Origin of the sequence: Burkholderia sp. AU19243, from assembly GCF_018148075.1 — a bacterium.
Taxonomy (GTDB): Bacteria; Pseudomonadota; Gammaproteobacteria; order Burkholderiales; family Burkholderiaceae; genus Burkholderia; species Burkholderia latens_A.
Genome location: NZ_JAGSTV010000003.1, coordinates 281216 through 505083, shown reverse-complemented (window position 1 = coordinate 505083; position 223868 = coordinate 281216). Strand labels below are relative to the sequence as shown.

Below are 223868 nucleotides of genomic sequence, written 5' to 3'. Positions count from 1 at the left end.
CGGCTTCACGCCGTGCGCGTAGTAATCGCCGCCATGAAAGTCGGGATCGGACAGGATCGCCGAGCGTGCGACCTCGTTGAACGCGATGTTCTGCGCGGACAGCTTCGGCGTCGATGCGATGTCGATGCAGTGCGCGACACGCTCCGGATACATCAGGCTCCACGCGAGCGCCTGCATCCCGCCGAGGCTGCCGCCCATCACGGCGGCGAAGCGCTCGATGCCGAACGCGTCGGCGACGCGCGCCTGCGCATGCACCCAGTCCTCGACGGTAACCACAGGGAACTTCGCGCCGTACGGCTTGCCGGTCGACGGATCGATGCTCATCGGGCCGGTCGAGCCGAAGCACGAGCCGAGGTTGTTCACGCCGATCACGAAAAAGCGGTTCGTGTCGAGCGGCTTGCCGGGGCCGACCATGTTGTCCCACCAGCCGGTGCTGCGCGGATCGTCTGCGTAGACGCCGGCGACGTGGTGCGACGCGTTCAGCGCGTGGCAGACGAGCACCGCGTTCGAGCGCGCGGCGTTGAGCTCGCCATACGTCTCGACGACGAGCTGATAGTTGCCGATCACGCTGCCGCTTTGCAAGCGCAGCGGTTCGGCGAAGTGCATGGTCTGTGGAGCGACGATGCCGATCGATTCCATTCGTTCCGCCTTATGACTGGGCGGCTAAATGGTGTCGGCGATGCGCGGAGGCGAAGGTGCGCGGCTGACGACCTCTTTAGCCGCATTTATAGTGAACCGCCGGGGAACGACGCACGACGCATCAAGGCCCCGGCCGGTTCGCGCGCCCGCAATCGAGTCAGCAAATCGGCGCGCTTCCGACCTGCCGCCAACCGGGCGGCAAGTCGGCAGAGTATAGCGGAAATTGACGAACGCGCGGATCCGGCCGATGCGAAGCCGGATGGCGCTTGGTCGGCGGAGGAGCGCGCCCGCCGGCGGCGCACCGTGCGGAGAGGTGCTCGGCGATCGCGCGCGCTGCCTACTGCAGGATCAGGCGAAGTTGCGCATCCGCATGTTCGGTCGGCGGTTTTGTGAAGCCGCTCTTCGCGTAGCGGTGCCAGCGACCGAGCACGTAGCTGACCACGAGGCTTGCGCGCACCGCCGGGTCGTAATCGGCGGGCAGCGCCGCCGGCGCGGTCGCAGCCGGTGCGTCCCGCTCGCCGGCCTCGAGCCGCGCGAACCGCAGCGATTGCCTGAGCGACGCCTCGATCCGCTCGAGCATCTGCTCGACGCGCTCGGCCAGCCGCTCGTCCTCGCCGACCAGCGCCTCGCCGGTCAGCACGCGCGTCATCCCGGGATTCTTTGCGGCGAAATTGAGCATCGTCAGCGCGATCGTGCGCGCCTGCAGCACGCCGTTCGGCTCCTTTGCGACGATCTGGTTTACGAGCCCGAACAGCGCCTGCTCGATGAACTCGATCAGCCCTTCGTACATCTTCGCCTTGCTGGAGAAATGCCGGTACAACGCGGCTTCCGACACGTCGAGCCGTGCGGCGAGCGCGGCCGTCGTGATTTTCTCGGGCTTCGGCGCTTCGAGCATCGCCGCGAGCGTCTGCAGGATCATCACGCGCCGCTCGCCCGGCTTCGGGCGCGGGCGGGACGGCGTGGCCTGGTTTTCCGTTACGGCTTGGTCCTGCGGGTAAGTCGGCTGCATTTTTGTCGCCCCGATCGTGTGCCCAGTCGCAGCGATTTTAACGAACGAATGCGCTGGTCGACATAATGCGGCCGGCCGGTGTTCGGCAGATGGCCGGGCAGGTGGCCGGTGATCCATACGGTGCCGATGCCGAGGCGCTTGTAGCGCTTCAGGTGGCCGCGCGTATCCTCGACGAGGATCGCGTCGGCGAGCCGCGCGTGCGCGGCGCGCAGCGTCCGGCGCAGCATCGTGTGATCGGGCTTCGCGCGCCACGTGCGGCGGTCGCGCATGTGCTCGATCGCGATCACGCGTTCGAACAGCCGCTCGATGCGCAGCTCGCGCAGCACCGCGCGCGCATAGTTCTCCGGCGCATTGGTCAGCACGAACTTGCGGCCCGGCAGCGCCGCGACGATGCGTGCGAGGCCGCGCTCGGCGCGCAGCATCGCCGGCAAATCGGGAAACGTGTGGACGACCCGCAGGAAGTCGTGCGGATCGATCGGATGATGGCGCGTGAGGCCGAGGAGCGCGGCACCGTAGCGTTGCGTGTAGCCCGTGCGCAGGCGGTCGGCTTCGGCGCGTTCGATCTGCAGCGCGTCGATGATGTACTGCGTCATCGCACGGTTGATCTCCGGAAAGATCGCGTGCGATGCGTGGTGCAGCGTGTTGTCGAGATCGAACAGCCAGACGGGCGCGCCGGCACGCGGCCGGCTGCGGGAGATGCGCCGGCGTCGCAATGACGCCGACAGGCCGGTGCGCGAGGACGGGCGGCGCGCGCTCAATGCGAGCGGATCATCGTGCCGAACGGCTGCTCGGTCAGGATTTCGAGCAGCACCGAATGTTCGATGCGGCCGTCGACGATGTGCACCGACTTCACGCCGCTCTTTGCCGCGTCGAGCGCCGACGAGATCTTCGGCAGCATGCCGCCCGAGATCGTGCCGTCTTCGAACAGCGCGTCGATCTCGCGTGCGGACAGGTCGGTCAGCAGGTTGCCGTCCTTGTCCATCACGCCGGGGATGTTGGTCATCATCAGCAGCTTCTCGGCATTCAGCACCGTGGCGAGCTTGCCGGCGACGAGATCTGCGTTGATGTTGTACGACAGCCCATCTTCGCCGAAGCCGATCGGCGAGATCACCGGAATGAACGCATCGTCCTGCAGCGCCTTCACGACCGCCGGGTTGATCGCCTCGACTTCGCCGACCTGGCCGATGTCGATGTACTGGCCCGGATTGTCGCGGTCCGGCATCAGCAGCTTGCGGGCGTGAATCAGGCCGCCGTCCTTGCCCGTCAGGCCCACCGCGTGGCCGCCGAAATGGTTGATCAGCATCACGATGTCCTGCTGCACTTCGCCGCCCAGCACCCATTCGACGACTTCCATCGTCTCTTCGTCGGTCACGCGCATGCCCTGGATGAAGGTGCCGGCCTTGCCGATCTTCTTCAGTGCGTGATCGATTTGCGGACCGCCGCCGTGGACGATCACCGGATTGATGCCGACGAGTTTCAGCAGGATCACGTCGCGCGCGAAGCCCTGCTTGAGCCGCTCTTCCGTCATCGCATTGCCGCCGTATTTGATCACCACGGTCTTGCCGTGGTAGCGGCGGATGTACGGCAGCGCCTCGGCGAGGATTTCTGCTTTCAGCGTCGGGGCGATCTGCGAGAGGTCGATGGGCTCGGACATGGCGGCGGCTCTGGCTGGGAACGGTTGAAACAGGGCGAATTGTACAGGAGTGGCGCAGCGCAGCATCGGGTTTTTGGGCCGGCCGGAAGGCGGGTGCCGGCGGCCGTGGGCCTTGCGCGGCGGCCCGCCCGCGCGGGCGCCGCGCGTCGCTGCGACGGTGCGGGCGGAGCGCGCGCCGTGCGCAGGGGCACGTGTTCGCGGCAGCCATCGGCCGGACGGCCGGCGTGCAAAATCCGCGCGCCGCGCTATGCTAGTCGCGTAGGGCGATGTCCACGCCCGCTTCCGCCCGAGCCATGACCGATTCCGCCGCCGAAGCCCGTTCGACCCCGCACCGCGCGCGGTGCCCGCACTGCGGGCGCGGCTTCGACTGCGGCGCCGGCACGCAGCCGTTCGAGTGCTGGTGCGCGTCGATGCCGGCGCTGCCCGGCGAAGCGCCGCCGGCCGCCGGCGCGCGCTGCCGCTGCCCCGAATGCCTGGCCGACGAGCTCGCACGGCGCATGGCCGGCGCGGCCGGCTGACGGTGCAGATCCGTGCCGCCCGCCGCGGCGCAGCCTCACCCGGTTGCCGGTTCGTCCGGTGCGATCCGGCCCCCGGTGGAGTTGCCGGACGCTAAACGGGTAAACTGCTCGGATGCAACGAATCACCACCACCGGGCGCGTCAACCTCAGTCATCTGTTCTGGCTGCGCAATCTCGCGATCATCGGCCAGCTCGTGACGATCGGCGTCGTGCAGACCTATTTCGGCGTGCATCTGCCGTTGCCGGCGATGCTGATGGTCATCGCGCTCGAAATCGTCTTCAATGCACTGACTTGGGTGCGCGTGCTGCGCGCGCGCCCCGAGACCAATTTCGAGCTGCTCGGCCAGCTGTGGGTCGATCTCGGCGCGCTGTCGGCGCTGCTGTTCCTGTCGGGTGGCACGACCAATCCGTTCGTGTCGCTTTACCTGCCGTCGCTCGCGATCGCGGCGGCCGTGCTGCCGTGGCACCTGATGATCTGGCTCGCGGCGTTCGCGGTCGCGTGCTACGCGGCGCTCGGCTTCGATTCGGTGCCGCTCAACATGGACAACCCGGCAAACCTGTTCGACTACTACCGCACCGGGATGTGGGTGAACTTCATGGTCAGCGTCGGGCTGATCGCGTGGTTCGTCGCGCGCATGTCGAACGCGCTGCGCCAGCGCGATGCGGCGCTCGGCGAGGCGCAGGCGCATCTGCTGCGCGACGAGCGGGCGGTCGCGCTCGGCGTGCAGGCTGCGACGGTCGCACACGAGATGGGCACGCCGCTGTCGACGATCGCGATGCTCGCGGAAGAACTGCGCGACGCGGCCCGCGCCGATCCGGGCCTCGCGCGCTACGAGGCCGACCTGAAGGTGCTGGAAGAGCAGATGACGCTCTGCACGTCGGCGCTTGCGCGCCTGCGCAGCCGCGCGAGCGCGCCGGCCAGCCGCCAGCCGGTGGACGACTGGCTCGACACGTTCGTCGAGCACTGGCGGCTGCGGCATCCGCACGTGCAGTTCGATCTGCTCGGCGCGCGCCCGTCGGGCGTCGCGCTCGACGACACGGTCGCGGCGGGCCAGATCCTGACGATCCTGCTCGACAACGCCGCGCGTGCAAGCCCGCACCGCGTGACGCTGGCCGCGAAGCTCGCGCACAGCGAGCGCGCGAGCGGGGGCGACCAGATCGAATTCGAAGTATGCGACGACGGCCCCGGCATTCCGGCCGCGTTGCGCGAATCGCTCGGGGCGATGCCGGTCGACAGCACGCAGGGCGGCCACGGGGTCGGCCTGTACCTTGCATTCAGCGCGGCCGTGCGCTTGGGCGGCGAGATCGAACTGTCCGATGTCGCGCCGCGCTCGGCCGCCGGCAACGGACGCACCGGCGGCGGCGCACACGGTCACGCCGCTTCGGGAGCGGCGCAGCGCACGGCCGAGCGGGCGGCAGCGCCGGACACCCGCGTGGCGACCGCGCCCGGCCGCGGCACGCGCGCGGTCCTGCGCCTGCCGGTGGCGCGCATGACGGCGCCGGCCGCCTCAACCAACACGTAGACGGAGAAACCACATGAGCGAGAACAATTTCCTGGTGATCGACGACAACGAGGTGTTCGCGGGCACGCTCGCGCGCGGCCTCGAGCGCCGCGGCTACGCGGTCCAGCAGGCGCACGACAAGGAGGCGGCACTGCGGCTCGCGGCAGGCGGCAAGTTCCAGTTCATTACCGTCGACCTGCATCTCGGCGAGGATTCGGGACTGAGCCTGATCGCGCCGTTGTGCGACCTGCAACCCGATGCGCGGATTCTGGTGCTGACCGGCTACGCAAGCATCGCGACCGCCGTGCAGGCGGTGAAGGAGGGCGCGGACAACTATCTCGCGAAGCCCGCGAACGTCGAGTCGATCCTTGCCGCGCTGCAGACCAACGCGAGCGAAGTCCAGGCCGACGAGGCGCTCGAGAATCCGGTCGTGCTGTCGGTCGACCGGCTCGAATGGGAGCACATCCAGCGCGTGCTCGCGGAGAACAACAACAACATCTCGGCCACGGCGCGCGCCCTGAACATGCACCGCCGCACGCTGCAGCGCAAGCTCGCGAAGAAGCCGGTGCGCCAGTAAGCGGCGCGGCGCCTGCCGCGCCCGCCAACGAAAACGGGCGGCCCCCGACAAAGGGGCCGCCCGTCCATGATCCGGCGCCGCGCGCGTTACAGCACGTAGCGCGACAGGTCTTCGTCCTGCGACACTTCGCCGAGCGCCCGGTCGACGTATTGCGCGTCGATCGTCACGCGCTCGCCGGCGTGGTTGCCGGCCGAGAACGACACTTCCTCCAGCAGCTTTTCGATCACCGTGTACAGGCGGCGCGCGCCGATGTTCTCGGTCTTCTCGTTGACCGCATAGGCGATCTCGGCGAGGCGGCGGATGCCGTCTTCGGCGAACTCGAGCTCCACGTCTTCGGTGGCGAGCAGCGCCTGGTACTGCTTGACGAGGCTCGCATCGGTCGCGACGAGGATCGCTTCGAAGTCGTTGACCGACAGCGAGTCGAGCTCGACGCGAATCGGGAAGCGGCCCTGCAGTTCGGGAATCAGGTCGCTCGGCTTCGCGAGGTGGAACGCGCCGCTCGCGATGAACAGGATGTGATCAGTTTTCACCATCCCGTATTTCGTGTTGACGGTCGTACCCTCGACGAGCGGCAGCAAATCGCGCTGCACGCCCTGGCGCGACACTTCGCCGCCGCTGCCTTCGTTGTTGCGCGACGTGATCTTGTCGATCTCGTCGAGGAACACGATGCCGTTCTGCTCGACGTTCTGCACGGCCTTCGTCTTCACTTCCTCTTCGTTCAGCATCTTCGCCGCTTCCTCGTCGGTCAGCAGCTTCAGCGCTTCCTTGATCTTCACCTTGCGGCGCTGCTTCTTGCCGCTGCCGAGGTTCGAGAACATCGAGCGGATCTGCTCGGTCATCTCCTCCATTCCCGGCGGCGCCATGATGTCCATGCCGACCGACGGCTGCTCGAGGTCGAGCTCGACTTCCTTGTCGTCGAGCTGGCCTTCGCGCAGGCGCTTGCGGAACGTCTGGCGCGTCGCGTTGTTGTCGTCGTTCGCGTGCTCGGCGTTGCCGCCGAAGCCCACCGCGCGCGGTTGCGGCAGCAGGATGTCGAGGATGCGGTCTTCGGCCTGGTCGGTCGCCTTGCTGCGGACCTTGCGCATCTCCGATTCGCGCGTCTGCTTGACCGAGATCTCGATCAGGTCGCGCACGATGCTGTCGACGTCGCGGCCGACGTAGCCGACTTCGGTGAACTTGGTCGCTTCGATCTTGATGAACGGCGCATCGGCGAGCTTCGCGAGGCGGCGCGCGATTTCGGTCTTGCCGACGCCCGTCGGCCCGATCATCAGGATGTTCTTCGGCGTGATTTCCTGGCGCAGCGGGTCGGCGACCTGCTGGCGGCGCCAGCGGTTGCGCAGCGCGACCGCGACCGCCTTCTTCGCCTTGGCCTGGCCGATGATGTGCTTGTCGAGTTCCGAGACGATCTCGGCAGGGGTCATGGTGCTCATGGTGCGGTCCTTACTCGATCGTTTCGATGATGCGGTTGTGGTTCGTGTAGATGCACATGTCGCCGGCGATCTCGAGCGATTTCTCGACGATCTCGCGCGGGGACAGCTCGGTATTCTCCGCGAGCGCGCGGGCCGCGGCCTGCGCGTACGCGCCGCCCGAGCCGATTGCGCAGATGCCGCCTTCCGGATCGAGCACGTCGCCGTTGCCGGTGATCACGAGCGTGGTGGTGGCATCGGCCGTGATCAGCATCGCCTCGAGGCGGCGCAGCATCCGGTCGGTGCGCCAGTCCTTCGCGAGCTCGACGGCCGCGCGGGTCAGGTTGCCCTGGTGCTTCTCGAGCTTCGCCTCGAAGCGATCGAGCAGCGAGAACGCATCGGCGGTGCCGCCCGCGAATCCGACCAGTACCTGGTTGTTGTAGATCCGCCGCACTTTCCGCGCGCCACCCTTCATGACGATGTTGCCGAGGGTTACCTGGCCGTCGCCGCCGAGCGCGACCTTGTCGCCGCGCCGGACCGAAACGATGGTCGTGCCGTGAAATTGCTCCATCTGCGTTCCTTGAGAAAAACGGGGAAGAGTCGGGCGGCGCGACGCGCCGCCGCGTGAATCCGCAGTGCGCCGGGAAGCGGCCCGGCGCGCGTCCGTTTCATTTTAGGGCGGGCGCCGGGATATCAAGAGGAGGATGCAAATCGGCCGGCGGGCCGGGAGCCGGCGCCGGAAAAACAAAAAGCGCGCGGCAGGCCGCGCGCTTTCGGGAAGCAGCGTGTAGGGGCGGAACGCCGCTCGATCAGTCGCCGAACAGCTTCTGGCGCAGCTCGCGGCGCTCCTGCGCCTCGAGCGACAGCGTGGCCGTCGGACGCGCGAGCAGGCGCGGGATGCCGATCGGTTCGCCGGTTTCCTCGCACCAGCCGTAGTCGCCCGACTCGATGCGGGCGAGCGACTGCTGAACCTTCTTGAGGAGCTTGCGTTCGCGGTCGCGCGTGCGCAGCTCGAGCGCGTGCTCTTCCTCGATCGTCGCGCGATCGGCGGGATCGGGCACGATCACCGTCTCGCGCAGGTTCTCGGTCGTCTGGCCTGCATTCTTGAGGATGTCCGCCTGCAACTGTTCGAGCCGATTTTTGAAGAAGGCGAGCTGATCCTCATTCATGTAATCCTTGTCGCTCATCTTCAGGATTTCGGCTTCGGTCAAGAGTTTCTTCGTCATCTGCTTGCTTCTTCAATGTGCGGCAAATCAGTAGATATTGCCTGCACTTTGGGATTACCCGCAACTGCACTTGCAATCACTTGCGACTTGCCGCTGCGGGGCCGAAAGCCTCTGGAAAACCGGTTCTCAAATACCAGGATAGGCCTGGCGCGGATTTGCGCGCGCGGCGAACCGGTGCTGCGCGGCAGATCGCATCGGCCGCGGCCGGGTGGCGGATGGGCGATCCGGCGCGGTTGCGATGCCCGGGTAATGGTTCAGCAAGAACCGGGCCTGTTATTGCCGTACTCCAGCGGGCACGTATTGTAACTGAATCGCAAGCGGGCGCCGTATCGGGTCGATCCCCGTCGGCTGCGCCAATATCTAGAAAATATAACGCGCAAATCGCGAAAAAGCGATGACGGCGAAACCCTGCCCGGAAACGGCGCCGCGCCGCCGTCGGCGGCCGCCGGCGAAGGCGGCCGCGCGGCTCCCGCATGCGCGGGGGCCCCGAACGCTCAGGCGAGGCAGGCGTCGAGGCCGTCGGTGATCAGATCCTGCGGCAGGTCGACGCCGATGAACACCATCTTGTTGGTCTTCTTTTCGGCCGGCAGCCATTTCGCTGCCAGGTCGCTGCCCATCATCTGGTGCACGCCCTGGAACACGACCTTGCGGTCGACGCCCTTCATGTAAAGCACGCCCTTGTAGCGCAGCATCCGTTCGCCGTAGATCTGCAGAATCCCGCCGAGGAAGTCTTCCAGCTTGTTGGGATCGAACGGGCGGTCGTTCCGGTACACGAACGACTTGATCTTGTCGTCGTGGTGCGCATGATGGTGATGATGGCCGTGCTCGTGATCGTGCGCGCATTGACCATGATCGTGGTCGCAATTCGCGTGATCGTGATCATGGTCGTGATCGTGGTGATGATGCGCGTGGTCGTCCTCGGCGAGGAAGTCCGGATCGATCTCGAGCTTCGCGTTCAGATTGAAGCCGCGCAGGTCGAAGATTTCCTTGATGTCCGCTTCCCCGAAGTTCACGACCCTGATCGTCGCCTTCGGATTCATGTGCATCAGGCGATGCTTGAGTGCCGCGACGGCCTGGTCGTCGACCAGGTCCGACTTCGTGATGAACAGGCGATCGGCGAAGCCGACCTGGCGCTGCACCACTTCGTGTTCGTCAAGCTGCGCGTTCGCGTGCTTCGCGTCGACCAGCGTGATGATCGCGTCGAGCAGGAAGTCGTCCGCGATCTCGCTGTCGATGAAGAAGGTTTGCGCGACGGGGCCCGGGTTCGCGAGGCCGGTCGTTTCGATCACGATGCGGTCGAAGTCGAGCTTGCCTTCGCGCTTCTTCGCGGCCAGATCGCCGAGGGCGCGCGCGAGGTCGCCGCGGATCGTGCAGCAGATGCAGCCGTTGCTCATCTGGATGATCTGCTCGTTCGTGTCCTGGACGAGGATCTCGTTGTCGATGTTCTCTTCGCCGAATTCGTTCTCGATCACGGCGATCTTCATGCCGTGCTGTTCGTTCAGGATGCGCTTGAGCAGCGTCGTCTTGCCGCTGCCGAGGAAGCCGGTGAGGATGGTGACGGGAGTGGCCATGTCGGTCGCCTGTGGTTCGTGAATCGGGGTCAAAACCAGGATGTGTGCGTCGCGCCGTCGGCTCGCGAGCCGGGGCGCACAACCATCCATTGAAACATACCTGTCAAGCCCGCGCCCGTCGTCCGGACGACAGGGGCGAGCGGAGGTCCGCCACGCGCGGCGCGCTTCAATGGCCGCCGGCGGACTCGGGTGTGCGTCTAGATCGGGGCGGTCAGACGATTTGCAACAGCAGACCCTTCAGATATTCGCCTTCGGGGAACGCCGCCAGCAGCGGATGGTCGACGCCCGCGCCGAGGCGCTTCAGAATCCGCGCGTCGACCTTCGCGTCGGCGGCTGCGCCGGCGACGATCTTCTGGAACAGGTCCATGTCGATCGCGCCCGAGCACGAGTACGTGAACAGCAGGCCGCCCGGGCGCAGCAGCCGGAAGCCGCTCAGGTTGATGTCCTTGTACGCGCGCGCTGCGCGGTCGACGCTGTCGCGCGTCGGCGCGAACTTCGGCGGATCGAGCACGATCAGATCGAAACGCTCGCCTTCGTCGACGAGGCGGCGCAGCGTCTTGAACGCGTCCGCGTCGAGCCAGGTTGCACGGTCGGCGTCGAAGCCGTTCGCGACGACGTTCTGTTGCGCGAGCGCGAGCGCATCGCCCGACGAGTCGATCGACACCACGCGTTTCGCGCCGCCCTTGAGCGCCGCGAGCGAGAAGCCGCCCGTGTAGCAGAAGCAGTTGAGCACGTCGCGGCCGTCAGCGTATTGCGCGACCAGCGCGCGGTTGTCGCGCTGGTCGACGTAGAAGCCCGTCTTGTGGCCGTTCGGCACGTCGACGTGATAACGCACGCCGTTTTCGTTCGCGATCAGCGTCGCGGGCGGTGCGTCGCCGGCGAGCACGCCGGTCGTCTGCTCGAGCCCTTCCTTGTCGCGGATCGACACGTCCGAGCGTTCGTACACGTTCGGGCAGCCGGTCGCGCCGGTCAAGGCCGAGACGATCGCCTCCTTCCACGCTTCGACGCCCGCGGCCATGAACTGGCATACGAGCTGGCCGCGCGGCGCCGCACCCGGCTCCGCCGTATCCGCGACGTAGTAGTCGACGATCAACCCCGGCAGCCCGTCCGCTTCGCCGAACACGAGCCGCACCGCGCCGGTGCCCGACACCATCGTCGTCCGGTGGGCGACCGCGCGCTGCACGCGGCGCTTGAAGAATGCGTGGTCGATCGGCTCGTTCTCGTCGAAACTCCACACGCGCACGCGGATCTGCGATTGCGGACTGTACGCGCCGCGCGCGAGGAAGCGGCCGTCGTGCGCGCGTACGACCACGGTCGCGCCGGGCGCGGGCTTGCCGTCGACGCGGTCGATCGCATTCGCGTAGACCCACGGATGCCGGCGCAGCAGCGATTTGTCCTTGGACGGTTTGAGTGTGACGGTTTGCATGATCGGATCGGGTGAGCCGCGGGCGTTGCCGGCCGTGGCCGGCCGCCGCGCGCGGCGGGGAATGCGGGATGCGCGTCAGTCGCGCTTCTTCGCGCGCGGATGCGCGCTGTCGTAAATCTTCGCGAGATGCTGGAAATCGAGCGACGTGTAGATCTGCGTCGCGGCAATGCTCGCGTGGCCCAGCAGTTCCTGCACCGCGCGCAGGTCGCCGCTCGACTGCAACACGTGCGTCGCGAACGAATGGCGCAGCACGTGCGGGTGCACGTTCGCAGGGATGCCCGCGGCGAGCGCGGCGCGCTTTACGCGCTCGCGCACGACGCCCGGTGCCATCCGGTTGCCGCGCACCGACACGAACAGCGGATGCGGATCGTGCTTCACGAACTCGTTGCGCACCGCGAGCCACGCGTTCAGCGCGTCGATCGCCTTGCGCCCGACCGGCACCTTGCGTTCCTTGTTGCCCTTGCCGCGCACCGTGACTTCGGCTTCGGCGAGGTCGAGCCAGCCGGCCGAGCGGTAGCCGTCGGCCTGCGTGTACGCGACGTCGAGCCCGACCAGTTCGGCGAGGCGCAGCCCCGACGAATAGAACAGCTCGAGGATCGCGCGATCCCTGATCCCTTCGGTCGTATCGGGCAGCGGCGTATCCATCAGTGCGACCGCATCGTCGACCGACAGCGCTTTGGGCAGCGATTTCTCGCGTTTGGGCGCGCGTACCCCGGCGACGGGATTCGCGGGCATCTCGATGTGCTGTGCGAACCAGCGATAGAACGCGCGCCATGCGGAAAGCCGGTGCGAGATCGAGCGCGCGGACAGCCCGCCCGCGTGTGCGCGCACGACCGCGCCGCGCATGTCGGCGGCCGTCAGCGCTTCGAGCGGGCGGCCGGCGGCGAGCTTCTTCAGTTCGTCGAGCTCGTGCGTGTACGCGCGCAGCGTGTGTTCCGACAACTGCCTGACATGCTTCAGGTTCGACAGGTAAGCGGCGATCGGATCGTCGGTCATCGGTGCGACGTCAGTGCGGCAGCAGGCGTGTGAGCGCGGCGCTCGCGAGCGTCGCGATCTGCGCGAGGAAATCGGTCGCCATTCCGTCGTGGAAGCGGCGCGGATCGGGCGAGCCGAGCACGAGCAGCCCGAACGCGGGCGCATCGTTGCCGGCAAGCGGCGGGCGCAGCGCAAGCAGCGCCACGGACGCGGCCGCGCCGTCGCCGGCCGGCGCGGCTTCGGCGCCTTCCGCGGCCGTCGCGGCCGACGACGCGATCGCCGGCGCGAGCCACTGGGCGGCTTCGAAACCGGTGTTCGCGCCGCAGTACGGCGTCGACAGCCCGTTCGTGAACAGCCGCACCTCCTCGCCGACCTGGCGCGCGAAATCGGCCTGCGAATAGGTGTCGGCGACATCCCAGACGCGCAGTGCCGTCTGCGGCACGTCGAACACGTCGGCGATGCCTTCGGCGATCGTGCGCGGCAGCGCGTACGGGTCGCGTTCCGCGATCACGCGCGCGGTCCAGCGGCTGAACTTCGCGGACAGGCTGTCGTTCTCGTGGCCATACCGCACGAGCTCGGCGAGCCGGCGTTCGAGATGCTTGTTCTTGTCGCGCAGCATTTCCATCTGCCGCTCCTGCAGCGAGATCGCGGCCTTGCCGTGCGGATTCGCGAGACGGATCGTCGCGAGCAGTTCCGCGTGTTGCGCGAAGAATTCGGGATTGGCGAGCAGGTAGTCGGCGACTTCGCGATCGTTCATGAGGCTGGAGCGTTGTTCGGTTATCGGAGCGTTGAAGGGTCAGACGTTCAGGTCGATTACGCCTTCGAATACGGTCGTGGCCGGCCCGGCCATCGTCAGCGCGGCGGTTTCGTCTTGCGCGCCGTCCCAGGCGATCGTCAGCGTGCCGCCGTGCGTGTGCACGGTCACCGGCGAATCGAGCAGGCCGCGCCGGATGCCGGCGGCCACGGCCGCACACGCGCCGGTGCCGCACGCGAGTGTTTCGCCCGCGCCGCGTTCGTACACGCGCAGCTTCACCTCGTTGCGCGAGACGATTTGCATGAACCCGGCGTTCACGCGCTGCGGGAAGCGCTCGTGGCGCTCGATCAGCGGGCCTTCGGCGAGCACCGGGTACGCTTCGGCGTCGTCGACTACCTGCACCGCGTGCGGATTGCCCATCGATACCGTCGAGATCCAGCGCGTCTGGCCGCCGACGTCGAGCGGCCACAGCGTGTCGCGGCCTTCCGTGCGGCCTTCGAGCCCCGCTGCATCAAACGGCACCTGCGCCGGCGTGAACACGGGCGCGCCCATGTCGACGACGACTTCGCCGTTGTCCTGCATCGTCAGCGTGATCAGGCCCTTCATCACCTGCACGCGCACGCTGCGCTTGTCGGTCAGGCCGCGGTCGCTGACGAACTTCACGAAGCAGCGTGCGCCGTTGCCGCAGTGTTCGACCTCGCCGCCGTCGCAATTGAAGATCCGGTATTTGAAGTCGGCGCCGTCGACGGTCGGCTTCTCGACGAGCAGCAGCTGGTCGGCGCCGATCCCGAAGTGTCGGTTGGCGAGCGCGCGCACTTGCGCGTCGGTGAGCGGCGGCAACGCGCGCGAATAGCCGTCGAGCACGACGAAGTCGTTGCCCGCGCCGTGCATCTTGGTGAACGAGAGTTTCACTGGATCCGGAATTCCATGACGAACGAGGCGATCGGCACGGCGGACGCAGCGTACCGCCATTACGGGCGTCGTCGTTTGTCGTGCTGATCTCAACCGCAAATGATACATGCAGCCGACAGGGGCGTCCCGCGCGGGCGGGGCGATGTGGCCGCGATGTGGCCGTCAAGGGCGGCGGAACGCGATGCGCATCTGTCCGGGGCGCGGCATGTCGCCGGAAATGGCGCTGCGTCTCGAAGCGTGGCCCGGTGAGGAAAACGGCGGGAACGCTGATCCGTGGCTCGCGCAGCAGTCGGCCTGCGATTTCCGGCAGGCGCGCGAAAGGCGCGCCGAAAGTGGCGAGAGCGCAGGCGCGCGCGTGACGGCGCGCCCGCGTGTTCGACTCAGTAGAGGCTCGGCTCGCCGGGCGGCCGCGTCTTGAAGCGCTTGTGGACCCAGTAATACTGCTCGGGCATCAACGGAATCTGTTCCTCGAGGAATTCGTTCATCCGCCGCGCGTCGAGATCGTCGTCGCCGGTCGGGTAGTTGTCCCACGGCTTGAACACCTTCAGCCGATAACCCTTGTAGTTCGGCAGCACCTCGCCGATGAACGGCACGACCTGCGCGCGGCCCGTTTTTGCGAGCCGGCCGACGGCCGTCAGCGTGCACGCGGGCACGCCGAAGAACGGCACGAACGTCGAATTGCGCAAACCGTAGTCCATGTCCGCGCCGAGCATCACCGGCTTGCGATCCCGCAGCCAGCGCAGCACGACTCGCGCGCTGTCCGCGCGGCCGACCATCTCGGCATCGAAACGTCCGCGCGCCTGCTTCGCCGCTTCCTCGAGCACCGCGTTCGAGAACGGCTGGTACAGCGACCCGCAGCGCCGTTGCAGCGACCGGTTCAGCCAGATCGAGCCGGCTTCGATGCCGACGAAATGCAGGCCGAGAAACAGCGTCGGGGGCAGATCGGGATCGGTGAGATCGACGGCGCTGTCGACCTGGATCAACTTCGCGAGCTTGCGCTCGGAGCCGAACCACTGAACGCTGCGTTCCACATAGCTGCGGATCGCGTGGCGGAAATGCTGGCCCGCCACTTCCTCGCGCCGGTCGTCGCTCCAGTCGGGGAAGCAGAGTTTCAGATTGATATGTACGATGCGCTTGCGCCGGCTGGGAATCTGATACAGCAGCCAGCCGAGGCCATCGCCGAACCGCGCGGTCAAACCGTACGGCAGCAGGGCGAGCAGCTTCAGCAAGCCGATGGCGAGGTGCGTGCCGAGGCGGCCTAACATGCGGAATCTCCGTGGGGCCGGCTGGCCGGCACGTTGCGAACAGGGGGGTGGAACAGCGGACGATGCAGCACGGGCGGCGCTCTGTGACAATTCACGAAAGCCGCTATAATACGGGCTTCGCCGAGTTAACTGACAACTTGCGGGGCGAAGCCGGCTGGCGCGAAGCGCGCTGCCCGGTCCTGGTAATCCGCTAAAGCGTCGCCGCTTCAGGCCCAACGAAGCTGGCTACGTGAAACCAACCGTAACCACACAGGAGCCTGAAAAAGTGGCAAACGATTATCTCTTCACGTCCGAATCCGTCTCCGAAGGCCATCCGGACAAGGTCGCGGACCAGATCTCGGACGCGATTCTCGACGCCATCCTCGAGCAAGACAAATACTCCCGCGTTGCGGCCGAAACGCTGTGCAACACGGGTCTCGTCGTGCTGGCCGGTGAAATCACCACGACGGCCAACATCGACTACATCCAGATCGCGCGCGACACCATCAAGCGCATCGGCTACGACAACACCGACTACGGCATCGACTACAAGGGCTGCGCGGTGCTCGTCGCGTACGACAAGCAGTCGCCGGACATCGCGCAAGGCGTCGACCGTGCGCACGACGACAATCTCGATCAAGGCGCGGGCGACCAGGGCCTGATGTTCGGTTATGCGTGCGACGAAACGCCGGAACTGATGCCGCTGCCGATCTACCTGTCGCATCGTCTCGTCGAGCGCCAGGCCAGCTTGCGCCGCGACGGCCGCCTGCAGTGGCTGCGCCCGGACGCGAAGTCGCAGGTCACGGTCCGCTACGTCGACGGCAAGCCCGACTCGATCGACACCGTCGTGCTGTCCACGCAGCACGCACCGGACATCGAGCTGCCGGCGCTGCGCGAAGCCGTGATCGAAGAAATCATCAAGCCGACGCTGCCGGCCGAACTGATCAAGGGCGACATCAAGTTCCTGGTGAACCCGACCGGCCGGTTCGTGATCGGCGGCCCGCAGGGCGACTGCGGCCTGACCGGCCGCAAGATCATCGTCGATACGTACGGCGGCGCAGCACCGCACGGCGGCGGCGCGTTCTCGGGCAAGGATCCGTCGAAGGTCGACCGTTCGGCAGCGTATGCCGGCCGCTACGTCGCGAAGAACATCGTCGCCGCAGGGCTCGCGTCGCGCGCGCTGATCCAGGTGTCGTACGCGATCGGCGTCGCGGAGCCGACCTCGGTGATGGTCAACACGTTCGGCACGGGCCGCGTGTCGGATGCGGTAATCACGAAGCTCGTGCGCGAGCATTTCGACCTGCGTCCGAAGGGCATCATCAAGATGCTCGACCTGCTGCGCCCGATCTACGAGAAGACGGCCGCCTATGGCCACTTCGGCCGCGAAGAGCCGGAATTCTCGTGGGAAGCGACCGACAAGGCACTCGCGCTGGCCGAAGCGGCGGGCGTGGAGCCGACGGCGCGCGTCGCGTAAGCGCCTATCCGCTTGAAACGAAAAACCCCGGCATGCCGGGGTTTTTTCATTTCCGCCGCGCGTCGCGAGAGGACGACGGTCACGACGGCCATGGCGGGAGGGGCCGCCGGTGCGGCCTCAGCGTGCGCTGAACCCGAACCACCCGTTGCTCGCCGCGAGGCGGCGCGGGCGATTGACGCGGCGCTGCGGGCCGAGCGTTCGGCGCACCGCGAGCGCGCGCAGCGACGACGGCTTCTGCAGCAGCGAGCGCAGCCCGGCGCGGCGGGCGAATGCCTGCGCGCTCATCATCGAGAAAAACGCATGGAACCACGCGCGGATGCCGTCCAGCCGGCTGTGTGCCTGCGTGTGCTCGGCGAGCGCCCGCGTGCGTGCGCGGTGATGGCGCAGCGAGCGGGCGGGAGCGGACGGCACGACGCGCGTGGCTGCGCGGCTGAGACGGGAAGTCAGACGGAATGGCATGTGAACGATGCTTCGCTTGTATGGATGGCGCCCTTGAAGAACGCACTGGTATGAATAACGGCCTCGGATGGCGCAACGCATCTTATCGAAAGTCGTTGCGCGCCGCGCCCGCCAGAATTGACAGGCCGCGTCAGGCTACAGGGGATTCATGACGCGCAAAAGTCGCGATAAACCCTCGTGCCGCAAGCGCGTGGCCGCATACCGCCTGTCGCTGAGGCTCGCGCGGCGCCGCACAGTTCCCTTGCGCCAGATCAAATCCGCGATTGGCATGCCCCTGCGCACGACAATGGCGCTGTTCGCGGTATCGGACGCCGATTTACAATCGTCACATTCACACAATAAACGCCTGGCATCCCATGTCGTCTCCATTGCAGTTGGAATCGATCCGCGCGCAAGTCGCGGAATTGCGCGAACGCGGCTTCGTCGTCGCGCGCGGCCTTGTCGGCGAAGCGCAGTGCGCGACGCTCAAGCAGATCGCGGAGCGCCAGTTGCAGGAAGCGGCGGAGCCGATCGAATTCGAGGCGGATTTGCGCTATCCGGGCGCGCCCGAATCGAAGCATGCGCCCGGCGGGCATACGGTGCGGCGGCTGCTTGATGCGTACACACGCGATCCGGCGTTCGCCGAGCGCGCGGTCGCACCTGAAATCGGCGCGTGGATGCGTGAATACTTCGGCGAGCAGCCGGTGCTGTCGCGCGCGCATCACAACTGCATGATGACGAAACACCCGGCGTACGGGAGCCTGACCGGCTGGCATCGCGATTTTCGCTACTGGTCGTTCGAACGCGCGGACATGGTGTCGGTGTGGCTGGCGCTCGGGCCGGAAACGAACGAGAACGGCGCACTGTGGCTGGTGCCGGGCTCGCACACGGCTGAATTCGGGCCCGAAGCGTTCGACGATGCGAAGTTCTTCCGCAGCGATCTGCCGGAGAACCGGAAGCTGATCGATGCGGCGACCTGCCCGCCGCTGCAGACGGGCGACGTCGTGTTCTTTCACTGCAACACGCTGCATTCGGCCGGGCAGAACCGCTCGGACCACGTGAAGTTCTCGCTCGTCTACACGTATCACGGCGTAAGCAACCGGCCGGTGCCGGGCACGCGCTCCGCATCCAAGCCGGAAGTGCAGTTCTAGCAACGGCTGCGCGGCGTGGCATTGCCGCCGGGCCGGCGGATAAAGAAACGGGCGGCATCGGCCGCCTGTTGCGTTTTGTGCGGCCTGCGTCGCGCGATGTACGCCGCGTCGCGCGGCCGCGCGATCAGCGCTTGTTGGCCGGCATCGCGAGGCCGATCAGGCCGATCAGCAACGCGACGGCGCCGCCGGCGATCAGCAGGATCGTCTTCGTGGCGGGCGAGCCGGTGAAAAAGCGCGCCACGTTGTCGTTGATCGAATGGAACGACTGGCCGCCGAAATACAGCAGCACGACGCCGCCGACGAGCAGTGCAACCGAGATGACGCGGGACATACCAACCTCGCTGTAACGGTAATTCGAGACGCCGCAGTGTAGGCGACGCGCGCGGCCGCGTCCATGTCCGTGCGCGGTTGCGCGGCGTTCGTTACCATAGCCGTCGTACGTTTCCTTCGCCGCCGGCGCGCGATGTTCGCGCGCGGCGCGCGCCCCTTCCCCCACGTCCTGACGGAACCGATCCATGGCCTACGAAGCAGCTACCGAACGTTATGCCGACATGCAATACCGTACCTGCGGCAAATCCGGGCTCAAACTACCCGCCCTGTCGCTAGGCCTGTGGCACAACTTCGGCGACTCGACGCCGATCGACACGCAGCGCGACATCCTGCGCACCGCGTTCGATCTCGGCATCAATCACTTCGACCTCGCGAACAACTACGGGCCGCCGTACGGCAGCGCGGAAACCAACTTCGGCCGGCTGCTGAAGGAAGACTTCCGGCCGTACCGCGACGAGCTGCTGATCTCGACGAAGGCAGGGTGGGACATGTGGCCGGGGCCTTACGGCAGCGGCGGCGGCTCGCGCAAGTACGTGCTCGCAAGCCTCGACCAGAGCCTGCAGCGAATGGGCGTCGACTACGTCGACATCTTCTATTCGCACCGCTTCGACGCGCACACGCCGCTCGAGGAAACGGCCGGCGCGCTCGCATCGGCCGTGCAGCAGGGCAAGGCGCTGTATATCGGCATCTCGTCGTACTCGGCCGCGAAGACGCGTGAGATGGCCGCGTTGCTCGCGCAATACAAGGTGCCGCTGCTGATTCACCAGCCGTCGTACAACATGCTGAACCGCTGGATCGAGCACGAGTTGCTCGATACGCTCGACGAGATCGGCACCGGCAGCATCGCATTCACGCCGCTCGCGCAGGGGCTGCTGACGTCGAAATACCTGAACGGCGTGCCGGCCGACGCTCGCGTGAACAAGCCGGGCGGCGGCTCGCTGAAACAGGATCACCTGAGCGCGGACAACCTCGAGCACGTTCGCAAGCTCAACGGTATCGCCGAGCGGCGCGGGCAGAGCCTCGCGCAAATGGCGCTCGCGTGGGTGCTGCGCGGTGGCCGTGTGACCTCCGCACTCATCGGCGCAAGTCGCGCGGAGCAGGTGCGCGAAAACGTCGGCGCGCTGAAAAACCTCGAATTCTCGGCGGACGAAGTCGCGGAGATCGATCGCTACGCGACCGAAGGCGGCATCAATCTGTGGGAAAAGCCGTCCACCGATCAGGCGATCTGATCGTCAGCCATGACGGTCGATACGGCATGCGAACCATCGGATGCCTTATCGCGATGCATGCGTGCGAACCGACACGCCGCTGCGGTGCAGCGACGTGGCGGACACCCGCCGGCACGCGCCGGCGCTGCGCTAGATCAGCGCGGGCAGCCCTTCTACCAGCAGCACCGCGACACCGACGCCAAGAATGACACCGAGCACGCGCAGCAGGTTGTGACGGAACTGGGTTGCGCACGGCACCGCGCCGAGGAATAGCGCTCCGGCAAGCGCCATCGGAATCAACAGGATGAAATCGCCGATCGTGAAGTAGGTCGTCATGCGTGTCTCCGTAGTCGGCCGGCGCACGCGCGTGCTCCAGCCCCATGCCGGGCATTTCTAGTATCGTGCCGACCCGTTTGCGAGCGGGAGCGGACAATTCGAGTATAGGCAACCTCGCGGCGTTTTTCGCTATCCGAACCATTAAAAGTCTGCAGGAAACCGGCGGGACACCGCGTCGTTCGCGCAAACAAGACGAATGCCTTGCGCAAGTCTTTCCCGTTCCTTTCGTTCTGCGCGCAGACGTCGTATGCGTCCGATACAAGCCGCCGCACCCGCGCGGGCGCGGCGGCTTCCGTCCGGTTACGCGCGGTCGGGCCGCGTGCGAGCGGCCGGCGTGCGGAACACCAGCGCGAGCCCGGCCACGATCGCCGCCATGCCGGCGAGTGCGAGCGGCTCGGGCCGGTTGCCGAGCCACACGGCGTCCATCAGCGTGGTAACGACGGGCACGAGATAGAACAGGCTCGTGACGTTCACGAGATCGCCGCGCTGCATCAATCGGTAGAACAGCAGTTGCGCGATCACGGAAATCACGATGCCGAGCCACAGCAGCGGCACGACGAACGCCCAGCCGGCGTCGAGCGAAATCGGCCGGAACGGCAGGATCGCTACGCACAGCGCGAGGCCGATCGCATTCTGCAGCGGCAGCACGTCGGCCGGCGCCGTACGCACCCGTTTTTGCAGCATCGAGCCGACGGTCAGTGCCGCGAGCGCGATGAGCGCGCACGCGGCGCCGGCGATCGACAGTCCCGTACCGCCCACGCCGCGGCACACGACGACTGCAAGGCCGGCGAGCGACAGGCCGAGGCCAGCGACGCGCATCGGCTGCCAGCGCCGCTCGACGATCGCGAGCGTGAGGATCGGTTGCACGCCGAGGATCGTCGCGAGCACGCCCGGCGCGATTCCGCGCTCAAGGGCGAGCAGGTAGAAGATCGAATAGCCGCCCATCAGCAGCAGTCCGGTCAGCACGGCCATGCGCCGCTCGCCGCGCGGCGGCAGCCAGCGGCCGCGCACGACCGCCAGCGCGACCAGCACCAGCGATGCGAGCGCGAAACGGGCGGTGAGAAAGACGAACGCCGATGCGTGACGCAGCCCGAGTTCGGCGAAGATTGCGCCGCTGCTCCATAGCAGAACGAAGAGCGACGTGATGCCATGCGCGGCGAGCGCGCGTTTGAACGAAACCATGTGAATCCACCTGTCGTACGGATCGAAACGTTCCATGTCGCGCGCGCAGCGATATACCGCGCGTGATCACGCGCGAGCGACTGCAAACTGGCGACTGGAATGCGGAAAGCGAAGCCGGCTGATCAGCCGACGCGTGCCGCCGGCGGGGGCGGCGCGGCGCCGACGACCGGCGGTGCGACAGGAGGAGGGAGGACCGATGGATGCGCGCACGCCTGCGGCCGCGTGTCGAACTGCGGCCGGGATTTTGCGAGAGCGGACGTGAGCGGATGCATCGTGTGTCGAAATGCGCTTGAACGCGGATGAACGTTAAAGGTACAGCACGGCGGCGCTCCCGCGCAACTGCGGCGGTACGCAAGAAAGTCGGGAGAAGTCTGTATAGCCGGCGGGCGAACCGCAATGTGATGCTCGCGCGCCAGTCGCCACGCGAGCTGCATTCGAACCAGGAAGAGAGGCGTTGCGGCGCGCAGCGGGGCGCGGTTTCCGTCGCGTGCGGTCACGCGAAGTGTCCCGGCTGCCGGAGCAAAGGCCAGACGATACGCGCATTGCGCGATTCGGATGCGCATCGCGCGGCCCGCCGGATTCGGCGGTCAGTCACATTCGACAGGGTATGATGGGGGTAACCGCGCGTGCAAGCGCACGCGCGACGCAGTGGTTGATTGGAGACATTCGACGAATTCGCGGCACTTCGCCCGCTTCTTCTTCTTTTCGCGCTTCGATAAACCGTGAACAATGGGATTACGCGCCACAGCCCGGCAACGGCGGCGCGGATCGTGCATTTGCCGGCTCGCCACCGAGCCGGGTTTCAAGTTTCAAGAGTGGGGAACCATCATGCATGTCGGGTCGATCGTTTGTACTACCCATATCGCAGTGCCGAAGGGCGCGCGCGGCATCGTTCAGCGCGTTCTGGGCGACATGGCCATGGTGACCTGGTACGCGGGCGTGCCGGGCGCGTCGAAGGAACTCAACACCGAGCCGTTCTTTCTCGAGGACCTGATCGATACCGGCGAATCCGTGCTGCCCGCCGGCGCCGCGATCCACTGAGCGAGCGCGCCGCACCCGGCGCTCGTGTTTCGGCTCGGGTGACGGCACAATGCGGGGCATGAAAGACGACACTTCCGCCCCCGCCACACCCGCCGGCCCGCCGTTCGCCGGCCTCACGCCCGAGTGCGTGCTCGACGCGCTCGACAGCGTGTTGATGCCGGCCGGCCTGCGCACCGACGGGCGCCTGCTCGCGCTCAACAGTTACGAAAACCGCGTGTACCAGGTGGGCATCGAGGACGGCCCGCCCATCGTCGCGAAATTCTACCGGCCCGCGCGCTGGACGGACGACGCGATCCTCGAAGAACACGCGTTCGTCGCCGAACTCGCCGCGCGCGAGATTCCGGCGGTTCCCGCGCGCGTCATCGACGGCCGCACGCTGCACGCGTTCGAAGGCTTCCGCTTCTCGGTGTTCGAGCGGCGCGGCGGCCGCGCGCCCGATCTCGACCGCAGCGACACGCTCGAATGGCTCGGCCGCTTCATCGGCCGCATTCATGCGGTCGGCGGGACGCAGCCGTACATGGCACGGCCGGTGCTCGATATCCGCACGTTCGGCTACGAGCCGCGCGACTACCTGCTCGCGCACGATTTCATTCCCGACGATGTACGGCCGGCTTACGCGACGGCGGTCGCGCTCGCGCTCGAAGGCGTCGAGGCCGCGTTCGAGCGCGCAGGGGACATCCGGCTGCTGCGCACGCACGGCGACTGCCATCCGAGCAACGTGCTGTGGACCGACGCGGGCCCGCATTTCGTCGATTTCGACGACAGCCGGATGGCGCCCGCGGTCCAGGATCTGTGGCTGCTGCTGCCCGGCGATCGCGACGGCGCATCGCGCGCGCTCGCGGACCTACTCGCCGGTTATGAGGACTTCTGCGAATTCGAGCCGCGCGAGCTGCATCTGGTCGAAGCGCTGCGCACGCTGCGCTTGATCCACTACGCGGCGTGGCTCGCGCGCCGCTGGGACGATCCGGCGTTTCCGGCCGCGTTCCCGTGGTTCAACACACATCGCTATTGGGAAGCCCGCGTGCTCGAACTGCGCGAGCAGATCGGCGCAATGCAGGAAGGGCCGCTCTGGCCCGTGTAACGCGCGAACGTGCGCGGCAGCGTGGCCGCGCGGCGTCGGGGGGCCGACCGACGCGCGCGGCGCGGGCCGCGTCGCTCAGAATTTCAGCATCATCCTGATCACGGCCGCAAAGCGCTTGCCGTACGGCGGCGCGATCAGCCCGCGCGTGTTCAGGCGCGCCTGCGTGAGCACGGGCTTCATCTTCGAGAACGTCACGAAGCCGTCGTAGCCGTGATACGCGCCCATCCCGCTCGCGCCGACGCCGCCGAACGGCAGGCTGCCGCATGCGATGTGCAGCAGCGCATCGTTGACCGTCACGCCGCCCGAAATCGTTTCGCGCATCACGCGATCGATCGTGCCGGCATCCTCGTCGAACAGGTACAGCGCGAGCGGCCGCGGGCGCGCGTTCACGTAGGCGATCGCCTCGTCGAGCCGCTCGTACGGCACGAGTGGCAACAGCGGTCCGAAGATTTCCTCCTGCATCAGCTGAGAAGCGGCCGGCACGTGCGTGACCGCGCACGGCACGAACCGGCGCGATGCGGGGTCGGACTGCGCGTCCGACAGAGGATGCAATTGGGCGCCGGCCGCCTGCGCGTCCGTCGCGAGCTGCTGGAGCCGCGCGTAGTGGCGCGGCGATACGATCGTCGTGTAGTCGCCGTTGGTCGACAGGTTCGGATACAGCTTCGCGAAGCGCGCCCGCGCGCGCTCGATGAATGCGCCTTCCATTCCGCGCGGCAGCAGCACGTAGTCGGGCGCGATGCAGGTCTGCCCGGCGTTCAGCGTCTTGCCGCCGACGATCGCGTCGACGGCCGCGTCGAAGCGCGCGTTCGGGCCGATGATCGCCGGCGACTTGCCGCCGAGCTCGAGCGTAACCGGCGTGAGGTTGTCGGCCGCGGCGCGCATCACGTGTCTGCCGACCTGCGTCGAGCCGGTGAACAGCAGGTGATCGAACGGCAACGCGCTGAACGCTGCGCCGACGTCCGCATCGCCGTTGACGACTGCGACGTGGTCGCGCGAGAACGTCTTCGCGATCAGCTGCTCGAACAGCGCAGACGTGCGCGGCGTCAGTTCGGACATCTTGATGATTGCGCGATTGCCCGCGGCGAGCGCGCAGATCAGCGGGCCGGCGGCGAGCAGGACCGGATAGTTCCACGGCACGACGATCCCGACTACGCCGAGCGGTTGCGGCAGCACTTTCGCGCGCGCCGGCCTCAGCCATTTGTTCATCGGCTTGCGCATCGGCTTCATCCAGCGCTTGCCGTGCTTGAGCGCGTCGTCGATCTCTTCCTTCGCCATCCATATTTCCGACAGCAGCACTTCCTGCTTCGCGCGATGGCCGAAGTCGGCGCTGATTGCATCGGCGAGCGCATCCGCGTGATCGATCAGCATCGTGCGCAGCGCACGCAGGTGCTTCGCGCGGGTGTCCCATTCGGGGTAGGGCGCGCGAAGGTAGGCCGCGCGCTGGTCGCGCAGCAGCGAAGTCAGCGCATCGACCGACGGCAGCGCTTGCGGGGCCAGTTCGGGCAGGTCGTTTTTCATGTCGTGTCCTCCAGTTGGGCGTGGCGCGGCGGCCGGCAGTCAGGTCGCGCGTGCGCGCTCGGCGAGCGTGGCAAGTCGGTTCGGGATGGCGCGCATCGCGCGGCGCGGGGCCGGATCCGATGCGCGGTCGAAAAGCGGGTGAAGCATCCGGCGAGCGTCGCGTGCGCGCGACGGTGTCCGGATGTCGAAACGGGATCGTACGGGAGGCGGCCGCGTCTCGAAGCCGCGTGGGAACGGTGCGCGATCGCGTGCCGCGCTCCGTCGACGACGCTCCGACGCGGGCCAACCGACAGCACGCGGCGACGGCCGCTCACGCGCGATGCGCGGCGCATGCGGCACACCGTCCAAACGGTCGGCGGTGTCGTGCGCCGTTCGATTTCGGCCGATCGCGCGCATCCTGCCGCACGTGCGCGCCGGCGTTCGCGTTTGAAATGAAATGCGGGCCGTGCGCAGTGCGTCCGGACTAGCCGGTCGACACACGGCCTGCAGAACGTCGCGCTGCATCGTCGTCTCCCTGGTTGCGCGACGGCGCGGCTTCTGACGGCCGATGAATCGCGTCGCATCGATCGATACATCTTAAATTTAGTTCACGCGGCCGTTTAGAGGAATCGCTCTTGAATCGGCGTGCCGCGCACGCGACGGCCATTCCTACAATGCCCGAACATTACAAGCGGAGCCGGCCGCGCCAGGCACCGTCCATGACACGAAGGAGACGTGACATGCAATACGACTACATCATCGTCGGCGCTGGCTCGGGCGGATCGAGCGTCGCCAGCCGCCTCGCCGATGCGTGCCCCGACGCGACGATCGCGCTGATCGAAGCCGGTTCGCATACGGAGCGCAACCTGCTCGTCAACATGCCGGTCGGGATCGCGGCGCTGGTGCCGTTCAAGCTCGGCACGAACTACGGTTACGAGACGGTGCCGCAGCCGGGCCTCGGCGGCCGTCGCGGGTACCAGCCGCGCGGGCGCGGAATGGGCGGCTCGAGCGCGATCAACGCGATGATCTATACGCGCGGCCATCCGGGCGATTACGACGAGTGGGCGCAACTCGGCGCCACGGGCTGGGGCTGGCAGGACGTGCTGCCGTATTTCCGCCGCGCGGAAGGCAACGAACGCGGCGCCGATGCCTGGCACGGCGCGGACGGTCCGCTGACGGTGTCCGATCTGCGCTTTCGCAATCCGTTCTCCGAACGATTCATCCAGGCCGCGCATGCCGCCGGCTATCCGCTGAACGACGACTTCAACGGCGCGACGCAGGAAGGCGTTGGCTTCTATCAGGTCACGCATCGCGACGGCTCGCGCTGCAGCGTCGCGCGCGCTTACATCTACGGCCGCAACCGGCCGAACCTGCACGTGATCACCGATGCGACGGTGCTGCGCGTGGGCTTCGACGGCAAGCGCGCGATCGGTGTCGTGGTGTCGCGCGACGGCCGCGTCGAGACGCTCGGCGCGCGTGCCGAAGTGATCCTGTCGGCGGGTGCGTTCAATTCGCCGCAACTGCTGATGTGCTCGGGGATAGGTCCGGCGGAACAACTGCGCCGGCACGGCATCGCGGTCGTGCACGACGCGCCGGACGTCGGCTCGAACCTGATCGACCACATCGACTTCATCATCAACACGCGCGTGAATTCGTCGGAGCTGGTCGGCATTTGCCTGCGGGGAATCGCGAAGATGGCGCCGGCGCTCGCGCGTTATTTCTCGAGCCGCACGGGAATGATGACGAGCAACGTCGCGGAAGCCGGCGGCTTCATCAAGAGCGATCCGTCACTCGATCGTCCGGACCTGCAGCTGCATTTCTGCACGGCGCTGGTCGACGACCACAACCGGAAGATGCACTGGGGTTTCGGCTATTCGCTGCACGTGTGTGCACTGCGGCCATTCAGCCGCGGCACGGTCGCGCTTGCGAGCGGCGACGCGCGCGACGCGCCGCTGATCGACCCGCGCTTCTTCAGCGACACGCGCGATCTCGACCTGCTCGTGCGCGGCGCGCACGCGATGCGCCGGATCCTGTCGCAGCCGCCGCTCGCGTCGCGGGGCGGCCGCGAACTCTATACGCGGCCGGACCAGAGCGAAGCGGAGCTGCGCGCGACGATCGTCGAGCATGCGGACACGATCTATCACCCGGTCGGCACCTGCCGGATGGGCTCGGATGCGCGCGCGGTCGTCGACCCGCAACTGCGCGTGCGGGGCGTCGAAGGGCTGCGCGTGGTGGATGCGTCGGTGATGCCGACGCTGATCGGCGGGAACACGAATGCGCCGTCGGTGATGATCGGCGAACGGGCCGCGGACTTCATCACCGCGGGACGCCGCGGCGGCGTGCCGCGCGGCGAGGCCGCGGCGGCGGCGCACGGCCGCTGAGCGGCGCGCACCGGCACGCGGCGCGCGCGATGCTCAGGCGAACGTATCGACGAGGCCCGCGCGGCTCGCGGTCGCGCCGGCCGCTGCGGATTGCGCAACGTCGGCCGGTGCGTCGACGGTTGACGATCCGGCGCGCGCGCGCCGCGACGACTGGCCGCCGGCGAAACCCTGTTGCGCGTTCTGCTGTTGCGACGCGAAGCCGCCGTCGCTGACGGTCGCGCTGCCGAGCCCGAGCCCGCCCGCTTCCATCGCTTCGCGCAGCTTCGGCAGCGCGGCTTCCACCGCGTCGCGCACCTGTGCGTGCTGCGACACGAACAGCGCATGCGCGTGATTGTCCGCGACGCGCAGCACGACCTGCAGCGGGCCGAGATCCGGCGGGTTCAGCGTCAGCTCGGCGCTCTGCTGGTGCGCATTCGACAGGAACACGACCTTCTGGCTCAGCGCGTCCGTCCAGTCGGCGGTGCCGACATGCGGGGTCAGCACGTGTGCGTTGGCTGCGGCGATCGAGCCGGCGGCGGGCGATGCCTGCAGGTTCGCCTGCGCGGCTGCCGCGGCGGCCGCCGTTGCAGCGGCCGAGACGGATGCGTCGGCGGCCGGGCCGGCGGCTTCTTCGGCGGCCGCGAATGCATGCTGCGCGGCCGGCTGGCCGGAAGCAGCGGCCTGCGGCGCCTGGGCGGCCGCCTGCGTGGGCGACTGCTGCGTCGCGAGCGCGTCTTTCGCGTCCGCGAGCGTGCGGTCGAACGCGCCGGCCTTCGGCGTCGGCGGTGCGGCTGCACTCGATGCCGACGTGGCCGTTGCCGGTGCGGCTGCAGCGCCGGCTGCGCCGGTCGCGGGCATCGCGATCGCGCCTGAACCCCCGGTCAGCTTCGCCAGGGCCGCTTGCAGCGCATCCCGGCTCGATGCGGGCGCGCCCCGTTCGGCGGCGGCATCGTTGCCCGGCCGATTCGTCAGCGCGGCGGTCGCGTCCGGCTGGCCGGACACGGCCGTCGTTTCCGCAGTCTTGGCGGCCGTGGCGGTATTTGCGTCCGCCGGCGGCGCGTCGGTCGCGCGTGCCTGCAACTGCGCCTGCACGGCAGCTGCGGCCGCAAGCGCGGCGGCATCGGGATTGGGCGTCGCGTTCGCGTCGTCGGACGATTTGTCGTCGTCGCCCGTGCTGCCGATGCCGGACGGTTTCGCGCCGGCCGTCTGCGTCGACGCTAGCTGCTTCGATGCGGCGTCCGGCGTGTCGTCGTTCGCCGTCTCGTGCCGGGTGGCGACGCTTTGCTTCAACGTCTGTGCGAACGGCGCGGCAGCGGGCCCGTTCGCGGCATCGCTGCCGGCGGACGGGGCGGAGGCGGCCGATCCCGCGCTACGGGTGGCGGCCTTGAGTGCTGTGCCGGCGGTGTCGAGCAGTGCGCCGAGCAGGGGCAGGGGAGGCATGACGATTCTCTCGTTCGAAAGCGGTGAGCGGCTACGCCGAGCGGGCCGCGTCGGCCCTCATGCGCAGGATTTTCGCGGCGTGTTCGTCGGCGTCGCGCTGTTCGCGCTTCGCGGCGCGCTGCGCTTCCTGCGCGACGCCGCGCGCCTGCAGGATTTCGTATGAGCCGACGGTGCGCTTCTTTTGCTGCCAGTTCGGGCGCGCCTCGTCGATGCGGACTTCGGCCGCGGCCAGCACGTTGCGCTGCTGCGCGATCGCCGCGTCGAGCGTGTCGATGAACGCCTGGAAATTGCGCCAGTTGCCGGCCGGCATCCCGTGCTGCGCGGACTGCGCGAAGCGTGCGTGGTATTCGTCGCGATATCGCAGCAGCGCATCGAGCTGTTCTGCGGCCGCGGTGCGGTCGCGCTGCGCGGTGCCGAGCTGCTTCGCCGCGGTGTCGAGATCTTCCTGCGCGCGGTCGAGCAGCAGTTGAAGGGGAAAGCCGTGTGCCATCGGAATCAGCCTCCGTTTCCGTCGAACAGCGCATCGAGTGCGGCAAGGCTCGACGCGAACGGCGCGCATTCGCGAAAGCCTTGCTGCAGGAACGATTCGATGCGCGGGTAGAGCGCGATCGCGCGGTCGAGCTGCGCGTCGCGGCCCGGCGCGTACGCGCCGACCGCGATCAGGTCGCGGTTGCGCTGGTAGCGCGACAGCATCTGCTTGAACTGCCGCACGCGGTCGAGGTGCGGTTCGTCGATCAGCGCGGTCATCGCGCGGCTGATCGACGCCTCGATGTCGATCGCCGGATAGTGACCGGCCTCGGCGAGTGCGCGCGACAGCACGATGTGGCCATCGAGAATCGCCCGCGCCGAATCGGCGATCGGATCCTGCTGGTCGTCGCCTTCGGTCAGCACCGTGTAGAACGCGGTGATCGAGCCGCCGCCTTCGGGCCCGTTTCCGGTGCGTTCGACGAGCGCGGGCAGCTTCGCGAACACCGACGGCGGATAACCCTTCGTCGCGGGCGGCTCGCCGATCGCGAGCGCGATCTCGCGCTGCGCCATCGCGTAGCGCGTCAACGAATCCATCAGCAGCAGCACGTGCTTGCCCTGGTCGCGGAAATACTCGGCGAGCGACGTCGCATACGCGGCGCCTTGCATCCGCAGCAGCGGCGACACGTCGGCCGGCGCCGCGACGACGACCGAGCGCGCGAGGCCGTCCTCGCCGAGGATCTGCTCGATGAATTCCTTCACTTCGCGGCCGCGTTCGCCGATCAACCCGATCACGATCACTTCCGCGCTGGTGTAGCGCGCCATCGTGCCAAGCAGCACCGATTTGCCGACGCCGGAACCGGCGAACAGGCCCATCCGCTGCCCGCGGCCGACGGTGAGCAGCCCGTTGATCGCGCGTACGCCGACGTCGAGCACGTGGTGGATCGGCTCGCGATCGAGCGGGTTGATCGACGGCGCCGACAGCGGCGCGTCGACCTTTGATGCGAGCGGCCCGAGCCCGTCCAGCGGGCGGCCCGACGCATCGACGACGCGCCCGAGCATCTCCCAGCCGACCGGCAGCCGCTTTGCGCCGGAGATCGCGCCGGCGAGCGGATCGGCGACCGGCGCGCTCTCCAGCGGCCACACGCGCGCGCCGGGCAACACGCCCGCGACGTCGGTGGTCGGCATCAGGAACAGGCGGTCGCCGGAGAACCCGACGACTTCCGCTTCCGCGTGCGGCAGCGTGCTGCCGGGCGGCAGTTCGATCGTGCATTCGGCGCCGACCGACAGCCGCAGCCCGATCGCTTCGAGCACGAGCCCGGCAGCGCGCGTGAGCCGCCCGCACGGGCGCAGCGGCATGGCGCGATGGCTGCGCGCGGCCAGCGCGTTCAGGTGCGTGCGCCAGTGCGCGAGATGGGGGTTGTGCGGCGCGCGCGGCGTATCGGCCGGCGCACCGGCCGGATCCGGCGCGGCGGCGTGCGCGCGTTGTTCGGGCCCGAACGATGCAAGCGCGAGTTCGCGCTCGAGCGGCGTCATGCCGTCGTGCGCAAGCGACTCGGGTGCGCGCGTCACCACGTGCTCACCTTGCCGATCGCGGCGGCGACGCGTTGCCAGCGGGTCGGCAGCGTCGCATCGACCTCCCCCGTCGCGGCGTGCGCGCGGCAGCCGCCGCGCTCGATCGACGCGTCGGTGCGTACGGTCCAGCCGAGCGTGTCGAGATCGTCCTGCAAATACGCTTCGACGACGGGCAGGTCGGCGGGGTTTACCGCGAGATGCGGCGCGCCGGACAACGCCGGCTCGGCGGCGAGCACGTCGCGCACGGCGGCGACGAGCGCGGCGGGATCGTGCTTCACGTGCTGGCGCACGACCTGCTGCGCGATGTCGAGCGCGAGTTGCGCGAGCTCGGACGCGAGATCGTGCTCGGCGCTCGCCACCGCTTCGCGAAACGATGCGGCGAGCGCGGCAAGCTGCGCGGCTTGTTCGCGGGCCTCGGCCTGGCCGGCCTCGAAGCCTTGCTCGCGGCCCTGCTCGAAACCGGCCTGGTAACCGAGCGCCTGGCCTTCAACGTGCCCGGCTGCATGGCCTTCGGCATGCGCGGCGTCGCGCACGCGCTGCAATTCCTCGGCGAGCGCGGCGGCGGCCGCTGCCGCGTCGTCGGGCGGCGGCGGCGGCGGAGGCGGATCGAACGACGCCATCTCCCACCGTTGATACGCGGTGAGGGTGCCGGCGCGGTCGCGCGCGGAATCAGACATACGCATCTTCCGCCTTGCCGCCGATCACGATCTGACCGCTCTCGGCGAGGTTGCGCACGATCTGCAGGATCCGGCGCTGCTGCGTCTCGACTTCGGACACGCGCACCGGGCCGCGCGCGTCGAGATCCTCGGCGAGCAGCTCGGCCGCGCGCTGCGACATGTTCGCGAGGAACTTCTGGCGCAGCGCGGGCGGGGCGCCCTTCAGCGCGATGATCAGCGTTTCCGATTCGACTTCCTTCAGCACCATCTGGATCGCGCGATCCTCGAGGTCGAGCAGGTTCTCGAACACGAACATCTGGTCGATGATCTTCTGCGCGAGGTCGGCGTCGTACTGGCGCACGCTCTCGAGCACGCCTTCTTCATGATTGCTCGTCATGAAGTTCAGGATTTCGGCGGCGGTGCGGATGCCGCCCATCGGGCTGCGCTTCAGGTTGTCGCTGCCGGACAGCAGGCCGGTCAGCACGTCGTCGAGCTCGCGCAGCGCGGCCGGCTGGATGCCGTCGAGCGTCGCGATGCGCAGCAGCACGTCGTTGCGCAGCCGCTCGGTAAAGCACGACGCGATCTCGGACGCCTGGTCGCGGTCGAGGTGCACGAGGATCGTCGCGATGATCTGCGGATGCTCGTTCTTGATCAGTTCGGCCACCGCGCCCGAATCCATCCACTTCAGGCCCTCGATGCCGCTCGTGTCGCTGCCCTGCAGGATCCGGTCGATCAGCACGCCGGCCTTGTCCTCGCCGAGCGCCTTGGTCAGCACGGAGCGGATGTAGTCGCTGGAATCGAGCGACAGCGCGGTGTGCTGCTCGGCTTCCTTCGCGAACTCCTGCAGCACGCCCTCGACCTGCTCGCGCGTGACGTTCTTCAGCGCGGCCATCGCCGCGCCGATCTTCTGCACCTCGCGCGGTGCGAGGAACTTGAATACTTCAGCGGCCTCTTCCTCGCCGATTGACATCAGCAGCAGCGCGCTCTTGGTCAGGCCTTCAGCGTTCATCGGACACCCAGTTCTTCACGACGGTGGCGACGATCTTCGGATCCTGGCGGGCGATCGTGCGCGCATAGTCGAGGTTGCGTTCGTAACGGTTCTTTTCGTTCTCGAAGCCGAGCAGCAGCGAATCCGGCTCGTCGGCCTGCTCCGGCGCGGGCAGGCCGTCGAGCGCGATGGTTTCCTCCGGCGCCGCGAGGGATGGCGCGGCAGGCTCGGGCGGCGGGAACGCGCGGCGCATCGCCGGGCGCACGAACATGAAATAGAGCGCCGCCGCGGCCGCCGCGATGCCGAGCCACTTCGCCGCTTCCTTCGCCATCGCGATCATGTCGGGCTGACGCCACCACGGCAGGTCCGCGTACGGATCGTTCGCGGTCGAGAATGCGCTGTTCACGACGTTGACCGAGTCGCCGCGCTTCTCGTCGTAGCCCATCGCGTCCTTCACGAGCTGCTCGATCTGCGCGAGCTTCGCGGGCGGCAGCGGCTGCATCGTCACGTGACCCTTCGCGTCGGCGACCGGCTGGTAGTTGACGACGACCGCGACCGACAGCCGCTTCACGTTGCCCATCGGCTGCTCGACGTGGCGGATCGTCTTGTCGAGCTCGTAGTTCGTCGTCTGGTCCTTGCGGTCGCTGACCGGCGTCGACTGCGGCCCGCTCTGGCCGTTGCCGGCGACGATCGGCGCGGAGGCCGGCTGCGGCGGCGTGTTCGACAGCGCACCCGGCACGCCCGACGCGCCGCCCTGGGCGAGCTCGGTCGCGGTGCTGGTCTGCTGGCTGCGGATCGCGGCCTGCTGCGGCGTGCCGTTCGGGCCGTAGCTTTCCGACGTCTGTTCGAGCTTCGAGAAATCGATGTCCGCGCTGACCTGCGAGCGCGCGTTGCCGGCGCCGAAGATCGGCGCGAGGATCGCGTCGATGCGCTTCTGCGTGTTGCGCTCGACCTGCTGCACGTACTTGAGCTGGCTCGCGTCGAGGCCGGATGCCGATGCGGTCTGCGTCAGCAGGTTGCCGTCCTGGTCGACGATCGTCACGTTCTTCGCCGGCATGTCGGGCACGCCGGACGACACCATCCGCGTGATGGCCTGCACCTGGCCCTCGTCGAGCACGCGGCCCGGGTAGAGGTCGACGAACACCGAGGCGCTCGGCGCTTCCTTGTCACGCACGAACACCGACGGTTTCGGGATCGCGAGATGTACGCGCGCGCCGCGCACCGCGTTGATCGACTCGATCGTGCGCTGCAGCTCACCTTCGAGCGCGCGCTGGTAGTTCACCTGTTCGGCGAACTGGCTGATGCCGAATTTCTGGTTGTCCATCAGCTCGAAGCCGACCGAGCCGCCCTTCGGCAGCCCCATCGCGGCGAGCTTCAGGCGCGTCTCGTGCACCTGGTTCGACGGCACGAGGATCGCGCCGCCGGCGTCGGCGAACTTGTAGGGAACGTTTGCCTGCTGGAGCGCGGCGATGATCGCGCCGCCGTCGCGGTCCGACAGGTTGCTGTACAGCACGCGGTAATCGGGCGTGCGGCTCCACAGCACGAGCGCGGTGATCGCGGCGATCGCGAACGCGACGGCGATCACGAACGGCAGCTTCGGGTTGCCCTTCATCCGCGAGATGCCGGGAATCCGTTCCGCGAAGCCGCCGAACCCGAAGTCCGCGCCGGCGCCGCCTGCGCCCGGCATCGCGGCGGCCGCGGTGGCGCCTGGCACCGGACTGGCGAGGCCCGTGCGAGCGTCGGGGTTGATCAGCGAGTTGGCCTGCGAATCCATGCGTGGAGTTTCTCCGGAGCGGGACGACTGAACCGCTCGGACGAGCGGACGGACAATGACACGATGCGATTATCGGGACCCGCGCGCGACTCCGATCGACCGAAAAGAGCGGGGTTTCACCCGTACTTTCACGGCTTTGGCGGGCGCCGCGCTGCTATCCTTTTTTGCGATCCGGCATGGTGCGCATCGTGCGGCGCCGGCCAGACGCCCGGCACGCCGGGTCACTTCTCTTGTGTATTGGGGACAGCATGGCTGCCAACGTCAGCGGAATCGGTTCGGTGTTGCAACAGATGCAGGCGATGGCCGCGCAGGCGAGCGGCGGCGTCGCAAGCCCGACGGCCGCGCTCGCGGGTTCGGGGGCCGCGACCGCCGGCACGTTCGCGAGCGCGATGAAGGCGTCGCTCGACAAGATCAGCGGCGACCAGCAGCACGCGCTCGGCGAAGCGCAGGCGTTCGAGGTCGGCGCGGCGAACGTGTCGCTCAACGACGTGATGGTGGACATGCAGAAGGCCAACATCGGTTTCCAGTTCGGCTTGCAGGTTCGCAACAAGTTGGTGAGCGCTTACAACGACATCATGCAGATGTCGGTTTGATGCAACGGGCATCCGGCGACGGGCATCCGGCGACGGGCATCCGGCGATGGCCGCCCGACGCGCGATCGCCCGGCGTCCGACCACCCGCCCGGCCGATCGAAGAGGGGCGGCCCGGACGCCACGGCCCTCGGCTGACGACTACCCGGCAGCCGCTGCTGCGACACGCGACCGGTAGTCCGCCCGACTAAAGCTTTTCAATTCCCTTCCGATAACTCTGGAACAAGGCCGCGCCATGCGATGCAGGGCGGCCGCCACCGCATAGCAAACGCATCACAAGGAGAAGCGCATGTTTTCCCCAGGACACGCTGGAGCCAGTGCGTACGCGCGTGTCGGCGTCGAGACCGGGGTCATGGGCGCGTCGCCGCACCGGCTGATCGCGATGCTGTACCAGGGCGCACGGCAGGCGATCGCGCTCGCGCGCATGCACTTGCAGCAGGGCAACGTGGCCGCGCGCGGCGAGGCGATCGGCAAGGCGATCGGGATCGTCGAGAGCGGGCTGCAGGCGTCGCTGAACCGCGACGCGGGCGGCGAGATCGCCGGGCGGCTCGACGCGCTGTACGCGTACATCGGCCGGCGCCTGCTGGAAGCCAACCTGCATGCGAGCGACGCAATGCTGGTCGAGGTCGACGGACTGCTCGCGACGCTCGAGGAAGCGTGGACAGGCATTGCGCCGGAAGTCGCCCGGATGGCCGCACAACAGGCGGCGGACGCGGTGCGATGAATCTGAAGGCCGAATACTTCGCTCGCTACGAGGCGCTCGCGGCCGTGTCGAGCCGGATGCTGTGCGCCGCGCGCGGGGCCGACTGGAGTGCATTGCCGGAGTTGCAGGCCGAGTTCCTGCGGCTCGTCGACGGGTTGAAGGAGGCCGATCCGGGCGTGACGCTCGACGAATCGGATCTCGGCCGCAAGCTCGCGCTGATCCGCCGGATCCTCGCCGACGACGCGGCGATCCGCGATCTGGCGAGCCCGGAAGTCGCGCGGCTGTCCGCGCTGTTCGAGGCGCGGCGCTCGACGAAGGTGTTGACCGATCTGTACCGCGCGCGCGGGTAGTGCCCGTTTGCCGGGGCGGCGGCCGCCGCGTGCCCGGATTCGCAACGAAGTGGCTGAGGTGAGCAGGCTCCGATCATGACCGGTATCGACTCCGTTGCGGCTGCCGTGCTGGCGAGCCGCCTTGACAGCCTGCTGAGCGGCACCGTGGCCGCGCCCGCCGGCGGCGGTGCGACCGCGCAGGTCGGCACGCCCGGCGCCGGCGCGTCGCCGTCGTCGTCCGCGAGCGCACCGCCGGCCGCGGCGCCGGCGTCCGCCCAGACCGCACTGTCCGACGTCGCGCTCGTGCTCGATGCGATTTCCCGCTCGGGCGGCGTCGCGACGCCGGCGGTCGCCGGACGCGCGCCGTTGCTCGCCGATCCGTCGGTGCTGCTCAGTCCGGCACCGGCCGTGGCGCCGGACCCGGCGCAGGCATCCGGGTCAGCCGTCTCGTCCTCCGCCGCTTCCGCCGCCTCACCGGCCGCAGACGTCGCCGCCGCTCGGGCCGCAGCGGCCGCGGCACCCGTCGCGGCGTTGCGCGCTGCGCTCGCGCAGGCCGTCAGCGAAAGCGGCCTCTTCTACGAATCTCATCTCGCGCAGTGGCTGGCCGGCCAGCGCCCGCTTGCCGCGCTGATGCGCGAACCGCAGGCTCAGCTTGCGACCGTGCCGGTGCAGGCTGCACCGGATGCCGCGCAACACCCTTCGGCCGACGAACTGGACGAACTGCTCGCGCAACGCCTGCCGTTGCCGGCGGCAACGGCGTCGCGAGCCGCCGTGCCACCCGGCGTACCGGAGACGCCCGGCGCGGCCCCGCATCCGTTTGCGCCGGCCCCGCAGAGCGCACCGGCTTCAGCGCGACCGGCGTCGGCTGCGGGCCTAGCCGAGCTGCCCGATCCGCTCGGCGAACATCCTGGCGCGCACTGGACGCCCGCGCGCGCCGAATTGGCCGCCGCGTCGCTGGACCCGCAGGCGCAGGCGCAGGCGTCGAACCCGGTGCATCCGGCCGCCGTGCCGCTCGTGCGCCAGCAGCTCGACGCGCTCGCGACCGACCAGTTCCGCTGGGCGGGCGAAGCGTGGCCCGGCGCGCGCCTCGACTGGACGATCGAGCCCGACGATTCGGGCGGCCACGCGTCGCGCGGCGGCGACGATACGGGCGACGGCATTGCGTGGCGCACGCGGCTCACGTTGACACTGCCGTCGCTCGGCACGGTCGACGCTGAACTGGTATTGAACGGCCGGCAGCTCGTCGCACGGCTGCGCGCGAATTCGGCCGGCGCCGATCGCCTCACACGCCACGAAGCCGCGCTCCGGCAGCGATTCGAGGGGGCCGGTCTGCAGCTCGGCGGGCTGTCGATCCGCGCGGTCGGCGACGAACCGGACGGCTTCGACCTGCTCGTCGCGCAGGCCGCGGCGGCCGCGTATGCGCGCAGCGCGGCCGGCGGCACGCCGGGCGCCGACGACGAGACTGCGCGATGAGCATGACCTCCCGCAAGCGCGCGGCCGCGCTCGTGTACGACCCGAAAGGCGGCGACAGCGCGCCGCGCGTGGTCGCGAAGGGCTACGGCGTGCTCGCGGAAATGATCGTCGCCCGCGCGCGCGATGCGGGGCTGTACGTGCATACGGCGCCGGAGATGGTGTCGCTGCTGATGCAGGTCGACCTCGACGACCGGATTCCGCCGCAGCTGTACCAGGCGGTCGCCGACCTGCTCGCGTGGCTGTACGCGCTCGATCGCACCGAGCCGGCGGCGGGCGACCCCGCACCGCACTTCCCGCTGCCGCCGCTGCGCCGCTGACCGGCCGCTTCGCATCGCCTTCTTGCGAATCGCTATCGCGTGCTTTCGACGCGATTTCGCCGTCATCTGCGCTCATCCGCTTGCCATTCGCACGCACGGCGCGCACATCGCCGCTTCATTCGCCGCCCTTTGTTCCGTGCGCGACGTATGCGGACCGATTGAGACCTCGCGCAGTTTGTGTAATGATATTCATTCTCATCTTATGACACGGCGGGCGGTGCACGTTTCGGTGCACCGCCCGTTGCTTTGAACGAATGGAATCTTTCGCGTGAACGCACCCGAAACGATCGCCCCGCCGCCGGCGGGCACGCCCGCCGCGGGCGTCATCGTGCTGCATCCCGCCGCACGTTCGCTGAGCGATGCCGAGCGCGCCGCGCGCCGCCAGCGTTCGCGCCGTGCGACCTTCATCAAGTGGCTGCGCAAGGTGCACGGCTGGGTCGGGCTATGGGGCGCGGTGCTCGGATTGCTGTTCGGCGTGACGGGCGTGGTGCTGAATCACCGCGCACCGCCGCTGAAGATCCCGACCGGCGAGCCGCAGGTCGAGGAGCTGCAGATCGGGTTGCCGGATCCGGCGCCGAAGTCGCCGGCCGCGATGACGAAATGGTTGCAGCAGGAGCTGCACTTCGACGGCCGGCCGGGGCGCGTGCGCAAGGAGCCCGCGCAGCCGGTCGCGTGGGGCGACCGGCGCGTGATGCAGCCCGAGCATTGGCAGATGGGCGTGTTCGGGCCGCACCAGAACCTGCAGGCCGAATACTGGGTCGGCAACGGCTATGTGTCGGTGAAGCGTACCGGCAACACGTTCCTGACGACGTTGAACAACCTGCATCGCGGTGTCGGCATGAATGTCGGCTGGGTGCTGCTGATGGACACGATCGCGGGGTCGCTGATCCTGCTGTCGCTGACGGGCGTGTTGTTGTGGACCGAGCTGAACAAGCGCCGCACGGTCGGCGTCGTGCTGGTGGTCGGGTCCGTGGCCGCGGCGCTCGCCGCGGGCCTGGCCTGACGGTCGACACGCGCCGGTCGGCGGCCGGCGCCCCGCGCGCCGGGGCGGCGCCGATGCGCCGCCGACGGCCTCACAGCCCGCAGGTCGCGCCGTTGTTTGCCGCGATTTCACGCGCGGCCTTCGCGCCCTCGACCTGCAGGATCGTCGGCAGCGACACGTTGTTCTTCGCCGCGGTGACTTCCGCGAGGATCGAGATGGCGATCTCGGGCGGCGTGCGGCTGCCGATATAGATGCCGGCAGGCCCGTGCAGCCGCGCGAGTTCCGCGGCGCTCAGATCGAATTCGAGCAGCCGTTCGCGCCGCGCCGCATTGTTGCGCCGCGAACCGAGCGCGCCCACGTAGAACGCGGGCGTTTTCAGCGCCTCCATCAGTGCGAGATCGTCGAGCTTCGGATCGTGCGTGAGCGCGATTACCGCCGACCGTGCGTCGAGCTTCATGTCGAGCACCGTGTCGTCCGGCATCGTGTGCACGACGCGCGTGCCCGCGACGTCCCACGCATCCGTGTACTCGTCGCGCGGATCGCAGACGGTGACCTGATAGTCGAGTCCGACCGCGATCTGGCACAGATAGCGCGACAACTGCCCGGCCCCGATCACCAGCATCCGGTAGCGCGGCCCGTGGATCGTCACGAGCCGCTCGCCGTCGAACGCGAGCCCGTCGGTCGCCTGCGCCGGCGACAGCGACGCGCGACCGGTCGCGAGCGTCATCGTGCGGGTCACGAGCCGGCCGGCTTCGACTTCCGCGCACAATGCGGCGATCCCGCTGTCGCGCGTGAGCGGTTCCAGCACGAGCTGGATCGTCCCGCCGCAGGGCAGGCCGAAACGGTGCGCTTCCTCGGCCGTCACGCCGTACTTGACGGCTTCGGGGCGCGCATCGGCTGCGATCCCGCTCGCATGCACGCGGGCGATCAGGTCGTCCTCGATGCATCCGCCGGACACGGAGCCGACCACGAGCCCGTCCTCGCGCACCGCGAGCATCGCGCCCTCGGGGCGCGGCGACGAGCCCCACGTCTTCACGACCGTCACGAGCAGCACGCGACGCCCTTCGTCGAGCCAGCGCGCGCTTGATTTCAGTACATCGAGATCGACGCTTTCCATCATGTATTCCTGTTGCCGGAGGCCCGCCGGCGCGGACCGTCGTTCGATGGCGCGATTATGAACCGCCCGGCGCGCGCGTGCAGGCAGCGTGCGCGTCAGCGGCGCAAATGCGGACGATCGGGCAAGATTCCGCGACGATCGGGCAACCGGCGCGCGCGGGCGCAGCGCGCTGGCGCACGCGTTGCGGCCGGAGGTTCGACAACGAGAGGGGGGCGTGCCGCACGGGACCGGTCGCGGCCCGGTGCGGCGGCACACCGCCGCGCGGCATGCGCGCGGCGGCGCGGGTCAGTGCGCGTCGTGCTGACCGCGCGCGAGTTTCGAGTGGTGGCGCGAATACAGGAAGTAAATCACGAGGCCGATCACGAGCCAGATGCCGAACGCGGCCCACGTGACGGGCTGCAGGTTGAGCATCAGGAACAGGCATGCGCCGACCGCGAGGATCGGCACCACCGGCACGCCAGGGCAGCGGAATGCGCGCGGCAGTTCCGGGTGCGTGCGACGCAGCACCAGCACGGCGATCGACACCATCGAGAATGCGGCGAGCGTGCCGATGTTGATCAGTTCGGCGAGCACGTTGAGCGGCACGAGCGCGGCGATCAGCCCGAAGAACAGGCCGACGAGCCAGGTAGTCAGGAACGGCGTCGCATAGCGCGGATGCACGCGCGACAGCGTGGCCGGCAGCAGCCCGTCGCGCGACATCGCGAAGATGATCCGCGTCTGGCCGTAGCTCATCACGAGGATCACGGTCAGCATCCCGAGCACCGCGCCGAGGTCGATGAAGCCCGCAACCCACGTCTCGCCGGCGATCTGCAGCGCGTACGAGATCGGGTGCGACACGTTCGCGTACTGCGCAGACGGGACGATGCCGGTCGCGACTGCCGCAACCGTCACGTACAGCACCGCGCACACCGCGAGCGACGCGATGATGCCGATCGGCAGGTCGCGCTTCGGGTTCTTCACTTCTTCGGCCGCCGACGACACCGCGTCGAAGCCGATGAACGCGAAGAACATCACGGCGGCGGCGCCGAACACGCCGTTCCAGCCGTGCGGCATGAACGGCTTCCAGTTCGCGGGCGTCACGTGAAACAGGCCGACCGCGATCACGAGCAGCACCACCGAGACCTTGATGAACACCATTACGTTGTTGATGCGGGTCGACTCGCGGATGCCGAGCGACAGCAGCGTCGTGATCACCAGCATCACGAGGAACGCAGGCAGGTTGAACCACGTGACGACGCCGGGAATCGCGCCGGGCGCGGCCGTCAGCACGGTCGGCAGCGTGAGCCCGAAGCCCTGCAGCAGCGACTGCAGGTAGCCGGACCACCCGACCGACACGGCCGATGCCGCGAGCCCGTATTCGAGCATCAGATCCCAGCCGATGATCCACGCGACCAGCTCGCCGAGCGTCGCGTACGAGTACGTGTAGATCGACCCTGCGACCGGAATCGTCGACGCGAACTCGGCATACGACAGCGCCGCGAGGCCGCAGGCGATCGCGGCGATCACGAACGACAACATCAGCGCCGGGCCCGCCTGCACGGCGCCCGTGCCGGTCAGCACGAAGATGCCGGTGCCGATGATCGCGCCGATGCCGAGGAAGGTGAGATCGATTGCGCCGAGTGCTTTCTTGAGCCCGGCGCCGTGCGCGCCGGCGATCATGCGATCGACGTTTTTCTTGCGGAAGAGGGACATTGCGGATGTTTCTCCAGCGCGCGCGAACGCGGCGGCGCCGACTGAGTGAAAACCCGGAATTTTAGCCGATTTGGCGTGAAAGCCTCGCTGCGGCGCAGCGGTGCGTGCGGGAATCGTTCGACAAAACAAACGCTTGCACGCGATTGGGCGGCCGCGCCGGCGCCGGGCGCGGCGAATCGGGCGATGCAGGTCCGGTCCCGGCGCGATGACGCCGGGCGGATCACGCGCCCGACGCGGGCGCCATGTCGACGAGGCGGTTGCTCATCACGTAGAACGTCAGCTCGGCGTTGTTCGACAGCCGCATCTTCTCGAGCAGCCGCGAACGGTACACGCTGACCGTCTTCACCGACAGCGACAGCGTGTTCGCGATGTCGGTGAGACGCTTGCCGGACGCGAGCATGCAGAGCGTCTGGTACTCGCGGTCGGACAGCTTCTCGTGCGGCAGCGGCTCGTTCTCGAACGACACGTATTCGGCAAGCGCTTCGGCCATCGCCGGGCTCACGTACTTGCGGCCCGCCGCGACCTGCTGAATCGCGCCGATCATCTGCGCGGCATTCACCGTCTTCGACAGATAGCCGGCCGCGCCGGCCTTCAGCGCGCGCACCGCGTACTGGTCCTCGCGGTACATCGAGAACATCAGCACCGGCGTCGCGGGCAGCTTGCGCTTGATGCGCTTGAGCAACTCGATGCCGTTCGTGTCCGGCAGCGAGATGTCGAGCAGGATCACATCGAAGGTGTCGCGATCGATCGCGGCTACCGCATCGGCGCCGGTCTCCGCTTCGGTCACTTCCCGGGCCACGCCGCGGTCGATGAGCAGATGGCGGATCCCTTGCCGGACGATCGCGTGATCGTCCACGAGCAGGATGTTCAGACTCATGGCGACCCTCAGCGCGACGTGCGGCGCGCGGCGGCCGGCACCGCGAACAGCGAATTCCACGCGAAACGCGCGGTGACGCGCGTGCCCTGGCCCGAAGCCGGCGCGCGGGTGTCGAAGCTGCCGCCGAATGCCTCGCAGCGGGCGCGCATGCCCGCAAGGCCGTAGCCGGCACGCCGGCCGCGCGGGAAACCGGTCCCATCATCGGTAACGATGAGGGACAGATGTGTGCCGTTGGTGTCGATCCGTACGTCGGCGGACGCCGCGCGCGCATGCTTCGCGACATTCGACAGCGCTTCCTGCGCGACGCGGAAGATCGCGAGCGCGCCGGCGCCGCCGAGCTGCGTGAGCCGCGCATCCGCCGCGCACACGAAGCTCGTGCGCAGGCCGGTGCGTGCCGCGTGCGTGTCGACCCACGTCGACAGCGCGCCGACGAGGCCGCCGTCGAGTGCCGGCGTATCGCGCTCGTCGATCAGCCGGCGGTTCGCGTCGGTCGCGGCGTCGAGCGCCCGTTGCGCGAGTTCGAGCGCGCGCAGACAGCCCTCCGGCGCATCGGCCGGCAGCCAGGTTTGAACGTTTGCGAGCGCGAAGCGCGCGGCGGTGAGTTCGGCGCCCAGCCCGTCATGCAGCTCGCCGGCGAGATGGCGGCGGGCCGCTTCGTCGGCGACCATCAATTCGGTGGACAGCGCCGCGATCCGCGCCGCGGATGCGTCGCGCGTGTCGCGTTCGGGGAGGGCGCCGACCATGACGGCAGTAGCGGTGCAGCCGTGTGCGAGCTGCCTCGACGGGAACGGGGCGTGAGCGCCCGGGGGCGCGTTGAGCGACGTATCCATGACTCTCCCTGCTGTCAGAAAGCGGTTCAGACACCGGCTGGCTGCGTGAATCGACGGTCGCTTCGATGACGGCCGTCGCCGGAGAATCGCCTCATGCCGAGGTAACAAAAGTTACATTTAGTAACGTTTGAGTCCGACCCTCCGCGGCTCGCCCGATCGGCGAGCACGCGGGGCGAATAATATCCCAAAAAAACGGAAAACGTCATGCTGGGCGGCCATTTAAGGGTAAATGTGAATAATCGGAATGAAGGTGTTGTAGGAAAAACACCGACATGAAAGCACCTGCGGGGCGCCCATCAAAATGTAACTATTTGAGATGGAATGGTCGCAGTTTGTTACGAATTCGCCAAGCCCGGACGAAAAAAAACCGGAGCTTTCGCTCCGGTTCTTGATGCGGCACAAATTCGGGGATCGATCAGTCCACGAATGCGCGCTCGATCACGTAGTGACCGGGTGCGCTGTTCTTGCCTTCGACGAGACCGGCCTGCTTCAGCAGCTCGGTCGTGTCCTTCAGCATCGCGGTGCTGCCGCACAGCATCACGCGGTCGTTTTCCGGCGAGAACGGCGGCACGCCGAGATCCGTAAACAGCTTGCCCGTCGCGATCAGGTCGGTGATCCGGCCCTCGTTGTCGAACGCTTCGCGCGTGACCGTCGGGTAGTAGACGAGCTTTTCCTTGATCACGTCGCCGAGGTATTCGTGGCCTGGCAGGTCGTGCTTGATGTAGTCCATGTACGCCAGTTCGCCCTTCAGGCGGCACGTGTGCGTCAGGATGACCTTGTCGAAGCGTTCATAGATGTCCGGGTCGCGGATGATCGACATGAACGGCGCGAGGCCCGTGCCCGTCGACAGCATCCACAGCGTCTTGCCGGGCAGCAGGTTGTCGGCGACGAGCGTGCCGGTCGGCTTCTTGCCGATCAGCACGGTGTCGCCGACTTTCAGGTGTTGCAGGCGCGACGTCAGCGGGCCGTTCTGGACCTTGATGCTGAAGAATTCGAGGTGCTCTTCGTAGTTCGGGCTGACGATCGAGTACGCGCGCGCGAGCGGCTTGCCGTCGACCTCGAGGCCGACCATCGTGAATTCGCCGTTGTTGAAGCGCAGGCTCGGCTCACGGGTGCAGGTGAAGCTGAAAAGCGTGTCGGTCCAGTGGTGGACGGATTGGACGGTGGCGGTGTCGTATTTGCTCATGGCTTTGAAAACGGACGCGCGTAGCGGACGCGTGTAACGGGCCCAAAAACGGGCAAAAAACCGAGTGCGTCGGCCCGATCGCGGATCGGCCGGCCGGCGCGTCGGACACGCGCCCTCTCGATGACAGACGATTGAATAACTCGCTATTTTACCCTGCTTGGGGCAGATGCGGGCTTGACCCGCGCGGCTGCGCGGATTTGGCACAACGCATCGTTTCAACGAGCTTTCAGTGCTCGCTCGCGCCCGGGCCGGCGAGTGCGCGCCGCACGGCCGCGGTCATGGCGCGGCGGATGGTGCGGGATCGAGGCGCAGCCGCGCGATATACGGCAGGTGGTCCGACAGCCACGCGGTTTCGCCGGACGGCGCCTGCCATTCGAGCGGCGTCAGTCCGCGCACGAACATTTTGTCGAGCGCGAGCGCCGGCGAGAATGCGGGGAACGTGCGACCCGACTGGCCGAGCAGTGTCGCGACCTCGGACAGCCCGATTTCGCCGAACAGCGCGACCGAATCGTTGCGCCAGTCGTTGAAGTCGCCGGCGAGCACGAGCGGATCGTCGCCCGCGTTGCGCACGATCCAGTGCGCGATCCAGTGCATCTGGCGCAGCCGCGCGGCGCGCGTGAGCGCGAGGTGCGCGCACAGCAGCGTGACGGGGCGCGAGCCGGCGAGCGTCGCGCGCGCGACCAGCAGCCCGCGCCGCTCGAAGCGGTGCGCGGAGATGTCCCAGCGCCCGCCGAGATCGAGCGGATGCGGCGACAGGATTGCATTGCCGTGCCGCCACGACGGCTTGAACACGTTCGGCCCGAGCGCGATCTGCCAGTCGAGCGCTTGCGCGATCTCGGTGGCCTGGCAGTGCCATACGTCATCGACCGCGTCGTCCATCGGCGCGCCGAATCCGGCGGCGAGCATCGGACGGGGCATGCGGCGCGCCATCGCTTCCTGCAGAAAATACACGTCGGCGTGCGTCGACTGCATCCAGTTGCGCATCGCGTTCCACGCGGTGAAGCCGAGCGGCGAGCGGCCCTTGTGCAGGTTCCAGCTGACCGCGGTGATTTCGTCGGGGGCGGCGTGCGGTTCGGCGAACGGCAAGGACAGGGCGTCTGCGGACATGGCGCTCAGTCCTTTGCGACGTGCGCACGCACGCGGTAGACGAGATGCGGATGCTGCTCGACGAGCGTCCAGTCGGTCCACGCGTCGGCGCCGACCGCGAGGCCCGGATGGCTCGCGACGATCTGTCGCGGCGACGCGGGCACGCATGGATCGCTGCGCGTCGCGGTTTCGTCGTCGAGGGTTTCCTGCACGTCGAGCGCGAGCGACACGGTGTGTGCTGCGTCGTCGACGGCGAGCGGCGCGACAGTCACGGAGCGCGAGCGTTCGGTCGGCACGACGCGCGCGGCATTGCCGCAGCCGACGGGCACGGCGGACGGATAGCGGTGAGTGTCGGTGCGGGTCTGACCGACGGTGGTGCGCTGCTGGAACGTGTCGATCGTCTGACCGTCGCGCACCACCTGGATCTCCCACGCGACGGCCGCCGGTGCGGGGCTTTGCGCATGGGCGGCGAGCGCGACGCTCGCGAGCAGGACGGCCAGGCCGTGTTTCAGCATCGAACTTCTCCGGAAACGCGGGATAGCGGGGAACGGACGCACATCTTACGCCCGATCGATCTGGGCGGTGGTGTGACCGGAATCGTCGCGGCAGGTTCGCAGCACGATCCGGTCCTGATCGGAAGGTAGGTGCACGCCGCGCGTTTTCAAGCATAAAGGCGCGCGAACCCGGCCACGCCGGCGCGCTCGGTGACGAGGCGGTTCTCGATCGCGTCGCGGTCCGCATGGACGAGCGACATTCCGCAAACGCGCTGTTCGTTCGCGGGGATGTCGACATGCTTGGCGACGATCCGGTGAAACGGCACGAGCGCGGCTCGCGGGCAGGTGTCGAGGCCGCGTGTGCGCGCGGCTTGCAGCTTCGAGGATCGCCTCGAGCGTGTCGCGCGGCACCGCTTTCGGCCGGAACGCGCGAGTCGCGCGGTGTGACCCGAGTGCGGCGTCGACGGCTGCGCCAGCGCGGGCGGCGCCGGTACCGACGCGCGGTTCGGCAGCGGCAGCGGACATCGGCAATCCATCGAAACGAAGCGCGCCGCATCGGCCGGTGAACCGTCGATCATACGCCGCGCGCCCCGACGCTGCAGGCACGCGTTGTGTTAGCAGCAGACGCGTGCGGCTGCTTGCTTGCACGCGCGTGCGGGATCGCTACACTGAATTCGTAAGGGTCTGATGAGTGTGCAACGGCAGCAGCAGAGAGGTTGGTATGACGACGGCGATGGTGAAACAGGAACTGGCGGTGGCGTCCTTCAGCACGGTGTACGACCTGGAGCAGGTCGAAACCGCATTGAACGACCTGAACGAGAGCGCGAGCGATGCACTGCGCGCCACTTACGAGCGGATGCTCAAGACCGGCAATCTGCGCTTTTGCGTGAAGCCGAACCGGATGCCGTCGTTCGACGAACTCGACGACGCGCTGCCCAATTTCACCGAGCCGCTCGGCGACGTGCGCAAGCAGGTCGCGCTGTGCCTCGAGACGGAGGACCGGCTCGAACTGATGCCGATCCTGCTGCTCGGGCCGCCCGGGATCGGCAAGACGCATTTCGCGAAGGCGCTTGCGCAGTTGCTCGGCACCGCCTATCACTACGTGCCGATGAGTTCGCTGACGGCCGGCTGGATCCTGTCGGGTGCGTCGTCGCAGTGGAAGAACGCGAAGCCCGGCAAGGTGTTCGACGCGCTTGTCAACGGCAGCTATGCGAACCCCGTGATCGCAGTCGACGAGATCGACAAGGCCGGCAGCGACGCGCAATACGATCCGCTCGGCGCGCTGTACGCGTTGCTCGAGCATGACACCGCGCGCGCGTTCGTCGACGAATTCGCCGAAGTGCCGATCGACGCGGGCAACGTGATCTGGATCGCGACCGCGAACGATGCGCATGCGATTCCGGAGCCGCTGCTGAACCGGATGAACGTGTACGAGATCGCGCCGCCGGATGCCGCGGGCGCGCGGCGGATCGCGCGGACGATCTACGACGAGATTCGCTCGTCGCATGCGTGGGGGCGGCGCTTCCCGGACACGCTCGACGACGACGTGCTCGACGTGCTGGCCGCGACGCCGCCGCGCACGATGCGCCGCGCGTTGCTGCACGCGTTCGGCGCCGCGCGGCTCGCCGGCCGCGACGTAATCGCTCCGTCCGACATTCGCGCGGACGAGGGCGCGGCGAAACGCCGGCCGATCGGATTCTGAGCCGCGGCGCGCGTATACATGGATGCGCGTGCATCGGCAGGCGGGCGAACCGGGACGTACAATTCCAATCTCTCCCCTCGATGCGTGAGCGATACGTAACGCTATGGAGCAGACGGATTGTGTGGTGATCGGCGCGGGCGTCGTCGGTCTGGCGATCGCACGCGAACTCTCGCTGCGCGGGCGCGAGACGATCGTGCTCGATGCGGCCGACGCGATCGGCACGGGCACGAGCTCGCGCAACAGCGAGGTGATTCACGCGGGGTTGTACTATCCGCGCGGCTCGCTGAAGGCGACGTCGTGCGTGCACGGGCGCGATCTGCTGTACGAATTCTGCGACACGCACCACGTGCCGCATCGGCGCGTGGGCAAGCTGCTCGTCGCGACGAGCGCCGCGCAGGTGAAGCAGTTGAAGGCGATCGCCGCGCGCGCGGCGGAAAACGGCGTGCTGGACCTGATGCCGCTCACGCGCACCGAGGCGCAGACGCTCGAGCCGGCGCTCGAATGCGTCGAGGCACTGTTCTCGCCGAGCACCGGCATCGTCGACAGCCACCAGTTGATGCTCGCGCTGCTCGGCGAAGCCGAGCGCCACGGCGCGATGTGTGCGCTGAAGTCCCCGGTCGAATCGATCGACGTGCTGCGCGGCGGCCGCTTCGTCGTGCGCACGGGCGGCGATGCGCCGACCGAGATCGAAGCCGCCTGCGTGATCAACAGCGCGGGTCTCGGTGCGCAGGCGCTCGCCCGCCGCACGCGCGGCCTCGACTCGCGCTGGGTACCCCCGCTCTATCTCGCGCGCGGCAACTATTTCAGTCTGTCGGGTCGTGCGCCGTTCTCGCATCTGGTCTATCCGATGCCCGACCGGGCCGGGCTCGGCGTGCACCTGACGTTCGATCTCGGCGGGCAGGCGCGCTTCGGGCCGGACGTCGAATGGGTCGATGCGCTGCGTTACGAAGTCGATCCGGCGCGCGCGCCGGCGTTCTATGCATCGATCCGCGCGTATTGGCCTGCGTTGCCCGACGGCGCGCTGCAGCCGGCGTACGCCGGCATCCGGCCGAAGCTCGCAGGGCCCGGCGAGCCGCCGGCCGACTTCATCGTGCAAGGCGCCGCGCAGCACGGCGTGCGCGGGCTCGTGAACCTGTTCGGGATCGAGTCGCCGGGGCTGACCGCATCGCTCGCGCTCGCGCAGCGCGTCGGCGACATGACGTCCCGCGCGTGACGGCGCCGGCCCGCGCGTGCGGGCCCGCCGTGTGAATTCCCTTATCTCCGGCATTTCGGCGCGCACATTCGTGCGCTTGGCGGTTATTCTGTTGAGCGCCGTCGCCAGAACGGCTTTCAAACCGATAACGTTGGAGCGAGTCCCCATGAAAGCAACCCGTCGGAGTTTCCTGATCACGAGCATTGGCGCGGTGTCCGCGCTGGCGTTGTCGCGCGAAGCGCTGGCCGATGCGCCGATGCTGTCGGAAACCGATCCGACCGCCGTGGCGCTCGGCTACAAGGCCGATGCGACGAAGGTCGACAAGACGAAGTATCCGAAATACGCAGCGGGCCAGGATTGCGCGGCCTGCATGCTGTACCAGGGCAAGAAGGGCTCGGCTTCGGGCCCGTGCGGCGCGTTCCCCGGCAAGCAGGTGTCGGCGAAGGGCTGGTGCAGCGCGTTCTCGAAAATGGGCTGATGCCCGTCGCGGCATCGTGCAATGCCGCAATGTGGCGAAAACCGCACAACGCCCGCCATCGGACGATGGCGGGCGTTTTTTATGCTTGAAATCGGTTCCGTCGCTTTCTACACTCGCTGCACACCAGCGCGCCGCGGCCACTTTGCGCGCCGCACCGGCCGACACGGCGAACTTACGAGGACGAGGCACGCATGGCGACGATTGCGAACTCAACGAAAACGGTGCGGCCCGAGCGTGCGCTGAACCGGCGCGCGGTGGCGGCGGCCGTGATCGGCAACGCGCTCGAGTGGTACGACTTCACGGTGTTCGGCTTCATGACGGTCGTGATCGCCGAGCTGTTCTTTCCGACGTCCAGCGAATACTCGTCGCTGCTGCTCACCACCGCGACGTTTGGCGTCGCGTTCTTCATGCGCCCGATCGGCGGCATCGTGTTCGGCCTCTATGCGGACCGCGCGGGCCGCAAGGCCGCGCTTTCGCTCGTGATCCTGCTGATGACGGCCGGCATCTTCCTGCTCGCGATCGCACCGCCGTACGCGGCGATCGGCATCGGCGGTCCGCTGCTGATCGTGCTCGGACGCCTGCTGCAAGGCTTCTCCGCCGGCGGTGAATTCGGCAGCGCGACCGCGTTGCTGATCGAAGCCGCGCCGTTCTCGAAACGCGGCTTCTACGGCAGCTGGCAGATGGCGAGCCAGGCCGCCGCGCTGCTGATCGGCGCGCTGGTCGGCGCCGCCGTCACGCGCGGGCTGTCGCCCGACGCACTGCGCAGCTGGGGCTGGCGAGTGCCGTTCATCCTCGGGCTCGTGATCGGCCCGATCGGGTTCTACATCCGCCGTCATCTCGCGGATTCCGAAGCATTTCTCCATGCGCAGCAAAGCGGGCGGCGTGCGACGCTCGGCGAAGTGTTCACGCGCCACCCGCGCGAGGTGCTGTGCGGACTCGGCTCGGTGATTGCGTTGACGGTGACCATCTACGTGCTGATCAGCTATCTGCCGACCTTCGCGGTGAAGCAGCTGAAGCTGCCGTATGCGGAATCGTTCTATGCGGTGATCGTCGGCAACCTGCTGCTGATGGTGCTGTCGCCGGTCGCGGGCGCATGGTCGGACCGCATCGGCCGCAAGGGGCTGTCGCTGTGGTCGCTCGTGCTGACGCTCGCGCTGATGTATCCGCTGTTCGCATGGCTCGACGCGGCGCCGAGCATCGGCCGGCTGATCGCGGTGCAGGCCATCCTGTCGGTGACGCTCGCCGGCTATTACGGGCCGTTCGGCGCGATGATCGCCGAGCTGTTTCCGGCCAACGTGCGCTCGACCGGGCTGTCGATCGCGTACAACGTCGCGGTGATGCTGTTCGGCGGCTTCGGCCAGTTCATCGTCACGTGGCTGATCAAGGCGACGGGCACGCCGCTCGCGCCGACCTATTACGTGATGGCGGGGCTCGCGCTGTCGATCGTCGCGGTCGCGTTCGTGCCGGCGCGCAGCGCGGATCTCGACGCGCCGGCCTGACCGACTGCGCTCGGTATTGCATGCGATGCATCGTTTCAGAAAACGTAACGATGCACGCGAATCCCCGGAAAATCCGCGGTCAACCCGCGTGACGCGCGTTCGCGTGCGCGCGGAAATTGTTTAGTTGTCGAAGGAAACATGCGCGGGATGAACGGAATGGCTGCGCCCGCGTCCACCCGCACCTTTTGCGTGCGCGAGACATCGGCAGAAACCCGCGTGAATGCATGTAGAAGAGTTTTTTCTCCAGCTTGTTGCAAAATCGCTAGCTCAAGTAATATCCGCGTACCCCGGCCCCCTGCGGGACCGGTTCCGATCTGGAGACCTGGAGGAAACATGGAATACAACCGTCTGTTGCACACCCTGCGTGTTACCGCCATTGCAGGCGTGGCAGCGGCATCGCTCGGCGTCGCGGGCTCTGCATTCGCACAGATTCCGAACAAAACGCTCGTCTACTGCTCAGAAGGCAGCCCGGCGGGTTTCGATTCCGCGCAATTCACGACCGGCGTCGATTTCACCGCCGCCACGTTCACCGTCTATAACCGCCTCGTCGAATTCGAGCGCGGCGGCACCAAGGTCGAACCGGGCCTCGCCGAAAAATGGGACGTATCGTCCGACGGCAAGGAGTACACGTTCCACCTGCGCCACGGCGTCAAGTTCCACACGACCGACTTCTTCAAGCCGACGCGCGAATTCAACGCGGACGACGTCGTGTTCTCGTTCGAGCGCATGCTCGACCCGAACCAGCCGTTCCGCAAGGCATACCCGGTATCGTTCCCGTACTTCACCGACATGGGCCTCGACAAGCTGATCACGAAGGTCGAGAAGGTCGATCCGTACACCGTGAAGTTCACGCTGTCCCAGCCGAACGCGCCGTTCATCCAGAACATGGCGATGGAATTCGCGTCGATCCTGTCGGCCGAATACGCGGATCAGCTGATGAAGGCCGGCAAGGCCGCCGACATCAATCAGAAGCCGGTCGGCACGGGCCCGTTCATCTTCCGCAGCTACACGAAGGACGCGACGATCCGGTTCGACGGGAATCCTGATTACTGGAAGAAGGGCGCAGTGAAGATCTCGAAGCTGATCTTCTCGATCACGCCGGATCCGGGCGTGCGCGTGCAGAAGATCAAGCGCAACGAATGCCAGGTGATGAGCTATCCGCGTCCGGCCGACATCGCGACGCTGAAGGCCGATTCGAACATCGACATGCCGTCGCAGCCGGGCTTCAACCTCGGGTACCTCGCGTACAACGTCGAGCACAAGCCGGTCGACAAGCTCGAAGTGCGCCAGGCGCTCGACATGGCGATCAACAAGAAGGCGATCCTCGAATCCGTGTATCAGGGCGCGGGCCAGGCTGCGAGCGCGCCGATGCCGCCGACCCAATGGTCGTACGACAAGAACCTGAAGATGGCCGCGTACGACACCGCGAAGGCGAAGGCGCTGCTCGCGAAGGCCGGTTATCCGAACGGTTTCGACATCACGCTGTGGGCGATGCCGGTGCAGCGCGCATACAACCCGAATGCGCGCCTGATGGCGGAGATGATCCAGGCGGACTGGGCGAAGATCGGCGTGAAGGCGAAGATCGTCACGTATGAATGGGGCGAGTACATCAAGCGCGCGCACACGGGCGAGCAGGACACGATGCTGATCGGCTGGACGGGCGACAACGGCGACCCGGACAACTGGCTCGGTACGCTGCTCGGCTGCGAGGCGATCAAGGGCAACAACTTCTCGCACTGGTGCTACAAGCCGTTCGACGATCTGGTCCAGAAGGGCCGCACGACGACGGGCCAGGACGCACGCACGAAGATCTACACGCAGGCGCAGCAGATCTTCGCGCAGCAGCTGCCGTTCTCGCCGATCGCGAACTCGACGGTCTACCAGCCGGTACGCAAGAACGTGGTCGACATGCGGATCGAACCGCTCGGCTACGCGCGTTTCGACGGTGTCAGCGTGAAGTAACCGGCCTGACCTAAGCTGTCGTCATCGAGAAGACCGGCTTGAACTCATCCGGCGGCGAGGGGCCAAAAGCTCCTCGTCGCCGGTCGCACATTTCCCACAAGAAAATACGAGACGCATCATGTTTACATTCGTGTTGCGCCGCGTGGGCATGGTGATTCCGACTTTCATCGGCATCACCATCCTGGCGTTTGCGCTGATTCACCTGATACCGGGCGATCCCATCGAAGTGATGATGGGCGAGCGCGGCGTCGATCCGGCGATGCATGCTGAGGCCATGAAACGCCTCGGGCTCGACCAGCCGCTGCCCGTGCAGTATCTGCACTACATCGGCCGGGCGCTGCATGGCGACCTCGGCATGTCGATCATCACCAACACCAGCGTCGCGGGCGAGTTCTTCGCGCGCTTCCCGGCGACCGTCGAACTGTCGCTGTGCGCACTGGTGTTCGCGCTCGTCGTAGGCCTGCCGGCCGGCGTGATCGCCGCGTTGCGGCGCGGCTCGGTCGTCGATCACGGCGTGATGGGCACCGCGCTCACCGGCTATTCGATGCCGATCTTCTGGTGGGGGCTCATTCTCATCATGGTGTTTTCGTCGTATCTCGGCTGGACGCCCGTGTCGGGCCGCATCGCCGTCGAATACGACTTCCCGCATCCGACCGGCTTCATGCTGATCGACGCGCTGCTTGCGCCGGACGAAGGCTCGTTCAAGTCCGCGGTCAGCCACCTGATCCTGCCATCGATCGTGCTCGGCACGATCCCGCTCGCGGTGATCGCGCGGATGACGCGCTCGTCGATGCTCGAAGTGCTGCGCGAGGATTACATCCGCACAGCCCGCGCGAAGGGGCTGTCGCCCGCGCGCGTGGTCGTCGTGCATGCGCTGCGCAACGCGCTGATTCCGGTCGTCACCGTGATCGGCCTGCAGATCGGCACGCTGCTTGCTGGCGCCGTGCTGACCGAGACGCTCTTTTCGTGGCCCGGCGTCGGCAAGTGGCTGATCGATGCGATCGGCCGCCGCGACTATCCGGTCGTCCAGGGCGGCATCCTGCTGATCGCGACGCTCGTGATCGTCGTGAACCTGGTCGTCGACCTGCTGTACGGCGTGCTGAATCCGCGCATCCGCCACACGAGGTAATGCCATGAGCAATCTGCAAAATACTCTGCCGACCGAATCCGCGCCGGCCGGCGGCCGTGCGCTCGCGCTGCGCGAGTTCTGGGCCAACTTCTCGCGCAACCGCGGCGCCGTCGGCGCCGGCATCGTCGTGCTGCTGCTGATCCTGGTCGCGATCTTCGCGCCGCTGATCGCGCCGCACAGCCCGGTCGAGCAGTACCGCGACTACGTGAAAATCCCGCCCGCGTGGCTCGCCGGCGGCAACTGGCAATTCATCCTCGGCACCGACGAAGCGGGTCGCGACATCCTGTCGCGGCTGATGTTCGGCGCGCGGATGTCGTTCTGGATCGGCTTCGTGTCGGTCGTGCTCGCGCTGATCCCCGGCATCGTGCTCGGGCTGATCGCCGCGTTCTTCCAGAAGTGGGCCGACACGCCGGTGATGCGCATCATGGACGTGCTGCTCGCGCTGCCGTCGCTGCTGCTCGCGGTCGCGGTCGTCGCGATCATCGGGCCGGGCCTCACCAACACGATGTTCGCGATCGCAATCGTCGCGCTGCCGGCCTACGTGCGGCTCACGCGCGCGTCGGCGCTCGGCGAGCTGCAAAAGGAGTACGTGACGGCGTCGCGCGTGGCCGGCGCCGGCACGCTGCGCCTGATGTTCTCGCAAGTGCTGCCGAACTGCACGGCGCCGCTGATCGTGCAGGCGACGCTCGGCTTCTCGTCGGCCATTCTCGATGCGGCCGCGCTCGGCTTCCTCGGTCTCGGCGTGCAGCCGCCGACCGCCGAGTGGGGCGCGATGCTCGCGTCCGCGCGCGACTACATCGACAACGCGTGGTGGATCGTGACGATGCCCGGCCTGTCGATCCTGATTTCGGTGCTCGCGATCAACCTGCTCGGCGACGGGCTGCGCGACGCGCTGGATCCCAAACTGAAGCGGATGGCATGACCATGAGCCAAGATCTACTGACTATCCGCAATCTCGCGGTGAACTTCAACGGCCTGCCCGCAGTCGACCGGATCAACCTGTCGATCGCGCCGGGCGAGGTGGTGGGCGTCGTCGGCGAATCGGGCTCGGGCAAGAGCGTGACGATGATGGCGCTGATGGGCCTGATCGACGCACCGGGCAAGGTGACCGCCGACGAGATCACGTTCAACGGCGTGGATTTGCTGAAGGCGTCGCCGAAGGCGCGCCGCGCGATCGTCGGCAAGGACATCGCGATGGTGTTCCAGGACGCGCTGACGAGCCTGAACCCGAGCTACACGGTCGGCTACCAGATCAAGGAGGTGCTGAAGCTGCACGAAGGCCTGCGCGGCGACGCGCTGCACCGGCGCGCGCTCGAACTGCTCGACCAGGTCGGCATTCCGGATGCGAAGAATCGCATCGCGGCGTTCCCGCACCAGATGTCGGGCGGCATGAACCAGCGCGTGATGATCGCGATGGCGGTCGCATGCAATCCGAAGCTGTTGATCGCGGACGAGCCGACCACCGCGCTCGACGTGACGATCCAGGCGCAGATCATGGATCTGCTGGTAAAACTCCAGAAGGAGCGCGGGATGGCGCTCGTGCTGATCTCGCACGACCTGGCCGTGGTGTCGGAAGTCGCGCAGCGCGTCGCGGTGATGTACGCGGGCGAGGTCATCGAGACCAATCGCGTGCCGGACATCTTCCGCGAACCACATCATCCGTACACCGAAGCGCTGCTTGCCGCAATTCCCGAGCACAATAAGGGTGCGCGGCGCCTTGCCGCATTGCCGGGCATGGTGCCGGGCCGCGATGATCGCCCGTCCGGCTGCCTGTTCGCGCCGCGCTGCAAGTACGTCGTCGACGATTGCCGCAAGGCGCGTCCGGCGCTCGACACGCTGGTTGCCGGCAACGATGCGATGCGCGCGCGCTGCATCAAGCCGCTCAATGTTTCCAACCTCGACCTGACTGGAGGCGCACGATGAATGCTGTCCACGAAACGCGTGCTGCTTCGCACGACGAGGAAGCGGTGCTGGTGGCCGACCAGCTCGCGAAGCACTACACGGTCAAGCGCGGAATGTTCGGGCAGGGCACGGTGAAGGCGCTGAACGGCGTGTCGTTTACGCTCAGGCGCGGCAAGACGCTCGCCGTGGTCGGCGAGTCGGGCTGCGGGAAATCGACGCTCGCGCGCCAGCTCACGATGATCGAGACGCCGACGTCGGGGCATCTGACGATCGACGGCAAGGACGTCGCCGGCGCGAACCGCGAGACGGTCGCCGATCTGCGCCGCCGCGTACAGATGGTGTTCCAGAATCCGTTCGCGTCGCTGAATCCGCGCAAGACCGTCGAGCAGACGCTGTCGGAGCCGCTCGAGATCAACGCGAACCTGAGCGCCGCGGAGCGTGCCGCGCGCATCGCGCAGATCATGCGCACGGTCGGCCTGCGGCCCGAGCATGCGAAGCGCTATCCGCACATGTTCTCGGGCGGGCAGCGCCAGCGTGTCGCGATCGCGCGCGCAATGATCCTCGATCCGCGGATCGTCGTCGCCGACGAGCCGGTGTCCGCGCTCGACGTGTCGATCCAGGCGCAGATCCTGAATCTGTTCATGGATCTGCAGGAGCAGTTCAAGACGAGCTACGTGTTCATCTCGCACAACCTGGCGGTGGTCGAGCACGTCGCGGACGACGTGATGGTGATGTATTTCGGCAGCGTCGCCGAGCTCGGCGACAAGGCGACGATTTACGCGCGGCCGCGGCATCCGTACACGCGCGCGCTGATGTCGGCGACGCCGGCGATCTTCGAGGAAGACCGCCGCGTACAGATCAAGCTGCAGGGCGAGCTGCCGTCGCCGCTCAATCCGCCGCCGGGCTGCGCGTTTCACCAGCGCTGCCCGTATGCGGTCGAGCGCTGCCGTGTCGAGGAACCGCAGCTGCGCGACGTCGACGGACGCCGCGTGGCCTGCCATCGCGCCGAGGAGGTGGGGGAGGCGAATGCCTGATGGTGTGGCGGCGCGCGCGCCTCGCGCGCGCCGCTCGGAGGCCGGCCGCGCGCACGTGATGCGCGCGTGCCGCAACGCACGTCGCTGGAGCGTGCGCACGGTCACGGGCGCGGCGCTGGCCGGCGCATGCGTGGCCGCCAGCGTGCTGGTCCCGGTCGACGCCGCGCGTGCCGAAGGGCGCGCGCCGGCGAGTTCGCCGATCCATCCGTCGCAGGTCCCGCCGCCCGGCGTGAGCCTGCCGGGGTTTCACGCGCCGTCCGGGCCGAACGGCACGGTCGCGCGCGGCACGGTGCGCGTGCAGCCTGCGCGCATGCCGTTCTATGTCGCGACGAAGGGCAAGGTCACGCTGTACGTGCTCGGCACGCTGCATACGGGCGACCCGTCCGACTATCCGCCTGCCCAGCCGTTCCGGCCGCCGATTCTCGCGGCGCTCGCCGCGTCGCCGACGCTCGCGCTGGAGCTGTCGCCAGACGACCTGCTCGAATCGCAGGACGACGTGTCGAAGTACGGCGTGTGCCGCTACCCGTGCCTGCAGCGTCTGCTGCCAGAGCCGCTGTGGCAGCGGCTCGCCGCGCGGCTGCGCGGCAATCCGGCTGCGCTGACGGAGATCCGCCGGATGCGCCCGTGGCTCGCCGCGCTGGTCGTCGAGACCTACGATTCGCTGTCGGCTGGCCTGCAGACGGAGTTTGGCACCGAGGCGCAACTGCAGAACGTGTTCCTGAAGAAGAAGGGCGGCCGCGTGATCGGGCTCGAGACGCTCGCCGAGCAGATGCGCGCGTTCACGGGGCTCACGCTTGCCGAGCAGCGCGAGATGCTCGCGCAGGACATGGTGCAAACCCCTGCGCAGAACGCCGACGACATCAAGGCGCTGCACCGGCTGTGGCAAATTGGCGACGCCGATGCGATCTCCGCGTGGGCGGTTGCGAAGAGCGAGCGGCTTGCCCGTTCGAAGGCGCTGTCGGCGTCGATCGACAACAAGATCCTGTACGAGCGCAACCGGCGCTTCGTTGCACGGATGACGGCAATCGCCGCGCCGAACCGGCCGGTATTCGTGGCGATCGGCGCGCTGCATTTGGGCGGCCAGCGCGGCGTGCTCGAATTGTTGCGCCAGCAAGGATACCGCGTCGACGCGAACTGATCGCGCGCCGCCGCGCGCATCGATCCTGCCCTGTTTGACCGGCGACCTCGACGCAATGCGCCGCGCATGCGCGGCGTCGCGGGGCGATAAGGAAAACCCTTGAATCGTCAGAAAATAGCGTTTAAAACGATTGACATCCGGTTCTGGCAATCTCTATTCTTCACCCCACAAGTTGAAAAAATGAAAAGAATAGATAAGTTCTACGGGGTAGCAGAAAACAAAGCGCGGGGTTGGCGTAGCCGGCACGTATCATCGTGCCGGCCGCGGAGTGTCTGCATGCACGGCGGGGCCAAACATCGTCGGTACAACAAATGCATGCGACAGACTTGCGGCATAAGCAACGTTCCGTCGTCCGACCGGGGGAAGCAGTAATCGGGCGGCGGCGGACGTTTTTTAATCCGGAGCATCTTTCCGGTCACCGTCGACGGACGGTTTCGGGGGGCGAGAATCGACAGACGGCGAAGCCGCAGCGATCGCGCCAACGGAAAAGCGCCACGAGGGCGCTTTTTTCTTTTGTGGCGGCGGGTGGCGTCCCGAGTTTGGTCGCGATGCGGCGTGAGTGTGCGCTTGCGAGTCGTTACACGTCTTCGTCCGCCTGCACCGCACCGGGTGCGACGACGTCAACCCCCGCCGCCTCCAACGCCGCACGAATCCTTTTCGCGAACGCCAGCGCATGCGGCCCGTCGCCGTGCAGGCAGACCGTCTGCGCGTTGAGCGGCACCCATTCGCCGCTCACCGCGCGCACCTGCCGCTCGCGCACCATGTCGAGCGTGCGTGCGAGCACCGCGTCTTCGTCGTCGATCAGCGCGCCGGGCTGGTTGCGCGGCACGAGCGAGCCGTCCGCGCGGTAGCCGCGATCGGCGAACACCTCTTCCACCGCGGCAAGGCCGGCGTGGCGCGCGGCCGCGACGAACACGCTGTTCGCGAGGCCGAACACAGCGAGCGACGGATCGAAGTCGTGAATCGCCGACACGACCGCGTCGGCAATCATCGGATCGCGTGCGGCCTGGTTGTACAGCGCGCCGTGCGGCTTCACGTGCGCGATGCGGCCGCCCTCGGCCTGCGCGATCGCGGATAGCGCGCCGAGCTGGTACAACACGCCCGCGTAGATGTCGCCGGCCGGCAACTGCATTTCCTTTCGGCCGAAATTCTCCGGATCGTGAAAGCTCGGATGGGCGCCGATCGACACGCCCTTCTGCACGGCCCACCGCACGCAGTCGCGCATCGCATTGGCGCCCCCCGCATGCCAGCCGCACGCGATGTTCGCCGACGTGACGAGATCGAGCAGCGCCTCGTCCGATCCGCATCCTTCGCCGAGATCGGCGTTCAGATCGATTTCCATGATGTTCCTCGTCCACTGATCGCGTGGCGCGTCCTTCGTCCTGCTTCCGCCATTGTCACGCTGCGCGCGATTGCGCGCGAAGGCGGGTTTCCTCGCGCATCTCGATCGCGACGTCGATCTGCCGCAGATACGCGCGTTCCGCGGTGAGCGCGGCGCGCGCGGCATCGAGCGTCGTGCGCACGAAGCGGATCGGCAGGTTGAGCCGCGCCTGCGCGAGTTTCCACAGATCCGCGCGGATCACCGTGCCGATCTTCGGGTAGCCGCCGGTGGTCTGCGCGTCGTGCATCAGCACGATCGGCTGGCCGTTCGGCGGCACCTGGATCGTGCCGGGCAGCACCGCATGCGACAGCAGCTCGACCGGCCGCTCGCGCACGAGCTCCGCGCCGGCGAGCCGATAGCCCATCCGGTTGCTGTTCGCTGTGACGAGCCATTCCTCGTCCCAGAACGCCTGCTGCGAATCGGCCGCGAACGACGCGTAATCGGGGCCCGGCAGCACGCGCACGGGCATCGCCCACGGTGCATGCGCCGGCCGGTGGCGGCGCGGCGGCTCGTCGACGCGCACGAACGCGCACCACGCGGGCGCCTTCACGCCGAATTCGGGCGCATCGGCCGCGAGGCAGCCGGCGCCCGTGGGCGGCACGCCGATCGGAAGCCGGTCGCCGTCGCGCAGCGCGCGGCCGCCGAGCCCGCCGAAGCGCGACGCGAGATCGGTGCTGCGCGAGCCGAGCATCGGCAGCACGTCGATGCCGCCCGCGATGCACAGGTAGCCGCGCATCCCGCGCTTCGCGGCCGGCAGCACGAGCGTCTGCCCGGCGTCGACCGGCAGGCTCCACCATGAGTACACGGGCTGGCCGTCGAGCGTCGCGCCGAATTCGGTTCCCGTGATCGCGATGCGCGTCGCGCGCGTGAAGCGGAACGCGGCGGGCCCGATCGTGATTTCGACGGCTGCCGCGTCGGGGCGGTTGCCGACGAGGCGGTTGCCGACCTCCAGCGCGAGGCCGTCGAGCGCGCCGCCCTGCGCGACGCCGAGATGGCGCGTGCCGCGGCGGCCGAGATCCTGCACGGTCGATAGCGGGCCGGCGCGGACGACTTCGATCGTGCCCGGTGCGGTGCTCTGGGTCATGTCGCGTCGGCTCCGGCAATGGTGAAGCGCACGCGGTCGCCCGGCAGCAGCAGTGTCGGCTGCGCGCGCGCCGGGTCGAACAGGACGTGCGACGTGCGGCCGATCAACTGCCAGCCGCCGGGCGACGTGGCCGGATAGATCCCGGTCTGCGCGCCGCCGATACCGACCGAGCCGGCCGGCACTTCCAGCCGCGGCGCTGCGCGCCGTGGCGTGTGCAGCGACGCGTCGAGGCCGCCCAGATACGCGAAGCCCGGCTGGAAGCCGACGAAGAACACGACGTATTCGCCGGCCGCGTGGCGCGCGACGACTTCATCGGCCGACAGCCCCGTGTGCGCGGCGACCGCCGCGAGGTCGGGGCCGGCTGCGCCGCCGTATTCGACGGGGATTTCGATCTCGCGGCCGTCCGCGTGGCCGACGTCGGCGGTTTCCCACGCATCGCGCAGCGCCGGCGTGAGCGACTCCGCCGTCGCGGCGAGCGCGTCGAATACGATCGTCAGATTGTTCATGCCCGGCACGACGTCGATCACGTCGGGCCACGCGCGCGCGGCCTCGGCGACGGCCCAGACGCGGCGCTGGCAATCGAGCGTGGCGGGCGGCGGCACCTCGCAGACGAGGGCGGCATCGCCGAGCGGATAAATGCGGGGTTGCGTCATCGGACTGGCACGGTTCGGACGGCAATGTTAGCGCACATTGTCAATAAAATATCGACAACTTCCCAATAAGCGTTTTCGCCTAGCTCGTATGCCAGGGCTTCTGTCGTACACTCGGCACACCCTGACATCCTGCTTGCGCTGACTTTCCATGAAGCGTCCTCCGACCAAGATCGTGTCTTCCGAACACCTCGTTTCCGAGTCGAGCGCGGAGCTGTCGGAACTCGAATACGGGCTCATCATGGCCGGCAACGCATTCAACCGATGGATGGTGCGCTGCATGTCGGCCGCAGGCGCGAAGGACATGACGGCGGTCGAGGTGTCGCTGCTGCATCACGTGAGCCATCGCGAACGCAAGAAGAAGCTCGCCGACATCTGCTTCGTGCTCAATATCGAGGATACGCACGTCGCGACCTATGCGCTGAAAAAACTGATCGCGCGCGGCTACGTGAAAAGCGAGAAGAGCGGCAAGGAAGTGTTCTTCTTCGCGACCGACGCGGGCCGCGAGCTGTGTCTGAAGTATCGGGAGGTGCGCGAGCACTGCCTGATCGAGACGCTGAAGGACAGCGGCCTCACCAACGAGCAGATCGGCGACGCGGCGCAATTGCTGCGCCACGCATCGGGCCTCTACGACACGGCCGCGCGCGCGGCGGCTTCGCTGTAAACGGTTGCGGACGGAGCGGCGGCAAACGCGGTGACCCGCGGCATGCCGCGTGCGCGGCGTCGCGCACCGCGTCATCCCGCGGACGGATAAAGCGCGCCGTCCGTCACGATCCAGTTCATTGCGAGATCGTGCGCTTCGGCGGGCAACTCGTCCACGCGGCATGCTTCGTACGCGACGCCGACCGTCACCGGCAGCGTGTCGCCGGGCCATACCGCGAGCGTGCGATCGTAGTAGCCGCCGCCATAGCCGAGCCGATACCGCTGCAGGTCGAATCCCACGCACGGAATCAGCAGCAGATCGGGCACGACGACGATGCCCGATGCGGGCTCCGGAATCCGGTGATGGCCTTCGCGCATCGGCGTATCCGCATCCCATGCATGGAACGCGAGCGGCGTGTGCTTCTCGCCGATCACCGGCAACGCGGCCCGCCGGCCGGTGCCTGCCGCGACCCACGCGAGGACCGCGTCGCGTGCGTCGAATTCGCCCGGCAGCGGCCAGTAGAAGCCTACCGTGGACGGTGCGAGCCGTTCGAGCAACGCGCGCAGCCGCGCGTCGAGCGCGGCATTCGCCGGGGGCTGCGACGCGGCGTCGCGACGCGCGCCGGACAGCGTTTTGCGCAGTGCAACCTTCGGGTTCGGCACAGGGTTGCATGCTATGCTTTCGCTCAATTCGTGCTCCATTCAATACGATGTCGAACAGCCTTTTCCGAGTATATCGCGCGGTCGCGCTCACGCTTTCGGCCGCCGCGCTCGTCACGGGCACGGCAGCGTGCGCCGCACCGGGCGACGACACGCTCGCCGGGGACGACCAGATCTTCGTGCAGCTTCGCGAAGCCGCGCGCCGCAACGACGCAGCGAAGGCAGCGCAGCTCGCGTCGATGATCCCCAACTATCCGGTGCCGTCCTACGTCGAGTATTTCCAGATCAAGCCGCAGTTGTTCGATTCGACGGGGCGCGCGCGTGTCGACGCGCCCGACGCCCCCGTGCAGTCGTTCCTGCAGCGCTACGACGGTCAGGCGATCGCCGATCGCATGCGCAACGACTATCTGCTCGTGCTCGGCGCGCGCCACGACTGGCGCAACTTCGACGATCAGTACAAGCGCTTCGTGCTCGACGACGACACGCAGGTCAAGTGCTACGCGCTCGAATCGCGCGCGGCGCGCGGCGAGAATGTCGCCGAGGCGGCGCGCGCGCTGCTCGTGGAGCCGAAATACTACGGCGATGCCTGTGTCGACCTGATTACCGCGCTCGCGGTGAACCAGCAGTTCACGAGCGACGACGTGTGGCAGCAGGCGCGCCTCGCGTACGAGCAGAACTACACGACGCTCGGCGGCAAGATCGTCGACGCGCTCGGCCCGCGCCCCGTCGGTTTCGATCAGGCGACGAGCGCGCCGCCGCTGTACCTCGCGCGCGGCATCGGCCCCGACGCGGCATCGCACCAGCTCGCGCTGATCGCACTCGGCCGGATGGCGCGCAACGACCCTGACGCGGCAGCAGGGATGCTCACGTCGGTCGCCGGCTCGTTGACGAAGCAGGAGCAAGCGATCGCGTGGGGCGCGATCGGCTATCAGGGCGCGATCAAGCGCTCGCCGCTCGCGTCGGTGTGGTACGCGAAATCGGCGAACGCGCCGCTGTCGAATCCGGGCTACGAATGGCGCACGCGCGCCGCGCTGCTCGCCGGCAACTGGCCGATGGTGCGCTGGTCGATCGAGCAGATGCCGCCGTCGCTGCGCGACGATCCGGCGTGGATCTACTGGCATGCGCGTGCGCTGAAGCAAAGCGGCGACACGCTGCAGGCGAACCAGGAATTCGAGCAGGTCGCGGGGCAGTACAACTTCTACGGGCAGCTCGCCGGCGAGGAGCTCGGCCAGCGCACGTCGATCCCGCCGCGCACGAAGGTGAGCGACGCCGAGATCGACGCGATGAGCAAGATCCCGGGCTTCGCGCTCGCGCAGCGCTTCTACGGGTTGAACCTGCGCCTCGAAGGCAACCGCGAATGGAACTGGCCGCTGCGCGGGATGACCGACCGCCAGCTGCTCGCGGCCGCGGAATACGGCAAGCGCATCGATCTGCTCGACCGCACGGTCAATACGGCCGACCGCACGAAGGCCGAGCACGACTTCACGCTGCGCTATCCGTCGCCGTACCGCGACATCGTCGAGCGCTACGCGCAGTCGACGGGCCTCGACATCGAATGGGCGTACGGGCTGATCCGCCAGGAGTCGCGCTTCATCACGAACGCGCGTTCGTCGGTCGGCGCGGGCGGGCTGATGCAGCTGATGCCGGCCACCGCGCAACTCGTCGCGAAGAAGCTCGGGATGGGCACGATCACGCGCGCGCAGATGCACGACATCGACACCAACATCCAGCTCGGCACCTGGTATCTGGCGGACATCTACAACAACTTCGACAGCTCGCCGGTGCTCGCGACCGCCGGATACAACGCAGGCCCGGGCCGGCCGCGCCAGTGGCGCCAGGTGTTGACGCAGCCGGTCGAAGGCGCGATCTTCGCGGAAACGATTCCGTTCAACGAGACGCGCGACTACGTGAAGAACGTGCTGTCGAATACCGTCTACTACGCAGCGCTCTTCGAGGGCAAACCGCAGTCGTTGAAGAAACGTCTCGGCATGATCTCGCCCTGATCCGCAAGCTTCACACTGCCGCGTGACACGCGGCAGTGTTCAAGGGCTGGTCACGCTGATGACGGGCTCGTCCCCGGACGGGAAAAACCGTCAATGCGGCTAACGTGACCAGCGCGAACAGCCGCTGAGAGGACCCGAACATGGATCGCCAGACCGTCGCGCTATTGGGCGGCACCGGCTTCATCGGCAGCCGGCTCGTCAACGCTTTGATCGACGCCGGCAAGCACGTGCGGATCGGCACGCGGCGGCGCGAGCACGCGCGCCACCTGCAGATGCTGCCGGTCGAGATCGTCGAGCTCGACGCGCTCGATGCGCGCACGCTCGCGCGATTCGTCGCCGGTGCGCATGCGGCCGTGAATCTCGTCGGCGTGCTGCATGGCGGCTACGGCACACCGTACGGGCCCGGCTTCGAGCGCGCGCACGTGGCGCTGCCGGCGGCGCTCGCCGCGGCATGCGTCGGCGCCGGCGTGCGGCGCGTGCTGCACATGAGTGCGCTCGGCGCCGATTCGAACGGCGCGAGCATGTATCTGCGCTCCAAAGGCGACGGCGAAGCCGCGCTGCATGCGGTCGCGGCAACCGATTCGCTCGCGCTGACGATCTTCCGCCCGTCGGTCGTGTTCGGCCCCGGCGACGCGTTCCTGAACACGTTCGCGAACCTGCAGCGCGCGCTGCCGGTGCTGCCGCTCGCGATGCCCGACGCGCGCTTTCAGCCGGTATTCGTCGGCGACGTCGTGCACGCGTTCGTCAACACGCTCGATCTCGCCGGCGCGCATGGCAAGACCTACGAGCTCGGCGGCCCGACCGTGTACACACTCGAGCAGCTGGTGCGGTACTGCGGCACGCTGGTGGGCCGGCAGGCACGCATCGTGCGGCTGCCCGACGCGCTCGCGCGGCTGCAGGCGCGCGCGTTCGAACTGCTGCCCGGCGAACCGGTGATCACGCGCGACAACCTCGCGTCGATGTCGGTGCCGAACGTGCTGTCGGGGCCGATGGCGCCGGAGCTCGGGATTGCGCCCGCGAGTCTCGAGAGTATCGCGCCCGCGTATCTCGGCCACACCGCGCAGCGCTCGCGCTTCGACTGGCTCCGCTCGCGCCGCTAGGCGCCGCGCGGCCGCATTCCGACTTTCACTTTCGCGCTTTCCGGAACTCCGCCATGAAACTCGTCATTGGAGACAAGAACTACTCGTCGTGGTCGATGCGGCCGTGGCTGTTGCTCACGCATTTCGGCATTCCGTTCGACGAAATCACGATCGAGCTGCGCCGCGACGACACGGCCGCGCGCATTCGCGAGTATTCGCCGAGCGGCAAGGTGCCGTGCCTCGTCGACGATCACGGCGTCGCGATCTGGGAGTCGCTTGCGATCGCCGAGACGCTCGCTGAGCGCTATCCGCAGTTTCCGATGTGGCCGGCCGATCCGCAGCAACGTGCGCATGCGCGCTGCATTTCGGCCGAGATGCACGCGGGCTTCACCGCGCTGCGCACGGAAATGGGGATGAACGTGCGCGCGTCGATGCCCGGCCGGGGCGCGACGCCCGACGCGCTCGCCGACGTCGCGCGCATCGACGCGCTATGGAACGCATGCATCGAGGCATCGGGCGGCCCGTTCCTGTTCGGCGAATTCGGCATTGCCGACGCGATGTATGCGCCGGTCGTGATGCGGTTCAATACGTACGCGCCGGCGCTGTCGCCGGAGGCGGCCGGTTACGCCGCGCGCGTGACCGCGCTGCCGGCCGTGCAGCGCTGGATCGACGCCGCGCGCCGCGAAACCAGCGTGATCGCCGAATACGAGCCGCAGCCATGAACATCTACGCGGTAGGCGGCGCGATCCGCGACGAATTGCTTGGCGTGCCGGTGCAGGACCGCGACTACGTGGTGGTCGGCGCGACACCCGAGCAGATGGCCGCGCAGGGCTTCCGGCCGGTCGGCAAGGACTTTCCGGTGTTCCTGCATCCGGACACGCAGGAGGAGTACGCGCTCGCCCGCACCGAGCGCAAGACGGCGGCCGGCTATCACGGCTTCCAGTTCTATTACGCACCGGACGTGACGCTCGAGGAGGATCTCGCGCGGCGCGATCTGACGATCAATGCGATGGCGCGCGAAGTGACGCCGGAGGGCGAACTGATCGGCCCGGTCATCGATCCGTTCGACGGCCAGGCCGACCTGCGCGCGCGCGTGTTCCGGCACGTCGGCGACGCGTTCGTCGAGGATCCGGTGCGGATCCTGCGGATTGCACGCTTTGCCGCGCGCTTCGCGGATTTCACGGTCGCGGACGACACGCTGGCGTTGATGCGGCGCATGGTCGAGGCCGGCGAAGCGGACGCGCTGGTGCCCGAGCGCGTGTGGCAGGAGATCGCGCGCGGGCTGATGGAGGCGAAGCCTTCGCGAATGTTCGCGGTGCTGCGCGAATGCGGCGCGCTCGCGCGCATCCTCCCCGAAGTCGATGCGTTGTGGGGCGTGCCGCAGCGCGCGGACTACCATCCGGAAGTCGACACCGGCGTGCACGTGATGATGGTCGTCGACTATGCGGCGAAGCAGGGTTATTCGTTGCCGGTGCGCTTCGCGGCGCTCACGCACGATCTCGGCAAGGCGACGACGCCCGCCGACGTGCTGCCCCGCCATGTCGGCCACGAAGGCCGCAGCGTCGACCTGATCAAGCCGTTGTGCGAGCGGCTGCGCGTGCCGAACGAGTGCCGCGATCTCGCGCTGGTGGTCGCGCGCGAGCACGGCAATCTGCATCGCGTGATGGAGATGGGCGCGGCCGCGCTGGTGCGGTTCTTCGAGCGCTGCGATGCGCTGCGCAAGCCGGCGCGCTTCGCGGAGATGCTGCAGGCATGCGAGTCGGATGCGCGCGGGCGGCTCGGACTCGACACGCAGCCGTATCCGCAGGCCGAGCGGCTGCGCGTGGCGCTGGTCGCGGCGCGCAGCGTCGATGCGGGCGCGATCGCGCGCGGCATCGGCAACGACGCGATGCAGATCAAGGACGCCGTGCATCGCGCACGGGTCGAGGCCGTCAAGCAGGCGCTGGCGATCGCGGAATAGTCCGGCCGAGGCTGGCGCGATCCGGGACGCCATCCGGAGCAGCGATTCGGTAGTGCGCGCGACTCCCGCGCAGCGCGGGGGCGAACCAGGCCGCGCACTGCGCGACGCGGCCGCCCGCCGTCATTTCTTCGTGCGCGCGCCGGTTCGGCCGGCCGGCGCGGCCGCGGCCGGGCGCTCGTCCGCGGCCGCGCGCGACTTTGTGGCCGTCGGTTCGGCCGACGCACGAGCCGGCGTGTCGGCGGGCGGTTGGGCGGCCGCCGCCGCATCCGGGTTCACGTTCACCGCCACGCCCGCACGGCGTTCACGCTTCGGCGCCGCTTCGCGGCGGCTTACACGCGGCTCGCCCGCCGGCTGCGCGCCGGCATCGCGCGCGAGCAGCCGCATCTTCATCGCCGCGGATCCCAGCTCGGCGCAGTCGTCGCCGAACAGCGGCAACGTGCCGACCGCGATCAATTCCGCCGGCCCGTCGCCGACGTTCGCGACGCGATGGCGCTTTCTCGCATCGAAGTGCAGCGAGTCGCCGGGCGACAGCGGATATTCCTTCTTGCCGATCGTGTAGCAGACGCGGCCGGCCAGCACGTACACGAACTCGTCGCCGCCGTGCGCGACCCATTCCGAACGATAGCCTTCCATCATCCGGACCTTGAGCGCGTTGATCTGGCTGCCGTCGAAGGTGGTCGACAGCCGCTCGTACCACTGCGATGCGGCGTCCACCGCGTAAGGCTTGCGGCGGCCCGCATGCGAGTCGGGCTGCGCCTGGCGCGGCTGGTCGATCAACGCGCCGAGCGGCACGTCGAGCGCCTTCGCGACGTTGACCAGCGACGACAGCGAGATGCCCGTGAGATTGCGTTCGACCTGGGACAGGAAACCGACCGACAGGTGCGCTTCGGTCGCGACTTCCAGCAGCGTCTTTTTCGCCTCCCGGCGCAGGCGCCGGATGCGCTGGCCGATACGCATGATGTCTGAATCCATGAATCTCTTTGATGGCAACGAACCGGAGGGCGAGCGCGGGAGCGGGCAGCCGCCGGGGCGTTGCGGACCGCGATCCGCACCGGGCGCGGCCGTCGGACCGACGATGCCGGCGCATTGTACCGCGCGGTGCTGCGCAGACGCCGCGAGGCCGCACACGACCGCGGCGTCGGCCGGCGCGGGATCGGTAATTTTAGCGCTACGAAAATTTTGGCTTGACCGCGATTTGCGCGTGCTCTAGATTCTGTCGCGCATCAAACAAAGTTAAGTGAGACAAAAATTTTACCGCCGGCCGCCGCTGGATCGGCCCCGCAGCCCTCGCTGCCGGCGGGGCTGCGCGTGCGCCACGCGCGGGCGGCGTGCTGCCGCAGGCGCGCGATCCGCGCGATGCCGCCGACCGCCGGCCGCCGACGACAACGAATAACGGGTTCCCGATGATCGACCGACTGAAATACAGCTTCTCCGGCCTTCCCCCGTATCACGCGCGCGTTGCCGACACCCAGGCCGGCCTGTCGCGCCTGCTCGACGCCGCGCGGCTCGACGCGGTCGTGGTCACGTCGCAGGACGAATACATCACCGAATACGTGCCGCTTCGCAACAATCCGCGCTACGCGGTGTCGGGCTTCGACGGCTCGGCCGGCTGCGGGATCTTCCTGAGCGCGGCGACCGCACACGCGCTCGGCGTGCCGCCGTTCGTGCTGTTCGTCGACGGCCGCTATCACCTGCAGGCCGAGCAGCAGTGCGACCCCGCGCGCGTGCGCATCGAGAAGCTCGGGCTGAACGTGACGATCTGGCAGGCGCTTGCCGACTGGCTGATCGCACATGCGAGCCGGCTCGCGCGGGTCGGCTACGATGCGCTGCGGATCAGCGTCGCGCAGCGCGATCGGCTGCTCGCGCAGACACGGGCCGCGACGCTCGACTGGACGAGCTTCGCGGAGCGGGAGATCGATCGCGCGATCGCGCTGCCGGGCTGGGTGGTCGAGCGGCCGATCTTCGAGCTGCCGGAAACGATGACCGGCGCGAGCGTCGCGCAGAACGTCGACGCGCTGAACCGGCGGCTCGCCGCGCACACGGGCGCGGCGCCCGGCAAGACCGCGTTCTTCACGTGCGCGTCGGACGATCTCGCGTATCTGCTGAACAGCCGCGGCTATCACATCCCGAATGCGTCGTCGCATCTGGGCTTCCTGTTCGCGATCGGCGAGCAGGTCGTGCTGTTTTTGCCGGAGGGCTGCGACCGCTGCCCGGTCGAACTCGCATCGTATCCGGCGTTGCACGTGATCCGGCGCGACGTCGCCGAACTCGAGCGCTTCCTTGCGCAGTTCGCGATCGACCACGTGTGCTACGGCTTCGAATCGGTCAACTGCGCACTCGCCGAATCGGTGAGCCGCGTGTGGCCGCACGCGCGCCACGCGGATTTCAATCCGGTCGAGGCGCTGCGCGCCGGAAAGACGCCGGCGGTGCTCGACCGGTTCCGCGACGCGTTCGCGCGCAGTTCGGCCGCGATCGCCGAGACGATGCGCTGGGCGAAGGCCGGCGAGCCGGGGCAACGCCATACCGAGTACGACCTGGCCCGCGCGATCAACGACGCGTACGGCGCGCGCTCGGCTGTCGCGCTGACGTTTCCGTCGATTGCCGCGAACGGCGCGAACAGCGCATTCGCGCACTACACGGCGGCGAGCGCCGACGTCGAGCTGACCGAAGGCGAACTTGTGCTGCTCGACAGCGGCGCGTATTACGACGCGGGTTTCGCAACGGACTGCACGCGCGTCGTGCTGCGCCGCACGCGGCCGGATACGGTCGCGCAGCCGTGGCAGCGCGAAATCTACACGGTCGCGCTGAAGGCATGCATCAAGGGGCTCGTCACGCGCTTCCCGAAAAACGCGACAGGCGGCGACGTCGATGCGACGGTGCGCCAGGTGTGCCGCGACCACGGCTACGATTTCGGCCACGGCACCGGGCACGGCGTCGGGATCCACGTGCATGAGGGCGGCGTGCGCTTCGCGCCGGGCGCAACGTACGGGCTGGTGCCGAATGCGGTGATTTCGGTCGAGCCGGGCATCTACGTGCCGGGCAAGGGCGGCGTGCGGATCGAAAACATCGTGATCGTGCGCGCGGACGACGAGGCATCGGACGCCGTCAGATTCGAGAACCTCGTCACGGTCGGCTACGACTGGGACCTGATCGACGTCGACCTGCTGGACGACGACGAGCGCGCGTATCTGCGCGACTACGAACGGCTTTGCGTGGAACGCGGCACGCAGGTCACCGCGTGTCCGCTGCTGTAGGGCGAGGAAGCGGCGCACGGCCGGCAGAGGGCCGCGCTGCGTGGGGCCGGTGCATCGGTGCGCCGGCCTTTTGACGCCATCAGAGCATCAATGCATCAGCGCATCAGCGCCGACACGCGCCCGTCGGGCCCGTAGACACCGGCCGGCGCGGGCGCGGAGCGCAGCACCGCAAGCGCGCGTTCGTTGTAATCCATCCGGATCCGGATCAGCATCCCGTTGGTCGCATTGGCCTGGCGCGCGCGCTCGGCGGCCTGCAGCAGGAGTTGCCAGCGGCCCGCGAGGCGCGCGTCGCGCTCGGCGGCCTGGTCCATCCCTTTCTTGCCGGCCGGAAAGCCGAGTGCCGACAACTGCGTGTCGCGCATGCGCTCGAGCTGCGCGAGCCGATCGATCAGCTCGGTCTTTTTCTCGACGATGCCGGGCAGCATTTCGAACGGTTCGGGTGTCGTCAGCGCCTTTTCCTCGTAGGCGAGCAGGGACGCGAACGCTTCGACCGTCGCGTGTTCGTCGTTGACCGTGGCCAGCAGCTCTTCTCTCATCGCTTCATGCTCGTCGCGCCGGCACGCGCGTGCGCATGCCGGCAAACCAGGGGACCGGTCAGGGCGTGACGGGCCCCGGGCCGGCTCAGTTGCCCGGCGAGCGCTGCTGTTGCAGCAGGTCGCGGGCGGTATTCAGTACGCCGTCGGCGATCTTGTTCACGTCGATCGTCAGCGTGCCGTTGTTCAGCGCGTCCTTGATCGACTGGACGAGGGCCGTGTCGATGTCGGCGCTGCCGGAGGCCGACGCCGAACGCAGCTGGCCGGACAGACCCGACAGGTTCACGGTCGTGTCGCCGCCGGTCGATCCTGCGTCGGCCGCCTGCGCGGACGTCGACGAAGCCGCGCCGGATTGCGCGCGGGCCGCGCCGTTGCCGGTCGGCGCGAGGGGGCTCGGGTTCGGAGTGGAATCGATCTTCACGATGGTTTTCCTGGACGGTATGACCCAGATAACGGCCGGGTCGGCCCGAACTTTAGCACCGTGCGCCCGAAACTCTCCGAATAAACAATTCTTTACAAACTTGCGGCGGGATCCGTCCCTACAGCGGAATTTCCACGGTCCCCGCATCCTTGACGACCGCGGTGACGATCTGCCCGGCGGCCATCCTGACCCGCACCGACTGGCCGGGCGCCGCATTCGCGAGCGCGCTGCCCTCGGCCGAGATCGTGAAGCCCGGCCCGGCCGCGACGACCCGCACCGTCTGGCCGGCCGACACCGACGCGGCGCTCTTCAGCATGTCCTGCCGCAGCGGCAACCCGGCCGCGATCCTGGCCAGCGCCGTCGCGCCGACCGCTTGCGCCGGATCGGTGATGACTGCGAGCGGCAGCACCGTCAGGTCGCCGTCGCGCGCGACGAGGTCGGCGGCGGTCAGCGGCTCGCCGGGGGCGATCTGCCGCGCGGCGACGTAATACGTGGCCTGCACCGTCACCTTCGCTTGCAGGTAGACCGTCCATGGCCGCTCGCCCGCGCAGCGGATGCCGACGGTCGTGCGGCCCCACAGGCGCGCGCCGGTCGGCAGGAACGGCTCGAGCGTCGTGCACGCGGCGAGCCCGCGCGGAAATGCGGCGGCAACCGTCGCGGTCGTCTTGCCGGGCAGCCCGGCGATCTGCTGCTGGAGGAACGCGAGCGCCGTGCGCCGGATCGACTCCGGGTCTTGCTGGCCGGGTTGCGTCGGTTGCGGCGCGCGAGCGTCCGGCGTGGGTGAAACTGTGCGTGCGGCGGCCATGCGGGCGGCGAGCGCCTGCCGTGCGGGAGCCGCCGCGGGTTCGGCCGCACCGGCGCCGGCGACGACGGTTGCGACACCGGCGGGATCGACGGCGCGCGGCGCGCCGTAGCCGGCGTTCGCGATGTTCGGGCGGGCTGCCGTGGAGACGGATCGCGGCGCCGGAGCCGGTACCGACGCGGGCGCCGGAACGCTGATCACCTGCATCGATCCGGCTGGCTGCACCGTCGACCCGGCGGCCGCTCCGGTGGCACCGGCCACGCGGAAATCGGCACCCGCCGCCATCCCGGCGGCACGAGCCGTGCCGGAACCACCGCCTGCCCCAACCCCGGCCGCGCCGATCGTGCCGGAAGCACCGCCCACGGCCGCGCCGGCCGCAGCGGGCGCACCATTTCCGACCGCATCCGGAACCGCGCCCGCGTTCCCGCCGAGCCGCCCGCCGCTCGCCGCATTCGCATGCGCGAGCGCCGTCTCGGCCGTCTCGCCGCGGCCGGGAATCACGATCATCCCGTCGTCCGCGTGTGCGGCCGGCGCCGCGGCCCACAGCACCGCGGCAAGCGCGAACGCACGGCGCACGCGCATCCCGCGTCCGGCGATTTCGCGAAGTGCGCTGCGTGCCATTGCCGTGTCCTCCAAGCCGTTGATCCGAGTTGCATTCTAGGGAGCCGGGCGGTCGCGCAAACGATGAATAGAGGGGGCCTTTGCCGCGTTATTCATCCGATTGCCGGTTGCGTGCGACGCCTACCATCGCTGTCATGGAAAAAAGCCTCTTGGGTCGCCATCCGGCGCGAGGGGCGTGCAGCGCTTCATACGGAGAGACGCACACATGCTGGACAAACTCGATGCCGAATTCGCGTTCGGCCGACAGGCGCTCGATGTGCGCGCGTATCGGCAGGAACTGCTGTCGTCGAACATCGCGAACGCCGACACGCCGGGCTACCAGGCCCGCGACGTCGATTTCGCGTCGACGCTCGCGCGCTCGCTGAAGCAGACGGGCGGCGCGCTTGCGCCGAGCAACGCCGCGCAGCTGCCGATGGCGCAGCCGGCGGGCGTGACGAGCGGGATGACGATGGTGTCCACGGCGCCGGGCCACATGGCCGGCACCGTAAAGCTGATTCCGACCGGCGGCCCGGGCGACGACTACGGTCGTGCGCAGTACCGGATGCCGCTGCAGCCGTCGCTCGACGGCAACACGGTCGATCTCGACGTCGAGCGCGTGCAGTTCGCGAACAACGCGCTGCACTACGAAACCGGGATGACCGTGATGACCCAGCAGATCAAGGCGATGATCGCCGCGATCTCGACGAACTCGTAAGCGCGCGGCGCTTGCGCACCCGAACAAGGAGCCTCCATGCCCTCGTTGATGAACATCTTCGGCGTCGCCGGTTCGGCGCTGTCCGCGCAATCGCAGCGGCTGAACGTTACCGCGTCGAACCTCGCGAACGCCGACAGCGCGACCGGCCCTGACGGCAAGCCGTACAAGGCCAAGCAGGTCGTGTTCGCGACCGATCCGATCGGCGGCGCACGCACCGCGTCAGGCCAGGGCGTCGGCGGCGTGCGCGTGACGAAGGTCGTCGACGATCCGTCGCCGATGAAGTCGACTTACGACCCGGCAAACCCCGCCGCCGACGCGAACGGCTACGTGCAGATGCCGAACGTCGATCCGGTGCAGGAAATGGTGAACATGATCTCGGCGTCGCGCTCGTACCAGGCCAACGTCGAGACGCTGAACACCGCGAAGACGCTGATGTTGAAGACGCTGACGATCGGCTCGTAAGCCGCGCCGACCCACGCCACAGATCCGATAGACCCGACAGTTCCGACCCAAGGCACCCAGGATGACATCCACCAGCACGACGATCGGCAGCAACGGCACCAACGTGTCGACGCTGCCGACCGACACGATGAACACCAACAACGTGTCGACGACCGGCACGTCGGCGAGCGACCTGCAGGCAACGTTCCTGAAGCTGCTCGTCACGCAGCTGCAGAACCAGGACCCCACGAGCCCGGTCGACAGCTCGCAGATGACGTCGCAGCTCGCGCAGATCAACACGGTGAGCGGCATCGCGCAGCTGAACACGTCGCTCACGTCGCTGTCGACGCAGCTCGCGGCCGGCCAGCAGACGCAGGCCGCGCTGCTGATCGGCACCAACGTGCTCGCGCCGGGCAACAGCGTCGGCGTGAAGAGCGGCGCGGCGTCGCCGTTCGGCGTGTCGCTCTCGACCGACGTGTCGAACCTGACGATCACCGTGAAGAACAAGTCGGGCGCGGTCGTCAACACGATCAACGCGGGCAAGCAGTCGGCCGGCACGGTGCCGTTCAACTGGACGCCGACGGACGCGGCCGGCAACGCGCTGCCGGACGGCACGTACACCGTCAGCGCGCAGTACACGGGCAGCGACGGCAAGACATACGCGCCGACCGTGCTCACGGCCGCGACCGTGCAGAGCGTAATCAAGCAGGCCGACGGCACGGCGGGGCTCGTGCTGTCGAACGGCTCGACCGTGGGGCTGACCCAGGTCGCGTCGATTTTCCCGAACACCGCGTCGTCGTCCGGCGGCACGAACACCACCAACTGATCCAGCTTTCTCGAAGACGGAGACCGAAATGGGTTATCAACAGGGTCTGAGCGGCCTCGCCGGCGCATCGAACGCGCTCGACGTGATCGGCAACAACATCGCGAACGCGAACACGGTCGGCTTCAAGTCGAGTACCGCGCAGTTCTCCGACATGTATGCGAACTCGGTTGCGACGTCGGTCAACACGCAGATCGGGATCGGTACGGGGCTCGCATCGGTGCAGCAGCAGTTCGGCCAGGGCACGATCAACACGACGAACTCGTCGCTCGACGTCGCGATCAACGGCAACGGCTTCTTCCAGATGTCGAACAACGGCGTGACGACGTATTCGCGCGACGGCACGTTCCAGCGCGACAAGAACGGCTTCATCGTCGACTCGCAAGGCCGTAACCTGATGGGCTACACGGCCAACGCGGGCGGCGTGATCAACACCGCGCAGACCGTGCCGCTGCAGGCGCCGACCACCAATATCGCGCCGACCGCGACGACCAAGATCTCGGCCCAGTTCAACCTGAACTCGCAGGACACGGTGCCGACCAAGACGCCGTTCAACGCGGCCGACACCACGACGTACAACTATTCGACGTCGATCCAGGTGTACGACTCGCTCGGCGGGTCGCAGGCGGTCAACATGTACTTCGTGAAGTCCGCGGCCGGCACGTGGGAAGCGTACGCGGGGGTGCAGGGCGGCACGACGACGGACCTCGGCACGGTCACGTTCGATTCGTCGGGCGCGATCCAGAGCACGACGACGGGCACGCCGGCCACGCCGACCGCATCGCTCGGCCAGTTCCAGTTCACCGTGCCGACCACCGACGGCTCGGCGACGCCGCAGCAGCTCACGCTCGACATGACCGGCACCACGCAGTACGGCGGCAAGGACGGCGTGAACAACCTCGCGCAGGACGGCTATGCGAGCGGCACGCTGACGACGTTCTCGATCGGCGCCGACGGCAAGCTGACCGGCAACTACTCGAACGGCCAGACCGCGGTGCTCGGCCAGATCGTGCTCGCGAACTTCAACAACCCGAACGGGCTCGTCAACCTCGGCGGTAACCAGTACGCCGAATCGTCGGCGTCGGGCGTGCCGCAGATTTCGTCGCCGGGCAGCACGAACCACGGTTCGCTGCAGGGCAGCGCGCTCGAGAACTCGAACGTCGACCTGACGTCGCAGCTCGTCAACCTGATCACCGCGCAGCGCAACTACCAGGCTAACGCGCAGACGATCAAGACGCAGCAGACCGTCGACCAGACGCTCATCAACCTGTAACGCGCGGATAACCGGCAGCCATGGACCGACTGATCTACACGGCGATGACGGGCGCGTCGCAGTCGCTCGACCAGCAGGCGATCGTCGCGAACAACCTCGCGAACGCATCGACGACGGGCTTTCGTGCGCAGCTCGCGACGTACCGCGCGGTGCCGATGAATTTCGGCGACGGCAGCAACGTCGACCCGACGACGACGCGCACCTACGTGCTCGCGTCGACGCCGGGTGCGGACTATGCGCCGGGTCCGATCACGCGCACCGGCAACCCGCTCGATGTCGCGGTGCAGGGCGCCGGCTGGCTGGCGGTGCAGACGGCCGACGGCGGCGAGGCGTACACGCGCGCGGGCAATCTGCACGTCGACGAGAACGGCCAGCTCGTCAACGCGAGCAACCTGCCGGTGATCGGCAACGGCGGACCGATCTCGGTGCCGCCGAACGCGGAAGTGACGATCGGCAAGGACGGCACGGTGTCCGCGCTCATGCCGGGCGACCCGCCGACCGCGGTCGCGATCGTCGACCAGATGAAGCTCGTGAATCCCGACCCGGCCACGCTCACGCGCGGCAACGATGGGCTGTTCCGCACCGCCGACGGCAATCCTGCGGATGCCGACCCGGCCGTGGTCGTCACGCCGAACTCGCTCGAAGGCAGCAACGTGAATCCGGTGACCGCGATGGTCGCGATGATCGACAACGCACGGGCGTTCCAGCTGCAGTCGAAGCTGATCCAGACGGCCGACCAGAACGAGCAGTCGGCGAACCAGCTGCTCAACTTCAGCTGAGCGGCCCCGCCCTCGCTACCAGGAGAAGATGCAACATGAACCGATCGCTCTACATTGCCGCCACCGGCATGAATGCGCAGCAGGCGCAGATGGACGTGATCTCGAACAACCTCGCGAACACCAGCACGAACGGCTTCAAGGCGTCGCGCGCGGTGTTCGAGGATTTGCTGTACCAGACGATCCGCCAGCCGGGCGCGAACTCGACGCAGCAGACGGAGCTGCCGTCGGGCCTGCAGCTCGGCACCGGCGTGCAGCAGGTCGCGACCGAGCGCCTGTACACGCAGGGCGGCCTGACGCAAACCGGCAACTCGAAGGACGTCGCGATCAACGGCGCGGGCTTCTTCCAGGTGCTGATGCCGGATGGCACGAACGCGTATACGCGCGACGGCTCGTTTCAGACCAACGCGCAGGGGCAGCTCGTCACGTCGAGCGGCTACCAGGTTCTGCCGGCGATCACGGTGCCGCAGAACGCGCAGTCGCTGACGATCGGCAAGGACGGCGTCGTGTCGGTCACGCAGCCTGGTTCGAGCAACGCGGTGCAGATCGGCTCGCTGCAGATCGCGACCTTCATCAACCCGGCCGGCCTCGAGGCGAAGGGCGAGAACCTGTTCGCCGAGACCACGTCGTCGGGCGCGCCGAACGTGTCGCAGCCGGGCCTGAACGGCGCGGGCGTGCTCAACCAGGGCTATGTCGAGGCGTCGAACGTGAACGTCGTGCAGGAGCTCGTCAACATGATTCAGACGCAGCGCGCGTACGAGATCAACAGCAAGGCCGTGACGACGTCCGACCAGATGCTGCAGACCGTCACGCAGATGAAGAGCTAACCGGAACATCCGTCGTCGCCATGAAGCAGGTTCGCCTCCTCCCGTCAGCCTCCGTCCGCGCCGCGTGCGCGGTCGCGGTGGCCGCGCTCGCCGGTTGCGCGCAGATTCCGCGCGATCCGATCATCCAGCAGCCGATGACGGCGCAGCCGCCGATGCCGATGTCGATGCAGGCGCCCGGCTCGATCTACAACCCCGGCTACGCGGGCCGTCCGCTGTTCGAAGATCAGCGGCCGCGCAACGTCGGCGACATCCTGACGATCATGATCGCGGAAAACATCAACGCGACGAAGTCGTCGGGCGCGAACACGAACCGGCAGGGCAACACCGACTTCAACGTGCCGACGGCCGGCTTCCTCGGCGGCCTGTTCGCGAAGGCGAACCTGTCGGCGACCGGCGCGAACAAGTTCGCGGCGACCGGCGGCGCGAGCGCGGCGAACACGTTCAACGGCACGATCACGGTGACCGTCACCAACGTGCTGCCGAACGGCAACCTCGTCGTCAGCGGCGAGAAGCAGATGCTGATCAACCAGGGCAACGAATTCGTGCGCTTCTCGGGGGTCGTCAACCCGAACACGATCTCGGGCGCGAACTCCGTCTACTCGACGCAGGTCGCCGACGCGAAGATCGAATACTCGTCGAAGGGCTACATCAACGAAGCCGAGACGATGGGCTGGCTGCAGCGCTTCTTCCTCAACATCGCACCGTGGTGACGACGATGGCGCAGCCTCTTTTCCACCGCCTGCCGCTGCGCGCGTCCCGTGCGCTGGCCGCCGCGTTCGTGCTGGCCGCGTGCGTGCTCGGCGCCGCGCCCGCGCACGCGGAGCGCCTGAAGGATCTCGCGCAGATCCAGGGCGTGCGCGACAACCCGCTGATCGGCTACGGCCTTGTCGTCGGCCTCGACGGCACGGGCGACCAGACGATGCAGACGCCGTTCACGACGCAGACGCTCGCGAACATGCTCGCGAACCTCGGCATCTCGATCAACAACGGTTCGGCGAACGGCGGCCCGTCGTCGCTGAACAACATGCAGCTGAAGAACGTCGCGGCGGTGATGGTGACCGCCACGCTGCCGCCGTTCGCGCGGCCGGGCGAGGCGCTCGACGTGACGGTGTCGTCGCTCGGCAACGCGAAAAGCCTGCGCGGCGGCACGCTGCTGCTCACGCCGCTGAAGGGCGCGGACGGGCAGGTGTATGCGCTCGCGCAGGGCAACATGGCCGTAGGCGGCGCGGGCGCGAGCGCGAACGGCAGCCGCGTGCAGGTGAACCAGCTCGCGGCCGGCCGGATCGTCGGCGGCGCGATCGTCGAGCGGTCGGTGCCGAACGCGGTCGCGCAGATGAACGGCGTGCTGCAGCTGCAACTGAACGACATGGACTACGGCACCGCGCAGCGGATCGTGTCGGCGGTCAATTCGAGCTTCGGCCCCGGCACCGCGACGGCGCTCGACGGCCGCACGATCCAGCTCGCGGCGCCGGCGGATTCCGCGCAGCAGGTTGCGTTCATGGCGCGGCTGCAGAACCTCGACGTGAGTCCGGACAAGGCCGCCGCGAAGGTGATCCTGAACGCGCGCACAGGCTCGATCGTGATGAACCAGATGGTCACGCTGCAAAGCTGCGCGGTCGCGCACGGCAACCTGTCGGTGGTCGTCAACACGCAGCCGGTGGTGTCGCAGCCGGGGCCGTTCTCGAACGGGCAGACGGTGGTCGCGCAGCAGTCGCAGATCCAGTTGAAGCAGGACAACGGCGCGCTGAAGATGGTGACGGCCGGCGCGAATCTCGCCGACGTCGTGAAGGCGCTGAACACGCTCGGCGCGACGCCGGCGGACCTGATGTCGATCCTGCAGGCGATGAAGGCGGCCGGCGCGCTGCGCGCCGATCTGGAGATCATCTAAATGTCAGCGAACCTTCCGAACGCAAACGACCTCACGCAGCGCTTCGCGCTCGACGTGCAGGGTTTCGATGCGCTGCGCGCGCAGGCGAAGCAGTCGCCGCAGGCCGGCGCGAAGGCGGTGGCCGGCCAGTTCGACGCGATGTTCACGCAGATGATGCTCAAGAGCATGCGCGACGCATCGCCCGACGGCGGGCTGCTCGATTCGCACACGTCGAAGATGTACACGTCGATGCTCGACCAGCAGCTCGCGCAGCAAATGTCGAAGCGCGGGATCGGCGTCGCCGACGCGCTGATGAAGCAGTTGCTGCGCAACGCGGGGCAGGGAACCGGCGCTGACACGACCGCGGACGCCGGCGCGGCCGGGCTCGGCGCGGCCGACTTCGGTGCGTCCGGCAACGAAGGCAGCCTCGCCGCGATGAACGCGATGGCGAAGGCCTACGCGAACGCGGCGAACAACGGCGCGCTCGCCGGTGCGCGCGGCTACTCGGCCGGCAGCGCGCTGACGCCGCCGGTCAAGGGTGCGAGCGGCGTGCAGGACGCCGACGCATTCGTCGATCGTCTTGCGGGCGCCGCGCAGGCGGCGAGCGCGACCACCGGGATTCCGGCGCGCTTCATCGTCGGCCAGGCCGCGCTCGAATCGGGCTGGGGCAAGCGCGAGATCCGCGCGAGCGACGGCTCGACGAGCTACAACGTGTTCGGCATCAAGGCGAACAAGGGCTGGACCGGCCGCACGGTGTCGGCATTGACGACCGAATACGTGAACGGCACGCCGCGCCGCGTCGTCGCGAAATTCCGCGCGTACGATTCGTACGAGCATGCGATGACCGACTATGCGAACCTGCTGAAGAACAACCCGCGCTACGCGGGCGTGCTCAGCGCAAGCCGCAGCGTCGAGGGTTTCGCGCACGGGCTCCAGAAAGCCGGCTACGCGACCGACCCGAATTACGCGAAGAAGCTGATCTCGATCATGCAGCAGATCGGCTGATGGGGCGGGGCCGGCAAGCGTCCCGCCGTTCGCCATTTTTTGCAGTCTTACGGACCGCGCCCGGCGTTAGCCGCGCGCGGTTTCAACGTTTGCGCGAAAAATATCCGCGATTCGATCTAAACTTTCGGTGAGCACTGCCGCTAAGTGTGTGAGACCGCAACCGGGCCCATGTTCTGGCCCGGTTTTACTGCGCACCGGTCATCCGGGCGCCCATGACCAGAAGACCGGCTAGCCATGAATATCGAAACGTCGACCGCTCCGAGCCTGGATGCCGGTCATTCCGGGCCCGACTATGCCCGCCGCAATCCGCTGGAGATCGGCGTGCAGCTGCGCAACCTCGTGAACCGCGGCGACTTCCTGACCGTCCAGTACCCGGGCGGCCAGCTCGTCACGCGCCTGCTCGAGGTCGACGTCGGCGCGCGCACGTTCACGTTCGACTGGGGCGCGCTGTCCGAACAGAACGCCGGCATCCTCGCGGCGTCGCACTGCACGTTTGCTGCCGCGCCGGAAGGCGTGCGCGTCGAATTCACCACCGGCACGCCGCGCGAGACGCGCTACGAAGGGCTGCCCGCGTTCATCGCCGATTTCCCCGACGTGCTGATGTGCATCCAGCGGCGCGAGTATTTCCGCGTCGATGCGCCGATCGTCGATCCGTTCCTGTGCCGCGGCAAGCTGCCGGACGGCGACGGCTTCGTGTTCGAAGTGCACAACCTGTCGCTCGGCGGCGTCGGGCTGCGCACGGCCGACGAACGCGTGGAGGCGCTCGAGGTCGGCACGCTGCTGCCGGAGGTCGAGCTCGAACTGAACGGGCACGGCAAGCTGTCGCTCGACCTGCGCCTCGTGTCGCAGCGGTCGACGCAGATGCCGAACGGTGCGCGGCGCTACCAGCTCGGCTTTCGGTTCATGTCGCTGCCGGGCAGCGCTGAGAACACGCTGCAGCGCCTGATCACGCAGCTCGAGATGAAGCGCCGCTCGCTCGCGCGGGCCTGACGCGCGCTTCGCGGCCCCGCCCGGGGCCGCGCGCCACCGGCGTCGGCACGGGCCGCCGGTGCGCTCGACGGGCGACGCGCGCACGCGCGCCGCACGTGCATTTTTTCCTCAATTTTTTCGATCCGCGGCCGTTATACCGGGAGTCACGCAACCCGGCGGCCGCAGCGCGGCCGGCTCATCAGGATCGCGCATGTCCAACACACTCATGAACCTCGGCGTCAGCGGCCTCAACGCCGCGCTCTGGGGCCTCACGACGACCGGCCAGAACATCAGCAACGCCGCGACGCCCGGCTATTCGGTCGAGCGTCCCGTCTACGCGGAGGCGAGCGGCCAGTACACGTCGAGCGGCTACATGCCGCAGGGCGTGAATACCGTCACCGTGCAGCGGCAGTACAGCCAGTACCTGAGCGACCAGCTGAACAGCGCGCAGTCGCAGGGCGGCGCGCTGTCGACGTGGTATTCGCTCGTCGCGCAGCTGAACAACTACGTCGGCAGCCCGACGGCGGGCATCTCGACCGCGATCACCAGCTATTTCACCGGGCTGCAGAACGTCGCGAACAATGCGTCCGATCCGTCGGTTCGGCAGACCGCGATCAGCAACGCGCAGATTCTCGGCGACCAGCTGAAGGCGGCGGGCCAGCAGTACGACGCGCTGCGCCAGAGCGTGAACACGCAGCTCACCAGCACCGTGTCGCAGATCAACACGTACACCGCGCAGATCGCGCAGCTGAACCAGCAGATCGCCGCGGCGAGCAGCCAGGGGCAGCCGCCGAACCAGCTGATGGACCAGCGCGACCTCGCGGTGTCGAACCTGTCGAGCCTCGCCGGCGTGCAGGTCGTGCGCAACGACAGCGGCTACAGCGTGTTCCTCGCGGGCGGCCAGCCGCTCGTCGTCGCCGACAAGAGCTACCAGCTCGCGACCGTCACGTCGTCGTCCGATCCGAGCGAGCTGACCGTGGTGTCGCAGGGGATCGCCGGCGCGAACCCGCCGGGCCCGAACCAGGCGCTGCCGGATACGTCGCTGTCGGGCGGCACGCTCGGCGGCCTGCTCGCGTTCCGCAACCAGACGCTCGACCCGGCGCAGGCGCAGCTCGGCGCGCTCGCGACCAGCTTCGCCGCGCAGGTCAACGCGCAAAACGCGCTCGGCGTCGACCTGTCGGGCAAGCCGGGCGGCGCATTGTTCACGGTGGCGGCCCCGGCCGTTTATTCGAACCAGGGCAATACCGGCAACGCGTCGCTTGCCGTGTCGTTCGCCAACGCATCGCAGCCGACGACGAGCGACTACACGCTGTCGTATGACGGTACGAACTACACGCTGACCGACCGCGCGAGCGGCGCGGTGGTCGACCAGAAGGCGGGGCCGATGCCGGTGTCTCTCGGCGGGCTCGACTTCTCGTTCTCGTCCGGCGCGATGAATGCCGGCGACCAGTTCACCGTGCTGCCGACGCGCGGCGCGCTGACCGGCTTTGGCCTCGCGACGACGAGCGGCTCGGCGATCGCGGCCGCGTCGCCGGTGGTGGCGGCGGCATCGAGCACCAACATCGGCACGGGCAAGATCGCGCAGGGCGCGGTGAGCGCCGGCTACCAGGTGCCGACGACGCCGACCACGCTGACTTACGACGCGGCGTCGAAGTCGCTGTCGGGCTTCCCGGCCGGCACCACGGTGACGATCGCGGGCACCCCGCCGACCTCGGTGACGATCACGAGCCCGACCGACAGCGTGCCGTACAACGCGTCGGCCGGCGCGAAGCTGACGATCAACAGCACCACGCAGCCGGCTCCGGCTGGCGTGATGAACGGCGTGACGGTCACGCTGTCCGGCGCGCCGTCGGATGGCGACACGTTCACGATCGGACCGTACGCGGGCGGCACGAGCGACGGCTCGAACGCGCTCGCGCTGTCGCAGCTCGTCACCGCGAAGGCGCTTGGCGGCGGCACGACGACGCTGACCGGCGCGTATGCGAACTACGTGAACGCGATCGGCAACACGGCGAGCCAGCTGAAGTCGTCGAGCGCCGCGCAGACGTCGCTCGTCGGCCAGATCACGAGCGCGCAGCAGTCGGTGTCGGGCGTGAACCAGAACGAGGAAGCGGCGAACCTGATGCAGTACCAGCAGCTTTACCAGGCGAACGCGAAAGTGATCCAGACGGCGGCGACGCTGTTCCAGACCGTGCTCGGCCTGTTCAACTGACCGGATTCGAGGGATAGAAGCGATGCGAATTTCCAGCGCCCAGTTCTTCCAGCTGAACGTTTCACAGATGAACGACCAGCAGGCGCAGCTCGCGCAGCTGTACCAGCAGATTTCGAGCGGCACGAGCCTGCAGACGCCGGCCGACAATCCGGTTGGCGCCGCGCAGGCCGTGCAGCTGTCGATGACGTCGGCAACGCTGTCGCAGTACGCGACCAACCAGACCGCCGCGCTCGCGTCGCTGCAGGCCGAGGACCAGGCGCTGCAGAGCGTGAGCGGCGTGCTGACCAGCGTGCAGACGCTCGTCGTGCGCGCGGGCGACGGCTCGCTCGCCGACAGCGACCGTTCGGCCCTCGCGACGCAACTGCAAGGCTATCGCGACCAGCTGATGACGCTGGCGAACTCGAACGACGGCGCCGGCAACTATCTGTTCGCCGGCCTGAACAATTCGTCCGCGCCGTTTACGAGCAGCCCGAACGGCAGCGTCAGCTACGTCGGCGACTCGGGCACGCGCCAGGTGCAGATCGCCGATTCGAGCAGCGTGTCGCAGGGCGACACCGGTTCGGCGGTGTTCATGTCGGTGCCGTCGCTCGGCAGCGCGCAGGTGCCGTCGGCCGGCGCCGCCAACGTCGGCACCGGCGCGATCTCCGCGGTGACGGTGACGGACCCGTCCGTTGCGACCAACGACCACCATTTCACGATCACGTTCGGCGGCACGCCCGCCGCGCCGACCTACACGGTGACCGACAGCTCGGCCAAGCCGCCGACCACGACGCCCGCGCAGGCATATACGTCGGGTGCGTCGATCGCGCTCGGCAGCGGGATGACGGTGGCCGTATCGGGCACGCCGAGCGCCGGCGATACGTTCGCCGTGACGCCCGGCCCGCAGGCGAGCGGCGGCGCGGACATCTTCTCGACGCTCGACTCGATGATCTCGGCGCTGAAGACGCCGGTGACCGGCAATCCTGTCGCGGCCGTGTCGCTGCAGAATGCGCTGATGACCGGCTCGATCAAGCTCGGCAACACGATGCGCAACGTGACGACGATCCAGGCATCGGTCGGCGGCCGCGAGCAGGAAGTGAAGGCGATGCAGGCGGTCAACCAGACCGCGTCGCTGCAGACGACCAGCAATCTGACCGACCTGACCAGCACCAACATGGTCACGACGATCAGCCAGTACCTGCAGGTCCAGAACGCGCTCACGGGCGCGCAAAAGGCTTACGTGCAGTTGCAGAACCTGTCGCTGTTCCAGTACATCAATCCGTGATGTCCGCGGCGGCCGCGTCGATGTGAGCGCACGCTCACGTCGCGCGATGCGCCGCGCGGCCGCCGCCGCTTGCCGGCGTGTGCCGCTGTCGCTGTCGCTGCCGCTCCGTGTCGTGTCGTGTCGTGTCGTGTCGGTTCGCCGTGCGCGGCCGTTGCCCGGGCGCGGCGCGCTTGCCAGCCCCATTTCCGCTCCGTAAACTCGCGCCAGATTCCAGACCGGCGCACCGTCCGCAGCCGGCGATCGACAGGAGCCCCTTTCCCCATGTCCGATTCCTACTTCCCGCGCTGGCGGGTGCAATCGCCCGGCGCCGCGCGCGTGGTCGGTCCCGACGAACGCCTCGCTTGGCCGCAGATGGTCGCGATGGGCGTGCAGCACGTCGTCGCGATGTTCGGCTCGACCGTGCTTGCGCCGCTGCTGATGGGCTTCGATCCGAACCTGTGCATCTTCATGTCGGGCGTCGGCACGCTGCTGTTCTTCGTGCTCGTCGGCGGCCGCGTGCCGAGCTACCTCGGCTCGAGCTTCGCGTTCATCGGCCTCGTGATCGCGGTGACGGGCTACGGCGGCAGCGGTCCGAACCCGAACATCCCCGTCGCGCTCGGCGGGATCATCGCGTGCGGCGTCGTGTACGTCGCGCTCGGCGCGCTCGTGCAGGCGATCGGCACGCGCTGGATCGAGACGCTGATGCCGCCCGTCGTCACCGGCGCGGTGGTTGCGGTGATCGGGCTGAACCTCGCGCCGATCGCGGTCAAGGGCGTGTCGGCGTCGACTTTCGATTCGGTGATGGCGCTCGTCACGGTGCTGTGCGTCGGCGGCGTCGCGGTATTCGCGCGCGGGATGGTGCAGCGCCTGCTGATCCTCGTCGGGCTCGTGATCGCGTACGCGATCTACGCGGTCGCGACCAACGGGCTGGGCCTCGGCAAGCCGATCGATTTCGCGATCGTCGCGCATGCCGCGTGGTTCGGCGTGCCGGGCTTCCGCGCGCCGGTGTTCGATCCGCACGCGATGCTGATGCTCGCGCCGATCGCGGTGATCCTGGTCGCGGAGAACCTCGGCCACATCAAGGCCGTCAGCGCGATGACGGGCACCAACCTCGACCGCTACGTCGGCCGCGCATTCATCGGCGACGGGCTCGCGACGATCGTGTCGGGCAGCGTCGGCGGCACGGGCGTGACGACCTACGCGGAGAACATCGGCGTGATGGCCGTCACGCGCATCTATTCGACGCTGGTGTTCGCGGTCGCCGCGCTGATCGCGATCGGGCTCGGCTTCTCGCCGAAATTCGGCGCGGTGATCCAGACGATTCCGGGCCCGGTGCTCGGCGGTGTGTCGATCGTCGTGTTCGGGCTGATCGCGGTGACCGGCGCGCGGATCTGGGTCGTCAACAAGGTCGACTTCTCCGACAACCGCAACCTGATCGTCGCGGCCGTCACGCTGGTGCTGGGCGCCGGCGACTTCTCGCTGAAGTTCGGCGGCTTCGGCCTCGGCGGAATCGGCACCGCGACGTTCGGCGCGATCATCCTGTACGCGCTGCTGCGCAAGGAAAAGGAACCGGGGCCGGTGGTGTGACGCGGGCTTCGCGGCACGCACGCGACAACGATTCCGCAGCGGGATCGCATGTGTCGCATGCCGATCGGTTTCATTCGGGCAACGTGCGGCGTGCAGCGAAAAGGGCGGCAGGCCGCGCATCGCGGCCGTGTCGATCAGGTGCCGGCGGCGTCGCGCGTCACGTGTGCACGTTCGATTGCGCGGCGAGCCACGCACAGAACTGGGCGACGAGCGGATCGTCGGCGCGCGCGCCCGGCGCGATCCACCAGTAGCTGCGCGTCGCGATGCGCGGCCCATCGAGCGGCATCACGAGGCGGCCGCTCGCGAGCTCGTCGTCGATCAGCGGCAGCGGGCCGAGCGCGACGCCGAGCCCGTCGACGGCGGCTTGCAGTGCCAGGTAGAAGTGGTCGAACGACTGCCGCTTGCGGCCCTTCATCGCGACACCGGCCGCCGCGAACCAGTCGCGCCAGCCTTCGGGCCGCGTATCCGAATGCAGCAGCACATGCCGCGCGAGATCGTCCGCGCGGGCAATCGGCGCGCGCTTGAGCAGCGCGGGGCTGCACACCGGAATCACGCTTTCGTCGAGGAAGTGGCCGCTCGTGCAGTTCGGCCAGTGGCCGGGGCCGCGGCGGATTGCGACGTCGAAGCCGTCGAGCGTGTCGAGCGGCGCGTTCGACGTGGACAGCTTCAGCTCGACGTTCGGCACGTCGCGCTGGAACCGCGACAGCCGCGGCAGCAGCCATTTCATCGCGAAGGTCGGCAGCGCGTTGATGCGCAGCACGCGCGCGGCACCGGTGTGGCGCAACTGTTCGGTGGCAAGCGCGATGCTGTCGAACGCGGCGCGCACGGTGTCCAGATAGCGGCGGCCTTCGTCGGTGAGCTTCACGCGCTTGCCGTACCGGTGGAACACCGGCTTGCCGAGCCACGCCTCGAAGCCGGCGATCTGCCGGCTGATGGCACCATGAGTCACATGCAGCTCGTCGCCGGCGGCGCTGAAGCTTTCGTGTCGTGCCGCTGCTTCAAAGGCCCGAAGCGCGGAAAAAGGCGGGAGGTCGCGTGCCATGCTTGTGATTCTAGATCACAAGGCGACGCCGAGAAAATCGTTTTGCCGCAATCCGCAACGGCGGTAACCTCGGGGCATCGTTTGTTGAGGATCCCCATGCAATCCGTCTCTCCGCCGTCCGCCGCATCCGCACGCCGGATCGGCCTCGCCGAGCTGTTCACCGGCTTCCTGTCGCTCGGCCTGATGTCGTTCGGCGGCGCGCTGCCGTTCGCACGGCGCACGATCGTCGAGCAGCGCAAATGGCTCACCGCCGACGAATTCACCGATCTGCTCGGGTTGTGCCAGTTCCTGCCGGGCGGCAACGTGATCAACCTGTCGGTGGCGGTCGGCATGCGCTTTCGCGGCGTCGCCGGCGCGTTCGCCGGCATTCTCGGGCTGATCGCGGGCCCGACGCTCGTCGTCGTCGCTCTGGGCGTGCTGTACGCGAAGACGCAGGGCGATCCGCGCGTGCAGCACCTGTTCGGCGGCCTCGCCGCCGCGGCGGCGGGCCTGCTCGTCGCGATGGCGGTGAAGGTCGCGAAGCCGCTGCTGCGCGCGCCGCGCACGGCGGCCGCAATCGCCGTGTTCGCGTTCGTCGCGATCGCGGGGCTGCGAATCCCGCTGCTGACGACGATGCTCGTGCTGACGCCCGTCAGCATCTGGCTTGCATCGCGGCATCGCGACCCGCGGGCGCCGCAGCGCACCGGCGCGCGCGACGGAGGCCGCTGATGAACGATACGCTGATCGCAATCGCGACGATCTTCAGCCAGCTGTCGCTGCTCGCATTCGGCGGCGGCAACACGATTCTGCCGGAGATGCAGCGGCAGGTCGTCGACGTGCATCACTGGATGAGCGCGCACGAGTTCACCGCGCTGTTCGCGCTCGCGCAGGCAGCGCCGGGGCCGAACATGATGATCGTGTCGCTGGTCGGCTGGCATGTGGCGGGCTGGTCCGGGCTGCTCGTCGCGTCTGTCGCGAAGTTCGGGCCGTCGTCGATCGTCACCGTGCTTGCGTTGCATGCGTGGGAGCGCTTTCGCGACCGGCCGTGGCGCCGCTACGTGCAGCAGGGGCTGATGCCGATCACGGCGGGGCTCGTCGCTGCCAGCGCGGTACTGATCTCGGAAGCGTCGAACCGCACCGCGATCCAGTGGGGCATCACCGCCGCCTGCGCTGTGCTTGCGTGGTGCACGCGCATCCATCCGTTGTGGCTGCTCGCGGGCGGCGCGCTGATCGGGCTCACCGGCATCGGTCAGTGAGCGGCGGCCGGCGCGCGGCCCGGCGCGGACGCCGGCCGGACGCGCGCGAACGCTATGGCGACGCCGGCCGGTCGCCGTTCACGAGGCCGAGCAGCCGGCCGCGCTCACCGCCGACATCGTCGGTCGCGGCCGGCCAGTCCACGACGTAACCGGCCTCCAGCGCGTCGCGCATGATCGCGTCGTAATCGGCCTTGGCGAGCCGGCCGTCGCCGCGCAATGCGTCGGCGACCTCGTGCTTCAGTTTCGACGTCAACGACGGGTACGCTGCCACCAGTGCCGCATACTGGCGCGCGTCGATTTCGCCCGACTCACGCTCGAACGCCCACACAGCCACCAGCGCGATCGCGACCAGCGGGATCACGGTGTAGCGCAGGAAGAACTTCGCGAGTGTCATCGGATTCGGCTTCGTGTCGAAAGGGGGCCGCGGGGTTCGGCCAAGCGTGGCGCGGGCGGCTGGCGCGCCGGTTGGCGGGGGGCCGCCGCGCAACAGGGCCGCCGAAGTCGGCCGGTATACTCGTCGGGTTTCTCGGCGCCGTTATCCGCGACGGCGTTCAATGCTCGCGCCGTGCCACAAGGGGTGCGCGCCCGACGCCGAGCATTATATTGGCGCGTCGGGCAAGACGGCCGAGTCGGGCGCATCCGACGCGCTCGCGAGTCAGCGTCGGGCGCCGCAGGAACCGATGAATCTCGCGCCACCCGCCGCGTGCGGCCGGGCGGCGCGCCATACGGGAGGATCGATGAATCTCGACGGCGCCAGCCGCAATCTCACCGTCGCCGCGCTGCTCACGCTGTCGGGCGGCTATCTCGACGCATATACGTACGTTGGCCACGGCCACGTGTTCGCGAACACGATGACCGGCAACGTTGCGCTGCTCGGCATCAACCTGTCGGCCGGCGAATGGGCGGCCGCGCTGCATCACGTGCCGCCGCTCGGCGGCTTCGTGGTCGCGGTGTTCGTTGCGCACCTGCTCGGTCTCGCCGCGCAGCGCGGCTGGATGCGTCATACGGCCTTCGTGAGCCTCATCGTCGAGATCGCGTTTCTCGGCGTCGCCGCGAGCGGGCTCGTCGGCGCATCGAGCGCGTGGCTGATTCCCGGCATCTCGTTCGTCGCGACGCTGCAGACGCTGTCGTTCACCCATCTCGAGGAACTGTCGTACACGTCCGTGATGACGACCGGCAACCTGCGGCGCGCCGCGCAAAAGCTGTTCGTCGGGCTGATTCCGCGCTATGACGCGGGGGCGCTGCACGACTCGGCGTTGCTCGCGACGATCAGTTTCTGCTTTCTGGCCGGCGCGGTGGTCGGGGGCTTCGTCACGCGGCTCGTGCCCGATGTCGCGCTGTGGGGCGCGGTGCTGTTGCTCGTCGGCGCATTTGCGGAGATCGTGCGGCGCGCGAGGCGGCGCGCGGGCGATGGTGGCGGCAGCGCGATCGGCGCCGAAAGCGCCGGCAGCAGCGGCAGCAGCGGGAGCGACGGAAGCACCGGAAGCACCGGAAGCACTGGAAGCACTGGAAGCACTGGAAGCACTGGAAGCACTGGAAGCACTGGAAGCACTGGCAGCACTGGCAGCACTGGCAGCACTGGCAGCACTGGCAGCACTGGCAACACCGATGGCACCGGCAGCACCGACGGACACCGCGACGACCGGCCGCCGCGGCCGGCCGCCTGACGCGCGGCCAGCCGGTTTTCTTGCGACGCGCTTCGTCGCCACGCCGCGCGCGATCCTTACAGCCCCGCCCCGGCCTCGACCGCGCCACCGGCGCGCACCACGGGAAAACGTTGTTCCCGGACGACAAACGCGCGCCGCCGGGCTTTTCAATTTCTTTCAGGCTGCGCACTCGTCTTATGATTCAGCCCACATCGCGCGCGCCATGAGCGCGTCCGATCCCCACCCGGCTGCGCACGCGGCCGGCCATGAATGGAGACACCTACAAAAAGGAAAGCTCATGAAGCAGACCACCCGACTCGCAGCCATCGCAGGGGGCGCGGCGCTGGCCTTCGCCAGCCAGTACGCAGCCGCACAAAGCTCGGTCACGCTCTGGGGCGTCGCCGACGCCAGCATCCGTTATCTGACCAACGCCAACGCGAAGAACGACGGCCTGCTGTCGATGACCAACGGCGCGATCACGAACAGCCGCTTCGGCATCTACGGCACCGAAGATCTCGGCGGCGGCCTGAAGGCCGTGTTCAACCTCGAAAGCGGCGTGAACCTGCAGAACGGCGCGTTCGCCGACAGCGGCCGCCTGTTCAACCGCGCAGCGTACGTCGGCCTGCAGAGCCCGTACGGCACGGTCACGCTCGGCCGTCAGAAGACGCCGCTGTTCGACCTGCTCGCCGACACCTACGATCCGCTGACGGTCGGCAACTACCTCGAAAACGCGTGGCTGCCGGTCGCACTGGGCGGCGGCCTGTATGCGGACAACCAGATCAAGTACACGGGCAAGTTCGCGGGCCTGACCGCGAAGGCGATGTACTCGACGGGTACGAACTACGAATCGACCGGCGCGGGCGGGTTCTCGGGCCAGATTCCGGGCTCGCTCGGCAAGGGCAATGCATGGGGCGTGTCGCTGTCGTACGTGATGGGCCCGCTCAGCATCGCGGCCGGCGCGCAGCAGAACAGCGACAACTCCGCACGCAAGCAGACGATCTACCACGCGAACGTCGTGTACGCGTTCAGCAAGGCGAAGGTCTATGCGGGCTACCTGCGCTCGAAGGACGACACCGGTTTCGTCGACAGCCTGCTCGCGCAGCAGTCGATTCCGGTCGCGAAGGGCACGGGCCGCATCGACGACGGTCCGTTCGCGGGCGTGAGCTGGCAGGTCAGCACGCCGCTGACGCTGACGGGCGCGTTCTACTACGACCACATGCGCAATGCGATGACCACGAACGGCACGCTCGCGAGCGGCAACCGCTACGCGATCGTCGGGATCGCCGAATACGCACTGAGCAAGCGTACGGAAATCTACGGCACCGTCGACTTCAACAAGACGAACGGCGCGGCGAACGTCGAACTGCCGGGCCGCAGCAACCAGACCGGCATCGCGATCGGCTTGCGCAATATCTTCTGACGAAAGTCGGAACGTACGCGCCGGCTGCGGCTCGGCGCGCATCGAAGAGGCTCTCGCGGGAGCCTCTTTTTTTTCGTCACGCGACGTTCATGCGCGCGCACGACTATTCAGCGATCGCTCCATCGGGACCGGCCGCGGCGTAAGCGTTCCGTCGGGATTCCAGAACATACTTTGACAGTACGCGCGAAGCGTTTCGGCTACGCTGCGTGCAGGGTTCGCCGCGTGCGGCAGCGCACCTGCGCGCGACGCTCCGCCGTACGTTTCACGTGCGGCCGGACTCGCGCGTAACTTGTGTATCCGGTGATGACAAACGCGGTTCACCGGTTTTTTTCGTGGGACGATGCGCTCACGATTTTCTTGAAAGGGGATGACGATGGGTATCCTGAACACCGTGGGTGAAATCGCTGGCGCCGTGGCCGCAGTCGAGGCAGCGGAGAAGGTCGATCCGGATGCGGGCTTGCTGACGAAGGCGGCGGCAGCCGTCGCCGGCTTCAAGGGCGCGGAGGCGATCGAAGGCATGCTCGAGAAGAAGGAAGAGCAGCCGCAGCAGGCAGACGACACGCAGGCGACGGACGGCAGCGACACGTCGCAGGCTTGAGCATGGCGGCTGGTTCCGCCGCAGGCGCGCCGTTCGCGCGCCCGGGCGGACCGGTGCCGCGCGGCCGGCAGGCCGGGCATGTGGTCGATCGGTGACGCATGGCACACCCGCCAGCCGGTTTGACCGGCGAGAGGCCACGTCTCTCGCCGTTTTTTATCGCGCACGCGTGACGCGGCGCGACATTCCGCACGAATTCCCGAATCTTGTTATCGTGCCGTCATCCGAACTGCGATGAGGGCTTGCGATGGATTTCGACTACGACCTGTTCGTCATCGGGGCCGGCTCCGGCGGCGTGAGGCTCGCCCGGATGTCGGCGTCATACGGCGCGCGCGTCGGCATAGCGGAAGAGGAACAGATCGGCGGTACCTGCGTACTGCGCGGCTGCATCCCGAAGAAGCTGCTCGTCTACGCATCGCACTACCCGCACGAGATCGACGACGCGAAGGGCTTCGGCTGGACCTTCGGCGCCGGCTCGCTCGACTGGCCCGCGCTGATCGCCGCGAAGGATCGCGAGATCAACCGGCTCAGCGGCATCTACATCAACCTGCTGCGGCAATCCGGCGTCGACATGCACGCCGGGCGGGCGACGCTCGTGGACGCGCATACGGTCGCAGTCGGCGAACGCACGATCCGCGCGCGCCACATCGCGATCGCCACCGGCTCGCGACCGGTGCTGCCGCCGCGGCCCGGCATCGAGCACGCGATCACGTCGCGCGAGGCGCTGTCGCTCGCGCAGCTGCCCGCGCGCATCGCGGTGGTCGGCGGCGGCTATATCGCGGTCGAGTTCGCGGGCATCTTCAACGGCTTCGGCAGCCACGTCGATCTGTTCTATCGCGGCGACAAAATCCTGCGCGGCTTCGACGACGACGTGCGGCAATTCCTGACCGACGAGATGACGAAGCAGGGTGTCGCGATCCACGCGCACGCGGTAGTCGAATCGATCGCGCGCGCGGACGACGGCACGCTGACCGTGCGCGTCGGCGACGCAACGCACGGCCCGTACGACGCCGTGCTCTACGCGACGGGCCGCGTGCCGAACGTCGACGGAATCGGGCTCGAACGCGCGGGCGTGCTGCTCGACGCGCGCGGCGCGATCGCGGTCGATGCGTATTCGGCGACGTCGGTGCCGTCGATTCATGCGATCGGCGACGTGACGTCGCGGCCGCAGCTCACGCCCGTCGCGACGCGCGACGGCGCACTGCTCGCACGCACGCTGTTCGGCGGGTCGCGCGTCGCGACCGATCACGCGTACGTGCCGTCGGCCGTGTTCAGCCAGCCCGAGGTCGCGACGGTCGGGCTCACCGAGGCCGACGCGCGCCGGCTGCACGACGCCGTCGACATCTACCGCACATCGTTCAAGGCGCTGCGTCACACGCTGTCGGGGCGCGACGAACGCACGCTGATGAAGCTCGTCGTCGAGCGCGACAGCCAGCGGGTGATCGGCGCGCACATGGTGGGCCGTGACGCGGGCGAGATCATCCAGGGGATCGCGATCGCGATCCGTGCGGGCGCGACGAAAGCGCAGTTCGACGACACGATCGGCATTCACCCGACGGCCGCCGAGGAGTTCGTGACGATGCGGCAGAAGGTGGGCGACTAGCGGGAGTCGGCGCGCCGGCTCGCGGGCCGGCGCGGCGTTGTGCGGACGTCGTCGTCGCACGCGACATAGCACGGGATCGGCAGCGCTGCGTAAAAGCTCGTCAATTCTTATCAGGAAATGCCCGTCTCGATAATCAGTCTTGGTATGATCGGCCAAAATCATATACGGGGCCGATCATGCGCGATCAACAGCGCAGCAAGCACAATCACGGGGTAACCGGCGCACGCGGCATTGTCCGGCGATGCGCCGCGCATCTTCACCTGGCCGCAACACGCCTGTTGCGCGCTCTTTCCTGTCGCATGCCGTCACCTCCATCGCCGTCCGGGCGATGAAGTCGCGCGCGCCGGTGTCGGCCCCGGCCGTTTCGATCACCGCAACAACCGCCGGTTCGTCAGCGAGCCTGTGCACCGGCGTGCCCGTCTCGGGCCATCTTTTCACGCAAGGAGACCAGCAGTGAACATTCAGACTCGACGCACCGTTCTCGTGGCGGCGGCGCTCGTCGCGGCGCTGTCGGGCTGCGCGACCGAATCGTCGCGCACGCTCGACGTGCCGGTCGTGAGCAGCGCGCAGAAGCCGTACGCGGGCAAGCCCGTCGCGATCGCGGTCGGCAAGTTCGACAACCGCTCGAGCTACATGCGCGGCATCTTCTCCGACGGCATCGACCGCCTCGGCGGCCAGGCGAAGACGATTCTCGTCACGCGCCTGCAGCAGAGCCGCCGCTTCAACGTGCTCGATCGCGAGAACCTCGAGGAGATCAAGCAGGAAGCCGGGTTCATGAAGAAGGCGCAGGCCGTGAAGGGCGCGAACTACGTGGTGACCGGCGACGTGACCGAGTTCGGCCGCAAGGATGTCGGCGATCACCAGCTGTTCGGGATTCTCGGCCGCGGCAAGACGCAGGTCGCATACGCGAAGGTCAACCTGAACATCGTCGACACGACGACGTCGGAAGTGATTGCGTCGAGCCAGGGCGCGGGCGAATTCAGCTTGTCGAACCGCGAGGTGATCGGCTTCGGCGGCACGGCCGGCTACGACTCGACGCTCAACGGCAAGGTGCTGGATCTTGCGATCCAGGAAGCCGTGAACCACCTCGTCGACCAGGTCGACGCCGGCGCACTGAAGGCGTCGAAGTAAGCGTCGCGGCGACCATCGCCGCATAGGCCGCAGCGCGCGCCGGGACCGGCGCCGCGCTGGACCGATTCACCACGACATCAATCAAAAGAGAACAGACCATGAAACGGGGTAACTGGCTGCCGGCAACGGCCGCCGCCTTGCTGCTCGCCGGCTGCGCGAGCTCCACGCCGCCGCTTTATCAGTGGACCGGCTATCAGCCGCAGGTGTACGAATACTTCAAGGGGCAAAAATCGCCTCAGGAGCAGATCGACGCGCTCGAAAAGGCGCTGCAGGAAATCCGTGCGAAGGGCCACAAGCCGCCGCCGGGCTTCCACGCGCATCTGGGCATGTTGTACGCGAGCGTCGGCAGCGAGCAGCAGGCCGAACAGGAACTGCAGGCCGAGAAGCAGCTGTTCCCGGAATCGTCGACTTACATGGATTTCCTGCTGAAGAAAAAGACCGGCGCGCCGAAAACCGCGGACCAGAAGGCCACGCAAGCGATCGCCGGCCAGAAGGATCCTGCTCCGACCACCGCCAAACAGTAACGCGCCCGCCATGTTCAAGACACTCTCATTCAAGCTGCTGTCCGTGCTGTCGATCGTCGCGCTGCTGAGCGCATGCGCGCAGCCGGTGAAACGACCCGACTACACGGCGTTCAAGAAGAGCCAGCCGCGCTCGATTCTCGTGCTGCCGCCGCTCAACGAGACGTCCGACGTCGCGGCAACCTACGGGATGCTGTCGCAGATGACGCTGCCGCTCGCCGAATCGGGCTACTACGTGGTGCCGGTCGCCGTGATGGACGAAACGTTCAAGCAGAACGGCCTGACCAATGCGGCCGAGATCCAGCAGACGCCGCCCGCGAAGCTGCGCGAAATCTTCGGTGCGGACGCCGCGCTGTATTCGAAGGTGTCGCAGTACGGCACCGTCTACCGGGTTCTGGCGAGCGCGACGGTCGTGTCGGCTTCGGCGAAGCTCGTCGACCTGCGTACCGGCGACGTGCTGTGGCAGGGGCGCGCGAGCGCGAGCAGCGACGAGGGCGGCAACAACGGCGGCGGCAGCCTGATCGGCATGCTCGTGGTGGCCGCGGTCAAGCAGATCGCGAACACGCTGATGGATCAGAGTCACGACGTTGCCGCGTTCACCAGCACGCGACTGCTGTCGGCCGGCCCGCCGAACGGGCTGCTGTACGGCCCGCATTCGCCGAAGTACGGGACGGACTGAGCGGGGCCGGGCGTGCGGGCGCTTCATGTGTGCGTCGCGCCCGCGTCTTGCGATCCGATCGAACGGCTGCGCCGCGTGCGCAGCCGTTTTTCGTTTGCGCGGCGGCGCGCGGCGCGCGTGGGCCGCAACCACCGACACATCGCCACGCAGTGCCGCTCAATGCGCGTTCAATGCACGCCGAACGCATCGAGCAGCCGGTACCAGCTCATCGCAAGCACGAGTGCCGGCGTGCGCAGCGCCGCGCCGCCGGGGAAGTCGCGATGCCGAATCTTGCCGAACAGGTCGAAGCGGCTCGCCTGGCCGTCGATTGCTTCCGCGATCAGCTTGCCCGCAAGCGCGGTCGTATTCACGCCGTGCCCCGAGAAGCCCTGCGCGAAATACATCGTCGGCGCGACGCGCCCGAAGTGCGGCGCGCGATTCATCGTGATGTCGACGAAACCGCCCCACGCGTAGTCGACCTTCACGTCCGCGAGCTGCGGGAATGTCTTGAGCATGTCCGCGCGCATCGCCGCCGCGAGGTCGCGCGGCGGCCGCGTCGAATAGCTGACCTTGCCGCCCCATATGAGCCGCGTGTCGGGCGCCGGCCGGAAATAGTCGAGCACGAAGCGGCTGTCGCACACCGCCGCGTGCGCGGGCATCAGCGCGGCGGCGCGCGCTTCGCCGAGCGGCTCCGTCGCGATCACGTACGTGCCGACCGGCATGATCTTCTTCGACAAGGCGGGTGCCAGCGTGCCGACATAGGTGTTGCAGGCGAGCACGACGAAGCGCGCACGCACGTGGCCGTTCGCGGTTTCGACGACGTGGCCGCCCGCGACGTCGCGCACGCGCGTCACGCAGCTGTCCTCGTGGATCCGCACGCCCGCGCCGGTCGCCGCGCGCGCGAGCCCGAGCGTGTAGTTCAGCGGATGCAGGTGGCCGCTGTCGGGATCGTAGAGGCCGCCGCGATAGCGCTCCGACTGTACGTAGTCGCCGAGTTCGTCCGCTTCGACGAAATGAAAGCGGTCGTGGCCGAAGCGCTTCGCGGCATCGTCGCGCCAGCGCTTCAGCGCATCTGCGTCGCGCTCGGTGTTGGCGGCCGTGAGATAGCCGGGCACGAGCGCGCAGTCGATCGAATGCCGTTCGATGCGCGACTTCACGAGCGACAGCGTTTCGAGTCCCATGTCCCAGATCCGCTTCACGTCGCCTTCCGGCATGAAGTGCGCGAACGTGTCGATGTCGCACGCGAAGCCGCCGATCAGCTGCCCGCCGTTGCGCCCGCTCGCCGCCCATCCGACCCGTGACGCCTCCAGCACGGTCACCGAATGGCCGCGTTCGGCAAGGTTGAGCGCGGCGGACAAGCCGGTCAGGCCTGCGCCGATCACGCACACGTCGGCGTCGGCCGCGCCGGCGAGCGGTGCATGGCGGGTCGTATCGTTGATGGTCGCCGCGTAGTACGACGCGGCGTGCGGCTGGTTGGCGAATGTCTGCATGGTCGAATGAGTGGATAACGAAGGCTCAGAACAGCTCGCGCACGCGGTGGTACAGCATCCCGAGCTCGAGTGCGGGCTGCCGCCACGCGTCGCCGCCCGGAAAGCGCCGGTGACGCAGTTGCGCGAACAGGTCGAACGCGCGCGAGTCGCCCGCGATCGCGCCGGCGATCGCGCGCCCGGCGATGCTGGTGAGCGCGACGCCGTGTCCGCTGAAGCCCTGCACGTAGAAGAAGTTCGGATCGAGCGCGCCGAAGTCCGGCGCGCGGTTGCGCGTGACGTCGACGAAGCCGCCCCACGCGTGATCGACGCGTACGTCGGCGAGCTGCGGGAACACGCCGACCATGCGCTGGCGGATCGCTTCGGCGAGCGCGTCGGGCGATGCGCCGGCGGAGTTCGCGCGGCCGCCGAACAACATCCGGTCGTCGGCAGACAGCCGGAAGTAGTCGAGGAAGAAGTTGTTGTCGCACACGGCTTCGCGCTGCGCGATCAGCGCGGCCGCGCGCGCGCGGCCGAGCGCCTCGGTCGCGATGATGTACGACGCGATCGGCGCGATGCGCGCGGCGGTCGCCGCCGGCAGGATGCCGCCGGGGCCCGCGTTGCAGCACGACACGACGAAGCGGCAGCGCACTTCGCCCGACGGCGTGCGCACGACAGGCCGAGCGCCGCGCACGACGTCGAGCGCGGGTGTGTGTGCGTACAGCGCGACGCCTTCGCGGCGCGCGGCATCGGCCAGGCCGAGGCAATACTTGAGCGGATGCAGGTGGCCGGACAGCGGATCGTAGACGCCGGCGAGATAGCGGGACGACGCGACGCGCGCACGGATGTCGCCGGTATCGAGCCACGACAGCGACGGATGGCCCCAGCGCTCGCTCGCGGCGTCCATCCATGCGCGCAGGTCGTCGACGCGGCGCGGCTTCGTCGCGACCGTCAGATAGCCGCGCGTGAAATCGCAGTCGATCCCGTAGCGTGCGATTCGCTCGGCGATCAGCGCGACGCCGTCGAGCGACAGCGACCACGCGGCGCGCGCGCCGGCGGCGCCGAGCTGCTTTTCGATGATTTCGTCTTTCGCGAAGCCGGCGATCGCCTGGCCGCCGTTGCGGCCCGACGCGCCCCAGCCGGGCCGGTGCGCATCGATCACGGCGACCGACAGCCCGCGCGCGCGACAATCGAGTGCGGTCGACAAGCCCGCGAAGCCCGCGCCGATCACGCACACGTCGACGTCGATCGCGTCGTCGAGCACGGCGTCGTCGACCATCGAGCGCGTCGCGGTTGCTTCGTAGTACGAGTCGCGCGCGAGTGCGTCGGCGCGGCGGGTGAAAGACTGCGTCATGAAACCTGCTCCATCGAAAACGGCCGGCGGCGGTGCGCGACGCACCACGCGCCGGCCGGCTGAAACGGCGCGGTGCGCCGTGCTTGCGACACGGCGCCGCGCGCGGCCTGCGTCAGAACGAATAGATGAACTGCGTCGCGAGCAGGTCGTTGGACTTGCCGTACGACCCGTCGTTGCGCAGGAACACCTTGTTGTTCGCCCAGTCGTGCCGGTATTCGACCTTCACCGTGATCTGCTGGGTCGGATAGAACAGCAGGTCGAGCGCGACGTCCTGGCGGATCGCGCCCTTGCAGTCGAAGCCGAGGCCGCCGTTCGCCTTCGACGTCGCGAGACAGTCCGCGTCGACACCGAAGCCGTTGAACGGATCCATCCCGTTGCCGTTCAGCGCGATGCCGCCGCCGCCGCCGCCGTTCTTGCTGTTCACGAGCGCATCGTAGCGCAGCGTCACGCCCATGCGGCCGACCACCGGCGCGTTGAACTTGCGATGCGCGAGCAGCGACAGCCCGTACCACTGCGCGAGCCCGCCGTTGTATGCCGCGTGCTGCTGCTGGCCGTAATCGAGTTCGGCGTTGTACTGGATGTCGGCGAGCGTGTACGTCGCGTCGACTTCGCCGAAGAAGAACGTGCCATAGCCGCTCGGCGCGGCGCCGCCCGGGCCGTAATGGACGACGCCCTGATCGTCGATCGCGCTCCCGAGCGTCTGCCGGCCGATGTTGATCGAGCCGCCGATGTCGAGCGCGCTCGACCACGTGTAGTCCGCGCGCGCGGTGAAGGTCGGCACCTTGTTGCTGGTCGTGATCGGGTCGCCGAGCGCATTGGTGCCCGTCTGCGTGACCGAGCCGTACGTGCGGTACTGTTCGTTGCCGACGAAGAACTTCCACGCCCAGTTGCCCTTCGTGTAGTTCGCACCGGCGCCGACGTAGCTGCCCGGATCGGAGAAGTCGTACAGCAGGTTGTGCGTGAGCGTGAGCATCTGGTTCGACTGCTGCACTTCGTAGCCGCCGAAGCTCGGAATCAGGCCGGCCACGAGCGTGGTCGTCGCGCTGATCGGCACGTTGACGACCGCGGTATTCAGCAGGTTGTCGGTGATCGAGCCGCGCGAGTTCTGCAGCAGCGTGATGCCGTTGCCGCGGTTCGGCATCAGCGTGATCTCGGCCGACGGCGCCATCGGGCCGACGCCGAAGGTCTTCTTGATGTCGAGGTACAGGTCGCCGAACGTGCTGTTGAAATAGTTGTACGCGTTCTCGTGGTTCGCGAACAGGAACGACGACGTGCCGGCCGCGCGGTTGTAGATGTAGGTCGGATCGATGTAGCCGGTGACCGACAGGCCCGCAAGCGGCCCGGTGTTGGCCGCGTCCGTCAGCGAGTCGACCTTCAGCTGCTGGTTCGCGATCTGCTGTTTCATTTCGCTGACTTCGTCGTTTGTCAGCGTCGCCTGTGCGCGGCCGTAGTCCGGCGACGACGGATCGGCGGCCACGATGGCCGGCCGGGCCGCGCTGCCCGCGCCCGCTTGGGCGACTGCGGCGCCGCCCGGTTGCGCGGCGAGCTGCGCCTGCATGGCCTTCATCTGCTTCTGCAGCGCTGCAACCTGCGCCTGCAGCGCCTTGATTTCGGCGGATGTCGAGCTGGCCAGCGCGATGCCCGGCAACGCGCCGGCCACCAGCAGGCAGATCAGTTTCTTCTTCATTGCGGATTCTCCTAGTCGTGCGGCTGTCAAAGTGCGTTTCCGTGGGCGCGCCGCATCGCGCGGCGCGCCGGTCTCGTTATCGATCGATCGGGAGCGGGCGCGTCGTGTCAGGCCGCTGCGAAGGCCGCCTTCATGTCGGCCACGCGGCGCCGCTCGCGCGCGATCATCATCTGGTTCACGACGATCACGCCGATCGTCACCGCGGTGATGAACAGCGTCGCCAGTGCGTTCATTTCCGGGTTCAGGCCGAGCCGCACGCGCGAGAACACCACGAGCGGCAACGTCGTCGAACCGGGCCCCGACAGGAACGCCGACAGCACGAGATCGTCGATCGACAGCGTGAACGACAGCAGCCAGCCGGACAGCAGCGCCTGCGAGATCAGCGGCAGCGTCACCACGAAGAACACCTTCAGCGGCGTCGCGCCGAGATCGAGCGCGGCCTCCTCGAGCGACTTGTTCATCTCCTTCACGCGCGACTGCACGATGATCGCCACGTACGACACGCAGAGCATCACGTGACCGATCCAGATCGTCACCATCCCGCGGCCCTTCGGCCAGCCGAACATCTGCTCGAGCGCGACGAACAGCAGCAGCAGCGAAATCCCCTGGATCACTTCCGGAATCACGAGCGGCGCGTTGATCATTCCGGTGTACAGCGTGAAGCCCTTGAAGCGGCCGAAGCGCGCGAGCACGAAGCCCGCCCACGTGCCGATCGCGACCGACGCGGTCGCCGTCAGCAGGCCGATCTTCAGCGACAGCCACGCGGCGGTCAGCAACTCGTCGTCGTCCAGCAGCGCCGCATACCACTTCAGCGAGAAGCCGGACCACACCGTGACCAGCTTCGATTCGTTGAACGAGTACACGACTAGGCTGATGATCGGGATGTACAGGAACAGGAAGCCGAAGGCGAGGACGCCCGTCGACAGCGGTTTGCTCGGCTTGATCATTTCGCTTCCTCCAGTTCCTTGACCTGGTAGTACTGGAACAGCGCCATCGGCACCAGCAACAGCAGCACCATCGCGACCGTCACCGCGGACGCCATCGGCCAGTCCATGTTGTTGAAGAACTCGTCCCACATCACGCGGCCGATCATCAGCGTGTCGGCGCCGCCGAGCAGCTCCGGAATCACGTACTCGCCGACCGCCGGAATGAACACCAGCAGGCTGCCGGCGATGATCCCGTTCTTCGACAGCGGCAGCGTGATGCGCGTGAACGCGACCCACGGCTTCGCGCCGAGGTCGTACGCGGCCTCGAGCAGCGTGAGGTCCATCTTCACGAGGTGCGCGTACAGCGGCATCACCATGAACGGCAGGTACGAATAGACCATCCCGATATAGACGCCCGCGTCGCTGTGATAGAGCCGCAGCGGCGTGTGGATGATGCCGAGCGCGATCAGCGCATGGTTCAGGAGGCCGTCGTCCTTCAGGATCCCGATCCACGCGTACACGCGGATCAGGAACGACGTCCAGAACGGCAGCATCACGGCCATCATCAGCACGTTGCGCCGGCCCGGCTCCGAGCGCGCGATGTAGTACGCCATCGGATAGCCGATCAGCAGGCACAGCAGCGTCGACACGGCGGCCATCTTCAGCGAGCTGAGGTAGGTCGCGATGTACAGGTCGTCCCGCAGCAGGAACGCGTAGTGAGACAGCTGCAGCGCGAAGTGCACGACGCCGTCCTTGATCTCGACGAGCGACGTGTACGGCGGGATCCCCATCACCTGGTCGGCGAAGCTGATCTTGAACACCAGCACGAACGGCAGCGCGAAGAAGATCGTGAGCCACAGGAACGGCACGCCGATCGCGACGCTGCGGCCCGACGGAAGGAAGCGCGACAGCGCGGCGAAGCGGCTGCGGCGCGGTGCAGGGCGCGTCGCGACGGCGGCGCCGTTCGAAACCGGCGCGGGCGGTGTGGAAGCGGAAGTTCTGATCATGGCGTCCTCACTGCGTCAGCACGACGCCGCTTGCCGGCGACCACGACACGAACACGTCGTCGTTCCACGACGGCGCACCATCGTGCATCAGGTGCGAGCTCGGCAGGTTCGACACGACGGTCTTGCCGCTCGGCAGGCGCACGTGATACAGCGAGTAGCTGCCCATGTACGCGATGTCGGTCACGACGCCGCGCGCCCAGTTGTGATGGGAGCCCGGCTTGTCGCGCGACACGTGCACGCGTTCGGGACGCACCGAGATGCCGACCGGCATCCCGAGCGGGCCGGTCACGCCGTGGCTCACGTACATGCGCGCTTCGAGATCGTCGCTCTCGACGAAGATGTGATCCGGTTCGTCCTCGACGACGCGGCCTTCGAACAGGTTCGTCGAGCCGATGAACTCCGCCGAGAAGCGGCTGTTCGGGTATTCGTACACTTCACCGGGGGTGCCGATCTGAACGATCTTGCCCTCGCTCATCACCGCGAGGCGGCTCGCCATCGTCATCGCTTCTTCCTGGTCGTGCGTGACCATCACGCAGGTCACGTCGACCTTCTCGATGATGTTCACCAGTTCGAGCTGGGTCTTCTGGCGAATCTTCTTGTCGAGCGCGGACATCGGCTCGTCGAGCAGCAGGAGCTTCGGGCGCTTCACGAGCGAACGCGCGAGCGCGACACGTTGCTGCTGGCCGCCGGACAATTGATGCGGCTTGCGCTTCGCGTACTTGCTCATCTGCACGAGCGCGAGCGCATCGGCCACGCGCTCCTTGATCTCGTTTTTCGGCGTCCCCTCCTGCTTCAGCCCGAACGCGACGTTCGATTCGACCGACATGTGCGGAAACAGCGCATACGACTGGAACATCATGTTCACCGGACGGCGGTACGGCGGCAGCGACGCGAGGTCTTCGCCGTCGACGAAGATCCTGCCGGACGTGGCCGTCTCCAGCCCGGCGAGCATGCGCAAGAGCGTCGACTTGCCGCAGCCCGAGCTGCCGAGCAGCGCGAACAGTTCGTTCTTCGCGATCGTCAGATTCACGTTGTCGACGGCCGTGCTGTCGCCGAACTTCTTCACGACGTTTTCGATGCGCACGAACGCGTCGTTCTTCGAGCGGGCCACGGCGGCCGGTTGGGTCTGGCGTGCGGCAGCGGAAGAGGGTATCGATTGCATGGATTGCATGGGATTCACCATTCGTTCTTCACGGATTGCGGGCGTGAGCGTCCCCGCACGAGGCGCGCAACGCGACTCGCGGGCAACGGCTCATGCCGGATGGAACAGGGCGTGCGTGCGGACGGATGTCCGCCGATCGCGGTGGCGCGGGCGTCAGCCGAGGTTCAGCCGGTGCGTGCGCCGCCGCGTGGTTTCTTGATCAGTGGCCCGTCTTCAGCTGTGCCCACAGACGGTTCTCGAGGCGCAGGATGTCGGCCGGCATCGGCTTCATCAGCACCATCTTCTTCAGCACGTCCTCGGGCGGGTAGACGGTCGGATCCTGCGCGACGGCCGGCGTGACGAACTGGTGGGCGGCCTTGTTCGCGGTCGGGTAGAACACCGTGTTGGTGATCGCCGCGTTGACTTTCGCGTCCGACACGTAGTTGATCCATTTCAGTGCGGCCTCGGGGTGCGGCGCATCCTTCGGGATCACCATCACGTCGAACCACAGCAGGCCGCCTTCCTTCGGGTTCGAGAACTTGATGTCGTACGAACGCTTCGCTTCGGCCGAGCGGCGGTGCGCGATGCCGACGTCGCCGGACCAGCCGAGCGCGACGCACACGTCGTTGTTCGCGAGATCGTTGATGTAGCCGGACGAATTGAACTGCGTGATGTACGGGCGGACTTTCTTCAGCACTTCGAATGCGGCCTGGTAGTCGCCGGGGTTCTTGCTGTTCGGATCCCTGCCCATGTACTGCAGCGTGGCCGCGAACACGTCGACCGCCTGATCGAGGAACGACACGCCGCAGCTCTTGAGCTTTTCCATGTTGGCCGGGTCGAACACGAGCGCCCAGCTGTCCACCGGCGCCTTGTCGCCGAGCGCCTTCTTCACGGCCTGCACGTTGTAGCCGATGCCGTCGGTGCCGTATGCCCAGGGCACGCCGTACTGGTTGCCCGGGTCGGCATCCGCGATCATCTTCATCAGCAGCGGGTCGAGGTTCGCGAGGTTCGGGATCTTCGACTTGTCGAGCTTCTGGTACACGCCGGCCTGGATTTGCTTGGCCATGTAGTTCGACGTCGGCACGACGATGTCGTAGCCCGAGCTGCCCGCCAGCAGCTTCGCCTGCAGCGTGTCGTCGCTGTCGTAGTTGTCGTACTTGACGTGGATGCCCGTCTGTTTCTGGAAGTTCGGGATCGTGTCCGGCGCGATGTAATCGGACCAGTTGTAGACGTTCAGTTCGTCGGCGTGCGCCGACGGGCTGGCGACCGACGTGAACGCGGCTGCGGCGGCAAGGGCCGCGACGGAGCAGGCTTGGCGAAGAAAGCAGGCACGCATGGTGGAATTCCCCTGGGTTATGGTGGCGTGCGGCGCCCGCCGCACGCCTGTAGGCAAAGTCGTTACGAAAGGCCCAGCTGCTGGGCGGTCGCATCGACGGCCTTCTTCGCCTTCGATACGAGTTCATCGATTTCCTGACGCGAGATCACGAGCGGCGGCGACAGCAGCATCCGGTCGCCGGTCGCACGCATGATCAGGTTGCCGTTGAAGCAGAAGTCGCGGCAGATCGTGCCGACGTCGCCGCCGTTCGCGAAGCGGCGCCGTTCGGCCGGCGCTTCGGCGAGTTGCAGGCTCGCGACCATCCCGTGCCCGTGCACTTCGCCGACGATCGGATGACGCGCGAACGTTTCGCGCATCAGCGCCTGGAAGTACGGGCCCGTGTCGTTTTTCACGCGCTCGACGATCCCTTCGTCCCGCAGCAGCTTGAGGTTCGCGACCGCGACCGCCGCCGCGACGGGGTGGCCCGAATACGTGAGGCCGTGATTGAATTCGCCATGCTCGATGATCGGCCGCGCGACGCGCTCGTGGATGCCCACCGCGCCCATCGGCACGTAGCCGGACGTCAGGCCCTTGGCCATCGTGATCAGGTCCGGCTCGAAGCCGAAGTGCTGATGCGCGAACCATTCGCCGGTGCGGCCGAAGCCCCCGATCACTTCGTCGGCGACGAGCAGGATGTCGTACTTGCGGCAGATCCGCTGGATTTCCGGCCAGTACGTCGACGGCGGGAAGATCACGCCGCCCGCGCCCTGGAACGGCTCGCCGATGAATGCGGCGACGTTCTCCGCGCCGAGCTCGAGAATCTTCGCTTCGAGCTGCTGCGCGCGCGCGAGACCGAATGCTTCGGGCGTGTCGCCAGGCTGCGCTTCGCCGAAGAAATACGGCTGATCGATATGCACGATGTGCTCGACCTTCGACGGCATCTGTTCGTGCATGTAGCCCATCCCGCCGAGCGTGCCGCCGGCGATCGTGGAGCCGTGATAACCGTTCCGGCGCGAGATCACATATTTCTTCTGCGGCTTGCCCTCGACGCGCCAGTACTGGTGCACGAGTCGCAGCACCGTGTCGTTGCCTTCCGAGCCGCTGTTGCAATAGAAAAAGTGATTGAAGCCGGCGGGCGTCACTTCGGCGAGCATCGCGGACAGTTCGATGATCGGCGGATGCGTCGTCTTGAAGAACGTGTTGTAGAACGGCAGCTCCTGGATCTGCCGATACGCGGCGTCGGCCAGCTCCTTGCGGCCGTAGCCGACGTTCACGCACCAGAGCCCGGCCATCCCGTCGATGATCTTGTTGCCGTCCGAGTCCCACAGGTACACGCCGTCGGCCTTCACGATCACGCGGCTGCCCGCGCGATTGAGCGCGCCCATGTCCGAGAACGGGTGGATGTGGTGCGCGGCGTCGAGCGCGCGGTATTCGGCGGTCGAGCGCGCCTGCGTCGTGCGTGCCGCCGGTGCGGCGGGCTGGATCCACGCGGATTCGTTGCGGTAAGTCATGTTTCCTCCGTATTTCCGTAATGCGGTTGTGCGCGCGCTTACACGTGCAGCAGCAGATGGCGGCGTTCCCACGAGCTGATCACGCGGAAGAACGCTTCGTATTCGGTTTCCTTCAGCGCGAAATACGCTTTCAGGAACTTGGGTCCGAGGATTTCGCCGAGCGGCTCGCACGCGGCCATCAGCGTGAGCCCTTCCTCCAGGTTGCGCGGCAGCCCGTACGGCAGGTCGTAGCCGTCGCTGACGAGCGGCTCGGTCGGCTCGAGGCGCTGCGTCATGCCGAGATAGCCGGCCGCGAGCGTCGCCGCGAGCGCGAGGTACGGGTTGCAGTCGACCCCCGGAATCCGGTTCTCGATGCGGCGCGCGGCCGGCCCCGAGTGCGGGATGCGGAAGCCGACCGTGCGGTTGTCGTAGCCCCACTGCACGTTGATCGGCGCGGCCATGAAGCGCGACAGCCGGCGATACGAGTTGATGTACGGCGCGAAGATCGGCATCAGCGCGGGCGTGTACTTCTGCAGCCCCGCGAGGTAGTTGTAGAACAGCGACGTCGCGCCGCCCGTTTCCGGCGACGTGAACAGGTTGCGGCCCGTTTCCTCGTCGACGATGCTCTGGTGCACGTGCATCGCCGAGCCCGGCTCGCCTTCCATCGGCTTCGCCATGAACGTCGCGTACATGTTGTGGCGCAGTGCGGCCTCGCGCACCGTGCGCTTGAACAGGAACACCTGATCGGCGAGCGACAGTGCGTCGCCGTGCATGAAGTTGATCTCCATCTGCGCGGCGCCGACTTCATGGATCAGCGTGTCGATGTCGAGGTTCTGCGTTTCGCAGTACTCGTAGATGTCCTCGAACAGCGGATCGAACTCGTTGACGGCTTCGATCGAATACGACTGGCGGCCGGTTTCGGGGCGGCCCGTGCGGCCGACCGGCGGGCGCAGCGGCAGGTCCGGGTCCTTGTTCATGTCGACGAGGTAGAACTCGAGCTCGGGCGCGACCACCGGCTTCCAGCCCTTCGCCTTGTACAGGTCGAGCACGCGGCGCAGCACGTAGCGCGGCGAGATCTCGACCGGCGAACCGTCGAAGTGCACGCAGTCGTGGATCACCTGCGCGGTCGGATCGACGGCCCACGGGATCAGGCGGATGGTCGACGTGTCCGGCACGCACACCATGTCGGGATCGGTGACGCCGGTGAGCGACCCGTCTTCGGGATAATCGCCGGTGACGGTCTGCACCATCACGGCCTGCGGCAGCCGCATCGATTCGCCGGACGTGAACTTGTTGCGCGGCGTGATTTTGCCGCGCGCAATGCCGGCCATGTCGGGAATGATCGCTTCGATCTCGGTGATCCGGTGCTGCTTCAGAAAGTCTTCGATGTCTTGCATGTCTGTTCTCGTTATGTGGGTCGGCGCTCAGGCGAGCGCGGCGGCGGCTGCGGCGCGGGTGCGCGCGTCGCGGCGCGCGCGGCATGCGTCGCCGAACGCGCGGAAGATCGCGCTCGACAGCGGGTCATGCGCATGCCGCCATTCCGGATGCCATTGCACCGCGAGCGCGAACGCCGGTGCATCGGCGACGCTGACGGCCTCGATCAGCCCGTCCGGCGCGACGGCCTCGACCGTGAGGCCCGAACCGAGCTGTGCGATGCCCTGCTTGTGCAGCGAATTCACGCGCACGTCGTCGCGGCCGCCGGCGAGTGCGTGCAGCATGCCGCCCGGCGTCAGGTGTACGACGTGCGCGGGGCCGTATTGCACGTCCATCGGCGCGTCGTCATCCTCGCGGTGATCGGCGAGGCCCGGCACGTCGTGCACGCGCTGATGCAGCGTGCCGCCGCACACGACGTTCAGTTCCTGGAAGCCGCGGCATACGGCGAGCACCGGCACGCCGGCCTCGATTGCCGCGCGCAGCAGCGGCAGCGTGGTCGCGTCGCGCGCGGGATCGTGCTTCGTGCCGGGCGCGCTCGGCTCGCCGCCGTACCGGTGCGGCTCGACATTCGAGTAGCTGCCGGTAAACAGCAGGCCGTCGACCGCCGCGAGCACGTCGTCGACGGACTGGCGATCGCCGAGCGCGGGCAGCACCATCGCGAACGCGTGCGCGCCGTCGACGATCGCCGCGACGTACTTGTCGCCGACCGTATGCGACGCATGTGCGCCGATCTGCGTGAAGTCGGCGGTAATGCCGACGAGAGGTTTCCTTTCCATGACGTCAATCAGTTGTCCGTAAGGCTCGGGCGTGCGCGATGGCGGCGAACCGTCAAAACGCGGGCGCGACCGAGCCCCGCAGCCTCGCGCAGTGCGCAAGGCCGCTGGTGAATGGGCACCGCGCGGGCGCGTGGGCGGCCCGTGCTGTGCACGACGGTCAGGCCGTCGTCCGTTTCGTTGCGCTGCGCGACGCAGCAATCGATGCGCGAACGCGCTCCGTCACCGCGCGGGTGGCGCGGCTGGCGAACAGCGAACTGAAACGAACGACGAAAAAAGGAGGAGAGGCGCTATGGCAGCAGCGACGCGACTTCGTCGGTATCGACGGCCACGAATGCGCGTGCGGAAACGGCGTTGTGGCGCCGAACGGAACGACGAGACAGGATGGTGTAGATCGACAGGTGCAGCAGGCGAGGACTATGCCAGCCGCAACTGCCATCGGAAGCGGGAGCAGCGCTGCGCAAACTTCGCGCATCGCCTCGATCCCACCTCACCAGAGGGCCACGGACTCTCACGATTACACTCGACTGGTTTGTTGAAAGTATTGAACACCTGATCGTTTCGGCGCGCGAGGCGTTTAAAATAATCAAGGTGCCGGGCCGGGCGTCTTTTACATCTATCGGCGTCGATCTTTGCGTTGCGATAACGTTTTTCGGTGCCGATGAATGGCCAATGACGCTGACCTGAGAGCCAGCATATACGAGCCAAAAACGGCGTCAAATGTTTTTTGACGGTGTCGTGTCAGGGCTTTCCCGAAGCACTGCGAATAAAAGATTCGCAAAAGGAATGAAGCATCGGGTGTTCATTATTTCGAACGCCTTTCAGGGTTTTCCCCGCTGATGCGCGGCATAAAGTGATTAGAATATTCAACGGCTGCCGAACGTGCCGAATGCGCCCAACGCGTCGTTTCACTTTTTCACCGCACTCCAAATCGTGTCCGAAACCGAATCGATGTCCACCGAAGTCGCCGAGCGCCTGCGCTTCGTGCGCAACAAGCATGGCCTGTCGCAGCGCGAACTCGCGAAGCGGGCCGGCGTGACCAACGGCACGATCTCGCTGATCGAACAGGGCCGTGTGAGCCCGTCGGTCGGCTCGCTGAAGAAACTGCTCGAATGCATCCCGATGAGCCTCGCGGAATTCTTCACGTTCGAGCTCGTCGAGTCGCGCTCGGTCGTGTCGCGCCGCGACGAGATGCCGAACCTCGGCAACGACGCGCTCGCGTTTCACCTCGTCGGCGCCGGCGTGAAGGATCGCAACATGTGCATCATGCGCGAGGTCTACCAGCCGCTTGCGGACACGGGGCCCGAGATGCTCGCGCACGCGGGGCACGAGGGCGGCATCGTCGTGTCGGGCCGGCTCGAGCTCACCGTCGATGGCGCGACGTGGCTGCTCGACCCCGGAGACGGTTACTACTTTGAAAGCCGTTTGCCGCATCGTTTTCGCAATCCCAGCGCGGAACAGCTGTGCGAGGTCGTGTCGGCCAATTCGCCGGCGACCTTCTGACCGCGCATCACCGCATTCGCCGCCGGCGAGGTAGCCGTTGTGCGGCGTGCCGCAGCGCGAATGCCCACACCATTGAGGCATCCTGAATGAACAAGTTGACTTTGGCTGACTGGCAGGACACGGCGGCGTCGCTCACGATCGAAGGGCGCGCATTCATCGACGGTGCGCCGCGCGACGCGCACGGCGGCGGCACGTTCGATTGCGTGAGCCCGATCGACGGCCGCGTGCTCGCGAAGGTGGCCGACTGCGGCGAGGCCGACGTGAATGCCGCGGTCGCGGCCGCGCGCCGTGCGTTCGACGCCGGCGTATGGGCCGGGTTGAACCCGCGCGCGCGCAAGGCGGTATTGCTGCGCTGGGCTGCGCTGATGCGCGAGCATCTCGATGAACTGTCACTGCTGGAGACGCTCGACGCGGGCAAGCCGATCGGCGACACGACGACGGTCGACGTGCCGGGCGCCGCGTATTGCGTCGAATGGTTCGCCGAGGCGATCGACAAGGTCGGCGGCGAGGTCGCGCCGGCCGATCATCATCTGGTCGGGCTCGTCACGCGCGAGCCGGTCGGCGTGGTGGCGGCCGTCGTGCCGTGGAATTTTCCGATCCTCATGGCCGCATGGAAATTCGGCCCCGCGCTGGCGGCCGGCAACAGCGTCGTGCTGAAGCCGTCGGAGAAGTCGCCGCTGACCGCGATCCGTGTTGCGCAACTCGCCCACGAGGCCGGCATTCCGGCCGGCGTGTTCAACGTCGTGACGGGCGCGGGCGAGCCGGGCAAGCTGCTCGCGCTGCACCGCGACGTCGACTGCATCGCGTTCACCGGTTCCACCGCGGTCGGCAAGCTGATCATGCAATACGCGGCGCAGTCGAACCTGAAGCGCGCATGGCTCGAACTCGGCGGGAAGTCGCCGAACATCGTGCTGCCGGACTGCCCGGATCTCGACCGTGCCGCGCAGGCCGCGGCAGGCGCGATCTTCTACAACATGGGCGAGATGTGCACGGCCGGCTCGCGCCTGCTCGTGCATCGCGACATCAAGGACGCGTTCATCGAAAAGCTCGTCGCGGCCGCGCGTGCGTACGTGCCGGGCAATCCGCTCGATCCGTCGGTGTCGATGGGCGCGATCGTCGACGGCATTCAGCTCGAACGCGTGCTCGGCTACATCGACGCGGGGCGCAAGGAGGGCACGCTCGTGACCGGCGGCGCGCGGGTGAGACAGGAGACGGGCGGCTTCTACGTCGAGCCGACCGTGTTCGAGGTGAAGCCGGACGCGAAGATCGCCCGCGAGGAGATCTTCGGGCCGGTGCTGTCGGTGATCGTGTTCGACGATGTCGACGACGCGGTGCGGATCGCGAACGATACCGAGTACGGGCTCGCGGCGGCCGTGTGGACGTCGAACCTGACGACCGCACACGACGTGTCGCGCCGGCTGCGCGCGGGCACGGTATGGGTGAATTGCTACGACGAGGGCGGCGACATGAACTTCCCGTTCGGCGGTTACAAGCAGTCGGGCAACGGCCGCGACAAGTCGCTGCATGCGCTCGAGAAATACACCGAGCTGAAGTCGACGCTGATCCGGTTGCGCTGATCCGGCCGACGAGCGGTTCGATCGCGGGCGCGGCGTCGCGCCCGCGTCGTTCGAGTCGGCTCAGGCCGAGCGCAGCGCGGGGTGGAAGCCCGCCGCCTCGATGATCGACTGCACGCGTTCGACGCCCTGCGCCGATTCGACCTTCACGGTCTTCGCGGCCACATCGATGTCGAGCTTCGCGGCCGGATCGGCGGCCGTCACCGCGCGCGTGATCGCGTTGGCGCAGCCGCCGCAGGTCATGTCCTGGACTTCAAATTCCATCGTGTTCTCCTGAGTTGACGATTGACGAACAAGTTCAGCATGAAGCTTGCCATGGTTGGAAGGTCAAGTCCGTTCGCAACGCGCGCGTCGCCGACAGCAATTTGTCATGCGCAGATCAGACGAATCGCCATTTGCGTGCGCGCGTCAGTCCGAACATCTCCCGATTGACACGCGCACGTTGACGCGGAACGCTCGGAAAGCCTTGCGCCAGCGCACGCGCGTCACATCGCCGGCGCACGATCTCCATGCGGCGAGTGTGGGTAGTCCGAGTTGGGAATGCGAATCGATCTTACTATCGGTTCCCTTCGATATTTCCTTTGATTACGCACATGACCCGTTTCGCTATCGGCTTTGCGCTGGCCCTGCTGGGCGCATCGGCAACGTCCGCATTCGCCGCCGACGATGTCGTCAACCTGACGCTGAAGGACCACAAGTTCTCGCCCGACGGTGTGACGATTCCGGCCGGCAAGAAGGTGAAGTTCGTCGTGAAGAACCTCGATGCGACGCCTGCCGAATTCGAAAGCGACGACTTCAAGGCGGAGAAGGTCGTGCCTGCCGGCAAGTCGGTCGAGATCCTGGTCGGGCCGCTGAAGGCGGGCACGTACGAGTTCCACGACGAGTATCACGAAGCGCAATCGAAGACGCACCTGACCGTCAAATAAGCCGATATCGCGATGCTGTCTACTGCCCTCATCGTTTTTCGTGAAGTGCTCGAGGCCGCGCTGGTGGTCTCGATCGTGATGGCTGCCACCAAGGGCGTGCCGCGGCGCGGCTGGTGGGTCGGCGGCGGGCTCGTCGGCGGCGTGATCGGCGCGGGCCTGATCGCTGCGTTCGCGGACGTGATCTCGCAATGGGCGTCCGGCATGGGGCAGGAAGTCTTCAACGCGGGCGTGATGTTCGTCGCGACGCTGATGCTCGCATGGCATTGCATCTGGATGAGCCGGCACGGCCGCGAGATGGCGCTGCACATGGGCGAGGTCGGGCGGGCCGTCGCGGCCGGCAGCCGGCCGCTGACCGGGCTCGCGATCGTGGTCGGCGTCGCGGTGTTGCGCGAGGGCTCCGAGGCGGTGCTGTTCCTGTACGGGATCGCAGCCGGCGATCCGGGCCAGACGCCGCAGATGGTCGCGGGCGGACTGCTGGGCGTGCTCGGCGGCGCGGGGCTCGGCTACGCGATGTATGCCGGGCTGTTGCAGATTCCGCTGAAACGGCTGTTCTCGGTCACCAACGCGCTGATCGTGCTGCTCGCGGCGGGGATGGCGAGCCAGTGCGTGGGTTTCCTGCTCGCGGCAGGCCTCGTGCCGTCGTGGGGCGATGCGGTGTGGGATACGTCTTGGCTGCTGAAGGAGTCGAGCATCGTCGGCAAGGCGCTGCATACGCTCGTCGGCTATACCGCTCGTCCGGCGGGAATCCAGATCGCCGCGTACGTCGTCACGCTGGTCGCGATCGTCGTGCTCGCCCGGCTCGTGGGCCGGCCGCAGAGCGCCGTGCGGCCGCCGCGGCACGCCGCATGATCCGCCGCGGGGCGGACGAAGCAAGGGGCGTCGTCGACGCCCCTTTTTTACATCCGTTGCCCGTCGCCGCTCAGCGGTGACTGTCGATCCACGCGCGCGCCCATTCGAGCCCGGCCTCGCGCGCTTCGTCCTCGGTGTCGAACACACCGAGCACGCCCGATGCTTCGACGAGCCGGTTGTTCTGCGTGATCGTGCCGCTCGCCGCGAAGCGCTCGGGTTGCAGGATCTCGTCCTGCTGCAGGATCGAATGGCCCCAGATCTGGTAGCCGTGATAGGTCTGCGCTTCCATTATCGCGTCACCTCCGCGGAGCGGCTGCGCGTGCCGACGCGCAGCACGTTGCCGTCCGGTGTGTATTGCCGCGGGATATCGGAGAAGTCGGTCGCGCGCGGCGTGTCCGGCGCGACCGGCTGCATTACCGTGAGCCGGCCTGGCTCCGGCTGCGCGACCGGACGCGGAGCGGCCGGCGTTTCGGCCGGCGCGGCGGGCGCACGATGCGGCGCGGCTTTCACGGCCTGCGCGACGCGGCGCTTGTGCGGTTTCGCGGCGGGCTTCGACGGCACGTTCGCATGCTTTTCTGCGGCCTTGCTGCCGGCATGTGCATCCGCACCGCCGCGCGCGGGCAGCGTGCGCGCCGCCGGCGCGCGGGCCTCGGGCGGGTTCCAGACCTCGACGTAATGCTCGGCCGCCCAGCCCGTCGACGCGACGCTCAGCGCCAGCAATCCGCATCCAAACAGTCTTACCATTGTCTCTCCGTCAGTCTCGTCGGCGCGCCGGACTGCGGCTGCGCCGACTGCTTACTCGACCGTCACCGACTTCGCGAGATTGCGCGGCTTGTCGACGTCGGTGCCGCGCGCGCATGCGGTGTGATACGCGAGCAGCTGCAGCGGCACGACGTGCAGGATCGGCGACAGCTGCCCGTAGTGTTCCGGCATCCGGATCACGTGCAGGCCGTCGTCGTTGACGATCTGCGTGTCCGCATCCGCGAACACGTACAGCTCGCCGCCGCGTGCGCGCACTTCCTGCATGTTCGACTTCAGCTTCTCGAGCAGCGTGTCGTTCGGCGCGACCGTGACGACCGGCATCGCTTCCGTGACCAGCGCGAGCGGCCCGTGCTTCAATTCGCCGGCCGGATACGCTTCCGCGTGGATGTACGAGATTTCCTTCAGCTTCAGCGCGCCTTCGAGCGCGATCGGGTAGTGCAGCCCGCGGCCAAGGAACAGCGCGTTTTCCTTGCGCGCGAATTCCTCCGACCACGCGATGATCTGCGGCTCGAGCGCGAGTACGCTGTTCAGCGCGGCCGGCAGGTGGCGCAGCTCCTTCAGGAATTGCGCTTCCTGCACGGCGTCGACATGCCCGCGCAGCTTGCCGAGCGTCGCCGCCAGCACGAACAGCGCGACGAGCTGCGTCGTGAACGCTTTCGTCGACGCGACGCCGATCTCGGTGCCCGCGTGCGTCAGGAACTGCATCTCGGTGAGCCGCACCATCGCGCTCGTCGCGACGTTGCACACCGCGAGCGTATGCGGGTGGCCGAGCGACTGCGCGTGCTTGAGCGCGGCCAGCGTGTCGGCCGTTTCGCCCGACTGCGAGATCACCAGCACGAGCTGGCGCGGGTTCGGCACCGACTCGCGGTAGCGGTATTCGCTCGCGATCTCGACCTGCGTCGGAATCTTCGCGATCGATTCGAGCCAGTACTTCGCGGTGAGCCCGGAGTAGTAGCTCGTGCCGCACGCGAGGATCAGCAGGCTGTCGATGTTCGCGAACGCGGCGGCGGCCGCGTCGCCGAACAGCGTTGCGTCGAATGCCTCGGTTTGCGGCACCGTGTCGCTGATCGCGCGCGGCTGCTCGAAGATTTCCTTCTGCATGAAGTGGCGATAGGGCCCGAGCTCGACTGCGCCGCCGTATGCGCTGACCACGCGGATCTCGCGCTGCACGAGCGCGCCGTGGCGGTCGACGATCTTCACGCCGTCGAGCGACAGTTCGCAGACGTCGCCTTCCTCCAGGAACGTGAAGCGGTCGGTGCTGCCGGCCAGCGCGAGCGCGTCGGATGCGAGGAAGTTCTCGCGGTCGCCATGGCCGACGACGAGCGGCGAACCCTGGCGCGCGCCGACGACGGTATGCGGCTCGTCCTTGTGCGTGACCGCGATCGCATACGCGCCGTGCAACTGCTGCACGGCTTCGCGCACCGCGTCGAACAGGTTGCCGCGATACAGGCTGTGCACGAGGTGCGCGATCACTTCGGTGTCGGTCTGCGACACGAATTCGTAGCCCTTCGCGCGCAGCGATTCGCGCAGCGTCTCGAAGTTCTCGATGATGCCGTTGTGCACCAGCGCGAGCGCGTTCGACGAGAAGATCGGGTGCGCGTTGTGCGTGACGGGCGCGCCGTGCGTCGCCCAGCGCGTGTGCGCGACGCCGGTCGCGCCTTCGAGGTGCGATTCGCGCACCTGCGCATCGAGATCGGCGACACGCGCGACGCTGCGCGCGCGCTTCGGTGCGCCCGGTTCGAGCACGGCGACGCCGCACGAATCGTAGCCACGGTATTCGAGGCGCCGCAATCCTTCGATCAGCACCGGAACGATATTACGCTGCGCAACTGCGCCGACAATCCCGCACATGAATGGTCAATCCTGTAAGTCGACGCGGGCGCCGCGCTGGCGCCCGCAAAAGGTTCAGCTCTTCTTCTTGACCGGGCGGACGTAGCCGCTCTTCGCGGTCTGCGTCTTCTCGTTCAATGCGAGGACGCCTTCGGCGACGTCCTTCCAGATCGTCGTGCCGGCCGCGATCGTCACGCCGCGGCCGACGCGCACCGGCGCGACGAGCTGCGTGTCCGAACCGACGAACACGTCGTCCTCGATCACGGTGCGGAACTTGTTCGCGCCGTCGTAGTTGCAGGTGATCGTGCCCGCGCCGATGTTCACGCGCGCGCCGATGTCGGCGTCGCCGATGTAGGTCAGGTGATTCGCCTTCGAGCCGTGGCCGATCACCGCGTTCTTCACCTCGACGAAGTTGCCGACGTGCGCTTCGTCGGCCAGCTGCGCGCCCGGGCGCAGCCGCGCGTACGGGCCGATCACGGTGCTCGCGCCAAGTTCGGCGCCGTCGATGTGCGTGAATGCGTCGATGCGCGTGCCCGCGCCGATCGACGCGTTGCGGATCACGCAGTTCGCGCCGATCGTTACGTTGTCGGCGAGCGTCACGTTGCCTTCGAACACGCAGTTCACGTCGATCGACACGTCGCGGCCGCAGCTCAGCGTGCCGCGCACGTCGATGCGGGCCGGATCGGCGAGCGTGACGCCGTCGACGAGCAGTGCGTCGGCCACATTGCGCTGGTGAATGCGCTCCAGCTCCGCGAGCTGCGCCTTGCTGTTCACGCCGAGCGTTTCCCAGTCGTCGTCGGGCTGCGACGTGACGATCTCGAAACCGGCCTCGATCGCGAGCTCGACGACGTCGGTCAGGTAGTACTCGCCTTGCGCGTTCTCGTTCTTCAGCGCGCCGAGCCACATCGACAGCTGCGCCGTGGGCGTGACGATGATGCCGGTGTTGATCTCGGCGATCTTCAGCTGCTCAGGCGACGCGTCCTTCTGCTCGACGATGCGCGTGACGAAGCCGGACGCGTCGCGCACGATGCGGCCGTAACCGGTCGGATCGTCGAGCGTGACGGTCAGAATCCCGTAACGGCCGTCGCGCGCGGCGTCGACGAGGCGCCGCAGCGTCGACGCGCGCGTGAGCGGCACGTCGCCGTACAGCACGAGCGTCGGCTGCGCGGGATCGAGCAGCGGCAGCGCCTGGCGCACCGCGTGGCCGGTGCCGAGCTGCTCGGCCTGCAGCGCGAACTGCACGTCGGGCGCGGCGACCGCGGCCTGCACCTGCTCGGCGCCATGACCGACGACGACGACGAGCCGCGACGGCTGCAGCGTGCGCGCGGTGGCGATGACGTGGGAGAGGAGCGGCCTGCCGGCCAGGGGATGGAGCACTTTCGGCAGCGCGGAACGCATCCGCTTGCCGGTGCCTGCCGCCAAAATCACGATATTCATGGCGCCAGCTTGTCTGAGGAGTTCGTAGCCGTCCATTTTAGCATGCGGCCCCTCGCGTTCCGGGCCTGTCGCGGCGCGGCGACAGTGCCGGAACGGCGCGCCCGCGGCCCGTTCCGGCCGGCGTTGGGGCCCTGCTTACAGGTCGTCGAACTGGACGATCGAGATCGGCCGGGCCGCGCCAGGATTCGCGGCGCCCGGTGCGCCGAACTCGTCGCCCGATGCGCACGGCTCCTCGTCGAATGCGATGTCGCCTTGCGGATCGGCAACGCCCGTCGCGCGCAGCGATGCGAACGGGAACTGCGTCGTATCCATCAGATGCGACGGCACGATGTTCGCGAGCGCGCTGAACATGTTGTCGACACGGCCGGGGAAGCGCTTGTCCCATTCGCGGATCAGCGCCTTCATTTCCGCGCGCTTCAGGTTCGGCTGGCTGCCGCACAGGTTGCACGGGATGATAGGGAACTCGCGCAGCTCCGCGTATTTCTCGAGATCGGTTTCCTTCACGTACGCGAGCGGGCGGATCACGACGTTTTTACCGTCGTCCGACTGCAGCTTCGGCGGCATGCCCTTCAGCTTGCCGCCGTAGAACATGTTGAGCAGCAAGGTCTGCAGGATGTCGTCGCGGTGATGGCCGAGCGCGATCTTGGTCGCACCGAGCTCGCCGGCCACGCGGTACAGAATCCCGCGGCGCAGCCGCGAGCACAGCGAACAGGTCGTCTTGCCTTCGGGCACGAGCCGCTTGACGATGCTGTAGGTGTCCTGGTTCTCGATGTGGAACGGCACGCCGATCCGTGTCAGGTACTCGGGCAGCACGTGCTCGGGGAAGCCCGGCTGCTTCTGGTCGAGGTTGACCGCGACGATGTCGAAGTCGATCGGCGCGCGCTCGCGCAGCCGCAGCAGCACGTCGAGCATCGCGTAGCTGTCCTTGCCGCCGGACAGGCACACCATCACCTTGTCGCCCTGCTCGATCATGTTGTAGTCGCCGATCGCCTGGCCGACCTGGCGCACGATCCGCTTGAACAGCTTGTTGTTCTCGTATGCTTCCTTCTGCTCGCGGCGCGTCAGCGCGCGGCGCCCGGTTTCGGCAACGGTGGCTTCGATGGCGACGCCGTCGGCCGCCGTGTCGTTCGTGTGGGGGGCGTTCATGCGCGCTCCTCGTCCTTGATGCGAAAGACTTCGACGCCGACGGCGTCGCAGTCCGGATAGGCGTCCGGTTTCTCGGTACGGACGCGTACCGCGCGCACGGTGTCGTGCGCCAGCAGGGTCGCGGCGATCGCGTCGCACAGCGTTTCCTGCAGATGAATGTGGCCGCGCGCGAGGCACTGCGCGACGCTCTGCTTCATCAGGTCGTAGTCGACGACTTCATGCAGCCGGTCGTCGACGGGCGTCGATTGCGCAAGCGGCACGAACAGGTCGACGTTGATGACGACGCGCTGCTCGCCGCGCTTCTCGTGTTCGAAGGCCCCGATGTTGATGTGCACCTCGTAGTCGCGCAGGTAGAGCCTGCGGCAATCCGCGAGGCGGGGGTGCAGGAGAGCGGAAAACATGGTCGTCCCAGTCAAATTGGCGTGCGTGCACGCAAAGCGGCGCGGGCGGCGGCGGTCGGGCCGCGCGCGCCGCGCAGTTCAGTCATTCGGGCCGGCAGCGGGCGGCACCAGGTGCTCGCCGCCGTCGACGGTCAGCGTCGCGCCCGTCACGCCGGGCGCGCTCGCGAGATAGCAGGCCGCTGCCGCGATGTCGTTCACGTGCGGCGCGTGGCCGCGCACGAGCGCCGCGACGCGCACCTTCGGCGCGAGTGCCAGCGCCAGCGCCGAGGTCGCGCGGTTCAGCGCGGCCTGCATCAGCGCGTGCGACAGCTGCGCCGGCGCCGGGTGAAACAGCGCTTGGTCCAGCACGTGGATCGCGCACGCGCGCAGCGATTCGTCGTCGCGCGCGGTGTCAGGTGTCGCGTCGGCGAGCGCGCGCGCGAGCGCGAGCGGCGCCGTCACGTTGCGCGCCAGCGCACCGGCGAGCGACGCGGCGTCGGCCGTGTGCGCGTCGTCGGTGCTGGCGCACGCGCTCACGAACACGACGCAGGCCGGCCGGCCCAATACGGCGGCGCACGAGGCGACGAGCGCGGCGGCGTCGGTCTCCAGGGCCAGATCGGCGTCGAGCACGGCCGCGCGGCGGCCGCGGGCCGCCACTTCGGCGACGAGCGCGTCGGCGGCCGCGCGCGGCGCGTCGGGACTGCGCTGCAGCGCGACGTCCCAGCCGCGCTGCGCGAATCCGTTCGCGAGCGCTCGACCGAGCGACGCGGCGTCGGCCGCGCTGCCCAGCGCGCCCGCGACGAGCGCGATGCGCGGGGGCGACGTATCGGCTGAAACGGTCATTTACAATGCCGGGATGAACCCGAAAGCTCACGAACCCGCTAGTTTACCTGCTCCCGGCCCTGACGCGCTCGCGCAGTCCGAAACCCTCGCCGCGCAACTGCGCGACGAGATCGCGGCGGCGGGCGGCTGGCTGCCGTTCGACCGCTTCATGGAGCGGGCGCTGTACGCACCCGGCCTCGGCTATTACAGCGGCGGCGCGCGCAAATTCGGCCGCCGCGCCGACGACGGCAGCGACTTCGTGACGGCGCCCGAACTGTCGCCGCTGTTCGCGCAGACGCTCGCGAACCCCGTCGCCGACGCGCTGGCCGCGAGCGGCACGCGCCGCGTGATGGAGTTCGGCGCAGGCACGGGCAAGCTCGCGGCCGGGCTGCTCGCGGCGCTCGACGCACTCGGCGTCGAACTCGACGAATACCTGATCGTCGACCTGTCAGGCGAACTGCGCGAACGGCAGCGCGATACGATCGCGGCCGCGGCGCCCGCGCTTGCGGCCAAGGTGCGCTGGCTCGACGCTTTGCCCGAGCGCTTCGACGGCGTCGTGATCGGCAACGAGGTGCTCGATGCGATGCCGGTGCGCCTGTTCGCGAAGGCCGGCGGCGCGTGGCTCGAGCGCGGCGTCGCGCTCGATGCGCGGCATGCGTTCGTGTTCGACGACCGGCCGGTGGACGCGGCAGGCCTGCCGCCGGTGCTCGCTACACTCGACGTCGACGACGGCTACGTGACCGAGACGCATGAAGCCGCGCTGGCGTTCACGCGCACCGTGTGCACGATGCTCGGGCGCGGCGCGGTGCTGCTGGTCGACTACGGCTTTCCCGCGCACGAGTACTACCACCCGCAGCGCGACCGCGGCACGCTGATGTGCCATTACCGCCACCACGCGCACGACGACGCATTCCTGTACCCGGGGCTGCAGGACATCACCGCGCACGTCGAATTCACCGGCATCTACGATGCGGGCGTCGCGACCGGCGCCGACCTGCTCGGCTACACGTCGCAGGCGCGTTTCCTGTTGAACGCCGGGATTACCGACGCGCTCGCCGCGATCGACCCGTCCGACATCCACCAGTTCCTGCCGGCTGCGAATGCGGTGCAGAAGCTGATTTCGGAAGCGGAAATGGGCGAGCTGTTCAAGGTGATCGGGTTTTCGCGCGGCATCGACGGCACGCTCGACGCGTTCGCGCGCGGCGACCGCTCGCACGCGCTCTGAACCGCGGCATGTTGCGCTGGCTGATGGCGTCGTTCGTCGCCGTGATGATCCTGACGCGCTGCTGGCCGTGGCTCGGCAAGCTCGGGATCGGGCGGCTGCCGGGCGACGTCACGCTGACGCTCGGCGGGCGGCGTTATCCGTTTCCGTTCATGTCGACGCTGGTGCTGACGATGCTGGTGTCGATGGTGGCGCGGCTGCTCTGAGCCGAACGGCGGCGCGTCGCGGACGGGCCGCGGCGCGCGCATGACCGGCGGCCGATGACGGCGCGCGCATTGCAGCTCGCGCCCTACAATTCGATCTCGCCGAGGATCCTGTGCGCGAGCGCCTTCGCTTCCTCGAACGCTTCTTCCTCGCTCGAACTCGTGGTGTGGACGTCGTAGCGCATGTTTTCCGTCTCGTCGCCGTCGTCCCGCGCGAGGATCACGTAGCCCTGGAACTGGCCGTTGTCCGCCCGGTGCGTATGCGCCTTGGCCGTGTAGATGCCTTTGGTGAACGTGTTCGTGTCCATCGTGCCTCTCCCGCAATAGGACACTTCATCGTAGCACTGCGGCGCAGCATGTACAGCGCCGCTTATCGGCGACCGATCGGCGCGACGTCAGCGTGCCGTCAACGTTCGAGCAGCGCGACGACCTCGTCCAGCGTCGGCGCGTGCGCGCCCGTATGCCGGCACGCGGCGGCGCCGGCCGCGAGCGCGAACGCGAGATGGTCCCGCCACGACCGCTGCGGCGCGGCCATCAGGCTGAATAGCAGGCCGCCGATCGACGCGTCGCCCGCGCCGACGGTGTCGACCACCTCGACGCGCGGCGGGCTGGCCTCGAGCACTTCGCCATCTGCATGGAGCGTCGCCGCCTGCGCGCCGCGCGTGACGAGCACAGCCGCATCCGGATTCAGCGCGCGCACGGCCGCAATCGCCTCGGGGCCGTCGCCGCCGAACAGGTGGCGCAGATCCTCGTCCGACACCTTGATCAGGTCGGCGAGGCCGGCCATCCGCTCCAGCGTCGGCCGGAACGCGGCCGTCATCAGGTTCCGGTAGTTCGGATCGAAGCTGATCTTCACGCCGCGCGCATGCAGGTCGGCCGCGAGCGCGACCAGCGTGCCCGCCAGCGGCTCGCGCACCAGGCTGATGCAGCCGAAGTGCGCCCATTTCACGTGCTCGGTCCAGCCGGACGGCAGCCGTGACGGGTCGAACGCGAGATCCGCGCTCGCGTCGCCGATGAAGAAGTACGCGGGCGGACGCGTCTCGTGGACGATCGCGAGCAGCGGCGCACGCGGCACGCGCTGCAGGAAGCGCAGGTCGAGCCCGGCCGCCTCGCTCGTGCGCCACAGTACGTCCGAGAAGCAGTCCTCGCCGATCGCGCCGGCAAGCGCGCTCGGCACGCCGAGCCGCGCGACCGCGCGCGCGACGTTCCAGCCGGCGCCGCCCGGCACCGACGTCCACTGCGCGTCGCCTGTGCGCACCATGTCGGTCAGGATGTCGCCCGCCGACACGAAAGCCGGAAACGTGCCGCCGCTCATTGCGTCGGCTCGCTGCGCGCCGCGCGCGCGAGGGTCGCGAGCACGTCGTAGCACGCGCCCATCGTGTGATAGTCGGTCTTGCCGGCCGGGCTCTTTTCGTCGCTGTACTTGCGGTTGTCGCAGGTGAGGATCCGGTACCACGCGCCGTAGCGGTGATCGACGAAATGCGCCCAGCTGTAGCGCCAGATTTCGTCGTACCAGTCCCAGAAGCGTTCGGCGCCGGTGCGCGCGCCGAGCATCGCGGCTGCCGCGAAGGTTTCCGCCTGCACCCAGAAATACTTGTTGTGGTCGCAGATCGTGAAGTCGGGGCCGAAGCCGTAGCAGAGGCCGCCGTGATCGGCATCCCACGCGTGCGTGAGCGCCGCGTCGAACAGTTCAGCCGCGCGCGGCACGAGCCAGTCGAGCGGGCGGTGCCGCTCGAGGATCAGCAGCAGCTTCGCCCATTCGGTCTGATGGCCGGGCTGGAAGCCCCACGGACGGAAGATGTTCGAACTGTCTTCCTTGTTGTAATCCCAGTCGACCGACCAGTCGGCATGGTAGTGCTCCCATACGAGGCCGCCCGACAGCGCGGCCTGGCGCTGCGTGATGTGGGTCGCGAGCTTTTCCGCGCGATCGAGATAGGTGACGTGGCCGGTTGCGTCGTAGGCCGCGAGCAACGCTTCGGTCATGTGCATGTTCGCGTTCTGCCCACGGTACGACGACACGTTCCAGTTCGGCGTCGCGTCGTCGGCGTAGAGGCCCGCGGCCGGATCCCAGAAGCGGTGTTCGGCGAGTTCGTAGGTCGATGCGATCAGCGGGCGCGCTTCGTCGATGCCGGCCATCGTCGCGTGCGCGGCCGCCAGCAGCACGAACGCGAGTCCGTAGCAGTGGCGCGTGCCGTCGAGCGTCGCGCGCTTGCCGCCGTCGCGCCAGTCGAGTTCCCAGTCGTAGCCTTGAAGCGTGTCGTCCCAGTGCGCGTCGCGCAGGAAGCGCAGCCCGTGGCGCGCGTACTCGAGATGGCGCGGATCGCCGAAGTGCCGGTACGCCATCGCGTAGTTGAAGACGAACCGGCAGCTGCTGACGAGGTGCCGCGACGTGCGGTTGTAGACGCTGCCGTCGTCGCGGAAGTAGTGGTAGAAGCCGCCCGTCGGGTCGAACGCGTTCGTCGCATAAAAGCGCAGCGTGTCCTCGACGTGCGACAGCAGGAACGACGGATCGCGGAAGCTCGCGACGAACGGTGCCGCTTGCGCGTGGCTGGCCGGCGCGGCGGCGCGGGATTGGACCGGGGGCATGTTCATGACTCTTGGACCGTGGCGGTATCGAATGCCGGTGAGCCGGCGGGCTGGCTGCTGGCCCGCACGATCAGCTCGACGGGCAGGGAGATCTCGGTGTGCTCGGGCGATTCCGCGAGCAGCAGTTCGACGCCGCGGCGGCCGAGCGCTTCCTTGTCGACGGCGAGCGTCGTGAGCGGCGGATTCGCGTGCGCGGCGGCCGGGATGTCGTCGAAGCCGACGATCGCGATGTCTTCCGGAACCCGCACGCCGCGGGCGATGCACACGCGCTGCGCGGCGAGCGCGGCGGCGTCGTTGTATGCGAACACCGCGTCCGGGCGCGGGCCCGGCGCGTCGAGCAGCTGCTGCATCGCCCGCGCGGCGCCGGTGTCGGGATCGAGCCCGGCGTCGATCGTCACTTCGTACGCGGGATCGAACAGCCGCCCGGCCTCGAAGAACGCGCGCCGATAGCCGATCGCGCGCTGCGCGATGCTGTAGTGCGCGGCCGAGCCGCCGATGAACGCAATCCGCGAGCGGCCGGTGGCGAGCAGATGGCGCATCGCGAGCGCCGCGCCGGTCGCGTTGTCGATGTTCACCGAACGCAGGCCGGGCGCCCACAGGTCGATCAGCACGAGCGGCCGGCCGATCGCCGCGAGCGCCTCGATCGTCTCAGGCTCGATGAAGCCGGCCACCGCGATCGCATCGGGCGCGTGCGGGCGCATCTGGCGCAGCACGTCGTCGTTCGGCCCGACCGTGAGCAGCGTAGGCACGATTCCGCGCTCGCGGCAGGCGTCCTCGACGCCGTGCAGCACGTGCGAGAAGAACGGACTCGCGGGAAAGCGGTTGTGCTGCCGGTGCAGCAGGAACGTGAGCCGGCGGATGCGCGGCCGAAGCTGCGCCGGGTCGTAGCCGAGCCGCTGCGCGATCTCGACGATCCGCGCGCGCGTGGCCTCGGACAGGCCGGGCTGGTTCTTCAGCGCGCGGGAGACGGTGCCGATCGAGACCTCTGCCGCTCGCGCGACGTCGCGAATGGTGGTGCCCATCGTTCGGGTCCGGTTTGTTTAGGGTGACGGCGATTGTATAGTAAAACTCGATGCTCAATTCGGGCCGGATAACCGGGGAATACCCGAAAATAGTGCATTTTTCGGCGCTAATCTGCGAAAACGCCGTAACTAAAAATACTAAACAAAACGCGAAAAAGGCAAGGTGATCGCGCGCAAGCGGCGCGAGGATGCCCGCCTCATCACGCACGTTGGGCACGCGGACGCGGGAGGTTCTGGCGTTCGGCCGGCCATCAGCGAAGCAGAAGCGGCCAGAAGGGGAGGCGCGACCTTGCCGGAGAAGCCGCTGCTGTCTGGGGCTCGGCAACCGGCGCGGGAAGGCTCGGGGCTGCCTTCAGTCCACCGCCGCGTTCGGCGGTTCGCCGCGCGCGCGCAGCGCCGCGCGGCCCGCGTCGAGATCGACTACCGCGAGGCCGTCCGGCTGCTGTTTCGCGCGCCGCTTCGCGAGCGCCGCGACCGACGCGATTTCGTCGCTGCCGTAGCGCATCGTGCCGTTCGCGCCGGCCGGCACGCCGACCGCGCCGATCGCCATCGTCACGAACCCGAAGAACGCAGGATTGCCGTGGCGGTCCTCGCCGCGCAGGCCGCCGGCCTCCCGGTCGGCCTGCGTGTAGAAGCGCTGCGCGCCTTCGTTGAAGCGCGCGATCGCGTCGGCCGCGCGCGTGCGCCAGTCGTCGCGCTGGAACAGCACGAGGAAATCGTCGCCGCCGACGTGCCCGAGAAAGTCCCGTTGCGGATCGCACACCCCGGCCAGCACCGTCGCCGCGAATTTCAGCACTTCGTCGCCCTGCCAGTAGCCGTACTGGTCGTTGAACGGCTTGAACTGGTTCAGGTCGACGTAGCACGCATGGAAGCCCGCGTCGCGCGCGAGCAGCCGGTCGATATGCGCGCTGATCGGGATGTTGCCGGGCAGGAACGTCAGCGGATTCGCGTAGCGTGCGGCCTCGATGCGCATCTCCGTCACCGCGCGCACCAGGCTCTCGCCGGTGCCGAGCCCGACGTAGCGGCCGTGCTCGGTGATCACGAAGCCGTCCGCGAGGTAGCGCTGGTCGTGTCTCGCGAGCAGCGTCGCGAGTTCCTCGACCGTCGTTGCGTTGTCGATCATCAGCGGCGCATCGTTCGCGAACTGCAGACACGGCTTCTTGCCAAACACTTCACGGTGGTACGGCAGCGTGAAGCGGTCGATGAAGCCGCGCCGGTTCACGAGCGCGATCGGCCGCCCGGCTTCGACGAGCGCGACCGCGTGCAGCGCGGGCATCCGGTTGAACAGGTCGAGCACGTCGTTGTTGGTTGCGTCGCGCGGCAGCGCCGGCGCGGGCACCAGCATCTTTGCGGCGATCGTGCCGGCAGGCCGCGCGGCGCGGGTCGCGCCGGGAAATACCGCGATGTGCGGCGTGCGGATCGCGTCGCGCGCGGCCGGCGCGACCATCGGCGACGGTTGCGCGTTCGGCCGGCCGAGCAGAAAGCCCTGCACGCAGCAGATGCCCATATCGCGCACGACGATCAGGTCGCACTCGTTCTCGATCCCTTCCGCGATCAGTTGCGCGCCGCTCGCGTGCGCAAAGTGCTGCATCGCGCGGACCGCCTCGAACTTCAGCGGGTCGTGCGCGATGTCGTGAATGAAGAAGCGGTCGATCTTCACGACGTCCGGGTTCAGCCGCAGCCACAGGTTCATGCTCGCGTTCGCGGTGCCGTAGTCGTCGAGCGCGAACTGGATGCCCGCGTCCCGCAGCGACGCGACGGCCGGCCCGATGCGCGCGACGTCCGGCATCGCGGTCTGCTCGGTCAGCTCGATCACGATGCGCTCGGCGCCGATGCGCGCGCGGCCGAGCTGTTGCCGCACGCGTTCCCGTTCGCGCGCGAGTTGCACGATCGTGCCGGCGCTGAAGTTGAGGAACAGCTTGCCGTCGCAGCGAAGCGCCGCGAACGCGTCGAGGCAGGCTAGCGCGGCGGCCTGTTCAAGCGCGATGGTCGTGCCGTCGCGGGCGGCCTGAGCGAAGAGCGCGGCCGGCGGCTCGAGCTGCGTGCCGCGCGGGCCCCGAATCAGCCCCTCGTAGCCGACGACGGTGCCCGAGCCGAGATCGACGATCGGCTGGAAGACGGCGGCGAGCGCGCGATCCGCGATCAGGCGCGTGGTGACGGCGGCGGAGGAATCGGGATTGGGCGCGGGCATGGACGAGGGCAGCCGAAGCGATGGGACGCCCGACTTAACGGCAGCCCACTGGGGAAGGTTGAATGAATTTTTTGTGACGACGCGCGCGTTCTTGGTGCGCCCCCGCGGTGGGCGAAGCGCTATGGCGGCGAGGTGCTGGGCGCGGAGAAGCGGAGAAGCGGAGAAGCGGGAGAGCGCAAAGGCGAACGGACAACGATGATCCTGCCATTCCCGCACGATCCTTCAGCGCGGCCCGGCCAGCCGGCCGCGCTCCTCCCGCGTCAGCGCTTGCCTGCGTTCAGCGCGCCGCTTGTGCGCGCCGCCGCGGCCGACGCCTTCTCGCCGTCGCGCTCGCCGCTCGTGTCCCGTGCGCCCCAGCGCTGCGCGAGCGCCGCGCATGCCATCAGCTGGATCTGGTGGAACAGCATCAGCGGCAGCACGATCGCGCCGACCGCGTGCGCGGAGAAGATCACCTTCGCCATCGGCACGCCGGCCGCGAGGCTCTTTTTCGACCCGCAGAAGATGATCGTGATCTGGTCGGCCCGATTGAAGCCGAGCCGCTTGCTGACGACGGTGGTCAGCACCAGTGCGATCACGAGCAGCACGACGTTGACCACCAGCAGGCCGCCGAGTGCGCGCGCCGGAATCTGGTGCCACAACCCCTGGTTCACGGCTTCGCTGAACGCGACGTAGACGACGAGCAGGATCGATCCTTGGTCGACGAAGCGCAGCACGCCGCGGTTGCGTTCGATCCAGCCGCCGATCACGGGGCGCAGCAGCTGACCGGCGATGAACGGCACGAGCAGCTGCATCACGATGCTGCCGACGGTGCTCCACGGCGACGCGGACGCCGCGGACTGCGACGTGATCATCAGCCCGACGAGCGCGGGCGTGACGAAGATGCCGAGCAGGCTCGACGCGGACGCCGCGCATACGGCGGCCGGCACGTTGCCCTTCGCGATCGACGTGAACGCGATCGACGACTGGACCGTCGACGGCAGCGTGCACAGGAACAGCACGCCGGCATACAGCGCGGGCGTGACGAGCGGCTGCAGCACGGGCTTCAGCGCGAGGCCGAGCAGCGGAAACAATGCGAACGTGCTGAGCAGCACGACCGCGTGCAGCCGCCAGTGGGTCGCGCCCGCGACGACGGCCTCGCGCGACAGCTTCGCGCCATGCAGGAAGAACAGCAGGCCGACCGCGATGTTGGTCGCCCAATTGAACGCGTGCGCGGCCGGGCCGCGGCACGGCAGCAGGCTCGCGAGCACGACGGTGCCGACGAGCGCGAGCGTGAAGTTGTCGGGAACGAAACGGGGACGGGCCATCGGGAAACTCGAAACGAAAATGGCGGGCGCGCACGTCGCGCGCGCGAAGCCGACATTGTCCCGCGCGGTCATTCAATAAACAAATTCATTGTGGGAATCGATTGATGAGCAGAATGCATGAGACGAGTTGGCCGCCGCACCGCGCAACCGGGGCCGGAAAGACAGAAGAATGTTCTGCCGCGATGGCGGCCGGAAGTGAAAAAACCTAGCAGTAACATGGTGTTACACCGATGCCGGCGACCTAACACTTTTTGGCTCGACACCGTTTCGGCCCGCTCATAAATTACTGCTGAAAGGCGGGTGTCGGCTGGAAATGGCCCGCGCCTGCAGGAACAGGCACTGAACGATGACGGAACGGGTGAAACTGAAGGTCGGACGATGGGTGGCAGGCGTGCTCGGCGCGCTGGTGATGCCGCTCGCGCTCGCGCAACCGCCGCACGGCGGTCCGGCGTTCGGCGGCTTCGGCCACGGTTTCGGCCACGGTCTCGGCGGCATTCATGCGGATGGCCAGTCGGCCGGCGGCGCGCCGGTCTGGCGCCGCGGGGCGTCTGCCCCCGGTACGCGGGCCGGCGGCGTGAGCGGCTACGGCCCGCGCTGGGGGCTGCGCCCGACGCCGTCTTACGGCCATTACGCGGCGCAGAGTCCATATCGTCCGATCAGTGCCGATTCGCGCCAGATGCCGCGCCCGCCAGGCGGCGGCAACGTCCCGCTGCGCGCGGGTTCGATCCGCGCCGACGTCGCGCGCTACAACGAAGAGCGCGGCGGCCGGCCGCTGCCGCCGCCGCGTGCGCAGGAAGAACCGTCGCGTTCGCCGTTTTTTTCCCCGTTCTACCGAAACTGAGCGCCCCGCGCGTTCGTCCCCTGCCGGCCGTGATGCGGATTCGCCACAGTCGCGCGCAGATTTCCGCTGATTTTCCCGCTGCATTGCGCTATCTTTCGCGCCCGGCACGCGTGCCTCCCGCGGCCGTCCCGTCGCGTGTTCGTCCCGCGCGGGGCCGCCGGGCCGCGCCCGGCCACGTGCCGATGCCGCGAAGTTAATGCCGCCGCTATACCCGCAATAAGTGTGCGCAATTTTGGCGGGACCCATGTTCCGTAAAGATGGCTGCGCCCCACACGACGCAAGCAATCGGCTCCTAAAACAACGCTCGCGCCACTTATCGTTCATTCGACAAAACCTGGAGATCCCATGAAAGCATTCGCTCGCCGTGCGTCGCGCACGTCCGTCAAGCTGATCGCCGCGGCCGCCTGCGTGGCGGCCGCCGCACCCGTCCACGCGCAGTCGAGCGTCTCGCTCTACGGTCAGGTCGACGAATGGGTCGGCGCGACCAAGTTCCCGGGCAGCGATCGCGCATGGAATGTGTCCGGCGGCGGGATGTCGACGTCGTACTGGGGCCTGCACGGCGCAGAGGATCTGGGCAACGGCTACAAGGCGATCTTCACGCTGGAGAGCTTCTTCCGCGCGCAAAACGGCCAGTTCGGCCGCTTCCAGGGCGACACGTTCTTCGCGCGCAACGCGTACGTCGGCGTCAGCTCGCCGTACGGCACCGTGACGGCAGGCCGCCTGACGACGCACCTGTTCCTGTCGACGATCCTGTTCAACCCGTTCTACGACTCGTACACCTTTTCGCCGATGGTGTATCACGTGTTCCTCGGGCTGGGCACGTTCCCGACCTATCCGAGCGACCAGGGTGCGGTCGGCGATTCGGGCTGGAACAACGCGGTGTCGTACACGTCGCCGTCGTTCGGTGGACTGAATTTCGCGGCGATGTACGCGCTCGGCAACACGGCAGGCGACAACCGCTCGAAAAAGTGGAGCGCGCAGTTCAACTACGCGAACGGCCCGTTCGCGGCGACCGCCGTGTACCAGTACGTGAACTTCAACAACGGCCCGCAGGACCTGAGCTCGCTCGTGACCGGCATGAAGAGCCAGGGCATCGGCCTGGTGGGCGCGACCTACGACCTGAAGTACGTAAAGCTGTTCGGCCAGTACATGTATACGAAGAACGATCAGGTCGCGGGCAGCTGGCACGTGAACACCGCGCAGGGCGGTGTGTCGGTGCCGCTCGGCGTCGGCAACGCGATGGCGTCGTATGCGTATTCGCGCGACGGCGGCGGCCTCGACCAGACGCGCCAGACCTGGGCCGTCGGCTACGACTATCCGCTGTCGAAACGCACGGACGTCTACGCCGCGTACATGAACGACCACATCAGCGGCCTGTCGAACGGCAACACGTTCGGCGCAGGCATCCGCGCGAAGTTCTGACGCCCGGTTCGGCGCCCGCGCGCGAAGCGCCGCGCGTCCCGTCTGTCCGGTTTCGCCCCGAAACGGCGCCGCTGCACGCGGCGCCGTTTTGCGTTTGTTGACCTTCTTGTTGCCGCGGCTTTGTTACCCTATCTCGTAATTGCATGATTCCCAGGAATTGCGAGCTAGTTCGATGGATACCCTCGTCAGCATGAATGTGTTTCGCTACGTCGTCGAAGTCGGCAGCTTCGTCGGCGCGGCTGAGCGCATGCAGATGTCGGCCGCGATGGCGAGCAAGCACGTGATGCATCTCGAGCAGCAGCTCGGCGCGCGGCTGCTGCATCGGACGACACGACGCGTCGCGCCGACCGAGGCGGGCCGCGAATACTACGAGCGCCTCGTGCAGGCGCTGTCGGAACTCGACGAAGCCGGACAGGCGGTCGGCGCGGCTAGCGTCGTCCCGCAGGGCCGCCTGCGCGTGACGTCGCTGTCCGCGTTCGGGCTGCGTCACGTGATGCAGGCCGTCACCGATTATGCGGGTCGGTTCCCGGACGTGACCGTCGACATGACGCTGTCCGACCGCGTGGTCGACCTGATCGAGGAGGGCTACGACGTCGCGGTGCGCGCGGCGCCGAACGGGCTCAAATCGTCGTCGCTCGTCGCGCGGCAGATCGCGACCGCGCACATTCTGCTGGTCGCGTCCCCCGAGTACCTGCAAAAGCACGGTACGCCGCAGACGATCGGCGATCTCGCGCACCACAATTACGTGCGTCGCGATTCGAATTCGACGATGCTCGACACGCTGATGATCGATGCGGCCGCCGCGTCGCGCGTGAATCTGAACGGCAACCTGATCGTGAACCATCTCGAAGGGTTGCGCGCGGCCGTGCTCGCCGGCGCCGGCATCGCACTGCTAGGCACCGAGGTGGTGGGCGACGACATCGAATCGGGCCGACTCGTGCCGGTGCTGCTGGATTCCGTGCCGCCGCACGAGGCGCCGATCTACGCGGTGTACGCGAGCCGCCGTCACGTGTCCGCGAAGGTGCGCTCGTTCGTCGATTTCCTCGCCGCGCGTTTCGAAGGGCAGTCGCTGTGCCCGTCGATCGAGGCGCGGCTGCGCGTGCTGCCGATCGCGCGGATCAAGCGCGCCTGACCCTGTTCGACCGCCCGCGGGCGGACATGAAAAAAGCGCGAGCCGTTGCGGTTCGCGCTTTTTTGTTCGGGTCGGCTTTCACGCGCGGCGCGGCGGCGGCATGACCCGCCGCCGCTGGGCCGCGATCAGCGTGCGATGCCGAGCCGCGCCTTCGCGTCGTCGTACTCGCGCTTCAGTCGTTCGACGAGCGCGCCGACGCTCGGCAGGTCGTCCATCAGGCCGACGCCCTGGCCGGCGCCCCAGATGTCCTTCCACGCCTTCGCCTTGTCGCCGCCGAAGTTCATCTTCGACTTGTCCGATTCCGGCAGCGCGTCCGGGTCGAGGCCCGCCTTCTCGATGCTCTCGCGGATGTAGTTGCCGTGCACGCCGGTGAAGAGATTCGTGTAGACGATGTCGGACGATTTCGCGTTGAGGATCGCGCGCTTGTAGTCCTCCACCGCGTGCGCTTCCTGCGTCGCGATGAAGCGCGTGCCCATGTATGCGAGGTCCGCGCCCATCGCCTGCGCGGCGAGGATCGAGCCGCCGTTCGCGATCGCGCCGGACAGCACGATCGGGCCGTCGAACATCTTGCGCACTTCGCCGACGAGCGCGAATGGCGACGTCGTGCCCGCGTGGCCACCGGCGCCGGCCGCGACGAGGATCAGCCCGTCGACGCCCGCTTCGAGCGCCTTCTGCGCATGGCGCAGGTTGATCACGTCGTGCAGCACGATGCCGCCGTAGCTGTGCACCGCGTCGACGATCTCGCGCGCCGGCGCGCGCAGGCTCGTGATGAAGATCGGCACCTTGTGCTCGACGCACACGCGCACGTCGTGCTCGAGCCGTACGTTCGACTGGTGGACGATCTGGTTGACTGCGATCGGGCCGATCACCGCGTCCGGGTGCTTGGCCTTGTGGTCGGCCAGTTCGGTCTGAATCTGCGTGAGCCACTCGTCGAGCAGCTCGGCGGGGCGGGCGTTGAGCGCGGGAAATGAGCCGACGATACCCGCCTTGCATTGCGCGAGCACGAGTTCGGGGTAACTGACGATGAACATCGGCGACGCGATGACGGGCAGCGTCAGGTTCTGCAGGACGGCGGGCAATGCCATGTGTTGTCTCCAGTCTCGAGGGCGGCCGCAGCAGGCGCGATCGCGCCGGCGCCGGCTTCATGCTTGGCGGTCGAACTTGCTTCGAGTGTAGCCGCGCGATGAAGCATTCATATTAATACGAACGGTCGTGCGATTCTACGCGAGCTTAGCAAACCTCGCGGCGTGACGACAATCGAGTGAGTGTTCTCTTTCTATGGATTCGGGCATCTGGCGCGCGCAGTGCCGGCTCGCGCGCTCCTACAATAGCCGCCATAACAAACCAACGAGAAACAAACCATGTCGTTCGACGCGTTTGCACCGTTTCGCGTGACGGTGCGCGACACCGACATCTTCGGTGTCAAAGGAGGCGCGGGGCCACCGCTTCTGCTGCTGCACGGCCATCCGCAAACCCACATGATCTGGCATCGCGTCGCCGCGACGCTTGCGAATCATTTCACCGTGATCGCGACCGACCTGCGCGGCTACGGCGCGTCGGGCAAGCCACCGAGCGACGCGAGCCACGAACCGTATTCGAAACGCGCCATGGCGGCCGACCAGGTCGCGGTGATGCGGCATTTCGGCTTCGAGCATTTCCACGTGTGCGCGCACGATCGCGGCGCGCGCGTCGCGCATCGGCTCGCACTCGATCATCCGGCGGCCGTCGAGCGGATGATGCTGCTGGACATCGCGCCCACGCTGGCGATGTACGAAAAGACCGACCGCGCGTTCGCGACCGCGTATTTCCACTGGTTCTTCCTGATCCAGCCGGCGCCGCTGCCGGAAACGCTGATCGAAGGCCGCACCGATGCGTACATCGAGCGCGTGATGGGCAACCGTTCCGCCGGGCTCGCGCCGTTTGCGCCGCACGCGCTCGCCGCGTATCGCGCGGCGCTCGCGCAGCCGGGGGCCGTGCATGCGATGTGCGAGGACTACCGCGCGTCGGCGACGATCGATCTCGAACACGATCGCGCGGATCTCGAGCGCGGCAACAAGGTCGCGTGTCCGCTGCGCGTGCTGTGGGGCGCGAACGGGATCGTCGCGCGCTGCTTCGATCCGCTCGACGAATGGCGGCGCGTTGCGCGCGACGTCAGCGGCCGCGCGCTCGATTGCGGGCACTACATTCCAGAAGAGGCGCCCGTCGCGCTGATCGACGAGCTGCTCGCGTTCTTCGACGCGCGCGACGAGGCCGCGTGAGCCTGCGGGGGGCGCGGCGCGTGGCGCGCGTCGACCGTCGGTGCGCGGGGCTCAGCGCCGCGCCGCATCGTCTTCAGCGAGCGGCGGCAGACGGCGCGGCACCGGCGTCGACTTCACGATCGCCGTGCTCGTCTCCGCGCGCTCCGTCACCTTCGACAGGATGTCGTCGAGATGCTCGATCGTCCGCAGGTACAGGCGGCAGATGAAGCAGTCCTCGCCGGTCACCTTGTCGCATTCGACGAATTCGGGAATCCGGCGCAACACCTCCTCGACGAGATGCAGCTGCCCGGGCAGCGGCTTCACGCGGACGATCGCCTGCAGCGTGTAGCCGAGCGCGCGCGGATCCAGCTCGACGGTGAAGCCCGCGATCACGCCCTGCGCTTCGAGCCGCCGCACGCGGTCGGCGGTCGCGGGCGCCGACAGCCCGATCTGCCGCGCCAGTTCGCTGGTCGCGATGCGGGCGTCGTCGGCAAGCGCCGCGAGGATCGCGCGGTCGGTCGCGTCCAGTGACGCAACGGCGGGCGGGGAAAGGCGTTTCGACATGATCGCTTTGCTTTCGAAGGTGAATCGAAGATTTCACTTCAGTTTAGGCGTGGATGCGCGGAAAGCAAGTTCCTAGAATCGAAGTCATCTTCTCTCGTCGAACGGAGTCCCTGATGGCCTCGAACGAAATCCGCCGCGGCGCTGCCGAAATGGTCGTCGCGATGATGATGTCCGGCACGATCGGCTGGCTCGTGATGTCGTCGCAGCAACCGCTCACGAACGTCGTGTTCTTCCGCTGCCTGTTCGGTGCGGCAACGCTCGCGATCGTCTGCGCGGCGCTCGGCTTGTTGCGCCGCTCGCTGTTCTCGCCGCGCATGCTCTTGCTCGCCACCCTCGGCAGCGTCGCGATCGTCGCGAACTGGCTGCTGCTGTTCGCTGCGTATTCGCGCGCGTCGATCTCGATGGCGACCGCCGTCTACAACACGCAGCCGTTCATGCTCGTCGCACTCGGCGCGATCGTGTTCCGCGAACGCATCGGCGCGTCGACGATCGCATGGCTTGCCCTGGCGTTCGTCGGGCTCGTCTGCGTCGTGCGCGTCGAGCCGGCGGTGCTGGCCGTGCCCGGCGAATATCTCGAGGGCGTCGCACTGTCGCTCGGCGCGGCGTTCCTGTATGCGGTCTCGTCGATCGTCACGAAGCATCTGAAGGGCACGCCGCCGCATCTTCTCGCGTTGCTGCAGGCCGGACTTGGCATCGTGCTGCTCGCGCCGTTCGCGCACTTCGACACGTTGCCCGCCAACGCCGCGCAGTGGCTCGATCTCGTCGTGCTCGGCGTCGTGAACACCGGACTGATGTACGTGCTGCTGTACGGCGCGATCCAGAAGCTGCCGGTCGCGATGACGGGCGCGCTGTCGTTCGTGTACCCGGTCGTCGCGATCGTCGTCGATCGCGTCGCGTTCGGGCAGACGCTCGCGTGGACGCAGGTGCTCGGCGCGCTGCTGATCCTGCTCGCGGCGGCCGGCGTGAACCTCGGGTGGCGTATCGTGCCCGCGCGTCGCGCGACGCTCGGCAACTGAAACGGTCGTGCGATTCGGCTTGCCGCTACGCGTTGCCGCTACGGGCTATCGCCAGCGTCGACGCAGCGGCCGCGGCGGGCAAGCCGCGTCCGTGCACACGTCGATCGCGCGCGAGACGGCTGTAAGAAGTTGTAGGGAAACACCCGATGCGATGCCGCTGCGTCGCTCGTATGATGCGGGCTGTGACGTTGATCACGTTCACAGGATTCCGATTTCATGCCGTTCGCCAAGCAGGCCGAACGGCATTTTTTTATGCGCCGCTCCGCGCAAGCAGCCGCCGCCGCGCATCGAGCCGCGCAAGCAGCAGGCGGCGCGCGTCGTCGTCCGACGCACGCCATCCCTTGATCTCGTCGCGCGTGCGCAGACAGCCCGCGCACCAGTCGGTACGCGGGTCGATCCTGCAGACGTCGGTGCACGGCGATGCGACCGTGCCGGCCGTTACCGGTGCGTCGCTCATGCGTCGTGGCGCAGCGCGACGTCCGTGACCGGCGCCCCGGTCAGCGCGACGAGTTCCTGCGGCGACAGGTTGAACACCGCGTGCGGGTGGCCGGCCGCCGCCCACAGGCTGTCGAGTTCGAGCAGATCGGCATCGATCAACGTGACCGGCTCGACGAGATGGCCGATCGGGCAAACGCCGCCGATTGCATAGCCGGTGTTGTCGCGCACGAACTTCGCATCCGCGCGGCCGACCGCGCCGACCTGCGCGGCGACCTTCTTCTCGTCGACGCGGTTGACGCCGCTTGCGACGACCAGCACCGGCCGGCCGTCCGATTCGCGGCGAAACAGGATCGACTTCGCGATCTGCGCGACCGAGCAGCCGAGGCCGGCCGCGGCTTCGGCTGAGGTCTTGCCGGTTTCGGCGAGCATCACGATGCCTTTCGCGTGCCCGCGTTCGCGCAGCAGCAGCGCGACGCGTCGCGCGGAATCGGGCAAAGAGTCGAATGAAGCGGGTGTCGTCATGAGAGATCCGGAAATGTTGGGGTCACGCGCAGCTCGGCGCGTCGGCCGTGCTCTGCGCTTTCGCGAGCAGTGCGCGGCCGGCGCGCGACACGTTCGCGCGGCCGATCGCGTTCGAGATGAAGTCGCCTGCGGCGACGACCTGCGCGAGGTCGATGCCGGTGTCGATGCCGAGGCCTTCCATCAGGTACAGCACGTCTTCGGTCGCGACGTTGCCGGTCGCGCCCTTCGCGTACGGGCAGCCGCCGAGGCCGGCGACCGACGCGTGGAAGATCTCGATCCCTTCGAACAGCGCCGCGTAGATGTTCGCAAGCGCCTGGCCGTAGGTGTCGTGGAAGTGGCCCGACAGCCGTTCGCGCGGGAACACGCGCGTGACGGCCGACAGCACTTCGCGCGTGCGCTTCGGCGTGCCGACGCCGATCGTGTCGGCGATGTCGATCTCGTCGCAGCCGAGCGCCGCAAAGCGCTCGACGACGTCGACGACCGATGCGACCGGCACCTCGCCCTGATACGGGCAGCCGAGCGCACAGGACACACTGCCGCGCAGTCGCAGCCCGGCATCCTTCGCGGCTTTCGCGACCGGCTCGAAGCGCGCGATGCTCTCGGCGATGCTGCAGTTGATGTTCCGCTGCGAGAACGCCTCGCTCGCCGCGCCGAAGATCACGACCTCGTCCGCGCGCGCGGCGAGCGCGTTCTCGAAGCCCTTCAGGTTCGGCGTGAGCACCGAATACACGGTGCCCGCGCGCCGTTCGATGCCTGCCATCACGTCCGCGCCGTCGGCCATCTGCGGCACCCATTTCGGCGACACGAACGACGCGGCCTCGACATTGCGGAATCCGGCGTGCGACAGGCGATCGACGAGCGCGATCTTCACGTCGGTGGGCACGAACGTCTTTTCGTTCTGCAGCCCGTCGCGCGGGCCGACTTCGACGATCTTGACGGCGGTGGGGAACGTCATGGTTGTCTCCAGTTTCGTATGGGGCGGCGATTCAGTAGCCGCGTGCGTAGTCGACGATGCCGGTAACGGGCTCGCCGCGCTCGAATGCGCGGATCTTGCCGGCGATCTGCTCGACGGCTTCGTCGCGCAACGTTTCGGCCGAACTGTGCGGCGTGATCGTGATGCGCGGTGCGTGCCAGAACGGATGGTCGGCCGGCAGCGGTTCGTGCTCGAACACGTCGAGCGTCGCGGCCGCGATCTGGCCGCTCGCGAGCGCGTCGAGCAGGTCGGCTTCGACGAGATGCGCGCCGCGCGCGACGTTCACCACGTACGCGCCCCGCGCGAGCTTCGCGAATGCGCGCGCGCACAGGATGCCGTCGGTGTCGCGCGTGCTCGGCAGCAGGTTCACGAGCACCTTCGCGCCGCCGATGCACGCGTCGAATGCGCGGTCGCCGGCGAACGTGTCGATGCCGTCGAGCCGCTTCGGGGTGCGGCTGTAGCCGCGCACCGGCAGGCCGAGCGCGGCAAGCGCCTGCGCGACCTGCGCACCGAGCACGCCGAGACCGAGCACGGCGACCGTGAAACTCGCGCGCGGATGCGGCTCGAGCACGTGCCAGCGGCGCTCGCGCTGCAGCGTCTCGTATTCGTCGAAACGGCGCAGGTAGCGCAGCACCGCGTGCGCCACGTATTCGATCATCTGCTGCGCCATCCCGGAATCCTCGAGGCGCACGAGCGGCACGTCGCGCGGCAGCGTGCCGGGGTGCGCACGCTCGAGCGCGAGCAGTGCGTCGACGCCGGCGCCGAGGTTGAAGATCGCGCGCAGCCCGTCACGCGGCGCGAACAGCTCGCGCGGCGCGCGCCACACGAGCGCGTAGTCGGCGGCGGCCGCGTCGCCCGGCTGCCATGCGCGCAGCTCGGCGTCGGGCAGCGCCTGCGCGATCGCGTCGCGCCATGCGTCGGCTTGCTGCTGCGGCGAGTAGAACAGGATCTTCATGCGTTCACTTCGCGAACAGCTGGCCGATGTCGGCGAACGCCTTGAACTCGAGCGCGTTGCCGCACGGATCGAGGAAGAACATCGTCGCCTGTTCGCCGACCTCGCCCTTGAAGCGGATGTGCGGCTCGATCACGAAGCGCGTGTGCGCGGCCTTCAGCTTGTCGGCGAGCGCGTGCCATTCGTCCATCGACAGCACGACGCCGAAATGGCGCACCGGCACGTCGTCGCCGTCGACCGGGTTCACCGCGCTCTTGCCGGTTTCGTCCGGCGCGAGATGCGCGACCAGCTGGTGGCCGAAGAAGTCGAAGTCGACCCAGTGCTCGGAGCTGCGGCCCTCGGCACAGCCGAGCAGGCCGCCGTAGAACGCTCGCGCATCCGCGAGGCTCGACACGGGGAAGGCGAGATGGAACGGGCGCAGCGCGCCGGCGGGCGTAGCGGACATCGGGCGTCTCCTGTCGATCGGAACCGGCGCGGCGGCGCGGGCCGATCCGATACATGGCAAGCGGGAAGCCCACATTCTACGGTTTCGCGGCGCGTTGCGCCGCCCGACGGCGGTGGGCGCGGCGGTGCAGGCGGCGGGGCGGCATGAGCGGCATGAGCGGCATGAGTGGCATGGGGAGCGGAAGAAGCGGAAGAAGCGGATGGCCGTCCGCTCGTGGCGGTCCACGATGGCGCCGCCGATCGGGCCGCCAGCGGCCTTCGCCCGCAAAAGCAAAGCACAAAATATTGGTTCGGCCGCCGCGCGGCGCGCGCCACAATCGAAGCTCGTCTCCAAGCAAAGCAAGCGAGGGCAATCATGCGCGCATGCAGCAAATCGGCGTGGCCGCCGCGGCTCGTGACGGTTCCGGGCCTGCACGGCAGCGAAGGCGCTCACTGGCAGACCTGGCTCGAGCGGCAGTTCCCGCGTTCGCTGCGAGTCGAACAGGCCGACTGGGACGCGCCGGATCTCGCGCGCTGGGCGCACTCCGTGTGCGCGCTGCTGGAGCGCGAGCGCGGCCCGTTCGTGCTGGCCGCGCACAGTTTCGGCTGCCTCGCGGCCGCGCATGCGCTCGCGCAGGGGCCGCTCGCGGCCGACGTCGCAGGCGTGCTGTTCGTCGCGCCGGCCAGTCCGAGGAAATTCAAGTTCGCCGGGCCGTTCGACGCGCGCCGGCTCGCGGTGCCGTCGATCGTAATCGGCAGCGAAACGGATCCGTGGATGCCGCTCGCCGATGCGCGCACGCTCGCGCAGCGGCTCGGCAGCGCGTTCGTGAACCTCGGCGACGCCGGGCACATCAACACCGCGGCCGGCTTCGGGCCGTGGCCGCGCGCGAAGTACTTCGTCGACACGCTCGTGCATTGCGCGGCGCCGCTGCGCTTTCGCGACACGGCGGATGACGACTTCGACGCCGCGCTCGTGGATCGCGCACTCGCGCACGCGATCTGATCGCCAACGATGCACGCCGCACGGCCGCTGCCGTGCGACGCCGTGCTGCCGCGCTTACGACACGGACAAGGGCCGCACCGCAGCCGGATCCGAGTAGCTCGGTCGGCCATTCTCCACGTGGCCCGCGAAACGGCGCGAGAAAGTGCCGTTCGCGCCGTCGCTCACCGTCACGTCGTACCAGTGGTGACTCGACGCCAGCGCCCACTGTTCGACGCGTTCGTCGCCGCCGTGCAGCGTGACCTGCCGCGACGGCGCGCCGTAGGCATTGTCGGTGAGCGTCAACGTCACATGACCGCTGCCGTGATTGCGCAGCTTCAGGTACAGATTGCCGTTCGCGATGTCGTAGCCCGCCTTCACTTCCGGCTGCGCCTGGTTGCGGCGCCGCGCGGTCGCGGCCGACACGTTGCCCGCGAACATGCGCACGAAACCGTTGGGCCCGTACACCGAGAACGCGTACACGCCATTCGTCTCCGTCAGGTCGAAGTCCGCATGCAGCACGCGGCGCGCGCCGACCGTGTAGCGCCACGGGCCGTCGGTTCGGTTCGTCGCGTACACGTGGAAATGCGCGCCCTGGTTGCCCCGGTTCGCGAACTCGATGCGCAGCGTGTTGCCGCCGTAGACGCTCGCGTTCACATGCAACTCATACGGCAGCGCGCGTGCGGGGCGCACGCCCGGCTCCTGCGGGTCGATCGGCGACGGCGTCGCGGGCACCGTCGGCGCCGGCTGCGACGTGCATTGCTGGTCGGCGATCGAGCGGTACTGGCTCGTATCGGGCAGCGCCGGGAACGTCGCGTCGGATGAGCGGAAGTCGAATGCGGCGGTCAGGTCGCCGCACACGGTCCGGCGCCACGGCGTGATGTTCGGCTCGTCGACGCCGAAGCGCTCGCCGATGAAGCGGATCACCGACGTGTGGTCGAACACCTGCGAGCAGACGAAGCCGCCTTTCGACCACGGCGACACGACCGTCATCGGTACGCGCGGCCCGAGGCCGTACGGGAGCCCGTCGGCGGTGTAGCTGCCGCCGCGGCCGGGGTTCACGACCGTATGCAGTTCACCGTCGGTCGTCACGGTCGATGCGCCCTGCGCGGCCGACGTCGGCGGCTGCGGCGGCACGACGTGATCGAAGAAGCCGTCGTTTTCGTCGTACATGATGAACAGCACCGTCTTCGCCCACACGTCGGGATTCGACGTCAGCGCATCGAGAATCTGCGACGTGTAGTTCGCACCGTACGCGGGCGTGTATTTCGGATGTTCGGAGAACACGGCGGGCGGCAGCAGCCACGACACCTGCGGCAGACGGTCGTTGATCACGTCGTCCTTCAGGTTGTCGAGCGTGCGCACCGTCTGCGCGCGCTGGTACAGCGACGAACCCGGCTTCGCGTTGATGAAGTTCGTGAAGTTCTGCAGGATGTTCGTGCCGTAGTTGCCGTTGTACGGATCGGCCCACGTGAGCCCCTGCTGATAGATCTGCCACGATACGCCGCGCGCCTCCAGCCGCTCCGGAAAGGTCGTCCACGACAGCAGCTGGTAGGCGGGCGGCAGGTCGCCGTCGACATAGTCCGCGTTGTCGAGCAGCGGGCCGCCGAACTTGCCGGTCGGATCGATCGTGCCCGTCATCAGGTACGCGCGGTTCGGGTGCGTCGGCCCCGGCAGCGAGCAGAAGTAGTTGTCGCACACGGTGAATGCGTCGGCGAGCGCGTAATGGAACGGAATGTCCTCGCGCACGTGATATCCCATCGTCATGTCGGTCTTGTTCGCGGGCCACTGGTCGTAGCGGCCGCCGTCGATCGCCGCATGCGTCTTCGCCCACGAATGGTCGAGCGCGCCGAGGCATTGCGCGCTGGTCGTCTTCGTGTCGAGCCGGAACGGCAGCACGGATTTCGCCGGATCTTCCTTCGACGGCTGGTACCACACCGGCTTGCCGTTCGGCAGCGGGATCGGGAAGCGGTCGTTGTAGCCGCGCACGCCGCGCAGGTGTCCGAAGTAATGGTCGAACGACCGATTTTCCTGCATGAACACGACGATGTGCTCGACATCGCGGATCGTGCCGGTGCCGCGTGCGGCGGGAATCGCGAGCGCGCGGCGAATCGACTCGGGGAATGCGTTGAGCGCGACGGCGGCGCCCGCCGACTGTGCGACGGTATGCAGGAAACGGCGGCGGCTGGATGACGTCATGTTATTTCACCTCGGTTCTGCGATGCGGGGGACGGGGACACGAACGGCGACGGCGGGATCAGTGCGACGGCGATGCGGCGACGCCGGATGCACCCGCGTTCATCGCGGGCTTCGCGTCATCGTCGTCGGGCGGGTAATGCACGACCGGCGGCGCGAGCGGGGCGGCATCGGACGCGGCGGCGTTCGCGCCGGCATCGCTGTTGAACGCGCTAGCGGAACCGGACGATGCGCGTGCCGGTTGCGATGCATCGTCCGCGTGCGCGTCGTGCGGCGCGTCGTCGCTGCAGGCGGCGACGAAGACGGTGGCACACAGAACGACGACAAGGGCAACGCGACGCATGACTTCTCTCCGGGCAGGCGAATCGGAACGTGTTCGAGTATGCCGGTGCGATGCGACGATTCGGTGAATCGTTTGCGACCGGAGCATGATCGCGAACGGCTTTCGCGAAGCTGACCGAACGCTTTCGCGGCGGCACGCACGCGCGCATGGCGGAATTTTCCAGCGATTGCAGATGACGCATGCCACGACGCGCTTGCCCGCCGCGGTCGCGCACCGCATCGCGGTGCACGCGTGGCGCGCGCCGCCGCGCCAGCAATCGGCAATCGTTGACCGACACACCGTCCGCAGCACGGAAAAAGCGGGCGTTTTTGCCGCTCCGTCAGCGCGCGGACAGCGAGCCGCCAGCATGGCGACATGCCGCCGCAAGGAACCGCTGCGCGCCCCCGGGGCGTCGCCCGTTCGCACCCCGTATCGTTGCCGGCTTCGCGAGCGCGCGCTGCGCCGCGCGGGCGCGGCACCGGAATTGCTCGCTGCGCCGACGCGCGTGTCGCCCCGCGCGGCCATCCGCGCTTGGGCGATGCATCCGCGTCCGTCACATCATGGAGCGAGCAGAAGTCATGTCCAGCGATCGATCCGATTCTCCCTCTGCCGAGCCCGCGCGTGACGCCGGCGTGCCGGCGTCCACTCGTGAGTGGTCAACTGCGCTGCCGATGTCGCACGATACGCCGTCGAGTGCCGCGCGGCGCCGCTTTCTGCAATCCGCGGCTGCGGCCGCGACGGTTGGCGCCGCCGCCCCTCACGTTCATCCGCAACCCGCGCACGCGGCAGCGGCGCCGGCCGTTGCGCATCGCGATGCGGCGCCCGCGCAACCGGTTCATCTCGACATCAACGGGCGCGCATACACGCTGCAGCTCGAGCCGCGCGTCACGTTGCTCGACGCGTTACGCGAATACGCGGGGCTCACCGGCACGAAGAAGGGCTGCGACCGCGGGCAGTGCGGCGCGTGCACGGTGCTCGTGGACGGGCGGCGCATCAACGCGTGCCTGACACTCGCGGTGATGCACGAAGGCCAGCGGATCACGACGGTCGAAGGGCTCGCAAGCGACGGCGAGTTGAGCCCCGTACAGCGCGCGTTCGTCGAATACGATGCGTTCCAGTGCGGCTACTGCACGCCCGGCCAGCTGTGCTCCGCGACTGCGCTGCTCGACGAGTTCTCGTCGGGCGCGGCGAGCGCCGTCACCGCCGACGTGCGGCAGCGCCCCGCGCAACTGTCGGACGACGAAATTCGCGAACGCATGAGCGGCAATCTGTGCCGCTGCGGCGCGTACTCGAACATCGTCGCCGCCGTGCGCGCCGCGCACGCGGCGCACGGCTAGCCGACGGAGGCACCGCAATGGAAGCGATCTCCTACGAACGTGCAACCGATGTCGCCGCCGCCGTGCGCGCGGCCCAGCGGCCGGGCACCGCGTTCATCGGCGGCGGCACGAACCTGCTCGACCTGATGAAGGGCGGCGTCGCGCGGCCGGTCGCGCTGATCGACATCACGCGCATCGCGGGGCTCGATACGGTCGACGCGCTGCCCGGCGGCGGACTGCGTATCGGCGCGCTCGTGCGCAACAGCGATGCGGCCGACCATCCGCGCATCCGTGCCGACTATCCGCTGCTGTCGCAGGCGCTGCTTGCCGGCGCGTCCGCGCAATTGCGCAACATGGCGACCGTCGGCGGCAACCTGATGCAGCGCACGCGCTGCCCGTACTTCTACGATCCGGCGTTCGCGCAATGCAACAAGCGCGCGCCCGGCAGCGGCTGCGCGGCGATCGGCGGCCACAACCGGATGCACGCGATACTCGGCGCGAGCGCGCAGTGCGTGGCGGTGAACCCGTCGGACATGAGCGTCGCGCTCGCGGCGCTCGACGCGGTCGTGCAGGTGAGCGGGCCGCGCGGCACGCGGCAGATTCCGTTCGCGTCGTTTCATCGGCTGCCGGGCGACCGACCCGATCTCGACACGACGCTCGAGCCGGGCGAACTGATCACCGCGGTCGATCTGCCGCCGCCGCGCTTCGCGGACCATGCGCATTACGTGAAGGTGCGCGACCGCGCGAGCTACGCGTTTGCATTGGTATCGGCGGCCGCCGCGTTGCGGATGGACGGCGCACGCGTCGCCGATGCGCGGATCGCGCTCGGCGGTGTCGCGCACAAGCCGCTGCGCGCGATCGACGCGGAGCGGCATCTCGTCGGGCACACGTTGAGCGATGCGACGCTGCATGAAGCGGCGGCGCTCGCGTTGCGCGATGCGCGGCCGCTCGACGGCAATGGCTTCAAAGTCGCGCTCGCGCAGCGCGCGATCGTGCGTGCGGTGAGCGCCGCTGCCGCAACCGCGGGAGGTGTTGCATGAACACGCTGACCGGACAACCGCTCGATCGTGTCGACGGCGTACTGAAGGTGACGGGCGGCGCGCATTATGCGGCCGAATTTCCCGATGCACGGCTGGCGCATGCGGTACTCGTCACGAGCACGATCGCCTCGGGGCGGATCGAGTCGATCGACGCGGCGCGTGGGCGCGCGATGCCCGGCGTGCTGCTCGTGATGACGCACGAGAACGCGATGCGGCTGCCCAACGGCGGGCGGCCGCCGCTGGCGCCGCCCGCGGGGCGCCGGCTCACGCTGCTGCAGGACGACGCGGTGCGCTACAGCAACGAGCCCGTCGCGGTCGTCGTTGCCGAGACGCTCGAGCAGGCAACCGATGCCGCGAACGCCGTGCGGGTGCGTTATCGCACGCGCGATGCGGCGCTCGATTTCGCGCGCGAGAAGCCTGGCGCGCGGGTGCCGCCGAAGCAGCAGGGGCGCCCGATGGACACGCAGCGCGGCGACGTCGACGCGGGGCTGCGCGAAGGCGCGGTGCACGTCGATGCAACGTACACGACACCGATGCAGCACCACAACCCGATCGAGCCGCACGCGACGATGGCGCGCTGGGACGGCCCGACGCTTACGCTGCACGACGCGACGCAGGGCGTGTCGGGCGCGAGCACGGCCGTGGCGGCCGTATTCGGCATCGCGCCCGAGCAGGTGCGCGTGATTTCGCCGTTTCTCGGCGGCGGCTTCGGCTGCAAGGGCTCGTCGTGGTCGCACGTGTCGCTGTGCGCGATGGCTGCGAAGCAGACGGGGCGGCCCGTGCGGCTCGCACTCACGCGGCCGCAGATGTTCGGCCCGGTCGGCGGACGGCCGTTCACCGAGCAGCGCGTCGTGCTCGCCGCGCGCCGCGACGGCACGCTGACCGCGATGCGCCACGACTCGATCGTCACCACGTCGACGTTCGAGGACTGGACGGAGATGTGCGGGATGCCGTCGCGGATCATGTATGCGGTGCCGAACCACGCGACCACGCACCGGATCGTGTCGCTGAACGTCGGCACGCCGACGTTCATGCGCGCGCCCGGCGAGGCGTCCGGCTCGTTCGCGCTCGAGTCGGCGATGGACGAGCTCGCGTGGCAGCTCGGGATGGATCCGGTCGAGCTGCGGCTCGCGAATTATGCGCAAGTCGATCCACAGGACGGCAAGCCGTGGTCGAGCAACGAGCTGCGCGAATGCTACCGCGTCGGCGCGCAGCGTTTCGGCTGGTCGCGGCGCACCGGTGCGCCGCGCACGATGCGTGACGGCCACACGCTGGTGGGCCTCGGGATGGCCGCCGCGACGTATCCCGCGAACCGCAGCGAGGCATCGGCGCGGGCGCGCATCCTGCCGGACGGCACGGCCGAAGTCGCGTCGGGCACGCAGGACATCGGCACCGGAACCTATACGGTGATGACGCAGGTCGCGGCCGACGCGCTCGGCTTCCCGCCGCAACGCGTGCGCTTTTCGCTCGGCGATTCGAGCCTCCCGCGCGCGCCGGTATCGGGCGGGTCGCAGTCGGCGGCGAGCGTGGCGCCGGCCGTGCGCGAAGCCGCGCTGCAGGCGCGCGCGAAGCTGATCGCGCTCGCGATCGCGGACCCGGGCTCGCCGCTGCACGGCGCCGCGGCCGGCGACGTGACAGTCGACGACGGCTGGGTCGTGCATCGCGGCGACCCGGCGCGGCGCGATCCAGCCGCCGCGGTGATCGCGCGTGCGGGCGGACAGCCGGTCGACGCGCAGGCGACGACGAAGCCGGGCGACGAGAAGTCGCGCTATGCGTCCCATTCGTTCGGTGCGGTGTTCGCGGAAGTGCACGTGGATGCCGAGCTCGGCACGATCCGCGTGCCGCGTATCGTCGGCGTGTACAGCGTCGGCCGGCTGCTCAATGCGAAGACCGCGCGCAGCCAATTGATCGGCGGGATGGTGTGGGGGCTGGGCACAGCGCTCCAGGAAGGCTCGCATCTCGACGTGCGGCACGGCCGCTTCACGAACGCGAACCTCGCCGAATATCACGTGCCCGTGAACGCGGATATCGGCGAGCTCGACGTGAGCTTCGTCGACGAAAACGACACGCGCTTCAACCCGCTCGGCATCCGCGGGATCGGCGAGATCGGCATTACCGGCGTGCCGGCCGCGATCGCCAACGCCGTCTATCACGCAACCGGCGTGCGCGTGCGCGATCTGCCGATCACGCTCGACAAGGTCGTGCTGCCGACGCGCGCGTGAACGCCGGCGGCCGGCGTCAGCGGCGCGGCGTCCTGCGGCGCACTTCGCTGCGCAGCCAGTCGAGCCACGTGCGGATCGCCGCTTCGCGCGGATGATCGGGGCGCCACACGACGTAATGCGCATACACGTCGGTGATGCGCACCGTCGACACGCGCACGAGCGTGCCGGCCGCGAGTTCCGGTTCGATCAGCGAGCGGCGCGCGAGCGCGACGCCGCGCCCGTTCAGCGCCGCATCGATCAGCGCGTTCGCGTCGGCGAAGCGCGGCGCACGCGCCGATTCGGTAAGGTCGAGCCGCGCGGCCTGGAACCACGGCTCCCACGGCTGCGCGGGATGGCGCAGCAGCGTCGCGCGCACGAGATCCGCCGGCGTTCGCGGTGCGATGCCGTCGCGATTGCGGTACGCGGGGCTCGCGACCGGAAACACCGTCTCGTTCATCAGCTTTTCGGCGACGACGCCCGGCCACGTGCCGGGGCCGTAGCGCAGCGCGACGTCGATGCGGTCGCGCTTGCGCAGCGGCGCGAGCGCGGCGTCCGGGTGCAACACGATCGCGATGTGCGGATGCGCGGCCGTGAAGCGCGGCAGGCGCGGCGCGAGCCAGCGCTCGGCGACGCTCGGCAGCACGCTGACGTTCAGCGTGACGTCGCATGCGCGCGGCTTGCGCTCCGCCAACGCCGGTTCGAACGCACGTTCGAGCACGCTCAGCCCCTGGCGCACCTGCAGCACGAGCGCATGCGCGGCATGCGTCGGCGTCGCGCCGCTGCGTTCGCGCGTGAACAGCGGATAGCCGAGCTGCGCTTCCAGCGTGCGGATGTGCTGGCTGACCGCGCCCTGCGTGACTGCCAGTTCGTCGGCCGCACGCGTGAAGCTCTGCAGCCGAACGGCGGCTTCGAACGCGCGCAGCGTCTGCAGCGGAGGAAGATGAATGCGTCGCATCGCGCATTAGTACCACTAATGCCCGAGCACGACAATTCATCGTTTGCTGCCGCGGCGCGCGCGTTCCTACACTCGGTTCCGTCTTTCAACAGGCCCGCGGGGGCAACGCCATCATGAACGCATATCGTCTCTATCTGTCGCCGGGCGCGTGTTCGCTCGCCGTTCACATCGCGCTCGAGGAAACCGGCGCGCCGTTCGACGTCGAAATCGTGTCCGTGCGCGAGCAGCAGAACCTCGACGCGCGCTATCTCGCGATCAACCCCAAGGCTCGCGTGCCCGTACTCGCGATTCCCGGCGAGCCGCGCGTACTGACCGAAACGCCCGCGATCCTCACCTATCTCGCCCGTCGCCATCCGGACGCGCAGCTGCTGCCGCTCGACGATCCGCTGCGCGAGGCGCGCTGCCACGAATGGCTCGCGTGGCTGGTCGGCTGGGTGCACGGAGTCGGCTACGGCGCGCTGTGGCGTCCCGGGCGCTTCGTCGGCGACCCCGCGCTGCACGGCGCGATCAGCGCGCACGGGCGCGGCGTGATCGACGCCGCGAACGCGACGATCGAAGCGTCGCTCGCCGACGGACGCACGTGGGCCGAGCCGAGCGGCCATTCGATCGTCGATCCGTTCCTGCTCGTGCTGTATCGCTGGGGCGTCGCGATCGGGCTCGACATGACGCGCCACCCTGCATGGACCGCGCATGCGCAGCGCGAGGCCGAGCGTCCTGCGGCCCGGCGCGCGCTCACTCGCGAGCGCGGCTGACGCCGCGTCGCACGGGCGGCCGTGTGCCCGCCCGTTTGGTTCCACTGAAGAAGTTCGGACGTGTCCAATTGCCATCGTGTGCCCAATCCATTGGAATGAGAATCATTCTCATCAATGGAGTGAAATGAACATGAGCCGTTGCATCCAGTCGAGCGCGACGCCGCCGCGGCGCGCGACCGCGTCCGTCGCGTTCGCGATGATGACCTGCGCGACCGCGCCGGCGTGCGCGGAGGAAACGGAGCCGCGCCACGCGCCGCGGCTGGACCCGATCTTCGTGCACGGCGCCCGCGATGCCGGTTCGCGCGTCGACCGCTCCGGTTCCGCCAAATATGCGACGCCGTTGCTCGACGTGCCGCAGACGATCACCGTCGTGCCGCGCGTGGTGCTCGACGAACAGCAGGCGCTGAGCTTGCGCGAGGCATTGTCGAACGTCGCGGGCATCACGTTCAATGCCGGCGAAGGCGGCGGCGGCTCGGGCGACATGTTCAATATCCGCGGCTTCAGCGCGAACGCGAACCTGCAGCTCGACGGACTGCGCGACAGCGCGCAGAACAATCGCAGCGACCTGTTCAACGTCGACGCGGTCGAGGTGATCAAGGGGCCGAACTCGGTATTCGGCGGCGCCGGCACAACGGGTGGCACGGTGAACCTCGTCAGCAAGACGCCGAAGGCCCGCGCATCAACCGAGGCCGGCACGGTGCTCGGCACGTCGGGCTACCGCCGCGTGACGCTCGATGCGAACCGGCCGCTGCCCGGCACCGACGGCCGCACGGCATTTCGCCTGAATGCGATGGCGCACGTCAACGACGTGCCAGGCCGCGACGACATCCGCAAGCGGCGTTGGGGCATCGCGCCGTCGCTCGCGTTCGGGCTCGGCACGCCGACGCGCGTCACGTTCGGCTACTTCCACCAGTACGACAACAACCTGCCCGACTACGGGGTGCCTGCGTACAACGGCCAGGTGCTGGGCGGCGTGTCGCGCGACCGCTATTTCGGCTGGCGCAATCTCGACCACGAACGCATCACGTCGGATACATTCACCGTGAAGGCCGAACACGATGTGTCGTCCGGCCTGAAGGTGCAGAGCCTGAGCCGCTATGCGCACCTGAATCGCGACACGGTGATTTCGGCGTCGCATGTGAACGTGCACGGGCTGCCGCCGGGGCGCTACAAGCCTGCGGGGCCGCAGGGCTATGGCCGCGATGCGTCAACCGCGATGTGGGCGAACCAGACGAACGTCAGCGGCGCGTTCTCGACGTTCGGCATCGGGCATACGCTCGTCACGGGCTTCGAGATCTCGCGCGAGACGTACGGCCGGACGACCTATTCATACGGGCTCAATCGTTTCTATCCGGCCGGCGGTTTCGCGCTGGCGGCGCCGCCCGGCGTGTGGCAGGGCCCGGCGCAGCGGCAGGACAGTGCCCGCAACGACACCGCGCTCGTCGTGAAGGCGCTTTACGCATTCGACACGATTTCGGTCGGCCGCCATTGGGACATCGACGTCGGGCTGCGACACGACTGGATCGACGGTCGATCGGAAGGCACCGCGGCGGGCAAGCCTGCCGAGCGCGCGGAAAGTTCCGATCGCCATCTGAGCACGCGTGCTGCGCTCGTGTTCAAGCCGACCGACAACGGTCGCGTGTATTTCGCGTACGGCACGTCGTTCAATCCGTCCGCCGAATTTCTCGTGACCAACGGTTCGGGCGTGAACGCGGCGACCGCCGCGCTCGCGCCCGAGAAAAACGAGAGCTTCGAACTCGGCGCGAAATGGGAAGGGCTAGCCGGCATCGCGCTGAACGGCGCGCTGTTCCACACCGAGAAGAAGAACGCGCGCGAACGGATGTCCGATGGCAGCTATGCGCTGGCGGGCCGGCAACGCGTGCGCGGTGTCGAGCTCGGCGCCGCCGGCAAGGTGACGCCGCGGTGGGACGTGTTCGCGAACTACACGTATCTGGCGAGCGTGACGCTCAACTCGCCTTCGTTGCCGCAGCGCGAAGGGCAGGCGCTCGGCAACACGCCACGGCACGCGTTCAACGTGTGGACGACCTACCGGCTGCCGGCTGGCTGGACGCTCGGCTACGGTTCGCATTTCGTCGGGCGGCGCAACGTGACGTCGCAGGGCGACGGCAAACTCGGCGCGTACTGGGTGCACAACCTGATGGCGAGCTACGACGTGAGCCGGCGCCTGCGCATTCAGCTGAACGTCGACAACCTGTTCGATCGCGCGTACGTCGAACGCGTGCGACAGGTGTTGGGCAACCAATCGCGCTCGTCGGCGGTCGAGTTCGGCGACGGCCGTTCTGCAATACTGTCGGCCGTGTACAAGTTCTGACCGTCGCGCGCGTCGTCGGCCGCCGGCGGCGGCGCCTGCTGCCCGCCGCTCGCCGCGCTCTTCAGCGCGCAAACAGCGGGTAGGTCGCGGCGGCGATCAGCGCGGTCGCGAGCCACACCACGCTCCACGAAGTGGCCGCCAGCAGTGGCGGAATCGCAAGCGGCGTCGCGAACAGCCCGAGATAGACGATCGTGTTGGCCATCCCGAGCGCGGTGCCCGCATGGTTCGCGCCGGCGAGCGTCGCGAGCTCGGTGTACGCGACGCCGTGCCACGCCGACACGCAGATGCCGGCGAACACGAGCAGCGCGACGATCGCCGCGAGCGGCACGTGCGGGCTGCCGGCGGTCGCGGCCGCGAGTAGCGCGAACGAGCCGGCCGCAACGCACACCGACCCGCGCAGATACGCGCGCCGGTTGCCGTGCCGGTCGGTATGGCGGCCGCTCCACACGCGCATCGCCATCGCGCCGACTTGCAGCGCGACCATCGCCGCGCTGATGCCGCCGAGGCCGAGCCGGCCGAAGTCGTGCAGGAACACGGTCGCGAACGTCAGCACCGCGAACTGCGGTGCACACAGCGCGCCGATGCCGAGCACGATGCGCCACACGCGGCCGCTCGCGAGCGGGCTGCGCGTGGGCATGGACGCGTACAGGCGCGTGACAGCCGGTTGCGGCGTGACGGCATGGCTTGCGGTTGCGGGTGTTGCCGCCCGCGCATCGGGCGGCTCGTGCAGCCAGCGCCACGTGAGCGCCGCCGAGCCGGCGCACAGCAGCATCAGCGCGCCGTACACCGCCGCAAAGCCCGCATGCGACGCAAGCGACGGCAGCAGCGCCGCGCCCACGCCGCCTCCGAGCGGCACGGCCGTCTGGCGGATGCTCATCGCGAGGCCGCGTTCGCGCTCGCCGAACCAGCGCATCACCGCGCGTCCGCTCGACCCGTTCACGCTCCCGCCGAGCAGGCCGACGCAACACATCGCGGCGACGACGCGCATGAGCGGCGGCGCCGCGTGCGCGCTCGGAACGATCGCGACCACCATCAGCGCGAGCATCGCCGCGGTCGCGATCAGGCCGGTGAGCAGCACGCGACGATCGCCGAAGCGGTCGGCGGCCATGCCCCACGGCAGCTCCGACAGCGCGACGCCGAAGCCAAGTGCGCCGAGCACGAGCCCGAGCGCACCGTTGTCGAGCTGATAGGCGGAGCGCATCCACACGGCGGTGGTCGGAATGCCGGCCGCGGCCGCGGAAAAGCTCATGTTCGCGGCGACGCCGGCCGCGAGCACGCGCCAGCGATGCGCGGGACTGCGCGCATCGCGCACGGCCGAACGCGGGGAGGCGAGGCAGGAGGTATCCATGACGATAGAGCCCGTTTGAAAATTGACATCGTCAGTGTGGCCGCCTACATTCATCCTGAAAATCGGAAAGTTTTTGATTAACTGTTCGATAAAACGGGATGATTCAGATGTCAGGACGAGACGAGGCCGAACAGGCTGCACCCGACGCTGCGCTGGCGCGGCCGAACTTCGACGTCGCGGCATTGCGCAGCCTGGTTGCGGGCGTGGACCTCGGCAGCTTCGCGAGGGCGGCCGATCGCGTCGCGCGCTCCACGTCGGCGGTGAGCGCGCAGATCCGCAAGCTCGAGGAGCAGGCCGGTACGCCGCTGTTCGTGAAGGCCGGCCGCGGGCTTGCGCTGACTGACGCCGGCGATGCGATGCTGCGCTATGCGCGCCGGATGATCGCGCTGAACGACGAAGCGGCCGCGGCCGTGCGCGGCGTGAATCTCGACGGCTGGGTGCGGGTCGGCCTGCAGGAGGATTTCGGCGAGGCGATCCTGCCTGACGTACTCGGGCAGTTCGCGCGCGCGCATCCGAAGGTGCGGATCGAAGCGCGCGTCGCGCGCAATGCGGAACTGCTCGAGCGGCTCGACGCGAACCAGCTCGACCTCGCGCTCGTGTGGGGCGATCCCGCGTCGGCGACGCTCGTGTCGCGCGCGGGCATCGACGCCGACGCGATCGCGCAGGTGCCGATGCAGTGGATCGCGGCGGTCGGCGCCGCAGGCATCGGAATGCCCGATGCCGGTGCCTACGCGGGCGGCGCGGACGCCGGCGATGCGGGGAGTCGCGCGCTGCGCGCGGGCGGCGAGCCGCTGCCGCTTGTCGTGTTCGACCGGCCTTGCCGGTTTTTCGGCGCGGCGACCGACGCGCTCGACCGCGCCGGCGTGCCGTGGCGCGTCGCGTTCACGACGCCGAGCCTGGCCGGGCTGTGGGCGGCGGCGGCGGCCGGTCTCGGGCTGACGGTGCGCTCGCACTACGGGCTGCCGGCATCGGTGCACGTGCTCGATGCGCCGTCGTTCGGGCTGCCGGCGTTGCCCAGCCTGCCGCTGATGCTGCTGCGGCGGACGTCGTCGGCGACGCCGACCGTCGAGCGGCTCGCACGAATCGTCACGCAGGCAGTGCGCGACGCGACGCAGCGCGACGCGGCGGTGCTGGCGGCGTGACCGGCATCCTGCGGCAGCGGCGCGGCGCCCGTCCGTATGGTTCGACCGAGCGAGCGAACGAGCGAGCGAACGAATAGCCGAATAGCCGAATAGCCGAATAGCCGAATAGCCGAATAGCCGAATAGCCGGATAGCCGAATAGCCGAACAGCCGAACAGCCGAACAGCCGAACAGCCGAATAGCCGAATAGCCGCGCGCTGCATCGCAACCTACGCTGCCGCTGTGTCCGGCTCGAATTCGGCGAGGGCGGCAAGCATTGCAGCGAGCCTTTCCCGCAATGCCTCGCTCGCCGGCACGAACGGCAGCCGCAATCCGTCCTCGCACCAGCCCTGCGCGGACAGCACCGCCTTCACCGGCGCCGGGTTGGGCTCCGCAAACAGCGCCGCAACCAGCGGCTGCAACGCGACCGACAACCGCCGCGCATCGGCGAGCCGGCCGTCGCGCAGCAGCGTATGAATGCGCACGTGCCATTCGGGCAACACGTGCGCGCTGCTCGCGATCGCGCCGTGCGCGCCCGCGCAAAGCGCCGCGAAGTTCTGGTTGTCGTCGCCGGACAGGATCGCGAGCGGCGTGTCGTGTACGAGCCGGCTCATCCGGTCGAGCGTGCCGCCGCACTCCTTGATGCCGGCGACACGCGGGTCGCGCGCGAGCGCCTGCAGCGTCTCCAGTTCGACGTTCACGCCGGTGCGGTACGGGATGTTGTAGACGAGCACCGGCAGGCCGGCGGCCTCGACGATCGCTTCGACGTGTCGGCGGATCCCGTCCTGCGTGGGCCGGACGTAGACGGGCGGCGTGACGAGCAACCCGTCGGGGCGCAACTCGGCGAGCGCGCGTGCGCGGGCGGCCGCGAAGTGCGTCGCGCTCGCGGTCAGGCCGACGACGATCGGCAGGCCGGGCGCCGCGTCGCGCAGCGTCGAGAATACGGCGTCCTGTTCTCGTGCGTCGAGCAGCACGCCTTCGCCGGTCGTCGCGCCGGCGACGAAGCCCGCAATGCCGGCGGCCGCATAGCGGCGCGCGAGCCGCGCGAGCGCGCCATGATCGACGTCGCCGTCATGAAACGGCGTGATGACCGGCAGCCAGATACCTTCGAAACGTGTGTGCATGCAAAGCCTCATGGTGGAAACGGAGTGGGAGGAAACCGTTCCGCCGGCGGTATGCCGGAGCGAGGCGTGCGAGCAAGGGGAGTGAAACGACCTGCGGGCATCCCGTCCGGCATTCGCCTGACGGGACGCGACGTCCCCGTCAGTCGAGGAGTCGTTTTTTGAGTTTCAGCCCGGCCGCGCGCGCACCTGCCGCGGCGGCGGCAACGATCGACGGCGAGCGCAGGGAAGCGGACATGAACGAACCGTGAAAAGGGCTGAGCGGCGATCTTAACACCGGATCCGGCGCGCACGCGAGCGGCGCGCGCCGCTTAAGCAGGATTCGAGATTTGCTTTCCACGACAGATTGGAAGGCACGCCGCGCGCGGCCGCTAGAATGCCCGCTTACGTTTCGATGACAGCGCGTGCGCGCGCCGTCGCGCACATTCACCACCACTGGAAACGGGGCATATCACGATGGCAAGCATCATGGGGATCGGCCGCTGGCTGCACACGGGCGCCGCGGCGGCGCTGGTCGTCGCGGCAACGGCCGCGCACGCGGACACGTCGATCCTGAACGTGTCGTATGACGTGACGCGCGAGCTGTACAAGGACATCAACGCGAGCTTCGCCGCCGCGTACAAGCAGCAGACCGGCGAAACCGTGACGATCAAGCAGTCGCACGGCGCATCGAGCGCGCAGGCGCTGTCGGTGCTGCAGGGGCTGCAGGCCGACGTCGTGACGATGAACCAGCCGAACGATATCGATCTGCTCGCCGAGCGCGGCCAACTGCTGCCGAAGGACTGGCGCGCGCGCTTTCCCGACGCCAGCTCGCCGTATTCGACGACGATGGTGTTCCTCGTGCGCAAGGGCAACCCGAAGGCGATCAAGGACTGGAGCGATCTCGCGAAGCCGGGCGTCCAGGTGATCATCGCGAACCCGAAGACGTCGGGCAACGGCCGCTACGCGTATCTGGCCGCGTGGGGCTACCAGAAACAGAAGGGCGCAACCGATCAGCAGGCGCTCGACTTCGAGAAGGCGATCTTCCGCAACGTGCCGGTGCTCGACTCGGGCGGACGCGGCGCGACGACGACCTTCACGCAGCGCGGCATCGGCGACGTGCTCGTCACGTTCGAGAACGAAGTCGCGCTGATGGATACGGGCGTGTCGGGCGCGGAATTCGATGCCGTGTATCCGTCGGCGAGCATCCTCGCGGAGCCGCCGGTCGCCGTCGTGGACAAGGTCGTCGACAAGAAGGGCACGCGCAAGGTCGCGCAGGCGTATCTCGACTTCCTGTATACGCCGCAGGCGCAGGAGATCATCGCGCGGCACCATCTGCGCCCGCGCGACGCGAACGTGCTGAAGAAGTATGCGGCCGAATTCAAGCCGCTGAAAACGTTCAGCGTCGAGCAGGTTTTCGGCAGCTGGGCGAACGCGCAGAAGACGCACTTCGCCGACGGCGGCACGTTCGATCGCGTGATCGTCGACCGCAAGTAGGCGCCGCGCACGCCGCGCGCGTGCAGACAGCACCGCCGCGCAACCGGCCGCTCATGCGGCCGGTTTTTTTTCGGCTTGCGGCGTCGGATGCGCGTGGCCACGCAGCGCGTTCCGCCCGCCGCGTTCGCGTGCTACGCTCATCGCCTCCGTGCTCCGGGCCTCCCGCAATGACCGTCGATTCGTCTTCCCCCGCCTCCCGCGGCCGTGGCCGCAAGCTGTGGTCGGGCACCCGCCACGTGATCGCATACGGGATGCCGCCGCTCGGTTGGCGCGACCTCTACCATCGCGCGCTGACGGTGAGCTGGCCGGTGTTTTTCCTGTCTCTCGCGGTGCTGTTCCTGCTGCTCAACAGCGGCTTCGCGATGCTCTATTTGCTCGGTGATGCGCCGATCGCGAACCAGTCGCCGGCTGGGTTCGTCGGCGCGTTCTTCTTCAGCGTCGAGACGCTCGCGACCGTCGGCTACGGCGACATGCATCCGCAGACGATCTACGCGCACCTCGTCGCGACGTTCGAGATCTTCATCGGGATGTCCGGCATAGCGCTCGCGACCGGGCTCGTATTCGCGCGGTTTTCCCGGCCGCAGGCGAAGATCCTGTTCGCGCGCCATGCGATCGTGCGGCCGCTGAACGGCAGGATGACGCTGATGGTGCGCGCCGCGAATGCACGCCAGAACGTGATCGCCGAAGCGCAGGCCAAACTGCGGCTGATGCGGATCGAAGGCACGCACGAGGGCTATACGCTGCGCAAGATTCACGACCTGCCGCTCGTGCGCAGCGAGCATCCGATCTTCCTGCTCGGCTGGAACCTGATGCATGTGATCGACGAATCGAGCCCGCTGTTCGGCGAGACGGCCGAATCGCTTGCCGCGCGCGATGCGTCGCTGCTGATCACGATCGAAGGTTCCGACGAAACGACGTCGCAGGTCATGCAGGCGCGTTATTCATGGGAGCATGCGGACATCCGCTGGCTGCACCGTTATGTCGATCTGATGCATGAGGAGGACGGCGTCACGCACATCGATTACACGCACTTTCACGATGTCGTGCCGGTGGACGCCGATAGCGACGAGCGCGGGTCGCCGGGCGTGATCGTCGATGCCGACGCTACGGCGCCGCCCGGATCCAGGCCCGCGCCGTAGCGCGGGCGCTGCGCGCGAACGTCGCGGCATCGGTGCGCGCGCCGCGATCGCACCGCGTGCCGTTGTTTCGCGCGTCACGCGTGCAGCAGCCGCGCGGCTTCGCGCTGTTCGATCGCCACCGCGCGCCGGTAGCCGTCGCGGTCCTCGGCGCGCGCGACGTAGTCCGCGAGCACGCCGTCGTGCGGCAGCAGGTGCGCGTCGAACGCGATCTTCAGCGTGCTGGCGAGCAGCAGGTCGGCCGCGGTGAAGCGGTCGCCGACGAGCCAGCGGCCACGGGCGAGCGTCTGCGCGAGCGCGCACTGCACGCGCGTGATGTTGCCCCAGCCGAACGCGACCGGGTTGCCCGACGCGCCGGTGAATTTCTCGGCCATCGCGGGCTCGAGGCAGGTCGGCGTGAAGAACATCCACTGCAGGAAGCGGCCGCGCAGCGGATCGTCCGGCGCGATGCCGAGCCCCGCGCCCGCGCAGCGATCGGCGAGATAGAGCAGCACGGCGCCCGATTCGGCAAACGGTTCGCCGCCGTCGTCGAGCGCGGGCAGCTTGGCCATCGGATTGACCTGGACGAACGCGTCGCTGCCCTGTTCGTGCGAGCGCAGGTCGATCGGCACGAGTTCGTAGACGGCGCCGATTTCCTCGAGCATCCATAGCGCCCGGAACGCCCGGGTCTTGGGCCAGTAGTAGAGCTTCATCGCGCCTCCGCGTGTCAGTGCGTGTCGGTTCGGTCGATGCTCAAGCGTACTCGCGCGGCAACGGTTCGGACAGGGGAAATGGGGAAGCGGTGCCGCGTGGCATGCGTACAGACATCGCTGGTCATGTGACGGTTGCGGCGGCGGGCATTCCGCGCATCTCGACCGCAGCACCGTTCAGTCGTAGTTCTTCATTTAACTAGTCATTTAATGACTATCGGTGGGTGGGCCGTGCACGGAAAGGAGCAACGAATGCCACACGACGATCGCATCACCGTCGTTCCGCGGCGAACACCCGAATCGGCCGCGATGCGCGCCGAGCTCGCGCGGGCGATGGCAATCACTGCCAGACTCAACCGTTTGACGTTCGACGATGCGGACGAAGTCCGCGCGCTGTTCGGCGAACTGATCGGCAAGCCGATGGATGGCGGCTTCCTGCTGATTCCGCCGTTCTACGCGACGGGCGGCGCCGATATGCGGGTCGGCCGCAACGTGTTCGTCAACCAGAACTGCACGTTCTATGACCTCGGCGGACTCGATATCGGCGATGACGTGATGATCGGGCCGAACGTGAGCCTCATCACGTCCGGGCATCCGATCGAACCGTCCCGCCGGCGTGATGCGGTCGTTGCGCGGCCGATCGCGATCGGAAACAACGTGTGGATCGGCGCGGGCGCGACGATCATCGGCGGCGTGACGGTCGGCGAGAACGCGGTGATTGCCGCCGGTTCCGTCGTGACGAAAGACGTTCCGCCGAATACGCTGGTCGCGGGAAATCCTGCGCGAGTGATCCGCTCGATCGCGGAGTGACGGGTTTGCCTGATGCCGTGTGCGGACAGCGAATGTGGACAACCCGGCGCGCCATTCACTCGAAACGCTGTGAAATCGAATGGTGAGCGCGCGGCATCAGGCTGACTTCGCGCTGCTTCCGGGCGTGTTGCGCCGCCCGCATCGAGCAGCATGGCGCCCGTTTCGGCGAACGTGGCGCTCCTGTTGTCGACCGCGGGCAATCAGGATCATCGAATCGACTTCGATGAACGTATTGCAGCTCCGGTCGTGCGAACGCCAGCCGATTTGCGCGAGCGCGCAGAGGTGCGGATCTCTTCGCGCGCCCATAGCGGCGGCGCGACATCCTTGTGCGTGCCGGTTGTGGATATCCCGGTCTCGCAACCACTTGACACGCTGTGCATTTCACCGGTGAGAGCGCGCCTGCGGCCGGACGCGCGGTGCAGGGTGTGGATAACCGCGCCCCGCCGACGAAAAACGCTGTGCGCTTGAACGGTGAGCGCCGCCGATCAAGCGCGCGGGACGCTTGCCCCGCGCGGACTTCCGGGCGGGGCGCGAAATCCGGAGTGCGCCGCGCATTCCAACAGCGCGCGCAAAGCGGCGCTAGATTCGTACGCGGATCGCGGTGTGGATATCCTGCCGCGGCAATCACTCGAAGCGCTGTGTATTTCAATGGTGAGCGTCGGCGCCCGGTCGAACCGGGTGCTGGTTTGCGCGTCGGCTGGCGATGTTCGTCACGGCTTCGAGGGTCGCGCATTCTAACCGCACTCGTGATCGCGTGTATCGCCCGAGCGCCGGCCGCGGTGTGGATATCCGGTCACCGAAAGCAGTCGACGCGCTGTGGATTTCATCGGTGAGGGCGCCGGCGTGCTGCTCCGCCGTGCCGGCGCGAACCAGGATGCTCGGCCCTCTGCGCGTTTGAGGGCGCTGTCGATTACGCCCAACGTGGCACTTTGGCGCGATTCCGTTCAGACGCTCACCGTTGAATTTCACAGCGTTGCGAGTGGTTGTTGGTCATGCTTTCCACACCCTCATCGATGCCGTCGTTCGATCGCCGGATTGTCGCTCACCATAGAAAATCACAGTGTTTGGAGTTGTTGTGTGCGCACGGATCGGCGCGCTCGTTTGCTCGGGGGTTGTCGCTCACCATCGAGATTCACAGTGTTTCGAGTCGTCGCGCGGCGGGCTATCCACATCCAAACCGGTGTTCTCGTTCGATTGCATGCCGATGTTCACCATCGAAAAGCACAGGGTTTTGAGTGTCCGGCGGCGATATCCACACCCGTGTCGGCGCACCCGGCATGCGGCCGCCGAACGCGCGCTTGCATTGTCGCGACGGCCGGACGGCCGCCGGGATAGCGACGACGCACACCGCAGTGTGGATATCCCGCCGCCGAATCGACTCGCGAACCTGTGCATCCGGACGGTGAGGGCGAAGGCTGCGCCGGCGCGCAGGAGTCGGGCGGTGTGGATATCTCTCGCCGACATCGACTCGTCACACTGTGGATTTCGACGGTGAGCGACTGCATCCGCCCGGACAGCGGACCGGGCGAGGTGTGGACATCCGGCGCCGGACGCGACTCGAAACGCTGTGCGATCGAATGGTGAGCATGCTCGCCAGCTGCCCGCAGCCGCGGCATTGTGGACATCCGGCACCCTCGACCAATCGGAACGCTGTGCATTTCACCGGTGAGGACGGGCGCGTTTCGTCGACCGAACCCTTGTCGCGCGGGCCGCGGGCGCCCGCCGCCGCGCTCTCGATCTGCGTCCGGCGCATCGCGGCCGTTTCGAAGCAACGTGCCCGCTCATCCCGGAATACCCCGAACAGCTCCCGCGACCTCCCGCGAAAACTCTCTCAATTTCGCCGCAAAACCTGCGTGGTTTTTCTCACTACGCGGCGTCCCGAGCAAGATGAGAAAAAACTTTCTCGTGTTGCCGCGAAAGAATAGAGTCATCCGGCTGCACCGGCCGGCGTCGCCCGACGCCGCAGCGCGCGGCCCCAGAACAGCACAATCAGGAGACATCCCCATGACCGCCCGCCTGCCAGTCGACGGCACGCCCGCCCTGTCCGACTATCGTCTGACCGACAACCTGACCGCTACGCGCGGCCGAATCTTCCTGACCGGCACGCAGGCGCTGATCCGGCTGCTGCTGATGCAGCGCGCGTCCGACACCGCGCAGGGCCTGAACACGGCCGGCTTCGTCAGCGGCTATCGCGGCTCGCCGCTCGGGATGGTCGATCAACAGCTGTGGAAGGCGAAGAAACTGCTCGATGCCGGCGGCGTGCGCTTCCTGCCTGCGATCAACGAGGAACTCGGCGGCACCGCGGTGCTCGGCACGCAGCGCGTCGAGGCCGACCCGGAGCGCACCGTCGATGGCGTGTACGCGATGTGGTACGGCAAGGGCCCGGGCGTCGACCGCGCGGGCGACGCGCTCAAGCACGGCAACGCGTACGGTTCGTCGCCGCACGGCGGCGTGCTCGTGGTGGCGGGCGACGATCACGGCTGCGTGTCGTCGTCGATGCCGCACCAGAGCGACTTCGCGATGATCGCGTGGCACATGCCGGTCGTGAACCCGTCGAACATCGCCGACATGCTCGAATTCGGCCTCTACGGCTGGGCGTTGTCGCGCTTCTCGGGCGCATGGGTCGGCTTCAAGGCGATCTCGGAGACCGTCGAGTCCGGCTCGACCGTCGATCTCGACGCGCTGCAAACGCAATGGCCGGCGCCGCCGGGCTTCACGCCGCCCGCGGGCGGGCTGCACAATCGCTGGCCCGACTTGCCGAGCCTGACGATCGAGGCGCGCCTCGCCGCGAAGCTCGACGCGGTGCGCCATTTCGCGCGCACCAACAGCATCGACAAGTGGATCGCGCCGAGCGCGCGCGCGAACGTCGGCATCGTTACCTGCGGCAAGGCGCACCTCGACCTGATGGAAGCGCTGCGCCGCCTCGACCTGACGGTCGACGACCTCGACGCGGCCGGCGTGCGGATCTACAAGGTCGGCCTGTCGTATCCGCTCGAAATGACGCGCATCGAAACCTTCGTCGACGGGCTCGCCGAAGTGCTGGTGATCGAGGAGAAAGGTCCCGTCATCGAGCAGCAGATCAAGGACTACCTGTACAACCGCGCGGACGGCGCGCGCCCGCGCGTGCTCGGCAAGCACGATGCGGCGGGCGCATGCCTGCTGTCCGAGCTCGGCGAACTGCGTCCGTCGCGGATCCTGCCGGTGTTCGCCGACTGGCTCGCGCGCCACAAGCCCGCGCTCGATCGCCGCGAACGCGTCGTCGATCTCGTCGCGCCGCAGATCCTGTCGAACGAAGCGGACGCGGTGAAGCGCACGCCGTATTTCTGCTCGGGCTGTCCGCACAACACGTCGACGAAGGTGCCCGAAGGCTCGATCGCGCAGGCCGGCATCGGCTGCCACTTCATGGCGTCGTGGATGGAGCGCGACACCACCGGCCTGATCCAGATGGGCGGCGAAGGCGTCGACTGGGCCGCGCACGCGATGTTCACGAACACGAAGCACGTGTTCCAGAACCTCGGCGACGGCACCTACTTTCACTCGGGCATTCTCGCGATCCGGCAGGCGGTCGCCGCGAAGGCGAACATCACGTACAAGATCCTCTACAACGACGCCGTTGCGATGACGGGCGGGCAGCCGGTCGACGGCAGCATCTCGGTGCCGCAGATCGCGCGGCAGGTCGAAGCGGAGGGCGTGTCGCGCTTCGTCGTCGTGTCTGACGAACCGGAGAAGTACGACGGCCATCACGGGCAGTTCCCGGCCGGCACGACGTTCCATCACCGCAGCGAGCTCGACGCGGTGCAGCGCGAGCTGCGCGAGACGCCGGGCGTCACCGTGCTGATCTACGACCAGACCTGTGCGGCCGAGAAGCGGCGGCGGCGCAAGAAGGGCGAATTCCCCGACCCGGACAAGCGGCTGTTCATCAACGACGCGGTGTGCGAAGGCTGCGGCGACTGCGGCGTGCAGTCGAACTGCCTGTCGGTCGAGCCGCTCGAGACGCCGCTCGGCCGCAAGCGCCGCATCGACCAGTCGTCGTGCAACAAGGATTACTCGTGCGTGAACGGCTTCTGTCCGAGCTTTGTGACGGTGGAAGGGGCGGCGCTGAAGAAGGCGGCCGGCGTCGCGTTCGACGAAGCGGCGCTCGCCGCGCGCGTCGACGCGCTGACGGTGCCCGCGACGCATCTGGACGCGGCCCCGTACGACATGCTCGTGACGGGCGTCGGCGGCACGGGCGTCGTCACGGTCGGCGCGCTGATCAGCATGGCCGCGCACCTCGAAGGCAAGAGCGCATCGGTGCTCGACTTCATGGGCTTCGCGCAGAAGGGCGGCTCGGTGCTGTCGTTCGTGCGGATCGCGTCGAGCGACCGGTGGCTGAACCAGGTACGCATCGACACACAGCAGGCCGACGTGCTGCTCGCCTGCGACATGGTGGTCGGCGCGAGCGCGGAGGCGCTGCAGACGGTGCGCCACGGGCGTTCGCGCATCGTCGTCAACACGCACCGGATCCCCAACGCGTCGTTCGTGCAGAATCCGGACGCGAGCCTGCACGCGGACGCGCTGCTGGAGAAGATGCGCCACGCGGCCGGCGACGGCTATCTGTCGAGCTGCGACGCGCAGGCGCTCGCCGCGAAATTCCTCGGCGACTCGATCGGCGCGAACATCCTGATGCTCGGCTACGCATGGCAGCTCGGCCTCGTGCCGGTGTCGCTCGCCGCGATGATGCGCGCGATCGAGCTGAACAACGTCGCGGTGCCGATGAACAAGCTCGCATTCTCGATCGGCCGCATGGCCGCGGGCGACGCCGCGGGCCTCGATGCGTTGTGGAATGCGCGTCACACGGCGACCGCTGCGCATGCGGCGCCGGAGACGCTCGCCGAGCTGATCGCCGACCGCGAGGCGCGTCTCGACGCGTATGGCGGCGCGCGTTACGTCGAGCGCTACCGCGCGCTGGTGAGCGCCGCGCGCGCGAAGGGCGACGATGCGCTGACGCGCGCGGTCGCGACGACCTTCTACCGGCTGCTCGCGGTGAAGGACGAATACGAGGTCGCGCGGCTGTACGCCGACGGCGCGTTCCGTGCTGCGCTCGAAGCGCAGTTCGACGGCGTGCCGGGGCAGGACTATCGCGTGAAGTTCAATCTGGCGCCGCCGACGGTCGCGAAGGCGGGCCGCGACGGCAGCGCGCCGAAAAAGCGCGTGTTCGGCCAGTGGATGTGGCCGGTGCTCGGCACGCTCGCGCGGGTGCGCAGCCTGCGCGGCACGTGGCTCGATCCGTTCGGCCGCACGGCCGAGCGCAGGATGGAGCGCGCACTCGCGGACGACTACGAGACGACGCTCACGCGCGCGCTCGCCGCGATGACCGCGGAGAACGCGGCGCAGGTCGCGCAGCTGGCCGAGCTCCATGCGCGCGTGCGCGGCTTCGGTCACGTGAAGGTGCGCAACCTCGCCGGCGTGAAGCGTGCGGAGCGCGAACTCGCGCTGCAGCTCGGCATCGACGCGGCGACGAGCGCGGCCGTGCAGCACGCGCTCGACGACATGAAAGGCGCTGGCATGCTGAAGGGGATCCCGGTCGTCGTCGCGAAGTAACGCCAACGCGCGCGGGCGGATGTGCAAACGGCGACGCTCGCGCGTCGCCGTTTGTCATTCGGGAACCGTCACGCAGCCGGCAAGGACATTCGGCATCGCGCCGAGATGACCCGCCCCGGCGCGGTGTCCCTTCGTGGAGCCGTGCCGCGCAGCGCGGGGCCGCTTCGACATGCTGCTAGACGATCCCTTTCTTGCGCGTCGACAGCGCCGTCTCCGACAAATCGATCTCCCGAATCAGCTTCGTCAGCGTCTCGTCGGAAATCCTGCTTTCGCTGCGCAGCCGGTACAGCACCGAACGCTCCGCACGCACCGCCGCGATCCGCATCTGCAGTTCCATCGTTTCCGCCTGTTTCGCTTGCGCACGCGGCGTCGGGCCGTCGTCGGCGAGCGCGGCGAGGCGGCGGCGATACTGGTCCATCACGCGCGCGGAGATGTCCGCGCAGCGCGCGGCGCCCGATTCGTCGAGATCGGCCGAGATCGCGTCGTGCGACGCATCGATCGCGCGAATCGCGGCCTGCGCGGCGGCCGCGCGCGCGCGGCGCTCCTCGTCGGCGAGCGGGTTGCGCGTCGAGCGCACGCCGCGCAGCAGCAGCGGCAGGCCGATCACGGCGACGATCAGCGAGCCGAGAATCACCGCCGACGCGACGAAGATCGCGGTGTCGCGCCCGGGCAGCGGCGTGCCGTCGGACAGCGCGACCGGGATCGACAGCACGCCCGCGAGCGTGACCGCGCCGCGCACGCCGCCGACCGTCATCACCGCGATCGTGCGCACGCCGGCCATTGTGCCCGCGAGGCCGTGGCGCGCCGCGCGGCGGCTCGCGATCCAGCGCAGCAGCCACACCCACAGGAAGCGGATCGCATAGAGCGCGAGCATCATCGCGCACACGTTGAAGATCATCCGGCCGACGAGCGCGTCGCTCGTATGATGCGCGTCGACGAGCGCGCGGCCGATGATGTGCGGCAACTGCAGCCCGAGCATGATGAACACCATGCCGTTGAACACGAACTCGATCATCGCCCACGTGCTTTCCGCGCGCACGCGCGATGCGACGGTGCTTTTACGCGAGAAGCTCGTGTAGTTCATCATCATTCCGGCCGATACGGCCGCGAGCACGCCGGACAGGCCGAGGTGCTCGGCGAACAGATACGCGGCAAAGGGCACGAGCAGCGTCATCACGATGCCTGGGGCCGGATCGCCTTCCTGCTCGGCGTTCAGGAAGCGCGTCGACAGCGCGCTGAACAGCCACGCGACGAGCGCGCCAGTCGCGAGTCCGCCGGCCGCGACGATCACGAACGTGAGCGACGCGTCGCGCAGCGAGAACACGCCGGTGAGCGCGGCCGCGATCGCGAATTTCAGCGCGACGAGGCCCGACGCGTCGTTCATCAGCGCTTCGCCTTCGAGAATGTGCATCAGCTGCGGCGGAATGCGCCCCTTGCCGGCGATGCCCGACAGCGCGACCGCGTCGGTCGGCGACAGCACGGCCGCGAGCGCGAACGCGATCGGCAGCGGCAACTCGGGTATCAGCCAATGCGCGAAGTAGCCGACCGCGAGTACCGTCATGAACACGAGCCCGAACGCGAGCATCAGGATCGCGCGGCGCTGCAGGTACAGCTCGCGTTTCGGAATCCGCCAGCCGTCCGCGAACAGCAGCGGCGGAATGAACAGCAGCATGAAGATTTCGGGATCGAACGTGACGTGCAGATCGAGCTTCGGCCACGCGAGCATCGCGCCGAACGCGATCTGCATCAGCGGCAACGGCAGCCGCAACGGCAGCACACGCGTGATCGCGCCCGACAGCGCGACGGTGAGCAGCAGGATCAGGACTGTGAAAACGATTTCCATCGATACGGCATTGGAGAGAATGAAACGATCGTCCGGAGTGTAGCGTGACGGCCGCACCGCTGCGCTCGAGTGCGCCGGTGCGCATGCACGCAGACGGTGCATGCGGCCCGCGCCACGCTGGTGCGGCGGCGGCGAACCCGCGCAGCGCGCCCGGGTTCAGCGCTTGCACGGACCTTGCTTGATGCTTGCGTACCGTCCGGCACTGCCGGACAACCGAGGAATTCACCATGACATTGCGCACGCCGTCCCGTTCACCCGCCGCGATCCGCGGCATCGCCCGGAGGGCACCATGACGATCGTGCAGCAAGAGCGTCCGGCCGCCGCGTCGCCGTACCGTTTCGAGCGGGAGATGAGCTCCGGCCTCGAACGCCTGGCCACGCAGCACCGCGACCTGACGCTCACGACCGTGTTCCAGCCGATCTTCAGCCTGTCGCACCAGCGCGCGGTCGGCTACGAGGCGCTGCTGCGCGCGCATGACGCACTCGACCGTGCGGTGTCGCCGCTCGACGTGTTCGGCGAGGCCGCGCGTCAGGGCGAGCTGCTGCAGCTCGACCGGCTCGCTCAGGCGCTGCATCTCGAGAACTTCACGCTGCTCGGCGCGGAGCGCGAGTGGCTGTTCCTCAACGTGCATCCGGGCGTGCTCACCGACCCGTTCCAGGCCGCCGCGCTGTTCGCGAACCTGAAGCGGCTCGGGATGCCGCCGCGCCGCATCGTGCTCGAAGTGCTCGAACAGCGCGCGGAGGACGTCGAACGCCTGGCCGACGCCGTGCGCGAATTCCGCGCGCAGGGTTTCCTGATCGCGCTCGACGATTTCGGCGCCGGGCACTCGAATCTCGAGCGCATCTGGCAGCTGAACCCGGACATCGTGAAGCTCGACCGGATCATGCTGTCGCACGCCGCGCACCGCACGGGGCTGACCGCGATCCTGCACGGGCTCGTCACGCTGCTGCACGAGGCCGGCAAGCTCGTGCTCGTCGAAGGAATCGAGACCGAGCACGACGCGCAGATCGCGCTGTCGTGCGAGGCCGACTTCGTGCAGGGCTATTACTTCGGCCGGCCGGCGCCGGGCCTGCCCGACAGTGCGACGGCCACTGGCTGCATTGGCGAGCTGACCGAGCGGTATCGCGAGCAGACGGAGGTCCGCGAGCGGCGCGACGCGCAGCGGCTCGCGCCGTACCTGCGCGCGTTCGAGCGCGCGGCCGAGCGGCTGGCGGCGGGCGAGCCGCTCGACGAGGTGTGCTGGAACTTTCTCGCGCTCGACGATGCGGCGCGCTGTTTCCTGCTCGATGCGCGGGGCCGCCAGGCCGGCCGCAACGTCGTGCTGCGCGCCGATCGCGCGCTCGCCGAGGCGCGCTTCTCGCCGCTCGCCGATGCGCAGGGCGCAAACTGGCTGCGCCGGCCGTATTTCCGCACGGCGATCGCGGAGCCCGGACGCGTGCAGGTGACGCGTCCGTACCTGTCGATCAACGAGGCGCAGCCGTGCGTGACGCTGTCGGTCGCCGTGCGCATCGGCGACGCGCTGCACGTGCTGTGCGGCGATATCGACTGGGCTGACGAGGACGCGGGCGGCGCATAGCGGCGGCGCGGCGCTGGCGCGGTTCCCGGCGCTCGGCTAGGATGCGCGAATTGTCCAGACGATTCGCGAGCCGCCGATGACCCGAACCGCTGCTTCCTCCGTCCTGCTCGAAGTGATCGCCACGACCGTCGGCGACGCGAAGGCCGCCGCCCGCGCGGGCGCCGACCGTCTCGAACTCGTGACCGCAATCACCGAGGGCGGCCTCACGCCGAGCGTCGGCCTGATCGAGGCGGTCGTCGCGGCCGTGCCGATTCCGGTCAACGTGATCGTGCGCCCGCATAGTCGCTCGTTCGTGTACGACGCCGACGACCTGCGCGTGATCGAGCGCGACGTGCGCGCGGCCGTCGCGGCCGGCGCGAACGGTGTTGTCTTCGGCGCGCTCGATGCGCGCGGCGATGTCGATCTCGCCGCGCTCGAGCGCGTCGCGGCCGCCGCCGACGGGCGCGACCTGACGTTCCATCGCGCATTCGACGTGTCGCGCGATCTCAATGCCGCGTTCGATGTGCTGCTACGCGTGCCGGCCGTTACGTCGGTGCTGACGTCGGGCGGCCATCCGTCGGTGCTCGACGCGGCGGCGACGATCACGCGGCTCGTGCGGCACGCGGCCGGTTCGACGTGCACCGTCCTCGCCGGCTCGGGGCTCACGATCGAGGCGGTCGGAGATTTCGTGCGCGCGACCGGCGTGCGCGCCGTGCATTTCGGCTCGGGCGTGCGGCCGCGCGGCGAAGTGCTGGCGCCCGTCGACGAACAGCGCGTCGAACGCGTGCGCGCGGCGCTCGACGGCGCGGCGGCGCACGTGTGAAGGGTGCGTCGGAGTCACGCGCCTGCGCATGACGGTGCCGGATAGGGCTCGCTGCTCTGTCCGGTCACGCGTTTGACGATGAAGTCGATCTTTTGCTGACTCGTATGCGAATACTGGCGCTGCAGCGTCAACAGCGCTTCGCACGCCTGTGGCGAATCGGTCCGTGCGCGGTGGATCCGCGCGCCGAGCGCGGCAAGCCGGGCGTCATGCTGCTGCGTCTCCGACGACGGAACCATTTGCATGACTTGCTTCAGCGCCGTGTCGAAGTCGACGTCGTCCCGTTCTCGAATGAATTCGACGGCGGTGCCCAGCTGTGCCGCAGTAGCTTGCCTGACGAGAGCCAGATCGTTGCGACCGTTCCGGTAGGACGGCGAGTCAGTGCAATCGGACGCAAGGCTCGTTGCGCATGTGCCGAGCATGATGCCGGTCACGGAGGCTTGCCGAAGCACGTTGCGCACTGTCGTCACTCGTAGCGGATCGCGAGATCTTTCAGGATGTCGACATTTCCCCATTTGAACGAGCAGCGCCGGCCGACCTCGATCGATTTGCCGTCCCGGCTTTCACTGACAGGCGCGCAGCCGCCCGAGATCTTCACGGTCGGCGTGCCTTGCTGCGAGAGCGGGAATTCGATGGCCGCATCCTTCGGGATCGTATGTGTCAATGCGACATCTTCGATGTAGTCGTCCGGCAGCACGAAGATCAGTGCGCGATCGACCCTGAGCGCGTAGTAGTCGTGCTGGAACGGCGCGCTGGTCACGCAGAGTTCGCTGGTGTGTCCGTTCAGCGTCTGCGTCGAACATTTCGGTTCTGCCGCATGCGCGGTCGTGGCAATCAGGCCGAGCAGCGTGAGTGCGGTCTTCGTCATCGTTCTTTCCCCGATCAAGTGGCTGGTTTCCAGCAGGACACGCAATGTTAGTGGGGACGAGATGCGTAGGCACGCGATCCGTCACATTCCTTTGCAAAGAATGAAAAAGCCGGGGCATGCCCCGGCTTTTTCGTCTGCAAGCCAAACGCGTTGTAGTCGCTTACGCGTTTTCCGCCAGCGCATCGGCCTGGCTCGCGCGAATCCCGAGCCGCTCGAACAGCGCGCGGTCGCGCTGCGTCTGCGGATTGCTCGTCGTCAGCAGCTGGTCGCCGTAGAACATCGAGTTCGCGCCGGCGAGGAAGCACAGCGCCTGCATCGCGTCGTCGAGCTGCTCGCGGCCGGCCGACAGGCGCACGACCGCCTTCGGCATCGTGATGCGCGCGACCGCGATCGTGCGCACGAACTCGAACGGATCGAGCGGCGCGGTGCCTTCGAGCGGCGTGCCTTCGATCGCGACCAGGTTGTTGATCGGCACCGATTCCGGATACGGGTTCAGGTTCGCGAGCTGCGAGATCAGGCCCGCGCGCTCCCGGCGCGATTCACCCATCCCGATGATGCCGCCGCAGCACACGTTGATACCCGCATCGCGCACGCGATCGAGCGTGTCGAGGCGATCCTGGTACGTGCGCGTCGAGATCACCTGGCCGTAGAACTCCGGCGACGTGTCGAGGTTGTGGTTGTAGTAGTCGAGGCCTGCGTCGGCGAGCTGCTGCGCCTGCTCGTCTTCCAGCATGCCGAGCGTCATGCAGGTCTCGAGGCCCAGCTCCTTCACCCCGCGCACCATCTCGGTCAGCGCGGGCATGTGACGCTCCTTCGGGTTGCGCCATGCGGCGCCCATGCAGAAGCGGCTCGCGCCGTTCGCCTTTGCCGCGCGCGCGGCGTCGAGCACCGCGTCGACGTCCATCAGCTTTTCGGCCTTCAGGCCCGTGTCGTGGTGTGCCGATTGCGAGCAGTAGCCGCAATCTTCCTCGCAGCCGCCGGTCTTGATCGACAGCAGCGTCGACAGCTGCACCGCGTTCGCGTCGAAGTGCTCGCGATGCACCTGCTGCGCGCGGAACATCAGGTCGTTGAACGGCAGCTCGAACAGCGCGACGACGTCGGCGACGCGCCAGCGCTGCGGCGCCGGAGCGGCCACGGGGATCGCGTCGGGTTGCACGGCGGCGGTCTGGGCTTGGGTCATGGTGGTTTTCCTTGGTGAATGCTGGGATCGGGGCGTCAACGCTGCGCGGCGCGCAGCGTGTCGACGAGCGCGGCGATGTCGAGCATCGCCGCGGCGGATTCGGGGGCGGCCGGATTCATGTGCGCGATGCGGCCGAGGAGCGGCGCGCGATGCTCGCGCGCGAGCCAGTCGCGGATCGTCGCCACGTTCTCGTCGGCGTACGACATCGCCGGATCGACGTGGTTCGCGACCCAGCCGGCGAGCGTCAGGCCGCGCGCGGCAATCGCATCGGCCGTGAGCAGCGCGTGGCTGATGCAGCCAAGCCGCACGCCGACGACGAGCACGACCGGCAGGCCGAGCGCGACCGCGAGATCGGCCGTGTCCTGCGTGTCGTTCAGCGGCACGCGAAAGCCGCCGACACCTTCGACGACGACCACGTCCGCGCGCGTCAGCGCTTCGCGATGGCTCGCGACGATCGTGCCGATGTCGAGCGTCACGCCTTCGTGGGCGGCGACGATGTGCGGTGCGGCGGGCGCCTTCAGCAGGAACGGCGTGCGCAGTTCGGGCGGCAGCACGACGTTGGCGGCCGCGTCGAGCTGATCGGCGTCCTCGTTGCGCCACACGCCGTCGCGCTCATACGCGCCGGCCGCGACGGGCTTCAGCGCGGCCGCGCGCAGCCCGTGGCGCGCGAAAGCGTGCAGCATCGCGGCCGATACGAACGTCTTGCCGATTTCGGTGTCGGTGCCCGTGACGAAGAGCGAAAGCGGCGCGTTCATGCGGCAGTCTCCCGCCGGGCCGCCGCAACGGGCGCTGCAGTGCCCTCCGGCGACAGCGAATGCGCGTCGGCATGAGACGGGCGCAGCCCCTCGCTGGCTTCGATCAGCGCGGTTTCGAGCCGCGCGAGATCGTCGAACGAATGCGCGGCCGACAGCGAGATCCGCAGCCGCGACGTGCCGGCCGGCACCGTCGGCGGCCGGATCGCGGGCACCCACAGGCCGTGCGCGTCGAGCGAGCGCATCGCCGCGAGCGTCGCGTCGTTGCTGCCGATCACGAGCGGCTGCACGGCCGTGTGCGAGTCGACCGGCTGCCAGCGGGTCGTGCGCAGCAGCGCGCGCGTGCGCTCGATCAGCGCGGCGAGATGTGCGCGTCGCGCGTCGCCTTCATCGCCGGCGATCACCTTCAGGCTTGCCGATACTGCGTGCGCGACCGCCGGCGGCGCGGCCGTCGTGAAGATGTAGCTGCGCGCGCGCTGGATCATCCATTCGATCACCGTCTCGTGCGCGACGACGAACGCACCCGCAACGCCGGCCGCCTTGCCGAGCGTGCCGACGTAGAGCAGGCTCGGCGAGCGCAGCGCGGCGGCCGCGAGCGCGCCGCGGCCCTGCGGGCCGAGCACGCCGAAGCCGTGCGCGTCGTCGACGACGAGCCACGCGCCGTGGCGCTCGGCCAGCGCGACGAGCTCGGCGAGCGGCGCGATGTCGCCGTCCATGCTGAACACCGTATCGCTGACGATCAGCTTCGTTTCGGCGCCCGACGCATCGAGCAGCGCGGCGAGCGCGGCCATGTCCGCGTGCGGATAGACCTGCACGTTCGCGCGCGACAGCCGGATCCCGTCGATTAGCGATGCATGGTTCAGCGCATCGGAGAAGATCGTCGCGTGCTTGCCCGTCAGCGCGGTCATCGCGGCGAGGTTTGCCATGTAGCCGGTGCTGAAGTACAGCGCGCGCGGCGCGTCGGAGAAGCCGCCAGCGAAGCCCGCGAGCTCGTCTTCGAGCGTTGCGTGCGCGCGCGAATGGCCGCCGAGCAGATGCGAGCCGCCGCTGCCGGAGCCGTAGCGCTGCGCACCTTCGGCGAATGCGGCGACGAGCGCCGGGTGCGCGGCGAGGCCAAGGTAATCGTTGCTCGCGAAGCCGACGATGTCGCGGCCGTCGACGCGCATGTGCGCATCGCACGCGGTGTCGGCGGTGCGGCGCACGCGGCGCAGGCCCTGCGCATCGAGTTCGGCGAGGCCGCGCTGCAGCGCGCCGAGGAGGGCGTTCGACGTCATGCGGCCTCCGCGAGCGTTGCATCGAGCGTGTCGCGCGTGCGCTGCGCGAGCCATGCGATGTCGTCGTCGTTCATCACGTACGGCGGCATCAGGTAGACGGTCGTGCCGATCGGGCGCAGCAGCAGTTCGCGTTCGAGCGCACGCTCGAAGAAGCGCCGCGAGAAGCCGCGCGCGGCGTCGCCGTCGAGCGCGAGGTCGAACGCGAACAGCGTGCCGCGCTCGCGCAGGTGGCGCACCTGCGGATGCGCGGCGAGCGGCGCAAGGGCGGCGCGCATCGCGTCCGACTTGCGCGCGTTCGCGGCGAGCACGTCGTCGCGCGCGAACAGGTCGAGCGTCGCGACCGCCGCGCGGCACGCGAGCGGATTGCCCGTGTACGAATGCGAGTGCAGGAAGCCGCGCGTCGTGTCGTCGTCATAGAACGACGCGAACACGTCGTCGCGGGTCAGCACCAGCGACAGCGGCAGGTAGCCGCCGCTGATGCCTTTCGACAGACACAGGAAGTCGGGCCAGACGCCGGCCTGCTCGCAGGCGAAGAACGTGCCGGTGCGGCCGCAGCCGACCGCGATCTCGTCGGCGATCAGGTGCACGCCGAATTCGTCGCACAGGGCGCGCAGCCCGCGCACGTACGACGGATCGTGCATCGCCATGCCGGCCGCGCACTGCACGAGCGGCTCGACGATCAGCGCGGCGATCCGGTCGGCGCGTTCGGCGAACAGGCGGCGCACGTCGGCGAGCGCGCGGCCGGCCGCGTCCGCGGCCGTCTCGCCCGGCAGCGCCCCGCGCGCGTCGGGCGATGCGACCACGTGCGCGTTGCGGATCAGCGGGTCGTACGCGTCCTTGAACAGCGCGACGTCGGTCACGCCGAGCGCGCCGATGGTCTCGCCGTGATAGCCGTTCGCGACGCACACGAATTCGCGCTTGTCCGCGCGGCCGCGGTTGCGCCACGCGTGGAAGCTCATCTTCAGCGCGATCTCGACCGCCGATGCGCCGTCCGACGCGAAGAACGCATGGCCGAGCGTCCGGCCGGTGAGCGCATGCAGCCGCTCGGCGAGCTCGATCGCCGGCTCGTGCGTGCAGCCGGCGAGCATCGCGTGTTCGAGCGTGTCGAGCTGGTTCTTCAACGCCGCGTTGATGTCCGGATTCGCATGGCCGAACAGGTTGACCCACCACGAGCTGATTGCATCGAAGTAGCGGCGGCCGTCGCGGTCGTACAGCCACACGCCCGCGCCGCGGGCGACGGGAATCAGCGGCAGGCGCTCGTGGTGTTTCATCTGGGTGCAGGGATGCCAGACCGCGCGCAGGCTGCGCGCGACCCAGTCATCGGTGGCTGGCGTACTCAAGGCAACTCCGGGGATCAAACGGCGGCGGGTATCGAAGCGGATACCGCGCGGCGACAGACGGAAAACGCGCTGAGATTAGCGTGTTCCGCGGCGTGTTGCACTACCGGTTACAAACCGCGCAAAGCCTTGCCGGGCGGGAGTTCCGCGCAGTTCGGCGGTGCTCGGAACGGTACACGCCAGATGCAGCGAAATCGCAGCAGATGGCGACGTTCGAGTGACACCCCCCGACAGAAAAAAATCGGCGCAAAGGCGGCGCGGCAGGGGGATGAAAATAGGGGCCAGCAATAGAAATCGGGCGCTGACGAGAGCGATGCTGGTGGCGACCGGCGACCGGCGACCGGCGACCGGCGACCGGCGACCGGCGACCGGCGACCGGCGACCGGCGAACCGGCGAACCGGCGAACCGGCGAACAGTGACCGGGAACGGGAACGCCAAACGCCAAACGCCAAACGCCAAACGCCAAACGCCAAACGCCAAACGCCAAACGCCAAACGCCAAACGCCAAACGCCAAACGCCAAACGCCGAACGCCGAACGCCGAACGCCAAACGCCAAACGCCGAACGCCGAACGCCGAACGCCGAACGCCGAACGCCGAACGCCGAACGAGCCCGGGACTCAGCCGCGACACAAGGCCCGCGAAAGCGGGAGACGGGCGTAAGCAGACATGCGCGCAGGAACGGGCCCGCGCATGCCGTCGCGGCGCGCCAAAGCGCTCAGGAAACAGGAAAATGAAGGAAAAGTCCGATGTGGAGCGCGTCACTCGACGCGCGCAACGCGCGGCGTCACCGTGAAGCCAGCGCGCGCGTATCGGCGTCGTTTTTGCGGGTATTGTCGTTGTCGGCCGTCTGCGTCGCGTTGCCGTTCCACACGACGCGGTCGTTCACCGCATACAGCCGGCAGGTGCCGGCGCCTTGCTTCGAGCAGTTGTCGAGCGCGAGCGCCATCGGATCGTCGCCGCCTTCGGCCCACGACCACGCACCTTCCGACGACACCGCAAACGCGCGGCTCGGATGCTGGCTCAGGAAGCGCCGATAACCTTCGCGGCCGGCCTCGTCGAGGAACGGCACCGCATCGACCGCGTCGATGGACGCGTAGCCGGTCGCATTCGGCTCATGCGGATTGGCAACCGCATAGCGGACCGACGTCGGCAGATTCAGATCCGCGAGGAACGCGTGCACGGCCGGCCACCACACGGGCACGCCGTCGCGATCGACGATCAGCCGATGCGCGTCATCTTTGTAGCGGCCGAAATCGATGAACTGCGCCTGCGTGCCGTGCGACACGTACGCGTTGTGCATCTGCGCGACGAGCGCGGGCGTCCACACCGAATCGTTGTCGCCGTAGAGCCACAGCGAGCGTACGGCCGTGCGCGCGCCGTACTGGTCGAACGCGTCCACGAGGTTGCGCTGCCAGCCGTCGCAGAGATCCTGACGCAGTCCGCCGGAGAAGTTGATGATGCCGCGTACGCCGGGCGCTGCTTCGGTGCCGTACGCGACCGAAACGAGTCCGCCGTGCGACGTGCCCGCGACGACGATGCGCGATGCGTCGATGTACGGCTGATGCGACATGTAGCGCACGGTCGCCGCGACGTCGGCGGCCTGCGCGAGGCCGTTCTTGCCGACGTTGCAGCCTTCCTGCTGATACGTGCCGCCTGACCCGGCGAAACCCTGGCGGTTCGGCGCGATCACCGCGTAGCCGCGGCGCACGAATTCACGCGCGAACGCGAGCGGCCGGCTGCGCGGCTGCTGATGGAGATCGCCGGTGTTTTTGCCGTGATTGAAGACGACGAGCGGGAACGGGCCGGGGCCGTCCGGCTTGAACAGCGTGGCCTCGAGCATGACGGAGCCCGACGCATCCGCCGGAATGCTGACGATCTGCTCATTGAGGTTCGCGGCGACCTGCGGGAGGCCCGAGTCGCCGTAATCGAAGCGCTCGGCATGGGCGAGCGATCCGCCGGCTGCGGCCGCGCCGGCATTCGCGTTCGACAGCGTACCGGCCTGAGCGGCCGACAGCGCACAGGCCGCCATCCATCCCACCAATACCTTGCTGAACGCCATTCGTAAGCCCTGCCATGCAACATGACCAATCTGACGGCCATCGTAGCCCGACAAATTCCGGTTGTGCAATGCAGGAATTACCCGGCGTCTGACACAGCAACTATTTGTCAGCGTTCACTTACTTCGCCGTCCACATAGCGCCAGAAACCGTGTTCGTCGCGAGTGAAGCGACTCGTCTCGTGGAGCCGGTATGCGCGGCCTCCAACCTTGTAGCGCGCCACGAACTCGACTTCCGCGCGACGTTCGTCGAGCTGGTCGTGCCGTTTGACCGCCAGGCCGAGCCAGCGCGGCGCGTCACGCGCATTCGGGTCGGCATCGAGATCGGCCGGGCAAGTGCGCGCATCCCAGGTCGCGCGCAGGTAGTCGGTCGCGCCGAGCACGTAAGCGGTGTACCTGGAGCGCATCAACTCGAGCGCGGTGGGCGCCGCGGCGCCACCGTCGATGAAGCGTCCGCAACAGGCCGCGTAGCGCGGCGGCTGGGCTTTGCCGGCCGGGTTCGGGGACGCGCCGCCGCACGGGCACGCGTCAGGTCGGTTCAAAATCATGCGAATCGGGAATTAACGACGCCAGGTTCTGATGCGGGTTTACCAGCTGAGCTCGACGCCGTCGTACTGGAAGAAGCGGCCGTTGGCCTGCGGCACGTCCGCGGCGGCCTCGGCGATCACGCGGCGCATGCCGGTCACGCTCGTTTCCGGGTCGATCGCCGCCTGCGCGCCGCCCATGTCGGTGCGCACCCAGCCGGGATGCAGCGAAATGCATGCGGCGTGGCGCGTCTGCAGCGATGCGATGCGCAGCACGTCGTTCAGCGCAGCCTTGCTCGCGCGGTACAGCCAGCCGGTCGTGCCGGTTGCCTCCGCGATGCTGCCCATCCGGCTCGACACGACGGCCAGCACGCCCCGCGCGTCCTCGACGAGCGGCAGCAGAATCGGCAGCAATTGCATCGGTCCGCGCACGTTCGTATGCATGACCGCGTCGAAATCCTCCGCGGAAATCGTCTCGACGCCCTCGGTGCGCGGCCCGTACACGCCCGACACCAGCACGGCCGCGTCGAGCCGCTCGCCGTCGAGCTTCCAGCCGAGCGCCGCGATCTGTTCGGGCTGCGCGATGTCGAGCGCATGCGCTTGCGCGCCGAGGCTGCGCAGCGCCGCGAGCGACGCATCGTCGCGCGCTGTCGCGATCACGTTCCAGCCGTCGCGCCGGTATTGCCGGACGAATTCGCGTCCGAGGCCGCGCGATGCGCCGACGATCAGTACGGTTTTCATGTTCGCCGCTCCTTTGCGTTGCACCGCCGTCGCGGCAGTGTGTCGGTGTCAAATCGGTTCGATGCCCCGCGCGCGCGGTTACGGTGCGTATGCAGCCGCGTGACGTGACGGATGCGGCACGGCGGCAGGCACGACGGTAGGCACGGCGGCAGGTGCGGCCCGCCGACTCGCGAGCGCGCATCGTGCTCGCCGTGCGTCCCCGCGCCGCCAATGGCGCCCGTTACTGCGCGTCGCTGCACGGCTTCAGCGTCTCGGCAACCGCCTGCGCGACGCCTTCGAGCCGCGCGGCGTCGGCCGCGACCATGTCGTTGTCCGGCGCATGCTGGCCGCGCGCGGTGAGCGCCGCGACGCAGCGCTTGTGGGTTGCATCGAGCGCGTCGAAGTTCGATACGGACATCCCCAGGTTGCGCATCCGGCCGTCGTGCACGCCGTACACGAGCCCGTGCACGGTCAGCGACTGGCCGCGCGCCCATGCATCGTTGACGATCGTCGTGCGGCACACGTTGACGACCTGCTCGATCGCGTTCAGCTCGATCAGGCGCCGATAGCGCGCCTCGCCGACCGGCCATTCGTCGAGCAGCGCCGCATGGCGTTCGCGCACGTCCTGCACGTGATGCAGCCAGTTGTCTGCGAGGCCGACGCGGCGGTTGTGCAGCGCCGCATTCACGCCCGAGCAACCGTAATGGCCGACGACCATGATGTGCTTGACGCGCAGGATGTCGACCGCGAACTGGATCACCGACAGGCAATTCAGGTCGCTGTGCACGACGACGTTCGCGATGTTGCGATGGACGAACACTTCGCCCGGCGGCAGGCCGATGATCTGGTTCGCGGGCACGCGCGAATCCGAGCAGCCGATCCACAGATATTCCGGCGCCTGCTGGTCGGCAAGACGCGCGAAGAATTCGGGATCGTCGGCGAGCTGGCGCTTGACCCACGCGTCGTTGTTGTCGAACAGATGTGAAAGCGGATTGTCTGGCGTGTTCATCGGTGTGGATTCCGTTGGCGCAAAGCGCGGCGCTAAGGGTTTGGATCGGGTCGTATCGGCCGTGGATCACGCGGCACGCTGCGCGGCGGTGTCGCCGTCGCCGGCGTCTGCCGTCTCGTCGAAGCGCGCCGGGTAGCGCTCGCGAAAGCGCAGCGACACGTCGTAAGGGTAAAAATCGGGCAACTCGCCCTGCAGCAGCTTGTCCTTGCTGGCTTGCCACAGCGCGGGTTCGAAAAAGTCCGCGTGATGCTTCATGAAGACCGCGCGCACGCGCGGATCGCCGAGCAGGAACGGGCCGTAGGTTTCGGGAAAGATGTCGTGCGGGCCGACGGTATACCACGGTTCGCCCGACAGTTCGTCTTCCTCGTTGCGCGGCGGCGGCACGCGCCGCACGTTGCAGTCGGTCAGATACTCGATCTCGTCGTAGTCGTAGAACACCACGCGGCCGTGGCGCGTGACGCCGAAGTTCTTGTACAGCATGTCGCCGGGGAAGATGTTGGCCTTCATCAATTCCTTCACCGCGTTGCCGTACTCCTTCACGCCGTGCTCGACCTCGGCGTCGGTGCCGTTCTGCAGGTACAGGTTCAGCGGCGTCATCCGGCGCTCGATGTACAGGTGCTTGATCACGAGATTGTCGTCCTCGTATTCGAGCAGCGACGGCACTTCCTTTTCCAGTTCGCGCACCAGCGCGTGGTCGAGCCGCGAGATCGGCAGCGCGACGCTCGAATACTCGAGCGTGTCGGCCATCCGGCCGAGCCGGTCGTGGCGCTTCACGAGCTGGTACTTCTCCATGATCTGCGCGCGCGTCGTTTCCTTCGGCGGCGGGAAGTGATCCTTGATGATCTTGAACACGTACGGGAACGACGGCAGCGTGAACACGAGCATCACGAGGCCCTTGATCCCGGGCGCGACGATGAAGCGGTCGCTCGAATGCGACAGATGGTGCAGCAGGTCGCGGTAGAACAGGTTCTTGCCCTGCTTCTGCAGGCCGACCGACGTATAGATCTCGGCCTTCGGCTTGCCCGGCATGATCGTGCAGAGGAAATCCACGTACGCGGACGGCACGCCCATGTCGACGAGGAAATACGAATGCGAGAAGCTGAAGATGATCTGCAGCTGTTCGCGGCGCAGCAGCACGGTGTCCAGCGCGAGGAGGCCCGGGCGCACGTGCCGGATCGGCACCGCGAACGGCAGCACGCGATCGCCGTTGATGATGCGGCCTACGATGTACGCGCTCTTGTTGCGGAAGAACAGCGACGACAGCACGTGGATCTGGAAATTCTGCGCTTCGTCGAACTGGCCGAATTCGTCGGCGATCGCCTGCATTACGCAGCCGGTGTCGCGCGCGAGATCCTCGAACGGCGGTTCGAGCTGGAAGTTCGTGACGATGCGCTCGAGCGTGGCCGCGAGCCCGTCGGTGGCCGGGTAGTACGCGCGATAGGTCGGCTTCGCGGCCGGCTCGTCGTTCTCCAGGTATTCGGTCGAGATCGCCGGCCGCACGAAAATGAAATCGTTGTTGAAATACGAGCGGTGCAGGATCGTGCAGCACACCGAATTGAAGAACGTTTCCGCGCACTCGGGCTGGCGGTGCGACGTGAGCAGGCCGATGTAGTGGAGCTTGATCTGCTGCCACACTTCGTCGTCGATGTCCTCCGCGTCGTATTCGTCCTGCAGTACCTCCACGCACTCCTTTACGCGATCGTCGTACGACGTGATGCGCTCGCGCGCCAGCCGCTGCAGCCCGTGCCAGTCGGCGCGCTCGTATAGCGTCTTCGCTTCGACGGCCGCTTCCCGGAAGATCCGGTAGTGGCGGTCGAAGTACTCGAGCATCGTCTGCGCGACGTCGAAACCGATCTGCGACGACAGCAATTTGGGGAAATGATTCATTGCGTGCAGGCTCGTTCGAGAGGGACTGTAAGCACTCGCCATTTTAGCGCCCAAGTCGGCGTTTCAATGACTTTCGGGGTCCGGCGCCAAGCGCCGACAATCGGCAGCTTATTCGCCGTTACGGGGCGTTCGGTGCATCTTCGCGTAAAGATGCGGGTACGGAACCCATTCTGGCACGAACTTTTTTGGCAGCGGCCGGCGGTGGTCGGACGCGCGTTTCGCGCGACGGCGATAGAATCGGCGCGTTGCCCGCCGCGGCGCCGCGCGTGCGCGCCTCCTCCGCATGCGCAGCCGCATCCGGCCAGATAACGACGAGACACCCCACCGATGAACGCACTGGAACACCAACTCGACTACCCCTTCGCCGACACGCTGCCCGCCGCGGGCGACACGTTCGAGGTCGCGCCCGGCGTCCGCTGGCTGCGCATGCCGCTGCCGTTTTCGCTCGACCACATCAACCTGTGGCTGCTGCGTGACGAGATCGACGGACAGGCCGGCTGGACGATCGTCGACTGCGGGATTTCGTCGGACGCGATCCGTACGCACTGGGAACATATTTTCGATACGCGTCTCGACGGGCTGCCGGTGCTGCGCGTGCTGGTCACGCACTGCCATCCCGATCACTTCGGCCTCGCGAACTGGATCTGCGAAGGCGGCGACAAGGGCCGCTGGAAGGTGCGGCTGTGGATGACGCTCGGCGAATACCTGTTCGGCTGCCTGATGGCCGCGGGCAATGGCTCCAATGCAGGCGGCGCGGCCGCGGCCGATCACTTCGCGCGGCACGGGCTGACCGACCCGGTCGCGCTCGACAAGCTGCGCAACCGCCGCAGCTACTACTCCGATCTCGTGCCGGCCGTGCCGCCGCGCTATCGCCGCCTGCGCGACGGCGACGCGGTGAAGATCGGCGCGCGCACGTGGCGCGTCGTGACGGGCTACGGCCATTCGCCCGAACATTGCGCACTCCACAGCGATGCGGATGGCGTGCTGATCTCCGGCGACATGGTGTTGCCGCGGATCTCGACCAACGTGTCGGTGTTCGATCTCGAACCGGAAGCGAACCCGCTCGCGCTGTACCTCGAATCGCTGGGCCGCTACGAGACGATGGCGCCCGACACGCTCGTGCTGCCGTCGCACGGCAAGCCGTTCCGCGGCGTGCGCACGCGCATCGCGCAACTGCGCGCGCACCACGACGCGCGGCTCGACGAAGTGCGCGTTGCGTGCGCGGAGCAGCCGGCCAGCGCGGCCGACATCGTGCCGATCATGTTCCGCCGCCGCGAACTCGACATCCATCAGATGACGTTCGCGCTCGGCGAGGCGCTCGCGCATCTGAACCTGCTGTGGCTCGCGGGCGAACTCGTGCGCGAGCAAGGCGACGACGGCGTGCTTCGCTTCCGCGCCGCGCGCTGAGCGCGCATCGTCACCGCTACGCGACGGGCTCGTAGCGCCACCCGTCGCGCTGCCATTGCATCGTGTGCGTCGGTTCGAGTGCCGCGAGAAACGCGGCGTCGTGCGACGCGACCACGATCGCGCCCGGAAAGCCGGCCAGCGCGGCTTCGATCGCGCGCACCGATTCGAGATCGAGGTGATTGGTCGGCTCGTCGAGCAGCAGCAACTGCGCGGGCGTGGCGCGCCACAATGCGCACGCGAGCGCGGCCTTCAACCGCTCGCCGCCGCTCAGGCGGCGCGCCGGCTGCGTCGCGCGTGCGGCATCGAGTTGCAGCAGCGCGAGGCGGCTGCGCAGATCGCCTTCGGCGAGCGGCGTGCCGAGGCGCCCCAATTGCTCGACGATCGAACGATCGGGATCGAGCAGCGCGAGCCGCTGGTCGAGATACGCGGCGCTCACGTACGTCGTGCAAGCGCCCGCGCGTGGCGCGAGTTCGCCGGCGAGCATGCGCAGCAGCGTCGATTTTCCGCAGCCGTTCGGGCCCGTCAGCGCGATGCGCACGGGGCCGCTGGCCGACCACGTGAGCGCGTCCGCGCGCCCCGCGGCGGCCCATGGCAATTGCGCGCGTTCGAGCGTGAACAACTGGCGGTGCGCGCTGACCTCGGTGCCCGGCAACGACACGAGTACCGGTGCATCGGCGTCGACGCGTGCGGCTGCGTCGTGCACGCGCGCGTCGAGTGCCGCCTTGGATTCCGTCTGCTGACGCCGTACCGGTCCCATGATGCTGCGCGCGGCGCCCTTGCGCCTCTGGCGCGCCATCGATGACAAGTTGACCGTTTTCGCGTCGCGCAGCGAGCCGGCCGCGTGGCGCTGGATCGAGTCGTGTTCCTGTTCGAGCCGGCGCCGCACGCGCCCGCGCTCGGCGCGCGCATGATCGAGCGCGGCCTGCGCGGCATCCTGCTGCGCGTCGCGCTGCGCGCGGTACAGCGCATAGTTGCCGCCGTACGTGCGCAGGCCGTGCGGCGTCAGTTCGACGATGCGCTCGACGTGCGCGAGCAGCGCGCGATCATGGCTGACGAGCACGACCCCGCCGCGCCAGCCGTCGAGCGCCGTGCGCAGCCACGCGCGGCCCGGCGCATCGAGATGGTTCGTCGGTTCGTCGAGCACCAGCAGCCCGGCATCCGACAGCAACGCGCCAATCAGCGCGACGCGCGCCAATTGCCCGCCGCTCAATGCGTCTGCGCGCATGTCGGCGTGCACGTCGTGCAGGCCCGCAGCGTCGAGCGCGGCGCGCAATCGCTCGGCCAGATCCCAGCGATCGCCGATCAGGTCGAAATCGTGCTGGCTCGCGCGGCCGTCCGCAAGACGCGCGAGCGCCGCGAGCGGCGCATCGAGCGCGGCGATCTGGGCCACGGTCCGCAGGCCGCCGGCCAGCGTGTCGTCATGCTGCTGCGCGACGTACACGACCGGCGTGTGACGCTCGATCGTGCCCGCGCTCGGCGTGCGCCGGCCCGCGATCAATTGCGCGAGCACGCTCTTGCCGGCGCCGTTGCGGCCGACGATGCCTGTCGGCGTGCGGTCGATCGAAAGGTCGAGCGAATCGAACAGCGTGGCGCCGTCGTCGAAGCGGAAGGAAACGTGATGAAGCGCGACGAGCGCGCCGGTCGGCGTGGCAGCAGCCATAAGCACCTCCGAAAATGTGTGAAACCCTTCGCGCGGCGTGCGTGGCACGGCGGCGAAAACATTTTTGGGAAGGCTTAGTTGTTCACTTTGGCTGGCGTCCGGTATGAGGAATGAGCGCGCAGTGTAGCAAGCGCGGCGCGAGGCGCGCAAGCGAGCGGCACGTGCGCCGTCGCTTGCGCCCCACGCGCGGTTATTGCACGGACACCGCCGCGAAGTTCTGGCGGCCGAACGGGCTGACGCGATAGCCGCTCACGTTCGGGCGCGTGAGCGCGGCGGCGGTCGGATAGCCGAGCGGAATCCACAGCGCCTGGTCGTGGATGATCTTCTGCGCCGATTCGTACAGCTTCGCACGCTTGGCCTGATCGGCCGTCGACTTGCCGTCCGCGATCAGCTTGTCGAGCTGCGCGTCGCAGAAGCGCGCGAAGTTGATGCCCGACTTGACGGCGTTGCAACTGAACAACGGCGACAGATAGTTGTCCGGATCGCCGTTGTCGCCGGCCCAGCCCATGAACAGCATGTCATGCTGGCCGAGCTTCGCCTGCTTGATCAGCTCGCCCCATTCGATCACCTTCACTTCGGCCTTCACGCCGATCTTCGCGAGGTCGGCCTGCAGGAGTTCGGCGCCCGCCTTCGGATTCGGGTTCAGCACGCTGCCGGTCGGGCGCGTCCAGATCGTCGTCGAGAAGCCGTTCGGGAAGCCGGCCTGCGCGAGCAACTGCTTCGCCTTCGCCGGATCGTACGCGTACGGCGCGATGTCCTTCGCGTAGCTCCACGTGTTGGGCGGATACGGGTTGTTCGCGGGTGTGGCCGTGTTGTCGAACACCACCTTCAGGTAGGTCGAGCGATCGAACGCGAGGTTCAGCGCCTCGCGCACCTTGTCGTTGTCGAGCGGCTTCTTCTGCGTGTTCAGCGCGACGAACGCGGTCATGAACGCCGGCGTCTGCACGACCTTCAGCGCGCTTTCGCCCTTCGCGGCGAGCACGTCCTGCGGCTTCGGCGACAGCGCGATCTGGCATTCGCCGGCCTTCACCTTCTGCATGCGCACCGACGGGTCGGGCGTGATCGCGTAGATCAGCCGGTCGACTTTCGGTTTCGCGCCCCAGTACGACGGGTTCACGTCGTAGCGGATCAGCGCGTCCTTCGTGTAGCTCTTCAGCACGAACGGGCCGGTGCCGATCGGCTTCGCATTCAGGTCGGCCTGCTTGCCGGCCTTCAGCAGCTGGTCCGCGTATTCGGCCGAGTAGATCGACGCGAAGCCCATCGTCAGGATCGGCACGAACGTCGCGTTCGGCTCGTTCAGCGTGAACTTCACCGTGTTGTCGTCGACTTTGGCGACCGACTTCACGAGCTTCACGAGGCCCATGGATTGCGCGTGCGGAAAGCCGCTCGCGCCGGCGACCTTGTGCCACGGGTTCGCGTCGTCGAGCATCCGCGAGAACGTAAACACGACGTCGTCCGCGTTCAGCGGCCGGCTCGGCTTGAAGTAGTCGGTCGTCTGGAACGCGACGTTCGGACGCAGGTGGAACGTGTACGTGAGGCCGTCGGCGCTTGCTTCCCACTTGTCGGCGAGCGCCGGTACGACCTTCTTCGCGGCTTCGTCGTACGACACGAGCGTGTTGAAGATCACGTCGGCCGATGCATTGGTCGTGACGAGCGAGTTGTACTGGACGACGTCGAAGCCGTCCGGGCTCGATTCCGTGCACACGGTGAGCGGCTTGGCGACGGCGAGGCCCGGGGCGGCGAGAGCGGCGGCGAGCGCGGCCGCGGCGAACAGCTTGACCTGCATAGGTTCTCCCATGTGATTTCTGATTTTTTGCCGGTTGCCGGAATGCTGGCGCGGCCCGGCGGAGGACGGACCGGCGCGGTTGCCGGATAGCATACCGTCAAAGCGCGTGCGGCGTGAGAAAAGGCGTCGGAACGCGGCGAATTAGGCGAAAAACGGCTGCGTTCGCGACGGAATGCGTGTTGTGGCGGCGGGGAAGGCGGCGCGGGCGTCGCGCGCGACGACGGCGCGGGGGCGGGACAAAGCCGGATAGCCGGCGACCCGGCGCAATACATGCGCCGGCTCCACGCTGCACTTAGTGTGCGCCGGCCTTGGGCTTGCGCGGCGCTTTCTCGAACAGGCGATCGTAAAGCCAGCGCGGCAGCACGTGCAGTATCTTCGCGACGACGCCCATCTGCCATGGAATCACGCGAAACGCGTGCTGCCGCGCGATCGCACGTGCGGCGCGGGCCGCGAAGCGGTCGGCGTCCATCAGGAACGGCATCCGGTACGGGTTGTGCGCGGTCATCGGCGTGCGGATATAGCCGGGGGCGATCGTGACGACGCCGACACCGGCCGGGCGCAGCTCGACGCGCAGCGCCTCCAGATACTTGATCGCCGCCGACTTCGACGCGCTGTACGCGCCGGAGCCGGGCAGCCCGCGCACGCCGGCGACGCTCGCGACGCCGACCAGCGTGCCGTGGCGCGCGGCCGTCATCGGCCCCACGAACGGCTCGAACGTCGCGACCATGCCGTAGTAGTTGATGTCCATCACGTCGCGGAACGTCGCGAGATCGCCCTGGCCCGTGACGGCGCCCTGGCTGATGCCTGCGTTTGCAATCACGACGTCGGGGCAGCCGTGCGCGGCGATGAACGACGCGGCTGCGGCGGCGAGCGCATCGGCGTCGCGCACGTCGGCGGAATAGACGGAAACGGACAACTTGGGGAAGCGCCGCGCGAACGCATCGAGCGCATCGGTGCGGCGCGCGACGAGGGCGAGCGTGGCGCCCTGGCGCGCGTATTCGTCGGCCAGTGCGAGGCCGAGGCCGCTCGACGCGCCGGTGATGAAGACCTTCAGCGGAGTAGTCATGCCGGCGCGCGGGCGGGGATCAGAGCTTCTTGTCCTGAACCTGCTTCACGAGGTAGTCGAGCACCTGCGCGGTGCCCGGGATGCTGTTCGTGTAAGCCGGGCCCGTCTTGTACTTGCCCTGGACGACGACCGTCGGCACGCCGTCGATCGCGTAGTTCTTCAGCAGCTCGGCCGACTGCTTGACCTGGCCCTGCACGCTGAACGAGTTGTACGCATCCATGAACTGCTTCTTGTCGACGCCTTGCGTCGCGAGGAAGTCGGCCTGCGCCTGCGGCGTCAGCAGGTAGTTCTTCTGCTTGTGGATCGCGTTGAAGATCGCCGGCGTGACCTTCTCCGAGATGCCGAGCGCGGACACCGCGTAGAACAGCTTCGAGTGCGGGATGAAGTCGTCACGGAATGCGACCGGCACGCGCTTGAAGTCGATGTTGTTGCCTTGCTTCTTCACCCACGCCTCGATCGTCGGCTCGAATTCGTAGCAGTGCGGGCAGCCGTACCAGAAGAATTCGATGACCTCGACCTTGCCGGCCGGTGCGGACACCGGTTGCGGCGACTTCATCACCTCGAAGTCCTTGCCGGCGGCCGGTGCGGCCGGCGAGGCCTGCGCGAAGCCCGCGGCGGCGAGGCCCAGGGACAGAAGGAGCGTGCTAAGCAGTTTTTTCATGTTGTGAACGTCGAATCAGTTGCTCGGGGTTACGAAACGTAACGGAATCTGCGTGGGGCGCGGCCGGTTGCTTACTGCTTGGTGAAACGGATCACCGCCGTGTCGACACCTGCATCGGACAGGCGCTGACGGGCCGAGTTCATATCCTCGAATTTGGAGAACGGGCCGACGCGCACGCGGAAGTACGTCACGCCGCTGACGTCGCGCTTCGACACCTTCGATTCGAAGCCCTGGAAGCCCAGCCGAGCGCGCTGCTGCTCTGCGTCGCTTTCCGTCTTGTACGCGCCGACCTGCAGGAAGTAACCGGTGTTCGCGTCGTTCGCGGTCGGCGGCTTCGCTGCCGCGGCGGGCGCCGCCGACGACGTTGGTTTCGGCGTGTTGTTCGCCAGTTGCTGTTGCTGCTGCTTCTGCGCGGCCGCCTGCTGCGCCTGCTTCTGTGCGGCGAAGCGCGCGAGGTCGTCCTCGCCGCCTTGCTGTTGTTGCTGCGCCTGCTGCGTTTTCTTCGGCGGCGTGTTGTCGGCCGGCTTCGGCGCGACGGCGACACCGTTGCCCGACGACGCGTTATTCGACGCGGTGCTGTTGTTCGAGCCGCTGGAGCCGTTCGTGTTGCCCGACGGCGGCACCTCGACGATCTGCGGCTCGGGCAGCAAGCCGCCCTGGGTCTGATTCGCGGCCTGGCCGGGCGCGGTATTGGGGGGCGCGGATTGCGCGGCCTGCGGCACCGGCTGGCCGGGCGTCTTGCCTTGCAGCGCGCGGTTCGGGTCGAACTGCTGCGGCTGGCTCGCGCCGTTGTCGGCCGGCGGCGGCGCGACCTTCGACACGAACGGCGACGGCGAACGCGTGATGTAGAGCGCCACGACCACCGCGATCGCGAGGCCGACGATCAGGCCCAGCACGATTCCAAGAAATGTCCCTCCGGCTTGTTTCGATTGCTTCGACGTGCGGCGTGGTTGTGCCATTGCTTGAGTCACCTGCAAAAAGAATCGTGAAAAGGCCGCGGCGGGCATCTGCCGTCGGGCAATCCGACGGCGGCGCTGCCGCAGCCATTCGCGGCCCGGTTCGGGCCGCGCTGACATCCTTACATCTTCGCGGGCGCGGACACGCCAAGCACCGTCAGGCCGTTCTCGAGCACCTGGCGGGTTGCGGCGAGCAGCGCGGCGCGCGCGTTGCGCGGCGCTTCGTCGTCGACCAGCACGCGCTCCGCATTGTAGAACGAGTGGAATTCACCAGCGAGATCGCGCAGGTAGAACGCGACCGCGTGCGGCGCCAGCTCGTTCGCCGCGTGCGTGAGCATGTCCGGATACTCGGCGAGCTTTTGCATCAGCGACACGGCCTGCGCGCTCGTGAGCTGCGACAGATCGGCGCCCGGAAGCTGCGCGACGTCGACGTTGTAGCGGGCCTTCAGTTCGTTGAGCACCGAGCAGATCCGCGCATGCGCGTACTGGACGTAATAGACCGGATTCTCGTCGTTCTGTTTCAGTGCAAGGTCGATGTCGAACACGAACTCGGTGTCGGCCTTGCGCGAGATCAGGAAGAAGCGCACCGCGTCGCGGCCGCGCGTGATGGTCGCCTCGTCGATCAGGTCGGGAGCCGCCTCCTGGCCCGGCGCTGCGCCGCCCGACCATTCGATCAGGTCGCGCACCGTCACGTAGCTGCCCGCGCGCTTCGACAGCTTCACTTCCTGGCCGTCGCGCATCACGGTCACCATCTTGTGCAGCACGTAGTCGGGATAGCCCTTCGGGATGCCGATGTGCAGCCCCTGCAGGCCGGCGCGCACGCGCGCGATCGTGCCGTGGTGGTCCGAACCCTGGATGTTGATCACCTTCGTGAAGCCGCGCTCCCATTTCGTCACGTGGTACGCGACGTCCGGCACGAAGTACGTGTACGTGCCGTCCGACTTGCGCATCACGCGATCCTTGTCGTCGCCTTCATCGGTCGTGCGCAGCCACAGTGCGCCGTCCTGCTCATAGGTCATGCCGGCCTTGATCAGCGCGTCGACCGTCTTCTCGACCCGGCCTTCGCTGTACAGCGACGACTCGAGATAGTACTGATCGAATTTCACGCCGAACGCCTGCAGGTCCATGTCCTGCTCGTGACGCAGATACGCGACCGCGAACTTGCGGATCGCATCGAGATCGTCGATGTCGCCCGCGCCCGTGACCGGCTCGCCGTCCTTCGCCGCGACCGTCTCGCGGTTCAGGTAGTCGCGCGCGATGTCGGCGATGTATTCGCCGTTGTACGCGGCTTCCGGCCAGCCCGCGTCGCCCGGCTTCAGGCCGCGTGCGCGCGCCTGCGTCGAGATCGCGAGGTTGGCGATCTGCACGCCGGCGTCGTTGTAGTAGAACTCGCGGTGGACCGCATAGCCCTGGCTCGCGATCACGTTCGCGAGCACGTCGCCGAGCGCCGCCTGGCGGCCATGGCCGACGTGCAGCGGGCCGGTCGGGTTCGCGGACACGAATTCGAGCAGCACCTGCTTGCCCTTTTCGCGCTCCGACGTGCCGAACGCGCGACCCTGCGCGAACACGGCGCCGATCACCGCCTGCTTCGCGGCGGCGCTCAGGCGCAGGTTGATGAAGCCGGGGCCCGCGATTTCGGCCGCGTCGACGAGCCCTTGCGCGGCCGGGTGCGCCGTCAGCGCGGCGACGATCTTCTCGGCGAGCTGGCGCGGGTTCGTGCCGAGCGGCTTGGCGAGCTGCATGGCGACGTTGCACGCGACGTCGCCATGCGCGGCGACCTTCGGGCGCTCCAGCGTGATGGCGGGGGCGACGAACGCCACGTCGGCGTTTGCCGCGTCGGCGCCTTTCAGCGCGTGTGCGACCTGCGTGACGCTATCCGCGAGCAGGGCTTCGAGGGTCTGTTTGTGTGCTGGCAGCATGCTGGTAGAAGGCTTCGTTGGTGGCGGCCGGAACGCCGGCCGGCCGGCGCGCTTTTTAAGCGCGCGTTTCAGGGATCGCAGAATTTTAACAGGTGCTAATATGCCGCTCAGGCGCCCCGCGTCCGCGAGGCCGGACGCCGGCCTGCCGGCGTCCCCCCAACCGCGCCGCGCGGGCACAACAAGATGAAAAGGGAATTGTCATGATTACGTTCAAGAGCAAGGCGGCACAGGATCTCGACGTGCTGAAGGATTTCGCCGTGTACGTGCTGGGCCTCGTCGGCAAGCAACTGGGCGAACGCGGCGTGATTACGCACGACGAACTGGATCACGCGATCGCGAAGCTGGAAGGCGCGGTCGCGCAGGCGAAGCAGGAACGCGCCGAGCACGCAGGTCATTTCCACGAAGACGATGCGGACCACGCGCACCACGAAGTGCCGCCGAGCCTCGCGCAGCGCGTCGCGCCGTTTCTCACGATGCTTCGCGAAGCGAAGGCCGGGCAGGCCGACGTGCACTGGGGCTTCTGAGCGTCGTCGCGCGACTGACGCGGTTTGCAAGCCTGCAAAGGCAGTGAAGGGGCCCGCTCGCAGCGGGCCGTTTCTTTTTGTCTGATGAACTCGCGCTCGCGCGCCTGGCGGCCTGCGTGTCGCCGTCCAGCGCGCGCGTCAGCGTTCGCGGCGGCGCATGACATCGCGAACGCAGCGGTCCCATTTGAAGCGGCGCGTAAAGCGGCGGCCCGAGAACCGCACCCGAGCCGTCGCGCCGAATGTCGAGATCGCCGAGGGTGCGTGACAGAACTGCTGCGCCATGCGGCCGTCGACCGGCGCGCGTGGCGGCGGCAGCGGCGACGCCGCTGCGGTTACAGTTGCGGCGCCAGCGCGCGGCGTGCGTCGTCGAGCGACAGCGCCATCCGCCGCGCATAGTCGTCCAGCTGATCCTGCCCGATTTTTCCGACGGAGAAGTAGCGGCTGTCCGGATGCGCGAGATAGAAGCCCGACACGCTCGCCGCCGGCAGCATCGCGAGCGAATCGGTCACGCTCATCCCGATTTCGTCCGCATGCAGCGCGGCGAACATGTCGCGCTTCACGAGGTGATCGGGGCACGCCGGGTAACCGGGCGCGGGACGGATGCCCGTGTACTTCTCGGCGATCAGCGCATCGTTGTCGAGCGTCTCGCCGCTCGCATACCCCCACAGCTCGCGGCGCACGCGCGCATGCATCGCTTCGGCGAACGCTTCCGCGAAACGGTCGGCCAGCGCCTTCAGCATGATCGCGCTGTAGTCGTCGTGGTCGGCTTCGAACTGCTTTTCCTTCACGTCGACGCCGAGGCCGGCCGTCACCGCGAACATCCCGATGTAGTCGGCGACGCCCGATTCCTTCGGCGCGATGAAGTCGGCAAGCGAGCGGTTCGGGCGCATCACGCCGTCGACCACCGGGCGCACGCTCTGCTGGCGCAGGTTGCGCCACGTGAGCAGCACTTCAGAGCGCGATTCGTCGGTGTAGATCTCGATGTCGTCGTCATTCACGGTGTTCGCCGGCAGCAGCGCAATCACGCCGTTCGCGGTCAGCCAGCGGCCCTGGATCAGACGCGCGAGCATCGACTTCGCATCGGAGAACACGCGCCGCGCCGATTCGCCGACGATCTCGTCGTTCAGGATCGCGGGGTACGGGCCCGCGAGATCCCAGGTCTGGAAGAACGGGCCCCAGTCGATGTAGTTCGCGAGCTCGTTCAGGTCGTAGTTCTTGAACACGCGCCGCCCGATGAACTTCGGCTTCACCGGCGTGTAGTTCGCCCAGTCAACCTTGGTCTTGTTCGCGCGCGCCTGCTCGAGCGTGACCATCGGCTGCGCCTTGCGGTTCGCGTGCTGGTCGCGGATCCGTTCGTAATCGGACTTCAGTTCGTCGAGATACTTCGCCGCACCTTCGTCCGACAGCAGATTCGACGCGACCGACACCGAGCGCGATGCGTCGGGCACGTAGACGACCGGGCCTTCGTAATGCGGCGCGATCTTCACGGCCGTGTGCACGCGCGACGTGGTCGCGCCGCCGATCAGCAGCGGAATCTTCTTCACGCGGAAGTAGTCGTCGCGCTGCATCTCCGACGCAACGTACGCCATTTCCTCGAGGCTCGGCGTGATCAGGCCCGACAGGCCGATGATGTCCGCGCCCTCGACCTTCGCCTTCGCGAGGATCTCGTTGCACGGCACCATCACGCCCATGTTGACGACTTCGAAGTTGTTGCACTGGAGCACGACCGACACGATGTTCTTGCCGATGTCGTGCACGTCGCCCTTCACGGTCGCGATCACGATCTTGCCCTTCGCGCGCACGTCGCCGCCCGCTTCCGCGAGCAGCCGCTTTTCTTCCTCGATGAACGGAATCAGGTGCGCGACCGCCTGCTTCATCACGCGAGCGGACTTCACGACTTGCGGCAGGAACATCTTGCCCTGGCCGAACAGGTCGCCGACGATGTTCATCCCGTCCATCAGCGGGCCTTCGATCACGTTGATCGGGCGGCCGCCGGCCGCGGCGATCTTCGCGCGCACTTCCTCGGTATCCTCGACGATGAACGTCGTGATCCCGTGCACCAGCGCATGCGAGAGCCGCTTCTCGACCGGCTGGTTGCGCCACTCGAGGTTCTCTTCCTTCTTCGCGCCGCCCGCCTTGAACTTGTCGGCGATCTCGAGCAGGCGGTCGGTGGAATCCGCGCGCCGGTTCAGGATCACGTCCTCGACGTGCTCGCGCAGCTCCGGATCGAGATCGGCGTACACGCCGAGCTGGCCCGCGTTCACGATGCCCATGTCCATCCCCGCCTGGATCGCGTGGTACAGGAACACGGTGTGGATCGCCTCGCGCACCGGGTCGTTGCCGCGGAACGAGAACGACACGTTCGACACGCCGCCGCTCACCTTCGCATGCGGCAGGTTCTGCTTGATCCAGCGGGTCGCCTCGATGAAGTCGACCGCGTAATTATTGTGTTCCTCGATGCCCGTCGCGACCGCGAAGATGTTCGGATCGAAGATGATGTCTTCCGGCGGGAAGCCGACTTCGTTCACGAGGAAGTCGTACGAGCGCTTGCAGATGTCGATCTTGCGCTGGTAGGTATCGGCCTGGCCCGTCTCGTCGAACGCCATCACCACCGCGGCCGCGCCGTAGCGGCGGATCAGCTTCGCATGATGGCGGAACGCGTCCTCGCCTTCCTTCAGCGAGATCGAGTTCACGATCGCCTTGCCCTGCACGCACTTGAGGCCGGCCTCGATCACTTCCCACTTCGACGAGTCGATCATGATCGGCACGCGCGCGATGTCCGGCTCCGATGCGATCAGGTTCAGGAAGCGCACCATCGCCGCCTTCGAATCGAGCATCGCCTCGTCCATGTTGACGTCGATCACCTGCGCGCCGTTCTCGACCTGCTGGCGCGCGACGGCGAGCGCCTCGTCGAACTGGCCGTTGAGGATCATTCGCGCGAACGCCTTCGAGCCGGTGACGTTGGTGCGTTCGCCGACGTTGATGAAGAGCGTCCCGGACGTGACGTTGAACGGCTCGAGGCCGGCAAGGCGCATCATGTGATCGGTCATGGCGGTGCGAATTCGTGTGATGTAGGGCGTGGGGGCTGTCGGTCAGGCGGCGTCGCTGTACTGGCTCGGCCAGCGGCGCGGTTTTACGTCGGCGAGCGCCTTCGCGATCTCGGCGATGTGTTCGGGCGTCGTGCCGCAGCAGCCGCCGGCGAGGTTCACGAGCCCGGCCTGCGCGAATTCCTTCAAGAGGCCCGACGTGACGTCCGGCGTCTCGTCGAAACCGGTGTCGCTCATCGGGTTCGGCAGGCCCGCGTTCGGGTAGCACGACACGTAGGTGTCGCACAGCTTCGCGAGCTCGGCGATGTACGGGCGCATCAGCGCCGCGCCGAGCGCGCAGTTCAGGCCGAACGTGAGCGGCTTCGCATGACGCAGCGAGTTCCAGAACGCCTCGACCGTCTGGCCCGACAGGATGCGGCCCGACGCGTCGGTCACGGTGCCCGAGATCATGATCGGCAGGCGCTCGCCGGTGTCCTCGAACAGTTCGTCGAGCGCGAACAGCGCGGCCTTCGCGTTCAGCGTGTCGAAGATCGTCTCGACGAGGAACAGGTCGACGCCGCCGTCGAGCAGCGCCTTCGCCTGCTGGTAGTACGCGTCGCGCAGCTCGTCGAACGTGACGTTGCGCGCGCCCGGATCGTTCACGTCCGGCGAGATGCTCGCCGTTTTCGGCGTCGGCCCGATCGCGCCGGCGACGAAGCGCGGCTTGTCCGGCGTCGCGTACCTGGCCGCGGACGCGCGCGCGAGCCGCGCCGACTCGACGTTCATCTCGACGACGAGGTCTTCCATCCCGTAGTCGGCCTGCGCGACCGTCGTCGCGCCGAACGTGTTGGTTTCGACGATGTCCGCGCCGGCCGCGAAGTACTTGTCGTGGATCTCGCTGATGATCTGCGGCTGCGTGAGCGACAGCAGTTCGTTGTTGCCCTTGATGTCGCGCGGGAAGTCCTTGAAGCGCTCGCCGCGATATGCGGCCTCGTCGAGCTTGTAGCGCTGGATCATCGTGCCCATCGCGCCGTCGAGGATCAGGATGCGCGATTTCAGCAGCGCGGGCAGTTCGGCGCCGCGCGTGTAGCGCGCGTCGAGCGGGGCGGAAGCGGCGAGAGGAGTCGCAGACATGGCGGAAGACGGGCGAAGACGGGAAAACCGTCATTGTAGCCGGTGCGCCCATGCGCCGCCCGGCCTCGCGCGACGCGGCGCGGCCGGGCGAGCGACAGGCGGATTGCGCGCGACCGCAGGTGCGGCGGCCATGCCGTCGAAGCATGCGGCCTGGCGTTGCCCGCGCAACGAACGCGTGCGGGCGCAAACCAAACGAAAACCCCCGCCCGGCGAACCGGGGCGGGGGCTTGGATCGGAGTGCTCGCGACGCCGCGCAAGTGCACGGCGAGCGGCCCGGCGTTCGGCCGGGCCTTGGGCGTCGGTTAATGCAGCACGACGGGCATCATCATCAGACTGTCGAATTGCCCGAGGAATTCGTCCACTTCGTCGAGCGACGGCTCATCCTCGATCAACTGCTTCACGTGCGCGCGGAATCGCTCGGCGAGCTCGCCGTCGATGAAGATTTCGCGCTGCGCGTTCTTGTCGACGATTTCATATCCGCCGGCATTCATCAGATGGTGGCCGGCCTGCGGCGCAAATTCGACGACGCAGTAATTGGGGCTGTTGTAGATCATTTGCATGGCGGCACTCCTCTTCGCAGTGGCATCTGGCCTTGTTGTCCCGTAGGTGGGGCGGGCCGTGCCGGTTTCAAGGGGCTTGCGCTGCACACCCCGTTCTCCCGTTTGCGTGGGGTGTATCGGTTAGAAGCCGATGTCTATCAAACGTTCCTATTGTGATCCGGTGCACTGAAATAGTTGTTAAAGAGTGTCATCGGCCGTTTCCGCCCGTTCTTTAATCGGTCGAAATTGCCGATTCGTCGATTTCACCGTGCGGCGGACGCCGGCGCGGGCACTTCCACTGCCGGCTGCTGCACGGGTTGCGCGGGCGCGGCGGCCGGCGCCGGCGCCGCCGCAGGCGACGATGCTGCGGCGGGCGCATACGCCGTTCCTCCTGACGGCGCGGCATCGGCAGGTGCGCGCGGCGGCGCGAGCGGGCCGTGCCACAGCAGCTCGATTTGCGCGCCGTTCGGCTCCGATTGTACGAGCCTCGCGGGCAGCCAGCCGAGCGACGGCGCGAGCCACATGTCGATGCGCCGCGTGTCGCCTTCGCGGCGCGGCAGCCGCATGAAGTGACGCGCGCGCACGATGCCTGCTTGCGTCTGCACGTCCTCGTCGCCGATCACCGTGATCGGCCAGGTCTCGCCGTTGTTGTTGTCGATCACGAAGAACTGCTGCGTGACGCCCGGCTTGTACGCGGACGGATTGCCGCGCACGAGCCCCGACAACTGCATCAGCATGCTGAAGCGGTCTTGCACGCCGTCGGGCAGCGGCGCGTTGTTCGGCGTGCGCGTGAACACGACCTGCCGAATCTCGCGATTGAAGATCGCGATGTCCTCGGGCCGCTTGCCGCGCTTTTCCACGTAACGGTCGGGCGCGACGCCGAATGCATCGATGCGGCCTTCGCTGCGGTACGCGAACGGACCCACGAACGGCACGGGCATCGACACCGACAGATCGTACGCGTGACCGTCGGTGCGCCAGTGGATCGTGCCGATCATGTTCTGCATCCCGTTGTAGAACGTGTCGTACTGCAGATCGCCGGACGGCGGCGCCGCGAACTTCACGCCGTTCGTCGCGGGGCCGGGGGGCGCGGCGCTACCGGCGCCGGCCGCGGATGCCGCCGGCGTGTCCGACGCGCCGGCCGTGGCGCTTGCAGCGGACGCGCCGGACGCGGCCGGCGGCGGTTCGCCGTGCTCGGCCGTCTGCGTCGACGTGAGCACGGGCTCCTGCGCGGGCGCGGGCTTCGGTGCGGCGCGAGCCGGCTTCGCGGGCGCGGGCTCGGCAGGACGGTCGGCCGGCTTCGGGGCGGGTTGGCGCTCGATCGGCCGCGGCTTCAGCAGCTCGATCTGCACCGGGATCTCGGCGGGCGCGGGCGGCGTGAACGCATCGTGATTGCGCGTCAGCCACAACGCTGCGAGCGCGTGCAGCACGAGCACGACGACGACCGCGATGCCCGCGCGCAGCCAGTGGCGGGGCAGGTCGTGACGAGGGCGGGTGTCGGCAGGCGGCATCGGCGAAACGGGACAGGGTTGGGGCTGGTCGTGGCGCGGCGCGGGCAATGCGTCACAGCAATCGGACCGCCGGACGCGCCGCGCGTTCGCAGTGCATCGCACGGATGCGCCGCGACTGCGGCACGCGCGGGGCGCGGAGATGACGCGCGCCGCGGGTCATGCGGATCACGCGTCGCGCGCGTCCGGACTATAGCCGAGTTCGTAAGACAGTTTCTGCGCGCATGCCCGCAGCGCGGTATCCATCTCGCCGCCCCACGCGATGTCGAACATGCCTTCCTGGCCGAGCGCGACGATCGCGAGCGCGAGTTCGCCGACCGAATCGAACACCGGCATGCAGAACGCGTGGATCGTCGGCAGCAGCATCCCCTCGACGCGCGCGGCCTGATGCGCGCGCACGTCGGCGAGCACCGCCTCCACTTCATCGAGCGTGCGCGGGCCGCCGTGATGCGGCGAGCGGCGCGTGTCGGCGAGCTCGCGCTCGAGCATCGCGGCGGTCTTGCTGCGCGGCAGGTAGGCGGCGAACAGCAGGCCGGTCGCGGAGCCGAGCAGTGGCATGACGTCGCCGAGCTTCAGCGACGCCTTCGCGGGATGGCTCGATTCCATCCAGTGCACGATCGTCGGCCCCTGATTGCCCCACACCGCGATGCCGACGGTCTGGTCGACGCGGTCGCGCAACTCGGTCAGCGCGATCCGCGCGAGCTTTACGCCGTCGACGCGCGCGAGCCGCGCGAGCCCCATCTGCAGCGCGAAGCCGCCGAGCTCGTAGCGGCCCGACACCGGATCCTGCGACACCACGCCGAGCCGCAGGAAACTGACCAGATAGCGGTGCGCCTTCGCCGGGCTCATGCCCGCACGCTGCGCGAGGTCGCGCAGCATCATCGCGCGCGGTTCGCTCGTCAGCACGTCGAGCAGGCGAAAGCCGACCTCGATCGACTGGATGCCGGAGCGGACCTTCTCGCCGCCTTCGCCGTGCTCGCCGGAGCCGGCGTCGTCGGTATCGGAATCGGCGAGATCGTCGTCGGGAAGCGGGCTGGCGGGCATGGGCAACGGGGCGCGACTGGGCGGCAAGGTCGGGACGGAAGCGGCATGCGCGATCGTGGCGCGCCGCACGGATTCACCATCGTAAAATAGATTCCCTCCATCGTCACTACAACGGCAGATACCCCATGAAACTTGCATCGCTGAAGGACGGCACGCGCGACGGCCAGCTGATCGTCGTGTCGCGCGACCTGCACACCGCGGCAATCGCCGACGCGATCGCGCCGACGCTGCAGCGCGTCCTCGACGACTGGGCGTTCTACGCGCCGCAACTGCGCGACCTGTACGAAGCGCTGAACCACGGACGCGCACGCAACGCATTCGCGTTCGATCCGGCGAACTGCATGGCGCCGCTGCCGCGCGCGTTCCAGTGGGCCGACGGCTCCGCATACGTGAACCACGTCGAGCTCGTGCGCCGTGCGCGCGGTGCGGAGATGCCGCCGGAGTTCTGGACCGATCCGCTGATGTATCAGGGCGGCGGCGACGATTTCCTCGGTGCGCGCGACGACATCGTGTGCCCGTCCGAGGAGTGGGGCATCGACTTCGAGGCCGAGGTCGCGGTGATCACCGGCGACGTGCCGATGAGCGCATCGCCCGACGACGCGCTGAAATCGGTGCGGCTCATCACGCTTGCGAACGACGTGTCGCTGCGCAATCTGATTCCGGCGGAACTCGCGAAGGGCTTCGGCTTCTTCCAGAGCAAGCCGGCGACCGCGTTCGCGCCGGTGGCGGTGACGCCCGACGAGCTCGACGAAGCGTGGCGCGAAGGCCGCGTGCACCGGCCGATGATCGTCCACTGGAACGGCAAGAAAGTCGGGCAGCCCGATGCGGGCACCGACATGGTGTTCCACTTCGGCCAGTTGATCGCGCACGCGGCGAAGACGCGCAACCTGCGTGCCGGCTCGATCGTGGGCTCGGGCACCGTGTCGAACAAGGACGCGAAGCGCGGCTACTGCTGCATCGCCGAGAAGCGTTGCCTCGAGACGATCGAGCACGGTGCGCCGCAGACCGAATTCATGCGCTACGGCGACACCGTGCGCATCGAGATGTTCGACGCGGCCGGCAAGTCGATCTTCGGTGCGATCGAGCAGGCGGTCGCGCCGCCGGACGGCGCGGCCTGACGGTGGCGCGATTGCGCGCGACGCCGGGGCGCGGCGCGCACGCTGGGTTTCGCCCGATGTTTGCTCGCGCGGGCTTCGCTACACTCGATTCAAGCGTTTCAAACGTTCAACGCGTTTCCCGAACCCGGAGCTGAGCATGGCCGATCTCGCCGCATACAGCGGTTACGAAGCATTGAAGGTGACACGCCGCGAGCATGGCGTGCTCGACATCGTGATGAGCGGCGAGGGCGCGAACCGCAGCGGCCTCGCCACCGCGAACGAGCGCATGCATCGTGAGCTCGCCGACATCTGGCGCGACGTCGATCGCGATCCCGACACGCGCGTCGCGGTGATCCGCGGCGAGGGCAAGGGTTTCTCGGCGGGGGGCGATCTCGCGCTCGTCGAGTCGATGGCGAACGACTTCGACGTGCGCGCCCGCGTATGGCGGGAAGCGCGCGACCTCGTCTACAACGTGATCAACTGCAGCAAGCCGATCGTGTCCGCGATGCACGGGCCGGCCGTCGGCGCGGGGCTCGTCGCCGGGTTGCTCGCCGACATCTCGATCGCCGCGAAGGACGCCCGCATCATCGATGGCCATACGCGGCTCGGCGTCGCGGCCGGCGATCATGCGGCGATCGTCTGGCCACTGTTGTGCGGAATGGCGAAGGCGAAGTACTACCTGCTGCTGTGCGAACCCGTGAGCGGCGACGAGGCCGAGCGGATCGGCCTCGTGTCGCTCGCGGTGGAGCCGGCCGAGCTGCTGCCGAAGGCGTACGAGGTCGCGCAGCGGCTCGCGCACGGATCGCAGACGGCGGTCCGCTGGACCAAGTACGCGCTGAACAACTGGCTGCGCAGCGCGGGGCCGACGTTCGATGCGTCGCTCGCGCTCGAATTCATGGGCTTCTCGGGGCCCGACGTGCAGGAAGGCATTCGTTCGCTGCGCGAGCGGCGCGCACCGGACTTCCCCGGCGGCGCACCGTTCTGACGACGCGCTATCATCGAATCAAAGGCGGCTGCACGCGCGGCGTCGGCCGCTTCGCCCACCCAGTCAACCCAGGACGCCCGTATGACGACCGATGCCTCCGGCTCCAACCCTTTCGCCGGCTTTGCCGGTTTCAAGCCTGCCGACATGCTCGACCGGATGTGGGACATGATGCGGATGTCGCCGTTCGGCGGAATGGCGTCGTTTCCGGGCGCTGCGTCGGGGCTGCCGCCGTCGCTGTCGACCATGTCCGACATGATGGCGCCGCTCACGAGCGTCGAGGAGCTCGACAAGCGGATCACCGATCTGCGTGCGGTCGAGCAATGGCTGAAGCTCAACCTCGGCATGCTGCAGTCCGCGATCCAGGCGCTCGAGGTCCAGCGTGCGACGCTGGCGACGTTGCGCGCATTCGGCGCGTTCGCGCAAAGCTCGATGTCGGCAGCGGAAGAAGCGGCGGTCGCTGCCGCGCAAGCCGCTTCGGCACCGCCCGCCGATACGCAGCCGGCGCCGGATGCTGCGGCAGCCGGCGCGCCAGCCGATGCGCCGCCAGCCCCCGACGCCGCGCAGCAAGCGTTCGATCCGTCGGGCTGGTGGAACCTGCTGCAGGCGCAGTTCAACCAGCTCGCGAGCCTCGCGATGGCGCAGCCGGGCATGCAGCCCGGGGCGCCGGCCGATGCGCCGCCCGAGCAACCCGCGTCGTCTACCCGCAAAGACGCGCCCGCACCGGCCGCCGCCGCGCCCCGCAAGCCGGCCGCGAAGCGCGCGAAGCCGGCCGGCTCGGCCGCCGCGCGCGCAGCCGCCGCTTCGTCGCCGGAAACCCGGCCGCCGAAGCGCTCGACGTGACGCGAACCGGTTAGCAGGTCGATCATGCGGCTCGCGCTCGTTCTGATGGGGGGCGGCGCACGCGCCGCCTACCAGGTCGGCGTGCTGAAGGCGCTGGCCGAGATCTCGCGCGAGGCCGATCCGCATCGGCATACGGTGCCGTTTACGGTCGTGTGCGGATCGTCGGCCGGCGCGATCAATGCGACGTCGATCGCAAGCCATGCGGACGATTTCTCGCACGGCGTGCGGCGCCTGCTCGAATTCTGGGAGCCGCTGCGCGCCGACTACGTGTATCGCACCGACTGGCTCGGCATCGCGGCGGCGGGCGCGCGCTGGCTCGCTACGATGACCTTCGGCTGGGCGGCACGCCGTTCGCCGCGCGGGCTGCTCGACAACGCGCCGCTCGCGCACCTGCTGCAGCGCGAGTTGAGTTTTCACCGGATCGAGCAGATGCTCGAAGCCCGGCTGCTGCATGCGCTGTCTGTCACCGCGCTCAGCTATTCGAGCGGCCGGCACCTGACCTTCTATCAGGCGGCCGAGCCGATCCAGGCCTGGCGGCGCGCGCAGCGCACCGCGCGGCTCGTCGACCTGTCGGCGTCGCACCTGCTTGCGTCGTCGGCCATTCCGTTCGTGTTCCCTGCCGTGCCGCTGGTGCTCGACGGGCAGATCGAGTATTTCGGCGACGGCTCGATCCGGCAGGTCGCGCCGTTGTCGCCGGCGATCCACTTCGGCGCGGACCGGATCGTCGTGATCGGCGCGGCCGATCCGCGGCCGGAGATCCCCGCCGCGAACGGCTCGGGGCGGGCACGCGGCTACCCGTCGCTCGCGCAGATCGGCCAGCAGGTGCTCGCAAGCGTGTTTCTCGACTCGATCGGCTCGGACATCGAACGGATCGAGCACATCAACCGGATGATCGAGCATCTGCCGCACCAGATCGAAGTGGATAGCGGCTGGCGGCACGTGGACGTGCTCGCGATCGCGCCGTCCGAGCGCATCGAGCTGATCGCCGCGAAGCACCTGAAGCAGATGCCGGCGACGATGCGCGGGCTGCTCGGCGCGGTGGGCGGCAGCCAGCCCGCCGGCGCGTCGTTCGCGAGCTATCTGCTGTTCGAGGAGGCGTTCACGCGCGAGCTGATCGAGCTCGGCTACCGCGACGGTCGCGCGCAGCGCGACACGCTCGCCGACTGGATCGCACGGGCCGACGGCAGCAGCGCGCCGGCGGCCGGCACGCCGCCGGAAGGCGGGCTGGCGGCGGGGGAAATGCGGGTCTGATCGCCCTTGGGACGCCAGAATGTGCGGCAGCTTACATATCGGTTGCATTTTCGCGACGCGTCCCGCGACCGATCGCCGCACCGCAGATGGCGGCGCGGGACCGGGCCGCCGTCTCGGAACCGTCATGCACGCGTGCTATCATGGCCGCCGCCGTATACACCATATCGAGCAGTCCGCCGGGCAAGCCGCGGCGCGGAATTCCTCCAGGAGCCGCGTGGCGCCGGGGCGGGCTCGCCACCGAGCCGGCTTGCGCCGGCCCCCCACATCAGGCACGCGCGGTCGGTTCCGTTCGGCGGAGCGGGGCTGCGGCGTGCAACACGGCGGCGGCGCGGCCGCCCGGCTGCCGGACGCGGAATCTGCGTCCGGGGGCCGGATTCACGCGTAAAATTAGAGTCTTGGCTGCAAAAAAGCGCGCTCGCGCGCCCACGCGGCAACAGTCACGTTTAGAGAAGTCGCATTGCGCAGAACAGGGGTGGGACCATCATGAACACCATGCTTTATCCGGAACTTTACAGGTCGCTCGAAGCCGTCCGCTGGGACATGGAGAAGGACATTCCGTGGGACAAGTTCGACGCTTCGCTGCTCACCGACGAGCAGGCGAAGACGATCAAGATGAACGCAATCACCGAGTGGTCGGCGCTGCCCGCGACGGAAATGTTTCTGCGCGACAACCAGCACGACAGCGATTTTTCCGCGTTCATGAGCGTATGGTTCTTCGAGGAGCAGAAGCATTCGCTCGTGCTGATGGAATACCTGCGCCGCTTCCGGCCGGAAATGGTGCCGACCGAAGAGGAGCTGCACGCAGTGCGCTTCGAGTTCGATCCGGCGCCGCCGCTCGAGACGCTGATGCTGCACTTCTGCGGCGAAATCCGCCTGAATCACTGGTATCGCTGCGCGGCCGACTGGCACACCGAGCCGGTCATCAAGCACATCTACGAAACGATCTCGCGCGATGAAGCGCGCCATGGCGGCGCGTACCTGCGCTACATGAAGAAGGCGCTGAACAACTGCGGCGACGTCGCACGCGCGGCGTTCGCGAAGATCGGCGTGCTGATGGCGTCGGCGCGCCGCACCGAGAAGCCGTTGCACCCGACCAACCTGCACGTGAACCAGGCGCTGTTCCCGCGCGACACCGTGCAGTCGCGGCTGCCCGATCCGGAATGGCTCGAGCGCTGGCTCGACGAACAGATCCGCTTCGACGGCGAATGGGAAAAGAAGGTCGTCGAACGGATCCTGCACAACCTGTCGATCCTGTTCGAGCGTACGTTCGCGACCGCGCAGGAGCTGAACCGCTATCGCAAGGAAGTCACCAGCCGCCTGCAGTCCGAAAGCGGTCCGTCGTCGGCCGCGCAACCGGCCTGACGCGCGCAGCGCGGCGCAGCCGGCGCGACATGACGCCGGCCGCGGCCCCGCCGCCGCGTAACCGAAGCACGAAGCCCGCCCGATCGTCCGGCGGGCTTTTTATCTGGCGCCGCCAGTTCCAACGCGACGCGCACCGCGCGCCGCTCACGCCATCCGACATACATATGCCCGCTACCTTTGAGCGCAAGCTGATTACCCGCGACGCCCTGGTCGCCCTGCGCGCGTCGCTGCCTTCGCCGGTCGTGTTCACGAACGGCGTGTTCGACATCCTGCACCGTGGCCACGTCACGTATCTCGCCGACGCGAAGGCGCTCGGCGCATGCCTGATCGTCGGCGTGAACAGCGACGCGTCGGTGCGCATGCTCGGCAAGGGCGACGACCGCCCGATCAACCGCGAGGAAGACCGGATGGCGCTGCTCGCGGCGCTGGAAAGCGTCGACTGGGTTGTGAAGTTCGAGGAAAAGACGCCGGTGTCGCTGATCGAGGCGGTCCGTCCGGACATCCTCGTGAAGGGCGGCGACTACGATATGGACACGCTGCCGGAGTCGGCGATCGTCCGCGGCTGGGGCGGTCGTGCGCTGGCGATTCCGTTCGAGCACGACCGCTCGACCACCGCACTGCTGAAGAAGGTGCGCGGTTAGAGTGTCGTGAGATTCTGTATCGTGTCGGACATCGCCTATTGATAAGGGTTTTGGCACGGCGACGGTGCCATATGGAGCGCCAAAGTGTCATTCAATCCCCAATTTTTCCGGGTACTTTTTCGGGTAGATTTGGGGGTGTTTCGGCATGGCAGAGTGCCTGCTTCGCGATGTTCAGTGCCGCGCGGCCAAGCCGCGCGAGCGCGTTTATCGACTCAGTGATGGTGGCGGCCTCGCGCTACTGGTCAGGCCGACCGGCCATAAGTACTGGCAATTCCGCTAGTCGAAGCCTGACGGTCGTGAGGGCTTGATCCAGATTGGCCCGTATCCCCGTGTGACCGTTGAGGCAGCGCGACCCGCTCGCAATGCGCATCGCGAGGTCGTGTGGCGGGGCGATGATCCCGCGGTCCTGCGCAAACAGGAGAAGGCGGAGCGCAAGGCGAAGATTGTTTCGGCGCTGACTTTCAAGCAATGCGCACTCGCTTATGTTGAGGCGCGTAGCGTCGAATGGAGAAGTGACAAGTATCGACAGCTCTGGGTCCGCTCGCTGGCCGCTTACGCTTATCCGGTCATCGGTGCGTTGCGTCCGGCCGATGTAACGACGGACTTGGTGTTGCGCGTGCTGGAGCCAATCTGGTTGAGCAAGAACGAGACTGCATCCCGACTGCGTGCCCGTATCGAAACCATCCTGGATTGGGCGAAGGTTCGCGGATTGCGCAGCGGCGAGAATCCGGCGCGATGGACGAGGCACCTTGAACAGCTTTTGGCATCGCCCCGCAAGGTCAAACAGGTGCAGCATTACGCGGCATTGCCGTATGCGGACATCGGCGCGTTTATGGTCGAGTTGCGCGCGGTGTCCGGTTTTTATTGTGTCCATTCTTGTTGCCATCGGAATCGCAACGCTGAAAGCTTCGGAGCTAAGTGATTGGGTCAAGCGATGCAAATTTAGCGTGGGAGAGCATTACAGTACGCTCGATGACGAGCTCAAAGCGTTCAACTCAGCAATTGGAGGTTAAGCGTGGACGAAAGATTGATGAAGAAGTGCATAGGTAAGCCGGTCCCTGAATGGGACATGGCGCATCGACTGCACATTGATCAACCTGTCGGTCCGAACGCACAAGATTTTGGAACAATATTCAAAATTAACAGCGTATACATGGACGTAATCGAGCCGTCTTTTCTAGAAAAGCAATGGTCCGCTGCGGCTATGCCGATCGGTATTGCTGGAATTTGTATTGGGCCATACTTGTATTGGCTCACGGAAATTCGGTACCCATATTCTGGAAGCGTAATGGGTGATCTCATTGCCTTGCTGATCTCATTGATTTTCGCGTTTATTGTGTGGAAATTTGGTCAAGGTTTGTTCTTTGGACTTCGTCGCCGTCCGATACGCTTTCACCGAGGTGAGCGCAAGCTGTACGCTATCCGGAAGCGTCGGCACTTCGCCAAGTCCAGCGAGGGAGACATCGTATGGGAGGTGCCATGGTCAAAGGAGTCGATTTTTTGCCTGCATCGCGAGATGTCGACCTTCGGCGAGTTGTTTCATATCCGTCATTACACGGTTAACGACCAAGGCAACGTCACGCGAGTCTTCTCGATCGGCCGCGAGTGGATGCCTGCCGCCGAGGTCGAAATGGCGCTTGCACAGTGGAACTACTGGTGCAAGTACATGAGCGACGGCCCGCACGGCTTGCCGAAGCCAATGCTGTTCCACACGGAAGACGAAACACCACGCGAATCATTCCTGTTTTCGCTGTACGGTTTTGGCATGCAGGCCCCCGTGCTCTGGCGCATCATCATGATGCCATTCATACTCGCCTTTACCGCGATGCGCATCCTAGCTAATTCGACTAGTCGCGACCCGATCTGGCCTTCCGAAATTGCGAAGATTAGCGAGGTCGATCCGAACGACCCTTATGCACAGCCGCGTTCAGGTACGCCGGTTGGATGGGGGGATACTGTGCTGGCCCAGCAGCGCGGAGACTACCCCAACGAAGCAAAAGCTAAGACCGAGGGCTGGGTCGGCGAACCGGATGGCAAACGCTTCGCGATGGCGTGGCTCGAGAACCCGGCGGTTGCTGGCTCGTACGTCGGAACGCGAGGTTGATGATGAAAGACGAGAACGGACGCGGCGTGATCCGCTTGCATGACAAGACGACCCACGGCGGCGAAGTGATCACTGCGAGCGATGATCTGACGGCGCTGGGCGTTCCGGTTGCGCTGAAAGACCACCTGACATGGTGCCCGAAGTGCGGCGGCCAGTTCAGGATCATTCCGCTAGACGGCGCGCGCAATCATCACGGTACGCCGGTCGCATTTCACGATGATCTGACGGAGTGCGGCGCACGATTGATTTCGTCCCTTGAGTAAATTGCATTGCGTACGAGGGAATCGACGGATCGGATGAAGGAAGCCGTATTGACCGGCGCATCGCCGCGCAATACCGCTTTGGTATCTGAGGTCCAGCGTCAGGCAATACGGGCCGACATTCGTCAGCGGCTCGTTACCGCGTTGGTGCGCTCGGGCGACGCAATCTCCGATCCGACGCTCGCGCGCTTGCCTGGACCGGTGCGCTATCGGGTCACAGGTGCGCTCCTCGCGTGGGACTCGTTGTGAGCCGCGACCGATCGCGTGGCGTCGCCGACGCTGACCGAAATGCTGCGCTCGCATGGCATCCTGCGTTTGACGCGCTATTTCGATCGCTTCACGCGGGATCTCGTGCCGCACGGCGCTGAAGGTCGCTCTGCGGACGCACTCGCCGGGGGCGCTCAGTACAGCGCCATGTGGCTGGCATTTGAGGTACGGAAAGGGGTGTTTTTTACGAGCCGACGCCACCGCTGCACCGCCTGCTCGATGCCGGCTATATCGCGGAAGATGTGCCGATCGGCATGCTCAAGATGCCGACCGATACGCTCTGCATTATTCCCGGACCTACTCGTTGGAGACAAGCAGGCAACATCGAGGCGATCGCGATTTTCAAGAATGAACGGTCGATCGGGTTTGCAACATGGCTTATGGCCGGCGGTCCTGATGACGGCGCGGCGATGGACTCGATTACGCTGCCGCTGGAAGACCCTGACAAGACGATCCGTGAATTGGTGGACGACTTGTTCCAGCGGCCTGCGGCTGACGGAATGCCCGATCCGCCTGACGCTCAGCGGTTCTGGCGCGACGCGTTGGACTACGCGATCAAGATGTTGCCGTACCTCAACGCACGCGATGCCCAAGTAGTCCATGACCTGAAGAAGGTGCGCGCGCAGCAGTCCTGATACGCGCGCGGCGCCGTCACGGCGCCGAGCCCGGCAGCGGCTCCGCCGTCACGCCCGGCGCGGAGATCGGCGCGCCGACCACGGGCTGGTCGGTCGCCTGCATGAGCGGCATCGCATGCAGCGCGGCCGGCTGCACTTGCCGCGACAGAATGCCCGGCTCGCGCGGGCCGGCGGCCGGCGCCGGGCCGAACACGCCGCGCACGGCCACGAATGCGAGCAGGTTCGCGAGAAAGAGAACAGCGATCAGCCAGCGCAGCATCGTCGAAACTCCTCGTCGTTTCAGTCGTTCGTTCAGTCGGGCCGGCCCGCATGGGCCGGCGTGATCGATTCAGTGCCCCGTTCGGCCGGCTGTCGGCATGGGCGCACGCGGCGGCGCCGTGTTCCACTCTCGATACCCTGACCAGGCCCGCAACGGGCTTGCGTCGACGCCGCCGGCACGATGCCGGTCGGCACTTCGTCAATCCTGCGCCGCCGCCTCCGCCGCGATAAGCGCGAGTCCCGACAGGATCAGCGCATCGTGTCGCGTATGCGGGAGCGTCAGCGCGCGTGCGACGTCGTCCGCCGCACCGCCTGCGAGCACGAGCCGCACCGGCGCCTGCCATGCGTCGGCAAGATCGCGCCACGCACGTTCGATCAGCCCCGCCTGCGCATACAGGCACCCGGCCGACAGCGAGCGCGGCGTATCGACCTGGAACGGCTCCGGGTGCGCGCCTGCGAGCAGGCCGCTCGCGATGTCGGTGGTCAGCGTCGGCAATTGCGCGGTATGCGTGCCGAGCGCGCGCATCATCAGCGCCCAGCCCGGTGCGATCAGCCCGCCGGTGAAACGGCCGTCCGCACGCAGCGCTTCCAGCGTCGTCGCCGTGCCGAACGTCGCGATCAGCAGATGCTCGCCCGGAAACGCCGCACGCGCGCCGATCAGTCCGGCCCAACGATCGCTGCCGAGTTGCTCGGGCGTCGTGTAGCCGTTCGTCACGCCGCATTGCGCGGACCGCGAGCGGATCGTCGTGCGCGGCAGGCCCGGCCAGTGCGCATCGATCAGCGCGTGGAGCCGCGCGGCGACGTCGGGGCCTGCGACGTTCGAGATCCACGCATCGCGCGGGCGCGGCAGCGCCGACCAATCGGGATCGGCACCGCCATCTCGCGTGTGGCCGAACGCGCCAGTGTCCGCGAGCGTGCGTTGCGCGTCGGCGAGCGCCCACTTGATCCGGCTGTTGCCGGCGTCGATCAGCAGATGTGCTTCGCTCATTGCGCTTCGCGCAGCGACACGTCGCCGGCCGCGATCGCCTGTACGCCGTCCGGCGTGTCGAGCAGCAGCTGGCCGGTCGCATCGATGCCCGTCGCGATGCCGCGCGCGCGTTCGACGCCCTGTTCGAGCAGCACGACCTCGCGCCCCGCATACGCGTGCAGCGCATGCCAGCGCGGCAGGAACGGCGCGAGTCCGTCGGTGCCGAATTGCGCGAGTGCGGGCGTGAGTGCGTTCAGCGCTGCGGCGAGCGTGTCGGTGAGATTGGCCGACGCGCATGCGCTCGACAGCGCGGCCGGCGGCAGCCCGCTTGCGAGCGCGGCTTCGCGGGCGCGCAGTGCGTCGACCTGCGCGGCAACGGCTTCCGCGCCGCGCACGTTGATGCCGAAGCCGATCACGACCGCGGTCGCGCTGGCGGTGGTCCATACGGTTTCGATCAAGATCCCGGCGAGTTTGCCGACGATGCGCGGCGTGCCGGCGTCGGTTACCGTCAGCAGCAGGTCGTTCGGCCATTTGAGCGCCACGCGTGCGCGGGCATCGAGCGGCAGCGTCGCGAGCCCTTCCGCAAGCGCGACGCCGATCGCAATGCTCAGGCCGCCGAGTGCATCGACTGCGCGCGGCACGATGCAGCCGACCGAGCACAGCAGCGCATTGCCGGGTTGCGCGAACCACGGGCGGCCTTGCCGGCCGCGACCGGCCGTCTGCTCGAACGCGACGCGCACGAGCGGCGCGGGCAGGGCGTTCGCCGCGCGCGGCAGCGCCTTCAGGCGCGCCGCGACGTCGGCGTTGGTCGAGCCGGTGGCGGCGACGATATCGAGCGGCCACGCGCGCGGCGCGGCATCCAGGTGCGCCTCGAGCCGGCTGCGGGCGATGTGCGCGTCGCCGGAATCGGGCGTGTCGGAGGAGGTGGGGGCGTTCATGGCGCCTATTGTAGCGACAGGGGACGTTGGCGCGTGGCGGGCGATGCGCGGGACGGGCGGGCGTACCGCGGCGGCCTGCGCACGAACTGCGCCGGCCCGCCCGCCGGCCCTACTTCAGGTCGCTCAGTGCTGCTCCAGTTGCTCGAGTGCCTTGATGTCTTCATCGCTCGTCATTTCGCAGGCGAGCAGCGTGCGGCCCTTGAGCGCCGGATCCTGGCGGGCCGACACGAGGATCAGCGCACCGCCGGGGCCGCGCGCGTTCACCCGGCGCGAATAGCCGATGGACGACGCGCCCAGCAGGTGGCCTCGCTCGCGGGTGCTCGTAGCGTTTGGCGAGCTGCTCGGCGACTTCCCCTTCCACGAGCACGCCGATGCCGGTGGCGACGAACACGACGTGCTGCGTCGTGAAGCCGTCCCGGCGGATCCGCTCGGGCAGGCGATAGACCGCGGCGCCCAGCATCGAGCTGTCGGGTTTCGGATCGGCCGCCTTCGCGGCGTTGTAGATCGCGTCCATCAGGTTCGACGTGAACGGCGGCTTGCACAGCGCGGCGTTGAAGATGTCGGGAGACGCGGACGGCGCGGCGGCCAAGACGAGCGGAACGGCGGCGACAGCGGCGACAGCGGCGGCGATGGCGGCGATGGCGGCGATGGCGGCGCGCAGGCCGGACAGGCGATGCGACATGGACCGGTCCTCTCGGGTCTTATTGTGAATGCGACGCGGCCTGTTAAGGCATTGCCACCCGCGTATCGAGCTGTATGGACCGACAGGACGGGCGGCACGACGACCTGCGCACCGCGCGTCGCGCGCCGGTGCGTGCGTTCGACGCCCGACGCGCGGGATCACCCGCGTCGCGCAGGCCGGCGTTCTGCCGCCGTGCGGTGGTGCGTGCGGTGCCGCCGTGCGATCACGGCGCAACCACCGGATGCTTCAACGCATGTGCGGTCTCGATCCACTGCGCGTGGAATTCGTCCGCGTCGGGCTTGAGTCCCAGTTCGCCGTTGCGATACGCCATCGCGAGCGTCTGCACGGCTTCCGGCAGCTCGTGCTCCGCCGCACGGCGATACAGCGCGAGCGCGCGCGCTTCGTCGCGCGGCACGCCGCTGCCGTCGCGATACGCGTTCGCGAGCATGAAGTCCGCGGCCGGGATGCCGGCGCGCGATGCGAGCGCGAACCAGTGCGCGGCCTGCGCCGGATCCGCGGCGATGCCGTAGCCGCTGCGATAGATCAGCCCGAGGTAGTACGCGGCGGCGGGGTCGCCATGTGCGGCAGCGGCACCGAGCAGCTCGCGGGCGCGTGCATAGTCCTTCGGGATGTCGCCGCTGCCGAGCAGCAGCGCCTTGCCGAGCGCGAGCTGCGCGCGCCGCGCCGCCGGCGCGTCGACGTTCGCATCGGCCTGCGCGGCGGTTTCGAGCCAGCGGCGGCCCTCGTCGCGCAGTCCCGGCTCGTGCGCATTGGCGAGCGCGATGCCGAGCGCCGCCTGCGCGTCGCCGGAGCCGCGCCGTGCGAGCGTGCGCAACCGTGCAAGCGCGTGCGGCTCGACTGCCTGCGCGACCATTGCCTGCCACTCGTCGATCTGCGCGGCGTTCGGCGCGGGTCCCGCTGCGCGCCAGCCCGTTGCCGCGGCCGCTGCGGCGATCGTCACGGCCACCGCCGCCAGCAGTGCGGCCGGCGGCAGCTTCGCGCGCAGCACGCGCCGCGCCGCGGCGCCGAAGCCGGCCTCCGCCGGCCGCATCGTCCGGATCGGTTGCATCGCGGGTCTCGTGGTCATTGCGTGAGGTCGAGCTCGTAGATCGCGAGGTTCTTGCCCGAGCCGTCGTCGGCCGCGACCTGCGTGACGCCGGTCAGGCCGGCCGTCGTCGCGTCGCCGAGCCGGTTCGGCGCGGACGTGAACCGCACGTGCGCGACCGAGCTCGCGAGCTTCGTGAAGCGCCAACTGCGCTGCGCGCCGTCGGCCGCGCGCGTGATCGCGCCGCGCTTCTTGATGAACGCGATCAGCACGTCGCGATTTGCATCGGGCGACGCGAAGATCGTCTTGCTGCCGTCGAGGCCCGGGAAGTTGCCGCCGCCGCTCGCGCGGTAGTTGTTGGTCGCAACGATGAACTGCGCGTTCGGGTCGATCGGCGCGCCCTTGTACGCGAGGTTCCTGATCCGGCTGCCGACGGGCTGCGTGACGTCGATCTCGTACGTGAGATCGGCGGACGTGAACATGTCGAAGTTGTAGCCGGGGAAGCTGCTGACGAGCGGCTGCACGGTCGCCTGGGTCGGATCGATCGTGTTGAAGCGTTTCGCGGCCGTCTCCAGCCAGTTCTTCACGTCGCTGCCGCTCACCTTCACCGCGTACACGGTGTTCGGATACAGGTACAGGTCCGCCGCGTTGTTGATCGCGAGCGCGCCCGGCGCGACGTCGGTGTAGTCGCTGCCGCCGCCGAAGCCGCTCTTGAACGGCGCGCTCACCGACAGCACCGGCAGCGACGCGTATTGCGGCAGGTTCGCCTGCACGTAAGTCTTCACGTAGTCGGCCTGCGCCTCGTTGACGATCTGGATTGCGCCCGGATCGCCGACGTCCGCGAAGTACGAGTTCATCCGGTAGTCGGTCGAGCCGATCGGCGTCTTAACGTAGTCGATCGTCGCCTGATGCTCGGCTGCGATCGCGGCGGACACCGACGGGTCGGCGGCGACGTAGCTCTTGTCCGCGTTCTGGATCGGGCGAGCCTCGACGGTCGTCAGCGACTTGTCGACGTTCCAGGTCTTGCCGTCGAACTTCAGACCGAGCTTGATCACGCCGAGATGCTTGCCCCAATAGTTGGCCATCACGGTCGGCACGCCGTTGACGGTGCCCTTGACCTTGTCGACGCCCGGCAGATTGAACTGCGGCACGGTGCTGTTCGCGTCCGGGAACACCTGGTGCGAGTGGCCGATCAGCATCGCGTCGATGCCGGGCACCTTCGACAGCCACCAGCTGCCGTTTTCCATCGTCGGCGAATACGCGGCATTGTCGAGCCCGCCGTGCGAGATCGCGACGACGAGATCGGCGCCCTTCGCGCGCATTTCGGGAACGTACTTCTCGGCCGCTTCCTTCAGCCCGGTCGTGTAGACCTTGCCGTCGAGCCAGCGTTTGTCCCAGTTCATGATCGCGGGCGGCGTGAAGCCGATGATGCCGACCTTCAACGGCGCGCTGACCGTCTTGCCGTCGGGCGTGACGGCCGTCACCGTGCGTGTGAGGATCGTGTACGGCGTGAACAGCGGCGCGTTCGTCTTCGCGCTGATCACGTTCGCGAGCACCTGCGGGAAGTTCGGGCCCGCGCACTTCTTCTGCTGCGCGGGCGCCGGCAATCCGTCGACGTCGAACGTGTTGCCGGTCACCTGCGACAGGTACGGCAGCCCGTAGTTGAACTCGTGGTTGCCGATTCCGCCGCCGTCGAACTTCGCGGCGTTCATCACCTTGTAGATCGCGAGCGTCTGGTCGCAGCCGACCGGCTTCACGAGCGCCTGGTAGTCCGCCAGCGCGGTGCCCTGAATCGTGTCGCCGTTGTCGAGCAGCAGCGTGTTCGGATACTGCGCACGCGCCTGCGCGATCAGGGTCGACACGCGCTCGAAGCCGAGCGAATTGTCGGCGGCGAGCTTGAAATAGTCATACGACAGCACGTTGGTGTGCAGGTCGGTCGTTTCGAGCAGCGCGAGCGTGGCCGTCGTGCCGGCCGGCGCCTGGGCCTGCGACGACGGCGGTGCGGTGACGTCGTCGCCGCCGCAACCGGCGAGGACGAACGCGAGGCTGGCGAGCGCGGCGGCGCCGGTCGCGCGGCGGCGGGAAAGCGGGGGGAGACGCATCGATTGTCCTGTTCAGGGTTCTGTTCTATGAGTCGCGAGGTGCGCGGCGGGATGGCGGCGCGGCTGCCGACGGCCTGATGTGCGGCGCGTGAGAGTATCGAAAGGAAAGATGACGGAAGAATGAAAGGTCGCACGCCGACGCAGGCGTCCGGCCGGGGGGATGGCGGCACCCGCTGCATCGGCGTGCCGGAAAATCGTCACGTCGCGGCGCCGGGCGGTTCGCTACAATGGCCGCTGTCATCCTTTTGCAAACAATCCGCCCTTGGACTTCGAGACTCCTCCCGGCCTGTCGGTCGACGCCGGCAGTCAGGGCCAGACGGTGCGCCTGTACGGCCAGTGGACGGCGCTCGCGCTCGCACGCAACCGCGGCGCGGTCGCCCGCCGCGTCGCGGGCATCGCGTCCGGGCGCGTGAGCGAATGGGATCTGTCCGGCATCGAACGGCTCGACCACGTCGGCGGCCAGGCGCTGTGGCGCGTGTGGGGCCGCAAGCTGCCGTCCGGCGTCGCGCTGAGCGACACGCAGCGCACGATCTTCGAGCGGATCGAACGCCTCGACAGCCAGCGCGAGGCGCCCGAGCGCGTCGTGCGGTTCGATCCCGTCACGCGGCTCGGCCAGGCAATCTTCGCATTCGGCGAACATCTGCAGGGCGGCATCGCGATGTTCGGCCGCGTGATTCTCGACGCGCTGTCGGTGCTGCGCCGTCCGCAGACGATGCCGTGGAAGGAAACCTCGGCGAACATCTACAGCGCCGGCACGCAGGCGCTGCCGATCACCGCGCTGGTCGCGTTCCTGATCGGCATCGTGCTCAGCTACCTGTCCGCGCAGCAGCTGCAGATGTTCGGCGCAAATCGCTACATCGTGAACATCCTCGGGCTGTCGGTGATCCGCGAGCTCGGGCCTGTGCTGTCGGCAATCCTCGTCGCGGGCCGCTCGGGATCGGCGATCACCGCGCAGATCGGCGTGATGCGCGTGACCGAAGAACTCGACGCGATGCGCGTGATGGGCATTCCGCACGGATTGCGGCTGATCCTGCCGCGCGTACTCGCGCTCGGCGTCGCGATGCCGCTGCTCGTGATGTGGACCAACATCATCGCGCTCACGGGCGGCGCGCTCGCCGCGAAGCTGGTGCTCGGGATCGACGTCAACTATTTCGTGCGCTCGCTGCCGGGCGTCGTACCGATCGCGAACCTGTACATCGGCATCGGCAAGGGTGTCGTGTTCGGGATGCTGATCGCGCTGGTCGCGTGCCACTTCGGCTTCCGGATCAAGGCGAATTCGCAGAGCCTCGGCGAAGGCACGACGACGTCGGTCGTCACGTCGATCACGGTCGTAATCCTCGCGGATGCGGTGTTCGCGATCCTGTTCCAGAACGTGGGGCTCGGATGAGCGCATCGAACGGAACCCCCGCACACGGCGCGGCTGCGGGCCGCCCGCTGTCGGCCGCAGCCGGCGACGACCTCGTGATCGAGGTGCGCAACCTGACGAAGCGCTACGGGCGCAACATCGTTCACCAGAAGCTCGACTTCGACGTACGGCGCGGCGAAATCGTGTCGATCGTCGGCGGCTCGGGCTCCGGCAAGACGACGCTCGTGCGGCAGATCCTCGGCCTCGAGCGACCGACGTCGGGCACGATCAAGGTATTCGGCGAAGATACGTCGAAGATCGACGATGCAACCGCGCGCATGATGCGCACGCGCTCGGGGATGCTGTTCCAGCAGGGCGCGCTGTTCTCGTCGATGACGGTGTTCGACAACGTCGCGCAGCCGCTGCGCGAGCTCGGCCGCGTGCCGCCCGACCTGCTGAACGACATTGTGATGCTGAAGCTCGAGATGGTCGGGCTGCCGTGCAAGCATGCATCGAAGATGCCGGCCGCGCTGTCGGGCGGGATGGTGAAGCGGGTCGGCATCGCGCGCGCAATCGCGCTCGAGCCCGAATTGCTGTTCCTCGACGAACCCACCGCCGGCCTCGATCCGCAGGCGTCGGACGAATTCGTCGAGCTGATCGCGACGCTGCATCGCACGCTCGGGCTGACGGTCGTGATGGTCACGCACGATCTCGACACGATGGTCGCGCTGTCGACGCGCGTCGCGGTGCTGGCCGACCGCAAGGTGCTGGTCGCTGCGCCGGTCGAAGAGGCCGCGAACGTCGACCACCCGTTCATCCACGAATATTTCCTGGGGCTGCGCGGGCGCCGCGCGCTGCAGGCGCTGCCGCCGGAGCGGCGCGCAAAGCTGCCGAAGGCGGCCCTCGAACCGGCGCTGTCGAGCGTCGAGTTGTAAGCCTCGCAAGAAGCAAGGAACCCGCGAATGGAAAACAAATCACATGCGTTCTGGGCCGGCCTGTTCACGATCGCGCTGACGCTGGCGATCGCGGGCACCGTGTTCTGGTTCAACGTCGATCGCACGGTGCGCGTGCCGTACGACCTGCTCGCGCGCACCAACGTCACCGGCCTGTTTCCCGATGCGGCGGTGCGCTTTCGCGGTCTCGACGTCGGCAAAGTGCAGTCGATCGGCTTCGACCGCACGCATCCGGGCCAGATCCGGATCCGGATTCTCGTCGACCACGACGCGCCGATCACGCAATCGACGTACGGCAGCCTCGGATTCCAGGGCGTGACGGGGATCGCGTTCGTGCAGCTCGAGGATACCGGCCGCGACCTGGCGCCGCTGCCGTCGTCGCCGCGGGCGATCGCGCAGATTCCGATGCGCCCGAGCCTGTTCGATCAGATCCAGGAGCGGGGCGACGTGCTGCTGCGGCAGCTCGAGCAGGCGGCTAAGAGCGCGAACGCGCTGATGTCGCCGGACATGCGCGAGCAGCTGCGTGCGACGGCCGAAAGCCTGCAGCACGCGGCCGACGGCGCGGCGACGCTGTCGAAGCAGCTCGCGCCGGCGGTGGCGGCGCTGCCGGAGACGATGCACCAGGTCGATCGAGCAATGGCGTCGGCGAACACGCTGCTGCAGCCGAACGGGCCGCTGGTGGCGAACCTGAACAAGGCGGGCGCCGCAGCGGAGCAGGTCGGCGTCGCGCTGAACGATCTGAACGCGCGGGTCCAGTACGACACGCTGCCGCGTTTCAACTCGCTGGCGGCCGACGTCGGCGATGCGTCGCGGCAATTGAAGGACGTCGCCGGTGAACTCGGGCGCAACCCGCGGAGTCTGTTGTTCGGTTCGCCCGGTTCCGCGCCAGGCCCCGGCGAAGCAGGCTTCGTGTGGCCGGGCGCCGGTGCGGCGGCCGGTCGTTGACGCGGCTCGCCCGCGAACCGGCCGCGCGGCCCGCGACGTGTGCGGGCCGTCACGCGATCGAAACTGCCAACATCATCCAGGAACATTCCATGCCACGAATCCTTGATCGCGCGCTGCGGCCGGCCGCGGCCACGCTCGCGATACTCGCGCTCGTGTTCGCCGCCGGCTGCGCAAGCGACAGCGCAGCGCTGTCGAACATTCGCTACGACCTCGGGCCCGCCGCGCCGGTCGCGACGGCCGGCACGGGCCCCGCGTTGAAGGTGCTCGACGTCGGCTCTCCCGATGCGCTCAATACCGACAAATTCGTCTACCGCCTCGCGTATGCGGATGCGCAGCGCATGGCCGTGTATCGCGACAGCCGCTGGACCGCGCCGCCCGCGCAACTGCTCACCCAGCGGCTGCGCGGCGCGCTGTCGGCGCGCGGCGCGGTGCTCGAAGGCTCCGACGGCGTGCGCGCGCCGACGCTGAAAGTCGACCTGAACGAGTTCGAGCAGGTGTTCGACGGCCAGTCGCAGAGCCACGGCGCCGTCACCGCGCGCGCAACGCTGATGCAGGACGGCAAGGTGCTCGGCCAGCGCACGTTCGTCGCGCGCGCGCCGTCGAGCACGCCCGATGCGGCCGGCGGTGCGCGGGCGCTCGCTGCGGCGAGCGACGAACTCGTGTCGCAGATCGCCGCGTGGGCCGGCGTGCAGGCGTACGCGGGCACCCCATGACGCGCCGCGCGCAGCCACGATGAGCGCGCCGGGCACGCCGCGTGCGTCGTCGCTTGCGCGGCAGGCATTCGCCGCGTACGCGGCACTCATCGTCTACGCGTCGCTGTATCCGTTCCACGGGTGGATGTCGCTCGGCATCGGCCCGTTCGACTACCTGTTCGCGCCGATGCAGCGCTATGTGACCGCGTTCGACGTGGTCACCAACGTGCTCGGCTATATGCCGTTCGGCGCGCTCGGTGTGCTTGCGTTGCATCCGCGCCAGCGCGGCGTCGCCGCGACCCTGATCGTGTGCGGCCTCGGCATATTGCTGTCCGGATCGATGGAAGCGTTGCAAACCTACCTGCCGACGCGCGTTGCGTCGAATCTCGATCTCGGCGCCAACGCGCTCGGTGCGCTGCTCGGCGCGGCGCTGGCTGCACCGGCGGCCGGCGCGCTGCTCGATCGCGGCGCGCTGCGGCGGCTGCGCTTCGCGTGGTTCGAAACCGATGGTGCGACGCCGCTGCTGCTCGCCGCGCTGTGGCCGTTCGCGATCCTGTTTCCGTCCCCGTTCCTGTTCGGCATCGGCGACTGGCCGGCCGCGCTGTGGGAGCGCGCCGACGGTTCGATGCAGGATGCGCTGCTCGCGTGGCTGCCGGCCGCCTGGCACGTCAGCGAATGGCCCGAGCGTGTTGACGGGTGGCTGTCCGACTCCGCGTGGGAGGCCGTGCTCGGCGGCCTGATGCTGTTCGCCGCGCTGGCGATCGCTTCGCTCGCGATGCGCGGGAGCGCGCCGCGCGTGCGCCTGCTGATCGCGTTCGTCGCGGCCACGCTCGCGCTAAAGGCGGGCGCGACCTTCATGCAGTCGAGCACCGGGCTGGTCGTCGTGTGGGCGACGCCCGGCGCGCGGCTCGGCATCGAACTCGGCTTCGCGGCGGCGCTGGTCGCGCTGCGCGTGCCGGCGCCGGCGCGCGCGCTGCTCGCGGCCGCCGCGATGCTGGCCGGCGTCGCGCTCGTCAACCTGCTGCCGGTCAATCCGTTCTTCGACTTCACGCTGTCCGGCTGGCGCCAGGGCCGCTACGTGCACTTCAACAGCATCGCGCGCTGGCTTGCGTGGATCTGGCCGTACGCGGCGCTGATCTGGCTGGGCCAGCGGGTCGAGCATGCGTGGCTGCCGCGCCGGCTGCGGCGCTGACGGCGGCCGCACGCCCGCAGCGCCGACAGCACCGGCAGCACCGGCAGCACCGGCAGCACCGGCAGCACCGGCAGCACCGGCAGCACCGGCAGCACCGACAGCACCGACAGCACCGACAGCACCGACAGCACCGACAGCACCGACAGCACCGACAGCACCGACAGTACCGACAGCACCGACAGCACCGACAGTACCGACAGTACCGACAGTACCGACAGTACCGGCAGCGCGGCCGCGGTGCGTTCGCCGGCAGCGGTGCGTTCGCCGGCAGCGGCGCGCGCCGGTCGTTATAATCGTCCGCACCTCCGTTGCCGCGTGCGACGGCAATCGCCTCTCTTTACGTCCGGCCGCGTGCCGGGCCGCTCGTCACCATCATGGATTCCTATTACCAGCACCACGTCTTCTTCTGCCTGAACCAGCGCGAACCGGGCGCCGAGCGTCCGAGCTGCGCACGTTGCGATGCGCAGACCATGCAGGAATACGCGAAAAAACGCGTGAAGGAGCTCGGCCTCGCGGGCCCGGGCAAGGTGCGCATCAACAAGGCCGGCTGTCTCGACCGCTGCGAGGAGGGGCCGGTGATGGTCGTGTATCCGGAAGGCACCTGGTACACGTACGTCGACCAGGCCGACATCGACGAGATCGTCGAAACGCACCTGCGCGACGGCAAGGTCGTCGATCGCCTGAAGATCTGAGCGGGCGGCCGAATGAACGTTCATACGCAGAAGTCGCTGATCGCGGGCCCGGTCGGGCAGATCGAAATCGCGGTCGACGTGCCGGACGCCGTGCGTGAAGGCAGCGCCGCGCCGCGCGGGATCGCGCTCGTCGCGCACCCGCATCCGCTGTTCGGCGGCACGATGGACAACAAGGTCGCGCAAACGCTCGCGCGCACGCTGGTCCAGCTCAACTACGTGGTGTACCGGTCGAACTTCCGCGGCGTCGGCGCGACCGAAGGCGTGCACGACAACGGCATCGGCGAGGCCGACGACCTGCTCGCGGTGCTCGCGCACATGCGCGCGCAGCCCGCGTATGCGGGCCTTCCGCTCGTGCTGGCGGGCTTCTCGTTCGGCACGTTCGTGCTGTCGCATGTCGCGAAGCGGCTGCGCGACGCGGGCGACACGATCGAGCGGATGGTGTTCGTCGGCACGGCCGCGAGCCGCTGGCAAGTCGCCGACGTGCCCGAGAACACGCTCGTGATCCACGGCGAAACCGACGACACGGTGCCGATCGGATCGGTGTACGACTGGGCGCGGCCGCAGGAGCTGCCGGTCGTCGTGATCCCGGGCGCCGAGCATTTTTTCCATCGCAAGCTGCACGTGCTCAAGCGCATCATCGTCGACGCGTGGCGTTGATGCGCCGCTCGTGTGGTGCGGCGCTGCCGCCGCACCACAGCGACTGCGATTGCGCGCGCTCGCGCGACATCGCGCCGCACCGGCCATCTTCTTCCAGACGCAACGGATGCCGGGTTTCAAGGCATTCCGTCGCGACGCCGCATCGTGTCGAATACGATCTGCGATGCACCGCGCGGCACGGCGCAACCTGACTTGCACGGCGCCTGCGCGCGCCTTTCGGGCGGCTTCGACCGCGATTGCCTGCAACGAAGCCGCGCTATCCTCTCGAAGCCCGCATGCGGCCGTCGCGCGCCCGGTTCGCGAAAACGCCGTTCGCGGCCACGTATAATGGCCGCATTTCGCGTCGCCCGCGGCCCGGCTGGCCCATGCGGCGCTCGTTTCGCCGCCTGTCCGCCCGCTCGCGACGGCCGCGAACCGAACGCGTCCGCACGAGTCCAACCGGCGCGTTTCGCGCCGTCCGACGCAGTCGGATGCATGCCGGAACGCCCGCCGCCTTGCCGTTCAACCCTGCGCGTTTCGCGCCGCACTTTCTGCCATCAGCCTGAATCGATCATGCGTCTGTCTTCCCAAGGCCTCAAGTCCCTCGCTTCTTCCATCGCCTTCGGCACCGCCGCGCGCAACGTCGCGCTGGGCGTGATGCTGCCTGTCGCGCTCGCGTCCACGATCGTCGTCGCCGAGGCGAAGCCCGCCGCCAAGGCCAAGGCCGCGCATGCGGCGCCGGCCGCCGCCGAGCAGTCCACCGGCGCACCTGCGACCTTCATGCCGGGCGCGGTGCCGCCGCCGGGCGTGAACGCACGCTCGTGGGTGCTCGTCGATGCGACGAGCAATACGGTGCTCGCATCGGGCAACGCGGACGAACGTGTCGAGCCCGCGTCGCTGACGAAGCTGATGACGGCGTACCTGGTGTTCGAGGCGCTCGACAAGAAGAAGATCTCGATGGAGCAGATCGTCACGCCGAGCGAGGCCGTGCGCCGCGTCGGCCGCGACGAATCGCGCATGTTCATCGAGGCGAACAAGCCGGTGTCGGTGCATGACCTCGTCTACGGGATGATCATCCAGTCGGGCAACGACGCCGCGATCGCGCTGGCCGAACTCGTCGGCGGCAGCGAAGGGCAGTTCGTCACGATGATGAACGACGAGGCGCAGCGCCTCGGCATGAAGGGCACGCACTTCGCCGACGTGAACGGCATGCCCGACCCGAACCACTACACGACGGCCGGCGACCTCGCGAAGCTGTCCGCGCACCTGATTCGCGATTTTCCGCAGTACTACGGGATCTTCTCGGAGAAGGAGTTCAAGTACAACAACATCCGTCAGGGCAACCGCAACCGGCTGCTGTGGCTGGATCCGACGGTGGACGGCCTGAAGACCGGGCATACGCAGGCGGCGGGCTTCTGCCTGATCGCATCGGCGAAGCGCGCGATCCCGGGTGTCGACGGCCAGCGTCGCCTCGTGTCGGTGATGATGGGCGAGCAGAAGGAAAACGACCGCACGCAGGACAGCATGAAGATGCTGAACTACGGCTACAGCGCGTTCGACGCGGTGCGCCTGTTCAAGGGCGGCCAGGCGATGTCGACGCCGCGCGTGTACAAGGGCAAGGAGAACACCGTGCAGGTCGGCGTGAAGGGCGACCAGTGGGTGACGGTGCCGCGCGGCCTCGGCGACAAGGTCAAGACCGAAGTCGACGTCAACGCGCCGCTGATCGCGCCGCTCGCGGAAGGCCAGCAGGTCGGCACCGTGAAGATCGTCGCCGACGGCAAGACGCTGTCGGAGTTCCCGGTCGTCGCGCTGCAGGCAGTGCCGGAAGCGGGTATCTTCGGACGTATCTGGGACTCGATCCTGCTGATGTTCAGCAAGAAGAAGTAAGCGCGACGGGCCTTTGTTTTCACGACTTCATCCCCATCTGGTATAGCCATGAGCCAAGCCGAATTCGAACCGATCGTCTACCTCAGCGTGTCGTCGCAGGAGGAACTGGTGCCGCTGTCGCAAGCCCGTGTGCCGGTGCTCGACCGCGGGTTCATCTTCGGCGATGGGGTGTATGAAGTTGTCCCCGTTTATGCGCACGACGGCGCGCACGTGCCGTTCCGGATCGAACAGCATCTGGACCGGCTCGCGCGCAGCCTGAAGAAGATCGGCATCGCCGACCCGCACGATGCGGCCGGCTGGCGCGCGCTGATCGAGCGCGTGGTAGCCGCGAACGCGGAAGGTCTTGCGGGCGGCCACGCGCTCGTCTATCTGCAGGTGACACGCGGCGTCGCGAAGCGTGGTCACGCGTTTCCGGCGAACGCGGTGCCGACGGTGTTCGCGATGACGAGCCCGCTGCGGCTGCCGTCGGCGGACGAGCGCGCCAAGGGCGTGCGCTGCGTGACGGCCGAGGATCGCCGCTGGCTGCATTGCGACATCAAGTCGATCTCGCTGCTCGGCAACGTGCTGATGGCGCAGCATGCGGCCGAACGCGATGCGTTCGAGACGATCCAGCTGCGCGACGGCAACGTGACCGAAGGGTCGTCGTCGAACGTGTGGGTCGTGAAGAACGGCGAACTGTTCGCGCCGCCGCGCAGCAACAGGATTCTCGAAGGGATCCGCTACGCGCTGGTCGAGCAGCTGGCCGACGAATGCGGCATTCCGTTCGTCGCGCGCGAGATCGGCGAGGTCGAGCTGCGCGCTGCGGACGAGATCATGATCACGTCGGCCACGAAGGAAATTCTTCCGGTCACGTCGCTCGACGATCTGCCCGTGCAGGGCGGCAAGCCGGGCCCCGTGTTCGCGGCGTTGTACGACGCGTACCAGCGTGCGAAGGCACGCGAGTTTGAACAGTTTGACCTAACCCGGAGAAAGTGATGAGCGAACCGACCAAAACCATCGAGGTCACCGGCGCGGTCGATGCCCGGAAGGAGTCGCTGCTGGAGTTTCCGTGCGATTTCCCGATCAAGATCATGGGCAAGGCGCACCCGGAGTTCAAGGACACGATCTTCAAGGTCGTGGCCGTCCACGACAACGAGATCGACGTCGAGAAGATCGAAGAACGCGCATCGAGCGGCGGCAACTACACCGGCCTCACGATCACCGTGCGCGCGACGAGCCAGGAACAGCTCGACGACATCTATCGTGCACTGACCGGCCATCCGATGGTCAAGGTCGTGCTGTAACGGGCCGTTGCGGCTGTCCGGGGATCAGCGCAAACGGCCGCTGATCCCTTTCCATCCTCCGTCCAGCGCGCACTCGGCCGGGCATTTCCCCGCCGCGCGTCGCGCATCCAGTTCGTCGCAGAGCCTCTTGAACTCCGCGACTTCCTCGAGAATCCACGTCCTGAACGCCTGCACGCGCGGCGTATCGAGCAGCGGCGGCGGGCACACGAAAAAATAGTGCCACGGGCTCTGCCCGTCGATGTCGAACAGGCGCACGAGGCGCCCGTCGAGCAGGTCGTGCACCGCGAGCGAGCGACGTACCAGCGCGATACCCTGGCCTTCGATCGCGGCCAGCAGCAGGTTCGACGAATCCTGATACAGAATCCCCCGTTTCGGCTCGGTCAGCGTATCGACCCCGGCTGCGTCGAACCACGGGCGCCACAGCTCGTCGTCCGAGCGCAGCAGGTTGTAGTGGACGAGATCGGCGGGCGTCTGCGGCAGCTTGCCGCCGTTCAGCGCCGGCGAACACGCGGGAAAAAACACCTCGTCGAACAGCGGCTCGACGTGCAGCCCCGGATAGCTGCCGGAACCGAAGCGGATCGCGAGGTCGACGTCGTCGCGCGCGAAATCGGTCAGCGAGTTGGTGGACTGCAGTTCGACGTCGATTTCCGGATGCCGCTCGATGAACGTGCCGATGCGCGGCGTGATGAAGCGCGCGGCGAACGACGACAGCATCGACACCACGAGCCGC

Annotated in this window: 212 protein-coding genes and 2 pseudogenes (2 of these 214 running past the window's edge); 102 read left to right on the top strand and 112 right to left on the bottom strand. The window is 68.0% G+C overall.

What is annotated here, in order from left to right; all coding sequences use genetic code 11:
• From KDW55_RS08555 to argB, 4 genes are all read right to left on the bottom strand, one after another.
• On the bottom strand, window positions 1-639 hold the 5' portion of the coding sequence (locus KDW55_RS08555; protein ID WP_040142503.1) for a homoserine O-acetyltransferase. It extends 507 nt beyond the left edge of the window; 639 of the gene's 1146 nt are visible here — the first part of the coding sequence; it begins with the start codon at window positions 637-639; its stop codon lies off the left edge, out of view.
• 337 nt (window positions 640-976) lie between these two features.
• Window positions 977-1648: a nucleoid occlusion factor SlmA gene (slmA, locus tag KDW55_RS08550; RefSeq protein WP_040142501.1), complete on the bottom strand. Its 672-nt coding sequence runs from the start codon at window positions 1646-1648 to the stop codon at window positions 977-979.
• Entirely contained in the window at window positions 1615-2406 is a 792-nt protein-coding gene (locus KDW55_RS08545; protein WP_212161853.1) for a pyrimidine 5'-nucleotidase, read from the bottom strand. The genes slmA and KDW55_RS08545 overlap by 34 nt, the downstream gene beginning before the upstream one ends.
• Window positions 2403-3302, bottom strand: coding sequence for an acetylglutamate kinase (argB, locus tag KDW55_RS08540; RefSeq protein WP_006490510.1), 900 nt, complete (start codon window positions 3300-3302; stop codon window positions 2403-2405). Before argB ends, KDW55_RS08545 begins: the two co-directional genes overlap by 4 nt.
• 293 nt (window positions 3303-3595) lie before the next feature.
• Between argB and KDW55_RS08535 the strand changes: the two genes are divergently transcribed.
• The 3 genes from KDW55_RS08535 (at window position 3596) to KDW55_RS08525 (ending at window position 5898) form a co-directional block, all read left to right on the top strand.
• The gene (locus KDW55_RS08535; RefSeq protein ID WP_040142499.1) at window positions 3596-3820 is read left to right on the top strand and encodes a cysteine-rich CWC family protein; all 225 of its coding nucleotides are present in this window, start codon (window positions 3596-3598) and stop codon (window positions 3818-3820) included.
• Window positions 3821-3932: 112 nt separating this feature from the next.
• Window positions 3933-5342, top strand: coding sequence for an ATP-binding protein (locus tag KDW55_RS08530; protein WP_040142498.1), 1410 nt, complete (start codon window positions 3933-3935; stop codon window positions 5340-5342).
• Between the two features lie 13 nt (window positions 5343-5355).
• The gene (locus KDW55_RS08525; protein WP_006755258.1) at window positions 5356-5898 is read left to right on the top strand and encodes a response regulator transcription factor; all 543 of its coding nucleotides are present in this window, start codon (window positions 5356-5358) and stop codon (window positions 5896-5898) included.
• Window positions 5899-5984: 86 nt separating this feature from the next.
• On the opposite strand, the gene hslU is transcribed toward KDW55_RS08525, so the two are convergent.
• From hslU to dapF, 8 genes are all read right to left on the bottom strand, one after another.
• Window positions 5985-7328: an ATP-dependent protease ATPase subunit HslU gene (hslU, locus tag KDW55_RS08520; protein ID WP_040142497.1), complete on the bottom strand. Its 1344-nt coding sequence runs from the start codon at window positions 7326-7328 to the stop codon at window positions 5985-5987.
• A 10-nt stretch (window positions 7329-7338) separates the two neighbouring features.
• On the bottom strand, window positions 7339-7875 hold the full coding sequence (gene hslV / locus KDW55_RS08515; protein ID WP_006760749.1) for an ATP-dependent protease subunit HslV: 537 nt from the start codon (window positions 7873-7875) through the stop codon (window positions 7339-7341).
• 238 nt (window positions 7876-8113) lie between these two features.
• Entirely contained in the window at window positions 8114-8530 is a 417-nt protein-coding gene (gene dksA / locus KDW55_RS08510; protein ID WP_009690247.1) for an RNA polymerase-binding protein DksA, read from the bottom strand.
• A gap of 494 nt (window positions 8531-9024) precedes the next feature.
• Complete coding sequence (locus tag KDW55_RS08505; RefSeq protein WP_040142496.1) at window positions 9025-10101, bottom strand: GTP-binding protein; 1077 nt, start codon at window positions 10099-10101, stop codon at window positions 9025-9027.
• Between the two features lie 211 nt (window positions 10102-10312).
• Entirely contained in the window at window positions 10313-11527 is a 1215-nt protein-coding gene (locus KDW55_RS08500) for a class I SAM-dependent rRNA methyltransferase (protein WP_069241864.1), read from the bottom strand.
• A gap of 75 nt (window positions 11528-11602) precedes the next feature.
• Entirely contained in the window at window positions 11603-12523 is a 921-nt protein-coding gene (gene xerC, locus KDW55_RS08495) for a tyrosine recombinase XerC (RefSeq protein WP_069241863.1), read from the bottom strand.
• A 10-nt stretch (window positions 12524-12533) separates the two neighbouring features.
• Entirely contained in the window at window positions 12534-13259 is a 726-nt protein-coding gene (locus tag KDW55_RS08490; protein WP_040142493.1) for a DUF484 family protein, read from the bottom strand.
• Between the two features lie 39 nt (window positions 13260-13298).
• Window positions 13299-14168 (bottom strand): diaminopimelate epimerase, encoded by an 870-nt coding sequence (dapF, locus tag KDW55_RS08485; protein ID WP_212161843.1) that lies wholly within the window; start codon window positions 14166-14168, stop codon window positions 13299-13301.
• A 202-nt stretch (window positions 14169-14370) separates the two neighbouring features.
• Between dapF and KDW55_RS29375 the strand changes: the two are divergent.
• Window positions 14371-14527: pseudogene (locus KDW55_RS29375) on the top strand (addiction module antidote protein, HigA family); the annotation flags it as partial.
• Window positions 14528-14548: 21 nt separating this feature from the next.
• Here KDW55_RS29375 and lpxL read toward each other — a convergent pair.
• A complete protein-coding gene (gene lpxL, locus KDW55_RS08480) occupies window positions 14549-15433 on the bottom strand; it encodes a lauroyl acyltransferase LpxL (RefSeq protein ID WP_040142490.1) in 885 nt (294 codons plus the stop codon).
• A gap of 265 nt (window positions 15434-15698) precedes the next feature.
• Between lpxL and metK the strand changes: the two genes are divergently transcribed.
• Window positions 15699-16886 (top strand): methionine adenosyltransferase, encoded by a 1188-nt coding sequence (metK, locus tag KDW55_RS08475; RefSeq protein ID WP_011546455.1) that lies wholly within the window; start codon window positions 15699-15701, stop codon window positions 16884-16886.
• Between the two features lie 117 nt (window positions 16887-17003).
• On the opposite strand, the gene KDW55_RS08470 is transcribed toward metK, so the two are convergent.
• Complete coding sequence (locus tag KDW55_RS08470) at window positions 17004-17345, bottom strand: hypothetical protein (protein ID WP_040142489.1); 342 nt, start codon at window positions 17343-17345, stop codon at window positions 17004-17006.
• A gap of 356 nt (window positions 17346-17701) precedes the next feature.
• On the opposite strand from KDW55_RS08470, the gene KDW55_RS08465 reads away from it, so the two are divergent.
• Complete coding sequence (locus KDW55_RS08465) at window positions 17702-18475, top strand: phytanoyl-CoA dioxygenase family protein (protein ID WP_040142488.1); 774 nt, start codon at window positions 17702-17704, stop codon at window positions 18473-18475.
• Between the two features lie 124 nt (window positions 18476-18599).
• Here KDW55_RS08465 and KDW55_RS08460 read toward each other — a convergent pair whose 3' ends face one another.
• Window positions 18600-18806 (bottom strand): DUF3185 family protein, encoded by a 207-nt coding sequence (locus tag KDW55_RS08460; RefSeq protein WP_040142487.1) that lies wholly within the window; start codon window positions 18804-18806, stop codon window positions 18600-18602.
• Window positions 18807-18990: 184 nt separating this feature from the next.
• Here KDW55_RS08460 and mgrA point away from each other — a divergent pair, with 184 nt between their 5' ends.
• Entirely contained in the window at window positions 18991-20034 is a 1044-nt protein-coding gene (gene mgrA, locus KDW55_RS08455) for an L-glyceraldehyde 3-phosphate reductase (RefSeq protein WP_059545690.1), read from the top strand.
• A 129-nt stretch (window positions 20035-20163) separates the two neighbouring features.
• On the opposite strand, the gene KDW55_RS08450 is transcribed toward mgrA, so the two are convergent.
• Window positions 20164-20349 carry a hypothetical protein gene (locus KDW55_RS08450; RefSeq protein WP_006482800.1) on the bottom strand — a complete coding sequence of 62 codons (186 nt, stop codon included), beginning with the start codon at window positions 20347-20349 and terminating at the stop codon, window positions 20164-20166.
• A gap of 300 nt (window positions 20350-20649) precedes the next feature.
• Window positions 20650-21531, bottom strand: coding sequence for a DMT family transporter (locus KDW55_RS08445; RefSeq protein WP_059545735.1), 882 nt, complete (start codon window positions 21529-21531; stop codon window positions 20650-20652).
• Between the two features lie 828 nt (window positions 21532-22359).
• Between KDW55_RS08445 and KDW55_RS08440 the strand changes: the two genes are divergently transcribed.
• The gene (locus KDW55_RS08440; protein WP_040142485.1) at window positions 22360-22572 is read left to right on the top strand and encodes a hypothetical protein; all 213 of its coding nucleotides are present in this window, start codon (window positions 22360-22362) and stop codon (window positions 22570-22572) included.
• A gap of 49 nt (window positions 22573-22621) precedes the next feature.
• Window positions 22622-23653: a serine/threonine protein kinase gene (locus tag KDW55_RS08435; RefSeq protein WP_212161844.1), complete on the top strand. Its 1032-nt coding sequence runs from the start codon at window positions 22622-22624 to the stop codon at window positions 23651-23653.
• Window positions 23654-23728: 75 nt separating this feature from the next.
• Here the strand turns inward: KDW55_RS08435 and KDW55_RS08430 are convergent, their stop codons facing one another.
• Window positions 23729-25171, bottom strand: coding sequence for a coniferyl aldehyde dehydrogenase (locus KDW55_RS08430; protein WP_040142481.1), 1443 nt, complete (start codon window positions 25169-25171; stop codon window positions 23729-23731).
• Window positions 25172-25890: 719 nt separating this feature from the next.
• On the opposite strand from KDW55_RS08430, the gene KDW55_RS08425 reads away from it, so the two are divergent.
• Complete coding sequence (locus KDW55_RS08425) at window positions 25891-27531, top strand: GMC family oxidoreductase N-terminal domain-containing protein (RefSeq protein WP_212148413.1); 1641 nt, start codon at window positions 25891-25893, stop codon at window positions 27529-27531.
• 33 nt (window positions 27532-27564) lie between these two features.
• Here the strand turns inward: KDW55_RS08425 and KDW55_RS08420 are convergent, their stop codons facing one another.
• The 6 genes from KDW55_RS08420 to fliF are packed head-to-tail and all read right to left on the bottom strand — an operon-like array spanning window position 27565 to window position 34408.
• Window positions 27565-28950: a flagellar hook-length control protein FliK gene (locus tag KDW55_RS08420; RefSeq protein WP_212161816.1), complete on the bottom strand. Its 1386-nt coding sequence runs from the start codon at window positions 28948-28950 to the stop codon at window positions 27565-27567.
• A 31-nt stretch (window positions 28951-28981) separates the two neighbouring features.
• Window positions 28982-29440 carry a flagellar export protein FliJ gene (gene fliJ, locus KDW55_RS08415; RefSeq protein ID WP_040142474.1) on the bottom strand — a complete coding sequence of 153 codons (459 nt, stop codon included), beginning with the start codon at window positions 29438-29440 and terminating at the stop codon, window positions 28982-28984.
• 5 nt (window positions 29441-29445) lie between these two features.
• Window positions 29446-30990, bottom strand: a complete 1545-nt coding sequence (gene fliI, locus KDW55_RS08410) for a flagellar protein export ATPase FliI (RefSeq protein WP_040142473.1) — start codon at window positions 30988-30990, stop codon at window positions 29446-29448.
• Window positions 30984-31667 (bottom strand): flagellar assembly protein FliH, encoded by a 684-nt coding sequence (fliH, locus tag KDW55_RS08405; RefSeq protein ID WP_040142471.1) that lies wholly within the window; start codon window positions 31665-31667, stop codon window positions 30984-30986. The genes fliI and fliH overlap by 7 nt, the downstream gene beginning before the upstream one ends.
• On the bottom strand, window positions 31660-32655 hold the full coding sequence (fliG, locus tag KDW55_RS08400; RefSeq protein WP_040142469.1) for a flagellar motor switch protein FliG: 996 nt from the start codon (window positions 32653-32655) through the stop codon (window positions 31660-31662). The genes fliH and fliG overlap by 8 nt, the downstream gene beginning before the upstream one ends.
• Window positions 32645-34408, bottom strand: a complete 1764-nt coding sequence (gene fliF, locus KDW55_RS08395) for a flagellar basal-body MS-ring/collar protein FliF (protein WP_040142467.1) — start codon at window positions 34406-34408, stop codon at window positions 32645-32647. Before fliF ends, fliG begins: the two co-directional genes overlap by 11 nt.
• A gap of 248 nt (window positions 34409-34656) precedes the next feature.
• On the opposite strand from fliF, the gene fliE reads away from it, so the two are divergent.
• The 6 genes from fliE to KDW55_RS08365 all read left to right on the top strand — a co-directional run bounded on the left by fliE (window position 34657) and on the right by KDW55_RS08365 (window position 38823).
• Entirely contained in the window at window positions 34657-35001 is a 345-nt protein-coding gene (gene fliE, locus KDW55_RS08390; RefSeq protein ID WP_040142465.1) for a flagellar hook-basal body complex protein FliE, read from the top strand.
• A gap of 286 nt (window positions 35002-35287) precedes the next feature.
• Window positions 35288-35722, top strand: coding sequence for a flagellar export chaperone FliS (fliS, locus tag KDW55_RS08385; RefSeq protein WP_040142464.1), 435 nt, complete (start codon window positions 35288-35290; stop codon window positions 35720-35722).
• Window positions 35719-36051 (top strand): flagellar protein FliT, encoded by a 333-nt coding sequence (locus KDW55_RS08380; RefSeq protein ID WP_040142463.1) that lies wholly within the window; start codon window positions 35719-35721, stop codon window positions 36049-36051. The genes fliS and KDW55_RS08380 overlap by 4 nt, the downstream gene beginning before the upstream one ends.
• Before the next feature lie 75 nt (window positions 36052-36126).
• Window positions 36127-37503, top strand: a complete 1377-nt coding sequence (locus KDW55_RS08375; protein WP_209824729.1) for a flagellar hook-length control protein FliK — start codon at window positions 36127-36129, stop codon at window positions 37501-37503.
• A complete protein-coding gene (locus tag KDW55_RS08370; RefSeq protein WP_040142461.1) occupies window positions 37500-37820 on the top strand; it encodes an EscU/YscU/HrcU family type III secretion system export apparatus switch protein in 321 nt (106 codons plus the stop codon). Before KDW55_RS08375 ends, KDW55_RS08370 begins: the two co-directional genes overlap by 4 nt.
• Before the next feature lie 268 nt (window positions 37821-38088).
• On the top strand, window positions 38089-38823 hold the full coding sequence (locus KDW55_RS08365) for a PepSY-associated TM helix domain-containing protein (RefSeq protein ID WP_212161815.1): 735 nt from the start codon (window positions 38089-38091) through the stop codon (window positions 38821-38823).
• A gap of 70 nt (window positions 38824-38893) precedes the next feature.
• Here the strand turns inward: KDW55_RS08365 and KDW55_RS08360 are convergent, their stop codons facing one another.
• From KDW55_RS08360 to KDW55_RS29740, 8 genes and pseudogenes are all read right to left on the bottom strand, one after another.
• Complete coding sequence (locus tag KDW55_RS08360) at window positions 38894-39919, bottom strand: XdhC family protein (RefSeq protein WP_040142459.1); 1026 nt, start codon at window positions 39917-39919, stop codon at window positions 38894-38896.
• A gap of 285 nt (window positions 39920-40204) precedes the next feature.
• Window positions 40205-41611: an amino acid permease gene (locus KDW55_RS08355; RefSeq protein ID WP_040142458.1), complete on the bottom strand. Its 1407-nt coding sequence runs from the start codon at window positions 41609-41611 to the stop codon at window positions 40205-40207.
• A 220-nt stretch (window positions 41612-41831) separates the two neighbouring features.
• Complete coding sequence (rqpR, locus tag KDW55_RS08350; protein ID WP_040144827.1) at window positions 41832-42488, bottom strand: response regulator transcription factor RqpR; 657 nt, start codon at window positions 42486-42488, stop codon at window positions 41832-41834.
• Between the two features lie 8 nt (window positions 42489-42496).
• Complete coding sequence (gene rqpS, locus KDW55_RS08345) at window positions 42497-43318, bottom strand: ATP-binding protein (RefSeq protein WP_209821195.1); 822 nt, start codon at window positions 43316-43318, stop codon at window positions 42497-42499.
• A 415-nt stretch (window positions 43319-43733) separates the two neighbouring features.
• A complete protein-coding gene (locus KDW55_RS08340; RefSeq protein WP_040142456.1) occupies window positions 43734-44504 on the bottom strand; it encodes a ferredoxin--NADP reductase in 771 nt (256 codons plus the stop codon).
• 276 nt (window positions 44505-44780) lie between these two features.
• A complete protein-coding gene (locus KDW55_RS08335) occupies window positions 44781-45611 on the bottom strand; it encodes an endonuclease/exonuclease/phosphatase family protein (RefSeq protein ID WP_040142455.1) in 831 nt (276 codons plus the stop codon).
• A 5-nt stretch (window positions 45612-45616) separates the two neighbouring features.
• On the bottom strand, window positions 45617-46105 hold the full coding sequence (locus KDW55_RS08330) for a hypothetical protein (RefSeq protein ID WP_040142454.1): 489 nt from the start codon (window positions 46103-46105) through the stop codon (window positions 45617-45619).
• Between the two features lie 146 nt (window positions 46106-46251).
• Window positions 46252-46609: pseudogene (locus KDW55_RS29740) on the bottom strand (hypothetical protein).
• A gap of 196 nt (window positions 46610-46805) precedes the next feature.
• On the opposite strand from KDW55_RS29740, the gene KDW55_RS08320 reads away from it, so the two are divergent.
• The 10 genes from KDW55_RS08320 (at window position 46806) to KDW55_RS08275 (ending at window position 58120) form a co-directional block, all read left to right on the top strand.
• The gene (locus KDW55_RS08320; RefSeq protein WP_040142452.1) at window positions 46806-47786 is read left to right on the top strand and encodes an AAA family ATPase; all 981 of its coding nucleotides are present in this window, start codon (window positions 46806-46808) and stop codon (window positions 47784-47786) included.
• A gap of 103 nt (window positions 47787-47889) precedes the next feature.
• Window positions 47890-48999, top strand: a complete 1110-nt coding sequence (locus tag KDW55_RS08315; RefSeq protein WP_069241852.1) for an NAD(P)/FAD-dependent oxidoreductase — start codon at window positions 47890-47892, stop codon at window positions 48997-48999.
• A gap of 145 nt (window positions 49000-49144) precedes the next feature.
• Window positions 49145-49456, top strand: coding sequence for a high-potential iron-sulfur protein (locus tag KDW55_RS08310; RefSeq protein ID WP_040142448.1), 312 nt, complete (start codon window positions 49145-49147; stop codon window positions 49454-49456).
• A 191-nt stretch (window positions 49457-49647) separates the two neighbouring features.
• The gene (locus tag KDW55_RS08305; protein ID WP_040142446.1) at window positions 49648-50955 is read left to right on the top strand and encodes an MFS transporter; all 1308 of its coding nucleotides are present in this window, start codon (window positions 49648-49650) and stop codon (window positions 50953-50955) included.
• A gap of 333 nt (window positions 50956-51288) precedes the next feature.
• Entirely contained in the window at window positions 51289-52917 is a 1629-nt protein-coding gene (locus KDW55_RS08300; protein WP_040142444.1) for an ABC transporter substrate-binding protein, read from the top strand.
• A 118-nt stretch (window positions 52918-53035) separates the two neighbouring features.
• Window positions 53036-54046, top strand: a complete 1011-nt coding sequence (locus KDW55_RS08295) for an ABC transporter permease subunit (protein ID WP_040142442.1) — start codon at window positions 53036-53038, stop codon at window positions 54044-54046.
• 4 nt (window positions 54047-54050) lie between these two features.
• Window positions 54051-54968, top strand: coding sequence for an ABC transporter permease subunit (locus KDW55_RS08290; protein ID WP_040142440.1), 918 nt, complete (start codon window positions 54051-54053; stop codon window positions 54966-54968).
• 2 nt (window positions 54969-54970) lie between these two features.
• Window positions 54971-55969, top strand: coding sequence for an ABC transporter ATP-binding protein (locus KDW55_RS08285; RefSeq protein ID WP_040142438.1), 999 nt, complete (start codon window positions 54971-54973; stop codon window positions 55967-55969).
• Complete coding sequence (locus KDW55_RS08280; RefSeq protein ID WP_069241851.1) at window positions 55966-56982, top strand: peptide ABC transporter ATP-binding protein; 1017 nt, start codon at window positions 55966-55968, stop codon at window positions 56980-56982. The genes KDW55_RS08285 and KDW55_RS08280 overlap by 4 nt, the downstream gene beginning before the upstream one ends.
• Complete coding sequence (locus tag KDW55_RS08275; RefSeq protein ID WP_212161814.1) at window positions 56975-58120, top strand: TraB/GumN family protein; 1146 nt, start codon at window positions 56975-56977, stop codon at window positions 58118-58120. The genes KDW55_RS08280 and KDW55_RS08275 overlap by 8 nt, the downstream gene beginning before the upstream one ends.
• Window positions 58121-58697: 577 nt before the next feature.
• Here the strand turns inward: KDW55_RS08275 and pxpA are convergent.
• From pxpA to pxpB, 3 genes are read right to left on the bottom strand one after another with little or no spacing between them, the layout of a single operon-like run.
• On the bottom strand, window positions 58698-59462 hold the full coding sequence (gene pxpA / locus KDW55_RS08270) for a 5-oxoprolinase subunit PxpA (RefSeq protein WP_212148405.1): 765 nt from the start codon (window positions 59460-59462) through the stop codon (window positions 58698-58700).
• A 55-nt stretch (window positions 59463-59517) separates the two neighbouring features.
• Window positions 59518-60585 (bottom strand): biotin-dependent carboxyltransferase family protein, encoded by a 1068-nt coding sequence (locus KDW55_RS08265; RefSeq protein ID WP_209821189.1) that lies wholly within the window; start codon window positions 60583-60585, stop codon window positions 59518-59520.
• Window positions 60582-61238 carry a 5-oxoprolinase subunit PxpB gene (gene pxpB, locus KDW55_RS08260; RefSeq protein ID WP_209821188.1) on the bottom strand — a complete coding sequence of 219 codons (657 nt, stop codon included), beginning with the start codon at window positions 61236-61238 and terminating at the stop codon, window positions 60582-60584. The genes KDW55_RS08265 and pxpB overlap by 4 nt, the downstream gene beginning before the upstream one ends.
• A 148-nt stretch (window positions 61239-61386) precedes the next feature.
• On the opposite strand from pxpB, the gene KDW55_RS08255 reads away from it, so the two are divergent.
• Complete coding sequence (locus KDW55_RS08255; RefSeq protein ID WP_035971582.1) at window positions 61387-61899, top strand: winged helix DNA-binding protein; 513 nt, start codon at window positions 61387-61389, stop codon at window positions 61897-61899.
• 71 nt (window positions 61900-61970) lie between these two features.
• Here KDW55_RS08255 and KDW55_RS08250 read toward each other — a convergent pair whose 3' ends face one another.
• Entirely contained in the window at window positions 61971-62579 is a 609-nt protein-coding gene (locus KDW55_RS08250) for a 5-formyltetrahydrofolate cyclo-ligase (RefSeq protein WP_052111013.1), read from the bottom strand.
• 8 nt (window positions 62580-62587) lie between these two features.
• On the opposite strand from KDW55_RS08250, the gene KDW55_RS08245 reads away from it, so the two are divergent.
• The 4 genes from KDW55_RS08245 to KDW55_RS08230 all read left to right on the top strand — a co-directional run bounded on the left by KDW55_RS08245 (window position 62588) and on the right by KDW55_RS08230 (window position 67579).
• On the top strand, window positions 62588-64540 hold the full coding sequence (locus KDW55_RS08245) for a lytic transglycosylase domain-containing protein (RefSeq protein WP_040142421.1): 1953 nt from the start codon (window positions 62588-62590) through the stop codon (window positions 64538-64540).
• A gap of 140 nt (window positions 64541-64680) precedes the next feature.
• Window positions 64681-65640 (top strand): complex I NDUFA9 subunit family protein, encoded by a 960-nt coding sequence (locus KDW55_RS08240; RefSeq protein ID WP_069241843.1) that lies wholly within the window; start codon window positions 64681-64683, stop codon window positions 65638-65640.
• 53 nt (window positions 65641-65693) lie between these two features.
• A complete protein-coding gene (locus KDW55_RS08235; RefSeq protein WP_040142417.1) occupies window positions 65694-66341 on the top strand; it encodes a glutathione S-transferase family protein in 648 nt (215 codons plus the stop codon).
• Window positions 66338-67579 carry a multifunctional CCA addition/repair protein gene (locus tag KDW55_RS08230; RefSeq protein WP_040142415.1) on the top strand — a complete coding sequence of 414 codons (1242 nt, stop codon included), beginning with the start codon at window positions 66338-66340 and terminating at the stop codon, window positions 67577-67579. The genes KDW55_RS08235 and KDW55_RS08230 overlap by 4 nt, the downstream gene beginning before the upstream one ends.
• Window positions 67580-67699: 120 nt before the next feature.
• On the opposite strand, the gene KDW55_RS08225 is transcribed toward KDW55_RS08230, so the two are convergent.
• Entirely contained in the window at window positions 67700-68551 is an 852-nt protein-coding gene (locus KDW55_RS08225; protein ID WP_212197915.1) for an XRE family transcriptional regulator, read from the bottom strand.
• A 431-nt stretch (window positions 68552-68982) separates the two neighbouring features.
• Here KDW55_RS08225 and KDW55_RS08220 point away from each other — a divergent pair, with 431 nt between their 5' ends.
• Window positions 68983-70833, top strand: a complete 1851-nt coding sequence (locus KDW55_RS08220; RefSeq protein WP_069242010.1) for a M24 family metallopeptidase — start codon at window positions 68983-68985, stop codon at window positions 70831-70833.
• A 95-nt stretch (window positions 70834-70928) separates the two neighbouring features.
• On the opposite strand, the gene KDW55_RS08215 is transcribed toward KDW55_RS08220, so the two are convergent.
• The 3 genes from KDW55_RS08215 to flgA all read right to left on the bottom strand — a co-directional run bounded on the left by KDW55_RS08215 (window position 70929) and on the right by flgA (window position 73210).
• Window positions 70929-71369, bottom strand: coding sequence for a flagellar protein FlgN (locus tag KDW55_RS08215; protein WP_040144824.1), 441 nt, complete (start codon window positions 71367-71369; stop codon window positions 70929-70931).
• An 85-nt stretch (window positions 71370-71454) separates the two neighbouring features.
• Complete coding sequence (flgM, locus tag KDW55_RS08210) at window positions 71455-71787, bottom strand: flagellar biosynthesis anti-sigma factor FlgM (RefSeq protein WP_040142408.1); 333 nt, start codon at window positions 71785-71787, stop codon at window positions 71455-71457.
• A 118-nt stretch (window positions 71788-71905) separates the two neighbouring features.
• Window positions 71906-73210, bottom strand: coding sequence for a flagellar basal body P-ring formation chaperone FlgA (flgA, locus tag KDW55_RS08205; RefSeq protein ID WP_212161776.1), 1305 nt, complete (start codon window positions 73208-73210; stop codon window positions 71906-71908).
• Window positions 73211-73415: 205 nt separating this feature from the next.
• Between flgA and flgB the strand changes: the two genes are divergently transcribed.
• The 13 genes from flgB (at window position 73416) to KDW55_RS08140 (ending at window position 86927) form a co-directional block, all read left to right on the top strand.
• On the top strand, window positions 73416-73904 hold the full coding sequence (gene flgB / locus KDW55_RS08200) for a flagellar basal body rod protein FlgB (RefSeq protein WP_040142406.1): 489 nt from the start codon (window positions 73416-73418) through the stop codon (window positions 73902-73904).
• Window positions 73905-73940: 36 nt separating this feature from the next.
• The gene (gene flgC / locus KDW55_RS08195; protein ID WP_040142404.1) at window positions 73941-74366 is read left to right on the top strand and encodes a flagellar basal body rod protein FlgC; all 426 of its coding nucleotides are present in this window, start codon (window positions 73941-73943) and stop codon (window positions 74364-74366) included.
• 61 nt (window positions 74367-74427) lie between these two features.
• Window positions 74428-75171 carry a flagellar hook assembly protein FlgD gene (flgD, locus tag KDW55_RS08190; protein ID WP_040142403.1) on the top strand — a complete coding sequence of 248 codons (744 nt, stop codon included), beginning with the start codon at window positions 74428-74430 and terminating at the stop codon, window positions 75169-75171.
• A 28-nt stretch (window positions 75172-75199) separates the two neighbouring features.
• On the top strand, window positions 75200-76441 hold the full coding sequence (flgE, locus tag KDW55_RS08185) for a flagellar hook protein FlgE (protein WP_040142401.1): 1242 nt from the start codon (window positions 75200-75202) through the stop codon (window positions 76439-76441).
• 20 nt (window positions 76442-76461) lie between these two features.
• Window positions 76462-77220: a flagellar basal-body rod protein FlgF gene (gene flgF / locus KDW55_RS08180; protein WP_040142399.1), complete on the top strand. Its 759-nt coding sequence runs from the start codon at window positions 76462-76464 to the stop codon at window positions 77218-77220.
• Window positions 77221-77255: 35 nt separating this feature from the next.
• Window positions 77256-78044, top strand: coding sequence for a flagellar basal-body rod protein FlgG (gene flgG / locus KDW55_RS08175; RefSeq protein WP_006485706.1), 789 nt, complete (start codon window positions 77256-77258; stop codon window positions 78042-78044).
• A gap of 20 nt (window positions 78045-78064) precedes the next feature.
• Window positions 78065-78754: a flagellar basal body L-ring protein FlgH gene (gene flgH / locus KDW55_RS08170; protein ID WP_040142395.1), complete on the top strand. Its 690-nt coding sequence runs from the start codon at window positions 78065-78067 to the stop codon at window positions 78752-78754.
• Window positions 78755-78759: 5 nt separating this feature from the next.
• Window positions 78760-79932 (top strand): flagellar basal body P-ring protein FlgI, encoded by a 1173-nt coding sequence (locus tag KDW55_RS08165; protein ID WP_040144822.1) that lies wholly within the window; start codon window positions 78760-78762, stop codon window positions 79930-79932.
• Window positions 79933-80916, top strand: coding sequence for a flagellar assembly peptidoglycan hydrolase FlgJ (gene flgJ / locus KDW55_RS08160; RefSeq protein WP_040142393.1), 984 nt, complete (start codon window positions 79933-79935; stop codon window positions 80914-80916).
• Window positions 80917-81150: 234 nt separating this feature from the next.
• Window positions 81151-81906, top strand: coding sequence for a flagellar brake protein (locus KDW55_RS08155; RefSeq protein WP_040142391.1), 756 nt, complete (start codon window positions 81151-81153; stop codon window positions 81904-81906).
• 190 nt (window positions 81907-82096) lie between these two features.
• The gene (gene flgK / locus KDW55_RS08150) at window positions 82097-84097 is read left to right on the top strand and encodes a flagellar hook-associated protein FlgK (protein ID WP_059545724.1); all 2001 of its coding nucleotides are present in this window, start codon (window positions 82097-82099) and stop codon (window positions 84095-84097) included.
• A 22-nt stretch (window positions 84098-84119) separates the two neighbouring features.
• Window positions 84120-85361: a flagellar hook-associated protein FlgL gene (gene flgL / locus KDW55_RS08145; RefSeq protein ID WP_059545726.1), complete on the top strand. Its 1242-nt coding sequence runs from the start codon at window positions 84120-84122 to the stop codon at window positions 85359-85361.
• A 261-nt stretch (window positions 85362-85622) separates the two neighbouring features.
• Window positions 85623-86927, top strand: coding sequence for a solute carrier family 23 protein (locus KDW55_RS08140; RefSeq protein WP_059545728.1), 1305 nt, complete (start codon window positions 85623-85625; stop codon window positions 86925-86927).
• Window positions 86928-87084: 157 nt separating this feature from the next.
• Here KDW55_RS08140 and KDW55_RS08135 read toward each other — a convergent pair whose 3' ends face one another.
• Window positions 87085-87969 carry a transcriptional regulator GcvA gene (locus KDW55_RS08135; RefSeq protein ID WP_040142383.1) on the bottom strand — a complete coding sequence of 295 codons (885 nt, stop codon included), beginning with the start codon at window positions 87967-87969 and terminating at the stop codon, window positions 87085-87087.
• Between the two features lie 96 nt (window positions 87970-88065).
• Between KDW55_RS08135 and KDW55_RS08130 the strand changes: the two genes are divergently transcribed.
• The gene (locus tag KDW55_RS08130; RefSeq protein WP_209824720.1) at window positions 88066-88677 is read left to right on the top strand and encodes a chromate transporter; all 612 of its coding nucleotides are present in this window, start codon (window positions 88066-88068) and stop codon (window positions 88675-88677) included.
• Window positions 88677-89204, top strand: coding sequence for a chromate transporter (locus KDW55_RS08125; RefSeq protein ID WP_209821182.1), 528 nt, complete (start codon window positions 88677-88679; stop codon window positions 89202-89204). Before KDW55_RS08130 ends, KDW55_RS08125 begins: the two co-directional genes overlap by 1 nt.
• A 52-nt stretch (window positions 89205-89256) precedes the next feature.
• Here KDW55_RS08125 and KDW55_RS08120 read toward each other — a convergent pair whose 3' ends face one another.
• On the bottom strand, window positions 89257-89598 hold the full coding sequence (locus KDW55_RS08120) for a hypothetical protein (RefSeq protein ID WP_212161775.1): 342 nt from the start codon (window positions 89596-89598) through the stop codon (window positions 89257-89259).
• 343 nt (window positions 89599-89941) lie between these two features.
• Between KDW55_RS08120 and KDW55_RS08115 the strand changes: the two genes are divergently transcribed.
• The 7 genes from KDW55_RS08115 to KDW55_RS08085 all read left to right on the top strand — a co-directional run bounded on the left by KDW55_RS08115 (window position 89942) and on the right by KDW55_RS08085 (window position 96799).
• Window positions 89942-90871 carry a YoaK family protein gene (locus KDW55_RS08115; protein WP_212197914.1) on the top strand — a complete coding sequence of 310 codons (930 nt, stop codon included), beginning with the start codon at window positions 89942-89944 and terminating at the stop codon, window positions 90869-90871.
• A 277-nt stretch (window positions 90872-91148) separates the two neighbouring features.
• The gene (locus KDW55_RS08110) at window positions 91149-92270 is read left to right on the top strand and encodes a porin (RefSeq protein ID WP_040144820.1); all 1122 of its coding nucleotides are present in this window, start codon (window positions 91149-91151) and stop codon (window positions 92268-92270) included.
• A 373-nt stretch (window positions 92271-92643) separates the two neighbouring features.
• Window positions 92644-92868, top strand: coding sequence for a hypothetical protein (locus tag KDW55_RS08105; RefSeq protein ID WP_014895816.1), 225 nt, complete (start codon window positions 92644-92646; stop codon window positions 92866-92868).
• Between the two features lie 244 nt (window positions 92869-93112).
• The gene (gene gor / locus KDW55_RS08100) at window positions 93113-94468 is read left to right on the top strand and encodes a glutathione-disulfide reductase (RefSeq protein ID WP_040142374.1); all 1356 of its coding nucleotides are present in this window, start codon (window positions 93113-93115) and stop codon (window positions 94466-94468) included.
• A 459-nt stretch (window positions 94469-94927) separates the two neighbouring features.
• Window positions 94928-95599, top strand: a complete 672-nt coding sequence (locus KDW55_RS08095) for a CsgG/HfaB family protein (protein WP_197416306.1) — start codon at window positions 94928-94930, stop codon at window positions 95597-95599.
• A 98-nt stretch (window positions 95600-95697) separates the two neighbouring features.
• Window positions 95698-96123 (top strand): DUF4810 domain-containing protein, encoded by a 426-nt coding sequence (locus tag KDW55_RS08090; protein WP_040142370.1) that lies wholly within the window; start codon window positions 95698-95700, stop codon window positions 96121-96123.
• Between the two features lie 10 nt (window positions 96124-96133).
• Window positions 96134-96799 (top strand): DUF799 domain-containing protein, encoded by a 666-nt coding sequence (locus KDW55_RS08085; protein ID WP_040142367.1) that lies wholly within the window; start codon window positions 96134-96136, stop codon window positions 96797-96799.
• Window positions 96800-96966: 167 nt separating this feature from the next.
• Here the strand turns inward: KDW55_RS08085 and KDW55_RS08080 are convergent, their stop codons facing one another.
• The 11 genes from KDW55_RS08080 to KDW55_RS29365 all read right to left on the bottom strand — a co-directional run bounded on the left by KDW55_RS08080 (window position 96967) and on the right by KDW55_RS29365 (window position 109886).
• Window positions 96967-98268, bottom strand: a complete 1302-nt coding sequence (locus KDW55_RS08080) for an FAD-binding oxidoreductase (protein ID WP_212161773.1) — start codon at window positions 98266-98268, stop codon at window positions 96967-96969.
• A 25-nt stretch (window positions 98269-98293) separates the two neighbouring features.
• Complete coding sequence (locus KDW55_RS08075; protein ID WP_212161772.1) at window positions 98294-99598, bottom strand: FAD-dependent oxidoreductase; 1305 nt, start codon at window positions 99596-99598, stop codon at window positions 98294-98296.
• A gap of 112 nt (window positions 99599-99710) precedes the next feature.
• Complete coding sequence (locus tag KDW55_RS08070) at window positions 99711-101285, bottom strand: DUF3138 family protein (protein WP_212148392.1); 1575 nt, start codon at window positions 101283-101285, stop codon at window positions 99711-99713.
• 107 nt (window positions 101286-101392) lie between these two features.
• Window positions 101393-102232, bottom strand: coding sequence for an ABC transporter permease subunit (locus tag KDW55_RS08065; RefSeq protein WP_040142359.1), 840 nt, complete (start codon window positions 102230-102232; stop codon window positions 101393-101395).
• Window positions 102229-103215: an ABC transporter permease subunit gene (locus KDW55_RS08060; RefSeq protein WP_040144819.1), complete on the bottom strand. Its 987-nt coding sequence runs from the start codon at window positions 103213-103215 to the stop codon at window positions 102229-102231. The genes KDW55_RS08065 and KDW55_RS08060 overlap by 4 nt, the downstream gene beginning before the upstream one ends.
• A 10-nt stretch (window positions 103216-103225) precedes the next feature.
• Entirely contained in the window at window positions 103226-104380 is a 1155-nt protein-coding gene (gene potA, locus KDW55_RS08055; protein ID WP_040144818.1) for a polyamine ABC transporter ATP-binding protein, read from the bottom strand.
• A 199-nt stretch (window positions 104381-104579) separates the two neighbouring features.
• Window positions 104580-105695 carry a polyamine ABC transporter substrate-binding protein gene (locus KDW55_RS08050; protein WP_040142357.1) on the bottom strand — a complete coding sequence of 372 codons (1116 nt, stop codon included), beginning with the start codon at window positions 105693-105695 and terminating at the stop codon, window positions 104580-104582.
• 62 nt (window positions 105696-105757) lie between these two features.
• Complete coding sequence (locus KDW55_RS08045; RefSeq protein WP_040142356.1) at window positions 105758-107185, bottom strand: aspartate aminotransferase family protein; 1428 nt, start codon at window positions 107183-107185, stop codon at window positions 105758-105760.
• Between the two features lie 38 nt (window positions 107186-107223).
• Window positions 107224-108561 (bottom strand): glutamine synthetase family protein, encoded by a 1338-nt coding sequence (locus KDW55_RS08040; protein ID WP_040142354.1) that lies wholly within the window; start codon window positions 108559-108561, stop codon window positions 107224-107226.
• Between the two features lie 27 nt (window positions 108562-108588).
• On the bottom strand, window positions 108589-109374 hold the full coding sequence (locus KDW55_RS08035) for a gamma-glutamyl-gamma-aminobutyrate hydrolase family protein (RefSeq protein ID WP_212148391.1): 786 nt from the start codon (window positions 109372-109374) through the stop codon (window positions 108589-108591).
• A 287-nt stretch (window positions 109375-109661) separates the two neighbouring features.
• Window positions 109662-109886, bottom strand: coding sequence for a hypothetical protein (locus KDW55_RS29365; protein WP_080294539.1), 225 nt, complete (start codon window positions 109884-109886; stop codon window positions 109662-109664).
• Between the two features lie 436 nt (window positions 109887-110322).
• On the opposite strand from KDW55_RS29365, the gene KDW55_RS08030 reads away from it, so the two are divergent.
• Together KDW55_RS08030 and KDW55_RS08025 are read left to right on the top strand one after the other, a co-directional pair.
• Window positions 110323-110874 (top strand): cupin domain-containing protein, encoded by a 552-nt coding sequence (locus KDW55_RS08030; protein WP_040144816.1) that lies wholly within the window; start codon window positions 110323-110325, stop codon window positions 110872-110874.
• Window positions 110875-110960: 86 nt separating this feature from the next.
• The gene (locus KDW55_RS08025) at window positions 110961-112451 is read left to right on the top strand and encodes an aldehyde dehydrogenase (protein ID WP_212161770.1); all 1491 of its coding nucleotides are present in this window, start codon (window positions 110961-110963) and stop codon (window positions 112449-112451) included.
• 60 nt (window positions 112452-112511) lie between these two features.
• On the opposite strand, the gene KDW55_RS08020 is transcribed toward KDW55_RS08025, so the two are convergent.
• Window positions 112512-112712 carry a heavy-metal-associated domain-containing protein gene (locus KDW55_RS08020; RefSeq protein WP_069241834.1) on the bottom strand — a complete coding sequence of 67 codons (201 nt, stop codon included), beginning with the start codon at window positions 112710-112712 and terminating at the stop codon, window positions 112512-112514.
• Window positions 112713-113041: 329 nt separating this feature from the next.
• On the opposite strand from KDW55_RS08020, the gene KDW55_RS08015 reads away from it, so the two are divergent.
• Window positions 113042-113374 (top strand): cupredoxin domain-containing protein, encoded by a 333-nt coding sequence (locus KDW55_RS08015; protein WP_006488047.1) that lies wholly within the window; start codon window positions 113042-113044, stop codon window positions 113372-113374.
• 12 nt (window positions 113375-113386) lie between these two features.
• A complete protein-coding gene (locus KDW55_RS08010; RefSeq protein ID WP_040142347.1) occupies window positions 113387-114223 on the top strand; it encodes an FTR1 family protein in 837 nt (278 codons plus the stop codon).
• A 70-nt stretch (window positions 114224-114293) separates the two neighbouring features.
• On the opposite strand, the gene KDW55_RS08005 is transcribed toward KDW55_RS08010, so the two are convergent.
• The 7 genes from KDW55_RS08005 to KDW55_RS07975 all read right to left on the bottom strand — a co-directional run bounded on the left by KDW55_RS08005 (window position 114294) and on the right by KDW55_RS07975 (window position 120621).
• Window positions 114294-114512, bottom strand: coding sequence for a hypothetical protein (locus KDW55_RS08005; protein WP_040142345.1), 219 nt, complete (start codon window positions 114510-114512; stop codon window positions 114294-114296).
• Window positions 114512-114967 (bottom strand): hypothetical protein, encoded by a 456-nt coding sequence (locus tag KDW55_RS08000; protein ID WP_059544605.1) that lies wholly within the window; start codon window positions 114965-114967, stop codon window positions 114512-114514. Before KDW55_RS08000 ends, KDW55_RS08005 begins: the two co-directional genes overlap by 1 nt.
• A 51-nt stretch (window positions 114968-115018) precedes the next feature.
• Window positions 115019-116836 (bottom strand): glutamine--fructose-6-phosphate transaminase (isomerizing), encoded by a 1818-nt coding sequence (gene glmS, locus KDW55_RS07995; protein ID WP_212161768.1) that lies wholly within the window; start codon window positions 116834-116836, stop codon window positions 115019-115021.
• Window positions 116837-116890: 54 nt separating this feature from the next.
• The gene (glmU, locus tag KDW55_RS07990) at window positions 116891-118252 is read right to left on the bottom strand and encodes a bifunctional UDP-N-acetylglucosamine diphosphorylase/glucosamine-1-phosphate N-acetyltransferase GlmU (protein ID WP_040142340.1); all 1362 of its coding nucleotides are present in this window, start codon (window positions 118250-118252) and stop codon (window positions 116891-116893) included.
• 135 nt (window positions 118253-118387) lie between these two features.
• A complete protein-coding gene (gene ttcA / locus KDW55_RS07985) occupies window positions 118388-119398 on the bottom strand; it encodes a tRNA 2-thiocytidine(32) synthetase TtcA (RefSeq protein ID WP_040142338.1) in 1011 nt (336 codons plus the stop codon).
• Window positions 119395-119799, bottom strand: a complete 405-nt coding sequence (locus KDW55_RS07980; RefSeq protein WP_040142336.1) for a dihydroneopterin aldolase — start codon at window positions 119797-119799, stop codon at window positions 119395-119397. Before KDW55_RS07980 ends, ttcA begins: the two co-directional genes overlap by 4 nt.
• 78 nt (window positions 119800-119877) lie before the next feature.
• Window positions 119878-120621 (bottom strand): SDR family oxidoreductase, encoded by a 744-nt coding sequence (locus tag KDW55_RS07975; RefSeq protein WP_212197913.1) that lies wholly within the window; start codon window positions 120619-120621, stop codon window positions 119878-119880.
• A 13-nt stretch (window positions 120622-120634) separates the two neighbouring features.
• Between KDW55_RS07975 and KDW55_RS07970 the strand changes: the two genes are divergently transcribed.
• Window positions 120635-121825 (top strand): SAM-dependent methyltransferase, encoded by a 1191-nt coding sequence (locus tag KDW55_RS07970; RefSeq protein ID WP_059544611.1) that lies wholly within the window; start codon window positions 120635-120637, stop codon window positions 121823-121825.
• An 8-nt stretch (window positions 121826-121833) separates the two neighbouring features.
• Window positions 121834-122028, top strand: coding sequence for a DUF2905 domain-containing protein (locus KDW55_RS07965; protein WP_040142330.1), 195 nt, complete (start codon window positions 121834-121836; stop codon window positions 122026-122028).
• 83 nt (window positions 122029-122111) lie between these two features.
• Here the strand turns inward: KDW55_RS07965 and KDW55_RS07960 are convergent, their stop codons facing one another.
• The 6 genes from KDW55_RS07960 to KDW55_RS07935 form a co-directional block, all read right to left on the bottom strand.
• Window positions 122112-122333: a hypothetical protein gene (locus tag KDW55_RS07960; protein ID WP_034208564.1), complete on the bottom strand. Its 222-nt coding sequence runs from the start codon at window positions 122331-122333 to the stop codon at window positions 122112-122114.
• 98 nt (window positions 122334-122431) lie between these two features.
• Complete coding sequence (locus tag KDW55_RS07955) at window positions 122432-123340, bottom strand: carbohydrate kinase (protein WP_040142325.1); 909 nt, start codon at window positions 123338-123340, stop codon at window positions 122432-122434.
• Window positions 123337-124617 (bottom strand): AGE family epimerase/isomerase, encoded by a 1281-nt coding sequence (locus KDW55_RS07950; RefSeq protein ID WP_040142323.1) that lies wholly within the window; start codon window positions 124615-124617, stop codon window positions 123337-123339. Before KDW55_RS07950 ends, KDW55_RS07955 begins: the two co-directional genes overlap by 4 nt.
• Window positions 124614-125633 (bottom strand): LacI family DNA-binding transcriptional regulator, encoded by a 1020-nt coding sequence (locus KDW55_RS07945; RefSeq protein WP_069241829.1) that lies wholly within the window; start codon window positions 125631-125633, stop codon window positions 124614-124616. The genes KDW55_RS07950 and KDW55_RS07945 overlap by 4 nt, the downstream gene beginning before the upstream one ends.
• Before the next feature lie 352 nt (window positions 125634-125985).
• A complete protein-coding gene (locus KDW55_RS07940) occupies window positions 125986-127824 on the bottom strand; it encodes a phosphodiesterase (protein ID WP_212160806.1) in 1839 nt (612 codons plus the stop codon).
• Between the two features lie 260 nt (window positions 127825-128084).
• On the bottom strand, window positions 128085-129128 hold the full coding sequence (locus tag KDW55_RS07935; protein WP_212160807.1) for a bile acid:sodium symporter family protein: 1044 nt from the start codon (window positions 129126-129128) through the stop codon (window positions 128085-128087).
• Between the two features lie 346 nt (window positions 129129-129474).
• On the opposite strand from KDW55_RS07935, the gene KDW55_RS07930 reads away from it, so the two are divergent.
• The 3 genes from KDW55_RS07930 (at window position 129475) to KDW55_RS07920 (ending at window position 132523) form a co-directional block, all read left to right on the top strand.
• Entirely contained in the window at window positions 129475-129969 is a 495-nt protein-coding gene (locus tag KDW55_RS07930; protein WP_069241827.1) for a peptide-binding protein, read from the top strand.
• 345 nt (window positions 129970-130314) lie between these two features.
• The gene (locus KDW55_RS07925; RefSeq protein ID WP_040142314.1) at window positions 130315-131391 is read left to right on the top strand and encodes a porin; all 1077 of its coding nucleotides are present in this window, start codon (window positions 130315-130317) and stop codon (window positions 131389-131391) included.
• Between the two features lie 172 nt (window positions 131392-131563).
• Window positions 131564-132523 carry a LysR family transcriptional regulator gene (locus KDW55_RS07920; protein WP_040142312.1) on the top strand — a complete coding sequence of 320 codons (960 nt, stop codon included), beginning with the start codon at window positions 131564-131566 and terminating at the stop codon, window positions 132521-132523.
• Window positions 132524-132648: 125 nt separating this feature from the next.
• Here KDW55_RS07920 and KDW55_RS07915 read toward each other — a convergent pair whose 3' ends face one another.
• The gene (locus KDW55_RS07915; protein WP_040142310.1) at window positions 132649-133608 is read right to left on the bottom strand and encodes a nitronate monooxygenase family protein; all 960 of its coding nucleotides are present in this window, start codon (window positions 133606-133608) and stop codon (window positions 132649-132651) included.
• Window positions 133609-133884: 276 nt separating this feature from the next.
• Here KDW55_RS07915 and KDW55_RS07910 point away from each other — a divergent pair, with 276 nt between their 5' ends.
• Window positions 133885-134781 (top strand): alpha/beta hydrolase, encoded by an 897-nt coding sequence (locus tag KDW55_RS07910; RefSeq protein ID WP_069241825.1) that lies wholly within the window; start codon window positions 133885-133887, stop codon window positions 134779-134781.
• Between the two features lie 51 nt (window positions 134782-134832).
• Here the strand turns inward: KDW55_RS07910 and KDW55_RS07905 are convergent, their stop codons facing one another.
• Window positions 134833-135324, bottom strand: a complete 492-nt coding sequence (locus KDW55_RS07905) for an Lrp/AsnC family transcriptional regulator (RefSeq protein ID WP_059544617.1) — start codon at window positions 135322-135324, stop codon at window positions 134833-134835.
• Between the two features lie 113 nt (window positions 135325-135437).
• Between KDW55_RS07905 and KDW55_RS07900 the strand changes: the two genes are divergently transcribed.
• On the top strand, window positions 135438-136340 hold the full coding sequence (locus KDW55_RS07900) for a DMT family transporter (RefSeq protein WP_059544619.1): 903 nt from the start codon (window positions 135438-135440) through the stop codon (window positions 136338-136340).
• A gap of 250 nt (window positions 136341-136590) precedes the next feature.
• Here KDW55_RS07900 and KDW55_RS07895 read toward each other — a convergent pair whose 3' ends face one another.
• Genes KDW55_RS07895 through KDW55_RS07875 form a run of 5 tightly spaced genes read right to left on the bottom strand, consistent with a single transcriptional unit; the run spans window position 136591 to window position 139670 of the window.
• Entirely contained in the window at window positions 136591-136797 is a 207-nt protein-coding gene (locus KDW55_RS07895; RefSeq protein ID WP_040142302.1) for a DUF1289 domain-containing protein, read from the bottom strand.
• Window positions 136794-137300: a YbaK/EbsC family protein gene (locus tag KDW55_RS07890; RefSeq protein WP_040142300.1), complete on the bottom strand. Its 507-nt coding sequence runs from the start codon at window positions 137298-137300 to the stop codon at window positions 136794-136796. The genes KDW55_RS07895 and KDW55_RS07890 overlap by 4 nt, the downstream gene beginning before the upstream one ends.
• A 22-nt stretch (window positions 137301-137322) precedes the next feature.
• Window positions 137323-138255 (bottom strand): hydroxymethylglutaryl-CoA lyase, encoded by a 933-nt coding sequence (locus KDW55_RS07885; RefSeq protein WP_040142298.1) that lies wholly within the window; start codon window positions 138253-138255, stop codon window positions 137323-137325.
• Between the two features lie 31 nt (window positions 138256-138286).
• Window positions 138287-139228, bottom strand: a complete 942-nt coding sequence (locus KDW55_RS07880) for a glyoxylate/hydroxypyruvate reductase A (protein WP_040142297.1) — start codon at window positions 139226-139228, stop codon at window positions 138287-138289.
• 4 nt (window positions 139229-139232) lie between these two features.
• On the bottom strand, window positions 139233-139670 hold the full coding sequence (locus tag KDW55_RS07875; protein ID WP_040142294.1) for a VOC family protein: 438 nt from the start codon (window positions 139668-139670) through the stop codon (window positions 139233-139235).
• Window positions 139671-140024: 354 nt separating this feature from the next.
• On the opposite strand from KDW55_RS07875, the gene KDW55_RS07870 reads away from it, so the two are divergent.
• Complete coding sequence (locus KDW55_RS07870; protein WP_069241823.1) at window positions 140025-140651, top strand: alpha/beta hydrolase; 627 nt, start codon at window positions 140025-140027, stop codon at window positions 140649-140651.
• Between the two features lie 54 nt (window positions 140652-140705).
• Here the strand turns inward: KDW55_RS07870 and KDW55_RS07865 are convergent, their stop codons facing one another.
• Both KDW55_RS07865 and KDW55_RS07860 read right to left on the bottom strand, forming a co-directional pair.
• Window positions 140706-142826, bottom strand: a complete 2121-nt coding sequence (locus KDW55_RS07865; protein WP_069241822.1) for a phospholipase C, phosphocholine-specific — start codon at window positions 142824-142826, stop codon at window positions 140706-140708.
• Window positions 142827-142884: 58 nt separating this feature from the next.
• Complete coding sequence (locus tag KDW55_RS07860) at window positions 142885-143166, bottom strand: hypothetical protein (protein WP_212160808.1); 282 nt, start codon at window positions 143164-143166, stop codon at window positions 142885-142887.
• 557 nt (window positions 143167-143723) lie between these two features.
• Here KDW55_RS07860 and KDW55_RS07855 point away from each other — a divergent pair.
• Genes KDW55_RS07855 through KDW55_RS07845 form a run of 3 tightly spaced genes read left to right on the top strand, consistent with a single transcriptional unit; the run spans window position 143724 to window position 147723 of the window.
• Complete coding sequence (locus KDW55_RS07855; RefSeq protein ID WP_040144814.1) at window positions 143724-144482, top strand: 2Fe-2S iron-sulfur cluster-binding protein; 759 nt, start codon at window positions 143724-143726, stop codon at window positions 144480-144482.
• Window positions 144483-144499: 17 nt separating this feature from the next.
• Window positions 144500-145501: a xanthine dehydrogenase family protein subunit M gene (locus KDW55_RS07850; RefSeq protein WP_040144813.1), complete on the top strand. Its 1002-nt coding sequence runs from the start codon at window positions 144500-144502 to the stop codon at window positions 145499-145501.
• Window positions 145498-147723, top strand: a complete 2226-nt coding sequence (locus tag KDW55_RS07845; RefSeq protein ID WP_212160809.1) for a xanthine dehydrogenase family protein molybdopterin-binding subunit — start codon at window positions 145498-145500, stop codon at window positions 147721-147723. Before KDW55_RS07850 ends, KDW55_RS07845 begins: the two co-directional genes overlap by 4 nt.
• 16 nt (window positions 147724-147739) lie before the next feature.
• Here KDW55_RS07845 and KDW55_RS07840 read toward each other — a convergent pair whose 3' ends face one another.
• Complete coding sequence (locus KDW55_RS07840; RefSeq protein WP_212160810.1) at window positions 147740-148657, bottom strand: LysR substrate-binding domain-containing protein; 918 nt, start codon at window positions 148655-148657, stop codon at window positions 147740-147742.
• Between the two features lie 113 nt (window positions 148658-148770).
• Here KDW55_RS07840 and KDW55_RS07835 point away from each other — a divergent pair, with 113 nt between their 5' ends.
• Complete coding sequence (locus KDW55_RS07835; protein WP_069241817.1) at window positions 148771-149409, top strand: glutathione S-transferase N-terminal domain-containing protein; 639 nt, start codon at window positions 148771-148773, stop codon at window positions 149407-149409.
• A 130-nt stretch (window positions 149410-149539) separates the two neighbouring features.
• Window positions 149540-151741: a TonB-dependent siderophore receptor gene (locus KDW55_RS07830; RefSeq protein WP_212160811.1), complete on the top strand. Its 2202-nt coding sequence runs from the start codon at window positions 149540-149542 to the stop codon at window positions 151739-151741.
• A gap of 61 nt (window positions 151742-151802) precedes the next feature.
• Here the strand turns inward: KDW55_RS07830 and KDW55_RS07825 are convergent, their stop codons facing one another.
• Window positions 151803-153089 carry an MFS transporter gene (locus KDW55_RS07825; RefSeq protein ID WP_212160812.1) on the bottom strand — a complete coding sequence of 429 codons (1287 nt, stop codon included), beginning with the start codon at window positions 153087-153089 and terminating at the stop codon, window positions 151803-151805.
• A 107-nt stretch (window positions 153090-153196) separates the two neighbouring features.
• Between KDW55_RS07825 and KDW55_RS07820 the strand changes: the two genes are divergently transcribed.
• Window positions 153197-154231 carry a LysR substrate-binding domain-containing protein gene (locus KDW55_RS07820; protein ID WP_069242004.1) on the top strand — a complete coding sequence of 345 codons (1035 nt, stop codon included), beginning with the start codon at window positions 153197-153199 and terminating at the stop codon, window positions 154229-154231.
• Between the two features lie 208 nt (window positions 154232-154439).
• On the opposite strand, the gene dapA is transcribed toward KDW55_RS07820, so the two are convergent.
• Both dapA and KDW55_RS07810 read right to left on the bottom strand, forming a co-directional pair.
• Window positions 154440-155333, bottom strand: a complete 894-nt coding sequence (dapA, locus tag KDW55_RS07815; protein WP_209821161.1) for a 4-hydroxy-tetrahydrodipicolinate synthase — start codon at window positions 155331-155333, stop codon at window positions 154440-154442.
• A gap of 139 nt (window positions 155334-155472) precedes the next feature.
• Window positions 155473-155670, bottom strand: a complete 198-nt coding sequence (locus tag KDW55_RS07810; RefSeq protein WP_200884714.1) for a hypothetical protein — start codon at window positions 155668-155670, stop codon at window positions 155473-155475.
• Window positions 155671-155786: 116 nt separating this feature from the next.
• Between KDW55_RS07810 and KDW55_RS07805 the strand changes: the two genes are divergently transcribed.
• Window positions 155787-156806, top strand: coding sequence for a sulfate ABC transporter substrate-binding protein (locus tag KDW55_RS07805; RefSeq protein ID WP_212160813.1), 1020 nt, complete (start codon window positions 155787-155789; stop codon window positions 156804-156806).
• A 167-nt stretch (window positions 156807-156973) separates the two neighbouring features.
• The gene (locus KDW55_RS07800) at window positions 156974-157945 is read left to right on the top strand and encodes an ion channel (protein WP_040142271.1); all 972 of its coding nucleotides are present in this window, start codon (window positions 156974-156976) and stop codon (window positions 157943-157945) included.
• A 74-nt stretch (window positions 157946-158019) separates the two neighbouring features.
• On the opposite strand, the gene KDW55_RS07795 is transcribed toward KDW55_RS07800, so the two are convergent.
• Window positions 158020-158634 carry a glutathione S-transferase gene (locus tag KDW55_RS07795; protein ID WP_212160815.1) on the bottom strand — a complete coding sequence of 205 codons (615 nt, stop codon included), beginning with the start codon at window positions 158632-158634 and terminating at the stop codon, window positions 158020-158022.
• Window positions 158635-158883: 249 nt separating this feature from the next.
• Here KDW55_RS07795 and KDW55_RS07790 point away from each other — a divergent pair, with 249 nt between their 5' ends.
• Both KDW55_RS07790 and KDW55_RS07785 read left to right on the top strand, forming a co-directional pair.
• Window positions 158884-159441 carry a sugar O-acetyltransferase gene (locus tag KDW55_RS07790; RefSeq protein WP_212160816.1) on the top strand — a complete coding sequence of 186 codons (558 nt, stop codon included), beginning with the start codon at window positions 158884-158886 and terminating at the stop codon, window positions 159439-159441.
• Between the two features lie 2004 nt (window positions 159442-161445).
• Complete coding sequence (locus tag KDW55_RS07785; protein WP_069241812.1) at window positions 161446-165021, top strand: indolepyruvate ferredoxin oxidoreductase family protein; 3576 nt, start codon at window positions 161446-161448, stop codon at window positions 165019-165021.
• A 175-nt stretch (window positions 165022-165196) separates the two neighbouring features.
• Here the strand turns inward: KDW55_RS07785 and KDW55_RS07780 are convergent, their stop codons facing one another.
• The gene (locus KDW55_RS07780) at window positions 165197-166864 is read right to left on the bottom strand and encodes a Na+/H+ antiporter (RefSeq protein ID WP_040144810.1); all 1668 of its coding nucleotides are present in this window, start codon (window positions 166862-166864) and stop codon (window positions 165197-165199) included.
• A gap of 289 nt (window positions 166865-167153) precedes the next feature.
• Here KDW55_RS07780 and KDW55_RS07775 point away from each other — a divergent pair, with 289 nt between their 5' ends.
• A complete protein-coding gene (locus KDW55_RS07775; RefSeq protein WP_040144809.1) occupies window positions 167154-168440 on the top strand; it encodes an EAL domain-containing protein in 1287 nt (428 codons plus the stop codon).
• A 76-nt stretch (window positions 168441-168516) separates the two neighbouring features.
• Window positions 168517-169242, top strand: a complete 726-nt coding sequence (locus KDW55_RS07770) for a copper homeostasis protein CutC (RefSeq protein ID WP_040142262.1) — start codon at window positions 168517-168519, stop codon at window positions 169240-169242.
• A 14-nt stretch (window positions 169243-169256) separates the two neighbouring features.
• Here KDW55_RS07770 and KDW55_RS07765 read toward each other — a convergent pair whose 3' ends face one another.
• The 11 genes from KDW55_RS07765 to aceK form a co-directional block, all read right to left on the bottom strand.
• Window positions 169257-169673: a hypothetical protein gene (locus KDW55_RS07765; RefSeq protein ID WP_349252593.1), complete on the bottom strand. Its 417-nt coding sequence runs from the start codon at window positions 169671-169673 to the stop codon at window positions 169257-169259.
• A gap of 32 nt (window positions 169674-169705) precedes the next feature.
• The gene (locus KDW55_RS07760) at window positions 169706-170107 is read right to left on the bottom strand and encodes a hypothetical protein (protein ID WP_059544646.1); all 402 of its coding nucleotides are present in this window, start codon (window positions 170105-170107) and stop codon (window positions 169706-169708) included.
• 160 nt (window positions 170108-170267) lie between these two features.
• Complete coding sequence (bioB, locus tag KDW55_RS07755; protein ID WP_040142258.1) at window positions 170268-171287, bottom strand: biotin synthase BioB; 1020 nt, start codon at window positions 171285-171287, stop codon at window positions 170268-170270.
• 35 nt (window positions 171288-171322) lie between these two features.
• Window positions 171323-172042: a dethiobiotin synthase gene (gene bioD / locus KDW55_RS07750; RefSeq protein ID WP_040142256.1), complete on the bottom strand. Its 720-nt coding sequence runs from the start codon at window positions 172040-172042 to the stop codon at window positions 171323-171325.
• Window positions 172039-173313 (bottom strand): 8-amino-7-oxononanoate synthase, encoded by a 1275-nt coding sequence (bioF, locus tag KDW55_RS07745; protein ID WP_212160817.1) that lies wholly within the window; start codon window positions 173311-173313, stop codon window positions 172039-172041. The genes bioD and bioF overlap by 4 nt, the downstream gene beginning before the upstream one ends.
• Window positions 173310-174653 carry an adenosylmethionine--8-amino-7-oxononanoate transaminase gene (gene bioA, locus KDW55_RS07740; protein WP_059544650.1) on the bottom strand — a complete coding sequence of 448 codons (1344 nt, stop codon included), beginning with the start codon at window positions 174651-174653 and terminating at the stop codon, window positions 173310-173312. The genes bioF and bioA overlap by 4 nt, the downstream gene beginning before the upstream one ends.
• Window positions 174654-175437: 784 nt before the next feature.
• A complete protein-coding gene (locus tag KDW55_RS07735; RefSeq protein WP_212197912.1) occupies window positions 175438-176712 on the bottom strand; it encodes a CocE/NonD family hydrolase in 1275 nt (424 codons plus the stop codon).
• A 107-nt stretch (window positions 176713-176819) separates the two neighbouring features.
• The gene (locus KDW55_RS07730; protein ID WP_069241809.1) at window positions 176820-177257 is read right to left on the bottom strand and encodes a YchJ family protein; all 438 of its coding nucleotides are present in this window, start codon (window positions 177255-177257) and stop codon (window positions 176820-176822) included.
• A 39-nt stretch (window positions 177258-177296) separates the two neighbouring features.
• Window positions 177297-177974, bottom strand: a complete 678-nt coding sequence (locus KDW55_RS07725; protein WP_040144806.1) for an SDR family oxidoreductase — start codon at window positions 177972-177974, stop codon at window positions 177297-177299.
• Between the two features lie 220 nt (window positions 177975-178194).
• Window positions 178195-178962, bottom strand: coding sequence for a carbonate dehydratase (gene can, locus KDW55_RS07720; RefSeq protein WP_040142249.1), 768 nt, complete (start codon window positions 178960-178962; stop codon window positions 178195-178197).
• 66 nt (window positions 178963-179028) lie between these two features.
• A complete protein-coding gene (gene aceK, locus KDW55_RS07715) occupies window positions 179029-180849 on the bottom strand; it encodes a bifunctional isocitrate dehydrogenase kinase/phosphatase (RefSeq protein WP_059544657.1) in 1821 nt (606 codons plus the stop codon).
• 327 nt (window positions 180850-181176) lie between these two features.
• On the opposite strand from aceK, the gene KDW55_RS07710 reads away from it, so the two are divergent.
• A complete protein-coding gene (locus tag KDW55_RS07710; protein WP_212160818.1) occupies window positions 181177-182256 on the top strand; it encodes an MBL fold metallo-hydrolase in 1080 nt (359 codons plus the stop codon).
• A gap of 16 nt (window positions 182257-182272) precedes the next feature.
• Here KDW55_RS07710 and KDW55_RS07705 read toward each other — a convergent pair whose 3' ends face one another.
• The 6 genes from KDW55_RS07705 to argS form a co-directional block, all read right to left on the bottom strand.
• Window positions 182273-183916 carry an ATP-binding cassette domain-containing protein gene (locus KDW55_RS07705; RefSeq protein WP_212160820.1) on the bottom strand — a complete coding sequence of 548 codons (1644 nt, stop codon included), beginning with the start codon at window positions 183914-183916 and terminating at the stop codon, window positions 182273-182275.
• A gap of 190 nt (window positions 183917-184106) precedes the next feature.
• Window positions 184107-185702: an ABC transporter substrate-binding protein gene (locus KDW55_RS07700; RefSeq protein ID WP_212160875.1), complete on the bottom strand. Its 1596-nt coding sequence runs from the start codon at window positions 185700-185702 to the stop codon at window positions 184107-184109.
• A 292-nt stretch (window positions 185703-185994) separates the two neighbouring features.
• Window positions 185995-186768 (bottom strand): SDR family oxidoreductase, encoded by a 774-nt coding sequence (locus KDW55_RS07695; RefSeq protein WP_040142240.1) that lies wholly within the window; start codon window positions 186766-186768, stop codon window positions 185995-185997.
• A gap of 19 nt (window positions 186769-186787) precedes the next feature.
• On the bottom strand, window positions 186788-187429 hold the full coding sequence (locus KDW55_RS07690) for a thiol:disulfide interchange protein DsbA/DsbL (RefSeq protein ID WP_040142238.1): 642 nt from the start codon (window positions 187427-187429) through the stop codon (window positions 186788-186790).
• 71 nt (window positions 187430-187500) lie between these two features.
• Window positions 187501-188388: an SPOR domain-containing protein gene (locus KDW55_RS07685; RefSeq protein ID WP_069241805.1), complete on the bottom strand. Its 888-nt coding sequence runs from the start codon at window positions 188386-188388 to the stop codon at window positions 187501-187503.
• A gap of 119 nt (window positions 188389-188507) precedes the next feature.
• Window positions 188508-190304 (bottom strand): arginine--tRNA ligase, encoded by a 1797-nt coding sequence (gene argS, locus KDW55_RS07680; RefSeq protein WP_059544661.1) that lies wholly within the window; start codon window positions 190302-190304, stop codon window positions 188508-188510.
• A 200-nt stretch (window positions 190305-190504) separates the two neighbouring features.
• On the opposite strand from argS, the gene KDW55_RS07675 reads away from it, so the two are divergent.
• Window positions 190505-190828, top strand: coding sequence for a DUF1840 domain-containing protein (locus tag KDW55_RS07675; RefSeq protein WP_040142233.1), 324 nt, complete (start codon window positions 190505-190507; stop codon window positions 190826-190828).
• Window positions 190829-191160: 332 nt separating this feature from the next.
• Here KDW55_RS07675 and metH read toward each other — a convergent pair whose 3' ends face one another.
• The 5 genes from metH to KDW55_RS07650 form a co-directional block, all read right to left on the bottom strand.
• The gene (gene metH, locus KDW55_RS07670; RefSeq protein ID WP_059544663.1) at window positions 191161-193878 is read right to left on the bottom strand and encodes a methionine synthase; all 2718 of its coding nucleotides are present in this window, start codon (window positions 193876-193878) and stop codon (window positions 191161-191163) included.
• A 42-nt stretch (window positions 193879-193920) separates the two neighbouring features.
• On the bottom strand, window positions 193921-194988 hold the full coding sequence (locus KDW55_RS07665) for a homocysteine S-methyltransferase family protein (RefSeq protein WP_040142229.1): 1068 nt from the start codon (window positions 194986-194988) through the stop codon (window positions 193921-193923).
• A 302-nt stretch (window positions 194989-195290) separates the two neighbouring features.
• Window positions 195291-195548, bottom strand: coding sequence for a DUF3567 domain-containing protein (locus tag KDW55_RS07660; RefSeq protein ID WP_006477667.1), 258 nt, complete (start codon window positions 195546-195548; stop codon window positions 195291-195293).
• Between the two features lie 242 nt (window positions 195549-195790).
• Window positions 195791-197038: a DUF3108 domain-containing protein gene (locus tag KDW55_RS07655; protein WP_212160822.1), complete on the bottom strand. Its 1248-nt coding sequence runs from the start codon at window positions 197036-197038 to the stop codon at window positions 195791-195793.
• A 165-nt stretch (window positions 197039-197203) separates the two neighbouring features.
• Entirely contained in the window at window positions 197204-198079 is an 876-nt protein-coding gene (locus KDW55_RS07650; protein ID WP_059544669.1) for an IclR family transcriptional regulator, read from the bottom strand.
• 125 nt (window positions 198080-198204) lie between these two features.
• On the opposite strand from KDW55_RS07650, the gene KDW55_RS07645 reads away from it, so the two are divergent.
• The 12 genes from KDW55_RS07645 (at window position 198205) to KDW55_RS29355 (ending at window position 207521) form a co-directional block, all read left to right on the top strand.
• Window positions 198205-199197, top strand: coding sequence for a fumarylacetoacetate hydrolase family protein (locus KDW55_RS07645; protein ID WP_212160824.1), 993 nt, complete (start codon window positions 198205-198207; stop codon window positions 199195-199197).
• A 136-nt stretch (window positions 199198-199333) separates the two neighbouring features.
• A complete protein-coding gene (locus KDW55_RS07640; protein ID WP_209821148.1) occupies window positions 199334-200161 on the top strand; it encodes an enoyl-CoA hydratase/isomerase family protein in 828 nt (275 codons plus the stop codon).
• An 81-nt stretch (window positions 200162-200242) separates the two neighbouring features.
• Window positions 200243-201001, top strand: a complete 759-nt coding sequence (locus KDW55_RS07635) for a PhaM family polyhydroxyalkanoate granule multifunctional regulatory protein (protein ID WP_040142219.1) — start codon at window positions 200243-200245, stop codon at window positions 200999-201001.
• 24 nt (window positions 201002-201025) lie between these two features.
• Window positions 201026-202252: a patatin-like phospholipase family protein gene (locus tag KDW55_RS07630; RefSeq protein WP_040142217.1), complete on the top strand. Its 1227-nt coding sequence runs from the start codon at window positions 201026-201028 to the stop codon at window positions 202250-202252.
• A 483-nt stretch (window positions 202253-202735) separates the two neighbouring features.
• Window positions 202736-203614: a ferritin gene (locus KDW55_RS07625; protein WP_040142215.1), complete on the top strand. Its 879-nt coding sequence runs from the start codon at window positions 202736-202738 to the stop codon at window positions 203612-203614.
• 164 nt (window positions 203615-203778) lie between these two features.
• Window positions 203779-204255 (top strand): D-glycero-beta-D-manno-heptose 1-phosphate adenylyltransferase, encoded by a 477-nt coding sequence (gene rfaE2, locus KDW55_RS07620; RefSeq protein WP_069241801.1) that lies wholly within the window; start codon window positions 203779-203781, stop codon window positions 204253-204255.
• Window positions 204256-204400: 145 nt separating this feature from the next.
• On the top strand, window positions 204401-204535 hold the full coding sequence (locus KDW55_RS29735) for an Arm DNA-binding domain-containing protein (RefSeq protein ID WP_335622156.1): 135 nt from the start codon (window positions 204401-204403) through the stop codon (window positions 204533-204535).
• A gap of 24 nt (window positions 204536-204559) precedes the next feature.
• On the top strand, window positions 204560-205177 hold the full coding sequence (locus tag KDW55_RS07615; RefSeq protein ID WP_226209116.1) for a hypothetical protein: 618 nt from the start codon (window positions 204560-204562) through the stop codon (window positions 205175-205177).
• A 93-nt stretch (window positions 205178-205270) separates the two neighbouring features.
• Window positions 205271-206359 carry a DUF6708 domain-containing protein gene (locus KDW55_RS07610; protein WP_069241800.1) on the top strand — a complete coding sequence of 363 codons (1089 nt, stop codon included), beginning with the start codon at window positions 205271-205273 and terminating at the stop codon, window positions 206357-206359.
• 2 nt (window positions 206360-206361) lie between these two features.
• A complete protein-coding gene (locus KDW55_RS07605) occupies window positions 206362-206622 on the top strand; it encodes a PAAR domain-containing protein (RefSeq protein ID WP_069242002.1) in 261 nt (86 codons plus the stop codon).
• 33 nt (window positions 206623-206655) lie between these two features.
• Window positions 206656-206868, top strand: coding sequence for a hypothetical protein (locus KDW55_RS29360; RefSeq protein WP_226209111.1), 213 nt, complete (start codon window positions 206656-206658; stop codon window positions 206866-206868).
• Between the two features lie 272 nt (window positions 206869-207140).
• Window positions 207141-207521, top strand: a complete 381-nt coding sequence (locus KDW55_RS29355; protein ID WP_249173970.1) for a hypothetical protein — start codon at window positions 207141-207143, stop codon at window positions 207519-207521.
• Window positions 207522-207537: 16 nt separating this feature from the next.
• On the opposite strand, the gene KDW55_RS07595 is transcribed toward KDW55_RS29355, so the two are convergent.
• From KDW55_RS07595 to KDW55_RS07570, 6 genes are all read right to left on the bottom strand, one after another.
• Complete coding sequence (locus KDW55_RS07595; protein ID WP_069241799.1) at window positions 207538-207780, bottom strand: hypothetical protein; 243 nt, start codon at window positions 207778-207780, stop codon at window positions 207538-207540.
• Between the two features lie 198 nt (window positions 207781-207978).
• Window positions 207979-208767: a type III pantothenate kinase gene (locus KDW55_RS07590; RefSeq protein WP_069241798.1), complete on the bottom strand. Its 789-nt coding sequence runs from the start codon at window positions 208765-208767 to the stop codon at window positions 207979-207981.
• A complete protein-coding gene (locus KDW55_RS07585; protein ID WP_040142207.1) occupies window positions 208764-209684 on the bottom strand; it encodes a biotin--[acetyl-CoA-carboxylase] ligase in 921 nt (306 codons plus the stop codon). Before KDW55_RS07585 ends, KDW55_RS07590 begins: the two co-directional genes overlap by 4 nt.
• A 160-nt stretch (window positions 209685-209844) precedes the next feature.
• A complete protein-coding gene (locus KDW55_RS07580) occupies window positions 209845-210366 on the bottom strand; it encodes a hypothetical protein (RefSeq protein WP_249181315.1) in 522 nt (173 codons plus the stop codon).
• A 223-nt stretch (window positions 210367-210589) separates the two neighbouring features.
• Window positions 210590-211435: a tetratricopeptide repeat protein gene (locus tag KDW55_RS07575; protein ID WP_212160825.1), complete on the bottom strand. Its 846-nt coding sequence runs from the start codon at window positions 211433-211435 to the stop codon at window positions 210590-210592.
• A 14-nt stretch (window positions 211436-211449) separates the two neighbouring features.
• On the bottom strand, window positions 211450-213513 hold the full coding sequence (locus KDW55_RS07570; protein ID WP_212160826.1) for a bifunctional 2',3'-cyclic-nucleotide 2'-phosphodiesterase/3'-nucleotidase: 2064 nt from the start codon (window positions 213511-213513) through the stop codon (window positions 211450-211452).
• 160 nt (window positions 213514-213673) lie between these two features.
• Between KDW55_RS07570 and KDW55_RS07565 the strand changes: the two genes are divergently transcribed.
• The 5 genes from KDW55_RS07565 to KDW55_RS07545 all read left to right on the top strand — a co-directional run bounded on the left by KDW55_RS07565 (window position 213674) and on the right by KDW55_RS07545 (window position 218640).
• On the top strand, window positions 213674-214900 hold the full coding sequence (locus KDW55_RS07565; protein ID WP_226209129.1) for an ABC transporter permease: 1227 nt from the start codon (window positions 213674-213676) through the stop codon (window positions 214898-214900).
• Window positions 214897-215793, top strand: a complete 897-nt coding sequence (locus KDW55_RS07560; protein WP_040142197.1) for an ABC transporter ATP-binding protein — start codon at window positions 214897-214899, stop codon at window positions 215791-215793. The genes KDW55_RS07565 and KDW55_RS07560 overlap by 4 nt, the downstream gene beginning before the upstream one ends.
• A gap of 27 nt (window positions 215794-215820) precedes the next feature.
• The gene (locus KDW55_RS07555; protein ID WP_040142196.1) at window positions 215821-216756 is read left to right on the top strand and encodes an MlaD family protein; all 936 of its coding nucleotides are present in this window, start codon (window positions 215821-215823) and stop codon (window positions 216754-216756) included.
• Between the two features lie 89 nt (window positions 216757-216845).
• Complete coding sequence (locus tag KDW55_RS07550) at window positions 216846-217469, top strand: ABC-type transport auxiliary lipoprotein family protein (RefSeq protein WP_040144805.1); 624 nt, start codon at window positions 216846-216848, stop codon at window positions 217467-217469.
• 19 nt (window positions 217470-217488) lie between these two features.
• On the top strand, window positions 217489-218640 hold the full coding sequence (locus KDW55_RS07545) for a VanZ family protein (protein ID WP_209821141.1): 1152 nt from the start codon (window positions 217489-217491) through the stop codon (window positions 218638-218640).
• On the opposite strand, the gene KDW55_RS29350 is transcribed toward KDW55_RS07545, so the two are convergent.
• On the bottom strand, window positions 218523-218825 hold the full coding sequence (locus KDW55_RS29350; RefSeq protein ID WP_249181314.1) for a hypothetical protein: 303 nt from the start codon (window positions 218823-218825) through the stop codon (window positions 218523-218525). The two genes, KDW55_RS07545 and KDW55_RS29350, sit on opposite strands and share 118 nt — an antisense overlap.
• A 189-nt stretch (window positions 218826-219014) precedes the next feature.
• Between KDW55_RS29350 and KDW55_RS07535 the strand changes: the two genes are divergently transcribed.
• The 5 genes from KDW55_RS07535 to KDW55_RS07515 all read left to right on the top strand — a co-directional run bounded on the left by KDW55_RS07535 (window position 219015) and on the right by KDW55_RS07515 (window position 223138).
• On the top strand, window positions 219015-219332 hold the full coding sequence (locus tag KDW55_RS07535; RefSeq protein WP_040142192.1) for a ferredoxin: 318 nt from the start codon (window positions 219015-219017) through the stop codon (window positions 219330-219332).
• Window positions 219333-219344: 12 nt separating this feature from the next.
• A complete protein-coding gene (locus tag KDW55_RS07530; RefSeq protein ID WP_040142190.1) occupies window positions 219345-219989 on the top strand; it encodes an alpha/beta hydrolase in 645 nt (214 codons plus the stop codon).
• A 552-nt stretch (window positions 219990-220541) separates the two neighbouring features.
• Window positions 220542-221855, top strand: a complete 1314-nt coding sequence (locus KDW55_RS07525) for a D-alanyl-D-alanine carboxypeptidase family protein (RefSeq protein ID WP_040142188.1) — start codon at window positions 220542-220544, stop codon at window positions 221853-221855.
• Window positions 221856-221903: 48 nt separating this feature from the next.
• A complete protein-coding gene (locus KDW55_RS07520) occupies window positions 221904-222830 on the top strand; it encodes a D-amino acid aminotransferase (RefSeq protein ID WP_212148365.1) in 927 nt (308 codons plus the stop codon).
• Window positions 222830-223138: a YbeD family protein gene (locus KDW55_RS07515; protein WP_040142184.1), complete on the top strand. Its 309-nt coding sequence runs from the start codon at window positions 222830-222832 to the stop codon at window positions 223136-223138. The genes KDW55_RS07520 and KDW55_RS07515 overlap by 1 nt, the downstream gene beginning before the upstream one ends.
• 24 nt (window positions 223139-223162) lie before the next feature.
• Here the strand turns inward: KDW55_RS07515 and KDW55_RS07510 are convergent, their stop codons facing one another.
• A protein-coding gene (locus tag KDW55_RS07510) for a transcriptional regulator GcvA (RefSeq protein WP_209821139.1) crosses the window boundary here: on the bottom strand, window positions 223163-223868 show its 3' portion. 284 nt of this gene lie beyond the right edge of the window; only the last 706 of its 990 coding nucleotides appear in the window; the start codon falls outside the window, past its right edge — the gene reads right to left on this strand; the stop codon is at window positions 223163-223165.

Excerpts from the sequence above, each read along its gene's own strand:
- slmA (WP_040142501.1), bottom strand. The coding sequence starts at position 1,648 with ATGCAGCCGACTTACCCGCAGGACCAAGCCGTAACGGAAAACCAGGCC.
- argB (WP_006490510.1), bottom strand. The coding sequence starts at position 3,302 with ATGTCCGAGCCCATCGACCTCTCGCAGATCGCCCCGACGCTGAAAGCA.
- KDW55_RS08535 (WP_040142499.1), top strand. The coding sequence starts at position 3,596 with ATGACCGATTCCGCCGCCGAAGCCCGTTCGACCCCGCACCGCGCGCGG.
- KDW55_RS08530 (WP_040142498.1), top strand. The coding sequence starts at position 3,933 with ATGCAACGAATCACCACCACCGGGCGCGTCAACCTCAGTCATCTGTTC.
- KDW55_RS08525 (WP_006755258.1), top strand. The coding sequence starts at position 5,356 with ATGAGCGAGAACAATTTCCTGGTGATCGACGACAACGAGGTGTTCGCG.
- hslU (WP_040142497.1), bottom strand. The coding sequence starts at position 7,328 with ATGAGCACCATGACCCCTGCCGAGATCGTCTCGGAACTCGACAAGCAC.
- hslV (WP_006760749.1), bottom strand. The coding sequence starts at position 7,875 with ATGGAGCAATTTCACGGCACGACCATCGTTTCGGTCCGGCGCGGCGAC.
- dksA (WP_009690247.1), bottom strand. The coding sequence starts at position 8,530 with ATGACGAAGAAACTCTTGACCGAAGCCGAAATCCTGAAGATGAGCGAC.
- KDW55_RS08505 (WP_040142496.1), bottom strand. The coding sequence starts at position 10,101 with ATGGCCACTCCCGTCACCATCCTCACCGGCTTCCTCGGCAGCGGCAAG.
- KDW55_RS08500 (WP_069241864.1), bottom strand. The coding sequence starts at position 11,527 with ATGCAAACCGTCACACTCAAACCGTCCAAGGACAAATCGCTGCTGCGC.
- xerC (WP_069241863.1), bottom strand. The coding sequence starts at position 12,523 with ATGACCGACGATCCGATCGCCGCTTACCTGTCGAACCTGAAGCATGTC.
- KDW55_RS08490 (WP_040142493.1), bottom strand. The coding sequence starts at position 13,259 with ATGAACGATCGCGAAGTCGCCGACTACCTGCTCGCCAATCCCGAATTC.
- lpxL (WP_040142490.1), bottom strand. The coding sequence starts at position 15,433 with ATGTTAGGCCGCCTCGGCACGCACCTCGCCATCGGCTTGCTGAAGCTG.
- KDW55_RS08470 (WP_040142489.1), bottom strand. The coding sequence starts at position 17,345 with ATGCCATTCCGTCTGACTTCCCGTCTCAGCCGCGCAGCCACGCGCGTC.
- KDW55_RS08465 (WP_040142488.1), top strand. The coding sequence starts at position 17,702 with ATGTCGTCTCCATTGCAGTTGGAATCGATCCGCGCGCAAGTCGCGGAA.
- KDW55_RS08460 (WP_040142487.1), bottom strand. The coding sequence starts at position 18,806 with ATGTCCCGCGTCATCTCGGTTGCACTGCTCGTCGGCGGCGTCGTGCTG.
- mgrA (WP_059545690.1), top strand. The coding sequence starts at position 18,991 with ATGGCCTACGAAGCAGCTACCGAACGTTATGCCGACATGCAATACCGT.
- KDW55_RS08450 (WP_006482800.1), bottom strand. The coding sequence starts at position 20,349 with ATGACGACCTACTTCACGATCGGCGATTTCATCCTGTTGATTCCGATG.
- KDW55_RS08445 (WP_059545735.1), bottom strand. The coding sequence starts at position 21,531 with ATGGTTTCGTTCAAACGCGCGCTCGCCGCGCATGGCATCACGTCGCTC.
- KDW55_RS08440 (WP_040142485.1), top strand. The coding sequence starts at position 22,360 with ATGCATGTCGGGTCGATCGTTTGTACTACCCATATCGCAGTGCCGAAG.
- KDW55_RS08435 (WP_212161844.1), top strand. The coding sequence starts at position 22,622 with ATGCGGGGCATGAAAGACGACACTTCCGCCCCCGCCACACCCGCCGGC.
- KDW55_RS08430 (WP_040142481.1), bottom strand. The coding sequence starts at position 25,171 with ATGAAAAACGACCTGCCCGAACTGGCCCCGCAAGCGCTGCCGTCGGTC.
- KDW55_RS08425 (WP_212148413.1), top strand. The coding sequence starts at position 25,891 with ATGCAATACGACTACATCATCGTCGGCGCTGGCTCGGGCGGATCGAGC.
- KDW55_RS08420 (WP_212161816.1), bottom strand. The coding sequence starts at position 28,950 with ATGCCTCCCCTGCCCCTGCTCGGCGCACTGCTCGACACCGCCGGCACA.
- fliJ (WP_040142474.1), bottom strand. The coding sequence starts at position 29,440 with ATGGCACACGGCTTTCCCCTTCAACTGCTGCTCGACCGCGCGCAGGAA.
- fliH (WP_040142471.1), bottom strand. The coding sequence starts at position 31,667 with ATGTCTGATTCCGCGCGCGACCGCGCCGGCACCCTCACCGCGTATCAA.
- fliG (WP_040142469.1), bottom strand. The coding sequence starts at position 32,655 with ATGAACGCTGAAGGCCTGACCAAGAGCGCGCTGCTGCTGATGTCAATC.
- fliF (WP_040142467.1), bottom strand. The coding sequence starts at position 34,408 with ATGGATTCGCAGGCCAACTCGCTGATCAACCCCGACGCTCGCACGGGC.
- fliE (WP_040142465.1), top strand. The coding sequence starts at position 34,657 with ATGGCTGCCAACGTCAGCGGAATCGGTTCGGTGTTGCAACAGATGCAG.
- fliS (WP_040142464.1), top strand. The coding sequence starts at position 35,288 with ATGTTTTCCCCAGGACACGCTGGAGCCAGTGCGTACGCGCGTGTCGGC.
- KDW55_RS08380 (WP_040142463.1), top strand. The coding sequence starts at position 35,719 with ATGAATCTGAAGGCCGAATACTTCGCTCGCTACGAGGCGCTCGCGGCC.
- KDW55_RS08375 (WP_209824729.1), top strand. The coding sequence starts at position 36,127 with ATGACCGGTATCGACTCCGTTGCGGCTGCCGTGCTGGCGAGCCGCCTT.
- KDW55_RS08370 (WP_040142461.1), top strand. The coding sequence starts at position 37,500 with ATGAGCATGACCTCCCGCAAGCGCGCGGCCGCGCTCGTGTACGACCCG.
- KDW55_RS08360 (WP_040142459.1), bottom strand. The coding sequence starts at position 39,919 with ATGGAAAGCGTCGATCTCGATGTACTGAAATCAAGCGCGCGCTGGCTC.
- KDW55_RS08355 (WP_040142458.1), bottom strand. The coding sequence starts at position 41,611 with ATGTCCCTCTTCCGCAAGAAAAACGTCGATCGCATGATCGCCGGCGCG.
- rqpR (WP_040144827.1), bottom strand. The coding sequence starts at position 42,488 with ATGAGTCTGAACATCCTGCTCGTGGACGATCACGCGATCGTCCGGCAA.
- rqpS (WP_209821195.1), bottom strand. The coding sequence starts at position 43,318 with ATGGATACGTCGCTCAACGCGCCCCCGGGCGCTCACGCCCCGTTCCCG.
- KDW55_RS08340 (WP_040142456.1), bottom strand. The coding sequence starts at position 44,504 with ATGAGCAAATACGACACCGCCACCGTCCAATCCGTCCACCACTGGACC.
- KDW55_RS08335 (WP_040142455.1), bottom strand. The coding sequence starts at position 45,611 with ATGTCCGCAGACGCCCTGTCCTTGCCGTTCGCCGAACCGCACGCCGCC.
- KDW55_RS08330 (WP_040142454.1), bottom strand. The coding sequence starts at position 46,105 with ATGCTGAAACACGGCCTGGCCGTCCTGCTCGCGAGCGTCGCGCTCGCC.
- KDW55_RS08320 (WP_040142452.1), top strand. The coding sequence starts at position 46,806 with ATGACGACGGCGATGGTGAAACAGGAACTGGCGGTGGCGTCCTTCAGC.
- KDW55_RS08315 (WP_069241852.1), top strand. The coding sequence starts at position 47,890 with ATGGAGCAGACGGATTGTGTGGTGATCGGCGCGGGCGTCGTCGGTCTG.
- KDW55_RS08310 (WP_040142448.1), top strand. The coding sequence starts at position 49,145 with ATGAAAGCAACCCGTCGGAGTTTCCTGATCACGAGCATTGGCGCGGTG.
- KDW55_RS08305 (WP_040142446.1), top strand. The coding sequence starts at position 49,648 with ATGGCGACGATTGCGAACTCAACGAAAACGGTGCGGCCCGAGCGTGCG.
- KDW55_RS08300 (WP_040142444.1), top strand. The coding sequence starts at position 51,289 with ATGGAATACAACCGTCTGTTGCACACCCTGCGTGTTACCGCCATTGCA.
- KDW55_RS08295 (WP_040142442.1), top strand. The coding sequence starts at position 53,036 with ATGTTTACATTCGTGTTGCGCCGCGTGGGCATGGTGATTCCGACTTTC.
- KDW55_RS08290 (WP_040142440.1), top strand. The coding sequence starts at position 54,051 with ATGAGCAATCTGCAAAATACTCTGCCGACCGAATCCGCGCCGGCCGGC.
- KDW55_RS08285 (WP_040142438.1), top strand. The coding sequence starts at position 54,971 with ATGAGCCAAGATCTACTGACTATCCGCAATCTCGCGGTGAACTTCAAC.
- KDW55_RS08280 (WP_069241851.1), top strand. The coding sequence starts at position 55,966 with ATGAATGCTGTCCACGAAACGCGTGCTGCTTCGCACGACGAGGAAGCG.
- KDW55_RS08275 (WP_212161814.1), top strand. The coding sequence starts at position 56,975 with ATGCCTGATGGTGTGGCGGCGCGCGCGCCTCGCGCGCGCCGCTCGGAG.
- pxpA (WP_212148405.1), bottom strand. The coding sequence starts at position 59,462 with ATGGAAATCGATCTGAACGCCGATCTCGGCGAAGGATGCGGATCGGAC.
- KDW55_RS08265 (WP_209821189.1), bottom strand. The coding sequence starts at position 60,585 with ATGACCCAGAGCACCGCACCGGGCACGATCGAAGTCGTCCGCGCCGGC.
- pxpB (WP_209821188.1), bottom strand. The coding sequence starts at position 61,238 with ATGACGCAACCCCGCATTTATCCGCTCGGCGATGCCGCCCTCGTCTGC.
- KDW55_RS08255 (WP_035971582.1), top strand. The coding sequence starts at position 61,387 with ATGAAGCGTCCTCCGACCAAGATCGTGTCTTCCGAACACCTCGTTTCC.
- KDW55_RS08250 (WP_052111013.1), bottom strand. The coding sequence starts at position 62,579 with ATGGAGCACGAATTGAGCGAAAGCATAGCATGCAACCCTGTGCCGAAC.
- KDW55_RS08245 (WP_040142421.1), top strand. The coding sequence starts at position 62,588 with ATGTCGAACAGCCTTTTCCGAGTATATCGCGCGGTCGCGCTCACGCTT.
- KDW55_RS08240 (WP_069241843.1), top strand. The coding sequence starts at position 64,681 with ATGGATCGCCAGACCGTCGCGCTATTGGGCGGCACCGGCTTCATCGGC.
- KDW55_RS08235 (WP_040142417.1), top strand. The coding sequence starts at position 65,694 with ATGAAACTCGTCATTGGAGACAAGAACTACTCGTCGTGGTCGATGCGG.
- KDW55_RS08230 (WP_040142415.1), top strand. The coding sequence starts at position 66,338 with ATGAACATCTACGCGGTAGGCGGCGCGATCCGCGACGAATTGCTTGGC.
- KDW55_RS08225 (WP_212197915.1), bottom strand. The coding sequence starts at position 68,551 with ATGGATTCAGACATCATGCGTATCGGCCAGCGCATCCGGCGCCTGCGC.
- KDW55_RS08220 (WP_069242010.1), top strand. The coding sequence starts at position 68,983 with ATGATCGACCGACTGAAATACAGCTTCTCCGGCCTTCCCCCGTATCAC.
- KDW55_RS08215 (WP_040144824.1), bottom strand. The coding sequence starts at position 71,369 with ATGAGAGAAGAGCTGCTGGCCACGGTCAACGACGAACACGCGACGGTC.
- flgA (WP_212161776.1), bottom strand. The coding sequence starts at position 73,210 with ATGGCACGCAGCGCACTTCGCGAAATCGCCGGACGCGGGATGCGCGTG.
- flgB (WP_040142406.1), top strand. The coding sequence starts at position 73,416 with ATGCTGGACAAACTCGATGCCGAATTCGCGTTCGGCCGACAGGCGCTC.
- flgC (WP_040142404.1), top strand. The coding sequence starts at position 73,941 with ATGCCCTCGTTGATGAACATCTTCGGCGTCGCCGGTTCGGCGCTGTCC.
- flgD (WP_040142403.1), top strand. The coding sequence starts at position 74,428 with ATGACATCCACCAGCACGACGATCGGCAGCAACGGCACCAACGTGTCG.
- flgE (WP_040142401.1), top strand. The coding sequence starts at position 75,200 with ATGGGTTATCAACAGGGTCTGAGCGGCCTCGCCGGCGCATCGAACGCG.
- flgF (WP_040142399.1), top strand. The coding sequence starts at position 76,462 with ATGGACCGACTGATCTACACGGCGATGACGGGCGCGTCGCAGTCGCTC.
- flgG (WP_006485706.1), top strand. The coding sequence starts at position 77,256 with ATGAACCGATCGCTCTACATTGCCGCCACCGGCATGAATGCGCAGCAG.
- flgH (WP_040142395.1), top strand. The coding sequence starts at position 78,065 with ATGAAGCAGGTTCGCCTCCTCCCGTCAGCCTCCGTCCGCGCCGCGTGC.
- KDW55_RS08165 (WP_040144822.1), top strand. The coding sequence starts at position 78,760 with ATGGCGCAGCCTCTTTTCCACCGCCTGCCGCTGCGCGCGTCCCGTGCG.
- flgJ (WP_040142393.1), top strand. The coding sequence starts at position 79,933 with ATGTCAGCGAACCTTCCGAACGCAAACGACCTCACGCAGCGCTTCGCG.
- KDW55_RS08155 (WP_040142391.1), top strand. The coding sequence starts at position 81,151 with ATGAATATCGAAACGTCGACCGCTCCGAGCCTGGATGCCGGTCATTCC.
- flgK (WP_059545724.1), top strand. The coding sequence starts at position 82,097 with ATGTCCAACACACTCATGAACCTCGGCGTCAGCGGCCTCAACGCCGCG.
- flgL (WP_059545726.1), top strand. The coding sequence starts at position 84,120 with ATGCGAATTTCCAGCGCCCAGTTCTTCCAGCTGAACGTTTCACAGATG.
- KDW55_RS08140 (WP_059545728.1), top strand. The coding sequence starts at position 85,623 with ATGTCCGATTCCTACTTCCCGCGCTGGCGGGTGCAATCGCCCGGCGCC.
- KDW55_RS08135 (WP_040142383.1), bottom strand. The coding sequence starts at position 87,969 with ATGGCACGCGACCTCCCGCCTTTTTCCGCGCTTCGGGCCTTTGAAGCA.
- KDW55_RS08130 (WP_209824720.1), top strand. The coding sequence starts at position 88,066 with ATGCAATCCGTCTCTCCGCCGTCCGCCGCATCCGCACGCCGGATCGGC.
- KDW55_RS08125 (WP_209821182.1), top strand. The coding sequence starts at position 88,677 with ATGAACGATACGCTGATCGCAATCGCGACGATCTTCAGCCAGCTGTCG.
- KDW55_RS08120 (WP_212161775.1), bottom strand. The coding sequence starts at position 89,598 with ATGACACTCGCGAAGTTCTTCCTGCGCTACACCGTGATCCCGCTGGTC.
- KDW55_RS08115 (WP_212197914.1), top strand. The coding sequence starts at position 89,942 with ATGAATCTCGACGGCGCCAGCCGCAATCTCACCGTCGCCGCGCTGCTC.
- KDW55_RS08110 (WP_040144820.1), top strand. The coding sequence starts at position 91,149 with ATGAAGCAGACCACCCGACTCGCAGCCATCGCAGGGGGCGCGGCGCTG.
- KDW55_RS08105 (WP_014895816.1), top strand. The coding sequence starts at position 92,644 with ATGGGTATCCTGAACACCGTGGGTGAAATCGCTGGCGCCGTGGCCGCA.
- gor (WP_040142374.1), top strand. The coding sequence starts at position 93,113 with ATGGATTTCGACTACGACCTGTTCGTCATCGGGGCCGGCTCCGGCGGC.
- KDW55_RS08090 (WP_040142370.1), top strand. The coding sequence starts at position 95,698 with ATGAAACGGGGTAACTGGCTGCCGGCAACGGCCGCCGCCTTGCTGCTC.
- KDW55_RS08085 (WP_040142367.1), top strand. The coding sequence starts at position 96,134 with ATGTTCAAGACACTCTCATTCAAGCTGCTGTCCGTGCTGTCGATCGTC.
- KDW55_RS08080 (WP_212161773.1), bottom strand. The coding sequence starts at position 98,268 with ATGCAGACATTCGCCAACCAGCCGCACGCCGCGTCGTACTACGCGGCG.
- KDW55_RS08075 (WP_212161772.1), bottom strand. The coding sequence starts at position 99,598 with ATGACGCAGTCTTTCACCCGCCGCGCCGACGCACTCGCGCGCGACTCG.
- KDW55_RS08070 (WP_212148392.1), bottom strand. The coding sequence starts at position 101,285 with ATGAAGAAGAAACTGATCTGCCTGCTGGTGGCCGGCGCGTTGCCGGGC.
- KDW55_RS08065 (WP_040142359.1), bottom strand. The coding sequence starts at position 102,232 with ATGATCAAGCCGAGCAAACCGCTGTCGACGGGCGTCCTCGCCTTCGGC.
- potA (WP_040144818.1), bottom strand. The coding sequence starts at position 104,380 with ATGCAATCGATACCCTCTTCCGCTGCCGCACGCCAGACCCAACCGGCC.
- KDW55_RS08050 (WP_040142357.1), bottom strand. The coding sequence starts at position 105,695 with ATGCGTGCCTGCTTTCTTCGCCAAGCCTGCTCCGTCGCGGCCCTTGCC.
- KDW55_RS08045 (WP_040142356.1), bottom strand. The coding sequence starts at position 107,185 with ATGACTTACCGCAACGAATCCGCGTGGATCCAGCCCGCCGCACCGGCG.
- KDW55_RS08040 (WP_040142354.1), bottom strand. The coding sequence starts at position 108,561 with ATGCAAGACATCGAAGACTTTCTGAAGCAGCACCGGATCACCGAGATC.
- KDW55_RS08035 (WP_212148391.1), bottom strand. The coding sequence starts at position 109,374 with ATGGAAAGGAAACCTCTCGTCGGCATTACCGCCGACTTCACGCAGATC.
- KDW55_RS08030 (WP_040144816.1), top strand. The coding sequence starts at position 110,323 with ATGTCCACCGAAGTCGCCGAGCGCCTGCGCTTCGTGCGCAACAAGCAT.
- KDW55_RS08025 (WP_212161770.1), top strand. The coding sequence starts at position 110,961 with ATGAACAAGTTGACTTTGGCTGACTGGCAGGACACGGCGGCGTCGCTC.
- KDW55_RS08020 (WP_069241834.1), bottom strand. The coding sequence starts at position 112,712 with ATGGAATTTGAAGTCCAGGACATGACCTGCGGCGGCTGCGCCAACGCG.
- KDW55_RS08015 (WP_006488047.1), top strand. The coding sequence starts at position 113,042 with ATGACCCGTTTCGCTATCGGCTTTGCGCTGGCCCTGCTGGGCGCATCG.
- KDW55_RS08010 (WP_040142347.1), top strand. The coding sequence starts at position 113,387 with ATGCTGTCTACTGCCCTCATCGTTTTTCGTGAAGTGCTCGAGGCCGCG.
- KDW55_RS08005 (WP_040142345.1), bottom strand. The coding sequence starts at position 114,512 with ATGGAAGCGCAGACCTATCACGGCTACCAGATCTGGGGCCATTCGATC.
- KDW55_RS08000 (WP_059544605.1), bottom strand. The coding sequence starts at position 114,967 with ATGGTAAGACTGTTTGGATGCGGATTGCTGGCGCTGAGCGTCGCGTCG.
- glmS (WP_212161768.1), bottom strand. The coding sequence starts at position 116,836 with ATGTGCGGGATTGTCGGCGCAGTTGCGCAGCGTAATATCGTTCCGGTG.
- glmU (WP_040142340.1), bottom strand. The coding sequence starts at position 118,252 with ATGAATATCGTGATTTTGGCGGCAGGCACCGGCAAGCGGATGCGTTCC.
- ttcA (WP_040142338.1), bottom strand. The coding sequence starts at position 119,398 with ATGAACGCCCCCCACACGAACGACACGGCGGCCGACGGCGTCGCCATC.
- KDW55_RS07980 (WP_040142336.1), bottom strand. The coding sequence starts at position 119,799 with ATGTTTTCCGCTCTCCTGCACCCCCGCCTCGCGGATTGCCGCAGGCTC.
- KDW55_RS07975 (WP_212197913.1), bottom strand. The coding sequence starts at position 120,621 with ATGACCGTTTCAGCCGATACGTCGCCCCCGCGCATCGCGCTCGTCGCG.
- KDW55_RS07970 (WP_059544611.1), top strand. The coding sequence starts at position 120,635 with ATGAACCCGAAAGCTCACGAACCCGCTAGTTTACCTGCTCCCGGCCCT.
- KDW55_RS07965 (WP_040142330.1), top strand. The coding sequence starts at position 121,834 with ATGTTGCGCTGGCTGATGGCGTCGTTCGTCGCCGTGATGATCCTGACG.
- KDW55_RS07960 (WP_034208564.1), bottom strand. The coding sequence starts at position 122,333 with ATGGACACGAACACGTTCACCAAAGGCATCTACACGGCCAAGGCGCAT.
- KDW55_RS07955 (WP_040142325.1), bottom strand. The coding sequence starts at position 123,340 with ATGAGCGGCGGCACGTTTCCGGCTTTCGTGTCGGCGGGCGACATCCTG.
- KDW55_RS07950 (WP_040142323.1), bottom strand. The coding sequence starts at position 124,617 with ATGAACATGCCCCCGGTCCAATCCCGCGCCGCCGCGCCGGCCAGCCAC.
- KDW55_RS07945 (WP_069241829.1), bottom strand. The coding sequence starts at position 125,633 with ATGGGCACCACCATTCGCGACGTCGCGCGAGCGGCAGAGGTCTCGATC.
- KDW55_RS07940 (WP_212160806.1), bottom strand. The coding sequence starts at position 127,824 with ATGCCCGCGCCCAATCCCGATTCCTCCGCCGCCGTCACCACGCGCCTG.
- KDW55_RS07935 (WP_212160807.1), bottom strand. The coding sequence starts at position 129,128 with ATGGCCCGTCCCCGTTTCGTTCCCGACAACTTCACGCTCGCGCTCGTC.
- KDW55_RS07930 (WP_069241827.1), top strand. The coding sequence starts at position 129,475 with ATGACGGAACGGGTGAAACTGAAGGTCGGACGATGGGTGGCAGGCGTG.
- KDW55_RS07925 (WP_040142314.1), top strand. The coding sequence starts at position 130,315 with ATGAAAGCATTCGCTCGCCGTGCGTCGCGCACGTCCGTCAAGCTGATC.
- KDW55_RS07920 (WP_040142312.1), top strand. The coding sequence starts at position 131,564 with ATGGATACCCTCGTCAGCATGAATGTGTTTCGCTACGTCGTCGAAGTC.
- KDW55_RS07915 (WP_040142310.1), bottom strand. The coding sequence starts at position 133,608 with ATGGCATTGCCCGCCGTCCTGCAGAACCTGACGCTGCCCGTCATCGCG.
- KDW55_RS07910 (WP_069241825.1), top strand. The coding sequence starts at position 133,885 with ATGTCGTTCGACGCGTTTGCACCGTTTCGCGTGACGGTGCGCGACACC.
- KDW55_RS07905 (WP_059544617.1), bottom strand. The coding sequence starts at position 135,324 with ATGTCGAAACGCCTTTCCCCGCCCGCCGTTGCGTCACTGGACGCGACC.
- KDW55_RS07900 (WP_059544619.1), top strand. The coding sequence starts at position 135,438 with ATGGCCTCGAACGAAATCCGCCGCGGCGCTGCCGAAATGGTCGTCGCG.
- KDW55_RS07895 (WP_040142302.1), bottom strand. The coding sequence starts at position 136,797 with ATGAGCGACGCACCGGTAACGGCCGGCACGGTCGCATCGCCGTGCACC.
- KDW55_RS07890 (WP_040142300.1), bottom strand. The coding sequence starts at position 137,300 with ATGACGACACCCGCTTCATTCGACTCTTTGCCCGATTCCGCGCGACGC.
- KDW55_RS07885 (WP_040142298.1), bottom strand. The coding sequence starts at position 138,255 with ATGACGTTCCCCACCGCCGTCAAGATCGTCGAAGTCGGCCCGCGCGAC.
- KDW55_RS07880 (WP_040142297.1), bottom strand. The coding sequence starts at position 139,228 with ATGAAGATCCTGTTCTACTCGCCGCAGCAGCAAGCCGACGCATGGCGC.
- KDW55_RS07875 (WP_040142294.1), bottom strand. The coding sequence starts at position 139,670 with ATGTCCGCTACGCCCGCCGGCGCGCTGCGCCCGTTCCATCTCGCCTTC.
- KDW55_RS07870 (WP_069241823.1), top strand. The coding sequence starts at position 140,025 with ATGCGCGCATGCAGCAAATCGGCGTGGCCGCCGCGGCTCGTGACGGTT.
- KDW55_RS07865 (WP_069241822.1), bottom strand. The coding sequence starts at position 142,826 with ATGACGTCATCCAGCCGCCGCCGTTTCCTGCATACCGTCGCACAGTCG.
- KDW55_RS07860 (WP_212160808.1), bottom strand. The coding sequence starts at position 143,166 with ATGCGTCGCGTTGCCCTTGTCGTCGTTCTGTGTGCCACCGTCTTCGTC.
- KDW55_RS07855 (WP_040144814.1), top strand. The coding sequence starts at position 143,724 with ATGTCCAGCGATCGATCCGATTCTCCCTCTGCCGAGCCCGCGCGTGAC.
- KDW55_RS07850 (WP_040144813.1), top strand. The coding sequence starts at position 144,500 with ATGGAAGCGATCTCCTACGAACGTGCAACCGATGTCGCCGCCGCCGTG.
- KDW55_RS07845 (WP_212160809.1), top strand. The coding sequence starts at position 145,498 with ATGAACACGCTGACCGGACAACCGCTCGATCGTGTCGACGGCGTACTG.
- KDW55_RS07840 (WP_212160810.1), bottom strand. The coding sequence starts at position 148,657 with ATGCGACGCATTCATCTTCCTCCGCTGCAGACGCTGCGCGCGTTCGAA.
- KDW55_RS07835 (WP_069241817.1), top strand. The coding sequence starts at position 148,771 with ATGAACGCATATCGTCTCTATCTGTCGCCGGGCGCGTGTTCGCTCGCC.
- KDW55_RS07830 (WP_212160811.1), top strand. The coding sequence starts at position 149,540 with ATGAGCCGTTGCATCCAGTCGAGCGCGACGCCGCCGCGGCGCGCGACC.
- KDW55_RS07825 (WP_212160812.1), bottom strand. The coding sequence starts at position 153,089 with ATGGATACCTCCTGCCTCGCCTCCCCGCGTTCGGCCGTGCGCGATGCG.
- KDW55_RS07820 (WP_069242004.1), top strand. The coding sequence starts at position 153,197 with ATGTCAGGACGAGACGAGGCCGAACAGGCTGCACCCGACGCTGCGCTG.
- dapA (WP_209821161.1), bottom strand. The coding sequence starts at position 155,333 with ATGCACACACGTTTCGAAGGTATCTGGCTGCCGGTCATCACGCCGTTT.
- KDW55_RS07805 (WP_212160813.1), top strand. The coding sequence starts at position 155,787 with ATGGCAAGCATCATGGGGATCGGCCGCTGGCTGCACACGGGCGCCGCG.
- KDW55_RS07800 (WP_040142271.1), top strand. The coding sequence starts at position 156,974 with ATGACCGTCGATTCGTCTTCCCCCGCCTCCCGCGGCCGTGGCCGCAAG.
- KDW55_RS07795 (WP_212160815.1), bottom strand. The coding sequence starts at position 158,634 with ATGAAGCTCTACTACTGGCCCAAGACCCGGGCGTTCCGGGCGCTATGG.
- KDW55_RS07790 (WP_212160816.1), top strand. The coding sequence starts at position 158,884 with ATGCCACACGACGATCGCATCACCGTCGTTCCGCGGCGAACACCCGAA.
- KDW55_RS07785 (WP_069241812.1), top strand. The coding sequence starts at position 161,446 with ATGACCGCCCGCCTGCCAGTCGACGGCACGCCCGCCCTGTCCGACTAT.
- KDW55_RS07780 (WP_040144810.1), bottom strand. The coding sequence starts at position 166,864 with ATGGAAATCGTTTTCACAGTCCTGATCCTGCTGCTCACCGTCGCGCTG.
- KDW55_RS07775 (WP_040144809.1), top strand. The coding sequence starts at position 167,154 with ATGACGATCGTGCAGCAAGAGCGTCCGGCCGCCGCGTCGCCGTACCGT.
- KDW55_RS07770 (WP_040142262.1), top strand. The coding sequence starts at position 168,517 with ATGACCCGAACCGCTGCTTCCTCCGTCCTGCTCGAAGTGATCGCCACG.
- KDW55_RS07760 (WP_059544646.1), bottom strand. The coding sequence starts at position 170,107 with ATGACGAAGACCGCACTCACGCTGCTCGGCCTGATTGCCACGACCGCG.
- bioB (WP_040142258.1), bottom strand. The coding sequence starts at position 171,287 with ATGACCCAAGCCCAGACCGCCGCCGTGCAACCCGACGCGATCCCCGTG.
- bioD (WP_040142256.1), bottom strand. The coding sequence starts at position 172,042 with ATGAACGCGCCGCTTTCGCTCTTCGTCACGGGCACCGACACCGAAATC.
- bioF (WP_212160817.1), bottom strand. The coding sequence starts at position 173,313 with ATGACGTCGAACGCCCTCCTCGGCGCGCTGCAGCGCGGCCTCGCCGAA.
- KDW55_RS07735 (WP_212197912.1), bottom strand. The coding sequence starts at position 176,712 with ATGGCGTTCAGCAAGGTATTGGTGGGATGGATGGCGGCCTGTGCGCTG.
- KDW55_RS07730 (WP_069241809.1), bottom strand. The coding sequence starts at position 177,257 with ATGATTTTGAACCGACCTGACGCGTGCCCGTGCGGCGGCGCGTCCCCG.
- KDW55_RS07725 (WP_040144806.1), bottom strand. The coding sequence starts at position 177,974 with ATGAAAACCGTACTGATCGTCGGCGCATCGCGCGGCCTCGGACGCGAA.
- can (WP_040142249.1), bottom strand. The coding sequence starts at position 178,962 with ATGAACACGCCAGACAATCCGCTTTCACATCTGTTCGACAACAACGAC.
- aceK (WP_059544657.1), bottom strand. The coding sequence starts at position 180,849 with ATGAATCATTTCCCCAAATTGCTGTCGTCGCAGATCGGTTTCGACGTC.
- KDW55_RS07710 (WP_212160818.1), top strand. The coding sequence starts at position 181,177 with ATGAACGCACTGGAACACCAACTCGACTACCCCTTCGCCGACACGCTG.
- KDW55_RS07705 (WP_212160820.1), bottom strand. The coding sequence starts at position 183,916 with ATGGCTGCTGCCACGCCGACCGGCGCGCTCGTCGCGCTTCATCACGTT.
- KDW55_RS07700 (WP_212160875.1), bottom strand. The coding sequence starts at position 185,702 with ATGCAGGTCAAGCTGTTCGCCGCGGCCGCGCTCGCCGCCGCTCTCGCC.
- KDW55_RS07695 (WP_040142240.1), bottom strand. The coding sequence starts at position 186,768 with ATGACTACTCCGCTGAAGGTCTTCATCACCGGCGCGTCGAGCGGCCTC.
- KDW55_RS07690 (WP_040142238.1), bottom strand. The coding sequence starts at position 187,429 with ATGAAAAAACTGCTTAGCACGCTCCTTCTGTCCCTGGGCCTCGCCGCC.
- KDW55_RS07685 (WP_069241805.1), bottom strand. The coding sequence starts at position 188,388 with ATGGCACAACCACGCCGCACGTCGAAGCAATCGAAACAAGCCGGAGGG.
- argS (WP_059544661.1), bottom strand. The coding sequence starts at position 190,304 with ATGCTGCCAGCACACAAACAGACCCTCGAAGCCCTGCTCGCGGATAGC.
- KDW55_RS07675 (WP_040142233.1), top strand. The coding sequence starts at position 190,505 with ATGATTACGTTCAAGAGCAAGGCGGCACAGGATCTCGACGTGCTGAAG.
- metH (WP_059544663.1), bottom strand. The coding sequence starts at position 193,878 with ATGACCGATCACATGATGCGCCTTGCCGGCCTCGAGCCGTTCAACGTC.
- KDW55_RS07665 (WP_040142229.1), bottom strand. The coding sequence starts at position 194,988 with ATGTCTGCGACTCCTCTCGCCGCTTCCGCCCCGCTCGACGCGCGCTAC.
- KDW55_RS07660 (WP_006477667.1), bottom strand. The coding sequence starts at position 195,548 with ATGCAAATGATCTACAACAGCCCCAATTACTGCGTCGTCGAATTTGCG.
- KDW55_RS07655 (WP_212160822.1), bottom strand. The coding sequence starts at position 197,038 with ATGCCGCCTGCCGACACCCGCCCTCGTCACGACCTGCCCCGCCACTGG.
- KDW55_RS07650 (WP_059544669.1), bottom strand. The coding sequence starts at position 198,079 with ATGCCCGCCAGCCCGCTTCCCGACGACGATCTCGCCGATTCCGATACC.
- KDW55_RS07645 (WP_212160824.1), top strand. The coding sequence starts at position 198,205 with ATGAAACTTGCATCGCTGAAGGACGGCACGCGCGACGGCCAGCTGATC.
- KDW55_RS07640 (WP_209821148.1), top strand. The coding sequence starts at position 199,334 with ATGGCCGATCTCGCCGCATACAGCGGTTACGAAGCATTGAAGGTGACA.
- KDW55_RS07635 (WP_040142219.1), top strand. The coding sequence starts at position 200,243 with ATGACGACCGATGCCTCCGGCTCCAACCCTTTCGCCGGCTTTGCCGGT.
- KDW55_RS07630 (WP_040142217.1), top strand. The coding sequence starts at position 201,026 with ATGCGGCTCGCGCTCGTTCTGATGGGGGGCGGCGCACGCGCCGCCTAC.
- KDW55_RS07625 (WP_040142215.1), top strand. The coding sequence starts at position 202,736 with ATGAACACCATGCTTTATCCGGAACTTTACAGGTCGCTCGAAGCCGTC.
- rfaE2 (WP_069241801.1), top strand. The coding sequence starts at position 203,779 with ATGCCCGCTACCTTTGAGCGCAAGCTGATTACCCGCGACGCCCTGGTC.
- KDW55_RS29735 (WP_335622156.1), top strand. The coding sequence starts at position 204,401 with ATGGCAGAGTGCCTGCTTCGCGATGTTCAGTGCCGCGCGGCCAAGCCG.
- KDW55_RS07605 (WP_069242002.1), top strand. The coding sequence starts at position 206,362 with ATGAAAGACGAGAACGGACGCGGCGTGATCCGCTTGCATGACAAGACG.
- KDW55_RS29360 (WP_226209111.1), top strand. The coding sequence starts at position 206,656 with ATGAAGGAAGCCGTATTGACCGGCGCATCGCCGCGCAATACCGCTTTG.
- KDW55_RS29355 (WP_249173970.1), top strand. The coding sequence starts at position 207,141 with ATGCTCAAGATGCCGACCGATACGCTCTGCATTATTCCCGGACCTACT.
- KDW55_RS07595 (WP_069241799.1), bottom strand. The coding sequence starts at position 207,780 with ATGCTGCGCTGGCTGATCGCTGTTCTCTTTCTCGCGAACCTGCTCGCA.
- KDW55_RS07590 (WP_069241798.1), bottom strand. The coding sequence starts at position 208,767 with ATGAGCGAAGCACATCTGCTGATCGACGCCGGCAACAGCCGGATCAAG.
- KDW55_RS07585 (WP_040142207.1), bottom strand. The coding sequence starts at position 209,684 with ATGAACGCCCCCACCTCCTCCGACACGCCCGATTCCGGCGACGCGCAC.
- KDW55_RS07580 (WP_249181315.1), bottom strand. The coding sequence starts at position 210,366 with ATGTCGCATCGCCTGTCCGGCCTGCGCGCCGCCATCGCCGCCATCGCC.
- KDW55_RS07575 (WP_212160825.1), bottom strand. The coding sequence starts at position 211,435 with ATGCAACCGATCCGGACGATGCGGCCGGCGGAGGCCGGCTTCGGCGCC.
- KDW55_RS07570 (WP_212160826.1), bottom strand. The coding sequence starts at position 213,513 with ATGCGTCTCCCCCCGCTTTCCCGCCGCCGCGCGACCGGCGCCGCCGCG.
- KDW55_RS07565 (WP_226209129.1), top strand. The coding sequence starts at position 213,674 with ATGGCGGCACCCGCTGCATCGGCGTGCCGGAAAATCGTCACGTCGCGG.
- KDW55_RS07560 (WP_040142197.1), top strand. The coding sequence starts at position 214,897 with ATGAGCGCATCGAACGGAACCCCCGCACACGGCGCGGCTGCGGGCCGC.
- KDW55_RS07555 (WP_040142196.1), top strand. The coding sequence starts at position 215,821 with ATGGAAAACAAATCACATGCGTTCTGGGCCGGCCTGTTCACGATCGCG.
- KDW55_RS07550 (WP_040144805.1), top strand. The coding sequence starts at position 216,846 with ATGCCACGAATCCTTGATCGCGCGCTGCGGCCGGCCGCGGCCACGCTC.
- KDW55_RS07545 (WP_209821141.1), top strand. The coding sequence starts at position 217,489 with ATGAGCGCGCCGGGCACGCCGCGTGCGTCGTCGCTTGCGCGGCAGGCA.
- KDW55_RS07535 (WP_040142192.1), top strand. The coding sequence starts at position 219,015 with ATGGATTCCTATTACCAGCACCACGTCTTCTTCTGCCTGAACCAGCGC.
- KDW55_RS07530 (WP_040142190.1), top strand. The coding sequence starts at position 219,345 with ATGAACGTTCATACGCAGAAGTCGCTGATCGCGGGCCCGGTCGGGCAG.
- KDW55_RS07525 (WP_040142188.1), top strand. The coding sequence starts at position 220,542 with ATGCGTCTGTCTTCCCAAGGCCTCAAGTCCCTCGCTTCTTCCATCGCC.
- KDW55_RS07520 (WP_212148365.1), top strand. The coding sequence starts at position 221,904 with ATGAGCCAAGCCGAATTCGAACCGATCGTCTACCTCAGCGTGTCGTCG.
- KDW55_RS07515 (WP_040142184.1), top strand. The coding sequence starts at position 222,830 with ATGAGCGAACCGACCAAAACCATCGAGGTCACCGGCGCGGTCGATGCC.